Source organism: Sphingomonas phyllosphaerae, assembly GCA_036946405.1.
Taxonomy (GTDB): domain Bacteria; phylum Pseudomonadota; class Alphaproteobacteria; order Sphingomonadales; family Sphingomonadaceae; genus Sphingomonas; species Sphingomonas phyllosphaerae_D.
Genome location: JAQIJC010000001.1, coordinates 676,570 through 900,135, shown reverse-complemented (window position 1 = coordinate 900,135; position 223,566 = coordinate 676,570). Strand labels below are relative to the sequence as shown.

General features: G+C 68.0%; 232 protein-coding genes and 3 tRNA genes (2 of these 235 cut by a window edge). 115 read left to right on the top strand and 120 right to left on the bottom strand.

What is annotated here, in order from left to right:
* Positions 1-119, top strand: the 3' portion of a protein-coding gene (locus PGN12_04245; GenBank protein MEH3103097.1) for a hypothetical protein. Its footprint begins 112 nt before the window's first position; the window shows 119 of its 231 coding nt (coding positions 113-231); the start codon falls outside the window, past its left edge; its stop codon occupies positions 117-119.
* 102 nt (positions 120-221) lie between these two features.
* Here the strand turns inward: PGN12_04245 and ubiG are convergent, their stop codons facing one another.
* A complete protein-coding gene (gene ubiG, locus PGN12_04240; protein MEH3103096.1) occupies positions 222-986 on the bottom strand; it encodes a bifunctional 2-polyprenyl-6-hydroxyphenol methylase/3-demethylubiquinol 3-O-methyltransferase UbiG in 765 nt (254 codons plus the stop codon).
* A 52-nt stretch (positions 987-1,038) separates the two neighbouring features.
* Here ubiG and PGN12_04235 point away from each other — a divergent pair, with 52 nt between their 5' ends.
* Positions 1,039-2,325, top strand: coding sequence for an aspartate kinase (locus PGN12_04235; GenBank protein MEH3103095.1), 1,287 nt, complete (start codon positions 1,039-1,041; stop codon positions 2,323-2,325).
* 179 nt (positions 2,326-2,504) lie between these two features.
* Here PGN12_04235 and PGN12_04230 read toward each other — a convergent pair whose 3' ends face one another.
* Positions 2,505-3,527 (bottom strand): glycosyltransferase family 2 protein, encoded by a 1,023-nt coding sequence (locus PGN12_04230; protein MEH3103094.1) that lies wholly within the window; start codon positions 3,525-3,527, stop codon positions 2,505-2,507.
* A 22-nt stretch (positions 3,528-3,549) separates the two neighbouring features.
* The gene (locus PGN12_04225; protein ID MEH3103093.1) at positions 3,550-4,539 is read right to left on the bottom strand and encodes a M48 family metalloprotease; all 990 of its coding nucleotides are present in this window, start codon (positions 4,537-4,539) and stop codon (positions 3,550-3,552) included.
* 176 nt (positions 4,540-4,715) lie between these two features.
* Between PGN12_04225 and PGN12_04220 the strand changes: the two genes are divergently transcribed.
* Positions 4,716-5,069, top strand: a complete 354-nt coding sequence (locus PGN12_04220; protein MEH3103092.1) for a hypothetical protein — start codon at positions 4,716-4,718, stop codon at positions 5,067-5,069.
* 21 nt (positions 5,070-5,090) lie between these two features.
* Here the strand turns inward: PGN12_04220 and PGN12_04215 are convergent, their stop codons facing one another.
* The 8 genes from PGN12_04215 to rpmI all read right to left on the bottom strand — a co-directional run bounded on the left by PGN12_04215 (position 5,091) and on the right by rpmI (position 14,043).
* The gene (locus PGN12_04215) at positions 5,091-7,208 is read right to left on the bottom strand and encodes a bifunctional (p)ppGpp synthetase/guanosine-3',5'-bis(diphosphate) 3'-pyrophosphohydrolase (protein MEH3103091.1); all 2,118 of its coding nucleotides are present in this window, start codon (positions 7,206-7,208) and stop codon (positions 5,091-5,093) included.
* Positions 7,209-7,317: 109 nt separating this feature from the next.
* On the bottom strand, positions 7,318-8,112 hold the full coding sequence (locus tag PGN12_04210; GenBank protein MEH3103090.1) for a ThuA domain-containing protein: 795 nt from the start codon (positions 8,110-8,112) through the stop codon (positions 7,318-7,320).
* A 154-nt stretch (positions 8,113-8,266) separates the two neighbouring features.
* On the bottom strand, positions 8,267-9,145 hold the full coding sequence (locus PGN12_04205) for an aldose 1-epimerase family protein (protein ID MEH3103089.1): 879 nt from the start codon (positions 9,143-9,145) through the stop codon (positions 8,267-8,269).
* A complete protein-coding gene (pheT, locus tag PGN12_04200; protein ID MEH3103088.1) occupies positions 9,138-11,501 on the bottom strand; it encodes a phenylalanine--tRNA ligase subunit beta in 2,364 nt (787 codons plus the stop codon). Before pheT ends, PGN12_04205 begins: the two co-directional genes overlap by 8 nt.
* Before the next feature lie 103 nt (positions 11,502-11,604).
* On the bottom strand, positions 11,605-12,705 hold the full coding sequence (gene pheS / locus PGN12_04195; protein ID MEH3103087.1) for a phenylalanine--tRNA ligase subunit alpha: 1,101 nt from the start codon (positions 12,703-12,705) through the stop codon (positions 11,605-11,607).
* Between the two features lie 4 nt (positions 12,706-12,709).
* Positions 12,710-13,021, bottom strand: a complete 312-nt coding sequence (locus PGN12_04190) for a GIY-YIG nuclease family protein (protein ID MEH3103086.1) — start codon at positions 13,019-13,021, stop codon at positions 12,710-12,712.
* Between the two features lie 435 nt (positions 13,022-13,456).
* Complete coding sequence (gene rplT / locus PGN12_04185) at positions 13,457-13,822, bottom strand: 50S ribosomal protein L20 (protein MEH3103085.1); 366 nt, start codon at positions 13,820-13,822, stop codon at positions 13,457-13,459.
* A 17-nt stretch (positions 13,823-13,839) separates the two neighbouring features.
* Positions 13,840-14,043, bottom strand: coding sequence for a 50S ribosomal protein L35 (gene rpmI / locus PGN12_04180; protein ID MEH3103084.1), 204 nt, complete (start codon positions 14,041-14,043; stop codon positions 13,840-13,842).
* 163 nt (positions 14,044-14,206) lie between these two features.
* Here rpmI and PGN12_04175 point away from each other — a divergent pair, with 163 nt between their 5' ends.
* From PGN12_04175 to PGN12_04160, 4 genes are all read left to right on the top strand, one after another.
* Positions 14,207-16,270, top strand: coding sequence for an AsmA family protein (locus tag PGN12_04175; protein ID MEH3103083.1), 2,064 nt, complete (start codon positions 14,207-14,209; stop codon positions 16,268-16,270).
* A gap of 1 nt (position 16,271) precedes the next feature.
* Positions 16,272-17,861 carry a cisplatin damage response ATP-dependent DNA ligase gene (locus PGN12_04170; protein MEH3103082.1) on the top strand — a complete coding sequence of 530 codons (1,590 nt, stop codon included), beginning with the start codon at positions 16,272-16,274 and terminating at the stop codon, positions 17,859-17,861.
* A gap of 230 nt (positions 17,862-18,091) precedes the next feature.
* Positions 18,092-19,168 carry a chorismate synthase gene (aroC, locus tag PGN12_04165; GenBank protein ID MEH3103081.1) on the top strand — a complete coding sequence of 359 codons (1,077 nt, stop codon included), beginning with the start codon at positions 18,092-18,094 and terminating at the stop codon, positions 19,166-19,168.
* A 76-nt stretch (positions 19,169-19,244) separates the two neighbouring features.
* Positions 19,245-19,709: a hypothetical protein gene (locus PGN12_04160; GenBank protein ID MEH3103080.1), complete on the top strand. Its 465-nt coding sequence runs from the start codon at positions 19,245-19,247 to the stop codon at positions 19,707-19,709.
* A gap of 117 nt (positions 19,710-19,826) precedes the next feature.
* On the opposite strand, the gene PGN12_04155 is transcribed toward PGN12_04160, so the two are convergent.
* The 5 genes from PGN12_04155 to PGN12_04135 all read right to left on the bottom strand — a co-directional run bounded on the left by PGN12_04155 (position 19,827) and on the right by PGN12_04135 (position 25,831).
* Complete coding sequence (locus tag PGN12_04155) at positions 19,827-21,116, bottom strand: adenylosuccinate synthase (protein MEH3103079.1); 1,290 nt, start codon at positions 21,114-21,116, stop codon at positions 19,827-19,829.
* 199 nt (positions 21,117-21,315) lie between these two features.
* Positions 21,316-22,416: an ATP phosphoribosyltransferase regulatory subunit gene (locus PGN12_04150; protein ID MEH3103078.1), complete on the bottom strand. Its 1,101-nt coding sequence runs from the start codon at positions 22,414-22,416 to the stop codon at positions 21,316-21,318.
* Positions 22,416-22,796, bottom strand: a complete 381-nt coding sequence (locus PGN12_04145; protein MEH3103077.1) for a DUF559 domain-containing protein — start codon at positions 22,794-22,796, stop codon at positions 22,416-22,418. The genes PGN12_04150 and PGN12_04145 overlap by 1 nt, the downstream gene beginning before the upstream one ends.
* 157 nt (positions 22,797-22,953) lie before the next feature.
* On the bottom strand, positions 22,954-24,531 hold the full coding sequence (gene serA, locus PGN12_04140) for a phosphoglycerate dehydrogenase (GenBank protein ID MEH3103076.1): 1,578 nt from the start codon (positions 24,529-24,531) through the stop codon (positions 22,954-22,956).
* 148 nt (positions 24,532-24,679) lie between these two features.
* Positions 24,680-25,831: a phosphoserine transaminase gene (locus tag PGN12_04135; protein MEH3103075.1), complete on the bottom strand. Its 1,152-nt coding sequence runs from the start codon at positions 25,829-25,831 to the stop codon at positions 24,680-24,682.
* Positions 25,832-26,044: 213 nt separating this feature from the next.
* On the opposite strand from PGN12_04135, the gene PGN12_04130 reads away from it, so the two are divergent.
* Positions 26,045-26,677: an extensin family protein gene (locus PGN12_04130; protein MEH3103074.1), complete on the top strand. Its 633-nt coding sequence runs from the start codon at positions 26,045-26,047 to the stop codon at positions 26,675-26,677.
* 38 nt (positions 26,678-26,715) lie between these two features.
* Entirely contained in the window at positions 26,716-27,603 is an 888-nt protein-coding gene (locus PGN12_04125) for an LOG family protein (protein ID MEH3103073.1), read from the top strand.
* Between the two features lie 167 nt (positions 27,604-27,770).
* Here PGN12_04125 and PGN12_04120 read toward each other — a convergent pair whose 3' ends face one another.
* The 3 genes from PGN12_04120 to recQ are packed head-to-tail and all read right to left on the bottom strand — an operon-like array spanning position 27,771 to position 30,405.
* Positions 27,771-28,157, bottom strand: a complete 387-nt coding sequence (locus PGN12_04120; GenBank protein MEH3103072.1) for a hypothetical protein — start codon at positions 28,155-28,157, stop codon at positions 27,771-27,773.
* A 5-nt stretch (positions 28,158-28,162) separates the two neighbouring features.
* A complete protein-coding gene (locus PGN12_04115) occupies positions 28,163-28,591 on the bottom strand; it encodes a TIGR01244 family sulfur transferase (GenBank protein ID MEH3103071.1) in 429 nt (142 codons plus the stop codon).
* Positions 28,592-28,635: 44 nt separating this feature from the next.
* Complete coding sequence (recQ, locus tag PGN12_04110) at positions 28,636-30,405, bottom strand: DNA helicase RecQ (protein MEH3103070.1); 1,770 nt, start codon at positions 30,403-30,405, stop codon at positions 28,636-28,638.
* A 106-nt stretch (positions 30,406-30,511) separates the two neighbouring features.
* Between recQ and PGN12_04105 the strand changes: the two genes are divergently transcribed.
* A complete protein-coding gene (locus PGN12_04105) occupies positions 30,512-30,682 on the top strand; it encodes a hypothetical protein (protein ID MEH3103069.1) in 171 nt (56 codons plus the stop codon).
* Positions 30,679-30,957, top strand: coding sequence for a GNAT family N-acetyltransferase (locus tag PGN12_04100; GenBank protein ID MEH3103068.1), 279 nt, complete (start codon positions 30,679-30,681; stop codon positions 30,955-30,957). The genes PGN12_04105 and PGN12_04100 overlap by 4 nt, the downstream gene beginning before the upstream one ends.
* 123 nt (positions 30,958-31,080) lie before the next feature.
* On the opposite strand, the gene PGN12_04095 is transcribed toward PGN12_04100, so the two are convergent.
* From PGN12_04095 to PGN12_04080, 4 genes are all read right to left on the bottom strand, one after another.
* Complete coding sequence (locus PGN12_04095; protein ID MEH3103067.1) at positions 31,081-33,234, bottom strand: M3 family metallopeptidase; 2,154 nt, start codon at positions 33,232-33,234, stop codon at positions 31,081-31,083.
* Positions 33,235-33,319: 85 nt separating this feature from the next.
* A complete protein-coding gene (locus tag PGN12_04090; GenBank protein ID MEH3103066.1) occupies positions 33,320-33,502 on the bottom strand; it encodes a DUF1328 domain-containing protein in 183 nt (60 codons plus the stop codon).
* A gap of 31 nt (positions 33,503-33,533) precedes the next feature.
* Entirely contained in the window at positions 33,534-34,031 is a 498-nt protein-coding gene (locus PGN12_04085) for a DNA starvation/stationary phase protection protein (GenBank protein ID MEH3103065.1), read from the bottom strand.
* A 76-nt stretch (positions 34,032-34,107) separates the two neighbouring features.
* Complete coding sequence (locus PGN12_04080; protein MEH3103064.1) at positions 34,108-34,383, bottom strand: hypothetical protein; 276 nt, start codon at positions 34,381-34,383, stop codon at positions 34,108-34,110.
* A 162-nt stretch (positions 34,384-34,545) separates the two neighbouring features.
* On the opposite strand from PGN12_04080, the gene rpmG reads away from it, so the two are divergent.
* On the top strand, positions 34,546-34,713 hold the full coding sequence (rpmG, locus tag PGN12_04075; GenBank protein MEH3103063.1) for a 50S ribosomal protein L33: 168 nt from the start codon (positions 34,546-34,548) through the stop codon (positions 34,711-34,713).
* 134 nt (positions 34,714-34,847) lie between these two features.
* Here rpmG and PGN12_04070 read toward each other — a convergent pair whose 3' ends face one another.
* A complete protein-coding gene (locus PGN12_04070) occupies positions 34,848-35,210 on the bottom strand; it encodes a response regulator (GenBank protein MEH3103062.1) in 363 nt (120 codons plus the stop codon).
* 37 nt (positions 35,211-35,247) lie between these two features.
* Between PGN12_04070 and PGN12_04065 the strand changes: the two genes are divergently transcribed.
* From PGN12_04065 to PGN12_04050, 4 genes are read left to right on the top strand one after another with little or no spacing between them, the layout of a single operon-like run.
* On the top strand, positions 35,248-35,523 hold the full coding sequence (locus PGN12_04065) for a DUF3572 domain-containing protein (GenBank protein MEH3103061.1): 276 nt from the start codon (positions 35,248-35,250) through the stop codon (positions 35,521-35,523).
* Complete coding sequence (locus PGN12_04060) at positions 35,520-36,149, top strand: HAD family hydrolase (protein MEH3103060.1); 630 nt, start codon at positions 35,520-35,522, stop codon at positions 36,147-36,149. The genes PGN12_04065 and PGN12_04060 overlap by 4 nt, the downstream gene beginning before the upstream one ends.
* A gap of 33 nt (positions 36,150-36,182) precedes the next feature.
* Positions 36,183-36,653, top strand: coding sequence for a RidA family protein (locus PGN12_04055; protein ID MEH3103059.1), 471 nt, complete (start codon positions 36,183-36,185; stop codon positions 36,651-36,653).
* A gap of 31 nt (positions 36,654-36,684) precedes the next feature.
* Positions 36,685-37,815 (top strand): GNAT family N-acetyltransferase, encoded by a 1,131-nt coding sequence (locus PGN12_04050; protein ID MEH3103058.1) that lies wholly within the window; start codon positions 36,685-36,687, stop codon positions 37,813-37,815.
* Positions 37,816-37,929: 114 nt separating this feature from the next.
* On the opposite strand, the gene PGN12_04045 is transcribed toward PGN12_04050, so the two are convergent.
* From PGN12_04045 to PGN12_04035, 3 genes are read right to left on the bottom strand one after another with little or no spacing between them, the layout of a single operon-like run.
* Positions 37,930-39,633: a hypothetical protein gene (locus PGN12_04045; GenBank protein ID MEH3103057.1), complete on the bottom strand. Its 1,704-nt coding sequence runs from the start codon at positions 39,631-39,633 to the stop codon at positions 37,930-37,932.
* Between the two features lie 9 nt (positions 39,634-39,642).
* Positions 39,643-41,379, bottom strand: a complete 1,737-nt coding sequence (locus tag PGN12_04040) for a hypothetical protein (protein ID MEH3103056.1) — start codon at positions 41,377-41,379, stop codon at positions 39,643-39,645.
* A 31-nt stretch (positions 41,380-41,410) separates the two neighbouring features.
* Complete coding sequence (locus PGN12_04035; GenBank protein ID MEH3103055.1) at positions 41,411-42,925, bottom strand: NAD(P)/FAD-dependent oxidoreductase; 1,515 nt, start codon at positions 42,923-42,925, stop codon at positions 41,411-41,413.
* A 110-nt stretch (positions 42,926-43,035) separates the two neighbouring features.
* Between PGN12_04035 and PGN12_04030 the strand changes: the two genes are divergently transcribed.
* Positions 43,036-45,435 (top strand): hypothetical protein, encoded by a 2,400-nt coding sequence (locus PGN12_04030; protein MEH3103054.1) that lies wholly within the window; start codon positions 43,036-43,038, stop codon positions 45,433-45,435.
* Positions 45,436-45,674: 239 nt separating this feature from the next.
* On the opposite strand, the gene PGN12_04025 is transcribed toward PGN12_04030, so the two are convergent.
* The 3 genes from PGN12_04025 to PGN12_04015 all read right to left on the bottom strand — a co-directional run bounded on the left by PGN12_04025 (position 45,675) and on the right by PGN12_04015 (position 48,516).
* Positions 45,675-46,052: a hypothetical protein gene (locus tag PGN12_04025; protein MEH3103053.1), complete on the bottom strand. Its 378-nt coding sequence runs from the start codon at positions 46,050-46,052 to the stop codon at positions 45,675-45,677.
* Positions 46,049-47,167, bottom strand: coding sequence for a hypothetical protein (locus PGN12_04020; protein MEH3103052.1), 1,119 nt, complete (start codon positions 47,165-47,167; stop codon positions 46,049-46,051). The genes PGN12_04025 and PGN12_04020 overlap by 4 nt, the downstream gene beginning before the upstream one ends.
* 131 nt (positions 47,168-47,298) lie before the next feature.
* A complete protein-coding gene (locus PGN12_04015; protein MEH3103051.1) occupies positions 47,299-48,516 on the bottom strand; it encodes an argininosuccinate synthase in 1,218 nt (405 codons plus the stop codon).
* 118 nt (positions 48,517-48,634) lie between these two features.
* Between PGN12_04015 and PGN12_04010 the strand changes: the two genes are divergently transcribed.
* Positions 48,635-49,069, top strand: a complete 435-nt coding sequence (locus PGN12_04010) for an EF-hand domain-containing protein (GenBank protein MEH3103050.1) — start codon at positions 48,635-48,637, stop codon at positions 49,067-49,069.
* A gap of 198 nt (positions 49,070-49,267) precedes the next feature.
* Here the strand turns inward: PGN12_04010 and PGN12_04005 are convergent, their stop codons facing one another.
* Entirely contained in the window at positions 49,268-50,497 is a 1,230-nt protein-coding gene (locus PGN12_04005) for a cyclopropane-fatty-acyl-phospholipid synthase (GenBank protein MEH3103049.1), read from the bottom strand.
* An 84-nt stretch (positions 50,498-50,581) separates the two neighbouring features.
* Here PGN12_04005 and thrC point away from each other — a divergent pair, with 84 nt between their 5' ends.
* Both thrC and PGN12_03995 read left to right on the top strand, forming a co-directional pair.
* Complete coding sequence (gene thrC / locus PGN12_04000; GenBank protein MEH3103048.1) at positions 50,582-51,979, top strand: threonine synthase; 1,398 nt, start codon at positions 50,582-50,584, stop codon at positions 51,977-51,979.
* Positions 51,979-52,860, top strand: a complete 882-nt coding sequence (locus PGN12_03995; protein MEH3103047.1) for a class I SAM-dependent methyltransferase — start codon at positions 51,979-51,981, stop codon at positions 52,858-52,860. Before thrC ends, PGN12_03995 begins: the two co-directional genes overlap by 1 nt.
* A 174-nt stretch (positions 52,861-53,034) precedes the next feature.
* On the opposite strand, the gene PGN12_03990 is transcribed toward PGN12_03995, so the two are convergent.
* The 3 genes from PGN12_03990 to PGN12_03980 are packed head-to-tail and all read right to left on the bottom strand — an operon-like array spanning position 53,035 to position 54,631.
* Positions 53,035-53,670 (bottom strand): heme exporter protein CcmB, encoded by a 636-nt coding sequence (locus PGN12_03990; protein MEH3103046.1) that lies wholly within the window; start codon positions 53,668-53,670, stop codon positions 53,035-53,037.
* A complete protein-coding gene (gene ccmA / locus PGN12_03985; GenBank protein MEH3103045.1) occupies positions 53,667-54,242 on the bottom strand; it encodes a heme ABC exporter ATP-binding protein CcmA in 576 nt (191 codons plus the stop codon). The genes PGN12_03990 and ccmA overlap by 4 nt, the downstream gene beginning before the upstream one ends.
* The gene (locus tag PGN12_03980; protein ID MEH3103044.1) at positions 54,239-54,631 is read right to left on the bottom strand and encodes a metallopeptidase family protein; all 393 of its coding nucleotides are present in this window, start codon (positions 54,629-54,631) and stop codon (positions 54,239-54,241) included. The genes ccmA and PGN12_03980 overlap by 4 nt, the downstream gene beginning before the upstream one ends.
* A 66-nt stretch (positions 54,632-54,697) precedes the next feature.
* Here PGN12_03980 and PGN12_03975 point away from each other — a divergent pair, with 66 nt between their 5' ends.
* From PGN12_03975 to PGN12_03965, 3 genes are all read left to right on the top strand, one after another.
* Positions 54,698-55,000: a 4a-hydroxytetrahydrobiopterin dehydratase gene (locus tag PGN12_03975; GenBank protein MEH3103043.1), complete on the top strand. Its 303-nt coding sequence runs from the start codon at positions 54,698-54,700 to the stop codon at positions 54,998-55,000.
* Positions 55,001-55,096: 96 nt separating this feature from the next.
* Positions 55,097-55,786 carry a guanitoxin biosynthesis heme-dependent pre-guanitoxin N-hydroxylase GntA gene (gene gntA, locus PGN12_03970; protein MEH3103042.1) on the top strand — a complete coding sequence of 230 codons (690 nt, stop codon included), beginning with the start codon at positions 55,097-55,099 and terminating at the stop codon, positions 55,784-55,786.
* Positions 55,783-56,373, top strand: coding sequence for an urea carboxylase-associated family protein (locus PGN12_03965; protein MEH3103041.1), 591 nt, complete (start codon positions 55,783-55,785; stop codon positions 56,371-56,373). Before gntA ends, PGN12_03965 begins: the two co-directional genes overlap by 4 nt.
* Here the strand turns inward: PGN12_03965 and PGN12_03960 are convergent.
* Positions 56,358-56,531, bottom strand: a complete 174-nt coding sequence (locus PGN12_03960; protein ID MEH3103040.1) for a hypothetical protein — start codon at positions 56,529-56,531, stop codon at positions 56,358-56,360. The two genes, PGN12_03965 and PGN12_03960, sit on opposite strands and share 16 nt — an antisense overlap.
* Positions 56,532-56,664: 133 nt before the next feature.
* Between PGN12_03960 and fdhD the strand changes: the two genes are divergently transcribed.
* The 3 genes from fdhD to PGN12_03945 all read left to right on the top strand — a co-directional run bounded on the left by fdhD (position 56,665) and on the right by PGN12_03945 (position 62,678).
* On the top strand, positions 56,665-57,441 hold the full coding sequence (gene fdhD, locus PGN12_03955; GenBank protein MEH3103039.1) for a formate dehydrogenase accessory sulfurtransferase FdhD: 777 nt from the start codon (positions 56,665-56,667) through the stop codon (positions 57,439-57,441).
* Positions 57,442-57,448: 7 nt separating this feature from the next.
* A complete protein-coding gene (locus PGN12_03950; protein ID MEH3103038.1) occupies positions 57,449-59,710 on the top strand; it encodes an FdhF/YdeP family oxidoreductase in 2,262 nt (753 codons plus the stop codon).
* A gap of 205 nt (positions 59,711-59,915) precedes the next feature.
* Positions 59,916-62,678: a TonB-dependent receptor gene (locus tag PGN12_03945; protein ID MEH3103037.1), complete on the top strand. Its 2,763-nt coding sequence runs from the start codon at positions 59,916-59,918 to the stop codon at positions 62,676-62,678.
* 86 nt (positions 62,679-62,764) lie between these two features.
* Here the strand turns inward: PGN12_03945 and PGN12_03940 are convergent, their stop codons facing one another.
* Together PGN12_03940 and PGN12_03935 are read right to left on the bottom strand one after the other, a co-directional pair.
* A complete protein-coding gene (locus PGN12_03940) occupies positions 62,765-64,279 on the bottom strand; it encodes an ABC transporter permease/substrate-binding protein (GenBank protein MEH3103036.1) in 1,515 nt (504 codons plus the stop codon).
* Entirely contained in the window at positions 64,276-65,043 is a 768-nt protein-coding gene (locus PGN12_03935; GenBank protein MEH3103035.1) for an ATP-binding cassette domain-containing protein, read from the bottom strand. The genes PGN12_03940 and PGN12_03935 overlap by 4 nt, the downstream gene beginning before the upstream one ends.
* A 58-nt stretch (positions 65,044-65,101) precedes the next feature.
* Here PGN12_03935 and PGN12_03930 point away from each other — a divergent pair, with 58 nt between their 5' ends.
* Entirely contained in the window at positions 65,102-65,875 is a 774-nt protein-coding gene (locus PGN12_03930; GenBank protein MEH3103034.1) for an SDR family oxidoreductase, read from the top strand.
* A 132-nt stretch (positions 65,876-66,007) separates the two neighbouring features.
* Here the strand turns inward: PGN12_03930 and dnaN are convergent, their stop codons facing one another.
* The gene (gene dnaN / locus PGN12_03925; GenBank protein MEH3103033.1) at positions 66,008-67,111 is read right to left on the bottom strand and encodes a DNA polymerase III subunit beta; all 1,104 of its coding nucleotides are present in this window, start codon (positions 67,109-67,111) and stop codon (positions 66,008-66,010) included.
* 119 nt (positions 67,112-67,230) lie between these two features.
* The gene (locus PGN12_03920) at positions 67,231-67,857 is read right to left on the bottom strand and encodes an outer membrane beta-barrel protein (protein ID MEH3103032.1); all 627 of its coding nucleotides are present in this window, start codon (positions 67,855-67,857) and stop codon (positions 67,231-67,233) included.
* A 135-nt stretch (positions 67,858-67,992) separates the two neighbouring features.
* Between PGN12_03920 and PGN12_03915 the strand changes: the two genes are divergently transcribed.
* From PGN12_03915 to PGN12_03905, 3 genes are read left to right on the top strand one after another with little or no spacing between them, the layout of a single operon-like run.
* Entirely contained in the window at positions 67,993-68,463 is a 471-nt protein-coding gene (locus PGN12_03915) for a hypothetical protein (GenBank protein ID MEH3103031.1), read from the top strand.
* A gap of 38 nt (positions 68,464-68,501) precedes the next feature.
* Complete coding sequence (rlmN, locus tag PGN12_03910; GenBank protein MEH3103030.1) at positions 68,502-69,710, top strand: 23S rRNA (adenine(2503)-C(2))-methyltransferase RlmN; 1,209 nt, start codon at positions 68,502-68,504, stop codon at positions 69,708-69,710.
* A complete protein-coding gene (locus tag PGN12_03905; GenBank protein ID MEH3103029.1) occupies positions 69,703-70,461 on the top strand; it encodes a sulfite exporter TauE/SafE family protein in 759 nt (252 codons plus the stop codon). Before rlmN ends, PGN12_03905 begins: the two co-directional genes overlap by 8 nt.
* A gap of 136 nt (positions 70,462-70,597) precedes the next feature.
* Here the strand turns inward: PGN12_03905 and PGN12_03900 are convergent, their stop codons facing one another.
* Both PGN12_03900 and PGN12_03895 read right to left on the bottom strand, forming a co-directional pair.
* Positions 70,598-70,867: a hypothetical protein gene (locus tag PGN12_03900; GenBank protein ID MEH3103028.1), complete on the bottom strand. Its 270-nt coding sequence runs from the start codon at positions 70,865-70,867 to the stop codon at positions 70,598-70,600.
* 21 nt (positions 70,868-70,888) lie between these two features.
* On the bottom strand, positions 70,889-71,494 hold the full coding sequence (locus PGN12_03895) for a flavin reductase family protein (GenBank protein ID MEH3103027.1): 606 nt from the start codon (positions 71,492-71,494) through the stop codon (positions 70,889-70,891).
* A gap of 26 nt (positions 71,495-71,520) precedes the next feature.
* Here PGN12_03895 and PGN12_03890 point away from each other — a divergent pair, with 26 nt between their 5' ends.
* Entirely contained in the window at positions 71,521-72,213 is a 693-nt protein-coding gene (locus PGN12_03890) for a cytochrome b/b6 domain-containing protein (GenBank protein MEH3103026.1), read from the top strand.
* Positions 72,210-72,953 (top strand): molybdopterin-dependent oxidoreductase, encoded by a 744-nt coding sequence (locus PGN12_03885; GenBank protein ID MEH3103025.1) that lies wholly within the window; start codon positions 72,210-72,212, stop codon positions 72,951-72,953. The genes PGN12_03890 and PGN12_03885 overlap by 4 nt, the downstream gene beginning before the upstream one ends.
* Positions 72,954-72,959: 6 nt before the next feature.
* On the opposite strand, the gene PGN12_03880 is transcribed toward PGN12_03885, so the two are convergent.
* From PGN12_03880 to coxB, 9 genes are all read right to left on the bottom strand, one after another.
* A complete protein-coding gene (locus PGN12_03880; protein MEH3103024.1) occupies positions 72,960-73,577 on the bottom strand; it encodes an SURF1 family protein in 618 nt (205 codons plus the stop codon).
* Entirely contained in the window at positions 73,574-73,960 is a 387-nt protein-coding gene (locus PGN12_03875; GenBank protein MEH3103023.1) for a DUF983 domain-containing protein, read from the bottom strand. The genes PGN12_03880 and PGN12_03875 overlap by 4 nt, the downstream gene beginning before the upstream one ends.
* Positions 73,957-74,868 (bottom strand): cytochrome c oxidase subunit 3, encoded by a 912-nt coding sequence (locus PGN12_03870; protein ID MEH3103022.1) that lies wholly within the window; start codon positions 74,866-74,868, stop codon positions 73,957-73,959. Before PGN12_03870 ends, PGN12_03875 begins: the two co-directional genes overlap by 4 nt.
* 35 nt (positions 74,869-74,903) lie before the next feature.
* Positions 74,904-75,464 (bottom strand): cytochrome c oxidase assembly protein, encoded by a 561-nt coding sequence (locus PGN12_03865; GenBank protein ID MEH3103021.1) that lies wholly within the window; start codon positions 75,462-75,464, stop codon positions 74,904-74,906.
* Positions 75,461-75,598 carry a hypothetical protein gene (locus PGN12_03860; GenBank protein ID MEH3103020.1) on the bottom strand — a complete coding sequence of 46 codons (138 nt, stop codon included), beginning with the start codon at positions 75,596-75,598 and terminating at the stop codon, positions 75,461-75,463. The genes PGN12_03865 and PGN12_03860 overlap by 4 nt, the downstream gene beginning before the upstream one ends.
* The gene (locus PGN12_03855) at positions 75,595-76,494 is read right to left on the bottom strand and encodes a heme o synthase (protein ID MEH3103019.1); all 900 of its coding nucleotides are present in this window, start codon (positions 76,492-76,494) and stop codon (positions 75,595-75,597) included. Before PGN12_03855 ends, PGN12_03860 begins: the two co-directional genes overlap by 4 nt.
* A complete protein-coding gene (locus PGN12_03850; protein MEH3103018.1) occupies positions 76,491-77,267 on the bottom strand; it encodes a GNAT family N-acetyltransferase in 777 nt (258 codons plus the stop codon). The genes PGN12_03855 and PGN12_03850 overlap by 4 nt, the downstream gene beginning before the upstream one ends.
* A 75-nt stretch (positions 77,268-77,342) precedes the next feature.
* The gene (gene ctaD, locus PGN12_03845) at positions 77,343-79,010 is read right to left on the bottom strand and encodes a cytochrome c oxidase subunit I (GenBank protein ID MEH3103017.1); all 1,668 of its coding nucleotides are present in this window, start codon (positions 79,008-79,010) and stop codon (positions 77,343-77,345) included.
* A gap of 4 nt (positions 79,011-79,014) precedes the next feature.
* Complete coding sequence (gene coxB / locus PGN12_03840; GenBank protein MEH3103016.1) at positions 79,015-80,220, bottom strand: cytochrome c oxidase subunit II; 1,206 nt, start codon at positions 80,218-80,220, stop codon at positions 79,015-79,017.
* Positions 80,221-80,421: 201 nt separating this feature from the next.
* Between coxB and pyrE the strand changes: the two genes are divergently transcribed.
* From pyrE to PGN12_03800, 8 genes are all read left to right on the top strand, one after another.
* Entirely contained in the window at positions 80,422-81,006 is a 585-nt protein-coding gene (pyrE, locus tag PGN12_03835) for an orotate phosphoribosyltransferase (GenBank protein MEH3103015.1), read from the top strand.
* Positions 81,007-81,008: 2 nt separating this feature from the next.
* Positions 81,009-81,737 carry a pyridoxine 5'-phosphate synthase gene (locus tag PGN12_03830; GenBank protein ID MEH3103014.1) on the top strand — a complete coding sequence of 243 codons (729 nt, stop codon included), beginning with the start codon at positions 81,009-81,011 and terminating at the stop codon, positions 81,735-81,737.
* Positions 81,738-81,747: 10 nt separating this feature from the next.
* Positions 81,748-82,167 carry a holo-ACP synthase gene (acpS, locus tag PGN12_03825; protein ID MEH3103013.1) on the top strand — a complete coding sequence of 140 codons (420 nt, stop codon included), beginning with the start codon at positions 81,748-81,750 and terminating at the stop codon, positions 82,165-82,167.
* Between the two features lie 55 nt (positions 82,168-82,222).
* Positions 82,223-83,119, top strand: a complete 897-nt coding sequence (lepB, locus tag PGN12_03820) for a signal peptidase I (protein ID MEH3103012.1) — start codon at positions 82,223-82,225, stop codon at positions 83,117-83,119.
* Complete coding sequence (locus tag PGN12_03815) at positions 83,116-84,210, top strand: AI-2E family transporter (protein ID MEH3103011.1); 1,095 nt, start codon at positions 83,116-83,118, stop codon at positions 84,208-84,210. The genes lepB and PGN12_03815 overlap by 4 nt, the downstream gene beginning before the upstream one ends.
* 119 nt (positions 84,211-84,329) lie before the next feature.
* On the top strand, positions 84,330-85,250 hold the full coding sequence (locus PGN12_03810; protein MEH3103010.1) for a hypothetical protein: 921 nt from the start codon (positions 84,330-84,332) through the stop codon (positions 85,248-85,250).
* Positions 85,232-85,756, top strand: coding sequence for a DUF2141 domain-containing protein (locus PGN12_03805; GenBank protein ID MEH3103009.1), 525 nt, complete (start codon positions 85,232-85,234; stop codon positions 85,754-85,756). Before PGN12_03810 ends, PGN12_03805 begins: the two co-directional genes overlap by 19 nt.
* Positions 85,757-85,771: 15 nt before the next feature.
* On the top strand, positions 85,772-86,956 hold the full coding sequence (locus PGN12_03800; protein ID MEH3103008.1) for a glycosyltransferase: 1,185 nt from the start codon (positions 85,772-85,774) through the stop codon (positions 86,954-86,956).
* Positions 86,957-86,989: 33 nt separating this feature from the next.
* On the opposite strand, the gene PGN12_03795 is transcribed toward PGN12_03800, so the two are convergent.
* From PGN12_03795 to PGN12_03770, 6 genes are all read right to left on the bottom strand, one after another.
* Positions 86,990-87,328 (bottom strand): MerR family transcriptional regulator, encoded by a 339-nt coding sequence (locus tag PGN12_03795; GenBank protein ID MEH3103007.1) that lies wholly within the window; start codon positions 87,326-87,328, stop codon positions 86,990-86,992.
* 4 nt (positions 87,329-87,332) lie between these two features.
* Positions 87,333-87,629 carry an integration host factor subunit alpha gene (locus PGN12_03790; GenBank protein MEH3103006.1) on the bottom strand — a complete coding sequence of 99 codons (297 nt, stop codon included), beginning with the start codon at positions 87,627-87,629 and terminating at the stop codon, positions 87,333-87,335.
* Between the two features lie 91 nt (positions 87,630-87,720).
* A complete protein-coding gene (locus PGN12_03785) occupies positions 87,721-88,701 on the bottom strand; it encodes a ketoacyl-ACP synthase III (GenBank protein MEH3103005.1) in 981 nt (326 codons plus the stop codon).
* Positions 88,698-89,732 carry a phosphate acyltransferase PlsX gene (plsX, locus tag PGN12_03780; protein MEH3103004.1) on the bottom strand — a complete coding sequence of 345 codons (1,035 nt, stop codon included), beginning with the start codon at positions 89,730-89,732 and terminating at the stop codon, positions 88,698-88,700. Before plsX ends, PGN12_03785 begins: the two co-directional genes overlap by 4 nt.
* A gap of 43 nt (positions 89,733-89,775) precedes the next feature.
* Positions 89,776-89,955, bottom strand: coding sequence for a 50S ribosomal protein L32 (rpmF, locus tag PGN12_03775; protein ID MEH3103003.1), 180 nt, complete (start codon positions 89,953-89,955; stop codon positions 89,776-89,778).
* Between the two features lie 212 nt (positions 89,956-90,167).
* Positions 90,168-90,827: an MBL fold metallo-hydrolase gene (locus PGN12_03770; protein MEH3103002.1), complete on the bottom strand. Its 660-nt coding sequence runs from the start codon at positions 90,825-90,827 to the stop codon at positions 90,168-90,170.
* A gap of 104 nt (positions 90,828-90,931) precedes the next feature.
* Between PGN12_03770 and pabB the strand changes: the two genes are divergently transcribed.
* The 4 genes from pabB to msrA all read left to right on the top strand — a co-directional run bounded on the left by pabB (position 90,932) and on the right by msrA (position 94,981).
* Positions 90,932-92,686 (top strand): aminodeoxychorismate synthase component I, encoded by a 1,755-nt coding sequence (gene pabB, locus PGN12_03765; protein ID MEH3103001.1) that lies wholly within the window; start codon positions 90,932-90,934, stop codon positions 92,684-92,686.
* A gap of 48 nt (positions 92,687-92,734) precedes the next feature.
* Positions 92,735-93,934 carry a pyridoxal phosphate-dependent aminotransferase gene (locus PGN12_03760; protein MEH3103000.1) on the top strand — a complete coding sequence of 400 codons (1,200 nt, stop codon included), beginning with the start codon at positions 92,735-92,737 and terminating at the stop codon, positions 93,932-93,934.
* A gap of 200 nt (positions 93,935-94,134) precedes the next feature.
* On the top strand, positions 94,135-94,275 hold the full coding sequence (locus PGN12_03755; protein MEH3102999.1) for a hypothetical protein: 141 nt from the start codon (positions 94,135-94,137) through the stop codon (positions 94,273-94,275).
* 52 nt (positions 94,276-94,327) lie between these two features.
* On the top strand, positions 94,328-94,981 hold the full coding sequence (gene msrA / locus PGN12_03750) for a peptide-methionine (S)-S-oxide reductase MsrA (GenBank protein ID MEH3102998.1): 654 nt from the start codon (positions 94,328-94,330) through the stop codon (positions 94,979-94,981).
* A 69-nt stretch (positions 94,982-95,050) separates the two neighbouring features.
* On the opposite strand, the gene PGN12_03745 is transcribed toward msrA, so the two are convergent.
* The 7 genes from PGN12_03745 to PGN12_03715 all read right to left on the bottom strand — a co-directional run bounded on the left by PGN12_03745 (position 95,051) and on the right by PGN12_03715 (position 101,723).
* Positions 95,051-95,239, bottom strand: coding sequence for a Trm112 family protein (locus tag PGN12_03745; protein ID MEH3102997.1), 189 nt, complete (start codon positions 95,237-95,239; stop codon positions 95,051-95,053).
* Entirely contained in the window at positions 95,236-95,859 is a 624-nt protein-coding gene (locus tag PGN12_03740; GenBank protein MEH3102996.1) for an LON peptidase substrate-binding domain-containing protein, read from the bottom strand. Before PGN12_03740 ends, PGN12_03745 begins: the two co-directional genes overlap by 4 nt.
* Positions 95,856-96,752 (bottom strand): tetratricopeptide repeat protein, encoded by an 897-nt coding sequence (locus PGN12_03735; GenBank protein MEH3102995.1) that lies wholly within the window; start codon positions 96,750-96,752, stop codon positions 95,856-95,858. The genes PGN12_03740 and PGN12_03735 overlap by 4 nt, the downstream gene beginning before the upstream one ends.
* Before the next feature lie 229 nt (positions 96,753-96,981).
* On the bottom strand, positions 96,982-97,833 hold the full coding sequence (locus PGN12_03730) for a TorF family putative porin (GenBank protein ID MEH3102994.1): 852 nt from the start codon (positions 97,831-97,833) through the stop codon (positions 96,982-96,984).
* Positions 97,834-97,994: 161 nt separating this feature from the next.
* Positions 97,995-99,521, bottom strand: a complete 1,527-nt coding sequence (locus tag PGN12_03725) for a SulP family inorganic anion transporter (GenBank protein ID MEH3102993.1) — start codon at positions 99,519-99,521, stop codon at positions 97,995-97,997.
* 164 nt (positions 99,522-99,685) lie between these two features.
* Entirely contained in the window at positions 99,686-101,008 is a 1,323-nt protein-coding gene (locus PGN12_03720) for an ATP-binding protein (GenBank protein ID MEH3102992.1), read from the bottom strand.
* A 4-nt stretch (positions 101,009-101,012) separates the two neighbouring features.
* On the bottom strand, positions 101,013-101,723 hold the full coding sequence (locus tag PGN12_03715) for a response regulator transcription factor (GenBank protein ID MEH3102991.1): 711 nt from the start codon (positions 101,721-101,723) through the stop codon (positions 101,013-101,015).
* 157 nt (positions 101,724-101,880) lie between these two features.
* On the opposite strand from PGN12_03715, the gene PGN12_03710 reads away from it, so the two are divergent.
* From PGN12_03710 to PGN12_03700, 3 genes are all read left to right on the top strand, one after another.
* Positions 101,881-101,955, top strand: a tRNA-Gly gene (locus PGN12_03710).
* A gap of 114 nt (positions 101,956-102,069) precedes the next feature.
* Positions 102,070-102,771 (top strand): HPP family protein, encoded by a 702-nt coding sequence (locus PGN12_03705; protein MEH3102990.1) that lies wholly within the window; start codon positions 102,070-102,072, stop codon positions 102,769-102,771.
* Complete coding sequence (locus PGN12_03700) at positions 102,768-103,562, top strand: DUF72 domain-containing protein (protein ID MEH3102989.1); 795 nt, start codon at positions 102,768-102,770, stop codon at positions 103,560-103,562. The genes PGN12_03705 and PGN12_03700 overlap by 4 nt, the downstream gene beginning before the upstream one ends.
* A 105-nt stretch (positions 103,563-103,667) precedes the next feature.
* On the opposite strand, the gene PGN12_03695 is transcribed toward PGN12_03700, so the two are convergent.
* Positions 103,668-104,039 carry a hypothetical protein gene (locus tag PGN12_03695; GenBank protein MEH3102988.1) on the bottom strand — a complete coding sequence of 124 codons (372 nt, stop codon included), beginning with the start codon at positions 104,037-104,039 and terminating at the stop codon, positions 103,668-103,670.
* Between the two features lie 100 nt (positions 104,040-104,139).
* Here PGN12_03695 and PGN12_03690 point away from each other — a divergent pair, with 100 nt between their 5' ends.
* Positions 104,140-104,562 (top strand): putative quinol monooxygenase, encoded by a 423-nt coding sequence (locus PGN12_03690; protein MEH3102987.1) that lies wholly within the window; start codon positions 104,140-104,142, stop codon positions 104,560-104,562.
* Between the two features lie 96 nt (positions 104,563-104,658).
* The gene (locus tag PGN12_03685; protein MEH3102986.1) at positions 104,659-105,441 is read left to right on the top strand and encodes a class I SAM-dependent methyltransferase; all 783 of its coding nucleotides are present in this window, start codon (positions 104,659-104,661) and stop codon (positions 105,439-105,441) included.
* Positions 105,442-105,465: 24 nt separating this feature from the next.
* Here PGN12_03685 and ribH read toward each other — a convergent pair whose 3' ends face one another.
* The 6 genes from ribH to PGN12_03655 are packed head-to-tail and all read right to left on the bottom strand — an operon-like array spanning position 105,466 to position 110,365.
* Positions 105,466-105,885 carry a 6,7-dimethyl-8-ribityllumazine synthase gene (ribH, locus tag PGN12_03680; GenBank protein MEH3102985.1) on the bottom strand — a complete coding sequence of 140 codons (420 nt, stop codon included), beginning with the start codon at positions 105,883-105,885 and terminating at the stop codon, positions 105,466-105,468.
* Positions 105,885-107,018, bottom strand: coding sequence for a 3,4-dihydroxy-2-butanone-4-phosphate synthase (gene ribB / locus PGN12_03675; GenBank protein MEH3102984.1), 1,134 nt, complete (start codon positions 107,016-107,018; stop codon positions 105,885-105,887). Before ribB ends, ribH begins: the two co-directional genes overlap by 1 nt.
* Positions 107,008-107,613, bottom strand: a complete 606-nt coding sequence (locus PGN12_03670) for a riboflavin synthase (protein ID MEH3102983.1) — start codon at positions 107,611-107,613, stop codon at positions 107,008-107,010. Before PGN12_03670 ends, ribB begins: the two co-directional genes overlap by 11 nt.
* Positions 107,614-107,625: 12 nt before the next feature.
* Complete coding sequence (gene ribD / locus PGN12_03665) at positions 107,626-108,654, bottom strand: bifunctional diaminohydroxyphosphoribosylaminopyrimidine deaminase/5-amino-6-(5-phosphoribosylamino)uracil reductase RibD (protein MEH3102982.1); 1,029 nt, start codon at positions 108,652-108,654, stop codon at positions 107,626-107,628.
* 4 nt (positions 108,655-108,658) lie between these two features.
* Entirely contained in the window at positions 108,659-109,009 is a 351-nt protein-coding gene (locus PGN12_03660) for a hypothetical protein (GenBank protein MEH3102981.1), read from the bottom strand.
* Between the two features lie 18 nt (positions 109,010-109,027).
* Positions 109,028-110,365, bottom strand: a complete 1,338-nt coding sequence (locus PGN12_03655) for a glutamate--tRNA ligase (protein ID MEH3102980.1) — start codon at positions 110,363-110,365, stop codon at positions 109,028-109,030.
* A gap of 78 nt (positions 110,366-110,443) precedes the next feature.
* On the opposite strand from PGN12_03655, the gene PGN12_03650 reads away from it, so the two are divergent.
* Entirely contained in the window at positions 110,444-111,379 is a 936-nt protein-coding gene (locus PGN12_03650; protein ID MEH3102979.1) for a ribose-phosphate pyrophosphokinase, read from the top strand.
* Between the two features lie 124 nt (positions 111,380-111,503).
* Here the strand turns inward: PGN12_03650 and PGN12_03645 are convergent, their stop codons facing one another.
* Both PGN12_03645 and tsaD read right to left on the bottom strand, forming a co-directional pair.
* Entirely contained in the window at positions 111,504-112,484 is a 981-nt protein-coding gene (locus tag PGN12_03645) for an NAD(P)-dependent glycerol-3-phosphate dehydrogenase (GenBank protein ID MEH3102978.1), read from the bottom strand.
* Entirely contained in the window at positions 112,481-113,506 is a 1,026-nt protein-coding gene (gene tsaD / locus PGN12_03640; protein MEH3102977.1) for a tRNA (adenosine(37)-N6)-threonylcarbamoyltransferase complex transferase subunit TsaD, read from the bottom strand. The genes PGN12_03645 and tsaD overlap by 4 nt, the downstream gene beginning before the upstream one ends.
* A 242-nt stretch (positions 113,507-113,748) precedes the next feature.
* On the opposite strand from tsaD, the gene hemC reads away from it, so the two are divergent.
* From hemC to PGN12_03625, 3 genes are read left to right on the top strand one after another with little or no spacing between them, the layout of a single operon-like run.
* Positions 113,749-114,642: a hydroxymethylbilane synthase gene (hemC, locus tag PGN12_03635; GenBank protein MEH3102976.1), complete on the top strand. Its 894-nt coding sequence runs from the start codon at positions 113,749-113,751 to the stop codon at positions 114,640-114,642.
* Positions 114,639-115,286, top strand: coding sequence for a uroporphyrinogen-III synthase (locus PGN12_03630; protein MEH3102975.1), 648 nt, complete (start codon positions 114,639-114,641; stop codon positions 115,284-115,286). Before hemC ends, PGN12_03630 begins: the two co-directional genes overlap by 4 nt.
* A gap of 31 nt (positions 115,287-115,317) precedes the next feature.
* Complete coding sequence (locus PGN12_03625; GenBank protein MEH3102974.1) at positions 115,318-116,187, top strand: hypothetical protein; 870 nt, start codon at positions 115,318-115,320, stop codon at positions 116,185-116,187.
* Positions 116,188-116,311: 124 nt separating this feature from the next.
* Here the strand turns inward: PGN12_03625 and PGN12_03620 are convergent, their stop codons facing one another.
* On the bottom strand, positions 116,312-117,886 hold the full coding sequence (locus PGN12_03620) for a lysine--tRNA ligase (protein ID MEH3102973.1): 1,575 nt from the start codon (positions 117,884-117,886) through the stop codon (positions 116,312-116,314).
* Positions 117,887-117,937: 51 nt separating this feature from the next.
* On the opposite strand from PGN12_03620, the gene PGN12_03615 reads away from it, so the two are divergent.
* Entirely contained in the window at positions 117,938-118,474 is a 537-nt protein-coding gene (locus PGN12_03615) for a sterol desaturase family protein (GenBank protein ID MEH3102972.1), read from the top strand.
* Between the two features lie 170 nt (positions 118,475-118,644).
* On the opposite strand, the gene PGN12_03610 is transcribed toward PGN12_03615, so the two are convergent.
* Positions 118,645-118,806 (bottom strand): DUF1674 domain-containing protein, encoded by a 162-nt coding sequence (locus PGN12_03610; GenBank protein ID MEH3102971.1) that lies wholly within the window; start codon positions 118,804-118,806, stop codon positions 118,645-118,647.
* Positions 118,807-118,899: 93 nt separating this feature from the next.
* Here PGN12_03610 and PGN12_03605 point away from each other — a divergent pair, with 93 nt between their 5' ends.
* The 4 genes from PGN12_03605 (at position 118,900) to purH (ending at position 124,396) form a co-directional block, all read left to right on the top strand.
* Entirely contained in the window at positions 118,900-120,207 is a 1,308-nt protein-coding gene (locus tag PGN12_03605) for an RsmB/NOP family class I SAM-dependent RNA methyltransferase (protein ID MEH3102970.1), read from the top strand.
* A 29-nt stretch (positions 120,208-120,236) separates the two neighbouring features.
* On the top strand, positions 120,237-120,899 hold the full coding sequence (gene rpe / locus PGN12_03600; protein MEH3102969.1) for a ribulose-phosphate 3-epimerase: 663 nt from the start codon (positions 120,237-120,239) through the stop codon (positions 120,897-120,899).
* Positions 120,896-122,617, top strand: a complete 1,722-nt coding sequence (locus PGN12_03595; protein ID MEH3102968.1) for a heparinase II/III family protein — start codon at positions 120,896-120,898, stop codon at positions 122,615-122,617. Before rpe ends, PGN12_03595 begins: the two co-directional genes overlap by 4 nt.
* 204 nt (positions 122,618-122,821) lie before the next feature.
* Positions 122,822-124,396 (top strand): bifunctional phosphoribosylaminoimidazolecarboxamide formyltransferase/IMP cyclohydrolase, encoded by a 1,575-nt coding sequence (gene purH, locus PGN12_03590; protein ID MEH3102967.1) that lies wholly within the window; start codon positions 122,822-122,824, stop codon positions 124,394-124,396.
* Between the two features lie 166 nt (positions 124,397-124,562).
* Here purH and PGN12_03585 read toward each other — a convergent pair whose 3' ends face one another.
* The 6 genes from PGN12_03585 to PGN12_03560 form a co-directional block, all read right to left on the bottom strand.
* The gene (locus tag PGN12_03585) at positions 124,563-126,086 is read right to left on the bottom strand and encodes a lipopolysaccharide biosynthesis protein (protein ID MEH3102966.1); all 1,524 of its coding nucleotides are present in this window, start codon (positions 126,084-126,086) and stop codon (positions 124,563-124,565) included.
* A 244-nt stretch (positions 126,087-126,330) separates the two neighbouring features.
* The gene (polA, locus tag PGN12_03580) at positions 126,331-129,099 is read right to left on the bottom strand and encodes a DNA polymerase I (GenBank protein ID MEH3102965.1); all 2,769 of its coding nucleotides are present in this window, start codon (positions 129,097-129,099) and stop codon (positions 126,331-126,333) included.
* A 176-nt stretch (positions 129,100-129,275) separates the two neighbouring features.
* Positions 129,276-130,511: a serine hydrolase gene (locus PGN12_03575; protein MEH3102964.1), complete on the bottom strand. Its 1,236-nt coding sequence runs from the start codon at positions 130,509-130,511 to the stop codon at positions 129,276-129,278.
* Positions 130,512-130,677: 166 nt separating this feature from the next.
* Positions 130,678-132,258 (bottom strand): L-aspartate oxidase, encoded by a 1,581-nt coding sequence (gene nadB / locus PGN12_03570; GenBank protein MEH3102963.1) that lies wholly within the window; start codon positions 132,256-132,258, stop codon positions 130,678-130,680.
* Between the two features lie 241 nt (positions 132,259-132,499).
* The gene (locus PGN12_03565) at positions 132,500-133,429 is read right to left on the bottom strand and encodes a DUF1080 domain-containing protein (GenBank protein MEH3102962.1); all 930 of its coding nucleotides are present in this window, start codon (positions 133,427-133,429) and stop codon (positions 132,500-132,502) included.
* A gap of 196 nt (positions 133,430-133,625) precedes the next feature.
* Entirely contained in the window at positions 133,626-134,567 is a 942-nt protein-coding gene (locus PGN12_03560) for an ABC transporter ATP-binding protein (protein MEH3102961.1), read from the bottom strand.
* Positions 134,568-134,649: 82 nt separating this feature from the next.
* Between PGN12_03560 and PGN12_03555 the strand changes: the two genes are divergently transcribed.
* Both PGN12_03555 and tldD read left to right on the top strand, forming a co-directional pair.
* Positions 134,650-134,886, top strand: a complete 237-nt coding sequence (locus PGN12_03555; protein ID MEH3102960.1) for a zinc-finger domain-containing protein — start codon at positions 134,650-134,652, stop codon at positions 134,884-134,886.
* 35 nt (positions 134,887-134,921) lie between these two features.
* On the top strand, positions 134,922-136,337 hold the full coding sequence (gene tldD, locus PGN12_03550) for a metalloprotease TldD (protein MEH3102959.1): 1,416 nt from the start codon (positions 134,922-134,924) through the stop codon (positions 136,335-136,337).
* Here the strand turns inward: tldD and PGN12_03545 are convergent.
* Both PGN12_03545 and PGN12_03540 read right to left on the bottom strand, forming a co-directional pair.
* Entirely contained in the window at positions 136,334-136,633 is a 300-nt protein-coding gene (locus PGN12_03545; GenBank protein ID MEH3102958.1) for a CcdB family protein, read from the bottom strand. The two genes, tldD and PGN12_03545, sit on opposite strands and share 4 nt — an antisense overlap.
* Positions 136,634-136,879 carry a type II toxin-antitoxin system CcdA family antitoxin gene (locus PGN12_03540; GenBank protein MEH3102957.1) on the bottom strand — a complete coding sequence of 82 codons (246 nt, stop codon included), beginning with the start codon at positions 136,877-136,879 and terminating at the stop codon, positions 136,634-136,636.
* Between the two features lie 49 nt (positions 136,880-136,928).
* On the opposite strand from PGN12_03540, the gene PGN12_03535 reads away from it, so the two are divergent.
* The 5 genes from PGN12_03535 to PGN12_03515 all read left to right on the top strand — a co-directional run bounded on the left by PGN12_03535 (position 136,929) and on the right by PGN12_03515 (position 139,932).
* A complete protein-coding gene (locus tag PGN12_03535; protein MEH3102956.1) occupies positions 136,929-137,480 on the top strand; it encodes a pyridoxamine 5'-phosphate oxidase family protein in 552 nt (183 codons plus the stop codon).
* Positions 137,480-137,680: a DUF2007 domain-containing protein gene (locus PGN12_03530; GenBank protein ID MEH3102955.1), complete on the top strand. Its 201-nt coding sequence runs from the start codon at positions 137,480-137,482 to the stop codon at positions 137,678-137,680. Before PGN12_03535 ends, PGN12_03530 begins: the two co-directional genes overlap by 1 nt.
* A gap of 132 nt (positions 137,681-137,812) precedes the next feature.
* A complete protein-coding gene (locus tag PGN12_03525) occupies positions 137,813-138,151 on the top strand; it encodes a P-II family nitrogen regulator (protein ID MEH3102954.1) in 339 nt (112 codons plus the stop codon).
* Between the two features lie 11 nt (positions 138,152-138,162).
* Positions 138,163-139,587, top strand: a complete 1,425-nt coding sequence (locus PGN12_03520) for an ammonium transporter (protein MEH3102953.1) — start codon at positions 138,163-138,165, stop codon at positions 139,585-139,587.
* A gap of 210 nt (positions 139,588-139,797) precedes the next feature.
* A complete protein-coding gene (locus tag PGN12_03515) occupies positions 139,798-139,932 on the top strand; it encodes a hypothetical protein (GenBank protein MEH3102952.1) in 135 nt (44 codons plus the stop codon).
* Between the two features lie 152 nt (positions 139,933-140,084).
* On the opposite strand, the gene PGN12_03510 is transcribed toward PGN12_03515, so the two are convergent.
* Entirely contained in the window at positions 140,085-140,789 is a 705-nt protein-coding gene (locus PGN12_03510; protein ID MEH3102951.1) for a glutaminyl-peptide cyclotransferase, read from the bottom strand.
* A gap of 137 nt (positions 140,790-140,926) precedes the next feature.
* Positions 140,927-141,277, bottom strand: coding sequence for a hypothetical protein (locus tag PGN12_03505; protein ID MEH3102950.1), 351 nt, complete (start codon positions 141,275-141,277; stop codon positions 140,927-140,929).
* Positions 141,278-141,387: 110 nt separating this feature from the next.
* Here PGN12_03505 and PGN12_03500 point away from each other — a divergent pair, with 110 nt between their 5' ends.
* Complete coding sequence (locus PGN12_03500; GenBank protein MEH3102949.1) at positions 141,388-142,836, top strand: S41 family peptidase; 1,449 nt, start codon at positions 141,388-141,390, stop codon at positions 142,834-142,836.
* A 51-nt stretch (positions 142,837-142,887) separates the two neighbouring features.
* Here the strand turns inward: PGN12_03500 and PGN12_03495 are convergent, their stop codons facing one another.
* Positions 142,888-143,502, bottom strand: a complete 615-nt coding sequence (locus tag PGN12_03495) for a methyltransferase domain-containing protein (GenBank protein MEH3102948.1) — start codon at positions 143,500-143,502, stop codon at positions 142,888-142,890.
* Between the two features lie 162 nt (positions 143,503-143,664).
* Here PGN12_03495 and PGN12_03490 point away from each other — a divergent pair, with 162 nt between their 5' ends.
* Positions 143,665-144,948: an MFS transporter gene (locus tag PGN12_03490; GenBank protein ID MEH3102947.1), complete on the top strand. Its 1,284-nt coding sequence runs from the start codon at positions 143,665-143,667 to the stop codon at positions 144,946-144,948.
* 117 nt (positions 144,949-145,065) lie between these two features.
* Here PGN12_03490 and PGN12_03485 read toward each other — a convergent pair whose 3' ends face one another.
* Positions 145,066-147,360 (bottom strand): CDC48 family AAA ATPase, encoded by a 2,295-nt coding sequence (locus tag PGN12_03485; protein MEH3102946.1) that lies wholly within the window; start codon positions 147,358-147,360, stop codon positions 145,066-145,068.
* 309 nt (positions 147,361-147,669) lie between these two features.
* Here PGN12_03485 and PGN12_03480 point away from each other — a divergent pair, with 309 nt between their 5' ends.
* Positions 147,670-148,554 (top strand): LysR substrate-binding domain-containing protein, encoded by an 885-nt coding sequence (locus PGN12_03480; GenBank protein MEH3102945.1) that lies wholly within the window; start codon positions 147,670-147,672, stop codon positions 148,552-148,554.
* A 313-nt stretch (positions 148,555-148,867) separates the two neighbouring features.
* Here the strand turns inward: PGN12_03480 and PGN12_03475 are convergent, their stop codons facing one another.
* On the bottom strand, positions 148,868-149,326 hold the full coding sequence (locus tag PGN12_03475; GenBank protein MEH3102944.1) for a peptidylprolyl isomerase: 459 nt from the start codon (positions 149,324-149,326) through the stop codon (positions 148,868-148,870).
* 116 nt (positions 149,327-149,442) lie between these two features.
* Between PGN12_03475 and mgtE the strand changes: the two genes are divergently transcribed.
* Positions 149,443-150,855 (top strand): magnesium transporter, encoded by a 1,413-nt coding sequence (gene mgtE, locus PGN12_03470; GenBank protein MEH3102943.1) that lies wholly within the window; start codon positions 149,443-149,445, stop codon positions 150,853-150,855.
* Positions 150,856-150,972: 117 nt separating this feature from the next.
* Here mgtE and PGN12_03465 read toward each other — a convergent pair whose 3' ends face one another.
* The gene (locus tag PGN12_03465) at positions 150,973-152,499 is read right to left on the bottom strand and encodes a peptide chain release factor 3 (GenBank protein ID MEH3102942.1); all 1,527 of its coding nucleotides are present in this window, start codon (positions 152,497-152,499) and stop codon (positions 150,973-150,975) included.
* Positions 152,500-152,782: 283 nt separating this feature from the next.
* Positions 152,783-153,607, bottom strand: a complete 825-nt coding sequence (locus PGN12_03460; protein MEH3102941.1) for a cold-shock protein — start codon at positions 153,605-153,607, stop codon at positions 152,783-152,785.
* A gap of 270 nt (positions 153,608-153,877) precedes the next feature.
* Here PGN12_03460 and PGN12_03455 point away from each other — a divergent pair, with 270 nt between their 5' ends.
* The 5 genes from PGN12_03455 (at position 153,878) to rpoN (ending at position 158,223) form a co-directional block, all read left to right on the top strand.
* Positions 153,878-154,498: a ribonuclease D gene (locus PGN12_03455; protein ID MEH3102940.1), complete on the top strand. Its 621-nt coding sequence runs from the start codon at positions 153,878-153,880 to the stop codon at positions 154,496-154,498.
* Positions 154,491-155,123, top strand: coding sequence for an LPS export ABC transporter periplasmic protein LptC (gene lptC / locus PGN12_03450; GenBank protein MEH3102939.1), 633 nt, complete (start codon positions 154,491-154,493; stop codon positions 155,121-155,123). Before PGN12_03455 ends, lptC begins: the two co-directional genes overlap by 8 nt.
* 12 nt (positions 155,124-155,135) lie before the next feature.
* Positions 155,136-155,672, top strand: coding sequence for an LptA/OstA family protein (locus tag PGN12_03445; protein MEH3102938.1), 537 nt, complete (start codon positions 155,136-155,138; stop codon positions 155,670-155,672).
* A 108-nt stretch (positions 155,673-155,780) separates the two neighbouring features.
* Positions 155,781-156,575, top strand: coding sequence for an LPS export ABC transporter ATP-binding protein (gene lptB / locus PGN12_03440; protein ID MEH3102937.1), 795 nt, complete (start codon positions 155,781-155,783; stop codon positions 156,573-156,575).
* Between the two features lie 178 nt (positions 156,576-156,753).
* The gene (gene rpoN, locus PGN12_03435) at positions 156,754-158,223 is read left to right on the top strand and encodes an RNA polymerase factor sigma-54 (protein MEH3102936.1); all 1,470 of its coding nucleotides are present in this window, start codon (positions 156,754-156,756) and stop codon (positions 158,221-158,223) included.
* Positions 158,224-158,248: 25 nt separating this feature from the next.
* Here rpoN and PGN12_03430 read toward each other — a convergent pair whose 3' ends face one another.
* The 6 genes from PGN12_03430 to PGN12_03405 all read right to left on the bottom strand — a co-directional run bounded on the left by PGN12_03430 (position 158,249) and on the right by PGN12_03405 (position 163,756).
* Entirely contained in the window at positions 158,249-159,688 is a 1,440-nt protein-coding gene (locus tag PGN12_03430) for an MATE family efflux transporter (protein MEH3102935.1), read from the bottom strand.
* A gap of 58 nt (positions 159,689-159,746) precedes the next feature.
* Entirely contained in the window at positions 159,747-160,112 is a 366-nt protein-coding gene (locus PGN12_03425) for a hypothetical protein (protein MEH3102934.1), read from the bottom strand.
* Positions 160,113-160,166: 54 nt separating this feature from the next.
* Positions 160,167-160,907 (bottom strand): gamma-glutamyl-gamma-aminobutyrate hydrolase family protein, encoded by a 741-nt coding sequence (locus PGN12_03420; GenBank protein ID MEH3102933.1) that lies wholly within the window; start codon positions 160,905-160,907, stop codon positions 160,167-160,169.
* Positions 160,900-161,832, bottom strand: coding sequence for a serine acetyltransferase (locus tag PGN12_03415; protein MEH3102932.1), 933 nt, complete (start codon positions 161,830-161,832; stop codon positions 160,900-160,902). The genes PGN12_03420 and PGN12_03415 overlap by 8 nt, the downstream gene beginning before the upstream one ends.
* Positions 161,833-161,918: 86 nt before the next feature.
* The gene (locus PGN12_03410; protein ID MEH3102931.1) at positions 161,919-163,628 is read right to left on the bottom strand and encodes a glycoside hydrolase family 43 protein; all 1,710 of its coding nucleotides are present in this window, start codon (positions 163,626-163,628) and stop codon (positions 161,919-161,921) included.
* A 54-nt stretch (positions 163,629-163,682) separates the two neighbouring features.
* A tRNA-Gln gene (locus tag PGN12_03405) sits at positions 163,683-163,756 on the bottom strand.
* Between the two features lie 144 nt (positions 163,757-163,900).
* On the opposite strand from PGN12_03405, the gene PGN12_03400 reads away from it, so the two are divergent.
* Both PGN12_03400 and PGN12_03395 read left to right on the top strand, forming a co-directional pair.
* On the top strand, positions 163,901-164,938 hold the full coding sequence (locus PGN12_03400; GenBank protein ID MEH3102930.1) for a Ppx/GppA phosphatase family protein: 1,038 nt from the start codon (positions 163,901-163,903) through the stop codon (positions 164,936-164,938).
* Positions 164,935-165,612, top strand: a complete 678-nt coding sequence (locus tag PGN12_03395; protein ID MEH3102929.1) for an RlmE family RNA methyltransferase — start codon at positions 164,935-164,937, stop codon at positions 165,610-165,612. The genes PGN12_03400 and PGN12_03395 overlap by 4 nt, the downstream gene beginning before the upstream one ends.
* A gap of 230 nt (positions 165,613-165,842) precedes the next feature.
* On the opposite strand, the gene PGN12_03390 is transcribed toward PGN12_03395, so the two are convergent.
* The 3 genes from PGN12_03390 to PGN12_03380 all read right to left on the bottom strand — a co-directional run bounded on the left by PGN12_03390 (position 165,843) and on the right by PGN12_03380 (position 170,435).
* The gene (locus PGN12_03390) at positions 165,843-167,636 is read right to left on the bottom strand and encodes a DUF885 domain-containing protein (protein ID MEH3102928.1); all 1,794 of its coding nucleotides are present in this window, start codon (positions 167,634-167,636) and stop codon (positions 165,843-165,845) included.
* Positions 167,636-169,255, bottom strand: a complete 1,620-nt coding sequence (locus PGN12_03385; GenBank protein ID MEH3102927.1) for a peptidase S10 — start codon at positions 169,253-169,255, stop codon at positions 167,636-167,638. The genes PGN12_03390 and PGN12_03385 overlap by 1 nt, the downstream gene beginning before the upstream one ends.
* 181 nt (positions 169,256-169,436) lie before the next feature.
* Entirely contained in the window at positions 169,437-170,435 is a 999-nt protein-coding gene (locus PGN12_03380; GenBank protein MEH3102926.1) for a ligase-associated DNA damage response exonuclease, read from the bottom strand.
* A gap of 73 nt (positions 170,436-170,508) precedes the next feature.
* Here PGN12_03380 and PGN12_03375 point away from each other — a divergent pair, with 73 nt between their 5' ends.
* From PGN12_03375 to pdeM, 5 genes are all read left to right on the top strand, one after another.
* A complete protein-coding gene (locus PGN12_03375) occupies positions 170,509-170,688 on the top strand; it encodes a hypothetical protein (GenBank protein ID MEH3102925.1) in 180 nt (59 codons plus the stop codon).
* 193 nt (positions 170,689-170,881) lie between these two features.
* Positions 170,882-173,290: a ligase-associated DNA damage response DEXH box helicase gene (locus tag PGN12_03370; protein MEH3102924.1), complete on the top strand. Its 2,409-nt coding sequence runs from the start codon at positions 170,882-170,884 to the stop codon at positions 173,288-173,290.
* A gap of 32 nt (positions 173,291-173,322) precedes the next feature.
* On the top strand, positions 173,323-174,255 hold the full coding sequence (locus PGN12_03365; protein MEH3102923.1) for an aspartyl protease family protein: 933 nt from the start codon (positions 173,323-173,325) through the stop codon (positions 174,253-174,255).
* Between the two features lie 59 nt (positions 174,256-174,314).
* Positions 174,315-175,709 (top strand): M20/M25/M40 family metallo-hydrolase, encoded by a 1,395-nt coding sequence (locus PGN12_03360; GenBank protein MEH3102922.1) that lies wholly within the window; start codon positions 174,315-174,317, stop codon positions 175,707-175,709.
* Between the two features lie 40 nt (positions 175,710-175,749).
* Positions 175,750-176,427, top strand: a complete 678-nt coding sequence (gene pdeM / locus PGN12_03355; GenBank protein ID MEH3102921.1) for a ligase-associated DNA damage response endonuclease PdeM — start codon at positions 175,750-175,752, stop codon at positions 176,425-176,427.
* Positions 176,428-176,430: 3 nt separating this feature from the next.
* Here pdeM and PGN12_03350 read toward each other — a convergent pair whose 3' ends face one another.
* Positions 176,431-177,660 (bottom strand): UbiH/UbiF/VisC/COQ6 family ubiquinone biosynthesis hydroxylase, encoded by a 1,230-nt coding sequence (locus PGN12_03350; protein ID MEH3102920.1) that lies wholly within the window; start codon positions 177,658-177,660, stop codon positions 176,431-176,433.
* 113 nt (positions 177,661-177,773) lie between these two features.
* Between PGN12_03350 and PGN12_03345 the strand changes: the two genes are divergently transcribed.
* Complete coding sequence (locus PGN12_03345) at positions 177,774-180,092, top strand: DNA translocase FtsK 4TM domain-containing protein (GenBank protein ID MEH3102919.1); 2,319 nt, start codon at positions 177,774-177,776, stop codon at positions 180,090-180,092.
* Positions 180,093-180,154: 62 nt separating this feature from the next.
* Here the strand turns inward: PGN12_03345 and PGN12_03340 are convergent, their stop codons facing one another.
* Entirely contained in the window at positions 180,155-180,847 is a 693-nt protein-coding gene (locus tag PGN12_03340) for a dienelactone hydrolase family protein (protein ID MEH3102918.1), read from the bottom strand.
* 143 nt (positions 180,848-180,990) lie between these two features.
* Between PGN12_03340 and PGN12_03335 the strand changes: the two genes are divergently transcribed.
* Genes PGN12_03335 through PGN12_03310 form a run of 6 tightly spaced genes read left to right on the top strand, consistent with a single transcriptional unit; the run spans position 180,991 to position 186,524 of the window.
* Positions 180,991-181,227 (top strand): DUF6489 family protein, encoded by a 237-nt coding sequence (locus tag PGN12_03335; protein ID MEH3102917.1) that lies wholly within the window; start codon positions 180,991-180,993, stop codon positions 181,225-181,227.
* Positions 181,224-182,495, top strand: a complete 1,272-nt coding sequence (mnmE, locus tag PGN12_03330; protein ID MEH3102916.1) for a tRNA uridine-5-carboxymethylaminomethyl(34) synthesis GTPase MnmE — start codon at positions 181,224-181,226, stop codon at positions 182,493-182,495. Before PGN12_03335 ends, mnmE begins: the two co-directional genes overlap by 4 nt.
* A gap of 9 nt (positions 182,496-182,504) precedes the next feature.
* Complete coding sequence (gene mnmG / locus PGN12_03325; GenBank protein ID MEH3102915.1) at positions 182,505-184,220, top strand: tRNA uridine-5-carboxymethylaminomethyl(34) synthesis enzyme MnmG; 1,716 nt, start codon at positions 182,505-182,507, stop codon at positions 184,218-184,220.
* Positions 184,217-184,825 carry a 16S rRNA (guanine(527)-N(7))-methyltransferase RsmG gene (rsmG, locus tag PGN12_03320; GenBank protein MEH3102914.1) on the top strand — a complete coding sequence of 203 codons (609 nt, stop codon included), beginning with the start codon at positions 184,217-184,219 and terminating at the stop codon, positions 184,823-184,825. The genes mnmG and rsmG overlap by 4 nt, the downstream gene beginning before the upstream one ends.
* Complete coding sequence (locus tag PGN12_03315) at positions 184,825-185,607, top strand: ParA family protein (GenBank protein MEH3102913.1); 783 nt, start codon at positions 184,825-184,827, stop codon at positions 185,605-185,607. Before rsmG ends, PGN12_03315 begins: the two co-directional genes overlap by 1 nt.
* Positions 185,604-186,524 (top strand): ParB/RepB/Spo0J family partition protein, encoded by a 921-nt coding sequence (locus tag PGN12_03310; protein ID MEH3102912.1) that lies wholly within the window; start codon positions 185,604-185,606, stop codon positions 186,522-186,524. Before PGN12_03315 ends, PGN12_03310 begins: the two co-directional genes overlap by 4 nt.
* 137 nt (positions 186,525-186,661) lie before the next feature.
* On the opposite strand, the gene PGN12_03305 is transcribed toward PGN12_03310, so the two are convergent.
* The 4 genes from PGN12_03305 to PGN12_03290 are packed head-to-tail and all read right to left on the bottom strand — an operon-like array spanning position 186,662 to position 191,181.
* Positions 186,662-187,672, bottom strand: coding sequence for a DNA polymerase III subunit delta (locus PGN12_03305; GenBank protein MEH3102911.1), 1,011 nt, complete (start codon positions 187,670-187,672; stop codon positions 186,662-186,664).
* A complete protein-coding gene (gene lptE / locus PGN12_03300; protein MEH3102910.1) occupies positions 187,669-188,181 on the bottom strand; it encodes an LPS assembly lipoprotein LptE in 513 nt (170 codons plus the stop codon). Before lptE ends, PGN12_03305 begins: the two co-directional genes overlap by 4 nt.
* A complete protein-coding gene (leuS, locus tag PGN12_03295; GenBank protein MEH3102909.1) occupies positions 188,178-190,718 on the bottom strand; it encodes a leucine--tRNA ligase in 2,541 nt (846 codons plus the stop codon). Before leuS ends, lptE begins: the two co-directional genes overlap by 4 nt.
* Positions 190,719-190,734: 16 nt before the next feature.
* Positions 190,735-191,181: a DUF3576 domain-containing protein gene (locus PGN12_03290; GenBank protein MEH3102908.1), complete on the bottom strand. Its 447-nt coding sequence runs from the start codon at positions 191,179-191,181 to the stop codon at positions 190,735-190,737.
* Positions 191,182-191,428: 247 nt separating this feature from the next.
* Between PGN12_03290 and PGN12_03285 the strand changes: the two genes are divergently transcribed.
* Positions 191,429-192,103, top strand: a complete 675-nt coding sequence (locus PGN12_03285; GenBank protein ID MEH3102907.1) for a hypothetical protein — start codon at positions 191,429-191,431, stop codon at positions 192,101-192,103.
* 108 nt (positions 192,104-192,211) lie between these two features.
* On the opposite strand, the gene PGN12_03280 is transcribed toward PGN12_03285, so the two are convergent.
* Positions 192,212-192,748 carry a thiamine phosphate synthase gene (locus PGN12_03280; protein MEH3102906.1) on the bottom strand — a complete coding sequence of 179 codons (537 nt, stop codon included), beginning with the start codon at positions 192,746-192,748 and terminating at the stop codon, positions 192,212-192,214.
* Positions 192,749-192,770: 22 nt separating this feature from the next.
* Between PGN12_03280 and PGN12_03275 the strand changes: the two genes are divergently transcribed.
* Both PGN12_03275 and PGN12_03270 read left to right on the top strand, forming a co-directional pair.
* Positions 192,771-193,430 carry a YggS family pyridoxal phosphate-dependent enzyme gene (locus tag PGN12_03275; protein ID MEH3102905.1) on the top strand — a complete coding sequence of 220 codons (660 nt, stop codon included), beginning with the start codon at positions 192,771-192,773 and terminating at the stop codon, positions 193,428-193,430.
* The gene (locus PGN12_03270) at positions 193,427-194,095 is read left to right on the top strand and encodes an HAD family phosphatase (GenBank protein ID MEH3102904.1); all 669 of its coding nucleotides are present in this window, start codon (positions 193,427-193,429) and stop codon (positions 194,093-194,095) included. Before PGN12_03275 ends, PGN12_03270 begins: the two co-directional genes overlap by 4 nt.
* 150 nt (positions 194,096-194,245) lie before the next feature.
* Here the strand turns inward: PGN12_03270 and ribA are convergent, their stop codons facing one another.
* From ribA to hemE, 7 genes are all read right to left on the bottom strand, one after another.
* The gene (gene ribA, locus PGN12_03265; GenBank protein ID MEH3102903.1) at positions 194,246-195,268 is read right to left on the bottom strand and encodes a GTP cyclohydrolase II; all 1,023 of its coding nucleotides are present in this window, start codon (positions 195,266-195,268) and stop codon (positions 194,246-194,248) included.
* A gap of 35 nt (positions 195,269-195,303) precedes the next feature.
* Positions 195,304-196,086, bottom strand: coding sequence for an exodeoxyribonuclease III (locus PGN12_03260; GenBank protein ID MEH3102902.1), 783 nt, complete (start codon positions 196,084-196,086; stop codon positions 195,304-195,306).
* Positions 196,087-196,326: 240 nt separating this feature from the next.
* The gene (locus tag PGN12_03255) at positions 196,327-196,938 is read right to left on the bottom strand and encodes an outer membrane lipoprotein carrier protein LolA (protein ID MEH3102901.1); all 612 of its coding nucleotides are present in this window, start codon (positions 196,936-196,938) and stop codon (positions 196,327-196,329) included.
* A 63-nt stretch (positions 196,939-197,001) separates the two neighbouring features.
* Complete coding sequence (locus PGN12_03250; GenBank protein ID MEH3102900.1) at positions 197,002-197,736, bottom strand: TerC family protein; 735 nt, start codon at positions 197,734-197,736, stop codon at positions 197,002-197,004.
* A 273-nt stretch (positions 197,737-198,009) separates the two neighbouring features.
* Complete coding sequence (gene rho, locus PGN12_03245; GenBank protein ID MEH3102899.1) at positions 198,010-199,266, bottom strand: transcription termination factor Rho; 1,257 nt, start codon at positions 199,264-199,266, stop codon at positions 198,010-198,012.
* A gap of 271 nt (positions 199,267-199,537) precedes the next feature.
* On the bottom strand, positions 199,538-199,993 hold the full coding sequence (locus tag PGN12_03240; protein MEH3102898.1) for a CopD family protein: 456 nt from the start codon (positions 199,991-199,993) through the stop codon (positions 199,538-199,540).
* A gap of 2 nt (positions 199,994-199,995) precedes the next feature.
* A complete protein-coding gene (gene hemE, locus PGN12_03235; protein MEH3102897.1) occupies positions 199,996-201,015 on the bottom strand; it encodes a uroporphyrinogen decarboxylase in 1,020 nt (339 codons plus the stop codon).
* A 325-nt stretch (positions 201,016-201,340) separates the two neighbouring features.
* On the opposite strand from hemE, the gene PGN12_03230 reads away from it, so the two are divergent.
* The 11 genes from PGN12_03230 (at position 201,341) to PGN12_03180 (ending at position 208,297) form a co-directional block, all read left to right on the top strand.
* Positions 201,341-202,171, top strand: coding sequence for a kinase/pyrophosphorylase (locus PGN12_03230; protein ID MEH3102896.1), 831 nt, complete (start codon positions 201,341-201,343; stop codon positions 202,169-202,171).
* Between the two features lie 10 nt (positions 202,172-202,181).
* Complete coding sequence (locus PGN12_03225) at positions 202,182-202,769, top strand: Maf family protein (GenBank protein ID MEH3102895.1); 588 nt, start codon at positions 202,182-202,184, stop codon at positions 202,767-202,769.
* Positions 202,770-202,933: 164 nt separating this feature from the next.
* A complete protein-coding gene (locus PGN12_03220) occupies positions 202,934-203,749 on the top strand; it encodes a shikimate dehydrogenase (GenBank protein MEH3102894.1) in 816 nt (271 codons plus the stop codon).
* Positions 203,746-204,339 carry a dephospho-CoA kinase gene (gene coaE / locus PGN12_03215; GenBank protein ID MEH3102893.1) on the top strand — a complete coding sequence of 198 codons (594 nt, stop codon included), beginning with the start codon at positions 203,746-203,748 and terminating at the stop codon, positions 204,337-204,339. Before PGN12_03220 ends, coaE begins: the two co-directional genes overlap by 4 nt.
* 10 nt (positions 204,340-204,349) lie before the next feature.
* Positions 204,350-205,039 carry a DNA polymerase III subunit epsilon gene (dnaQ, locus tag PGN12_03210; protein MEH3102892.1) on the top strand — a complete coding sequence of 230 codons (690 nt, stop codon included), beginning with the start codon at positions 204,350-204,352 and terminating at the stop codon, positions 205,037-205,039.
* 55 nt (positions 205,040-205,094) lie between these two features.
* On the top strand, positions 205,095-205,685 hold the full coding sequence (gene raiA, locus PGN12_03205; protein ID MEH3102891.1) for a ribosome-associated translation inhibitor RaiA: 591 nt from the start codon (positions 205,095-205,097) through the stop codon (positions 205,683-205,685).
* Between the two features lie 9 nt (positions 205,686-205,694).
* Positions 205,695-206,165 (top strand): PTS sugar transporter subunit IIA, encoded by a 471-nt coding sequence (locus PGN12_03200; protein ID MEH3102890.1) that lies wholly within the window; start codon positions 205,695-205,697, stop codon positions 206,163-206,165.
* Positions 206,155-206,607 (top strand): PaaI family thioesterase, encoded by a 453-nt coding sequence (locus PGN12_03195; GenBank protein MEH3102889.1) that lies wholly within the window; start codon positions 206,155-206,157, stop codon positions 206,605-206,607. The genes PGN12_03200 and PGN12_03195 overlap by 11 nt, the downstream gene beginning before the upstream one ends.
* On the top strand, positions 206,604-206,933 hold the full coding sequence (locus PGN12_03190) for a DUF1491 family protein (GenBank protein MEH3102888.1): 330 nt from the start codon (positions 206,604-206,606) through the stop codon (positions 206,931-206,933). Before PGN12_03195 ends, PGN12_03190 begins: the two co-directional genes overlap by 4 nt.
* 174 nt (positions 206,934-207,107) lie before the next feature.
* Positions 207,108-207,740, top strand: a complete 633-nt coding sequence (locus PGN12_03185) for a cell wall hydrolase (GenBank protein MEH3102887.1) — start codon at positions 207,108-207,110, stop codon at positions 207,738-207,740.
* A 65-nt stretch (positions 207,741-207,805) separates the two neighbouring features.
* Positions 207,806-208,297 (top strand): MmcB family DNA repair protein, encoded by a 492-nt coding sequence (locus PGN12_03180; GenBank protein ID MEH3102886.1) that lies wholly within the window; start codon positions 207,806-207,808, stop codon positions 208,295-208,297.
* 10 nt (positions 208,298-208,307) lie between these two features.
* Here PGN12_03180 and PGN12_03175 read toward each other — a convergent pair whose 3' ends face one another.
* Entirely contained in the window at positions 208,308-208,916 is a 609-nt protein-coding gene (locus PGN12_03175; protein ID MEH3102885.1) for an ankyrin repeat domain-containing protein, read from the bottom strand.
* 65 nt (positions 208,917-208,981) lie between these two features.
* On the opposite strand from PGN12_03175, the gene PGN12_03170 reads away from it, so the two are divergent.
* Genes PGN12_03170 through PGN12_03160 form a run of 3 tightly spaced genes read left to right on the top strand, consistent with a single transcriptional unit; the run spans position 208,982 to position 210,677 of the window.
* Complete coding sequence (locus tag PGN12_03170; protein ID MEH3102884.1) at positions 208,982-209,569, top strand: SCO family protein; 588 nt, start codon at positions 208,982-208,984, stop codon at positions 209,567-209,569.
* A complete protein-coding gene (locus PGN12_03165) occupies positions 209,557-210,000 on the top strand; it encodes a YcgN family cysteine cluster protein (GenBank protein ID MEH3102883.1) in 444 nt (147 codons plus the stop codon). The genes PGN12_03170 and PGN12_03165 overlap by 13 nt, the downstream gene beginning before the upstream one ends.
* Positions 209,997-210,677 (top strand): SprT family zinc-dependent metalloprotease, encoded by a 681-nt coding sequence (locus PGN12_03160; GenBank protein ID MEH3102882.1) that lies wholly within the window; start codon positions 209,997-209,999, stop codon positions 210,675-210,677. Before PGN12_03165 ends, PGN12_03160 begins: the two co-directional genes overlap by 4 nt.
* Here PGN12_03160 and PGN12_03155 read toward each other — a convergent pair.
* The 5 genes from PGN12_03155 to PGN12_03135 all read right to left on the bottom strand — a co-directional run bounded on the left by PGN12_03155 (position 210,647) and on the right by PGN12_03135 (position 214,783).
* Entirely contained in the window at positions 210,647-212,803 is a 2,157-nt protein-coding gene (locus PGN12_03155) for a PBP1A family penicillin-binding protein (GenBank protein ID MEH3102881.1), read from the bottom strand. The genes PGN12_03160 and PGN12_03155 overlap by 31 nt on opposite strands.
* 123 nt (positions 212,804-212,926) lie before the next feature.
* Positions 212,927-213,259, bottom strand: coding sequence for a hypothetical protein (locus PGN12_03150; protein MEH3102880.1), 333 nt, complete (start codon positions 213,257-213,259; stop codon positions 212,927-212,929).
* On the bottom strand, positions 213,256-213,579 hold the full coding sequence (locus PGN12_03145) for a hypothetical protein (GenBank protein ID MEH3102879.1): 324 nt from the start codon (positions 213,577-213,579) through the stop codon (positions 213,256-213,258). The genes PGN12_03150 and PGN12_03145 overlap by 4 nt, the downstream gene beginning before the upstream one ends.
* 251 nt (positions 213,580-213,830) lie before the next feature.
* Positions 213,831-213,917: transfer RNA gene (locus PGN12_03140), tRNA-Leu, on the bottom strand.
* 92 nt (positions 213,918-214,009) lie between these two features.
* Entirely contained in the window at positions 214,010-214,783 is a 774-nt protein-coding gene (locus PGN12_03135) for a zinc-ribbon domain-containing protein (protein MEH3102878.1), read from the bottom strand.
* A gap of 115 nt (positions 214,784-214,898) precedes the next feature.
* Between PGN12_03135 and ftsE the strand changes: the two genes are divergently transcribed.
* Genes ftsE through PGN12_03115 form a run of 4 tightly spaced genes read left to right on the top strand, consistent with a single transcriptional unit; the run spans position 214,899 to position 217,676 of the window.
* Positions 214,899-215,594: a cell division ATP-binding protein FtsE gene (gene ftsE / locus PGN12_03130; GenBank protein ID MEH3102877.1), complete on the top strand. Its 696-nt coding sequence runs from the start codon at positions 214,899-214,901 to the stop codon at positions 215,592-215,594.
* Positions 215,591-216,463 (top strand): permease, encoded by an 873-nt coding sequence (locus tag PGN12_03125; GenBank protein ID MEH3102876.1) that lies wholly within the window; start codon positions 215,591-215,593, stop codon positions 216,461-216,463. Before ftsE ends, PGN12_03125 begins: the two co-directional genes overlap by 4 nt.
* The gene (locus tag PGN12_03120; GenBank protein MEH3102875.1) at positions 216,460-216,996 is read left to right on the top strand and encodes a YdcF family protein; all 537 of its coding nucleotides are present in this window, start codon (positions 216,460-216,462) and stop codon (positions 216,994-216,996) included. The genes PGN12_03125 and PGN12_03120 overlap by 4 nt, the downstream gene beginning before the upstream one ends.
* Entirely contained in the window at positions 216,993-217,676 is a 684-nt protein-coding gene (locus tag PGN12_03115) for a lysophospholipid acyltransferase family protein (protein MEH3102874.1), read from the top strand. Before PGN12_03120 ends, PGN12_03115 begins: the two co-directional genes overlap by 4 nt.
* A 6-nt stretch (positions 217,677-217,682) precedes the next feature.
* Here PGN12_03115 and PGN12_03110 read toward each other — a convergent pair whose 3' ends face one another.
* Both PGN12_03110 and PGN12_03105 read right to left on the bottom strand, forming a co-directional pair.
* The gene (locus tag PGN12_03110; protein ID MEH3102873.1) at positions 217,683-218,213 is read right to left on the bottom strand and encodes a DUF177 domain-containing protein; all 531 of its coding nucleotides are present in this window, start codon (positions 218,211-218,213) and stop codon (positions 217,683-217,685) included.
* Entirely contained in the window at positions 218,210-218,671 is a 462-nt protein-coding gene (locus PGN12_03105) for a ubiquinol-cytochrome C chaperone (protein ID MEH3102872.1), read from the bottom strand. The genes PGN12_03110 and PGN12_03105 overlap by 4 nt, the downstream gene beginning before the upstream one ends.
* Before the next feature lie 167 nt (positions 218,672-218,838).
* On the opposite strand from PGN12_03105, the gene bamE reads away from it, so the two are divergent.
* The 6 genes from bamE to PGN12_03075 form a co-directional block, all read left to right on the top strand.
* A complete protein-coding gene (bamE, locus tag PGN12_03100) occupies positions 218,839-219,306 on the top strand; it encodes an outer membrane protein assembly factor BamE (GenBank protein ID MEH3102871.1) in 468 nt (155 codons plus the stop codon).
* A gap of 115 nt (positions 219,307-219,421) precedes the next feature.
* Positions 219,422-219,967 carry an RcnB family protein gene (locus PGN12_03095; GenBank protein ID MEH3102870.1) on the top strand — a complete coding sequence of 182 codons (546 nt, stop codon included), beginning with the start codon at positions 219,422-219,424 and terminating at the stop codon, positions 219,965-219,967.
* A 222-nt stretch (positions 219,968-220,189) separates the two neighbouring features.
* Positions 220,190-221,551, top strand: coding sequence for a glycosyl transferase family protein (locus PGN12_03090; protein MEH3102869.1), 1,362 nt, complete (start codon positions 220,190-220,192; stop codon positions 221,549-221,551).
* Positions 221,552-221,886: 335 nt separating this feature from the next.
* Positions 221,887-222,555, top strand: coding sequence for a hypothetical protein (locus PGN12_03085; GenBank protein MEH3102868.1), 669 nt, complete (start codon positions 221,887-221,889; stop codon positions 222,553-222,555).
* A gap of 40 nt (positions 222,556-222,595) precedes the next feature.
* Positions 222,596-223,510: a sulfite exporter TauE/SafE family protein gene (locus tag PGN12_03080; protein MEH3102867.1), complete on the top strand. Its 915-nt coding sequence runs from the start codon at positions 222,596-222,598 to the stop codon at positions 223,508-223,510.
* A 35-nt stretch (positions 223,511-223,545) separates the two neighbouring features.
* Positions 223,546-223,566 carry the 5' end (the start) of a TIGR02186 family protein gene (locus tag PGN12_03075; protein ID MEH3102866.1) on the top strand. Its footprint extends 696 nt past the window's final position, so 21 of the gene's 717 nt are visible here — the first part of the coding sequence; it begins with the start codon at positions 223,546-223,548; its stop codon lies off the right edge, out of view.

Below are 223,566 nucleotides of genomic sequence, written 5' to 3'. Positions count from 1 at the left end.
CCGCGATGCCCGACGTGCTCGCGAGGAATAACGACCTCGATTTTCCGGTCGTCAGCGCGGCGTGCCAGCGGAACGGCACGCAGATGGTCGAGCGGGGTTCAGCGAAGGCGAACGGGTAACAGCGGTCGTCATCCCCGCGCCAGCGGGGATCCAGAACCTCTGACGTTTCGGCTGTCGCGAAGACCTGCGCGTCTGGGTATCCGCCTTCGCGGGAATGACGGTCAGGGTCGGGCTCGCACCGCGGTCACGAAATAATCCAGTGCCGTCGAGCCGCCCAGCGTGAATCCGTTCGTTCCGACCGACAGTCCGGTAACATCGATAACCTCGAAATCGGCGTCGGCGATCATCGCCGAGAGTTCGTCCGGGGTCAGGAACCTGTCCCAGTCGTGCGTCCCGCGTGGAATCTGGCCGAGCCGCTCGGCAGCCTCGACCAGCGCGAGGCGCGACCACCAGGTGCGGTTGGGCGTGCTCATCACCAGCAGCCCGCCCGGCGCGACCGCCGCCGCCAGTCCGGCGACGAAGGCGCGCGGGTCGGCGACATGCTCGACGACCTCGAGCGAGCAGACCAGATCGAACGTGTCGCCCGCCACCGCCTCGACCCCGCCCGCGCGATAGTCGATCGTCAGGCCCCGCCGCACCGCGTGTTCGCGCGCGACGGCGATGCTCTCCGCCGCCGCATCGACCGCGGTCACCGTGCCGCCCATCCGCGCCAGCGGCTCGGCGAGCAGCCCCGCCCCGCACCCCATGTCGAGCGCGGTCTTGCCCGCGAGCGGCGCGAAGGTGCGGTCGTCGAGATCCCAGTGCCGGTCGATCGCGCCGCGCAGATAGCGCAGCCGCACCGGGTTCAATCGGTGCAGCATCGCCGACGAACCCTTCGGGTCCCACCATTCGGCGGCCAGCTTGCCGAAATGCGCCGCCTCGCGATCCACCACCGAGGCGTGCGGAGCGGCGGGGATGGTTGCGGTTGTTACGCTTGCGTCGGTCATGCCCGCTTCCTATCAGGACGCCCCTCTCATCCCAAGGCGTTTGGATACGGCAGTGGCGCGCATCGTCATGAAATTCGGCGGCACCTCGATGGCGGGGATCGAGCGCATCCGCTCGGTCGCCGCGCGGGTGAAACGCGAGGCGGCCGCCGGGAACCAGGTGGCGGTCGTCGTATCGGCGATGGCGGGCGAAACCGACCGGCTGGTCGGGTTCTGCCGCGAAGCCTCGCCGCTCTACGACCCGCGCGAATATGACGTCGTGGTCGCCGCGGGCGAGCAGATCACCAGCGGGCTGCTCGCGATCGCCTTGCAGGCGATCGGCGTGCCGGCGCGCTCGTGGCTGGGGTGGCAATTGCCGATCAGCACCGACGACGCCTTCGCCAAGGCGCGGATCGGGACGATCGATACCGTCGCGCTCGACGCCAGCCTTGCGGCGGGCGAAGTGGCGGTGATCCCCGGTTTTCAGGGCGTGTCGGCCGAGGGACGAATCACGACGCTGGGCCGCGGCGGCTCGGACACGTCGGCGGTGGCGATGGCGGCGGCGATGAAGGCGGATCGCTGCGACATCTACACCGACGTCGACGGCGTCTATACCACCGATCCGCGGATCGTGCCGCGCGCGCGCAAGCTCGCCAAGGTGACCTATGAGGAGATGCTGGAACTCGCCAGCGTCGGCGCCAAGGTACTCCAGACCCGCTCGGTCGGGCTGGCGATGAAGGAGAAGGTCCGCGTTCAGGTGCTGTCGTCGTTCACCGGCGAGGACGCTCCGATGGCGGATACATTGCCCGGTACGATGATCGTGGGCGAAGAGGAGGCAGCCTCCCAGGAGAATGGCGACGTGGAACGACAACTCATCACCGGCATCGCTCACGACAAGAACGAGGCGAAGATCACGCTGACCAGCGTGCCCGACAAGCCCGGCTCGGTCGCGAGCATCTTCGAGCCGCTGGCGGCGGCGAACATCAACGTCGACATGATCATCCAGAACATCGCGCACCGTAGCAGCGGGAGCAGCAGCGCGACCGACGTGACCTTCACCGTGCCATCCGCCGACCTGCCGCGCTCGATCGAGGCGCTCAATCAGGCGCGCGAGACGATCGGCTTCGGCGAGCTGATCCACGACGTGCGCGTCGCGAAGATCAGCGTCGTCGGCGTCGGGATGCGCAGCCATGCCGGCGTGGCGAGCACGATGTTCACGACGCTGGGCGCGCGCGGGATCAACATCCAGGCGATCTCCACCAGCGAGATCAAGGTTTCGGTGCTGATCCACGAGGATGAGACCGAACTGGCGGTGCGCGTGCTGCATACGGCGTACGGGCTGGACGCCGACGAAGCGGCGTGAGCGGCGATCCCGCGGATTAGAGCGGGATCGCCTTACTTGTCGTCGCCGCTCTCGTCATCCCCGCGGAGGCGGGGATCCAGAACCTCTGACGTCTCGCCTCTATCGACGGACCTGCGCGTCTGGATTCCCGCGTGCGCGGGAATGACGGGAATGGGACGGGCAGCCGCCCTCACGTCCGTTCAATCCTGCCCGAGGACCTCGCCCGCGACCTGCGCGTTGGGGATGCGGGTGCGCTCCGCCTGGAAGCCCAGCGTCGCACGCCCGCGCGCCGTGCCGGCGACATCGGCGATCAGGTACAGCGGGCGGCGCTTCGCCTCGATATACAGCCGGCCGAGATACTCGCCGATCATGCCCAGCACGAACATCTGGATCGACGACAGCACGACGACGACCAGCATCGTCGAGGTCCAGCCCTGCACATGGTCGCCGACGAAATAGCCCCAGCCGATATAGACCAGCAGCAGCATCGAGCACGCCGCCAGCACCACCGACAGATGGCTCGCCCAACGCAGCGGCGCGGTCGAGAAGCCAGTCACCGCGTCGAGCGCCAACCGCACCATCTTGCCGAGCGGATAGTTCGTCTCCCCCGCATGGCGCTCGGCACGGTCGTAGGGGAACGGCACCTGCCGGAACCCGACCCACGCCACCATCCCGCGGATGAAGCGCGCCTGTTCGGGGAGCGCGAGGAAGGCGTCGAGCGCGCGGCGCGTCATCAGCCGGAAGTCGCCGGTGTCGAGCGGGATCGCGGTGTCGGTGACGCGGTCGAGCACGCGATAGAAGGCGGCCGCCGTGGCCTTCTTGAACAGCGTCTCGCCCTCGCGCTTGCGGCGCACCGCATAGACGACATCGGCCTGCTCACGCGCCATCATCAGCCGCATGTCGGACAACAGCTCGGGCGGATCCTGCAGATCGGCGTCGATGATGAGGATCTGCTCGCCCGCGCACAGGTCGAGCCCGGCGGTCAGCGCGAGTTGGTGACCGTGGTTGCGCGACAGGTTGATCGCCACGACACGCGGGTCCTCCGTCGACAGCCGCTGCATCGCCGCCCAGCTGTTGTCCCGCGAGCCGTCGTTGACCAGCACGATCTCGTGATCGTCACCCACCGCCGCACGCGCCGCCGCCGAGACACGCGCGTGAAGCAGCGGCAGCGTAGCCTCTTCGTTATAGCAGGGAATGACGACCGAAAGCGCGGGACGATGCATGGGCCCCGCATCTAACCGAAGCTTATCCGCGCGTCACGATCTTTACCAAACGCCCCGGCGTCAATTGTGCGTCATCTTCGATCGCGTTGAGCGTCATAAAGCGGTCGCGCTGGAGATTGTCATAGGCCATCTGCCGCGCGAGCGAGTCGATCGTGTCGCCGCGCTTGACGGTGACGATGCGGATCCGCTTGCCCGAGCCCTTCTCGTCATAGGCCAGCCCGTCGAGCTGGCGCAGGAAGGTGACGTCCTGCGGCGGTTCGGTGAGCGGACGACCGGTCGCCTTGGCAAGCGCCGCGGCGCGGCGCACGCGGTCGGCGCTATTGGGGTGGGTCGAGGCCCAGCTTGGCACCTGTTGCCCACCCTTGCCGCCGACCTCCGCCTGCAACTGGCTCTGCGCGTCGAGCTGCGCGAGCATGTCGGCGGCGGCATAGGGATCATAGCCGGCGGCGGTGATGTACTTCACGCCCAGACCATCGGCGGCATATTCCTGATCGCGGCCGTATTTCAGCACATAGAGCTGCGCGCCGCTTCGCGCGGCGGTGCCGACCAGCTGCCCGGCCGCGCTGTTGCCTGCCGCCGCGCCGACCACGGCGGCCAGCACACCGCCGATCGTCGCGCGCTGGTTGCGCGACGCCGAGTGACGCGCGGCGACATGACCGACCTCGTGCCCCATCACCGACGCCAGTTCCGCCTCGCTGTTCATCAGCGCCAGCAATTGCCGTGTGACGTAGATATAGCCGCCAGGGATCGCGAAGGCGTTCTCGACCGGCGAGTCGAGCAAGGTGACGATGAAGTCCCCCTGTGCGTTCGACAGTCCGGATTGCACCGCCACGCGCTTGCCGACCCGCTCGACATAGGCAGCTTGCGGACCGGAATATTTGCCGCCGAATTGCGTCAGCAGCTCCGGATTTGCGCGCGCGCCGAGCGCCTTGTCGTTTGCCGAGATCGACTGTGCCGCCACCGGTATCGCGGTGGTCGCCAGCGCCGCGGCGAGCAGCATGGATCGTAACATCGATGAATCCTCCCGTCCGTCCAGAATGCGGGAAGGCGCAGCCGGTTTCCACCGGTGCCAGGCGTTCTGGCCACCACGCCGGCCAACAGCGCGAAAAGACAGCGCAAATTATTATCTTGCATCAGGATCCGTGGCGATTGCCGCTGGTTCGATCTTCCAACCATGGGAGACGAATGATGGGCAGGGTATGGGCGATGGTCGGCGCGGGCGCCGGGTTGTTGACGCTGGCGCAATCTGGCTGTGTCGACCCGTCCGCGCGGATCGCGTCGTCGCTGGAAGGCTATGGATTCGCTCCGGATCAGTCGCAATGCGTCGGCGTCCGACTGGAGAAGAATCTCTCGATTGGCCAGCTTCAGCAGCTGGGGCGCGCAGCGCGTGCGACCCGCGAGGGCGATACGACGCCGGGGCGATTGACGGTCGGCGACTTCATCCGCGTCGCCGGTCAGGTGAAGGACCCTAAGGTGCCGCTCGAGGTGACCAAGGCCGCGGCCGGCTGCGGGATCGTCGCCAGCGCGCCGGCCGTCCTATAGGTCGTCCGCCGCCTTCGTGGATCAAACTCGCTCCGCCGCGTTGACCGCGTCGGCGGCGCGGAGTGCGGAGAGCAGCCGCATCAACTGATGCGCGTCATGCACCTCGACGTCGATGACGTTGGTGTGGAATTGCGTGTCGCGATTGTCGAGACGCAGGTTGATGATGTTGGCCTTGTGCTGCCCGATGATCGTCGCGAGCATCCCGAGCGCGCCGGGCTGGTTCCGCACCTCGACGGAAATGCGCGCGGTCGCGCCCTCGGTGGCGTGGCCCCATTGCACGTCGATCCAGTCGGTCTCGTCCTCGCTACGCTCGGCGAGATCGGCGAGCACGCGGCAGTCGATCGCATGAACCTCGATCGAGGCATCGGGGCGGCGCAGGCCGACGATCCGGTCGCCGGGCACCGGGTGGCAGCAATCGGCGAGTTCATAGGCGACGCCGGGCGCCAGCCCCTCGATCGAGATCGCGCTCGATTGCGGCGGCGCGTGCGCGACATCGGCCCCCGCCGAACCCGGCATCAGCGCCTCCATCACTTCGCCGTCGGTCAGCGTGCGACGCGCGATCGCCTGCATCAACGCCGCCTCGTCGGCGAGCTTCAGCCGCTTGAGCGCTTCGTCGATCGCATGGTCGGCAAGCGTCGCGGGCAGCCGCTGGACGATGTCGTCGTACAGCTTGCGCCCCAGCGTGATCGTCTGTTCGCGTTCCTCGTTGCGCAAATGGCGGCGGATCGCGGCGAGCGCCTTGGCGGTGATCGCGACCTTCAGCCACGCCGGCTGCGGCACCTGCGCCTTGGAGCGCAGCACCTGCACCTGATCGCCATTCTCCAGCACCGTCGACAGCGGCACGACGCGCCCGTTGACCTTCGCGCCGACCGCCTGATCGCCGAGGTCGGTATGCACCGCATAAGCGAAGTCGATCGGCGTCGCGCCCTTGGGCAGCTGGATCAGCTCGCCCTTCGGCGTGAAGGCGAAGATGCGATCCTGGTACATCGCGATCCGGGTATGTTCGAGCAGCTCCTCCGGCGTGGCGGCGGTGTCGAGGATCTCGACCAGATCCTTGATCCAGTCCTGCTGCTGATCGGGGCGAACCGGATGCGCGCCGACCGATTGCTTGTACGCCCAATGCGCCGCGAGCCCGAACTCGGCCTCGGCATGCATGTCGGGGGTGCGGATCTGGATTTCGATCCGGCGGTTCTCGGCATGGATCACGCTGGTGTGGAGCGAGCGATAGCCGTTGCGCTTCGGTGTCGAGATATAATCCTTGAACCGCCCCGGCACCGCCGGCCAGCGACGGTGGATCAGCCCTAAAGCGCGGTAGCAATCCTCGATCGTCGGCACGATCGCGCGGAACGCCATGATGTCCGACAGCTGCTCGAAGCTGATGTGGCGCTCCTGCATCTTGCGCCAGATCGAATAGGGGTGCTTCTCGCGCCCCGACACCTGCGCCTCGACCCCGCCGCGGCCGAGCAGCAGCTTGAGCCCCGAACCGATCTTGGCGATCCGGTCGCCGCCCGACCCTTCCTTGAGCTGCTCCAGCCGCTTGGTGATCGATTCATACGCCTCGGGCTCGAGCTGCGCGAAGGCGAGCGTCTGCATCTCCTTCATGAACTCGTACATGCCGATCCGCTCGGCGAGCGGGGCGTAGATGTCCATCGTCTCCTTGGCGATGCGGCGGCGCTTCTCCGGCTTGGGGATGAAGTGCAGCGTGCGCATGTTGTGGAGCCGGTCGGCCAGCTTCACCAGCAGCACGCGAATGTCGCCCGACATCGCCATCAGGAACTTGCGCAAGTTCTCCGCCGCGCGCTCGTTCTCGGTCTGCGCCTCGATCTTGCTGAGCTTGGTCACGCCGTCGACCAGCCGGGCGATGTTCGCGCCGAAGATCCGCTCGATCTCCTCGGGCGTGGCGACCGTATCCTCGACGGTGTCGTGGAGGATCGCGGTGGCGATCGTCTCGTCGTCGAGATGCAGCTCGGTCAGGATGCCCGCCACCTCGATCGGATGGCTGAAATAGGGGTCGCCATTGGCGCGCTTCTGCGTCCCGTGCGCGTTGACCGAAAAGACATAGGCGCGGTTGAGCATCGCCTCATTGGCGTCGGGGTCGTAATCGAGGACCCGGTCGATCAGTTCATATTGTCTCAACACGGGATGAGGATGGGGCCGGGCACGGCCGCATTGCAACATTCCCGTGCAGAAAAATGCCACCATGCCGGGCGGCGTGGCGTTTCGGCATCGCTTTTGCCGTCTCGATGGCTCAGCGCGCTGCCCAGCGGACCGCGTTGGTCAGCATCCGGCGCACGTTGACGTCATCATAGACCGCCGGCTCGTGTCCCAGCGCCGAATAGAAGACCCGGCCCTTGGCGCGCGGATTGACCCATGCGACCGGGTGCGTCGCGCCCATCGCCAGTTTGCCGCCGACGCGGTAGCTCTTCTCGTCGACGCGTGCGAGCACGGTCATGCCGCGCGTCGCCGGATCGTTCGAGAACGAATACCATTCGTCGGCAAGCGGAAAGGTCCGCGCCACGCCCGCCATCACCGGATGCTGCGGCTGGTCGACGATCACCTGCGCGGTCTGGATATGATCGTCGCCATTGGGGTGGCCGATGAAGGTCGTGCCGATGATCGTGCGGTCGTACCACGGCTCCTTGTGGCTGTCATCGCCCGCCGCGTGGAGCGCGACGACCCCGCCGCCGCGCGCCACGAAGCGCTCGAACGCCGCCAGCTGGTCGGGACTCATGAAATTGCCGCTCGCGCTGTTGAGCACGACGACCGAAAAGTGGCCGAGATCGCGATCGTTGAAGACCGCGGCATTCTCCGTCGCGAAGCTCTTGCGGCCGAGTTGTTTGGCGATGTCGCCCAGCACCTCGTTGGAATGCGGGATATGCTCGAAATGGCGCCAGCCGTTGGTCTTGGAGACGATCAGCACCGCGCCCTTCAGCCCCGCGGGCAAGGTCGGCGCGACGGTGTCGACGACCGGTGCGGGCAGATGCGGGTTGTCGGGCGCCTGCGCCGCGGCCAGCATCGCGATCATCATCAAAGATTTCAGCATCATCCGTCTCCTGCGCCTAGCGTAGCCGGGGACGTGGCGGAGGTGAAGCGGACTTTGGTCGCGGGTTTGCCGCCCAGGGTGATCCCGCGGTGGTCATTGCGAGCGTAGCTAAGGCCCTGGATTGCTTCGCTACGCTCGCAATGACGATGCGATGTCAGTCGGTTAGCGTGATGCTCATCGTGATGCGCTGCTCGCCGTGCGCGGGCACCTCGAACACGCCGGGCTTGTCGCGATATTCGCCGTCGAAGCCCTCCGGATCGGCGATGCCGTGCCATGGCTCGACGCAGACATAGGCCGCGCCGGGCTTGGTCCAGATGCCGAGCCTGGGCGTGTCGGGGAACCCGATACGGAGCTGCGGTGCGCCGTCGACGCCGTAAATAACCGACTGCGACGCGACCGGGTCCCACACCAACGCGTCGTCGGTGAACAGATCGTCGGCGAGGTGCAGCACGGGACCATCGAGCGGCGAGGGACGCTCGGTCGCGGCGATCGTGCCGTCGGCGGCGATCACCTTGAGCGCGCCGGGCTCGTCCTTCTCGAACGCGATGCGATGTGCGGCGCGGTCCTGTCCGTAAGGCAGCGGCCAGGCGAAGGCGGGGTGGAAGCCGAAGCTGGCGGGCAGCGGCTCGTCCGCCGGGTTGCAGACCGTCGCCTCGATCGCCAGCGTCGCGTCGCGCAGCTCGAACGCCACCTCCAGCCGAAACGCAAACGGATAGGCGGCGCGGGTCGCCTGGTCGTCGGCGAGCGCGAACACCGCCCGCGTCGCGCTCGTCTCGATAACCGAGAAGACGCTGCGCCGCGCGAAGCCGTGCTTGCCGATCGGATAGGACACGCCGTCGACCTTGATCGCGCCGTTGGCGGTCATCCCGACCACCGGGAACAAGAGCGGCGCGCGCCCGGTCCAGAAGCGCGGGTCGGCGTCGGTCATCAACTCGCGCCCATCGGCATCGGTCAGCGACGACAGCTCCGCGCCGAGCGGGTTGATCGCGGCGGTCAGCGTGCCGTTCGCAATACGGATCCAGTCGTCAGCCACGTAATTGCGCTCCCTGCTTGGCGGCGGCGGCGACCACCTTGTCGGCGATCGCCTTCAGATCGGCGTCGGTGAAGCTCTTCTCGGCGGGTTGCAGCACCACCTCGACCGCGACCGACTTGTGTCCCTCCGCGACGCCGGTGCCGGTGAAGACGTCGAAGACGCGCGCGCGGGTGATGGTCGCCTTGTCCGCGCCCTTGACCGCGCGGACCAGCGCCTCGGCCGAGACGTCGGCGGGCACGAGGAACGCGAAGTCGCGGCGCACCGGCTGGAGCGCGGGCGGCGCATAGGCCGGACGCATGAACCCCGATCCGCGCCTGGCGGGGATCGCGTCGAGGTACAGCTCGACCGCGGCGACCTGCCCCGAAAGGTCGAACGCCTTCATCACCGCCGGATGCACCGCGCCGAACGCCGCCAGCACCGTCTTCGGCCCGAGCCGCAGCGTGCCCGAGCGACCGGGGTGGAAGGCCGCGCCCGCCTCGCCCATCACCTGAAGGTTGTCGACCGGCGCGCCCGCCGCCGCGAGCAGCGCGAGCGCCTCGGCCTTGGCGTCATAAGCGTCGAACCCGGCGGCCTTGCCCTCGCGCCAGCCACGCACGCGGCGGTCGCCCGCCAGCACCACGCCCAAGGTCGCGCGCTCGCCCTCGGGCAGATAGCGCCGGCCGATCTCGAACAGCCGCACCGTCTCGACGCCCTGCCGCAGGTTGCGCTCGGCCGCCGAGAGCAGACCGGGCAGCAGCGACGGGCGCATCACCTTCAGTTCCTCGCTGATCGGATTCGCCAGCCGCCACGCCGCTTCGCCGAACGGCGCGACCTGTTTTTCGCTGAGGAAGCTCCACGTCACCGCCTCGTCGAGCCCGCGCGCCGCGGCGGCGCGGCGCGTGCGGCGCTCGATGCGCTGTTCGGGGGTCGCGGTCGGGCGCGCGACACCCGCGACGCGCGGGAGCGGCACCGGAGCGACCTTGTCGATCCCCTCGATGCGGATCACTTCCTCGACCAGATCAGCGGTGCCGTCCACATCGCGCCGCCAGGTCGGCGGGGTGACGTTCCACGCGTCGTCGACGATGAAGCCGAGCGATTCGAGAATCGCGCGTTGCCGCTCGGGCCCGACCGCGAGCCCGCCGAGCGTCTCGGCGCGCGCCGGGTCATAGGCGTAGGAGCGCGTCCCGAGCGGCGGCTCGCCCGCGCGGGTCACACCGCTGGCGGCGCCGCCGCAATATTCGAGCACGAGGAAGGTCGCGATCGCGAGCCCATCGTCGAGGAACGCCGGGTCGACGCCGCGCTCGAACCGCTGCCGCGCGTCGCTGGTCAGCGCCAGCTTCTGTCCGGTACGCGCGATCGCCTCCGGGGTGAAATAGGCGCACTCGATCACGACATCGGTGGTCGTCTCCGACACGCCCGAATGCGCACCGCCCATGATCCCGCCGATGTCGTGCACCGCGACATCGTCGGCGATGACGGTCATCCCGGCCGACAGCGTATAGGTCTTGCCGTTGAGCGCTTCGACGGTTTCGCCGTCGCGTGCCTGACGTGCGACCAGCCCGCCCGACAGCTTCGCCTTGTCATAGACGTGCAGCGGGCGGCCGAGATCGACCGTCAGATAATTGGTGATATCGACCAATGCCGAGATCGGCTTCTGCCCGATCGCGCGCAGCCGCTTCGTCATCCACTCGGGCGCGGCACCGTTGGTGAGGCCACGCACACCTTGCGCGAAGAACGCCGGGCAGCCTGCCGCATCCTCGATCCGCACGTCGGGGCCTGCGCCCTCGCCCGCGACCTCGGGCACCGTCGGCGGCACCAACGTACCGAGCCCCGCCGCCGCCAGATCGCGCGCGATGCCGTGGACGCCCATGCAATCCTGCTTGTTCGGCGTCACCGACACTTCGATCACCGGATCGCCGAGCCCGGCATAATCGGCGAAGGCGGTGCCGACCGGCGCGTCGGCGGGCAGCTCGATGATCCCGTCGTGATCCTCGCCCAGCTCCAGCTCGCGCGTCGAGCACATCATGCCGTTCGATTCGACGCCGCGGATCGCGGCGACCTTGAGCACCATGCCGTTGGCGGGCACTGCCGCGCCCGGCTTGCCGAACACGCCGACAAGGCCAGCGCGCGCGTTGGGCGCACCGCACACCACCTGCAACGGACCGCCGCCGGCATCGACCGAGAGCACCTGCAACTTGTCGGCCTGCGGGTGGCGCTCGGCGCTGAGGACGCGCGCGACGGTGAAGCCGTCCAGCCTGGCGGCGGGATCGGTGACGGCCTCCACCTCCAGCCCGATATTGGTGAGCGCGACCACGATCTCGTCGAGCGAAGCGGTCGTGTCCAGATGGTCCTTGAGCCAGGAGAGCGTGAATTTCATCTTTTATCCCGTCGCTCCTGCGCAGGCAGGAGCCTATGTCTCTACGTGGTGGCACACTCACCAGCCATGGGTTCCTGCCTTCGCAGGAACGACGACGTCATTGTCAGGCCGGCGTCCCGACGCCGCCCGACAGGGTCGGCACGTCGAGCGCGCTGAACCCGTAATGTTTCAGCCAGCGGATATCGCCGTCAAAGAACGGGCGCAGATCGTCCATCCCGTATTTCAGCATCGCCAGCCGGTCGATCCCGCAGCCGAACGCGAAACCCTGCCATTTCTCGGGATCGAGCCCGCACGCTTCGATCACCTTAGGGTGGACCATGCCGCTGCCCAGCACTTCCATCCAGCCTTCCGACCCGCCGATCACGCGCTTGCCCTTCACCACCGAATAGCCGACGTCGACCTCCGCCGACGGCTCGGTGAACGGGAAATAGCTCGGGCGCAGGCGGAGCACGATATCGTCGCGCTCGAAGAATGCCTTGAGGAACGTCTCCAGCGTCCATTTGAGGTGGCCGAGCGTAATGCCCTTGTCGATCACCAGCCCCTCGACCTGGTGGAACATCGGCGTGTGCGTCGCATCGCTATCGGAACGATAGGTGCGGCCCGGTGCGATGATGCGGATCGGCGGCTTGTTGGCCAGCATCGTGCGGATCTGCACCGGCGAGGTGTGCGTGCGCAGGACGCGGGGTGTCTCGCGATCGTTCGGATCGCTGTTCTCGCGCCCGGCGAGGTAGAAGGTGTCGTGCATCGCGCGCGCCGGATGGGTTTCGGGTATGTTGAGCGCACCGAAATTGTGCCAGTCGGTTTCCATCTCCGGCCCGCTCGCCACCGCGAAGCCGAGGTCGGCGAAGATCTCCGCCAGTTCGTCCATCACCTGACTGACCGGGTGCACCGTGCCGGCGAGCGGCGCGTCGGCGGGCAGCGTCATGTCGAGCGCCTCGCTGGCGAGCTGCGCGTCGAGCGCGACTTGCTCCAGATGGCTTTTGCGGACCGCGATCGCGCTGGTCACCGCCTCGCGCAGCCCGTGGATCGCGGGGCCGCGCGTCTGGCGCTCCTCGGGGGAGAGCGCGCCCATCGTCTTGAGCAGCTGCGTGACGCGGCCCTGCTTGCCGAGCGCATCGACCCGCACCGCCTCCAGCGCATCGAGCGAGGCCGAGGCGTCGATCGCGACGAGCAGATGGGTCTTGAGATCGTCGGTGTCAGTCATCGTGTTATCCGTCATGCGTGCCGTCCAAGCCGAAGCTTGCGCCCAAGTCCAGCCATTGCGGGTTGGTTTCCTCGATCAGCCGCAGCTTCCAGTCGCAATTCCACTTCTTCAGTTGCTTCTCGCGCTGGATCGCGGCCTCCATCGTGTCGGCGGTTTCGTACCAGACGAGCCGGGTGACGTGATAGCGTGCGGTGAAGCCCTCGAAGGTGCCGTTGCGATGCTGGATCAGCCGGCCGAGCAGGTTCGAGGTGACACCGATGTAGAGCGTGCCGTGCGGTCGGCTGGCGAGGATGTAGACGCATGGTTGCCGCTCCATTCCCCGCTCCCTTTTCGTCGTTCCCGCGCAGGCGGGAATCCAGAACCTCTGACGTTCGTGCTTCTATCGACAGGCCTGCGCGTCTGGATCCCCGCCTGCGCGGGGATGACGTTAGCGGCGGGGCGAGGGGGGTAGAAGACGCTGCCTCGTTGTTGGCGTGGGACGCCTACTTAATTCCGTCGTTCCCGCGCAGGCGGGAATCCAGAACCTCTGACGTTTGCGCTCCTATCGAAGAACCTGCGCGTCTGGATCCCCGCCTGCGCGGGGATGACGAGAGTGGGTCACTGACACATCGAACAGAAAAGGGCGCCGGTGTTATCACCGACGCCCTTTTCGCATCTATTGCGTCACGCCGTCAGACGGATCGGCGTTGCCGACCCGCTGCCCGTCGTGACGAGTCCCGCGCCTGCTGTCGCAGGCGCGGGCCGTCCGCACTCAGGCGGCCTGCGGGAGAGCCGCCTTCGCCTGCGCGATGATGGCGGCAAAAGCCTCACCCTCGTGCATCGCGATGTCGGCCAGGACCTTCCGGTCGAGTTCGACGCCCGCCAGCTTCAGGCCGTGCATGAACTGCGAATAGGTCAGACCCTCGGCGCGGACGCCGGCGTTGATGCGCTGGATCCACAGACCACGGAACGTACGCTTCTTAACCTTGCGGTCGCGATAGGCGTACTGGCCGGCCTTTTCGACCGCCTGACGGGCGACGCGGATCGTGTTCTTGCGACGACCGCGATAGCCCTTGGCCTGTTCCAGGATGTTCTTGTGCTTGGCGCGAGTGGTTACGCCCCGCTTGACGCGTGCCATATTCTATTCCTTCTCGCTCAGCTGAGACCGTAGGGCGCCCAGGCCTTCACCGCGGCGGTGTCGGCCTTCGACAGCACCTTGGTGCGGCGGTTCTGGCGGATGTACTTGGCGTTGTGGCTCATCAGGCGGTGGCGCTTGCCAGCGACGCCGTGCTTCAGAAGGCCGGTGGCCGTCAGCTTGAAGCGCTTCTTCACGCCACTCTTGGTCTTGAGCTTGGGCATTTTCATCCTTTCTGCTGCGCGAATCGACTGAGACGGCCGCGGCAGCCCTCGTTGGCCGGGCCGTCCGTATCCGCCGATCGCTCGGGAAGCGGGCCGCATAGCGACACGTCGCCCGAAAAGCAACCACAGGGAACCCGCGCCGCAATCTTGCGATTGTACCGCGATGGCAACGACCGCTCCCGCGCCGCAGACCAAACCGCGCTGGCGGCGCATCGCGCGCAACGTCGCGGTGGTGCTGGTCGCGACGCTCGCCGCAATCTGGCTGGTGCTGTTCGTCACCAAGGGCCGGTTCCTGAAAGGCACGTTCGAGCGCGTCGTCGGCCGGCTGACCAACCGGCAGGTGACGGTCGGCGGCGACTTCCAGCTCTATTTCGCGCCGCTGAAGATCAAATTCTATGCCGAGAAGATCGCGATCGCCAATCCGGCGTGGGCGACGCGGCCGTATCTGTTCAGCGCCGACCGAATCGACACGCGCATCGCACCGTTGTCGCTGCTGTTCGGCAAGCGCCGGCTCTACTGGCTGGACCTGACCAACGGCGCGGTCGATCTCGAATGGACGAAGGCGCACGACCACAATAGCTGGACGTTCAGCGAGAAGAAGGGCGGCAAGCCGCTCGACCTGCCGCGCATCGACCGCGCGACCGTTACCGGCACGCAGGTCCGCTATCTCGATCCGCGGATGCAGTTGCTTGCCGACGTCAAACTCGACACGATCCGCTCCACCGAGGCGCGGATCGGCGAAGCGGTCGGTCTCGACGGCGGCGGACGGCTGCGCGGGACGCCGTTCACGGTCGTGGCGCGGCTGCTGTCGCCGGACGCCACGGTCGCGCGCGGCAGGAACGAGCTGGTAATGCGGGCGCGGGCGGCGGGGAACGTCATCGATGTCGCGGGGACGCTGCCGAGCATCGCCGCGTTCGAGGACTTGCCGCTGGCGGTGCAGGCGCGCGGGCGCAACCTCGCGACCCTGCTCGACATCATCGGCGTCGCGATCCCGAACACGCGCACCTATCGGCTGCGCGCGCAGCTGGTGCAGAGCGGGCCCGAGTATCGCTTCACGCACCTGCGCGGGACGTTCGGTGACAGCGACGTGCGCGGGCGGCTGACGATCGCCAACCGCGCGCGGCTCCACCTCGATTCGCAACTGACCACGCGCCAGCTCGACATCATCGATGCCGCGCCGTTCATCGGCTTCAACCCCGATATCGTCGCGACCAAAGGCGCGATCGCCGCCGCCGCGGCGACCGGTGCGGCGCCTGCGCGCATCCTGCCCGACGCCGCGCTGCCGATCGCGACGATGCAGCGCTTCGACGCCGATCTGACATGGCATATCGACCGCGTCCGCTCGAAGCGGCTGCCGATCGCTGACATCGACCTGAAGCTCGATCTCGAGCGCGGGCGGCTGGCGCTGTCGCCGCTGACCATGACGATGGCGCGCGGCAAGTTGGCGACCGACACCGTGTTCGACACGCGCCAGCGGCCGAGTGCGGTCAGCTACGACGTGCGGCTCGCGCCCACCCCGCTCGGGCAATTGCTCGCCGGCTATGGCGTCGCCGAGTCGGGGACCAGCGGCACGATCCGCGGACGGATCCAGCTGAAGGGACGCGGCGACACGATTCACGATTCGCTCTCGACCGCCGATGGCCGGATCGCCTTCGTGATCCCGAGCGGCAGCCTGTGGACGCGCAACGTCCAGCTCGCCGAAATCGATCTGGGCGTGTTCATCCAGAAGATGTTCGAGCAGGAGCTGAAGGAGCCGGTGCAGATCAATTGCGGGTTGGTCGCGTTCACCGTGCGCAACGGCGTCGCCGCGACCGACCCGATCCTGATCGACACCAAGAAGAACGTCATCCTCGGCAAGGGCGGCTTCAGCTTCAGGAGCGAGGCGCTCGATCTCGCCTTCCGTGCCGATGCCAAGAAGTTCAGCCTGTTCTCGGGCCAGTCGCCGGTCGGGGTCAGCGGCTATTTCGCATCGCCGTCGCTCAACGTGATCTCGCCGCAGCTGGTGGCGCGCGCCGGTGCCGGGCTGGGGCTGGCGATCGTCGGCACGCCGGTCGCGGCGTTGCTGGCGTTCGTCGATCCGGGTGACGCCAAGGCGGCGCAATGCGGCCCGGTGCTCGCCGCCAAGCCGGCCGCCGCCCAGCGCGACAAGGACGGCAAGCCGCGCAAGGATGTCGGCAACGGCAAGGTCGAGGGGCAGAAGCGCAAGAAATTCCTGGGCATCTTCTGACGTGCACGCGTTTGCCGCCCTGCTCGACGCGCTGATCTACACCCGGTCGCGCAACGCCAAGCTGAAGCTGATCGGCGATTATTTGCGCGCGACGCCCGACCCCGATCGCGGCTGGGCGATGGCGGCGCTGACCGGCGAGCTCGACCTGCCGGGTGTGAAGCCGGCGGTGATCCGCGCATTGGTCGAGTCGCGGGTCGATCCGGTGCTGTTCCGGATGAGCCGCGACTATGTCGGTGACACCGCCGAAACGGTCGCGCTGCTGTGGCCGGAACCCGATCACCCGCCGGAAACCGCCGAGCCGCTGACGGTGGCGAACGTCGTCGACCGGCTGGCGCATCTGTCGCGTTCCGACGCGCCGGCCGCACTGGCGACGATGCTCGACCGGCTCGATGCCGAGGAGCGGTTCGCGCTGCTCAAGATGGCGACCGGCGGCCTGCGCATCGGCGTATCGTCGCGGCTCGCCAAACAGGCGCTGGCGGATGCGTTCGGGCTCGACGTCGAGGCGGTCGAGGAGGTGTGGCACGGGCTGGAGCCACCCTACCCGACGCTGTTCGCCTGGGCGGAGGGCACCGGCGTGCAGCCGACCGCCGCCGACGTGCCGGTGTTCCGCCCGTTCATGCTCGCGCATCCGCTCGACGATCTGCGTGTCGATCTCGCCGATTATGCGGCGGAGTGGAAGTGGGACGGCATCCGCGTCCAGCTCGTCCATGTCGCGGGGGAGACGCGGCTCTACAGCCGCACCGGCGACGATGTGACGCGCGCCTTCCCTGATGTCGCCGCCGCCTTCGCGACGCACGGCGTCGTCGACGGCGAGCTGATGGTGCGGGGCGACTTCCAGGGTGGAGAGGCGGGCAGTTTCAACGCGCTGCAACAACGGCTCGGGCGCAAGGTGGTGTCGGCGAAGATGCTCGCCGAGGCGCCCGCGTTCGTGCGGCTCTATGATATCCTGTTCGACGGCACCGAGGACCTGCGCGCGCTGCCATGGAGCGAGCGGCGCGTGCGGCTGGAGACGTTCGCCGCGCGGCTCGATCCCGCGCGCTTCGATCTCAGCCGCGTGATCGAGGCCGAGGACTTCACCGCGCTGGAAGGCATCCGCGCCGGCGCGCGCGACGCGGCGATCGAGGGCATGATGCTCAAGCGCCGCGATTCGCCGTATGTCGCGGGGCGGCGCACCGGGCTGTGGTACAAATGGAAGCGTGACCCGCTGACCGCCGATTGCGTGATGATGTACGCACAGCGCGGCAATGGCCGGCGATCGAGCTGGTACAGCGATTACACCTTCGGCTGCTGGAGCGGTGAGAAGGCGGGGGACGGCGAGTTGCTGCCGGTCGGCAAGGCCTATCAGGGGATCACCGATCAGGAGATCGCGCAGCTCGACCGCTTCGTGCGCCAGCATACGCTCAACCGCTTCGGCCCGGTGCGCGAGGTCGAGAAGACGCTGGTGCTGGAGATCGCGTTCGATTCGATCCACGAATCGAAGCGGCACAAGTCCGGGCTGGCGATGCGCTTCCCGCGGATCGCGCGGATCAGGACCGACAAGCCGGCGGCGGAGGCGGATACGCTGGCGGGGTTGAAGAAGTTGGTGACCTGACCCGCCGCTCCGTGCCTCCCGTCCGTCATTCCCGCGCAGGCGGGAATCCAGAACCTCTGACGTCGCGGCTCTTCCAAGAACCTGCGCGTCTGGATTCCCGCCTTCGCGGGAATGACGAAGAAGGGGGCGGCGGACGCGGGACGCGGGACGCGGTAATGACGGGAGGGTGTGCGGGAATGACGGGAGAGGGGTCTGTCCCCCGCCCTGCGCTTCTGGCAAAGCGCGCCTCCATGAGCTTCAACACCTTCGGCCGCGTCTTCCGTTTCACCACCTGGGGCGAGAGCCACGGCCCGGCATTGGGCGCGGTGATCGACGGGTGCCCGCCGGGGATCGCGCTGACCGAGGCGGATATCCAGCCGTGGCTCGACCGCCGCCGCCCCGGCCAGTCGCGCTTCACGACGCAGCGGCAGGAGCCGGATCAGGTCCGCATCCTTTCGGGCGTGTTCGAGGGGCGCACCACCGGCACGCCGATCAGCCTGATGATCGAGAATGTCGACCAGCGCTCCAAGGATTATTCGGCGATCGCGCAGGCGTACCGCCCCGGCCATGCCGATTACGCCTATGACGCCAAATACGGCTTCCGCGACTATCGCGGCGGCGGGCGCTCATCGGCGCGCGAGACCGCGGCGCGGGTCGCGGCCGGCGCGGTGGCGCGCGCGGTGGTGCCGCAGGTCCGCATCCGCGCCTGGGTGGAGGCGATCGGTGGCGACGCGATCGATGATGCCGCGTTCGACGATGCGCAGATCGACGCCAATCCGTTCTTCTGCCCCGATGCCGGTGCCGCCGCGCGCTGGGAGGCGAAGATGGACGCGGCGCGCAAGGCCGGCTCGTCGCTGGGCGCGGTGATCGCGTGCGAGGCGACCGGGGTGCCCGCGGGCTGGGGTGCGCCGCTCTATGCGAAGCTCGATAGCGAACTCGCCGCGGCGTGCATGTCGATCAACGCGGTCAAGGGCGTGGAGATCGGCGACGGCTTCGCGGCCGCGGCGCTGTCGGGCGAGCAGAACGCCGATCCGATGCGCCCCGGCGCCGACGGCACGCCCGACTTCCTCGCCAATCATGCCGGCGGGATCGCGGGCGGAATCGCGACCGGGCAACCGGTGCGGGTGCGCGTCGCGTTCAAGCCGACCAGCTCGATCCTGACACCGGTCCCCAGCATCACCCGCGACGGCACCGCGACCGAGGTGATGACCAAGGGCCGCCACGACCCGTGCGTCGGGATCCGCGGCGTGCCGGTGGTGGAGGCGATGGTCGCGCTGGTGCTTGCCGATCAGGCATTGCTGCACCGCGCGCAATGCGGCATAAGTTAGGCAAAGCGCGCCGATTGTCAGGAACGTTCGGCGTTCGCGCATCGTTGACGAGCCATTCCATATAAGGAGAGGTTCGATGCGTACCTATATCGCGATGACCGCCGCTGTCCTTTTGCTTCCCGCCGCCGCCGTGGCGCAGACGACCGGCGGCACCGCCGGTGGTACGATGGGCCAGACCGGCGGTTCGATGGGCGGCACGATGCAGCCCGGGGGGACGATCGGCGGTACGCCGGGGCAGCCCGGCGGTACGATGGGGGGCTCGACGATGGGCGGCTCCACGATGGACCCGATGACCAGCTCGCCGCAGACCACGACCCCCAGCACGTCGACGGACAGCACCACGACCACCACGCGCTCGACGCGGCGCGCGCGTGGCCGCAACTCGACGACGACGACCGGACCGGACGCGGTGACCAATTCGCGCACCACGATGGGCCAGCCGCAGCAGGGGCAGCCGACCGAGGCGACGAACACGCCGTCGGATCAGCTGCCGCAGGGTGGCGCGGCCGGCACCGCGACCCAGCCGGGGCCGCGTAGCTAAGGGTTGCTATATCGACCTTGAACCGTCGCCCCGGGCTCGACCCGGGGCACCGCTTCTTCTCGACGGTGAGATAAAGCGGGGCTCCGGATCAAGTCCGGGACGACGCGTTCAGGCAACTCAATCCGCAAACGGATCGCGAACGAGGATCGTGTCCGCCCGCTCCGGGCTGGTCGACACCAGCGCCACCGGGCAGCGGATCAGTTCCTCGACGCGGCGGATGTACTTGATCGCCTGCGCCGGCAGATCGGCCCAGCTCCGCGCCCCCGCAGTCGATTCCTGCCAGCCCGGCATCGTCTCATAGACCGGCTCGACCAGCACCTGATCGGCGGCATGCGTCGGGTAATAATCGATCACCTCGCCGCGCAGGCGATAGCCGGTGCAGATCTTCACGTCCTCGAACCCGTCGAGCACGTCGATCTTGGTGAGCGCGATTCCGGTGATCCCGCCGACCGCCGCCGATTGCCGTACCAGCACTGCGTCGAACCAGCCGCAACGGCGCTTGCGCCCGGTGACGGTGCCGAACTCATGCCCGCGCGTCCCCAGCCGCTCGCCGGTGGCGTCGTCCAGCTCGGTCGGGAACGGCCCGGAGCCGACGCGCGTGGTGTAGGCCTTGGCGATCCCCAGCACGAAGCCGACCGCCGCCGGGCCGAGCCCCGAGCCGCCCGCCGCGCTGCCCGCGATCGTGTTCGACGAGGTGACGAACGGATAGGTGCCGTGATCGATGTCGAGCAGCACGCCCTGCGCCCCCTCGAACAGGATGCGCTTGCCGGCTTCCTTGGCGGCGTTGAGATCGCGCCACACCGGCCGCGCGAACGGCAGCACGAAGCCGGCGATGTCGCGCAGTTCGGCGACCAGCGCGTCGCGGTCGATCGGCGTCTCGCCGAAGCCGGCGCGCAGCGCGTCGTGGTGCGCGGTCAGCCGGTCGAGCTGAGGCCCGAGATCGTCGAGGTGCGCCAGGTCGCAGACGCGGATCGCGCGGCGGCCGACCTTGTCCTCATAGGCCGGGCCGATCCCGCGCCGCGTCGTGCCGATCTTGCCCGCGCCGCTCGCATCCTCGCGCAGCCCGTCGAGGTCGCGGTGGAACGGCAGGATCAGCGCGCAATTGTCGGCGATGCGCAGCGTCTCGGGCGTGGCGGTGACGCCCTGCGCGCCGAGCCGCTCGATCTCGGCCTTGAGCGCCCACGGATCGAGCACCACGCCATTGCCGATCACCGACGGTGTGCCGCGCACGATCCCCGACGGCAGCAGCGAGAGCTTGTAGACGTTCTCGCCGACCACCAGCGTGTGCCCGGCATTGTGCCCGCCCTGAAAGCGGACGACCATATCGGCGCGCTCCGCCAGCCAGTCGACGATCTTGCCCTTGCCCTCGTCGCCCCATTGCGCGCCGATGACTGCCACATTTGCCATGGATGCGATTCCTCGCCTGCCGCTGCGAACCCGCGCGCCCTTCGACAGGACTCGGCACGCGGGCGGTTCAGGAATGTCGGGGGCGCGGGTAGCGGGCGGGCGGGAGCGGGTCAACCGCCGTCGCGTTCGCGGCAATGGAGCGGCGTCCCGCTACCTTCGTCGTCCCGGATCAAGTCCGGGATGACGGATTTGGTTCCGCCTACAAGACGCGGGCCTCACCGTCGGCGAAGAAATGCGTGCAGACCTGGGCCTCGGGCGTGTCGCCGGCCGCCAGCGCCGCGACCGTGACCCAGCCTGCCGCGCGCAGCCGCGCTGCTTCGGCGGGCGACGTGCCGAGCGGGAGGAACAGGCGGCGGCGGTCGTGCACCGGCGGATCGCCGAGCAAGCGGTCGGCATAGAGCGAGAAGCCGGTCGCCGCTTCCTCGGCGCCGCCCTCGTGGACGACCGCATAAGTGCCGCCGCGCCCGATCTCGCTCCCCGCTCCGCCACCGAACAGCGAGAAGCCAAGCCACGTCTGATATTCGAAGCCGTGGCGCTCGGTCGGGTCGAGTGTCATCGCCACGCGATCGCCGACCGCCGCCGCGATCGCCGCGAGCCCGTCGAGCCGCGTCGCCAGCACGCCGGTGCGATCGAACGCGCGGAGCCGCGCCAATGCCTTCTCAAAGGGGCCCGCCGCTTCGATCAACGGCAGGTAATCGGGCGCAACCGCCGCAACCCCGCCGGCATCCTTGGCGTCGAGCCGCTGGCGCAGCGTGTCGAGCGCTTCGGGCGCGACCGGCAGCGGCCCGGCGGCGAGCGTGTCGACGAGGTCGGGAAGCGTGAAATCGATCGAGGCACCTGTGACGCCCGCCGCCTCCAGCGCGTCGATCGCGACGGTGACGACCTCCTGCGCGGCGGCGAGCGAATCGAGCCCGAACAGTTCCGCGCCGATCTGTCGCGTCTCGCGCGCGGGCGACAATTGGCTGGCGCGCAGCTTGAGCACCGCGCCGGCATAGCTGAGCCGCACCGGGCGCGGGTGGTGCCCCATCCGCGTCGCCGCGATCCGCGCGACCTGCGCGGTCAGGTCGGGGCGGATCGCCAGCGTGCGCTGCGACACCGGATCGACGAAGCGCACCGCATCGTGGAGCGCCCCCGCCTTCAGCCGCGTGCCGAGCCCGTCGGCGAATTCGGCGAGCGGCGGATCGACACGCTCATAGCCATGCGCGCCGATCGCGGCGAGCACCCGCGCCTCGATCGCGGCAGCGGCATCGGCGAAGGGCGGCAGGCGGTCGCGAAGACCTTCGGGCAGAAGCGCGGTCATTATAGCCCTCCCCCCCCTGGGGAGAGGGTCGGGTGAAGGGCGGTCATCACCGCGACGGCAATCATCTGAAGCACCCCATCCAAATTCATCGTCACGTCCGCGTTGCTGAAGCGAAGAACCCGATAGCCGTGCGCTTCGAGCCATTCGGTTCGCCGGTCATCGCGGGCTTGGTCGGTGTGGGTGTCGCCGTCAACCTCTACGGCGAGCTTGTGCAGCCGTGCGCAGAAATCGAGAATGTACGGGCCAGCTACCACCTGCCGGCTGAACTTGACGGCGTTCAGGCGCTTGCCGCGGACGGCGAGCCACAGGCGAGTTTCTGGCTCGGTCATCTGACGGCGCATCTTGCGGGCGCGGTCGAGGAGGAGTGGGTCGATTTGCATCGGCGCGTACCATCTGTGGCGGTAGCGTGCGCGGCAACCCCTCACCCAACCCTCTCCCCACAGGGGAGAGGGCTTTTGGGTCACTTTAGCCCTCTCCCCTCCGGGGAGAGGGTTGGGTGAGGGGCCGGTGTCTCACCGAGACTAGCCCCCCAAAAAATCAGAACGACAGCCCCATCGCGGTCTTCACGCCCGGCAGCGCCTTGACCTGCGCGAGCAGGTCGGCATCGACCGGCTGGTCGACCGACAGCAGCAGCACCGCCTCGCCGCCCGCCTCGCGACGGCCGAGGTGGAAGGTGCCGATGTTGACCCCCGCCTCACCGAGTAGCGTCCCGATGCGACCGATGAAGCCCGGCGCGTCCTCGTTGACCACATACAGCATCGCGCCGGTCAGATCGGCCTCGACCTTGATCCCGAACAGCTCGACCAGCCGCTGCGCGCTGTCGCCGAACAGCGTCCCCGCGACCGAGCGCTCGCCGTCGGCGGTGCGGACCGCGACGCGCAACAGCGTGTGGTAATCGCCCTCACGCTCGGTGCGGATCTCGCGCACTTCCATGCCGCGGTCGCGCGCCAGCACCGGCGCGTTGACCATGTTCACCGTGTCGGTCTGCTGGCGCAGGAAGCCGGTCAGCACCGCGCTGGTCAGCGGCTTGGGGTTGAGGTCCGCCGCTGCGCCCTCGCGGTGGATCGAGACGCGGTCGATCGCGCCGGTCGCGAGCTGCCCGACCAGCGAGCCGAGCTTCTCGGCCAGCCCCATATACGGGCGCAGCTTCGGCGCTTCCTCGGCCGACAGGCTGGGGACGTTGAGCGCGTTGGTGACGCCGCCCGAGACCAGATAGTCGGCCATCTGTTCGGCGACCTGGATCGCGACATTGACCTGCGCCTCGGTGGTCGACGCGCCGAGATGCGGGGTCGAGACGAAGTTCGGGGTGCCGAACAGTGGGCTCTCCTTGGCCGGCTCGGTCACGAACACGTCGAGCGCCGCGCCCGCGATATGCCCCGAGTCGAGCCCTTCCTTGAGCGCGGCCTCGTCGATCAGCCCGCCGCGCGCGCAATTGACGATCCGCACGCCCTTCTTGGTCTTGGCGAGATTTTCCGCCGAAAGGATGTTGCGGGTCTGGTCGGTCAGCGGCGTGTGCAGCGTGATGAAGTCGGCGCGCGCCAGCAGCTCGTCGAGCGTTACCTTGGTCACGCCCAATTCCACCGCCCGCTCCTCGGTAAGGAACGGGTCGAAGGCCACGACCTTCATCTTCAGCCCCAAAGCGCGGTCGGCGACGATCGAGCCGATGTTGCCCGCGCCGATCAGACCGAGCGTCTTGCCGGTGACCTCGACGCCCATGAAGCGGTTCTTCTCCCACTTGCCCGCCTGCGTCGAGGCGTCGGCCTCGGGCAGCTGGCGCGCGAGCGCGAACATCAGCGCGATCGCGTGTTCGGCGGTGGTGATCGAATTGCCGAACGGCGTGTTCATCACCACCACGCCCTTTGCCGAGGCGGCAGGGATGTCGACGTTATCGACCCCGATCCCGGCGCGGCCGACGACCTTCAGGTTGGTGGCGTGTTCGAGGATGTCCTTGGTGACCTTGGTCGAGCTGCGGATCGCGAGCCCGTCATAGTTGCCGATGATCGCCTTCAGCTCGTCGGGGGTCTTGCCGGTGATCACGTCGACCTCGACCCCGCGCTCGCGGAAGATCTCGGCAGCGCGCGGGTCCATTTTGTCGGAAATCAGTACCTTGGGCATGTTGGTGCCTTTCGTGGAATGTGCTGGCTCCCTCTCCCCTGTGGGGAGAGGGCTGGGGTGAGGGGTCGGAGCCTCGCAGAGAGGTTCGTCTCGGTGAGACCTCGGCCCCTCACCCAACCCTCTCCCCGCAGGGGAGAGGGCTAGATTGTCATGCCTTCGCGGTGGCGTAGGCCCAGTCGAGCCACGGGCCGAGCGCCTCGATATCGGCAGTATCCACCGTCGCGCCGCACCAGATGCGCAGCCCGGCCGGCGCGTCGCGATAGCCCGCGACGTCATAGGCGGCGTCTTCCTTTTCGAGCAGCGCGGCGAACTTCTTGATGAAGTCGGCGTCGGCGCCCTCGACGGTCAGGCACACGCTGGTCTTCGACCGCGACGCCTCGTCCTCGGCGAGATGCCCCAGCCAGTCGCGCTCGGCGACGATCCGGTCGAGCGCGGCGGCATTGGCGTCGGAGCGCGCGATCAGTCCGCCCTTCCCCAGCGACTTGGCCCATTCGAGCGCCCAGATCGCATCCTCGACCGCCAGCATCGACGGAGTGTTAATCGTCTCGCCCTTGAACACGCCCTCGGCGAGCTTGTCCTTGGAAACGAGGCGGAACACCTTGGGCAGCGGCCATGCCGGGGTGTACGTCTCCAGCCGCTCGACCGCGCGCGGCCCGAGGATCAGCACGCCATGCGCGCCCTCACCGCCCAGCACCTTCTGCCAGCTGAACGTCGCGACGTCGATCTTGTCCCACGGCAGGTCGTAGGCGAACACACCGCTGGTCGCGTCGGCGAAGCTCAGCCCGGCGCGATCGTCGGGAATCCAGTCGCCGTTCGGCACGCGCACGCCGCTGGTGGTGCCGTTCCAGGTGAACAGCACGTCGTTCGACCAGTCGATCTGCTGCAAATCGGGGAGCTGCCCGTAATCGGCGCGGATCACGGTCGGGTCGATCTTCAGCTGCTTGACCGCATCGGTCACCCAGCCCTCGCCGAAGCTTTCCCACGCGAGCGCGGTGACCGGACGCGCGCCGAGCATCGTCCACATCGCCATCTCATACGCGCCAGTGTCGGAACCGGGGACGATGCCGATGCGGTGCGTGTCGGGCAGGTTCAGAAGCTCGCGCATCAGATCGATGCAATATTGCAGCCGCTGCTTGCCGAGCTTCGAGCGGTGCGAACGTCCGAGGACGTCGGTCGCGAGCTTGGCGGGATCATAGCCGGGCGGCTTGGCACACGGGCCGGACGAGAAATGCGGACGCGCCGGCCTGGTGGCGGGCTTCGTCGGCGCAAGAATGGCGTCGGCGGCAGTCGAATCAGTCATGTCTGTCTCTCCTTACAGAGAGCGCGCGCGGCGTTGGGACCGCGTGGCCCGTCGACGGCCCTAGCGGCGGTCGGGCGCATTGGCAACATGGATCGCTCGGGTCGTCGCGCCGCCGACTCCCTTCGTCACCCCGGACTTGTTCCGGGGTTCACCGTGCCGCAAGCCAGCGTGATGCGGGGCGAGCGGATGGGTGGATGCCGGATCAGGTCCGGCATGACGATCGCGGTGGCGCTGGCGCTCGCCGGCTGCGGAAGCACCGAGCGCCCGGTCGCGCCGACGCAGCGCGCGCGGGTCGAGTTGCCCTCCGCGCGCGAGACCCGGCAATGCTTCGCCGACCTGCGCGCGCTCGGGGTCGATTTCCAGCCGCTGCCCGACAAGGATTTCGGTGGCGGGTGCGGGCTGACCGGGACGGTCAAATTGCTCGACATTGGCGTGCCGACCGCCAATCTCGGCGCGGTGCGCTGCGGCGCGGCGCGCGCTTATGCCGGCTGGGCGCGCAACGGCGTCGCGCCCGCCGCCTATCAGATTCTCGGGTCGGAACTGTCGCGCGTCGTCAGCATGGGCAGCTATGCCTGCCGCAACACCGTCGGCACCAGCGGGCCGGCGCGGCGTTCCGGTCATGCGATCGCCAATGCGATCGATATCGGCGCGTTCGAGCTGAAGGACGGCCGGCGCATCTCGATCCTGCGCGACTGGAACTCCCCCGACCCGGCGGTGCGCGAGTTCCTGAAAGTCGTCCACACCTCGGCGTGCCGACGGTTCGGGACGGTGCTGTCGCCCGATTACAATGCCGTGCACCGCGATCACCTGCATCTGGAAGACGACGGCGCGCGCTTCTGCAGGTGAGCTTGCAGGCGTAACATTGCCGTCCTATCCCACGGTAAATGAGTGATACCCGAGTACCGAGCCGCGTCTTCCCGCGTGCCAAGCAGGATGCCGAGGTCGCCAAGACCAACGTCTCCACCCCGCAGACCGAGAGCCCGGCCTATCGCCTCGCCTTTCAGGACATGGACTTCCTGCTCCGCGAGGACCTCCGTCCCGTCCGCTTCCAGCTCGAGCTGCTCAAGACGCAGCTGATCCTCGAGGAAGCGCATATCGGCTCGACGTTCGTCTTCTACGGCTCGGCGCGCATCCCCGAGCCGGCCAAGGCACAGGCGCTGCTCGACCTCGCCACCGACGAGAAGAGCCGGAAGATCGCGCAACGGCTGGTCGACAAGAGCAAATATTACGACATGGCGCGCGAGCTGGCGCAGCTGTGCTCGAACTTCCCGCGCGACGAGGCGGGCAAGCGGCACTTCGTGGTCTGTTCGGGCGGTGGTCCGTCGATCATGGAGGCGGCCAATCGCGGCGCGGCGGACGTTCACGCCGAATCGATCGGGCTCAACATCGTCCTGCCGCACGAACAGGCGCCCAATCCGTACGTCACCCCGGCGCTGTCGACGCAGTTCCACTATTTCGCGCTGCGCAAGATGCACTTCCTGCTCCACGCGCGCGCGCTGGCGGCGTTCCCGGGCGGGTTCGGGACGTTCGACGAGTTGTTCGAGCTGCTGACGCTGATCCAGACCGGCAAGGTCGAGCCGATTCCGGTGCTGCTGTTCGGGCGCGAATTCTGGCAGCGCGTCATCAACTTCGACGCGCTGGTCGAGGAAGGGGTGGTGTCGGAGCGTGACCTCGGCATCTTCCGCTATGTCGAGAGCGCCGCGGAAGGCTGGGCGGTGGTCCAGCAATTCTATCGCGACCGACAGGCCGCGCGCGAGGCGGCGGGGAAGTAGGGCTTCCCGTCACCCCGGACTTGATCCGGGACGATGCTTTCACCCGGCCGTCATCCCCGCGGAGGCGGGGATCCAGAATCTCTGACGCCTGCGCCTCAATCGACAAACCTGCGCGTCTGGATCCCCGCCTGCGCGGGGATGACGGTGACGCGCACGCAACCGCCCTCCTACGCCGCCGCCGGCTCGTGCACGATCTCGGCGGCTTCGCGCTGGGGCAATGGCGGCATCCCGAGCCGACGGATGTCGATCGCGGTCAGGCGGTTGAGCACCACCGTGCCTAGGCGACGGTCGCGGGTTTCGATCAGCACGCCGCCGTCGATCAGCCGCAGCATCGGCCAGTCCACCACACGCGCCCGCGCCCGCGCGCCCCGGACGACCACCAGCGCGAGGCGACCGGTGCCGTCGATCGCCAGCGCGGCGCGGCCATCGTCCCCGACGACGGCATCATAGGCCGCGAAGGCGGGCAACGCCTCCGCCACCGCGGCGAGCGCATCCTCGACCGTGTGCATCGATCGCGCCACACGCCCGAAGCCGAACAGCCCCCCCAGCCGCATCTGTGTCAGCCTGCGTGCGCCACCGCGTCGAGCGCCGGGCGCAGTCCGCGCAGATCGTAGCCGGCCTGCGCCGCCTTGGCGGTCACCGCATCGGCATCGTCGCCCTGCGCGGCGCGTGCCAGCGCCCACAGATTGCACGAGCGCGTGCCCGAGCGGCAATAGGCGAGCACCGGGCCGTTCGCCGCCGCCAGCGCGTCGCGCATCGCATCGACCTGCGGGCGCGAGAAGCCGGCGTGGGTGATCGGGATCGCGGTATAAGCGAGCCCCGCCGCCTCGGCCGCGACGCGGATCGCATTGCCGTCGGGCTGGCCGGGCTCCTCGCCGTCGGGGCGGTTGTTGACGATCGCGACATAGCCGGCGGCGGCGATCGCGGGGACATCGTCGGGGGTGATCTGCGGGGCGACCGCGATCGTCGGATCGAGAGGACGAAGCATCACGCTTCCGTAGCGAAACGCGCGGCGGGCGTCAGCCGGAAACGTCAGCCGTGCGCGCGGACCGTATCGAGAAACGCCTGCCCATAAGCGTCGAGCTTGCGCTGTCCGACGCCGGCGATCCGGCCGAGCGCGGCAAGCGAGGCCGGGCGCAACGCCGCCATCTCGCGCAACGCCGAATCGTGGAAGATCACGTACGGCGGCACCCCCGCCTCCTTCGCCAGTTCACGGCGCGTAACCCGCAATGCCTCGAACAGCGGATCGTCGACCGGATTGTCCGCCGCCCCTGCCCCGCGCCGCCGCCGCTCGCGTTTGGGCGGCTCGACCAGCGCCAGCGTCGCCTCGCCCTTCAGCAGCGCACGCGCCGCGGGCCCGAACTCGAGCCCGCCGTGCGCATTGGTGCGCAGCGCGTCCTTGAGCAGCAAGGCTCGCCCGACCGGCTTGAGCATCGCCGTCTCGGTGCCATCGACGATGTTCCACACCGACAGCGCCTCATGCCCGTTCATCAGGCTGCGTTCGCTCGACTTCCCGGTCAGCACTTCCTCGATATAGGTCGCGCCGAACATCTGCCCGGTGCGGAACACCGCCGACAGATATTTGCGCGCCGTCTCGGTCGCGTCGATCGCAGCGGGGGGCGACAGGCAATTGTCGCAATTGCCGCACGTCTCGGGCGGGTGCTCGCCGAAATGGCGCAGCAGGATCGCGCGGCGACAGCCGGCGGTTTCGACCAACGCGCCGAGCGCCGCGAGCCGCTGCCGCTCGCCGGGCTGACGCTGCGGCTCGACCTCGCCGATCCGCTGCCGCGCGCGCGCGAAATCCTCGGCGCCCCAGAACAGATGCGCGACCGCCGGATCGCCGTCGCGCCCGGCGCGGCCGGTTTCCTGATAATAGGCCTCGATCGACTTCGGCAGCCCGGCGTGCGCGACGAAGCGGACGTCGGGCTTGTCGATCCCCATCCCGAACGCGACCGTCGCGCACATCACCATGTCCTCGGAGGCGACGAAATCGGCCTGGTTGCGCGCGCGCACCGCCGGATCGAGCCCGGCATGATAGGCGCGCACCGGGCGGCCGGTGATCTGCGCCAATTGCGCCGCCATCTTCTCGGTCGCGGCGCGAGTCTGGACATAGACGATCCCAGGGCCGGGCGTGTCGCGCACCACGTCGGCGATCTGGCGCGTGCTGTTGTCCTTCGGGCGGATCGCATAGCGGATGTTCGGCCGGTCGAACCCGGCGACGATCATCCCCTCGTGCGGGATGCCGAGCTGTTCGAGGATGTCGGCACGGGTATGCGCGTCGGCGGTGGCGGTCAGCGCGAGCCGCGGCACGTCCGCGAAGGTATCGAGCAACGGGCGCAGCAGCCGGTAATCGGGGCGGAAGTCATGCCCCCATTCGCTGACGCAATGCGCCTCGTCGATCGCGAACAGCGCCGGGCGGCCACGCGTCAGCAGGTCGCGGAAGTCGGCAGTCGAGGCGCGCTCGGGCGCGACGTACAGCAGGTCCAGCTCGCCATCGAGATAGCGCCCGCGCGTCTCGGCCTTGTTCTCGTCGACACTGGTCAGCGTCGCGGCGCGCAGGCCCACCGCGGTCGCCGCGCGCAACTGGTCGTGCATCAGCGCGATCAGCGGGCTGACGACCACGCACGTCCCCTCCAGCATCGCCGAGGGCAGTTGGTAGCAGAGCGACTTGCCCGCGCCGGTCGGCATCACCGCCAATGTCCGCTCGCCCGCGAGCACGCGCGTCACCACCTGCTCCTGCACGCCGCGGAACGCAGGGAAGCCGAAGATGCGGTGAAGGTCGGGAAGCGGATCGCGCGCCATGTGCACCGGCGCACTAGGCGCGCGGGGCCGCTTCCGCAACTGCGCCGGGAACGGCCGGCGGCGCTGACGCGTAATGCGCGGGTCACCGACCTGCCGAAAGACCGCGATGCGCGTACGCCCCAATCTTGCCCTGTTCACCTTTGCGGCGGCCACCGCGCTGTCGGCGTGCGAGCGGCGGACGCCGGAAACGGAGAATCAGGCCGACAAGCCGCGCCCGATCGCGCCCGCCGCCAAGGGCATCGACGCCCCGCCCGAATTGCCGGCGGCAGCGCGATGAGCGTCGAGCGGGTCACGGACCAGCGCTCCGAACAGGAGTTCGCGCTGGAGGTGGACGGCCATCGCGCGGTCGCCGCCTATCAGCTGGAAGGCGCGACGATCGTGTTCACGCACACCGTCGTCCCGCCCGAGATCGAGGGGCGCGGGGTCGGCACCAAGCTGATCCGCGGCGCGCTCGACATCGTCCGCGACCGCGGGCTGAAGGTGGTGCCGCAATGCCCGTTCGTGCGGGCGTATATCGAGAAACATCCCGAGACGCGGGACTTGTTGGCTTAAGCTTCCGTTCCCCGGCGGAGGCCGGGGCCCAGTTGGGAAAGCCGAGGTAACGGAGCACGCCGCGCCGTTACGATCGTTCCGTCACTGGGCCCCGGCCTTCGCCGGGGAACAGAAGATTGAAGGTTACTCCGCGACGCGGCTCCCGTCGGCGTTCAGCCCGAGGTCGTGGAGCAGCGGCCCCACCTCGGGATCCTTGCCGTTGAAGGCGCGGAACATCGGCGCGTAATCCTCGGTATGGCCCTTCGACAGGATCATGTCGCGGAAGCGCTGGCCGTTGGCGCGCGTCAGCCCGCCGTGATTCTCGAACCATGCATAGGCATTGGCGTCGAGCATCTTGGTCCATTGATAGGCATAATAGCCCGCCGAATAGCCGTTCCCCCAGATGTGAAGGAAATAGCTCGACCGGTAACGCGGCGGCACGTCGTCGGTGTCGAGCCCGGTCGCGGCGAGCGCCTTCGGCTCGAACACATTGACGTCCTGCCGTCCGGCGCTGGCGGGCAGCGAATGCCAGCTCATGTCGAGCTCCGCCGCCGCCAGCGCCTGGCCGAAGCTGTTGCCGGTGTTGAAGGTCGCGGCGCGCTTGATCTTGGCGACCAGCGCGGGCGGGATCACCTGCCCCTGACGATTGACCGCGTAATGCGGCAGCACCTTGGGATCGAGCGCCCAATGCTCGTTGAACTGCGACGGGAATTCGACGAAGTCGCGCGCGGTGTTGGTGCCCGACACCGACGGATAGGTCTGGTTCGCGAACAGGCCGTGCAGCGCATGGCCGAACTCGTGGAACATCGTCGTCACGTCGTCAAAGGTGATGAGCGCGGGCTGTCCCGCCGCCGGCTTGGTGAAATTGCCGACGTTGTAGATCACCGGCTTGGTGCCGAGCAGCTTCGACTGGTTGACGAAGTTCGACATCCACGCGCCACCGTTCTTGTTGTCGCGCTTCCAGTAATCGAAATACATCAGCCCGATCGGCGTGCCATTCTCCTCCGACACCTCATAGACCATCACGTCGGGCTGGTAGACGGGCAGGTCGGTGCGACGCTTGAAGGTGATGCCGTACAGCTGATTGGCGGCGTAGAAGACGCCGTCGGTCAGCACCTTGTTGATCTCGAAATAGGGCTTCAGCTCGTCCTGGTTCAGGTCGTACTTGGCCTTGCGCAGCTTCTCCGAATAGAGATCCCAGTCCCATGGCTTGAGCGGGAAAGTGCCGCCCTCGGCCTTGATCTGCTGCTGCAGCTCCGCGGCCTCGCGGCGCTGTTCGGCGGCGACCGGCTTGCCGAGCTGTTGCATGAAGCCGAGCGCGGTGGTCGGGTTCTTCGCCATCTGATCCGACAGCACGTAATCGGCCCAGGTTGCGAAGCCGAGCAGCTTCGCCTTCTGCGCGCGCAATTCGGCGAGCTGGCTGATCGTCGCGCGGGTATCGTTGGCGTCGCCCTTCTCAGCGCGGGTCCAGCTGGCATTGAACAGCGCCTCGCGCGTCGACCGATCGGTCAGCGCGGCGAGCGCGGGCTGTTGCGTCGTGTTCTGAAGCGTCAGGACGTACTTGCCGGTCAGCCCGCGCTCCTTGGCGGCATCGGCGGCCGCGGCGATCTCCGCCTCCGACAGCCCGGCCAGCTTGGCGCGGTCGTCGACGACTAGTGCGCCGGCCTTGGCAGCGGCGAGCAGCTTCTGCTGGAACGCGGTCTCCAATGTCGACAGCTGCGCATTGAGCGCGCTCAGCTTCGTCTTGTCGGCGAGCGAGAGCTTCGCACCGGCGCGGACCATATTCTCATAGGTCAGCGTCAGCACCTGCAATTGCTCGGGCGTCAGCTTCAGCGTCTGGCGGGCGTCGTACAGCGTGCGGACGCGCGCGAAAAGCTGCGGATTGAGCTGGATCGCGTCCTGATGCGCCGCGAACTTCGGCGCGAGCACTTCCTGCGTCTTCTGGAGCACGTCGTTGGTGTTCGCGCCGTTGACGCCGTAGAAGGCGAGCGCCGCACGCTCCAGCAGCCGGCCCGAGCGCTCCAGCGCCGCGATCGTGTTGTCGAAGGTCGGCGCGGAGCGGACGCGGACGATGTTGTTCACCTCGGCGAGCTGCTCGGCCATGCCGGCCTCGAGCGCCGGCTGATAGTCGGCGTCCTTGATGCGGTCGAACGGCGGCGCCTCGAACGGCAGCGTGCTCGGCTGGGCGAAGGGGTTGCTGGCCGGCAACGGCGCGGCGGCTTGCGCAGCGGCGGCGAACGGCATGGCGGCAGCGGTCGTCATCGCCGTCAACAGGACGGCAGCGAAAGGCAGACGCATCGGGACTCCTCGGGAACATGACCTGCGCGCGGTGATGCACCCGCGCGCAGGTTGGGGCAAGATGGCTGCCCCGTATCCCGCGATATCAGACCGCGTCCTTCACCTTCTTGCCCGCCACAACGCCCAGCACGAGGAAGATCAGGAACAAGGCGAGCGCGATGAAGAACAGGATCTTGGCGATGCCGACGAACGCGCCGCCGATCCCGCCGAAGCCGAGGGCACCGAGCACCAGTCCGGCGATGAGGAAGATGACAGCGAGTTTCAGCATGACGAGTCTCCGTGTCGATCGTGGACGGCCATCAGCCCTTGCGGCTGGCCTCGAACAGGAACCAGGCGCGCTCCTCGGCCTGATCGGTCCATTCGTCGACGATCCCGCTGGTGGCATTGTCGCCGGCATCCTCGGACGCCTGCTTCACGTCGCGGAAGCGCTCCACCAGCGTCAGATTGTCGTCGCGCAGCTCGGCGAGCATCTCGTCGGCGGGAACGAAGTCGCGGTCGTTGTCCTTGATCGACTGGCGGCGCGAGATATCGCCGATCGAGCGCAGGGTGGTGCCGCCGGTCTTGCGGACGCGCTCGGCGATCGCGTCGGTGACGCCGAGGATCTGCGCGGCCTGATCGTCGAGCAGCAGGTGATAGTCGCGGAAATGCGGCCCGCTGACGTGCCAGTGAAAGTTCTTGGTCTTCAGATACAGCGCATAGCTGTCCGCCAGCGCGGCGTTCAGCGCGTCGGCGACGGTGCGCGTGTCGTTGCGCGCCAGATCGGTCGGCGTTTCGAGGGCAGGATTGGTGTCGGTCACGATTCGCTCCGTACGGATCAGGTGTCGGAGGCGAAACGACCGGCGGTGGGTTTGGCTCCCACCCGCGCGACCGCGCTCAGGCGGCGCGGCGCGGCGCCTCCCCGCGATCGGTGACGACCGCTTGCCCCAGCAATTGCAGCAGGCGATGCACCGGAACGCCGCGCTCCCCACGCGCCAGCGCCAGCCGAAGCTGATTCGCGGCATCCACCGCGGCAGGCAGATGATGGTGGCGTGCCAGTTCGTGGATGCGCTCGATATCGGGGGTGAGTTGCGTCGGCCCGGCGCGCCATTCGATCGCGGCGATTCGGCGGGTCAGTTCGGCCCGGGCGGTGATGACATCGTCGTTGCTCATGACGGCTATCTCCTCTGGCCCTTCTCATAACGGCCAGCGCGTTACCGAGGCGTTAACCGCACCGATGCTTGACTCCGCGCGCCACATGGGCCAAGCGCCCCAGCCTGACGCGGCGGAGGAGCCTTCGCCGCATTTTTCGTTTTCATTCGCTAGGAACTGGTCATGGCAAAGCCGACCACCGTCAAGATCAAGCTCGTCAGCTCGGCCGACACCGGCTTCTTCTACGTCACCAAGAAGAACCCGCGCACGAAGACCGAGAAGCTGAGCTTCAACAAGTACGATCCCGTCGTGCGCAAGCACGTCGAGTTCAAGGAAGCCAAGATCAAGTGATCGACCGAATCGCGTAGCGATCGTTCGATCATTCCGGCGCAGGCCGGGATCCAGAACCGCACGCGACTCGTCTTTTGCTTGCTTCCCGAAAGCCGCCTGCGCTTGACGCCGGCGGCTTTTCTGCGTGGCGCCGGTCAGGTAAGCTCGGTGACAGCGGCCATGAACCGCGCCAGCGTAATCGGCTTCGACACATAGGCGTCCGCCCCGGCGGCGCGCAGGCGTTCCTCGTCCTCGCGCCCGGCATAGGCGGTGACCGCCATCACCGGGATGTGACGCAGCGCCGCATCGGCCTTCAGCTGCAGGATCAGCTCATACCCCGTGACGTGCGGCATCTGGATGTCCATGACGACCAGATCGGGCGCGAAGGCGCGCGCGCGCTCCACCGCCTCGCGCCCGTCGCGCACCGGCTCAACGACGAAGCCGTGCGCCCGCAGCAGGTCGCTGAACAGCTTCAGATTGAGTTCGTTGTCCTCGACAACGAGCACCCTTTTTGCCACGCGACGACCACTCCCAACAGGGCGACGACAGATAGTGATGCGCAATGACACGAAACCGGACGATGCCGTGGCACGCGCGCTCGATGCCTTGACCTTTGTCCTTAACGATCCGTTACGCGCCGAGCGATTTCTCGGCACGACGGGCCTTACGCCAGACAACTTGCGGGAATACCTTACAGATCCATCGACGCTCGCCGCAACGATCACTTTCCTCGAGGCGCATGAACCCGATCTGATCGCCTGTGCCGAATCGACCGGGCACAGCCCTGAATCGCTCGTCGCGGCGCGGCATCTGCTGGAGCGGCGCGTATGACCCGGCCGCTGCTGATCTCCGATTGCGACGAGGTGCTGTTGCACATGGTCCGCCACTTCGCCGACTGGCTGGGCACCGTGCACGAAGTCGATTTCACGATCGGCACCCGGGAACTGGCGAAGAGCATGAAGCGACGCGGCAGCGAAGTGCCGATGACCCGCGAAGAGATGTTCGGCTATCTCGGCGGCTTCTTTCCCGACGAGATGCACCGCCAGACGCTGGTGCCCGGCGCCGGCGAAGCGCTGGCGATGCTGGCGGAGCGCGCCGATATCGTGATCCTCACCAATCTCGAGGATCATTGCCGCACGCATCGCATCGACCAGCTCGCCGGGCACGGGATCGCGCATCGCGTCGAGTGCAACCAGGGCGGCAAGGGGGCGCCGGTCGCGCGGCTGGTCGCGGAATATGGCCACCCGGTCACGGTGTTCGTCGACGATTTGCCGCACCATCACGAATCGGTCGCGACGCATGCGCCGGGCGTGTGGCGGCTGCACATGGTGTCGGAGCCGCAGCTCGCCCCCGGCGTCCCGCCCTCCCCGCACGCCCATGCGCGGATCGACGACTGGTCGACCGCGCAGGACTGGATCGCGGCGCGCTTCGACGAAGGCAGGCCGGCGGAGGCTTGACCGCGGCGGGGCGCAGGCGGCAAGCAACGCGGCATGACCGACCGCATCGATCGCGCTCTCGAAGAGCTTGGCCTCACGCTGCCGCAGGCGGCCGCCCCCGTCGCCGCTTACGTTCCCGTCGTCGAGGCGGGCGGGCTGCTCCACATTTCGGGCCAGTTGCCGTTCAAGGACGGCGCGGTGGTGACCGGGCGGCTCGGCGACGACGTCTCGCTGGAGGACGGGCAGGACGCGGCGCAGCGCTGCGCGCTGATGCTCGTCGCACAGATCAAGGCGCATTGCGGCAACCTTCAGCGCGTGACGCGGATCGTGAAGCTGGGCGTGTTCGTCAATTCGACCGCCGACTTCACCGACCAGCCAAAGGTCGCGAACGGCGCGTCGGAACTGATGGTCAAGCTGTTCGGCGATGCCGGCAAGCATGCCCGCTCGGCAGTCGGGGTCGCGGTCCTGCCGCTCGGCGCGGCGGTCGAGATCGACGCGATCGTGGAAGTCGCCTCCGCCCTTTGATCGCGACACCTGCGATCCTATCTCGCGCGCGATGACCTCGCTTACCGCGCGCCTGGTGCCCGGCGTCTCCGCCATCCCCGCCGAACAATGGGATGCGTGCGCCGGCACCGCCAACCCGTTCGTCGGCCATGCATTTCTCAAGGCACTGGAAGAATCGGGCAGCGTCGGCGGGCGCAGCGGCTGGCAACCGGTGCCGATCGTCGTCGACGGCGCGGACGGCGCGCCGATCGCGATCGCGCCCGCTTATGCCAAGGGGCACAGCCAGGGCGAATATGTCTTCGATCACGGCTGGGCCGACGCGTGGGAGCGCGCCGGCGGCCGCTATTACCCCAAGCTGCAGGTCGCCGCGCCCTTCACCCCCGTGCCCGGCCCGCGCCTGCTGCTGCGCGATCCGGACGCCGCCGCCGCGCTGATCGGCGCGATCGAGGCGGTAGTGGCGCAGCACGAGCTGTCCTCGGCACACGCGACCTTCGTCACCGCCGAGCAGCTTCCGCTGTTCGCCGCGGCAGGCTGGCTGGTGCGCGAGGGGACGCAATTCCATTGGCAGAATGACGGCTATGCGACCTTCGACGACTTCCTCGCCGCGCTCGCCAGCCGCAAGCGCAAAGCAATCCGCAAGGAGCGCGCGGCCGCGATCGACGGGCTGACGATCCGGCACCTGACCGGCGCGGCGATCGGCGAACGCGAATGGAACGCCTTCTGGCGATTCTATCAGGACACCGGCAGCCGCAAATGGGGGCGGCCGTACCTGACGCGCACCTTCTTCCCGCTGCTGGGCGAAGCGCTCGGCGAGCGCGTGCTGCTGATCCTCGCCGAGCGCGACGGGGTGCCGATCGCGGGCGCGCTCAACCTGATCGGCGACGATGCGCTCTACGGCCGCTATTGGGGCGCGACCGAAGAGGTGCCGTTCCTCCACTTCGAGCTATGCTATTACCAGGCGATCGACGCCGCGATCGAACGCGGGCTGGCGCGGGTCGAGGCCGGCGCGCAGGGCGAGCACAAGCTGGCGCGCGGCTATGCGCCGGTATCGACGTGGTCGGCGCATTACATCCCCGACCCAAACTTCCGCCGCGCGGTCGCCGACTTTCTCGAACAGGAACGCGTCGCGGTCGAGGGCGAGCAGGCATTTCTGGGTGAGCTGACGCCGTTCAAGCGGGGGTAGCGCGTAACCGCCACAATCCTGCCATTCGTGCTGAGCTTGTCGAAGCACGTGCCCGTAACACGCCCTTCGACAAGCTCAGGGCGAACGGCGGGTAAATACGACCCAACCCACGTACTACCGCGCCTGCTCCGCCCGCAACCGCTCCAACCGCTCTTCCTCGCGCTCACGGCGCTCGCGTAGCGCCTCCAGCCGCTCGCGCCGCCGCTTGATCCGCTCGATCAGCCAGCGCGGCACGCCCAGTTCCTCGTCGCTCGCCTCGGGCACGATCGCGTCATGATCGATGCGGAACAGCACCGAGTTGCTGGTCGGCGAACGCCAGATCGGTACCAGCCCGACCGTGAACCGCGGATTATAGGCTGGCGGGCGGATCAGCCACACGTAATCGAAGGCCTCGCGCGGGAATCGAGCCAGCGCGTAATTGGCGGGCCGCCACCATTCCGCTGGGCATTTGACCGAGGTCACGATCTGCGTCGGATCATGCGCGTACGGACCGGCGGCGGTATAGCGCGACGTCAGCAGCTGCGCGCCGGCCATCGACCATTGATCGTCGGTATAGGCCAGCCGCCGCACCAGCGCGATCGCGGGCAGATGCTCCAGCCGCGACATCCGCCATGCATTGTGACAATTGTGCCCGACGAAGCTGATCAGCCGCGCACCGACCGGCACATGCGGCAGCGCCGCCAGCTCCTCGTCATAATCGCGGTCGAATTCCCAATAGCTGATCGTCGTCCCCGCCAGCCGCACGACGAAGAACGCGAGCCCCAGCGCCGCGAGCACCGCGGCATGGCGGAAGGTCGTGCCGGGCTTCGGCCGGATCGCGATCACCGCCACCGCGATCATGTACGGGGCCATCCGCATGTCGGCATAGGCCGAGCCGAACACGATCCGCGGCAGCACGATATAGACCGCCAGCATGAACAGCGCCGAAAGCCCGAGGTGCCGCGAATAGCCGATCCGCGGGTCGCGCAACGCCTTGAACAGCACGAGGTAGATCACCGCCATGCTGCCGATGTCGAACCACAGCCAGCGGTCGCGCAGCGCCATCACGATCCACGCGATCTTGGTGCGCCAGTAGAAGAAGTCGGCGGTCTGACCGGTGACGTCCGCGCCCGATCGCCACGCGATCATCAGCAGCATCGGCAGCGCGAGCGGCGCACAGCCGAGCCCGGCACGGATCAGACTTTCGAGCCAATGTCCGCTACCCGCGTCCTTACGCCGGTCATGCTGGCGGATCAGCTCGCTGGAAAAGGCCAGCACGCCCAGCACGCCCCAGCCGAAGGTATGCACCACCCACAGGATGCACGACAGCGGCACGAACAACGCGACGCGCAGCCAGATCCGCCCGCGCCGCGCCAGCCGCAGCCACAGCGCGAACAGGCACAGCGCCAGCCCCATCGACAGCGCGAAGTTCACGAACCCGAACTGCACCGGATAGCCATAAGCGAGCGGCAGCGCGAACAATGCGGTCGCGGGGATGCGCCCATGCACCTCGCGCGCGATCCACAACAGCCCGGCGACCGTCAGCACCGGGATCGCGATCACGATCAGCTTGACCGCGGCCTCCAGCCCGACCAGCGGCGCGAGCGGTTCGATCAGCAGGTCGACGCCGAGATTGCCGATCAGCGCCCATTTGAACGAATACCAATCGGCCAGCCACGGATGCGCGCCGCGGTCGAGCTGGACGCGGTAGCGCCCCATATGGCCCGGCAGATCGACGATCGGCGGGATGTCGGGCCACAATAACGGAATCGCCGCCGCCAGCACCGCCGCGATCACGAACCATCGCGTCTGCCACCAGTGAAGCCGGTCTTGCTGCATCGCCGCGCCTTACGGGGCCGACCCGCCTTCCCGCAAGGGGTGGATGATCCGCCAGACCAACGCAGGGCCGCGTACGCGCACCGGACGCAGCCATGCGAACCGCTCGCCGCGTTCGAGCCGCGCCCACATGCCCTCGGGCGCACGGTCGCGATAGGCGATCATTTCCTGCATCCCCGGACAGACCGCGAGATAATCGGCGTGGGTGGCGAGGATCGCCGCCCGTGCCCGTTCGGGCGGCGCGACGAAGCCGGTGATGACGCGCGCCATCGCCGCTGCGCCGCGATGATAGCCGCCCGCGACCGCGCGGTCCGGGGTGTCGAGCAACAGCGCCGGGGTCAGGTCGATCGGCGCGAACACGATCCCGGGCGGCAGCGTGCCGAGCACGCGCATGTCGCGGGTGCTGGCGCACGACGGTCGATGCGCGATCTGGGTCTTCGGCACCGTGCCGCGCGGCGCGGCATGGAGCGCGATGGCGATCAGCGTGCCGGGCGCAGCGAGCGCCAGCACCGCAACCGTCGCCGCGACGCGCGGCACCGGCCTTGTCAGTCCCCGCGCCCGCTCCAGCAACCGCGCCAGCCACACCGCCGCGGCGGGGGCGGCAAGCGCATTGGCGGTCGCCCCGGCGCGACTCACCGCTATCGCGATCAGCGTCGCCGCGACGAGCAACAGCGCGAGGATCGCCCAGCGCTCGCGTCGCTCCCCCGCGGCGTTTCGCCCCCCGAGGTACGCACCGACCAGCCCGGCAAGCGGCAGCGCCAGCGTCGCCGCCGCCCATACCGGCTCTTGCTCCCATGCCGGACGCCCCTCGAGCACCGACAGATACCAGACCTGATAGACGAGCGGCGGCAGCGTCGCGAACGGCCCGGCGAGGCAGACCGGCGCGAGCGTCAGCAACGTGGCGCCCGCCCCCGCCGCCGCGACGCCGAGCGCCATCAGCCGCGCGATCATGCCGAACCGTCCGACCGCCACCGCGGTCGTGATGCCGACCGCCGCGACACACAGCACCGCGAGCCATGCGGGCGCGAGCGCGTCACAGGCCGGCTGCCAGACCCCCGGCCCACGGGTCACCACCTGAAGAAGTATCGCCCCACCGGCCAGCGTCAGCATCAGCGTGCGCAGCATGACGCCGCGCTGCGGCTGGACGACCCAGGCCAGCGCGGCCACCCCGCAGATCGCGGCGGCAATCGGCAAACCCTCCAGCGAGATCGTCAGCAAGATCGCCAGCGCGGCGCCGGCCAGCAGCCCGCTCCGCGCATCCGGCCGTGCGATCAATGCGCGCACCGCGACGAGCGCACACACGATCTGCCAGCCATGATGATCGATGCGCAGCGGTGATAGCTGGAAGGTGAGCGGGATCGTGAGCGCCGCCATCAGCATCGCCGGGATCACCAGCGCGTCACCGCCCATCCGCCGCGCGATCGACGCGACCAGCGCCAGCACCGCGAGCAACGTCAGCAGCGGCACTGCGACGACCGCGACCTGCTCGGCCAGCGCCGCTCCCAGCACCGGGCGCAGCAGCACGATCACCGCGGCGAGCGGCAGGTCGACGAGCCGCGACCAGTGCATCGGGAAATCGCCGCCGTTCAGGCGATGCTGCGCGACATCGAACCAGCCTTGCCCCGCCAGCCAGTCGCGCACTTCGAGCAAGCGCATCGAATCGTCGGCATCGGGCAGCGCGCGCGCCATGATCGCGCTCCACCCGGCGATCAGCAGCACCAGCGATGCCAGCGCCCAGCCGCCGAGCACGACGGCGGCATGGCGGCGATCGGGGGACAGCTTACGCCGCCTTCAGCGCGGTCGGCACCTGCCGCAGGCTGGCGAGCGCCGCGGCTTCGCCCTCGTTGCCGCGCTCGTGATATTCGGCATCCTCGTTGACCGCCCACACGTCATACACGCGTGCGCCGGCCTGGATGTTGCGGACCGTCAGCATCGCGGTCATCATCGCATGATCCTGATTGTTGTAGCGATGCATCCCGTTGCGCCCGACGCAGTGCAGCGTCGCATAGCGACCCTCGATCTCGCGGCGGAGCATGTCGACGTTCTGCGCATAATCCTCGTCATAGACAGGATAGGCTTTCTCCTGCCGCACCACGACGCCGCCGGTGACCTGCGCGGGGTCGCACAGCCCCAGCGTCGCCATTTCGGCGGTCGCCAGCGCGATCAGCTGCTGGTCGCTCGACGTCCACAGCCCGTCGCCCTCGAAGCAGAAATATTCGAGCCCGACGCACGCGATCGCGGGATCGGGCACCATCTCGGGCGACCACGACCGGAAATTCTGGATGCGGCCGACCTTCACCTTGGGATCGTGGATGTAGATCCAATTGTCCGGGAACAGCTCGGGCGAACGGATCATCAGCGCGACCGTCAGGAAGTCGCGATATTTCAGGTTCGACGCCTCGGGCAGCGACGCGGGCAGCGGGTGGATGCGGCTCGCCAACTCGCGCATCGGCGCCGAGGAGATGACATGCGCGGCGTTCAGCGCGACCAGACCGTCGGCACCGTTGGCGGTAACGGTCCAGCGCCCGGTCGCCTCGCTCAGCCGCAACTGGTGGAGCGAGTGCCCCATCAGCACCTGCCCGCCGCGCTCGACGATCCGGTCGCGCGCCGCATCCCACATCATCCCCGGGCCGAGCCGCGGATAGCGGAAATTCTCCAGCAGCGTCTTGGCCTGCCCGACCCCGTCGTTCGGCCGGCGGTTGAGCCCCAGCGAGCGCTTGACCCCGTCGACCACCGCGCCCCACAGCGACAGACCCTTGATCCGCTGCGCCGCCCAGTCCGCGCTCATCCGGTCGCACGGCATCCCCCACACCTTCTCGGTATAGGTCTTGAAGAAGATCGAATAGAGTTTCCGCCCGAAGGCATTGACGGTCCAGTCCTCGAAGCTCTTCACCTCGCGCTTCGGGAACAGTTTCGCCTTGGCGAAGCTCGCCATGCACAAGGCCGAGCGCACCACGCCGAGGTTGCCGAGCGCCTCGAACGCCCGCAGCGGGTAGCTGTAGAATTTGCCCTCGTAATAGATGCGGCTCATCCGCGGGCGTTCGATGAAATCGTCGGGCAGCAGCTCGTTCCAGAGGTCGACGACCTCCTTCGAGCGCGAGAAGAAGCGATGCCCGCCGATGTCGAAGCGGAATCCCTCATGCTCGACGGTGCGGCTGATCCCGCCGACGTACACGGCGTCCTTCTCGAGGATCGCGACCGAATAGCCGGCCTTGGTGAGCAGATAGCCGGCGGTCAGCCCCGCCGGGCCCGCGCCGATGATCGCTACGTCGACCGTAGTGCCTGACTTCGCCATCACGCCCGTTCCGCTTGCAGTGGATGAGGACGCAATGAAGGAAAGTGGTTGAGGCGGAGTTAACGCCGGATGGTGGCACAGCCCGGCGCTCCTGTTCTATAGCCCGCCGGATGCGCGCTTTTCTTCCCCCCGTGCTGGCCCTGGCGGCCGCGGTCTCGCTGACGCTCCCCGATGCCGCGGCGGCGCAGAGCACCACCTTCGATCTGGCCGGTCCGACGCTGACGATGCGCGTGACGCGCGGCGGCGTGACGCTGCCCGCCGGACAGGTGCCGGGCATCCGCGCCGGCGACAGGCTGGAGGTGCGTGCCGACCTGCCCGAGGATCAGTCGGCGCATTACGTGCTGGTGGTCGCCTTCCTGCGCGGCGCGACCAATCCGCCACCCAAGGACTGGTTCTTCAAGGCCGAGACGTGGGACAAGAACCCGAAGAAGTCCGGCCTGTCGATCACCGTACCCGAGGGTGCCGGGCAGGCGATCGCGTTCATGGCGCCGGAAACCGGCGGCGGCTACAATGCGCTGGTCAAGGCGGTGCGCGGGCGTCCGGGCGTGTTCGTCCGCGCCGCGCAGGATCTGTTCCAGGCGTCGCTCGATCGCGCGCGGCTGGAGACGTTCGTCAACGGCGTCGCGCGCGTCGAGGAAACCGCCCCCGAACGGCTGGTGCCGGTGTCGACCGCGCTCGCCGGCACGCTGGCGATCAAGCTCAACGCCGATTGCCTGACCCGCGCGCGTTCGTTGCAGGCGTCGTGCCTGACGCAGAATCGCGACGGCATGGTGCTCCAGACCGGCGGCGGGACGACGCTCGCCGAGGTATTGGGCGGGACGACCACGCAATTCGCTTACAGCCTCGCCGCCACCAAGGAAGGCGGCGCGGGGATCTACAGCCCGTATATCTCGCTGGCGCGCGATTTCGCTCGGCTGTTCGGCGTCTTCCGCAGCGCCAGTTACCAATATGCGCCAGCGCTGGCGGTCGGATCGGGCGAGCGGCTGCGGTTGCAGCTCAACAATCCGCCGTCGTTCCAGAACCCGCAGACCGTGCTGGTCGCGCCGCTGCCGCCGATCGGCAACGCCGCACCGCCGCCGTTGCGCGCCGCCGCCAAGGACGCGGTCTGCCTCGCGCAACCGGGGCTGGTGCTGCGGCTCGACGATGCGCCGCTGCTGTTCGCGACTGACTTCGCGCGCGACCTGCGGCTGAAGCTCGGGTTGCAGGACGGGCGCAGCGTCGAATTGCCGGTGACCGCCGATGCCGAGCGCGGCGGGCTGGTCGTCGCCGATGCGCAGAAGCTGGGCCAGACCGGGATCAGCGACGCGGCGCTGGTCGGACGATGGGGCTTCGACACCTTCACCGGCCCGCGCTTCCCGGTGCAGAACGGCGCACCGACCGCTTGGCAGCCGAAGCCCGACGACGCGGTGGTGATCGGCCGCGATGCCCCGCTGACGCTACAGGGCGGCGCGTCCTCGTGCGTCGAGCAGGTCGCGTTGCGCGATCGCGGCGGCGCGACGCGTCCGGTCGAGTGGAAGGCGAGCGCGGGCGACGAGATCACCGCGACGCTCCCGCTCGCGCGGACCCGGCCGGGTGAGTTGACCTTGCTGGTCGCGCAATATGGCGCGGCGCAGCCCGCACAACTGACGCTCAAGGGACAGACCGAAGCGAGCCGGCTGGAGGGCTTCACGCTCTACACCGGCGACAGGGAAGGCCGGCTGGTCGGCGCGCGGCTCGATCAGGTCGCGAAGCTGGAGGTCGCCGGCGTGACCTTCGTCGCCGGCGCGCTGACCCGCGACCCCGGCGGCGGCGACCGGCTGGCGCTGACCACCGACGCGAATACCGAAACGCTGGCGCAGGGCGCGAGCGACGCGAAGGTGACGCTGAAGGACGGGCGTACCACGACGGTGCGCGCGACGATCACCCCGCCGCGCCCGCGGCTGGAGCTGGTCGGTGCGCATGTCGATGCCCCCGCCGCCGCGACGAAGGTGCCGCTGACGCTTCCCGCTGGGCTGCTCGCGCCCGATGCGACGCTGACCTTCTCGGTGCGCGCGGTCGGCACGCGGCTCACCAACGACGATGCGATCGAGGTCGCGACCACCGACGACGCGGCGACCACCAGGCTGACCGTCGCCTCGGGCAAGCTGCAATCCTTGGGTGGCGACGTCGCGGTCGGCACGTTCGCGCCGCGACAGGCGCTGGGCGCAGCGGCGGTCGGCGCGCTCAGGATGCGGCTGGTGCAGGGCGAGACGCTCGGCGAGTGGCAGCCGCTGGCGCGCGTCGTCCGCCTGCCGGTGCTGACGAAGGTGACGTGCGGCGACAAGGAGTGCGCGATCGAGGGCGACGACCTGTTCGTGATCGCGGCGGTGGCGGGCAACGACGAGGGCGCGGGTGCGGTAGCGGTGCCGGTCGGGTTCGTCGGCACATCGGTGTCGGCACCTCGACCCGCTGGCGATGCCTTGTACCTCAAGCTCCACGATGCGCCGGATGATTGGGTGAAGGTCATCGTCGCATCGGGGCGGAAGGAGTAACGCCAGTCACGCCGCGACGCGGCAGGGCAGGTTTCGCAGGCGGCCATGCCTCGTGCCGCGCGACGCACGTTCCGACTTGCCGGTACGTCCGATCGACCGGCGACAGATGAGCCTGCATGTGCGTCGGTATTGACCGGAGCGAACGGGGAGCCTTCATCAGCCATGAGCGATGCGGTGCGCGCCTCGCCCTTCCGTGCTGGCAGAAGAGTCTCTGCCAATCGCCACGGAGGGGGGCGAGATCAGTCCCCCGTCACGCGCCCCTCGTCATCCTTGAGCTTTGCCGCCACACGCTGCGCCCGCACCTCATCAATGAGGTCCATGAGCTCGTGAATAAGATAGATGCCTTGCATCGTCTTGGGGTCATTCTCGTCCTCGGCTTCGAGAAAAATCGCCTTCATGCGAGCCGCAATATCGATTGCCTTGGTGTACCGATCTTCCCCGATCTTATCGCGAACCATGCCGAAGCCCTCGACAAGCGCATAAAATTCAGAATCAATACTTTTCCTGGGGAAATACCCAGTGTCATCCTTGAACTTGGGCGCATCCCCCATCATGGGCATGACCTGATCCATCAGTTCACTTAGTGTTTCGGGGATGTACGGCTTGTACCGATTCATTTTCCCACCTCCGGCCTATTGATGATATAACTGCTTCCTCGCCCCAACTGACGAGGCCTAATGATGACAACAAGCTGCGGACGGAAATCAGCATTGAAGAATCCGCGTATTTGTGAACTTCTTGACGTTTTAGGTGAAAGGGTAACATCGTATGCGACGTCCCCAACTCTAGCATCAGGTATCCTGTATGAGGATTCTGGCTGTGAAGAGTCGTACTCTCGGCGGTTTACCCGCACCTTATTACTTACCTCTTTAATCTGATAATCCTTACATATAGACCTCAAACCCCTTCTAACATCATTATCAACAAATCTACCGAGAGCCTGCTCCTTTGACAGTTTTCCTCTAAGCGCCCCTGCGTTGTAGAGCCGAAGCGCCTTGCTGTAGGATTGGTCCGCCAAGTCTTGCATCGCGCGCATTGTCTCAACCTGCATCGGTCGCAAGTCACCCTTAACCTTTACAAAGGCCGCAGCGCGCTGCATACGCAGCTCGTTCAGTTGATTTCTCTGCCCTTCCCATGTCGTTGGAAAACCAAGCGATTGGAACGTCCAATGCGGATCGAGCGCCTTGATCTGCGAAATAATATACGCGCTTCGCTCCTGGGTCGTCTTAGCCACTTCCTCGTTCGCGGGCGCCGTAAAACCAAACGCATTATCCAGTAGCGAGAGGACGGCGCCGCCGGGTGCATCACGCAGACCAGGAAAGGTCTGCTCGAGCGTCATCGGATCTTCAAACGCGCGGCTATTGCTACGAAGGGGTTCTCGCGAGGTTTCGAATTGAGCATTCTGAAAAGCTCCGGCGTCGCGATCTGGACGATAGACCGCATTGACGATCGTTCCCTGATCCTTGGCACCAGCCGATTGCTCGGCCGATGCGTTCCGCCATTCGCCTCTTGAGAGCTGCCGTGACGCCGACGCCGCACGGCGACGCGATGAAGCGCTCCGTTCCGGTAGCGTGGTCCCGCCCGGCCCGAAAGTGAACTGGCCGTTTCGCGGATCGTGACATGGGTTGAACTTCAGTTCGATACCGTCAGCGGTTCGCGTCGGGCGTCGCCCCGTTCGGAGCCACACTGAGAAATTGCGTCGTTGATCGATGCTAGCGACGAGATTGTTCATACTTCGCACCCACGTTTCCGCAAGAACATATGTAGAACATTACGCCAAAAGTCAATAAAATGGCCGGCTATCCGCTTCGGAGAGCCGGCCTCATCAATAAAGAAACAGTATTGTCGCGAAATTCGAGCGCCTTACCGATCGCGACGCCCAAGCAACCGCAGCCGAAGCGCGTTGAGCTTGATGAAGCCCGCCGCGTCGCGCTGGTCGTACGCGCCCTGATCGTCCTCGAAGGTCACGACCTTTTCCGAATACAGCGAGTTCGGCGACTTGCGCCCGGTCACGTGGCACGCCCCCTTGTAGAGCTTGAGCCGGACGGTGCCCGCGACCTTCTCCTGCGAGTGATCGACCGCCGCCTGCAGCATCTCGCGCTCGGGCGAGAACCAGAAGCCGTTATAGACCAGCTCGGCATAACGCGGCGCGAGTTCGTCCTTGAGGTGCGCGGCGCCGCGGTCGAGCGTCAGCTGCTCGATCGCGCGGTGTGCCAGCGCGTAGATCGTCCCGCCCGGCGTCTCGTACATGCCGCGGCTCTTCATGCCGACGAAGCGGTTCTCGACCAGATCGAGCCGGCCGATGCCGTGCTCGCGTCCCAGTTCGTTGAGCTTGGCGAGCAGCGCGGCGGGGCTCAGCGCCTCGCCATTGACCGCAACCCCATCGCCACGCTCGAAATCGATCGTGATCGTCTCGGCCTGATCGGGGGCATCCTCCGGGCTGACGGTGCGCGAGAAGACATATTCGGGCACCTCGTCCCACGGATCCTCGAGCACCTTGCCCTCCGAGGAGGTGTGCAGCAGGTTCGCGTCGGTCGAGAACGGCGCCTCGCCGCGCTTGTCCTTGCTGACCGGGATCTGGTGCGATTCGGCGAACTCGATCAGCCGGGTACGGCTGGTCAGGTCCCACTCACGCCACGGCGCGATCACCTTGATGTCCGGGTTGAGCGCATAATAGCCCAGTTCGAAGCGGACCTGATCGTTGCCCTTGCCGGTCGCGCCATGGCTGACCGCATCGGCGTTGACCAGTTTGGCGATCTCGATCTGGCGCTTGGCGATCAGCGGGCGCGCGATCGAGGTGCCGAGCAGATACAGCCCCTCGTAGAGCGCATTGGCGCGCATCATCGGGAAGACGTAATCCTTGACGAACTCCTCGCGCAGGTCGTCGATGAAGATGTGCTCGGGCTTGATCCCCATCAGCTCGGCCTTGGCGCGCGCCGGCTCCAGCTCCTCACCCTGCCCGAGATCGGCGGTGAAGGTAACGACCTCGCAGCCATATTCGGTCTGGAGCCATTTCAGGATGACGCTGGTGTCCAGCCCCCCGGAATAGGCAAGTACGACGCGCTTGATCTGATCGGTCATGGGCAAGGCTCCTTCTTGCGCGCGCCGCTACGCGCTCGCGCGGGCGAGGGCAACCGTCTTGCCGACACGCAGCGACCCGTTCAGCGCGGGTAAAAGCGGCGTACCACACGGGGGCGGAATGAAGCATCATGTCACCCTCGCCGCCGCGCTCGTCGCTTTGCTGTCGCTGCCCGCCTCGACCGTCACCGCGCTGGGGCAGGAGACGCGCGCCTCCGCCACCGCCAAGCTCGACCAGGAATTCGCCGCGTCGGACGCGAACAGGGACGGCTTCCTCTCGCCCGCCGAGATCGAGGCGCGGATGGGCAGGATGAAGGTCGGTCCGGGCAAGACGCTCGACCCGACCCATGCCAGGCGCGTCGCGGCGCTGTTCCTCGCGCGCGCCGACACCAACAAGGACGGCAAGGTCAGCAAGGCCGAATCCGCGGCGCTGATGGGCGCGGTGTTCAACGCCTATGATACCAACCGCGACGGCAAGGTCGACGGCCCCGAAGCCGCCCGCGCGCGTGCGGCGGCGAAAGGCGCAGCGCAGGGCAACGCCGGGCCGAAGCGGTAAGCCTCCTCGTCATTCCCGCGCAGGCGACACCTTTGCGAACGTCATCCGTCATGCCGGACTTGTTCCGGCATCCACCCGTCCGCAAGCGCGAGCTGTAGTTTTCGCGGAACGGTGGACCCCCGGAACAAGTCCGGGGTGACGAACCGGTCGGTGCGATCGTGGGACCTCCACAGAGCGGCGCCTTCGCGGGTATGACGGTTACCCGTCCCGCAACCGCCGTTCTTCCTCAAACATGTAATCGCGCGTCAGCGGCAGCGCGAGCCGGTCGCGGCTGAACTGGATCTGGTAGTTGACCAGCGGCCCGTTGGTGAACGACACGATCGCGCCGGCCAGATAATAGGTCCACATCCGGAAGAACCGCTCGTCATACAGCGCGACGATCTGGTCGCGCGCCGCCACCGTCCGCTGATACCAGTCGCGCAGCGTCATCGCATAATGCATCCGCAGCACCTCGATGTCGGTGACGAACCAGCGGATATATTCGTTCGCCTTGAGCACTTCCGACAGCGCCGGGATATAGCCGCCGGGGAAGATGTACTTGTCGGTGAACTTGTCGGTGAAGTTCGGCCCGTCGCCGCGCCCGATCGTGTGGAGCAGCATCACGCCGTCGGGCGTCAGCAGGTCGCGGCACTTGTTGAGATAGGTACGGAAGTTGCGCACCCCGACATGCTCGAACATGCCGACCGAGACGATCCGGTCGAACGGCCCCTCCAGCGCGCGATAGTCGATCAGCTCGAACCGCACCTTGTCGGCGACACCGGCCTCCTCGGCTCGGCGCTTCGCGACCTTGAGCTGTTCCTCCGACAGCGTGATCCCCAGCACCTCGGCACCGGTCTTGGCGTGGATATACAGCGCCATCCCGCCCCAGCCGCAGCCGATGTCGAGCACGCGCATCCCCGGCTGGATCGCCAGCTTGGCGACGATATGCGCCTTCTTGTCGGCCTGCGCCTGCTCCAGCGGGTTGGCCGGATCGGTATAATAGGCGCAGCTGTACTGTTTGTCGGCGTCAAGGAAGAGGTCGTAGAGCCGGTCCGACAGGTCGTAATGGTGCGCGACGTTGCGCTTCGATTGCAGCGCCTTGTTCGCGGTCAGGAAGCGGTGACGGATCTGCCCGCCGAGTCGCCGCAGCGGGCTGGCCGCCAGCTTGTTGCTGCCATTCTCCCAGCGGCTATTGCTGGTGGCGAGCATCAGCAGGTCGAGGATATCGCCGTCCTCGACGATCAGCCGCCCGTCCATGAACGCCTCGGCGACGCCCAGCGCGGGATCCGCGGCGATCTCGCGATAGACCTTGGTGTCGGTGATGCGGAACGACACCGGCTTCAGTGCGGGATCGTCCTGCCCGAAGGTGGATACCGATCCATCGGGCTTGGTGAGGGTGAGGCGGCCGCGCTGGATCGCGCGGCGGAGGAAAACGTCGATCAATGCCATGACCGCCTGCTAAACCTGTCGTTGGGCGCTGTGCAACCGGCGAGGCATTGCGCGCGGGTAGCGCGGCATCTAGGCAGCACGCCCATGCGCTATGTCAGCACCCGCGGGAACGCGCCCGCGCTCGACTTCGCGGGCGTCACGCTCGCCGGCCTCGCCTCCGATGGCGGGCTGTACGTGCCCGAAAGCTGGCCGACCCTGTCGCCCGACGAAATCGGCGCGCTCAAGGGCCTGTCCTATGTCGACACCGCCGTGGCGGTGATGGCGCCGTTCGTCGCGGGCACGCTGACCCGCGCGGAACTGCATGGGCTGTGCGAAGCGGCGTATGGCGCGTTCAGCCATGACGCGGTGACCCCGCTGGTGCAGCTCGACCACGACCAATGGCTGCTCGAGCTGTTCCACGGCCCGACGCTGGCGTTCAAGGATGTCGCGCTGCAATTGCTCGGGCATCTGTTCGAGCGATTTCTGCAGGGCACCGACCAGCATCTGACGATCGTCGGCGCGACCAGCGGCGACACCGGCTCGGCCGCGATCGACGCGGTGGCGGGACGCAGCGGCGTCGACATCTTCATGCTCCACCCCGAAGGCCGGGTAAGCGAGGTGCAGCGGCGCCAGATGACCACCGTCGGCGCGCCCAATGTCCACAACATCGCGATCCGCGGCGATTTCGACACCGCGCAGGCGCTGGTGAAGGCGATGTTCAACGACTCGTCCTTCTCGACGCGCTTCCGGCTGTCGGCGGTCAATTCGATCAACTGGGCGCGGTTGATGGCGCAGGTGGTCTATTATTTCTACGCCGCGGTCCGGCTCGGCGCTCCGGCCAAGCCGGTGGCGTTCAGCGTCCCGACCGGCAATTTCGGCGACGTCTTCGCCGGCTATGTCGCGGCGAAGATGGGGCTGCCGGTCGCGAAGCTGGTGGTGGCGACCAACGTCAACGACATCCTCGCCCGCGCGCTGGCCAACGGCGACTATTCCAGCCGGACGGTCGTCCCGACCCCGACGCCGTCGATGGACATCCAGGTGTCGAGCAATTTCGAGCGGCTGCTGTTCGATCTCGGCGGCCGTGACGGCGCGGCGCTGGCCGAGCAGATGCGCAGTTTCGAGGATGCGCGCAGCATCCGCCTGACCAATGCGCAGACGCAGGGCGCCGCGCCGCTGTTCGTCGGCGAGCGCGTCGACACCGACGAGATGGCGCTGGCGATGCGCCACGCGCACGAACGCAGCGGGCAGATCGTCGACCCGCATACCGCGATCGCGCTCGCCGCGGCGCATCGCCACGCCAGCGAAGGCGTCCCGATGGTGACCCTGGCGACCGCGCATCCCGCCAAGTTCGGCGACGCGGTGGAGCGCGCCACCGGCGTCCGTCCGCCACTGCCGCCGCGGGTCGGCGACCTGTTCGAGCGCGAGGAGCGGTTCGTGACGCTCGACGCCACCTATGAAGCGGTGAGCGGCTATGTCGCCGAGCACGCGGTGCCGCGCGGCTGATGGACCTGTCGACTCTCATCGGCGAGCCGTGGGCCGACTACGGGCTGGTCGATTCGGGCCACGGCCGCAAGCTCGAACGCTACGGCCGCTTCCGCTTCATCCGCCCCGAGCCGCAGGCCTTGTGGGCACCCGCCAGCGCCGACTGGCGCGCGCAGGGCGAGTTCGTGCCCGGCAGCGACGAGGACGGTGGCGGGCAATGGCATTTCGCCGAGCCAGTGCCGCGCGACGGCTGGCCGCTCGCGTGGAGTGAGGGTGACGCGCGAGTGAAGTTCACCGCGCAGACAACGCCGTTCCGCCACCTCGGCTTCTTCCCGGATATGGCGCCGGTCTGGTCGTGGATGCGCGGGCGGATCGCCGGCATGGCGGAGCCCGAGTGCCTGAACCTGTTCGGCTATACCGGCGTCGGCACGTTGGCGCTGTCGGCGGTCGGCGCGAAGATGGTGCATGTCGATGCGTCGAAAAAGTCGGTCGAGGCGGCGCGCGGCAATGCGGCGCTCTCCGGGCTCGCCGATGCGCCGGTGCGCTGGATCATCGACGACGCCGCCAAGTTCGTCGCGCGCGAGGTGCGGCGCGGTCGGCGCTATGACGGCATCCTGCTCGATCCGCCCAAATACGGGCGCGGCCCGGACGGCGAGGTGTGGCGACTGGAAGAGCATCTGCCGGCGCTGATCGCGGATTGCCGCCGGCTGCTCGATGCCGAGTCACGCTATCTGTTCCTGACCGTCTATGCCGTGCGGATGTCGGCGCTGGCGATCGGCGAGATGCTGCGACAGGCGTTCGCGGACCTGCCCGGCACGGTCGAGGCCGGCGAACTGGCGGTGCGCGAGGAAGCGCGCGGGCTGGCGCTGCCGACCGCGATCTGGGCGCGCTGGTCGCGGTGACGAAAACTTACTAAACCCCCGCCCGCTCCCGGTGTCGCCAGCCCCCTTCCTCTCCGTTCGTGCTGAGCCTGTCAAAGCACGTGCCCCGAACACGCCCCCCTCCCGACTGCCCGGAACAGGCTTCGAGAAGCACAGGGCGAATGGCGGAGGGGGAAAGCACGGCCCGCCGCTCGTTTACTCCACCCCCGCCCGCATCGCCGCGCCCGCCACCACCGGCGCGCCGGCCACCAGCACGAGACTGACCGCCGCCAGCAGCTTCAGCCCGCTCGTTCCGCCCTCGATCGCGCCCGCACCGAAGATCAGCAGCGGCACCGCCAGCGGCAGCATCACCAGCCCCGCGACCGCCCCCGCCCCGCGCAACCCCGCGACCAGCGCTCCGGTCGCCACCGCCAGCGCGGCGAGTCCCGGCGTGCCCAGCAGCAGCCCCGCCTCGACCAGCAGCAATCGCTCCGCCGACAGGTCGAGCAACCCCGCCGCGATCACCGCCGCCAGCATCAATGGCGGCGCGAACGCGCACCAATGCGCCGCGATCTTCACCGCCGCAACCATCGCCGTTGAGATACCGCGCACCGCCAACTGGTCGAGCACCCCCGCCGCCAGATCGGGCTGCACCAGCCGCTCGACCGGCAACAGCGCGGCGAGCAGCGCCGCCGCCCAGATCACCCCGCCGCCGACCTGCGCCAGCAACGCCGCATCCGGCCCGATCGCGAACGGGAACAGCACCGCGACCAGCAGGAAGAACGCGATCACCACGGTCGCGCCGCCTTCGGCATAGCCGCGCCGCACGTCGCGCCAGAACAGCGCGATCACAACGTCACCGTCACGGCATCGGGCAGCGCGAGCGGCTGATGCGTGGTCACGACCACCGCCCCGCCGCCACCGCGATGCCCGTCGATCAATCCTTCAAGCCGCATCACGGCCGCCACATCGAGTCCGCTGGCAGGTTCGTCGAGCAACCACAGGTCCGCGCCGCTCGCCACCACCCGTGCCAGCGCGGCGCGACGGCGCTGTCCCGTCGACAGCATCCGCACCGGCACCTCGGCGATCTCGCTCAACTCGACCGCCGCCAGCGCCGCGGCGACGCGCACCTCGGCCGAACCGCGACCGTCGAGCGCCGCCCAAAAGCCGAGCGCATCGACCAGCCGCCGCTCGGGATCGAGCGCCGCCGGCTCCCCCATCCACGCGACCCTGCCATCGCGCGTCACCACACCCGCGCCCGGCGGCAGCAGCCCCGCCAGCACGCGCAACAGGCTCGACTTGCCCGCACCGTTTGCGCCGCGCACCAGCACCGCGCCGCCGCGCGGCACGTCGATGTCGAGATTCTCGACCAGCACGCGTCCGCCGCGCGCGACGGTCAGCGCCCGCGCGACCAGCAGGCTCAATCCGCCACCGCCTCTTCCAGCGCGTGCATGTCGTCGTCGGACAGGCCGAAATGGTGCCCGATCTCGTGGATGGTGACATGCGCGACCAGATCGTCGAGCCGCACCCCGGTTTCGCACCATTCGGCGAGGATCGCCTGTCGATACAGATGGATGCGATCGGGCAGCGCCCCGCTATCGAACGCGCTCTTCGTGCCGACCGGTTGCCCGTGATACAGGCCGGTCAGTTCCAGCGGATGCTCCAGCTCCAGCGCGGCGAGCGTCTCCGCGTCGGCCTCTTCCTCGACCAGCAGCACCACGTCCCCGAGATGCGCCCGGAATTCGGCAGGCAATCGCGCGATCACACTGCGTGCATGCGTTTCGATCGCGTCTGCGGTGGGCGCAATGCCCATTCCCTCTTGCCCGTCCATCCCGCCGGCCATACCGCCCGGGGCGAAGTAGCGGAAGGGAGCGGATGCATGGCCAAGGCGATCGAACCGTTGAGCGAGGCCGAGCGGGTCGACGCGCTCGATGCGCTGCCCGACTGGGATTATGACGAAGGCCGCGATGCGATCACGCGCTCGATCGTGTTCACCGACTTTGCCGAAGCATTCGGGTTCATGACGCAAGTCGCGCTGCTCGCCGAGCGCGCCGATCATCATCCCGAATGGAGCAATGTCTGGAATCGCGTCGAAATCCTGCTGACGACGCATGATGCCGGCGGCCTTTCCGGGCGCGATATCGAACTGGCGACCGCGATCGACGCGATCCTCGGCGGATGACACCGATCGGGCATTGATCGCCGTCAATATGATTCATCGGAACGTTCGTCGGCACTTGTCCGTCTAACCTGCCCTATGCCGGCACCCGACACACCGATGTTCCGTTGGACGCATCATGCGCAGGCGGAGCTGGAATCGCTTCTTCACGATCACATCGCCGATCGCGCCTTCCCGTGCGTCGGCGCCAAGGCCGCCATGGCGCGCGGCACGCTCAGCGTGCTCGCCTGCACGAGCATCGACAGCGCGTGGGACGACTTGCGCATCCACGACGGACTGGTCGAGTTCGCCGCCGCCTATCGCGAGAACCCGGCGCTGTTCCGCAGTTTCGCGGTCGTGTTCGATGGACCCGATGGCTTGGACGAGCCGGCGTTCGAACGGGCGCTGTGGCAACGTATCCAGTCGCTCTCCGACAAGGACGTCTGGCGCGGCCAGCCTTACGACACGCGCGTCAGCCATGATCCGACCGACTCGCATTTCTCGCTCAGCTTCGGCGGCGAGGCGTTCTTCGTCGTCGGGCTGCACCCGCAGGCGTCGCGCCCGGCGCGGCGCTTCGCGCGCCCGACCTTGGTCTTCAACCTCCACGACCAATTCGAGACGTTACGTGCCGACGGTCGCTACGAGACGATGCGCGAGGCGATCATGGTCCGCGACGAGGCGATCGCCGGCTCGCGCAACCCGATGCTCGCGCGCCACGGCGAAACCAGCGAGGCGCGGCAATATAGCGGCCGTGTCGTCGACGAGGCGTGGCGCTGCCCATTCCATTATGCGGGCGAGAAGCACGCATGACCGGTGCCGTGCACGAGATCGCGCCGCGCAGCGGCGCGGGCTTCACGATGTCGGCCGGCCAGACGCTGACCGTCATCGACCCGCGCGGCGTGCAGGTCGCCGATCTGCTCGCCTACAACGCCGCCGACGTGCGCGAAGTGCTGTCGTCGGGGCGGACGCTCGATTATGCCGAGACGATCCGGCTGACAACCGGACACAAACTCTATTCCAACCGCTCGAACGTGATGCTGGAGATCGTCGAGGACACGGTCGGGCGGCACGACTTCCTGCTGACGCCCTGCTCCTACGCGACCTTCGACCATTTCTACCCGGACCTGCCCCGGCATCGCGGCTGCTTCGGCAATCTCGCGGAGGCGCTGGCACCGTGGGGCGTCACCGAGGACATGATCCCGGTCGCGTTCAATTGCTTCATGAACGTGCCCGTCGACGGGCCGACCGGACGGCTGGAGGTGTTGCCGCCGGTCAGCAAGGCCGGCGACCGGATCGTGCTACGCGCCGCAATGGATCTGGTGATCGGGCTGACCGCCTGCTCCGCCCCCGCGTCGAACGGCGGCAGCTTCAAGCCGATCCATTATTGCGTCGAATAGAGCAGCGCGCGTCGTTCGGCCTCTTCCGCACGCTCGGCATAGCGCTCGGCGAGATCGAGATGGAGGCGGCGAATCGCCCCCTCGCACGTGGCACGCGCGCGTCGCTTCTCTTCGAGGACGCGCTGACGGAAATAGGCGATATCGCCGGTGGCCGACATGACCGATGCTCCCGACTCGAGGATTGACGGTACGCGTTCAACTGACGCGAATGTGCGCCCATCCCGGCGTTCGGGCCTTCATCTCGATCAACTCGCCGCTGGCCGAATCATCGAAAGCCGATGATGTGGGTGAATGACGATCATGCATTCCTTTGACCGCGTCACCCCCGACTCGCCACCTGCGCCGCACGACCGCGCGGTGATCGACGAATCGCCGGTCGCGATCGAGGTCAACGGCATCGGCTATGCGGTGATGATGGCGACGCCGCAGGACATCGCCGACTTCGCGACCGGCTTCGCGCTCGCCGAGCGGATCGTCGCGACGTTCGACGAGATCGAGTCGCTCGACGTCCACGACACCCCGCGCGGCACGATCGTCCGCCTCACGGTCCCGCCCGCCCGCGCCGCCGTTATGCTCGACCGGGTACGGCGACGGACCAGCGACAGTTCGTGCGGGCTGTGCGGGATGGACAATCTCGACGCGGTCCACCGCGACCTGCCGCGCGTCCCCGCCGCGACCGCCGCGCCGGCGGCGATCTTCGCCGCGCTGTCGGCGATGCGCGCGTACCAGCCGCTCAACCGCGCCACCGGCGCCGCCCATGCCGCGATGCTCTGCGCAAACGACGGTACGATCCGCGTCGCGCGCGAAGATGTCGGGCGGCACAATGCCTTCGACAAACTGATCGGCGCGATGGCGCGGCAGGCGCTCGGGTGGGACGGCGGCTTCGCCTTGCTGTCGTCGCGCTGTTCCTACGAGCTGGTCGAGAAGGCCGCGCTGGCAGCGTGCCCGATGCTGGTGACGGTGTCGGCGGCGACCAGCCTCGCGCTGGAGCGGGCCGCCGCCGCCGGGCTGACGCTCGTGTCGCTGGCGCGCGACGACGCGGTGCTTTTCTCGCGCCCCGTGCGTTAGCGCGGTCATGACCGAGCAGCACGACGATCGCCCCGATTTCACTCCTTATAATGGTCCCTCGGGCGGCTGGGGGTCGGTCCGCTCCCTTGCCGACATCATCCCGCGCGAGAAGAACGTCGCGCAGACCACCGCCGAGCTGCTCCGCCAGAACAAGCACGACGGCTTCGCCTGCGTCAGCTGCGCCTGGTCGAAACCCTATCCCCCGCATCCCGCCGAATTCTGCGAGAACGGTGCCAAGGCCACCGCATGGGAGATCACCAGCCAGCGCGTCACCCCCGACTTCTTCCGCCAGCACACGCTGACCGAGCTGCGCGGCTGGAGCGACTATCGACTCGAGGAAGCCGGGCGGCTGACGCATCCGATGAAATATGACGCGGCGACCGACAAATATGTCGTCGCGCCGTGGGAGGAGGCGTTCAGGGCCATCGGCGCGCGGCTCAAGGCGCTGCCGCCCAAATCGGTGGTGTTCTACGCCTCGGGCCGCGCCAGCCTCGAGACCTCGTTCATGTGGCAATTGATGGCGCGGCTCTACGGCAACCAGAACCTGCCCGACAGTTCGAACATGTGCCACGAATCGACCTCGGTCGGGCTCAAGACCTCGATCGGCGTCCCCGTCGGCACGACCAGGCTCGAGGATTTCGATACCACCGACTGCATCTTGCACTTCGGCCAGAACGTCGCGACCAACAGCCCGCGGATGCTCCACCAGCTGCGCGACGTCCACAAGCGCGGTGCGGACATCATCGTCTTCAACCCGCTCAAGGAACGCGGGCTGGAGCGCTTCACCGATCCGCAGAACCCGATCGAGATGGCTACGGCCAAGGAGACGCCGATCGCCACCCAATATCATCAGGTGAAGGCCGGCGGCGACATCGCGGTGATGATGGGCATCGCCAAATGGCTGCTCGCCCACGACGCGATCGACCATGACTTCATCGCCGAACACACCCACGATTTCGCACCCTTCGCCGCCAAGGTGCAGGCGACCGGCTGGGACGAGATCGAGCGCGAATCGGGCCTGCCCCGCGCCGCGATAGAGCGCGCCGCCGCCGCTTATGGCCGCGCGAAGACCGCGATGGCGATCTACGGCATGGGGCTGACCCAGCATGTGAAGGGCGTCGACAACGTTCGGATGCTCGTCAACCTGATGCTGATGCGCGGCAATATCGGCAAGCCGGGCGCGGGTCTGTGCCCGGTACGCGGCCACAGCAACGTTCAGGGGCAACGCACCGTCGGGATCACCGAGAAGACCGAACTCGCGCCGGTCGAGAAGTTGAAGGAGCGCTACGGCTTCTCGCCCCCGACCGAAAAGGGGCTGGACACGGTCGAGGCGTGCCGCGGGATCATCGATGGCACGGTCAAGGCGTTCCTGTCGCTCGGCGGCAATTTCGCGCGTGCGGTCCCCGAAACCGAGCTGGTCGAGGACGGCTGGGCGCGGATGGACCTGTCGGTGCAGATCGCAACCAAGCTCAACCGCAGCCATCTGATCCCTGCCGCCGGCGACACCTGGCTGCTGCCGTGCCTTGGCCGGATCGAGCGCGACTTGCAGGCGACCGGTCCGCAGCGCGTGACCGTCGAGGATTCGACCAGCGTCATCCATCCCTCGCTCGGCAAGGTCGAGCCGGCCAGCCCGCATCTGCTCTCCGAGCCCGCGATCGTCGCCGGGATCGCGCAATCGTTCCTGCCCCCCAATCCCGCGATCGACTGGGACCAGTGGGTCGGCGATTACAGCCTGATCCGCGACGAGATCGCCGCGGTCTTCCCCAACTTCTTTGCGCGCTTCAACGAGCGGTTGCAGGAGAAGGGCGGCTTCTGGAAGGGCAACAAGGCGTCCGGGCGCGAATGGGACACCGAGAGCGGCAAGGCCGAGTTCCTCGTGCCCGACGTGCTCAACGCCACCGGCTTCAGCGAGGCGGACGGGCGCTTCCGCTTGCTGACGCTGCGCTCGAACGACCAATTCAACACCACGATCTACGGCTATTCGGACCGCTTTCGCGGGATCAACGGCACGCGCCAGGTGGTGCTGATGAACCGCGCCGACATCGCGCGCGCCGGGCTCACCGCCGGGCAGAAAGTGACGCTCGTCACCGATGCGGAGGACAATCACGACCGCCGCGTCGGTGACCTGATCGTCGTCGAATATGACGTCCCCGACGGTTGCATCGCGGCTTACTACCCGGAGTGCAACCCGCTGATCCCGCTGTCGCACCATGCGGAAGAAAGCCATGTGCCGGCGGCGAAGTCGGTGCCGGTGCGGATTGTAGGATAGCCCTCTCCCCTCGGGGAGAGGGGTGGGTGAGGGGCCGGTGCCTCGCAGAGAGGTACGGCTCGGTGAGACCCCGGCCCCTCACCCCGGCCCCTCACCCCAGCCCTCTCCCCGGCGGGGAGAGGGAGTATCTTCCGGCATAATTATGCGACAAATCACCGCTAGCGCCACGACTGCCGCCGAACGTCACAAGCGGCTGGGGTAACACATGCGTCTCTCGTTCCTTCTGCTGGCCTCCACCGCTTCGCTGCCCGCCTATGCCCAGCAGCCCGCCACGCCGCCCGCCCCTGCACCGGCCGGCGCACAGACGCCCGCTCCGGAACCCGAGAACGAGGAAGAAAGCAGCGAGGACATCGTCGTCACCGGCTCCCGCGCGCAACGCGGCGCGGTGATCGGCGACGTCACGCCCGAGGAGCAATTGTCCCCCGCCGACATCCGCAGCTACGGCGTCAGCTCGGTCACCGAATTGCTCAACGAACTGTCGCCGCAGACCCGCTCCGGGCGCGGCGCGGGCGGCGCGCCGGTGGTACTGCTCAACGGGCGGCGCATCTCCGGCTTCCAGGAAATACGCGACCTCCCGACCGAGGCGATCCAGCGCGTCGACATCCTGCCCGAAGAAATCGCGCTCAAATACGGCTATCGCGCCGACCAGCGCGTCGTGAACTTCGTGCTGCGCCGCCGCTTCAAGGCGGTGACCGCCGAGGTCGAGGACCGGGTCGCGACCGAGGGCGGGCGCAACACACCGGGTGCCGAACTCGACCTGCTCCGCATCCGCAGCGACAAGCGCGTCAACCTGCACCTCGAATACAGCCGTCCCGGCGCGCTGACCGAGTCCGAACGCGACATCATCCAGGCCCCCAACGCCGCGGCGGTCGGCGGCAACGTCTCGTCGCTCAACCGCGGCGCGATCGATCCGCTGTTCGGCAACGCCACCACGCTCGGCATCCCCGCGCTCGCCGCGACGCAGGCGCCGTTGCTCGGCGACTTCACCACCACCCGCAACGTCACCGATCAGGGCGCGTATCGCACGCTCCTGCCGCAGCAGCGTACGGTCAGCGCCAACGGCACCTATGCGACGACGATCTTCGGCAACGTCTCGGCGTCGCTGAACGCGACCGTCGACCACAATGTCACGCGCGCGCTGCGCGGACTGGCCGAGGTCGATCTCGATTTGCCGGTCGGCAGCCCCTTCTCGCCGTTCGCGGTGCCGGTGCGCGTGACGCGCGCGTTCGACGACGTGCCAGCGCTGACGCAGCGCGCCGAAACCACCAACCTTCATCTCGGCGGCACGCTCAACGGCGATCGCGGGCAATGGCGCTGGTCGCTGACCGGTAACGTCGATCGCGACGAAAGCAACACGGTCACCACCACCGGACTCGACGCCAGCGCGTTGCAGGCGAGCATCGATGCCTTCGATCCGCTCGCCAATCCCTATGGACCACTGTCGCTCGGCGCGTCGCCTGCGGATCGCGGCCGCTCGGTCGCGTCCAGCGCCGGGCTCGACGCGCTGATCGCCGGCCCGTTGTTCCTGCTCCCCGCCGGCTATGCCAACACCAGCATCCGCGTCGGTGCCTCGACCAGCGACTTCAGCAGCGATTCCTTCCGCCGCGGCGTGGCGAGCGCCGCCGACATCGGGCGCGACGTCGCCAATGCGCAGATCAACCTCGATTTGCCGATCGCCAACAAGGCGCAGGGCGTGCTCGGCACGCTCGGCCGGCTGTCGATCAACGGCAATCTCGCGGTCGATCAGGTATCGGATTTCGGGACGCTGTGGACGATCGGCTATGGCGCGAACTGGACGCCGATCGAGGGCGTGAGGCTGCTCGCGTCGGTCACCGATCAGGACGAAGCGCCCTCGGCGCAGCAGCTCGGCAATCCGTCGGTCACCACCCCCGGCGTGCGCGTGTTCGATTACGTGCGCGGGACCACCGCCACCGTCACCACGATCACCGGCGGCAACCCGAACCTGATCGCCGACAACCGCCACGCTCTGAAGGTCGGGCTCGACATCAAGCCGTGGAGCGCCCAGCAAATCAACTTCCGCGCCGATTACACCCGACAGAGCACCGACGATCCGATCGCCGCCTTCCCCAGCGCGACCGCCGCGATCGAGGCCGCCTTCCCCGATCGCTTCACGCGCGATGCGGGCGGCAATCTGCTTCAGATCGACTCGCGCCCGATCAACTTCGCGCGCAGCGAGACGTCGCAGATCCGCTACGGCGTCAACCTGTCGTTCCGCATCAAGTCCGAACTCCAGAAGAAGATCGAGGCGTTCCGCGCCGGCACCGGCCCGAATCCGTTCGAAGGGTTGCGCCCGCCGGGCGGTGAACGCCGCCCCGATCGCCCGCCACAGGACCGCGCCCGGCCGGACGGCAGCGCGATGAACGGCGGACGCCCCGACGCGGGCGGCGGTGCACCCGGTGGCCCGCCCGGCGGCGGCGGCGGCTTCCGCGGGCGTGGCGGCGGCGGGGGCGGTCAGGCCGGCGGGCGCGTCCAGTTCGCGCTCTATCACACCTGGCACCTCACCGAGCGCGTGACGATCGCCGACGGCGGGCGCGTCCTCGACTTGCTCAACGGCGACGCGATCGGCGCGGCCGGCGGGCAGGCCCGGCACGAGCTGGAGGGACAGGCCGGCTATACCAACAACGGGCTCGGCGCACGGTTGTCGGTCAATTACCAGAGCGGCACGCGCGTCAACGGTGGCACCGCCGGCGCGCCGGAGACGCTCGAATTCGGCGGGCTCGCCACCGCCAACCTGCGGCTGTTCGCGGACCTCGGCGGCAACATCGACTGGGTGCGCGCGCACCCATGGATGCGCGGCGCGCGGGTCAGCATCCAATTCGACAATCTCTTCAACACCCGTCGTGACGTCCGCGACCAGAATGGCGAAGTGCCGATCGGCTTCCAGCCCGACTATCTCGACCCGGTCGGCCGCACGATCCGCGTCTCGTTCCGCAAACTGTTCTTCTGACGCCCCGTCGCCCCTGCGGAGGCAGGGGCCCATGTCTGTAGAGTGTCACGGTCGGCCGCCCCGAAAACCGTCGCCAACCGTGTCCCTCACAATCCGATCCGTCCCGCCAGCCACCGCGCGGCCGCTTCCGGGCTCTGCTTGTCGCGATCCCGGTCGACCCGGTAATTCGCCTCGCGCATCGCCGCGACCGGGATTCGCCCGATCAGCGGCCGCAACGCGTCGAGGAATCGCGCGTCCTTGCGATGCTCCGGTGCGACCAGCACGATCGCGTCATAGCCGGGGATCGCCCGGCGCGGATCGGCAAGCACCGTCAGCCGGTCGGCGGCGATCCGCCCGTCCGACGAGAAGGCGCTGATGACATCGGCGCGCCCGCTCTCCAGCGCCCGGTACATGAAGGTCGGGCTGTACGGCGTCGCGCTGGCGAAGCGCAGCGGATAGGCGCGCCGGATCGCCGCCCATTCGGGCCGGTCGAGAAATTCGAGGTCGGCCCCGAAGCGCAATTGCGGTGCGACGCGCACCAGATCGTCGAGCGTCGCCACGCCCCGCCGCGCCGCATCGTCGCCGCGCATCGCGAAGGCATAGGCATTCTCGAAACCCAATGTGCCCAGCAACGTCACCCCGCGCGACTGTTGCGTCCAATCGGCGATCGCGCGCAGTTGTTCGGTGCGCGACGGCGTGTCGGTGCGGCGCATTTCCGCGGTCCAGAGCGTCCCCGCATAGTCGACATAGACGTCGATCTCGCCCCCCGCGACTGCCCCGATTGCCACCGCCGAGCCCAATCCGTCACGATAACTGACCCGATAGCCGGCTTTCGTGAGCCGATCGCCGATCAATCGCGCCAGAATATATTGTTCCGAAAAATTTTTTGCGCCCACGACGACATGCCGCTCGCCTCCACCGCGCCACATCGGGCTCGCAGCGGCAACCGTGGCCACCAGAAGCAGCACCAAAGCCACACCGGCACGCCGCCACCGCCGCGCGCCGGCTGCCCGCTCCGCGACCGCGAGCAGAAAGTCGACCCCCAAAGCGAGCCCCGCCGCACCGACGCACCCCGCGATCACCAGCGTCCACGCCTGCGTCTGGAGCCCCGCAAAGATCAGATCGCCCAGGCTCGGCTGCCCCACGGTGGTCGATAACGTCGCCGCGCCGATCGTCCACACCGCCGCCGTGCGCACCCCCGCCATCGCAATCGGCAGCACCAGCGGCAGCTCGACCAGCCGCAGCTTCTGCCCCCGCGTCATCCCGATCCCGTCCGCCGCCTCCAGCACCGCCGGGTCGAGCCCGCGCAATCCCGTGACGATGTTCCGCGCGATCGGCAGCAGCGCATAGAGCGTCAGCGCCAGCAGCGCGGGCAGAAACCCGAGCGCCGGCACGCCATGTCCGATCCACAGCAACACCGGATAGAAGAGCGCGAGCAGCGCAAGGCTCGGGATCGTCTGAACGAGGCTCGCGAAACCCAGCACCACACCCGCCAGCCGCGACGCCCGCGCGGCGCGGATCGCGATCGGCACGCCGATCACCAGCGCCAGCGCCAGCGCCGCCATCGCAAGCAACAGATGCTGCGCGGCAAGCGCCGGCACGCGGGCCAGGGCATCGTTCATGTCGACAGCGCCGCCAGCCGCGTCGCCTGCGCACGCGGCACCGCCACCAGCGCCTGCGCCGCCGCACCGCCCGCGCCGCGCAGCAAAGCGGCGGGCACCTCGTCGGCGACCACATGCCCCGCCGCCATCACGATGACGCGGTCGGCGAGCAGCAGCGCCTCGGCCATGTCGTGCGTCACCATGATCGTCGTCAGCGCCAGCTCATCATGCAGGCGCCGCACTGCCGACGCCAGCGACTCGCGCGTCACGGGATCGAGCGCGCCGAACGGCTCGTCCATCAGCAGCAGCCCCGGCCGCGCCACCAGCGCGCGTGCAACGCCGACACGCTGGCGCTGCCCGCCCGACAGCTCGGCCGGCATCCTTGTCGCGAAGGTCCGCGGCAGTTCCACCAGGTCGAGCATCGCCCCGGCGCGCGCTGGGTCCGGCGTGCCCGCCAGCCGCAGCGGCAGCGCGATATTCTCCGCGACGCTCAGGTGCGGGAACAAGCCGATGTCCTGAAACACATAACCGATCCGCCGCCGCAGCGCCGGCGCGGGCTCATCGGCGACATCGCGCCCGTCGAGCAGCACGCGGCCATGATCGGGCGTCACCAGCCGGTTGATTGTCTTCAGCAAGGTCGACTTGCCCGAGCCGGACGCCCCGACCAGCGCGACGAAGGACCCGGCCGCGATCGTCAGCGAGACGCCGTCGATCGCGGCGGCGTCGTCATAGTGTTTGCCGACCTGCTCGAAGGCGACCGCCGGTCCGGACGAAAGTGCTGGCATCGCCGCCGGTGATGCGGGAAGCGTGCAGGAGTAACAAGCATTAACGCGGGAGAGCGGGATGAAGGCGATGCTGGTCACGGGCGGCGGCTCGGGCATCGGGCGCGCGGTGGCGCAATTGTTCAGCGCGCGCGGCTGGCGGATCGGGCTGGCCGATATCGACGCGCAGGGCCTGCGCGACACCGCCGCGCTGCTGCCCGCGGAGCGCACCAGCACACACGTCATGGACGTGCGCGACCCGTCGGAATGGGAAGAGGTGCTCGCCGATTTCGCACGCGTCAGCGACGGGCGGCTCGACGTGCTGTTCAACAATGCCGGGATCGCGGCGGGCGGGCCGTTCGGGGAGATCGGCCTCGACGCGATCGACCGTGTAATTGACGTCAACTTCCGCGGGCTGACCTATGGCGCGCGCATGGCCTATCCGTATCTCAAGGCGACCCCCGGCGCGTGCCTGCTCAACACCGCCTCGGCCTCTGCGATCTACGGTTCGGCGGGGCTGGCGATCTATTCGGCGACCAAGTTCGCGGTGCGTGGACTGACCGAAGCGCTCGACGGCGAATGGGCCCCGGAGGGTATCCGCGTCCGCTCGCTGATGCCGAGCTTCATCGACACCAACCTGCTGTCGGCGCCGATCCCTGGTACGAAATATACCGCGCGCGATCTGGTCGTCCGCCGCAAGATGGAATTCACGCCGGTCGAGACGGTCGCCGAAAAGGCATGGGCCGCGGTGCATGGCGACCGCGTGCATACGGTGGTCGGCAAGACCGCCGAACGAATGACGTTCGCGGCACGCTGGATGCCCGGCCGGCTGCGCGCGATGATGCGGGGGCGGTAAGCCGATTTGTCATTCCCGCGCAGGCGGGAATCCAGAATCTCTGGCACCGGTGGCTCCCGCGAGAACCTGCGCGTCTGGGTTCCCGCTTGCGCGGGAATGACGGAGGAGTTTCTATGCTCCCCCGTCGACTGATCAAACCCGCATCGGCATCAGCACGTACAGCGCCGGGCTCTTGTCGTTTTCGCGGATCAGCGTCGGTGCGGCGGCATCGGCGAGGTGGACCTCGACCTGGTCCGTCCCGATCTGGCCGAGGATGTCCATAAGATAGCGGCTGTTGAAGCCGATCTCGAACGGCGTCGCGGCATATTCGCCCGGCACTTCCTCGGCGGCGGTGCCATTCTCGGGACTGGTGACCGACAGCGTGATCTTGTCGCGATCAAGCGCCATCTTCACCGCGCGGGTCTTCTCGGTGGCGATCGTCGAGACGCGGTCGACGCCCTGCATGAAGCTCTTCGGATCGAGCTTGAGGATCTTGTCGTTCCCGGTCGGAATGACGCGGCTGTAATCGGGGAAGGTGCCATCGATCAGCTTCGAGGTCAGGATCGCCTGCCCCAGGTCGAAGCGGATCTTGGTTCCCGACAGCGACACCCCGACCGAGCCATCGACCTCGTCGAGCAGCTTGCGCAGCTCGGCGATGCACTTGCGCGGTACGATCACGTCCGGCATCCCCGCCGCGCCCTCGGGCTGGTCGACCGTCACGCGCGCGAGGCGATGGCCATCGGTCGCAGCGGCCTTCAGCACACCCTCGGCGACATGCAGGAAGATGCCGTTGAGATAATAACGCGTTTCCTCGGTCGAGATCGCAAAACGCGTCTTGTCGATGATCTGCTTGAGCGTCTCGGCGGGCAGCTCGAACTGCGTCGGCAGCTCACCCTCGGCGATCACCGGGAAATCGTCGCGCGGCAACGTCCCGAGCGAAAAGCGCGCGCGCCCGGCGACGATCGTCATCCGCCCCTCAGCGGCGGTCAGCGAGACCTGCGCGCCCTCGGGCAGCTTGCGCGCGATATCGAACAGGGTGTGCGCGGATACGGTGGTTGCACCCGGCTGGTCGACCGCGGCGGCGACGCTCTCGTTGATCTGCAGATCGAGGTCGGTCGCCATCAGCCGCAGCTGCCCCTCGCCGGTCGCCTCCAGCAGCACATTCGACAGGATCGGGATGGTGTTGCGCCGCTCCACCACCGACTGGACGTGGCTCAGCCCCTTCAGCAGCGTCGCGCGTTCGATCGTCGCCTTCATCGTCACTTCCCCCGGCCCGCAGGTCACTCACCAGGGGCAATTGGCCGATTCTCCCTAGCCAAAAAGAAAGGGCCGGAGCAAGCGCCCCAGCCCTTTCCTGTTCCACGATGGTGGAGAAATCAGAAGCGGATACCCAGACCCGCCATCAACTGGTGGCGATCGAGGTCGATGTCATAGCCATCGATGTCGCCGTAATGCGAATAGCGGTATTCGGCAGTGACGAACGAGGTCGGCGTCAGCTTGTACTCAAGCCCGGCGCCGAGACGGAAGCCGCCCAGATTGGTCTTGTCGATCAGCTCGTTCTCCGAGGTGGTGGTCGCCTGATAGCGGTTCTCGACACGCGCGTTGGTATAGCCGCCCTTGCCGTAGATCATCGCCTGCGGCGAGATCACATAGCCGAGCCGCCCGCCGACATAGAGATCGCGCCCCGCCTCGACCGAGAAGCGATCGCCCGCGGTCAACGCATTGTAGCTGCGCGTCTTCGTGGTCGCGTCGGTATATTCGCCGTCAATGCCGTAGACGATGTTGCCGCGCTGGAAGTCGTAGCCGATCCGGCCGCCATAGCCGAAGCCCTGCTGCCCTTCCGAATCGCCATCGCCGCCGTCCTGCACGTTGTCGTAGCCGGCCAGCACCTCGACGCGGCCACCCGCGAACGGACCGTCCTGCGCGCCCCCTTGCGCCGTCGCCGGGGTCGCCACCGCGATCGCCATCACCGTCGCCGGGATCGCCATTGCAAGCTTACGCATGTCTCACTCCATTTCACTCGCCTCGAAACGCAAGGCGTGGAGGGACAAATACGCGGCTGCACCATCGTTGCATGAACCTGACATAAACAGCATTTCGCGTTGCCTTTCGGCCACAGTGACGCGACAGGCAAAGCGGTGTCGGTCCTGTTCGCCCTGCTCTCCGCCGCCGTCCTGCGCGAGCCGCTCGGCGTGTGGCAACGCTGGGCAGCATTGCGCGAGACGCCGGGGCCGCATTGTTTCGCGGTCGCGCAACCGTTGCGGCGCGACGGCACTACCGATCGCCGCGGCGGCTTCGCGCTGGTCGCGACGCGTCAGGGCGCCACTCGCGCGCCCTCGGTACGTTTCCGCCTGACCCGGTCGCGCGGGGAGGGCGCGCCGCTGACGCTGGCGATCGGCGAGCGGCGATTCGCGCTGGTCGGCGACCGCACGTTCGCCCGCGCCGCCGATGCCGACACCGACCGCGCGATCGTCGGCGCGATGCGTGGCGCGACGGCGATGACGCTCACCACGCTCGACGCGGGCGGGCGGGGGCTAAGCGACACCTACCCGCTGGCAGGAGCGGCGACCGCGATCGACGCCGCGCAACTGGGATGCGCCGCCCGGTAACGCTGGAAAAATGCGCGCGCTTCGCCTATGTGCGCGCGATGCTCACAGCCTCGGCCGCCCCCATGCCCATCCCCGGGCACATCGACCCCGTGACCGTGCCGCGCGCCAGCGCGCCGCGCACCGACGGTCGCATCGACCTGATCGGGCTGCCGCGCGACGAACTGCGCCGCGTGCTGGAGGAGGCCGGGCTGGAGCCGCGCCAGGCCAAGCTGCGCGCCAAGCAGATCTGGCACTGGATCTACAATCGCGGCGCGACCGATTTCGCGGTCATGACCGACATCGCCAAGGCGCAGCATCCGTGGCTGGCCGAGCGATTCGTGATCGGGCGTCCGCAGGTGGTCGAGGCGCAGGTGTCGACTGACGGCACGCGCAAATGGCTGCTCCGCTCCGAGGACGGGCAGGATTACGAGGCGGTGTTCATCCCCGACGCCGATCGTGGAACCTTGTGCGTGTCGAGTCAGGTCGGCTGCACGCTCAACTGCCGCTTCTGCCACACGGGCACGATGCGGCTGGTCCGCAACCTGACCGCGGGCGAGATCGTCGGGCAGGTGATGCTGGCGCGTGACGCGCTCGGCGAATGGCCGAGCCAGCCCGAGGGGCGGATGCTCACCAACATCGTGATGATGGGCATGGGCGAGCCGCTCTACAATTTCGACGCGGTGCGCGACGCGCTCAAGCTGGTCATGGACGGCGACGGGCTTGCGCTCAGCAAGCGTCGCATCACGCTGTCGACCAGCGGCGTCGTGCCGATGATGGCGCGCGCCGGCGAGGAGATCGGCGTCAATCTCGCGGTATCGCTCCACGCGGTGACCAAGGACGTCCGCGACGAGATCGTCCCGCTCAACCGAAAATACGGCATTGAGGAATTGCTGCAGGCGTGCGCCGATTATCCCGGCGCCAATAACGCCCGCCGCATCACGTTCGAATATGTGATGCTCAAGGACAAGAATGACTCGGATGCCGAAGCGCACGAGCTGGTCCGGCTGCTCAAACACTACAAGCTGCCCGCCAAGGTCAATCTGATCCCGTTCAACCCGTGGCCAGGCGCACCCTATGAAACCTCGACGCCCGAACGCGTGCGCCGCTTCAGCGAGATCGTGTTCGGGGGCGGTATCTCCGCCCCGGTGCGCACCCCGCGCGGGCGCGACATCGACGCGGCGTGCGGGCAGTTGAAGACCGCGGCGGAGAAGAAGAGCCGCGCCGATCTCGACCGGCTGGCGGCGGAGAAGCAGGCCGCGCTTGGTTGATGCCGCCGGGCTGGCGCTCGCCGGCGGGGCAGGCGTCGTCGGTGGGATGATGAACGCGCTGGCGGGCGGTGGCACCTTCGCGACGATGCCGGCACTGCTCGGGCTCGGCACGCCGGCCAATATCGCCAATGCCACCTCGAACCTCGGGCTGATGCCGGGCGGCGCGACCAGCGCGTGGAGCTTCCGCCACGAATTGCAGCCGGTCGGCGGCGTTTCGGTGCGCGTGCTGGCAGCGATCACCTTCGTCGGCGGGCTGCTCGGCAGCGTCCTGCTGGTGGTGACGCCGGGTGCGGCATTCGACCTGATCGTGCCGTGGCTGCTGCTCGTCGCCTTCGTCGCGATCGTGTTCGGCGCGCGGGCGGCGGACTGGCTGGCGGCACGCGTGACGATCAAGCCGCGTACGCTGATGGCGGTGCAGGCGGTGCTCGGCACCTATGGCGGCTATTTCGGCGGCGGGGTCGGGATCATGACCACCGCAACCTATGGCCTGCTCGCGGGCACCACGCCGCGCGCGATGTTCGCGCCGCGCACGCTGATGCTGACGGTTGCCAATTTCGCCGCCGCGCTCGTGTTCGTCGCGTGCGGGATGATCCGCTGGGACGCGTGCCTGCCGATGCTGGTGGGCGGCGTGCTCGGCGGCTGGCTGGGCGCGATCGTCGGCAAGCGACTGCCCGCGCTCGTGGTCCGCTGGTGGACGATCCTCGTCACCGGCGCGACCACGGCGGTGTTCTTCGCGCACGCCTATGGCTGACCAACCGAAGTTGCAGGAATGAGGCACGCGAGGAAAAGACAAGCATCTTCAGCTTCATAGCCGTGCCATCAGCACAACGATCGCGCCGTTTCGGTGGCGATGGCGTCACCACCGACCCGCCCGCCATGCAATCGTCTCACGCGTCGGCCTTCCGGCCGGTCGAACGGGGGGCTGCAACATGATCGACTTCACGCAGGAAGAACGGCTTCGGATCACACAGGCGCTCGCCGATGGCATCAACGATCAGGCGATCGCATAAGCCTCCCCGCTGACCGGCGATGCCCGCCGGATCTTCTGCCAGAACTGGATCGTCGTGAAGCAGGTGCTCGGCTTGCTGAAACCCTATCTGCCAGCGCCGATCGGCTGGGTCATCGCCGGCCTGATCGCCGCCGGCGACATCCTGCATGGCAAGACCTGCTGACCGGAATCACGTCGGCCGACGCATCTCGAACAATGCGCCGACCTCGAAATAATCGGCCGGTCCGCCGCCGCGCAGGATCGGCCGCGCGCGATCGGTGCGGTACACGCCGCCGTCCAGCATCGCGCGATCGATATGGATTGCCACCGCCTCGCCAAGCACCAGCCAGCCGGGCAGTGCAGTGCCGTGACGATCCTGCAACTGCACGATCTGCGTCACCTGGCATTCGAACTGCACCGGACTCAGCGCCACGCGCGGCGCGGCGACCCGCGCGGCGGGCAGCGTCTCCAGTCCGGCGCGCACGAACTCGTCCTCGTCGGTCGCTGCCGACGTCTCGTTCATCGCCTCGGCGAGATCGCGCGTCGCCAGATTCCATACGAACTCGCCGCGCGCCCGCACGTTTGCCAGCGAGTCCTTCTCGCCCAGCGAGCAAAAGCCGATGATCGGCGGACGGTACGAAAACAGATTGAAGAAGCTGTACGGCGCAAGGTTGCGTCGCCCGTCACCCGAGACGGTCGAGATCCAGCCGATCGGGCGCGGCGCGACGATCGCGTTGAGCGGATCGTGCGCAAGGCCATGGCCTTGCTCGGGTTCGTAGAAATGCCATTCGGTCATGCCGCGGCTTCTGCTAGGAAGTGCGAATGGCTGCAACCGTGATCCATCGCCACCGGCTCGCCACGCGTATCTGGCATTGGATCAATGCAGTTGCGATCTTCATCCTCATCGGGTCGGGGCTCGGCATCTCGAATGCACACCCACATCTGTATTGGGGACGGTTCGGCGCGAACTTCGACCACGCCTGGGCGCATCTGCCACGCTTCCCCGCATGGCTGACGATCCCCGCCAGCTACAATCTCGCGATCTCGCGCCGCTGGCATCTGTTCTTCGCGCTGGTGCTCGCCTTCTCGTTGCTCGCCTATATGATGGTCAGCCTGCTCAACCGTCACTTCCAGCGCGACCTGCGGGTGCGGCGACGCGACGTCGGTGCGGCCCATCTGGTCGCCGACCTTCGCGCGCATCTCGCGCTGCGCTTCCACGATCCGGAGGCGCCGGGCGAGTATAATGCGCTGCAAAAGCTCAGCTATGTCGCGGTGATCTTCCTCGCGTTGCCGTTGGTGATCCTCACGGGTCTGGCATTGTCCCCCGGCATGAACGCGGCATGGCCGTGGCTGCTCGACCTGTTCGGCGGGCGGCAATCGGCGCGCTCGCTCCACTTCATCGCCATGGCGGTGATCGCGGCCTTCACGATCGTCCACCTCGCGCTGGTGCTCCTCGCGGGGTGGCGCAACGAGCTGCGCTCGATGCTGACTGGTCGCTGGCGGGTGCCCGAATGATCCGGCGGCGGACCCTTCTGAGCGGCGGGGCGGGGCTGATGCTTGCCGGCTGCGACCGCGTCATCCAGCAGCCGACGGTGCGCGCGATCATCTTCAAGGGCGAGGACATGCACCGCGGCTTGCAGCGCGCGCTGTCGAACCGCGACGCGCTCGCACCCGAGTTCACGCCGGCGCAGATGTCGCCGCGCTTCCGCACCAACGGCACACGCGATCCCGGCACCCCCGCCTATGCCGCCCTCCGCGCCGGCCGCTTCGCCGATTGGCGACTGACCGTCGACGGGCTGGTCGCACGGCCCTTGTCGCTGTCGCTCGCCGACCTCGGCCGTTTCCCGCAGCGCGCGCAGATCACCCGTCACGATTGCGTCGAGGGCTGGAGCGCGATTGGCAAATGGCAGGGACCGCAGCTCGGGGAGGTGCTGAAGGCGGCGGGGTTGCGGGATGCGGCGCGCTACATCGTCTTCCGCTGCGCCGATCTCTACGGCGGCGCGCCCTACTACGAATCGATCGACCTGATCGACGCTTTCCACCCACAGACGATCCTCGCCTGGGCGATGAACGACCGCTTCCTCGACGTCGGCCACGGCGCCCCGCTGCGACTGCGGGTCGAGCGCCAGCTCGGCTACAAGCACGCCAAATATCTGATGCAGGTCACCGCGGTCGCCAGCCTTGCCGGGATCGGGAAGGGGCGCGGCGGCTATTGGGAGGACAATGTCGACTACGATTGGTGGGCGGGGATCTGACGCCCGCTACGCCACGTCGTTTCTGCGCCAACGCCGCCGCAGCGCGACGACGTAGATGATCGCCGCCACCGCCGCGAACAGAAACCATTGCACCGCATAGGCGAGATGGTTGTTCGGGATCGACTCGATCGACGGTGGAGTGTTCGGCGACAGCCCCGCAGCCGGCGTGGCGGTGACCAGCATCAGTTCGCGCGGCGCGTGCGGTTGCGTCACGTCGGCGATCAGCGGCCGCGCATCGGGCGCATGGGCGATCCACCCGCTGACCTTGCCGCCGCCCCACGCCACCTTGCCGACCGGATCGCGTGTCGTGCCGATCTGCACCCGCAGCCCCGGTCCTTCCGCCCCCGTGCGGCACAAGGCGATGACGCGGTAGCCGGCCGCCCCCGCCCCGGCGCGGGCGATCGATACCGGCTCCAGGCAGAAGGCGCTGCTGCGGCGGAACAGCAGCGTCTCGTCGGCGACGCGCGGGAAGGCGACCGCCGGTCGCGTCGGATTGGCGGCAAGCTGCGCGAGGAACGCCTCCTTCTGCGGCCGGCGGTCGAGCAGCTGCCACAGTCCCAGCGCGATCATCGCGGCGATCGCAACGCCGACGACGATCGTGGGGACCAGCGGAACGCGCTTCATGGTGCCAGCCGCCCCTCACCGGCGGCATGGCGATATTCTGCGGCGAGCAGCCAGCCCTTGGCGGCGCGCAGCGACCAGACGATCGCAGCGGTGCTCAGCGGCACCCACAACAGGACGTGCAGCCACCACGGCGGCCCGAACGACAGTTCGACGACGATCGCCAGCGCGACGATGATCGCGCCCCACGCCAGCACCAGCAGCGCCGCCGGACCGTCACCAACGTTGAACCCCGCAATCGACAGCCCGCACGCCGGGCAGCGCTCGGCAAAACGAAGGACGCCCGCAAACAAGCTGCGGGCGCCACATTGGGGGCATAACCCCTTGAGACCACAATCGATCGGTCGAGGCGGCGCCCCGACCGTCGACCGACCGGCGTCGCTCATCCGCCGTGAACCGGCGCGCCCCAGCCGCCCCAGACATAGACGGTGACGAACAGGAACAGCCACACCACGTCGACGAAATGCCAGTACCACGCCGCCGCCTCGAAGCCGAAATGCTGCTTGGGGGTGAAGTCGCCCTTATAGGCGCGAATCAGGCACACGATCAGGAAGACCGTGCCGATGATGACGTGGAAACCGTGGAAGCCGGTCGCCATGAAGAACGCCGCACCATAGTTGATCCCCTTGAACGGGAACGGCGCGTGGATGTACTCATAAGCCTGGATGCTGCTGAACAGCAGGCCCAGCACGACGGTGATCCACAGTCCTTTGAGCACGCCGTCGCGGTCACCGACGCCCAGCGCACCCCAGAAGCCGCGCTTCTCGCCGCCACGCTGGTTGTGGATCAACGCATGGTGCGCCCACGTCACCGTGGTGCCCGAGCACAGCAGGATCAGCGTGTTGAGCAGCGGCAATTCGAACGCGTTGATGACCTCCAGCCCCTTGGGCGGCCACTGCGCGGCGATCGCGGCAGCGCCCTCGGCGGCGCGCTCGACCTGCCCGTCGACGACCTGCATCGCGGTCGGGAACAGCGAAAAGTCGAAGAACGCCCAGAACCAGCCGACGAAGAACATCACTTCGGAGGCGATGAACAGGATCATGCCGTAACGGAAATGGAGCTGCACCACGGGCGTGTGATCGCCGGCATGCGCCTCACGGATCACCTGATGCCACCAGCCGTACATGCAGAACAGCACCGAGGCGAAACCGATCAGGAACACCCAACCGCCGCCCGTGCCCTGATGCATGTACATGATGCCGCCCGCCGCCATGATGAGCGCGGCGAAGCTGCTGAGCAACGGCCAGGGACTGGGTGGCAGAATGTGGTAATCGTGGTTCTTGGCACCCGCCATGCGCGGCTCTCCCCAATTCGCTTATCGCGGTGGTCTTACCCGTTCGTTTTCGCGGAATCCACCGGGTAAAAGGTGTAGCTGAGCGTGATCGTCTGCACGTCGCGCGTGTCCGGATCGCTCAGGATTTTCGGATCGACGTAGAAGATCACCGGCATCCGCTGCGTCTCGCCGGGTTTCAGCGTCTGCTGCGTGAAGCAGAAGCACTGGATCTTCGTGAAATATTTGCCGGCGATCGCGGGGGTGACGTTATAGGTCGCGGTGCCCGTCACCGCCTGCGCGCCGCGATTGGTGGCGGTGAAGAACGCCATGTCGCGCGCCCCGATCTCGACGGTCTCCTGCTCCTGCTCGGGGACGAACCGCCACGGCAGCTTGGGGCTGGCATTGGCGTCGAACGCGATCTCGATCTGGCGATGCACCCCGCCCGGAGCCGCGACGCCGCGGCCGGTGGTGCCGTTCAGCCCGGTCGCCTGGCAGAACATCCGGTAGAGCGGCACGCTGGCGAAGGCGAGCCCGGTCATGAAACAGATCCCCGCCACCGCGAGCAACGCGGTACGAAACGTCCGCGGACGCGCGCGCTTCGGAACGGGCGCGCTCAATGCGCCATCCCCTGCTTGATGCGCGCGATGGTGATGAAGAACACCAGCACCACGAAAGCGCCGAGCAGCAGCGCGACGACGATCGCGCGCGCCTTCTGCCGGCGCCGGATCAGATCTTGCTCGTCTTCGGTCATGCCACCCACCGGTCGACGACCAGCGCGCCGAACATCACGAAAAGATACAGGATCGAGAAAGCGAACAGGCGCTTCTCGAAAAACATCGGCGTCGCGGCGCGCTTCGCACCGACCGTGACCAGCGCCGCGAGCACCGCGAACGCCGCCGTCATCGCCACCGCGACCACGCCATAGAGGCTGCCGGTCAGCCCGAGCGGCCACGGCGCGATCGCCACCGCCGCCATCGGGATCGTGTACAGCCCGATTCGCCGCCGCGTCGCCGCCTCGCCCGCCACCACGGGCAGCATCGGCACGCCGGCATTGGCGTAATCGGTCTTCACGAACAGTGCCAGCGCCCAGAAATGCGGCGGCGTCCACAGGAAGACGAGCGCGAACAGCAGGAACGGCAGCAGCGCGATCTGCCCGGTCGCCGCCGCCCAGCCGATCAGCGGCGGGAACGCCCCCGCCGCGCCACCGATGACGATATTCTGCGGCGTCCGCCGCTTCAGCCAGACGGTGTAGATCAGCACATAGAAAAGGATCGAGACCGCGAGAATCGCGGCGGCGGCGAGGTTCACCGCAAGCCCCATCAGGATCACCGAAAAGGCGCCGAGCCCGACGCCGAAATGCAACGCCGACTGCCGTTCCATGCGCCCCGCCGGTAACGGACGCTGCGCAGTGCGCTTCATCGCCGCGTCGAGATCGGCCTCATACCATTGGTTCAGCGCCCCCGCAGCGCCCGCTCCGAGCGCGATGCACAGGATCGCCGTGAAGCCGAGCACCGGATCGATGCCGACCGGCGCCGCCAGCATCCCGCACAGCCCGGTGAAGACGACCAGCGTCATGACACGCGGCTTGGTCAGCGCAAGGAAGTCGCGCCAGTCGGCGGGGGGAAGAAGGGGCGTGGCGGGGGTCATGAGCGCGTCGACCCTAGCCGCGGAGCGCGAGTGAGGGAAGCCGCGCGTCGCCGGTAATGGTAGCCGTACAGGTCGTTAGTGAAGCCAAGGCCCGCGTACAACGCGCACGCCGCGACGTTGCCCGCCTCGACCTGCAAGGCGGCGTGGCGTGCACCGCGCCCGGCCGCCCAGGCCAGCAAGGCGCCGACGACCTTCTGCGCATGTCCCTGCCTGCGCACTGCGGGATCGGTCGCGACGGCTTCGAGAACGGCAATGTCGTCGTGAATCGCGATGTAACCGATCGCCTCGACCGCCGCATCGGACCCAAGCTGCGCATAGCCGACCGGGCCGACGATGCGCCCGGCGACCGCCGCCGGGTCTTCGATCGCCGCGGCGAGACGACGGCGCGCACCCAGCCACGACCGATCGGGCGCGTTCGCCACGATCACGTCGCCTTTCGGGGCGCTGTCGCTATCAATCGCACGCAACAGCGTACGCGTTCGCCCCTCGGGCTCATCGAACCCCGCCGCGTCGAGCATCGCCGTCGCACCGGGCGCGAAACCCGTGACGCGGACGATCGTCGGCAGACCGGCCGCTTCGTAGCAATCGTCGATCGCTGCGAGCGTTCCAGCGTCGAGCGAGGCCTCGGGGCACACCGCGCTCGCCGAATTGCTGCGACGGCTACCGCCCCCCGACTGCGCGACCAGCCATCCGCCGACCCGCAGCGAGTCGCGCGGCGGGTAGGCTGCGGCGCAGGCGCGTTCGACGCGCCACGCCATCGCTTCGCTGTCCATCGCGTGCCTCCCACCGAAAACGACGACGGCGGAGAAGCGCTCGCTTCCCCGCCGCTGATGTCGGTGACGCCCTGCTCAGTCGATCTTGGGCAGCGTCTCGAACTGGTGGAACGGCGGCGGGCTGGACAGCGTCCACTCCAGCGTCGTCGCGCCTTCGCCCCAGGGATTGTCGGGGGCCTTCTTGCCCGCGACCAGCGACCAGATCAGGTTGACGAAGAAGATCGCCATCCCCGCCGCCATGATCATGTAACCGATCGTCGCGACGTTGTTCCAGTGTGCGAAGCCGTCCGGATAATCCGGGTAACGACGCGGCATGCCCTGCAGGCCGAGGAAGTGCATCGGGAAGAACAGCAGGTTCACGCCGACGAAGAACACCCAGAAGTGCAGCTGGCCCAGCAGCTCCGAATACATCCGCCCCGACATCTTCGGGAACCAGTAATAGAAGCCGGCGAACAGCGAGAACACCGCGCCGAGCGACAGCACATAGTGGAAGTGCGCAACGACGTAATAGGTGTCCTGCATGTAGTCGTCGACGCCGCCGTTGGCGAGCACGACGCCGGTCACGCCGCCGACCGTGAACATGAAGATGAAGCCGATCGCCCAGACCATCGGGGTCGGGAAGCGCAGCGAGCCGCCCCACATCGTCGCGATCCACGAGAAGATCTTGATGCCGGTCGGCACCGCGATCACCATCGTCGCGGCGGTGAAGTACATCTTCACGTTCACGCTCATGCCGGTCGTGAACATGTGGTGCGCCCACACGACGAACCCAACCACGCCGATCGCGACCATGGCATAGGCCATGCCGAGATAGCCGAACACCGGCTTGCGGCTGAACGTCGCGACGATGTGGCTGATGATGCCGAAGCCCGGCAGGATCATGATGTACACTTCGGGGTGACCGAAGAACCAGAACAGATGCTGGTACAGCACCGGATCGCCGCCGCCGGCGGGATCGTAGAAGGTGGTGCCGAAGTTGCGATCGGTCAGCAGCATCGTGATCGCCGCCGCCAGCACCGGCAGCGCGAGCAGCAGCAGGAAGGCGGTGACCAGCACCGACCAGGCGAACAGCGGCATCTTGTGCAGCGTCATGCCCGGCGCGCGCATGTTGAAGATCGTGGTGATGAAGTTGATCGCGCCCAGGATCGAGCTGGCGCCCGCGAGGTGGAGCGACAGGATCGCCATGTCGACCGACGGCCCGGGCTCGCCATAGGTGGAAAGCGGCGCATAGACCGTCCAGCCGGTGCCCGCGCCGCCGAAGAACGGCGAGGCGAGCAACAGCAGGAACGCCGGCACCAGCAGCCAGAAGCTGATGTTGTTCATGCGCGGGAACGCCATGTCCGGCGCACCGATCATCAGCGGCACGAACCAGTTGCCGAACCCGCCGACCATCGCCGGCATCACCATGAAGAACACCATGATCAGGCCGTGCGCGGTGACGAGCACGTTCCACAGGTGCAGCGCCTGATCGAAGGACTGCTCTTCTCCGCCGTGCAGCATCGACGCCCAGTGCGGCAGATACTGGATGCCCGGATGCATCAGCTCGGCGCGCATCAGCCCCGAAATCGCGCCGCCGATGATCCCCGCAACGATCGCGAAGATCAGGTAGAGCGTGCCGATGTCCTTGTGGTTGGTCGACATGAACCAGCGGGCGAAGAACGCCGGTTTGTGGTCGGCGTCCGCGTGATGGTGGTGATCGTCGTGCGAGACGAACGCGGACGGGTGGAGCGCGGTGTCGGTCATGATCTTAGCGTCCGGCTTCGCCGACGCCGCCCGGATTGCCGGTGGCGCCTTGCGGGGAAGTGGGGGGAGTGTCGGTCCCGTTCTCGAGCGGGCCGGTCATCGCATTGGCGACCGCCGCCTCGTCCATCACGGCGGCGGAATTGTCCGCCCCCGGCTGCGGGATCACCGCGTCCGACGCCTTGCCCGGCGCCGGCATCGAGCCGCCCTTGGCGCGCACCCAGGCCGCGAACTGCGCCGGCGTGACCGCCTCAACCGCGATCGGCATGAACGCGTGGCGCGCGCCGCACAATTCGCTGCACTGACCGAAATACAGGCCAGGCTTGTCGATCGTGAAGCTGGTCTCGTTCAGCCGGCCCGGGATCGCGTCGAGCTTGATCCAGAACGCCGGCACCGCCCAGCTGTGGATAACGTCGTTGGCGGTGGTGATCAGGCGGATCGGCACGCCGACCGGCAACACGACGCGATTGTCGGTCGCCAGCAGCCGCGGGCCATCGGCGGCGGTGCGCGCGCGCTCGCCGGGGGCGACCTGATTGCCTTCCTTGAGCATGTTGGCGGTGATCTCGATCCCGCCGTGATCCGGATATTGGTAGCTCCAGAACCATTGGTTGCCGATCGCCTTCAGCGTCACCGCGCCGGCCGGCGCGGGCTTGAACTGCGCCTGCAGCAGCCCGATCGACGGCACCGCGATCGCGACGAGGATCAGCACTGGGACCAGCGTCCACACCACCTCGATGAAGGTGTTGTGGCTGGTCCGAGACGGCACCGGGTTGGCGCTGGCGCGGAACTTCACGACCACGACGACCAGCAGCACCAGCACCAGGATCGAGATGATCGTGATCAGCGGGAAGAGGATGCGATCGTGGAACCAGTGCGCGCGCAGGCCATTCTTGGTGACTTGCGGCTGGATGTGGATCACGCCGTCGAGCGGCTGGCCGACGCCGGGCGCCGAGCTGGTGGCGTTGAAGGCCGGGGCACCGTCCATCGCCAGCGCGGGCGATTGCGGCGCGGCGTCGGCCTTCTGCACCGACCCGCCGGCCTGCCCCTGATTCGAATCGGCGGGTCGCAGCCCGCTGGGCGCGGCGGTTGCCGCGGTGGCGGGCGAGGTCGCGGCCGGTGCCGGCACCTGCGCGCCTGCGCTACCCGCGCCCGTCAGGGCGGTCAGCGCGAAGCCCGCTGCCAGTACCCAACCCTTGATCCCGGTGTTCAGCATCTTGTTATCGTCACCCCTGTCGTGGTGCGCGCATCGGCGTCCCGGGCGTATCGAAGCGCCCCTCCTGCATCTGCCTATAGCATGGCATCCTCCCGCCTCAAGGGGGGCGTGCGACAGTGCTTTTCTGCGCGGATCTGCGCGGAGGCGCGTTGCGCCCGCGCGGGCGGGCTTCTATGGCGCGCGCAGGAGACACAGCACACGATGACCGACGACGACGTGCTCGCCGAATTCCGCGCCGCCGATGCGCTGCTGGAAGGGCATTTCATCCTTTCGTCCGGGTTGCGCAGCCCGCGCTACCTGCAATGCGCGCGCGTGCTGATGAACCCGCGCCGCGCCGCGCGGCTGGCCGAGGCGCTGGCGACGCGGATTCCCGCCGAACTGCGCACCCGGATCACTGCGGTCGTCGCCCCGGCAATGGGTGGGGTGATCGCCGGGCAGGAAATGGCGCGCGCGCTCGACGTCGACGCGATGTTCGTCGAACGCCCGACCGGCACCTTCGAGCTGCGCCGTGGCTTCCGGCTGGAGCCGGGGCAGGAAGTGCTGATGATGGAGGACGTCGTCACCACCGGCTTGTCGAGCCGCGAAGCGATCAAGGCGATCGAGGCTGCCGGCGGGCGCGTGATCGCGGGCGCGGCGCTGGTCGATCGCTCGAACGGCACCGCCGACATCGGCGTGCCGTTCTTCCCGCTGATCCGGCTCGAGGTGCCGACCTACCAGCCCGACGACCTGCCCCCCGAACTACAGGCGATCCCGGCGATCAAGCCGGGCAGCCGGGCAGCGGCGTGACGATGGCCGGCCCCTTACGCCTCGGGGTCAATATCGACCATGTCGCGACGGTGCGGAACGCACGCGGCGGTGGTTTGCCCGATCCGGTCCGCGCCGCGCTGCTCGCGGCGCAGGCCGGTGCCGATGGCATCACCGCGCATCTGCGCGAGGATCGCCGCCACATCACCGACGCGGACATCGCGCGGCTCTCGGCCGAATTGTCGATCCCGCTCAATCTGGAAATGGCGGCGACCGACGAGATGCTCGCGATCGCGCTGCGCCATCGCCCGCACGCCGCCTGCATCGTTCCCGAAAAGCGCGAGGAGCGCACCACCGAGGGCGGGATCGACGCCGCCGGGCAGCACGACCGCCTCGCCCCGATGGTCCGCGAGCTGGGCGCCGCGCAGATCCGCGTCTCGCTGTTCATCGAGCCCGACCCACGCCAGATCGCGGCGGCGGTCGCGCTCGGCGCGCCGGTCGTCGAACTGCACACCGGCCGGTATGCCGAGCTGGACGGCGAGGCGCGCACCGCCGAGCTGCGCCGGCTCGCCGACGCCGCGGCGCTGGCGGCGAAGAACGGGATCGAGGTTCACGCCGGGCACGGCCTCACCTTCGACAACGTCACCCCCGTGGCGGCGATCCCGCAGGTCCGCGAGCTGAACATCGGCCATTTCCTGATCGGCGAGGCGATCTTCACCGGGCTGGAGGACAGCGTGCGGAGGATGAAGGCGTTGATGGACGAAGCCCGATGAGACCAGTAGCGTGATCGTCGGGCTCGGCTCCGACCTGTGCAATATCGAGCGGATCGCGCATTCGCTCGAGCGCTTCGGCGAGCGCTTCGAGGCGCGCGTCTTCACCGATGTCGAGCGCGCCAAGGCCGAGCGCCGCCCGTTCACCAAGGCCGGGACGCTCGCCAAGCGCTTCGCCGCGAAGGAGGCGTTCTCCAAGGCGGTCGGCACCGGGTTCAGGGCCGGGGTGTTCATGAAGGACATCGGCGTCGTCAACGCCCCCTCCGGCGCACCGACGCTGGCGCTGACCGGCGGCGCGAGGGCGCGGCTCGACGCGATGATCCCCGCCGGGCACAAGGCGCACATTCATCTGACATTGACCGACGACCACCCCTGGGCGCAGGCATTCGTCATCATCGAGGCTATCGCCGACCGACATGCAGGAGCCGAGTGACCGCGTGGCAGAGGATATCGCATTGACCGGCGACCGCACGCCCCCGCCCGCCACGGTGGAGCCGTCCGAGACGCGCGCGGGTTTCGACTGGTGGGGCGAGATCAAGGGGCTGTTCTGGCTGTTGCTGGCGGTGCTCGGCTTCCACAGCTTCATCGCCAAGCCGTTTTACATCCCGAGCGAATCGATGCTCCCCGGGCTGCTGGTCGGCGATCGGCTGGTGGTGTCGAAATTCGCCTACGGCTGGTCGTTCGTCTCGCCGACGATCCCCGATCCCGTCGCGATCGTCCGCGGCACGTTGCTCCACCAGCCGGTCGACAGCTGGTCGGTGCAAGTGCCGTTCATCCACGGCCGCGTCTGGGGCAGCCTGCCGGAGCGCGGCGATGTGGTGATCGTCACCCCGCCGGGCCAGTCGAGCGACTATATCAAGCGCGTAATCGGTCTGCCGGGCGATACGCTGGCGGTGCGCGGCGGCGTCGTGATCCTCAACGGCGTCCCCGTGCCGCGCGGCCCGCTCCACTATCGCGACCTGCCCGTCGACGCCAACGCGACCTGCGATCCCGCGCAATATCCGGGCGCCCGACAGGAGCGGGCCGACGGCACCCCGATCTGCCATCTGCCGATCGTCACGGAGACACTGCCCAACGGTCGCCGCTATGACACGGTCGATCTGGAACCCGACAGCGTCGGCGACAATTATGGCCCGGTGACGATCCCCGCCGACCACGTCTTCCTGATGGGCGACAACCGTGATCGCTCGGCCGACAGCCGTTTCGCGCTGGGCGGGTTCGAGCGCGGGCTCGGTGGGCCGGTCCCGTATGAGAATATCGGCGGTCGCGCCGAGTTCATCACCTTCTCGGTCGACGGCAGCGCCGGCTGGAACCCGCTGACGTGGCCGCGCGCGCTGCGCGGCGGACGCGCCGGAACCTCGCTCCACCCGACGCTCGTCCCATGAGCGACGCGCACGAGGTGCGGATCGATGCCGGTGGCGAGCGCGTCCGCGTCCGCGCCGGCGCCAGCCCCACCGAAGTGCGCGACGAAGCGACACGGTACGAAATCCGCCGGGCCGCGATCTGGCTGGGGATGGCCGGTGCGATTGCGCTGGTCGTCCTGCTCGTCCAGCCGCTGCTCATCATCTTCGCCGCGCTCGTCTTCGCCGCGCTGCTCGACGGCGGGGTACGGCTGCTCGGGCGCGTGCTGCCGATCGGCAGAAGCTGGCGGCTGCTGATCGTCTGCCTGCTGACGATCGCCTTCCTGCTCGGCACCTTCTACCTCGCCGGCGTGCAGATCGCCGCGCAGGCGCAGCAGCTCCGCTCGACCGTCGAGGTGCAAGCTGTACGCCTCAACGGCTGGTTGAGCGCGCAGGGGCTGATGCCCGGTGTCGGCGACCTGAGCGGGGTCGCGAAACAGGCGATGTCCTCGCTGGGTCGCGTCACGAGCTGGCTCGGCACCGCCGCCGGGGCGCTGACCAGCGGCTTCATGATCGTCGTGCTCGGGCTGTTCGTCGCGATCGACCCGCACGGCTATGAGCGCGGGCTGCAATGGATGGTGCCCGAGCGCAACCGCGTAGAATTCGCGGTGACGCTCAAGCGGATGGCGCAGACGCTCCGCCGGCTGCTCGCCGGACGCCTGCTCGGCATGGCGTTCGAGGGCGTGCTGACCGCGATCGCCCTGTGGCTCGCCGGGGTGCCGATGGCGATGATCCTCGGCATCCTCACCGGTCTGCTGGCGTTCATCCCCAATATCGGGGCCTTCATCTCCGGCGCGCTGATGGTCGCGGTGGGCTTTTCGGCCGGCATCCATACCGGGGTGCTGGCGATCGTCGTCTATGTCGTCGTGCAGACCTTCGATGGCTATGTCGTGATCCCGATGGTCGCGCGGCGCACCGTCGACCTGCCGCCGGCGCTGACGCTGGGCGCGCAGATCCTGGCCAGCGCGCTGTTCGGGATCATGGGGCTGGCGCTGGCCGATCCGATGACCGCGATCCTCAAGACCGCGCTGGAGCGGCGCTCCGAGAACGTCGAGCACGGCGAGACGCGAGGCTGACGGCGGCGCGGCACGGCTGGCGCGCCCCGCCGGACGCTGCTAAAGCGCGCCACCCGTGTAGGAACGGGCGCAGGATGAACCGATTGCGCGTCGACGAGCCAGCATCAACTCCCTCGATCATGTCCACGACCGACGTTGCGCCGCTGGTCGCGCTGAAGCCGGTCCAGACGCTTCGGCGGCGTTGGCCGGTCCTGCTGGCGACGATCCTTACGTTCGCGATGCTGATCGGGGTCGGATACGAGCTGTTCGACGACGGGCTGGCCGGCCTACGGCGGATCGTGCCCGAGTCATGGGGCTTCTACCTGTTCTTCGTCGCCTCGTATTTCACCTTGCCGGTCTGCGACTTCATCATCTTCCGACGGCTGTGGAACGTCCCGCCGACCGCCTTTCCCGCGCTCAACCGAAAGCGGATCGCGAACGACATCCTGATCGGCTATTCGGGAGACGCCTATTTCTACGCTTGGGCGCGTGCGCGGCTCGCGATGGTCGCGGCACCGTTCGGGGCGGTGAAGGACGTCAGCATCGTCTCGGGCATCACCGGCAACGTCACCGCGCTGTTGCTCGGGCTGGTGGCATTGCCGCTCGGCTACCAGTTGATCTCGCCCGACGTGGTGGAGGCCATGATCTGGTCGCTGGTCTTCGCCACCGCGCTCTCGCTAGGGCTGATCCTGTTTTCGAAGCGTGTCTTCTCGCTGCCGCGCCGCGACCTGTGGTTCATCTTCTGGATCGACCTTCTACGCATCGGCGGCACCTGCGTGACGATCGCGCTTGCCTGGGCATGGGCGATCCCCAGCGTCTCGCTGGGCATGTGGCTGTTCCTGATCGCCGGTCGGCAATTGGTGTCGCGGTTGCCGTTCCTGCCCAACAAAGACCTGCTTTTCGCCAACTTCGCGATCCTGGTGATCGGGCATGACCGTACGTTGTCGGATTTGATGGCGTTCACCGCAGCGTCGACCGTGGCGATGCACGGGCTGCTGCTGCTGCTGTTCGGCGCGGTATATGTGACGGAAAGGATGCGCGCATGGCGCCAGGAACGCTGAAGATCGCGCTGACGGCGCTGCTCGGGCTCGCCACGCCCGCTGCGCGCGCGCAGGTGCTGGGCAGCGATGCCGCGGCGTGCAGCGGCGCGCAGCAAGGCCCCGCGATCCTCGCGACCGTCACCGGATTGAAGGATCGTACCGGCACGCTGAAGCTGGAGCTGTATCCGCCGAACGAAAAGGATTTCCTTGCCGGCGACGGCGATCTGGCGCGCGAGGGCAAGTTCTTCCGCCGCGTGTCGGTGGCGCCGCCCGCATCCGGCGATGCATCGATCTGCATCCGCGTACCGCAACCCGGCCGCTACGCGCTGTTCCTCGGGCACGACCGCGACGGAAAGCGCAAGTTCAACTTCTGGAGCGATGGCGCCGGTTTTCCCAGCAACCACAAGATCGGCCGCGCGCGTCCCAAGCTGGTCGACGCGCTGATCGACGTCGGCCCCGGCGTCACCCGCACCACGATCCGCGCGCAATATCTGCGCGGGCTGGGCGGCTTCGGCTTCATGCGCTGATCGGGAGGCGGGACCATGCGGATCGTCGACGTCAACGAATTCTACTCGCCGACCGGCGGCGGGGTACGCTCGTACCTCGATCGCAAGATGGCGCTGATGTCCGAAATGGGGCACCAGCAGATCGTGATCGCGCCGGGTCGCGAGGATCGCGTCGAGGAGCGCCCCGGCGGCGCGCGCATCCATTACGTCAGGTCGCCGGGCATTCCGTTCGATTCCAATTACGGGCTGTTCTGGGACGCGGCGCCGATCCACGAACTACTCGATCATTACCGCCCCGACGTCGTTGAGAATTGCGCGCCGTGGCGCTCGGCGGCGATCGTTGCCGACTGGCGGGGCGACGCGGTGCGCGCGTGGTTCATGCACAACGACAATGTCGAGAGCTATCCCAAGCGCTGGTTCTCGCGCGTGGCGTCGGAGGCGACGATCGAGCGCGCATTCGGCTGGTACGATCGCTACATGAACCGCTGGCTCGATCGCTTCGACACCGTCGTCACCAACGGGCCGGTCTTGACCGAGCGGTTGCGCTCGCGCGGGGTGCGCATCGACGCCACGATGACGCTCGGGATCGAGCGCGAGCATTTCTCGCCCGCGCTGCGCAGCGCGACGCTCCGCAAGGCGATGCTCGAACAATGCGGGCTGCCCGACGACGCCTTCCTGCTGATCGGGGTCGGGCGGCATCACCCGGAAAAGCGCTGGCCGATGGTGATCGACGCGGTGCGCCGCGCCGGGGCCAGGCTCCCCGTCGGCTTGCTGTTGCTGGGGCTGGGGCCGGACACGCGGACGCTCGAGCGGCATATCGCCGAAAGTCCGCACGTACGCATGTTCCACCCGGTCTATCACCGCGGGCAGCTCGCCTCGATCATGGCCAGCGCCGACGCCTTCATCCACGGTTGCGACACCGAGCCGTTCGGGCTGGTCGCGTCCGAGGCACTCGCCTCGGGCTTGCCGTTGATCGTCCCCGATCGCGGCGGCGCCTCGGCGGTCGCGCAGCCGGCGTTCGGCGAATGGTATCGCGGTGGGGACGCCTATGAATGCGCGCGCGCGATCGTCGCGATGGCGTCACGCGATCAGCCGCTGCTCCGCCGCGCGGCCGCGGTTGCGGCGACGAAGGTCTGGAGCGACCGCGAACATGCGCAGGCGCTGATCGCGCATTATCAGGCGCTGATCGACGCGCGCGGTGCGGTGAGCAGGTCGGCGTAGCCGCGGGAACGCACGCGCGCCCGTGGGCACGGCTCAATCGTCGTCGATCGCTTTGGCGAGCAGGTTGCGGATCGCGATCAGCGTCGGTGTCGCCGCGACCGGGGCGGGTGGCGGCGCTGCGGCCGGCTCGCGTGCCAGCAATTGCTGCACGCCCTTGATCGTATAGCCTTCGCGGTTGAGCAGCCGGTCGATCCGCTCGACCAGCGCGACATCCTCGGGCCGGTAATACCGGCGGTTGCCCGCGCGTGTTACCGGCCGGAGTTGCGGGAAGCGCCCTTCCCAATACCGCAGGATATGCGGGGCGAGGCCGGTTGCCTGAGCGACCTCGCCGATAGTGCGAAACGCGGCGGCGGATTTGGCGTCCGACGCCAAACGCTCAGCCCCCGACGATGCGGTCGCGCATCATCTGGCTGGCGCGGAAGGTCAGCACGCGGCGGGGTGCGATCGGCACCTCGACGCCCGTCTTGGGATTGCGGCCGATCCGCTCGCCCTTGTCGCGCAACACGAACGTGCCGAAACCCGAGATCTTGACGTTCTCGCCCTTCGACAGCGCGCCGCACATGTGGTCGAGGATCTGCTCGACCAGCCGCGATGAATCCGCGCGGGACAGGCCCACATGCTTGTGAAGCGACTCCGCCAGATCGGCGCGCGTCAACGTACCTGCTTCAGTCATCGACTTCCCTCTACCCCCCGGAAAGGTTGCACAATTCAGCTCCCGCTTAGAACGAATGGCGTGAATTGTCGATGCAGCGGCCCGTCGCGGCCTACATGCGGATGACCGCAGCACCCCAGGTGAATCCGCCACCCATCGCCTCCAGCACGACCAGGTGCCCGGGCTTGATCCGGCCATCGCGCACCGCCACGTCCAACGCGAGCGGCACCGATGCGGCGGAGGTGTTCGCGTGCTGGTCGACGGTGACCACAACCTTTTCAGACGGCAGGGAAAGTTTGCGTGCGGTGGCGTCCAGGATGCGCGCGTTGGCCTGATGCGGCACCACCCAATCGACCGTGCCGGAAGGCAGTCCGGCGGCCCGCAACGCCTCCTCCATCACTGCCGCCAGATTGACGACGGCATGGCGGAATACCTCCCGACCCTTCATCCGAAGCTTGCCGACCGTGCCCGTCGTGGAGGGTCCGCCGTCGACGAAAAGCAACTCATTATGGCGACCATCGGCATGGAGCCGCGTCGCGAGCACGCCGCGCGCGGCCGGGTCGCGCGCATCCCCGGCGGAGTCGCGTGCTTCCAGCACGATGGCGCCCGCCCCATCACCGAACAGCACGCAGGTGGTGCGGTCCTCCCAGTCGAGGATGCGGCTGAACGTCTCGGCACCGATCACCAGCGCACGGCGGTGCGCGCCGGCGCGGATCATGCTGTCGGCGACCTGCACCGCATAGAGGAAGCCCGAGCAGACCGCCGCAACGTCGAACGCGACGCAATCATCGATCCCCAGCATCGCCTGCACCTTGGTGGCGGTGGCAGGGAAGGTGTTGTCGGGCGTAGCGGTGGCGAGCACGATCAGGTCGATATCGCCCGCGACCAGCCCCGCCGCCGCGATCGCGGCGATCGCGGCATCGCGCGCCAAGGTCGCGGTCGTCTCGCCTTCCCCCGCGATGTGGCGGAAGCGGATTCCGGTACGCTCGACGATCCATTCGTCGGAGGTGTCGACGCGCTCGGCCAGCTCGGCATTGGAAACACGACGGGCGGGGAGCGCAGATCCCGTCCCCGTCAGCACCGCACGGATCATGCCGCGGCCTTCGCTTCGAAATGGCGCAAATCTTCGACGATCCGCCGGGTCAGGTCGGCACGCACCATCTTGGCGGCATTGCCGATCGCGGTCGCCACCCCGCGCTCGTTCGCGCTGCCATGGCTTTTGACCACCAGCCCGTTGAGCCCGAGGAAGACCGCGCCATTGTGGTTGTTGGGATCGAGGTGATCGCGCAGCAGCTCGGTCGCCGGGCGCGAGATCAGGAAGCCGACCTTCGAGCGCACCGAGCTGCGGAATGCGCGCTTGAGCAGGTCGGCGACGAACCGCGCGGTGCCCTCGGCGGTCTTGAGCGCGATATTGCCCGAGAAGCCATCGCAGACGATCACGTCATGCTCGCCGCGCGACAGCCGGTCGCCCTCGACGAACCCGGTGAACTTCATCGGCAGGTGCGGCGCGGCGCGCAGCATCTGCGCGGCGTCGCGAATCTCGCCGGTGCCCTTCTGGTCCTCGCTGCCGATGTTGAGCAGCGCGACGCGCGGCGCATCCAGCTCCAGCGTGGTACGCGCATAGGCCGCGCCCATCACCGCGAACTGCACGAGATTGCGCGCATCGCATTCGGTATTCGCGCCGAGGTCGAGCATCACACAGTCGTTGTCGCCCAGCGTCGGGAGCAGCGCAGCGAGCGCCGGCCGGTCGATGCCGCGCATCGTCCGCAGCGACAGCTTGGCCATCGCCATCAACGCGCCGGTGTTGCCCGCCGACACCGCCGCGGCGGCACGCCCCTGCTTCACGCAGTCGATCGCGATCCCCATCGAGGTCGTCTTGGCACGACGAATCGCCTGACTGGGCTTCTCGTCGCCCGCGATCACATCGGGAGCGTGGACGATTTCGGAATGCTGCGCGAGATTGGGATGCTGGGACAGCCCGTCGCGAATCGCCGCCTCGTCGCCGACCAACAGATAGTTGACGTCGTCGTAGCGACGGCACGCGCGTGCCACCCCGGCCAGCATCACCGCCAGCCCCTCGTCACCGCCCATCGCATCGACGGCGATCCGGGACCTGTCGGAAATCACTGAACCTCGCTCCCGAAGCTGTGCCTGTACCCGGTCAGGCTCAGGCGTCGACCGCGATGACCTCGCGACCGTTGTAGTGACCGCACGCGGTGCACAGGTTGTGCGGGCGCTTCAGCTCGCCGCAGTTCGGGCATTCCTGGAAGGCCTCGACCGACAAGGCGTCGTGCGCGCGGCGCATACCACGGCGGGAGGGAGAAGTCTTTCGCTTGGGGACGGCCATCGTGGCACCTTGATTTGACTAGTATTTCATAAGAGCGACGAGCCGGTGCACGGTGCCGCGCGGACGATGCGAGCACCGGCCGCGGCAGACAGCCGGGCATCGGCTCGCATCGCGAAGCCCCGCGCCTATAGCGAATTCCCCGGCGGTTGCAAGCAAAGCCCGTCACATGACCTCCGTGCCGTCAACGCCCGGAGCGCACCGTCGTGTCCGTCTCAGGCCGAGAGCGCGCGGTCGCTGACGAACATATTGTGCGCGCGCTCGTGCGCGAAGGTGCTGGGCTTGCCATGGCCAGGGATGAACGCCGTCTCATCGCCCAGCGGCCACAGCTTGGTCACGATCGATTCGATCAGCTGCTTGTGATCGCCCTGCGGCAGGTCGGTCCGCCCGACCGAGCCCTGGAACAGGACGTCGCCAACCTGCGCGAATCGCGACGGCGCGTGATGGAAGATCACGTGCCCCGCGGTGTGCCCCGGCGTATGGTAGACGTCGAGCGTCAGGTTGCCGATCGTCACCGTGTCGCCGTCCGACAGCCAGCGGTCGGGCTCGAACACCACGCCGCGGATCCCCCAGTTGCGGCCGTCCTCGTCGAGCCGCGCCAGCCAGAAACGATCCGCCTCGTGCGGCCCTTCGATCGGCACGCCCAGCTGCCCGGCAAGCGGCTTCGCCTCACCGGCATGATCGATATGACCATGCGTCAGCAGGATCTTCTCCACCGCCACCCCGGCCTGCCCGATCGCGGCGAGGATGCGCGGCAGATCCCCGCCGGGATCGACCACCGCCGCCTTCATCGTGGCGGTGCACCAGATCAGCGTACAATTCTGCTCGATCGCGGTGACGGGGACGATCGCGGCACGTAAGGGGGTGTCGGTCATGGGGAAAACTCCTGCCGGGATGCCGGATCGCCGGTCCCGGCCGATTAACTTCGACCTTTGTCGGACGCAACGCGGCTTGCGGGCGTAACGACCTGCGGGCATCAATGGCGGCGATGCGTCCCGCCGCTCCTTTCGTGCTGCTCCACGATGCCCGTTCCGGGCTCGATCGCGCGAGGCTGTACCACGCGCCGCGGCGGGTGCTCGCCGCACAGACGCCGGCCGAGGTGCACGACGTGCTGGCGGCGATCCGCTCGTGGCCCGGCGCAGCGGCGGGCTTCCTCTCCTATGGCGCGGGCGCGGCGTTCGAGCCGGCGGCCGGGCGCGAGCCCGACTGCGCCACGCCACTGGCATGGTTTGGCTTGTTCGACAGGCATGAGGAGATCGCCGACGTCGCCGCGTGGCTCCCCGACGCGGCCGGCGCGTGGACCGGCGCGCCCGAGCCCGAACCGTCGCGATCGGATTATCGCGCGATGTTCGAGGCCGCACAGGCGCTGATCCGCGCGGGCGACCTGTACCAGCTCAACCTCACCTTTCGCGCGCGCGTCCCGTTCATCGGCGATCCGCTCGCGCTCTATGCCGGCTTGCGGCAGGCGGCGGGTGCGGGGTGGAGTGCGCTGGTCGCCACGGGTGCGCAGACGATCCTGTCGCTGTCGCCCGAATTGTTCTTCACGCGCGATGGCGATGCGCTTGTCAGCCGCCCGATCAAGGGGACCGCGCGCCGCAACGCCGATCCCGCGATCGATCTCGCGGTCGCGCACGCGCTGGCCGCCGATGCCAAACAGCGTGCCGAGAACCTGATGATCGTCGACCTGATGCGCAACGACCTGTCGCGCGTCGCGGTTGCGGGCAGCGTCGCCGTGCCCGAATTGTTCGCGGTCGAGCGCTATCCCACCGTGCACCAGCTCACCTCGAAGGTCACGGCGACGCTCGCGCCCGAACGCCATGCGGTCGACGTGCTGTCCGCGCTTTTTCCATGCGGCTCGATCACCGGCGCGCCGAAGGTCCGCGCGATGCAGGCGATCGCCACGGTCGAGCGCGGCACGCCGCGCGGGACCTATACCGGCGCGATTGGGCGGATCGATGCCGATGGCAGCGCGGCGTTCAACGTCGCGATCCGCACGCTGACGATCGACGAGGGCGCGGACCATGCCGTGATCGGGATCGGCGGCGGGATCGTCGCCGATTCCCGCGTCGAGGACGAATGGGATGAAGCGATGGCCAAGGCGGCGTTCCTTGCCGGCGCGCGCCGGCGCGTCGATCTGCTCGAAACCATGGCGTTCGACCCGGACGAAGGCGTGCTGCGGATCGAGCGGCACCTCGAACGACTGCGCACCAGCGCCGCGGCGCTCGGCTTCGTTTTCGATCGCCATGCCGCGCGCAACGAACTGCAGGCCGCGACCTTCCGGCTGCGCGCCGCCGCCCGCGTCCGGTTGATGGTGTCGCAAAGCGGCGTGGTCGCGATCGAGGTCGCCGCCGCGCCGCCCGCGCCCGACCGGCCGCTGCGTGTCGCGCTCGCCCCGCTGCCGGTCGGCGAGCGGGACTGGCGATTGCGCCACAAGACCAGCGATCGCCGCTTCTACGACGCCGCCCGCGCCGCGAGCGGAGCCGACGAGGTGCTGTTCTTCACCCCCGATGGACGCCTGACCGAAGGCAGCTACACCAACCTGTTCGTGCCGCGGGGCGACACGTTGCGCACACCACGCGCCGGTCCGTTGCTGCCGGGCGTGCTGCGCGGCGAGCTGCTCGATTCGGGCAAGGCGGTGGAAGACGATCTGACGGTGGCCGATCTGCGCGACGGGCTGTTCGTCGGGAATGCGTTGCGCGGACTAATGCGAGCGACGCTCGCGGTTGCACAATGAGGCCGACCGTCGCATAGGCGCAGCGCTTCCTAGTCAAAGGCGCCCATCATGCACACCTCCGCCGCGCTCGACCGCATCAATCCCTCCCCGACGCTGGCGATCACCAGCCGCGTGCTGGAGCTGAAGCGGGCCGGCGTCGACGTGATCGGGCTGGGCGCGGGCGAGCCCGATTTCGACACGCCGGACTTCGTGAAGGAGGCGGCGATCGCGGCGATCCGCGCCGGCAAGACGAAGTACACGAACGTCGACGGCACCGCCGAGCTGAAGGACGCGATTGTCGCCAAGTTCAAGCGCGACAACGGGCTGGACTACACCCCGGCGCAGATCAGCGTGAACGTCGGCGGCAAGCATACGCTCTTCAACGCATTGGTCGCGACGCTGGACGCGGGCGACGAGGTGATCGTGCCGGCGCCCTATTGGGTCAGCTATCCCGACGTCGTGCAGTTCGCGGGCGCGATCCCGGTGATCGTCGCGGCGGGCGCGGACGTCGGCTATAAGCTGACCCCGGCGATGCTCGAGGCGGCGATCACGCCGAAGACCAAGTGGCTGATCCTCAACTCGCCGTCGAACCCGACCGGCGCGGCCTATACCGTCGACGAGCTGAAGGCGCTGGGCGCGGTGCTGGAGCGGCATCCGCACGTCTGGATCTTCGCCGACGATATGTACGAGCATATCGTCTATGACGATTTCCGCTTCGCCACGATCGCCGAGGTCTGCCCATCGCTCTACGAGCGGACGTTGACCGTCAACGGCTGTTCCAAGGCGTATGCGATGACCGGCTGGCGGATCGGCTTCGCGGCCGGCGCGACCTGGCTCATCAAGGCGATGGCCAAGCTCCAGTCGCAATCGACCAGCAATCCGTGCTCGATCGCGCAGGCCGCGGCGACCGCGGCGCTGACCGGCGATCAGTCGTTCCTCAAGGAGCGGGCACAGGCGTTCCAGGTCCGCCGCGATCTGGTGGTCGACATGCTCAACGCGGCCGAGGGCATCACCTGCCCGAAGCCCGAAGGCGCCTTCTACGTCTATCCCAGCGTCGCAGGCGTGATCGGCAAGTCGACCCCGACGGGCAAGCGGATCGAAACCGATAGCGATTTCGTCGGCTACCTGCTCGACGATGCCAAGGTCGCGGCGGTGCAGGGCGTGGCGTTCGGCGTCTCACCGGCGATGCGGATCAGCTACGCCACCTCGGAGGCGCTGCTGACCGAGGCGTGCCAGCGCATCCAGGCGGCGTGTGCCGCGCTGAAATAGGCGCTTTCGCGAAACGATCGCTTTCGCACTCTGCGATGGAGCGGCAGCGTCGCTGTCCGTATATCGACGCCAGATGAACGAGCGGCCAAGCCGGCGTTCAGGCGTCGAGGCTAATGTTGCGTTCGTCGTCACTTGCTTTTGCGACTTGATGACGAATGAGCGACATGCCGCACACGCGGCCAAGGAAAAGAGAGCAGCTGATGATCCGCTTCATCAAGTCCAGCTTCGCATGGCAGTTCGCGGGTGGTTTCCTGATCGGTGCCGCCGGGATGCTGGCGATCCACGCCGCGCAGCCTGAGCTGCCGACCAACGCCTATGCGGCGACGCACGCCACGCGCTGATCCGCTGTCGGTCGCTCTGGCGGAGCGACGCTTGCCAACCCATATCAGGCGCATGACGCGCTTTCTCGCCCTCATCGCGGCGCTGCCGCTCCTGCTCGCCGGCTGCGGCACCGCCCAGGCCGAGCGCGCCGTCTCGATCCCCGCCGCGGCGCGCGACGTGCCCGCGACCGCGGGAATGCAGATTGCCGTGCTGGCCGGCGGCTGCTTCTGGGGCATGGAGGCGGTGTTCCAGCAGGTGAAGGGCGTCCGCGATGTCGTGGCGGGCTATGCCGGCGGCACCGCGCAGAGCGCCAATTATCAGGCGGTCAGCAGCGAGACGACGCGCCACGCCGAGGCGATCCGCATCACCTACGACCCGCGCGTGGTCAGCTATGCCACCTTGCTGCGCGTCTATTTTTCGATCGCGCACGATCCGACGCAGCTGAACCGTCAGGGTCCCGACAGCGGCACCAGCTATCGCTCGGCGATCTTCCCGCAGACGCCGGAGCAGCGCGCGGTCGCCGCCGCCTATATCGCGCAACTGAGACAGGCCCACGCCTTCTCGCAGCCGATCGTGACGCGGCTGGAGGCGGGCCGCTTCTATCCGGCCGAATCCTATCATCAGGATTTCTTCCGTCGGAACCCGACGCATCCCTATATCGTGCGCTGGGACAAGCCAAAGGTGGCAGGGTTCCGCGCCGCCTTCCCGCAACTGGCGATGCGGTAGGTGCCGTCGCCCCAGACCCGATCCGGGGCTCCGCCCTTTACTTCGGTGGAAAAGAAGCGGGATCCCGGATCAAGTCCGGAATGACGAGGAGTCCAGCCGCCGTCCCGCCTCGACCAGCAGCACCGGCACCCCGTCGCGCACCGGATAGGCGATGCCCGCCGCCTCCGACACCAGCTCCTGCCGATCGGCATCGTAGCGCAACGGCGTCCGAGTCGCCGGGCACACCAGTCGTTCGAGCAGCCACGCGTCGATCGTCATTGCAATGTCACCCGATCCTCGCCGTCGTGCCGACCGAAGAATTGCATCAACTGCACCAGCATCTCGGCCCGCGTCGCCAGGTCGGGCGCCTCCAGCAGCGCCTGCTTCGCCGCCACATCGAACGGCGCGATCTGCGCGACGCCGTTGACGAGGCTGACGTCATCCAGCCGCCCGACCGCCTTCCAGTCGACGCTATAGCCATGCGCCTCCGCGAATCGGCGCGACTCCATCTCCAGCGAGGCGCGACCGCCCAGCGACAGCGTCTCGTCTTCCGTCACCGGCAACAGCTCGGCCTCGACCTGCCGGAACGGCGTCGTCACCACCAGCTCGCGCCGCACGCGGAACAGCGACAGTCCTTGCAGGATCAGATTGTAGCGCCCGTCGTCGAGCGCCTCGACCTCGGCGATCCGACCGACACAGCCGATGTCGAACAGGTCGGGGGCATCGGCATCCTCGCTGTCGGGGCGCGGCTGGATCATCGCGATCCGCCGGTCGCGCGCCATCGCGTCGGACACCATCGCGCGATAGCGCGGTTCGAAGATATGCAGCGGCAGGTGCAGCTGCGGGAACAGCAACGCCCCCGGCAGCGGGAAGATCGAGAGCCGCGTCGTCTCGGTCATCCGAACAGGATCGCCGACAACTTGCGGCGCTGCGCGGACACCCATGGGTCTTCCAGCCCGACGACCTCGAACAGCTTGAGCAGCTGTTGGCGCGCCGCATCGTCGTTCCACGCACGGTCGGCCGCGACGATCGACAGGAATCCGCTTGCCGCCGCATCGCGATCGCCCGCCGCCATCCGCGCATTGGCGAGATCGAAACGCGCCTGCAGATCGTCGGGGTTCGCCGCCACCGCCGCCTCCAGCGGCGCGAGATCGTCGACGGCCGGCGCCGATTTGGCGAGCGCCAGCGCCGCCACCGCGCGCTGCACGTCGGGCAGTTTCGCGACATCCTCGGGCAACGCCGCGATCGCCGCATCGGCGTCGTCGACCTGCCCCGCCGCGACCAGCGCACGGATACGCCCCGACAGCACCGCATGATGCTCGGGCGCCATCTCGGCCAGTTGATCGAAGATCGACAACGCACGCTCTGCGTCACCTTCGGCCAGCACCTGTTCGCCCATCGCGATCAGCGGCTCCAGCTCGGCCTCCTGAGACTGTGCCTCGCCGCTGATCGGCAGCTGGCGCAGCAATTGGTCCAGCATCGCCTTCAGCTGCGATTCGGTGCGCGCGCTGGTCAGGTCGGCGACCAACTGCCCCTGGAACATCGCGTAGACGGTCGGGATCGAGCGGATCTGGAACTGCGCCGCGATGAACTGGTCCTTGTCGGTATCGACCTTGGCCAGCACCACGCCCTTATCGGCATAGTCGGCCGCGACCTTCTCCAGCACCGGCGTCAGCGCCTTGCACGGCCCGCACCATTCGGCCCAGAAGTCGACGATCACGAGCTGCGTCATCGACGGTTCGACGACGTCGGCGCGGAACCGCTGGACCGCTTCCTTCTCGGCGGGTGACATGCCTAACGTGGCCAAGGGGCACTCCTGAAATTGCTTGCCCCCTTATGTGGGATGGCGGCGGGGGATACAAACCCCCCGCCCCATCACCGATACGTCTTCTGCCCTCTCCCCTCGCAGAGGGGAGAGGGTTGCGCAGACTTAGGCTTTGCGCAGCAAAGTCTTAGTCGCAGTTGGGTGAGGGGTCGGCGCTCGCGACGCGAGCGCGCGAGCCAAAGGCTCGCTTACCCCCTCAGAACGCCGCGGTCAGCGCGAAGACCACCTTGGCCCCGGCGATCGAGCCGACCCCATCCTGCCCGCGGCTGAAGCTCGGCTGGAGATACGCGGCTTCGCGATCCGAGATGTTGGTGTCGACATAGGCGACGCCAACCGTCAGCGGCGTGCTCGGGATCGTATAGTCGACGCCCAGCAGCCAGTCGGCATAGGCACCGGTCGGCGCGACGCTGGTCGCGAACGGCCCGAGCCCCTTGTTGCCGCTCGACGCGCCGACGTGCGCCTTGGCGGTCAGCCCGGTGCCGGGGATGCCCGCGGCGGCATCGCCCCAGACGTAAAGATTGTCGCCCTTCGCGCCGGGCCGGTCGTAGACGCCGTTCGCCGCCGATGTGCCGTTGGCATACCACGCACCGAGCGCTTCCTGCTTGGGCGCATAAGCGACGCCCGCGGTCAGGCTGACCGGCCCCGCGGTGCCCGACAGCTTGGCGTACGGCTCGATGAAGTCGGTGTTATCGAAGCCACCCGGATACATGTACCAGGTCGCGCCGATGTCGAGCGTACCGCCGTCGCCGATCGGAGTTTTGAAGCCGGCGATCAGGTCCAGCTCCATATTGGCGCCGCCGAACGTGCCCCAGCCGGCGAGGTTCGATCCCCAGGTGCCGATATACACGCCGCTCTCATGCGCGATCGTGAAACCGCCCTGCACTGCCAGGTTCTCATCGGACTGCGACACGCCACGGAAACGGTAATCGCTGACCAGCCCGACCGAGCCCGAGACGGTGACCGGCTTGGGCGGTGCTTCTTCCTGCGCGGCGGCGGGAACGGCGATCAACGCCAGCATGGCGGCGGGGACGAGGAATGCGTACTTCATGGAACCTCCTGATGGTAAGAGGCTCCTCCTGCTTGCGGTCCGCTTCGCTCTCCCCCGCTATGACGAGCGGCAGGGCGATGGCTGGCTCACGCGTTAAACCTATTTACGCCGCGTTGCAGCAATGTTTCGGAATGGTATCAAAACATTGCCAGCCGGTAACGTCAGTGCTGATCGTCGTTCAGTGTGGCGATCCGGCCACGCGCACCAGTGACCTTGACCGACTGACCCGAGGCGCGACGCCGCTGGAACCAGTCGCGCAGCATCTCCGCACTGGTATGATCGACCGCGTTGAGCCGCGTCGCGTCGATCCGCACCGGCGTGCCGGTCGGCACCCGGTCGAGCGTCTCCGACAGCTTCGGCAACGTCACGAACGTCGCCGTGCCGTCCAGCGTGATCGCATGGGTGTCGGCCTCCTGTCCCTCATAGACACGCAGCCGCAGCCGGTGGAGGTTGGGGATCAATTCGAGCATCGTCAGCCCGATCCCGACCAGCACCCCGGTCAGCAGGTCGGTCGACACGACCGTCACCAGCGTCGCCGCCCAGATCAGCACCGGCAACACGCCATAGTCGCGGAACAGGTGCGTCGCGTGCTTGACGCTGACCAGCCGGAAGCCGGTGACGACGAGGATCGCACCCAGTGCTGCCATCGGGATCAGCTTGAGCACGAACGGCAGCGCCGCGACGAAGGCGAGGATCCAGACGCCATGCAGCATCGCCGACAATCGCGTCGCCGCGCCCGCCTGCACGTTCGCGGAACTGCGCACGATCACCCCGGTCATCGGCAGTGCACCCGCGAACCCGCACAGCAGATTGCCGACGCCCTGCGCACGCAGCTCCTTATTGTAGTCGGTGCGCACGCCATTGTGCATCTTGTCGACCGCCGCCGCCGACAGCAACGTCTCGGCCGAGGCGATGAACGCGATCGCGACCGCGGCGGCGATCACTGCGGGGTCGAGCAACCGCGCGAAGCCCGCGCCGTTCGGCGGGGTGATCGCGGCGACGATCGAATCGGGCACCTGCACCCGCGCGACGTCCAGCGCGAACAGCAGCGAGACGATGGTGCCGACCAGCACCCCGACCAGCGCACCCGGCAACAGCCGCAGCGCGGCGGGGCGGAACTTCTCCCAGCCGATCATCGCGGCGATCGTCACCAGGCCGATCGCGAAGGCGAACTCGGTCGCCTGCAGATTGCTCGGCGACAATCCGAACAGCCGCCCCGGCATCGCCGCGAGATTCTGGAGCCCGCTCGGCAACGGTCGATGGTCGAACAGGACGTGGAACTGCCCGACGACGATCAGCACGCCGATGCCCGCGAGCATCCCGTGCACGACCGCCGGCGAGATCGCCTTGAACCAGCCGCCGAGCCGGAACACGCCGGCCGCGACCTGCACCGCGCCCGCCACCACCAGGATCGGGCCGAGCGCGGCCAGCCCCTGATCGCGCACCAGCTCATAGACGATCACCGCCAGACCGGCCGCCGGACCGCTCACCTGCAAGGGAGAGCCGGCGAGCGCGCCGACGATGATCCCGCCGATGATCCCGGTGATGAGGCCCTTCTCGGCGGGCGCGCCCGAGGCGATCGCGATCCCCATGCACAACGGCATCGCGACGAGGAAGACGACGATCGACGCGGTCAGATCGCGCCCGAGCAGCGAGATCGAGGGCACCGAGATGCCCGGGCGGGTCATCGCGGGATCAACGGGAGGAACCGTGCTGGCCATCATGCGTCCAGCCGGAACGATCGCGCGGCGATCACATGGGGGCGTTCGCCTGCGATGGCCACGTCGACTCTCCTGATGCTAACCGATCAGGTCTTACGGCCGGCTCCTTGCTGCCGTGCGGCGCGTCCGTGTCATTTCGTTTCCTGCGGCGGCAGCCCGATCTCGGCACACAGCCCGCCGCCATCGCGGTTGGCGAGCGTCAACCGACCGCCTTCCTCCGCCACCGCCAGCTGGACGATCGACAGCCCCAATCCGAACCCCACCGTATCGCGCGATCGCGCGGGGTCGAGCCGCACGAACGGTTCGAGCACATGCTCGAGTTCCTCGTCGGGAATTCCCGGTCCGTCATCTTCGATGCGAATCACCGCACCGGGGCGGTCGGTCATGAGCCTGATTGCAACCGAGTCGCCATAATGCAGGGCATTTTCGACCAGATTGACCAACGCCCGCTTGAATCCGACGCGCCGCAGCCGCCACTCGCAATGATCGGGGCCGTCATAAGTCGCCACCCGCCCGCGATCCTCGGCATCGTCGGCCAGCGTCGCGCACAGCACCGCCAGATCGACGACGCTGGTCGGCTCCGGCTCCGCCGACCCGCCGAGAAAGGCGAGCAGCGAGGTGATCATCGCCTCCATCTCACTGACATCGCGGACGATTGCGTCGCGCGTCTCGATGTTCGGCAATGCCTCGGTCCGCAAGTGCAGCCGCGCGAGCGGGGTCCGCAGATCGTGACCGACCGCGGCCAAGGCCTGCGTCCGTCCCGCGATCAGCGCCTGGATCCGGTCCTGCATCCGGTTGAACGCGGTGATGACCCGCCGCACCTCGCCCGGCCCATCCTCTTCGACATGCTCGACAATTCCGTGCCCGACCCGGTCCGCCGCGGTCGCCAGCCGCCGCAACGGCAGCAGCACGCGCCGCAGCAGCAGCGCGCCCAGCAGCATCAACGCGATCGCCGGCACCATCGCCAGCGCGATCCGCTCGAACGACAAATTGAGGTTGGCGATCGGCTGCCGCGTGCGAAAAAAGAGCCAACTTCCGTCGTCTAGCTGCAACCCGCCGGTCACGACCGATCGCCGCCCCGGCGATTGCAGCCGCAGCCATAGATCACCCGTCGCCAGCGAAGGCTCCCATTCGAGGACTTGCCGATGCATCTCGTCGAGCGCCGGCGCGATCGCCGGCACCGCCGGCAAGGTGGCGCTCCATTGCAGCGCATATCGATCGGTCGTCAGCTCGGCGGCCATCGCCGGTCGCTCGAGCTGTGGGCGCTCGGCGATCAGACGGCGGCTGATGACCAGATGCTCGGCGAGCCGGTTCGCCTCATCGTCGCGCACCGCGAACCCGCTGGCGCGCTCGTAAAGCAAGGTGCTGGCGCCGAATTCGATCACCAGCGTCAGCAACAGGATGCCCAGCACCTGCCCCAGCAGGCCGACTGCCGGGCGGCGCAGGAAGGTCATGCGCTCAGCTGCGCTCGACGGGAGCGTTGAGCATATAGCCGACCCCGCGCACCGTCACGATCGGCGCCGGCGCGCCCGCGCTGCCCAGCTTCCGGCGCAAGCGGCTGACCAGCACGTCGATCGAGCGGTCCGAACTGTCGCCCAGCCGCGTGCGGCTTAGCTCGATCAGCCGCTCGCGCGCGATCACGCGCTGCGCGTGATCGGCGAGCACCACCAACAGATCGAATTCCGCGCCGGTCAGGTCGACGATCGCACCGCTCGGCGAAGCGAGTTCGCGGCGCGGCAGGTTCACCGTCCAGCCGTCGAAGGTCAGCATCCCCTGATCGCCTGCCCCCGCGCGCCGGTCGAGCGCCGGCCGCCGCAGCACCGCACGCACCCGGGCGACCAGTTCGCGCGTCCCGAACGGCTTGGCGATGTAATCGTCCGCACCCAGTTCCAGCCCGACCACCCGGTCGGTTTCGCTGGCGCGCGCCGACATGAAGATGATCGGCACGTCGCTCTTCTGGCGCAGCGAGCGGCACAGATCGATCCCGCTCGTCCCCGGCAACATGATGTCGAGCAGCACGAGATCGACCGGCCCAGAATCGAGCGCCAGCCACATTTCCGGCGCAGCAGAGGCAGGACGGACGGCGAAGCCATTCTCCTGAAGCGCGCGGGCGGTGAGCATTCGGAGCGACGGATCGTCCTCGACAAGCAGGATCGTAGGGGCGGTCATGCCCGCAGGACGTAGGGGCCGCGCCGGACCCGGTCAATTCGCGGCACGGAAAAACGCATCCGCTTGTCAAAAAGCTGTTGCGGGGTCCGGACACCGCTGCTAGTGGCGCCACCTCACCCGGCGGGAGCAGCCAAATGCTTCCGGTCACGGCGCCAGAGCGGGCGTAGCTCAGGGGTAGAGCACAACCTTGCCAAGGTTGGGGTCGAGGGTTCGAATCCCTTCGCCCGCTCCAGTTTTTCGACAGACAAGCGCGTTTTCCCTTCGGGGACCTTGCACGTTTCTGCGCGCGCTCTTTACGCCATCGACCGTGACGACGCGGCGGCGCTGCGCTACGGGCGCGCGGATGATGCCGTTCCTCTCGCTGCTGCTCGCCGGTGCGCATTGGCCGGCGCGGTTGCTCGCCTGCCTCGGTGCGGCGCTGTGCCTTGCGCTCACCTTCCTCGTCTGTGCGCGGCTGCCGCTGAGCCACGCCGATCTGCCGATCATCGTCGCGCCGCTCGGTGCCTCGGCGGTGCTGGTCTTCGCGGTGCCCGCCAGCCCGCTCGCGCAGCCATGGTCGGTGATCGGCGGCAACGTCGTCTCGGCGCTGGTCGGAGTGGCCGCCTATCACCTGATCCCGCAGACCGCGCTGGCGGCGGGCGTGGCGGTCGGCGGCGCGATCCTCGCCATGTCGCTGCTGCGCTGCCTCCACCCGCCCGGCGGCGCGGCGGCGCTGACCGCGGTGATCGGCAGCCCCGGCATCCATGCCGCGGGCTGGACCTTCGCGTTCGCGCCGGTCGGGATCAACTCGGTCGCGCTGGTCGCGCTCGGCATCCTCTATCATCGCATGACCCGCCACAGCTATCCGCACCGTGCCGCCGCGGCGGTCACGGCCCCCGCCGTCGGCCTGCACGCCGCCGATATCGACGCGGCGCTCGCCGACCTGCACGAGACGTTCGACATCGCCCCCGAGGATCTCGACGCGCTGTTGACCCGCGCCGAGGCGCATGCCGCCGAACGCCGCGCCGGGTCGACAAAAACGCGGCAACCCGGCACGCCAGTGCGATGACGGCTTCTTCGATTCGCGTGGGCATCGGCGGCTGGACCTATGAGCCGTGGCGTGGGACCTTCTATCCCGACAAATGGCCGCAGAAGCGCGAGCTGGAATACGCGAGCCGCCATGTCACCGCGATCGAGGTCAACGGCACCTTCTATTCCTCGTTCAAGCCCGCGACCTTTGCCGGCTGGCGCGAGACCGCGCCGGAGGGGTTCGTCTTCGCGCTCAAGGCGTCGCGCTATTGCGTGACGCGCAAGGTGCTGGCCGAGGCCGGCGAGTCGATCGCGCGCTTCGTCGGACAGGGGATCGTCGAGCTGGGCGACATGCTCGGCCCTATCCTGTGGCAGCTGCCCGCGACGCGGAAGTTCGATGCCGACGACATCGCCGCGTTCCTGAAGCTGCTCCCCGCCAGCAAGGCCGGTTTGCCGCTGCGCCATGCGATCCAGGTGCGGCACGAGAGCTTTGCGACCCCGGCGTTCGTCACCCTGTGCCGCGCCGCCGGCGTGGCGATCGTTCATGGCGATTCGGCCGATTACCCGGCGCTGGCGGATGTGTCGGGCGACTTCGTCTATGCGCGGCTGGAGGATGCGCGCAAGGCGGAACCGACCGGCTATGCCCCGGCGGCGCTCGACCGCTGGCGCGACATCGCGCGGGATTGGGCCGCTGGCAGAAGCCCAGACGGGCTGCCCTATGTCGCCGAACCTGCGCCAAAGCAGCCGCGCGACACGTTCATCTTCATGATAAACGGCGCGAAAGTTCGTGCGCCGCACGCTGCGATGGCGTTGATCGAGCGGCTCGGCTGACCCCGCGGATGTTGCGAATGTTGAGACGCTGGCGGCGTTTCTCAACATTGGTGCAGGAGCGATCATGGGTCTTCCATGCCGCGCGTTGGCGGATGTAGGACAGCGTCAATCGGCCTGGTCGAGCGCCGCCACGATCGCGGCGATCGCCGGATCGGTGTAGGTCGCGACCGGATCGTCGGAGCCATCGGCGCGCGCGTGATAGGCGCCGGCTTCGAACGCGTCATGAACCTGCTGGAACAGCGCGGGCCAGCGATGCGCGACACCGTCGAGCCACAGGCCCTGCAAGAGCCCCCACAGTTCGCCCGCGATGCTGTCGCACACCGCATAGGACAGCTCGCCGTGGTGATAGGCGCGCGCCAGCCGGGCCGCGGACCGGTCGAGGAAGGCGGCGATGTCCTCGCCCTCGCCCACCATCCCGTCGCGGAAGAGCCGCTCTGCCGTGGCCAGCGCGGTCGTGGCCGGCGGCGCTTCATCCATTGGCGCATCCTTGCGACAGCCTGCCTCCGAAGCGGGGCAGACGCGTCAGGTGGTTGGTTCTAGGCTGTTTCCGGCGGCAAGGCGACCGCAGGAGGGCGAGATGAGAGACGTGATCCGCAAGGGCAGCGCCGCGGCGCTGGCGCTGGCCGGTGCCGGCATGGCGCAGGCCGGACCGGGCGACCCCGGCATGATGGTGCGGATCGCCGAGGTGTCGGTCGATCCGGTGCAGCTCGAAGCGTACAAGGCGATCCTCGCCACCGAGCAGGAAGCGTCGGTGCGCAAGGAGCCGGGCGTCCTGATGCTCCATTCGGTGCAGATCGCGGACGATCCGACCCAGATCCGGCTGCTCGAGGTCTATGCCAGCCGCGCCGCCTATGAAGCGCATATCCATGCGCCGCATTTCCTGACCTACAAGACCGCGACCGAGAAGATGGTCCGCGCCCTGCGGCTGGTCGACACGCACCCGATCCTGCTGTGCGCCAAGTCGAGGGGAACGAAGGGTGGGCCGGTGACGTGTCTGTAAGGCTGTCCGCGTCGCCATTGTCGGTCGGCGAAACTCTGCCGCGCCGATTGTCGAGGTCTTAAGGATAAGCGACGTCATGCCATGGTCGGAGCGACGATGACCGACGACGAAGCACGCTATCTGCGCGAGGTGCAGTATCGCTTTCCCGATCGGCTGGAGGCGCGCGCGGTGCTCCACCAGCGGTACGGCCGGGGTGACTGGTTCGCGTGGCTGGCCGAAGAGATCGCGTTCGCGCCGGGCAGCGTGGTGGCGGATGTCGGTTGTGGCGCCGGCGCGCTGTGGCGGAATGCACCACGCAATGTTCCCGACGACCTCGTGCTGCGGCTGGTCGACAATTCGCCGGGGATGGTCGCCGCCGCAGATGCGACGGTGCGCGCCGACGGACGGTGGAGCGACGTGACGGCGATCGTCGGCGATGCGGCGGCGTTGCCGTTCGCGGATGGTAGCATCGACACGGCGCTGGCGATCCACATGCTCTATCATCTTGCTGACCCCGCCGGGGGCTTGGCCGAGCTGGCGCGCGTGACCCGGCCGGGCGGCAAGGTGGCGGTGGTGCTCAACCGCGCCGGGACGATGGCGGCGTTGAGCGGGCTCGTTGAGCAGGCGCTCGGCCGTACGTCGACACGTCCGGCGCCTTTGTCCTCGGAGGATGGTCTGGCGCTGATGCAGACGCAATTCGGCGCGGTCGAGGTGCGACGCTACGATGACACGCTGCGGGTCACCGATCCGGTCGATCTGCTCGGCTACCTGACCAGCCTTCCCGAAGCGGACGCGCCCGGTGCCACGACGAAGCTTGCCGAAGCGGTCGAGGCAGCGTTCCGGCGGTCAGAGGTCTTTACGATTGCCAAGACCACGGAATTGCTGATCGCACGACGCTGAAGCGACGCCCAGGATGACGGTGTGTCAGCCGAGCCGCTCCTTGAGGTCGAGCATCGCCAGTGCCGCCTTGGCTGCCGCGCCGCCCTTGTCGAGCTGCGCGGGGTCGGCGCGGACAATCGCTTGCGCCTCGTTCTCGGTGGTGAGGATGCCGTTGCCGATCGGCACACCGTCCATGGTCAACGCCATGATCCCGCGCGCGCTTTCGTTGGCGACGATCTCGAAATGATAAGTCTCGCCGCGGATCACGACGCCGAGCGCGACGAACGCGTCATAGCGTCCGCTCTCCGCCGCCAGCGCGATCGCGCCGGGTACTTCGAGCGCGCCGGGGACGGTCAGCACCTCGGCGCGATGACCCGCCGCCTCGACCGCCGCGGTCGCGCCGGCGACCAGCATGTCGTTGAGATGATCGTAGAAGCGCGCTTCGACGATGAGGACGTTGGCCATCAATCCACCTTCCGTTCGCCGACGATCGACAGCCCATAGCCGTCGAGCCCGACCAATGTGTGATGCGTGTTGGTGAGCAGCACCATGTCGTGCACGCCCAGCTCGGCGAGGATCATCGCGCCGACACCGTAATCGCGCAGTTCCTCCATATCGACCGTTGCCTGCTCGCCGGCCTTCAGCCGCACCGCGGTGGTGAAGGAATCGGCGCGCTGGCGGTTGATGACGACGATCACGCCCGCGCCTTCCGCGGCGATCAGCTCCATCGAGCGCGAGAGCATCCGGCTGCGCTCGCCTTCCTCGCCGAACAGATCGGCGAAGGGCGAAAGCGCGTGCATCCGCACCAGCGTGGGGCGGGTCGGGTCGACGCGCCCCTTCACCAGCGCGATCTGTTCGGTGCCGGTCGCCTTGTTGCGGTAGGCGCGCACCGTCCAGTCGCCGCCCCAGCGGCTGGTGAACGGCGCCTCGCTGACCAGCTCGACCAGATGGTCGTGGCGGCGGCGATAGGCGATCAGGTCGCGGATCGTGCCGATCTTGAGATTGTGGAGCTGCGCGAACGACACGAGATCGTCGAGCCGCGCCATCGTGCCGTCCTCGTTCATGATCTCGCAGATCACGCCCGAGGGATTGAGCCCGGCGAGCCGCGACACGTCGACCGCCGCCTCGGTATGGCCGGCGCGCACCAGCACGCCGCCGTCGCGCGCGACCAGCGGGAAGACGTGCCCCGGCGTGACGATGTCGGTGCGGTCCTTGGTCGAATCGATTGCCACCGCGATCGTGCAGGCGCGGTCGGCGGCGGAGATACCGGTCGTCACGCCCTCGCGCGCCTCGATCGAGACCGTGAAGGCGGTTTCGTGGCGCGTGCCGTTGTTGCGGCTCATCAGGTCGAGCCCGAGGTCCTCGACGCGCGTCTTGGTCATCGCCAGACAGATCAGCCCGCGACCGTGGCGGGCCATGAAGTTGATCTTCTCGGGCGTCGCCATCTGCGCGGGGATGACCAGATCGCCCTCGTTCTCGCGATCCTCGTCGTCGACCAGGATGAACATCCGGCCGTTGCGCGCCTCGTCGATGATCTCTTCGGGGGTCGACAGATAGCCGTGGCGCAGGCGCGCGAGTTCGGCGGACTTAGCGGCCACGATAATGCTCCATGCGTTGCAGATAGCGGGCGAGGACGTCGATCTCGACGTTGACGGCGTGCCCCGCCGCCAGCGCGCCGAGCGTCGTCACCGCCTGCGTATGCGGGATCAGGTTGATCGCGAAATGCGTGCCGTCGCTCTCGTCGCGTACTTCGTTGACGGTCAGCGATACGCCGTCGATCGTCACCGAGCCCTTGGGGGCGAGAAACGGCGCGAGCGCGGCGTCGACGCGGAAGCCGATGCGTTTCGAATCGCCGTCGGCGCACACGCCGATCACCTCGGCGACGCCATCGACATGGCCCGTGACGATGTGCCCGCCGAGTTCATCGCCGAGCTTCATCGCGCGTTCGAGGTTGAGGCGGCGTCCGGGTTGCCATTGGTCGTGGGCGGTGCGCGCGACCGTCTCACCCGACACGTCGACGACGAACTGGCCCGGGCGGATGTCGACCACCGTCAGGCATACGCCCGAACAGCTGATCGATGCGCCAAGGTCGATCGCGGCGGTGTCGTAGGCGGTGGCGATCGTGACGCGCCGGTCACCGCGTTCCTCCACGCTGTCGATGGTGCCGATGTCGGTGACGATGCCGGTGAACATGGGATAGGCCTTTCAGGCGCGCTCGTAGACTTCGAGCCGGTCGCTGCCAAGCTGGCGCTGATCGGCGAGCGTCCAGCGGCCGTGCGCGTCGGCGAGATCGGTCAGCCCGAAGTCGGGAAGCGTCCGCCCGCCGCCGATCAGGAGCGGGGCGCGATAGAGGAGCAGGCGGTCGACGCGGTCGGCGCGGAGGAACGCGGCGGCGGTCTGCGCGCCGCCTTCGACGAAGAGGTGGTCGGCGGGGAGAGTGGAGATCGCTTCGGGCGCGTTAATCCAGATCGGTGCCGTCATCGCGAGCGAAGCAACGCGATCCAGAGCGTCCGGGGTGGGGCCCTGGATTGCTTCGCTACGCTCGCAATGACGTCCCTTCGCGGAAAGCACCACGCGTAGCGGCGAACGACCCTCCAGCCCCGGCAACCGCACATCGAGGCGGGGACGATCCGCCTCCCACGTCCCGCGGCCGACGAGGATCGCGTCGTGGCGGCTGCGTTCGAGATGCGTGTGGGCGCGCGCTTCCGGGCCGGTGATCCACCGGCTGCGTCCGTCCGCCAGCGCCGCCGCGCCGTCGAGCGACAGCGCGAGCTTGAGCGTGACGTGCGGGCGGCCCAGCGCGCGACGGGTGAGGAAGCCCGCCATCAACCGCTGCGCCGCCTCCGCCAGCACGCCAATCTCCACCGCGATACCCGCAGCCTGCAACCGGGCGAAGCCGCCGCCATCGGTGCGCGGATCGGGGTCGCCGACCGCCGCGACGACGCGCCCGACCCCGGCAGTGACGAGCAGATCGGCGCAGGCGGGGCCGCGGGTGCTGCGATGCGCGCAGGGTTCGAGCGTGACATAGGCGGTCGCGCCCCGCGCCGCGTCACGGGCTTCACCAAGCGCCATCGCCTCGGCATGCGGCCGTCCACCGGCTTGCGTCCAGCCCCGCCCGACGACGCGGCCGTCGCGCACGATCACACACCCGACATTGGGGTTGGGCGTCGTCCGCCCGCGCGTCCGCCCCGCCAGCGCGAGCGCGGCGGCCATCCAGCGCGCATCGTCGTTCAACGGATCAGATGCCCATGTCGTTGAGCTTGTCGTCGAGCCGCTTGAACCCCGCGCGCAGCTTTTCCTCGCGCGCCTTCTGCGCGGCGATCTCGGCATCGCGGATCGGCTTGTCGATCTTCTGCTGCGCGACGATCTCGGCATCGGTGCGGTCGAGCTTCCACTGCTGGAAGTAGACAATGTTGGGGCGATATTCCTTCTCGGCGTAGGAATCGTAGAAGAACGCCCAAATCACCACCGCCGTCACCGCGACCGACAGCGCGAAGAAGCTCCACTCGTAGCGCTCGCGCGTCTGGAGGAAGTAGCGCAGGTCGCGCGTGGCGCGCACCGGCGAAATACGGGCGAGGAACTGTCGCATGCGCGAGGATATAGGACGTCAGCCGCGGCTGTTCGAGTCCAGTCGTGCGATCGCGCGGTCGCGCCCGATCAGCGGGAGCAGCGCCGCCATGTCCGGCCCGTGATCGCGTCCGGTGAGCGCGCGGCGCAGCGGCAGGAACAGCGGCTTGCCCTTGCGCCCGGTCGCGTCCTTCAGCGCCGCGGTCAGCGCGTGCCACGGGTCGCCGGCCCAGTCGATCGTGCGCGCGACCTCTGCCGCCTGCGCGAGATAGCCGGCGTCTTCCCCGGCCGCGGGCGCTTCGATCGGCCCCTCGATCACCTGCCACCAGTCGGCGGCACCCGCGACCGTCTCGAGATTGGGGCGGATCGCTTCCCACACCGCCGCGTCGATCCCGGCGGAGAGGCGGTCGGCGACCGCGTCGAACGGCAATTGGTGGACGATCCGCGCATTGACCTGCGCCAGCTCACGCTCGTCGAACTTTGCCGGCGCACGCCCGAAATGCGCGAAGTCGAAGGCGTCGAGCAGCGGCGCAGGGTCGAGATGCGGCTCGACCGGCTGGCTGGTGCCGAGCCGTGCCAGCAGCGCGACGATCGCGGCGGGCTCGATCCCCGCGTCACGCAGCGCATCGACCCCGAGGCTGCCGAGCCGCTTCGACAATTTGCCTTCCGCTCCAGTGAGCAACGCCTCGTGCGCGAAGGCGGGCGGGGTCGCGCCCATCGCGGCGAACATCTGCAGTTGCAGCGCGGTATTGGTGACGTGATCCTCGCCGCGCACGACATGCGTCACACCCATGTCGCGGTCGTCGATCGCCGAGGGCAGCATGTAAAGCCACGAACCATCCGCGCGGCGGATCACCGGGTCGCTCATCGTCGCCGCATCGAACGCTTGAGGCCCGCGGATCAGGTCGGTCCATGCGATCGGCGTCGCGTGATCAAGGCGGAAACGCCAGTGCGGGCGCACGCCCTCCGCCTCCATCGTCGCGCGCTCGGCCTCGGTCAGCGCCAGCGCCGCGCGATCATAGACCGGCGGCAGCCCGCGCCCGCGCAGGATCTTGCGCTTGAGGTCCAGTTCCTGCGCGGTTTCATAGGCCGGGTAGATGTGCCCGGCGGCGCGCAATTCCTCGAACACTTCCTCGTAGCGGGCAGTGCGCGCCGACTGGCGCTCCTCGGCATCGGGATGGAGCCCCAGCCAGGCGAGATCAGCGCGGATCGCGTCGACGAACCGTTCCTCGCTGCGCTCCGCATCGGTATCGTCGATGCGCAGCAGGAATCGGCCGCCCTGCGCACGCGCCCACATCCAGTTGTGCAGCGCGGTGCGAATGTTGCCGACGTGCAGTGTGCCGGTCGGCGAGGGAGCGAAGCGGGTGATGACGGTCATGGGTCAGCGCTTACGCGCCCCCCCTTCCCCTCGCCAGCCCCCGCGCCTACACGAGCCCGCACGAAAGGGTGTTCGTCCATGAAATTGATGACCGGCAATTCCAACCTGCCGCTGGCGCGTGCGATCTCCGACTATCTGGAGGTGCCGTTGACCGAGGCGCTGGTGCGCCGTTTCGCCGATGAGGAAATCTTCGTCGAAATCATGGAGAACGTTCGCGGGGAGGACGTGTTCGTCGTCCAGTCGACCAGCTATCCGGTCAACGACAATTTGATGGAATTGCTGATCATGATCGACGCGCTGAAGCGCGCGTCGGCCAAGCGGATCACCGCCGTCCTTCCCTATTTCGGCTATGCGCGTCAGGATCGGAAGCCGGGGCCGCGCACGCCGATCTCGGCCAAGCTGGTCGCCAATCTGGTCACGACCGCGGGTGCCGACCGCGTGCTGTCGGTCGACCTGCACGCCGGGCAGATTCAGGGTTTCTTCGACATCCCGACCGACAATCTCTTCGCCGCGCCGGTGATGTCGCAGGACATCCGCGCGCGCTTCGGCGAGAAGAATTTGATGGTCGTTTCGCCTGACGTCGGCGGCGTGGTGCGCGCCCGCGCGCTGTCGAAGCGGCTCGACAACGCCCCGCTGGCGATCGTCGACAAGCGCCGCGAGCGCGCGGGCGAGTCGGAGGTGATGAACATCATCGGCGACGTCGAGGGGCGGTTCTGCATCCTGATCGACGATATCGTCGATTCGGCAGGGACGCTGTGCAACGCCGCCGCCGCGCTGAAGGAAGCGGGGGCGGAGGACGTGGTCGCCTATGTCTCGCACGGCGTGCTGTCGGGCGGTGCGGTGGCGCGGGTCGAAGGCTCGGCGCTGCACGAACTGGTCATCACCGATTCGATCGGCAATCACGATACGATCAAGGACGCGGGCAAGATCCGCCACCTGACGATCGCGCCGCTGCTCGCCGAGGCGATGCGGCGGATTTCGGACGAGGCGAGCGTCAGCAGCCTATTCGATTGAGGCGGGGCGCACGGCCTTCAACACCGTTCGTGCTGAGCCTGTCGAAGCACCGGCCTGGGCACACGCCCTTCGACAAGCTCAGGACGAACGGTGTGGGTGCGAGGCGCTACCCGCCCGAATTGCCCTACACCTCTTCCTTCAACGGTCGTGCCAGTAAGTCGTCGATCACGCCTCGCACCGCCTCGCCAGCGAGCAGGCGGCACACCGCCGCGGTAATCGGCATCTCCACCCTCGCCGCTTGCGCCGCCTCCAGCAGCACCGGCGCGGTATAGGCGCCCTCCGCGACGGTGCGGCGATTGGTGAGCAGGTGCACCGCCGCCTCGCCGCGCCCGATCCCCACGCCGAGCGAAAAGTTGCGCGACGCGGTCGACGAGCAGGTCAGCACCAGATCGCCAAGCCCCGACAGTCCCGCGAGCGTCTCGGCGCGCGCGCCCTTCGCAGCACCGAAACGCGTCATCTCGGCGAAACCGCGCGCGATCAGCGCCGCGCGCGCATTCTGCCCGAGGCCGGCGCCGTCCACCACGCCGCACGCGATCGCCAGCACGTTCTTGACGGCGCCACCGATCTCCGCCCCGATCACGTCGCTCGACGCATAGGGACGGAAATGCGGCGCGGCGATCGCGGTGGCGAGCAAGGCGCGCGTCGCCGGGTCGTGCCCGGCCAGCGTCACCGCGGTCGGCAGCCCGCGCGCCACCTCATGCGCGAAGGTCGGCCCCGACAGCACCAGCACCGGCGAGGCGGGATGCTGTTCCTGCGCCACCTCGCTCATCAGCAGATGCGTGCCGGCCTCAATCCCCTTCGAGCAGACCACCAGCGCCTGCGCATTGGCGGGCAGCTGCGCCAGCACCGTGCGCATCGCCTGCGCGGGCGTGACGATCAGATTGGCCGCCGCCTCCGCCACCCACGCCAGATCGCCGGTGGCGCGGATCAGCGGCGAGAGCGGAATGCCGGGCAAATAGGCGGCGTTCTCGTGATCCGCGTTGATCGCATCGACCAGCGCCAAGTCGCGCGCCCATAGCCGCACCTCATGACCGTTGCTGGCGGCGACCTGCGCGAGCGCGGTGCCCCATGCGCCCGCCCCGATGACGCCGATCGGGCCGCTCATGCCTTCACCCCTGCGCCGCGCACCTTCTCCGCATCCGGATCGAGTGGCCAGCGCGCGCGCGCGGCGGTGTCGAGCGGGTCGGTCAGCCCGGCGGCGAAGCGCTCCACACCCGCCCACGCGATCATCGCGGCATTGTCGGTGCACAGCCAGCCCGGTGGCGCGACGAAGCGCAGCCCGTGCTCGGCGGCGAGCGCCTGCAACGCCGCGCGCACCGCGCCGTTCGCCGCGACGCCGCCGGCAACGACCAAAGCGGTCGCGCCGTCCGCCCTGCTCAGCGCGCGGCGGGTACGGTCGATCAGGCAATCGACCACCGCCTGCTGGAAGCTTGCCGCGACATCAACGGCGGCGTGATCGGGCGCCATCCGCGCCACCGCCGCCTTGAGCCCGGCGAAGGAGAAATGCGGCTCTGGCGAGCCTTTCAGCGGGCGCGGCAGCGGCACCGCGCGCGCATCGCCCTCCGCGGCGGCGCACTCGACCGCCGGGCCGCCGGGAAAGCCGAGCCCGAGGATCTTGGCGGTCTTGTCGAACGCCTCGCCCGCGGCATCGTCGATCGTCGTCGCGAGCCGGCGATAGCGCGCGACGCCTTCGACCAGCAGCAACTGGCAATGCCCGCCCGAGACGAGCAGCAGCAGATAGGGGAAGCCGAGGTCGGGATCGGCGAGCCGCGGGCTGAGCGCATGCCCCTCGAGATGATTGACCGCGATCAGCGGCTTGCCTGCGGCATGCGCCAGCGCCTTGCCGGTCACCAGCCCGACCAGGACGCCGCCGATCAGCCCCGGCCCGGCGGTCGCTGCGATCGCGTCGACATCGGCGAGCGTCTTTCCCGCATCGGCCAGCGCCGCTTCGACCAGCGGCTGCAATACCTCGACATGCGCGCGCGCCGCGATCTCCGGCACGACGCCGCCATAAGGACGGTGCGCGGCCTCCTGCCCGGCGAGCCGGTGCGCGAGCACCTGCCGGTCGCCGGTGACGAGAGCGGCGGCGGTTTCGTCGCAGGAGGATTCGAGCCCGAGGATCAGCATCGCGGCTATCTAGGGGATGGAGCGCCGGTTATCGAGCCTCGGCGTTCGCACCGTCGCCCCTGCGCAGGCAGGGGCCCATGTCTGACTCGTTCTGCCTTATCGTCTGACACAAATACAGGCGGGCATGTGTCAGGCCGATCGCATCACGCCACAGACATAGGCCCCTGCCTGCGCAGGGGCGACGGCGTCTGGGGCGCCGCAACGCTTGCCCACGCGCGCCGAAGTCGCCAAGACCCGCGGCCATGTTCCGGCTCGGTACCCGTGGTTCGCCGCTCGCGCTCACCCAGGCAGGCATGGTGCGCGACGCGCTGATGGCCGCGCACGGCTGGGACGACGTCGAGATCGTCACGATCCGCACCACCGGCGACCGCGTGCAGGACCGTGCGCTCGCCGAGATCGGCGGCAAGGCGCTGTGGACCAAGGAGCTTGACCGCGCGCTGCTGGCGGGTGAGGTCGACGCCTGTGTCCATTCGATGAAGGACGTCGAGACGCTGCGCCCCGATGCGATCGCGATCGCCGCGACGTTGCCGCGCGCCGATGTGCGTGACCGGCTGATCGGTGCGGCGTCGATCGCGACGCTGCCTGACAAAGCGGTGATCGGCACCAGCAGCCCGCGCCGCGCCGCGCAGCTGCGCCGGCTGCGCCCCGACGTCTCGGCGGTGCTGTTCCGCGGCAATGTCGACACGCGGCTCGGCAAGCTGGCGGCCGGCGAGGTCGATGCGACCTTGCTCGCCGCCGCCGGGCTGGAGCGGCTCGGGCGGCACGACACCGGGGTGGCGATCCCGCTGGACGTGATGCTCCCGGCCCCCGCGCAGGGCGCGGTCGGAGTCGAGACGCTGGCCGAGGGGCCGGCGCGCGCGCGGGTCGCGGCGATCGACGATGCCGCAACGCACCGGGCGGTCGCGGCGGAGCGCGCCTTGCTCGCGGGGCTTCGCGCCGACTGCCATTCGCCGGTCGCGGCGCTGGCGGTGGTCGAGGGGGGGACGCTGGTGCTGCGCGCGCAATTGCTGACCCCCGACGGCGCCGAGTCGGTCGAGGGGATCGCCGAGGGCGCCGACCCGGTGTTGCTGGGCGCACGGCTTGCCGAAGACCTGCTCGAGCGTGCGCCCGCCGCGATCCGCGTGCTGTTCGGATGACGCGTGCGCTGGTGCTGCGGCCCGAACCGGGCAACGCACGCACCTGCGCGGCGCTTCAGGCGGTGGGGATCGAACCGGTGGCGCTGCCGCTGTTTGCTGCCGTCCCGCTATCGTGGTCGCCCCCGGATCCGGCAGATTACGATGCATTGCTGCTCACCAGTGCGCAGGCGGCGCGACTGGCGGGCGACGGGCTCGCGCGGCTGGCGAGGTTGCCGGTGGTCGCGGTCGGCACGGCGACCGCCGCAGCGGCGCGTGCGGCCGGGCTCAACGTGGCGATCGTCGGAGATGGCGACGCGGCGGCGGCGGTGGCGCGTGCCAGCGTCTTCCCGCGCTTGCTCCATCTCGCCGGACGCGAGCATGTCGCGCAGCCGGGCGTCGCGACGCTGATCGTCTATGCCAGCGAGGCTTTGTCGGTCGCACCGGAGGCGCTGGCATCGGCGGTCGACACGCTGGTGATGCTGCACTCCGTTCGCGCCGCGCAGCGTTTCGCGCTGCTGGCCGCCGACCTTCCACGCTGGCGGATCAGCCTTGCGGCGCTCAGCCCGACGATCGGCGCGGCGGCGGGACCGGGCTGGGCACGCATCAGGGTGGCGGACCGCCCCGACGATCACGCCCTGATACAGGCGGTTGTCGCAGCTGATTGACCGGCGCGCCGGGCGCGAGGATAAGTGGCGGATGAGCGATCCCCCTGGCACGACGCGAACCCCCACGCGATCGCGGATCGGCCCGGCGCTGGCGATCGCGATCCTCGCCTTTCTGATCGGGCTGGGGCTGATGGCCTATGCGGTGCGCAACACGCCCGGCTTCTTCGCGCGCGGTGGATCGAATGCGCCCGTCGCCAAGCCGACCGTCGCACCGGTCGCGCCGCCCGAAGCCACCGCCGATGCGGCGACCCTGGCGCTGCGCGAGGCGACGCTGGCGGCGCAGCTCGCCAATCTTGAGGCGCGCGCGGCGCGCACCGACGCCGACACCGCAGAGGCGGCGGTCAATGCCGGCAAGGCGGAGGCGATTTTCGTAACCTTCGCGGCACGACGCGCGCTCGATCGTGGCGCGGGGCTCGGGTATCTGGAGAACGAATTGCGCCGCCGGTTCGGCGCGACGCTGCCGGCACAGGTCGGGACGGTGATCCGCGCCGCGCGCCAGCCGGTGACGCTTGAGGATCTGCGCGAGAGTCTCAACGTCGCCACGCCGATGCTGCTTGCACGGCCAAGCGATTGGTGGAGCGGGATCGGCAGCGAGTTGCGCAATCTGGTCGTCATTCACCGCGCCGACACGCCATCGCCGCTGCCGTCGGACCGGCTGGCGCGCGCGCGGCGGCAGCTCGACAACGGCAATGTCGAAACCGCGTTGGCGGAGGTCGAGCGGCTGCCCGGCGCGGCGGATGCGGCGAACTGGACTGCGGCGGCGCGGCGCTGGATCGACGCACGCGCGGCGCTCGATACGTTGGAGACCGCGGCGATCACCGGCGCCTTTGCCCCGCCTCCGGCGCGCCCGGCCGAGCCGCAGCCGGCACCGTCCCCATCGGCGGATGGGAGTTTGTTCTAGGGCGGGCTTGATCCGGGAGCGCTACGCCCCTCTTTCGTCATCGCGAGCGTAGCGAAGCGATCCAGACCGTCCTGGTCCGGCACTGGATTGCTTCGCTGCGCTCGCAACCACGGAATGAGCGGCGTTACTGCTTCCCCAGCGCCTCGGCGATCAGCTTTCGCGTGTTCGCGATGCCGTAGAGGCGGATGAAGCTCCCCATCCGTGGCCCCTGGCTCGACCCCAGCAGCGTCTCGTAAAGTGCCTTGAACCAATCGCGCAGCTCGGCGAACCCGCCGGTCTTGCCGATCTCGTAGACGATGTTTTGCACATCCTCGGCGCTCGCCTCTTCCGGCAACGCCGCCAGTTCGGCGTCGAGCCTTTCGAGCGCCGCAACCTCGACGCCCTCGGGCGCGCGGCGCTTCAGCGTCGGGGCAACATGGTCGCGATGGTACGCCAGCGCATGGCCGATCAGCCGGTCCAGTTCGGGGTAAGCGGCGGGCGTCGCATCGGCGACGTAATTGGCGAGGTACGCCCACACCTGCTCGCGCGTCGCGCCCTCGCCCATCACCCCGACGAGGTTGAGCAACAGCCCGAATGTCACCGGCAACTTGCCGTCGGGTAGCTTGCCGTCATGGACATGGTGGACGGGGTTGCCGAGCCGCTCCTTGATCGCCTGACCCGCATAATTGCCGCGGAACTGCCAGTAGTCGTCCACCGCGCGCGGAATCACGCCCATGTGGAGCTGCTTGGCCTTCTTGGGCTCGCGATAGATATAGAAAGCGAGGCTTTCCTCAGGGCCGTAGGTCAGCCATTGCTCGATCGAAAGTCCGTTGCCCTTCGACTTGGAGATCTTCTCACCCTTGTCATCAAGGAACATCTCGTAGTTGAAGCCTTCGGGCGGGCGACCACCGAGCACGCGCGCGATCTTCGAAGATTGCACGACCGAGTCGATCAGGTCCTTGCCTGCCATCTCGTAATCGACGCCGAGCGCGACCCAGCGCATTGCCCAGTCGACCTTCCATTGCAGCTTCGACAATCCGTCGAGCGCCGACTGCTCGATGCGTTCGCCCTCGTCCTCAAAGGAGATCAGCCCCGTTTCGGCGTCGATCACTTCGACCGGCACCTGCAGCACGATGCCGCTCTTGGGGCTGACCGGCAGCACCGGCGAATAGGTCGCGCGCCGCTCGGCGCGCAGCGTCGGCAGCATCACATCCATCACGCCCTGCCAGTGGCGCAGCACGCCCCTGATCGCGTCGTCGAAGCGGCCCGAGGTATAATATTCGGTCGAGGAGGCGAATTCATAGTCGAAGCCGTAGCGATCGAGGAAGTCGCGCAGCATCGCATTGTTGTGCGCGGCGAAGCTGTCGAACTTGCCGAACGGATCGGGAATCCGCGTCAACGGCTTGCCGAGATGCTCCCTCAGCATGTCACCGTTGGGGACGTTGTCGGGCACCTTGCGCAGCCCGTCCATGTCGTCGCTGAACGCGATCAGCCGCGTGGGTGCGTCGCTGAGCGCGTGGAAGGCGTTGCGGACCATCGTGGTGCGCAGCACCTCGTTGAAGGTGCCGATGTGCGGCAGCCCCGACGGACCGTAGCCGGTCTCGAACAGCACCGGTTGACCGTCCGGTTTCCCGTCCGGGTAGCGCTTGAGGAGCTTGCGCGCCTCCTCATACGGCCAGGCCTTGGAGTCGAGTGCGGCGGTTCGGAGATCGTCGGTCATGATGCGCGCCGACGTAGCGAGACGCGCGCGCGATGGCTATATGCACGCGCGATGTCGTTCTGGCCCGCCCTGCTGCTGTTCCTCGCCACCGTCGCGCTGATGGAGGGGTTCGCCTATGTGATGCACCGCTGGGTGATGCACGGACCGGGCTGGTTCCTCCACGAGAGCCACCATCGTGCCCGGCAGGGCAATTGGGAGCTGAACGATCTGTACGCCGCGATCTTCGCGGTGCCGTCGTTCGTGATGATCCTCGGCGGGGTGCAGCTCGGCTGGTGGCCGGGGTTCACGTGGATCGGCGCGGGGATCGCCGCCTATGGCGCGATCTATTTCGGGTTCCACGACGTGATCGTCCACAAGCGGCTGCCGACGCGCTATCTGCCGAAGTCGGCCTATATGAAGCGGATCATCCAGGCGCACCGGCTCCACCATGTCGTCGAGACGAAGGACGGCAACGTCAGCTTCGGTTTTCTGATTGCGCCTAAACCCGAAGAGCTGAAGGCGGAGCTGAAGCGCCGCGGGCGCGCCGGGGTACGGGCGGCTGCGGGCGTGGAACGCGATAGGGTTCAAGGTTCGTCATCCCGGACTTGATCCGGGATCCCGCTTTTTCTTGTATCGTCAGTAGGAAGCGAGTCCCCGGATCAAGTCCGGGGCGACGAGGGATACGGGTTCCCAACCGTTCGCCCTGAGCTTGTCGAAGGGCGTGTTCCGGGGCACGTGCTTCGACAGGCTCAGCACGAACGGAAGGTTGGCTAATCCGTTCAAAAATCGACCGCGATGCCCTTCAATTCCCAATCACCGAACCTCACCGGATCACGGCCCAGCGGGTCTTCGGCGGGGCGTTCAAGCGGACCCGGCGCGGGCACCGGTGTATTGGGGCTGAGATAGGCGGGGGGCTTCACATGATCGGGGCGCTTGCCCATCGCTTCGGTCCTTCCGATTGATCCCGCGTGCACACCGGCACATATGCAGCGCCATGATCGCCTTCAAGCCGAGCCCTTTGCAGCAGACCGTGCGTGGCTGACGCCCGCCCCCCGCGCCGCCCCGCCCGACCACGCCCTGCCCCGGGCGGACCCGAGCCGCTCGGCACCGCGCCGCGGCGTGCGGCACTGCGGCTGCTCGACGCGGTGCTGCGACGGGGCGAGCCGCTGGAGTCGGCGCTCGCCCATGCGACGCGCGCGCTGGTCGGCGGCCCCGATCGCGGGTTGGCGCACGCCATCGCCGCCGAAACGCTGCGTCGGCTCCCCGATCTCGATGCGCTGATCGACTCGGCGACTCGCCAGCGCTTGGCCGACGACGCCAAGGCGCGCAGCGCGCTGCGGATCGCGCTCGCGCAGGCGCTGGGGCTCGGCACCCCGCCGCACGCCGCGATCGCCACCGTGCTGCCGCTGGTCGACGGCGGCCCGCGCAAGCTGGTCCACGGCGTGTTCGGCACGCTGATGCGCGGCGAGGCAAAGCTGCCCGAGGTGCCGACACTGCCCGCGGCGGTCGCCGAGCGCTGGCGCACCAATTGGGGTGACGCGGTCGCTGCCGCCGCCGCGCGCGCGATCGCCGCGCCCCCACCGATCGACCTCAGCTATGCCGATGCCGCAAGGGTGCTGTCCGACGCGACTTCGCTCGCCCCGGCACACGCACGCGTGCCGGCAGGCAGCGACGTCACGGCACTTCCCGGCTATGACGCGGGGGAATGGTGGGTACAGGACCTCGCCGCCTCGATCCCCGCCCGCCTGATCGGGCGCGGCACCGGTGCGGCGCTCGACCTATGCGCCGCGCCGGGCGGCAAGACGCTCCAGCTCGCCGCCGCAGGCTGGCAGGTGACGGCGGTGGAAATGTCCGAAAGTCGCGCCGCGCGACTTCGCGAGAATCGCGAACGCACCGGGCTTGGCTTCGCGATCGCGATCGCCGACGTGCTCAAATGGTCGCCGGACGCGACCGCGCAGGCAGTATTGGTCGATGCGCCGTGCAGCGCGACCGGTATCTTCCGCCGCCACCCCGACGTGCTCCACCGCGCGCATGGCGGGATCGTCGCGGAGATGGCCGAGCTGCAGGCGCGTATCCTCAAGCGCGCCGCCACCTGGGTCGCTCCCGGTGGGACGCTCGTCTACGCTACCTGCTCGCTCGAGCCCGAGGAGGGCGAGGCACAGATCGAGCATTTTCTGCGCGACCACCCCGACTTTTCGATCCGCGCGCCCGCCGATGGCGAGCTGCCCGCCGGGATCGCCGCTGAGCCCGAGGGCTGGGTTCGCACGCTGCCTGGAATGCTCGAAGCGGTCGGTGGATGCGACGGGTTCTTCGTTGCGCGGGTCGAGCGCGCTTCCGCCTGACGCCCGCGTCCGCTAACGGGGGCGGCATCATGACCAAGCCCGTTCGCATCGCGCCTTCGATCCTGTCCGCCGATTTCGCCAGACTGGGGGAGGAGGTGCGCGCGATTGATGCCGCCGGCGCCGACTGGATCCATATCGACGTGATGGACGGGCATTTCGTCCCAAATATCACGATTGGACCGGCGGTGGTGAAGGCACTGCGCCCGCATACGACCAAGCCGTTCGACGTCCATCTGATGATCTCGCCGGTCGACCTCTATCTCGACGCCTTCGCCGAGGCGGGCGCGGACACGATCACCGTCCATCCCGAGGCCGGGCCGCACATCCACCGCACGATCCAGCACATCAAGGGGCTGGGCAAGCGTGCCGGCGTGGTGCTCAACCCCGGCACCCCGGCCAAGATGCTCGATTACCTGATCGATATGGTCGACCTCGTGCTGGTGATGAGCGTCAATCCCGGCTTCGGCGGACAGCATTTCATCGACAGTCAGCTCAAGAAGATCAGCGCGATCCGCAGGATGATCGAGCAATCGGGCCGCGACATCGATCTGGAGGTCGACGGCGGGATCGACGCCGAAACCGCCCGGCGTGCGATCGAGGCCGGTGCCGACGCGCTGGTCGCCGGCACCGCCACCTTCCGTGGCGGACCCGAGCGTTATGCGGAGAACATCATTGGTCTGCGCGGCGGATGACCGACGACCGCACCGGCATCGATTCCGAAAAGCACGTCATTTCCGCGGGCACCGGCGAGTCGCTCGGTGACCGCATGGCGGCGTGGGTCGAGCGGCTGACCTGGCGCACTCCGCTCCACGACCGCCGGCTCGATGGCCAGCACCCGGCCAGGCTGGTCGCGGTGCCGGTCGACCCGATCCCCGGCGAAACCGACCTCGGCGAGGCGCTGCTCGAAGGCTGGATGTTCGCGGGGGGCGAGCATCATGCGATCGAGACGATCGACGTCGCCGCGCCGGCCGCGGGGCCGGCGTTTGTGGAGTATCTCCATTCCTTCGCATGGCTGCGCGACGTCGCCGCGCTGGGAGATCGCGCGCGCGCGGTGCCGCTGGCCGAGGCGCTGGCGGGCGGATGGCTGGCGGTTCACGGCGACCGCGTCTCCGATCCGGCGTGGCGCCCGGCGACCACCGCACGGCGGCTGGCGATGTGGGCGTTCCATGCGCCGCTGCTGCTCGCTTCGTCCGACCTCGTCTTCCGCTCGCGCGTGCTCAACGGGATCGCGCGCGCGGCGCGACATCTGGATCGTACCGCCGACAAGGCACCGCCGGGCGCGGAACGCATCGCCGCCTGGACGGGGGTGGTGATCGCCGGACTGCTGCTGCCCGCGGGCGAGACGCGGCTGGCGATCGGCGAGGCCGGGCTGGCGCGCGCGCTCGGCAACGGCTTGAGCGCGGATGGCGGCGTGGTCAGCCGCTCGCCCGCCGCGTTGCTCGACGTGCTCGCGACGATCGGGCTGCTGCGCGCCGCTTATGAAGCGCGCGGGCTGCCGCTGCCGGAACCCGTCGAACAAGCGCTGGCGCTCGCCACCCCCGCGCTGCTGGGGACGACGATGGGTGATGGCGGGTTGTCGAGCTGGCAGGGCGGGCTGCCGGTCGACGCCGAGGCCGTCAACGACGTGCTGATCGCCAGCGGTGCGCACGGTCGCCCGCTGCGCCAGTCGCGCGACTGGGGCTATCAGCGGCTCGCCAATGGCGCGGCGGTGCTGATCGTCGACGCCGCCCCGCCGCCGATGGCGCGCGTCGCGGAGGGCGGCTGCGCCTCGACGCTCGCCTTCGAGTTCAGCGACGGCGCCGAACGGCTGATCGTCAATTGCGGCGGCGCAGGCGTCACCGGCGCGCGGATGTCCCCCGCGATGATGACCGGGCTGCGCAGCACCGCGGCACACTCGACGCTGACGATCGGCGACACCAATTCGACCGCGATCCTGCCCGACGGCACGCTCGGCAAGGGCGTGCGCCAGGTCGAGCTGACGCGGCAGGAATCGGAATTGGGTAGCCGGATCGAGGCGCGTCACGACGGCTATGTCCGCCGCCACGGCTTCCACCACCAGCGCACCCTGCTGCTGCTCAGCGACGGGCGCGAGCTGCGCGGCGAGGATGCCTTGCTCGCCGCGCCGGGCGCGCGCCCGCGCCGGGCGGACGCGATGACGCCGTTCCTGCTGCGCTTCCATCTCGCCGCCGGGGTCGAGGCGGTCGCGACCGCCGACAATCAGGCAGCGATGCTGCGCACGTCTGTTGGCAATTTCTGGCACTTTCGCAGCCGCGGCGAACGGCTGACGATCGAGGACAGCGTGTGGGTCGACGGCTGGGGCCGGCTGTTCACGACGCAGCAGATCGTCATTCACGGGCTTGCGCCGCCCACCGGGGTGAACGTCAATTGGGTGTTGAAGCGGGCGCGGTAAGGACCTTCTCGTTTGGCTCAGATCATCTGAACCGTTCGTACTGAGCTTGTCGAAGCACGTGCCGCTCGGGACACGCCCTTCGACAAGCTCAGGCCGAACGACTGTCTGCCGGAACGCCTGTCTGCCCGACGGTGGCGGTCAACAGGACATCATGCCGCCGCTTCGCCCTTGAGCCCCGCCCTTCCCCCGCGTAAGCGCGCGCGCATGACCAGCATCCCGATCCGCCGCGCGCTCCTTTCCGTCTCCGACAAGACCGGGATCGTCGATCTCGCCACCGCGCTCGCGGGCAAAGGCGTCGAACTCGTCTCGACGGGCGGCACCGCCAAGGCATTGCGCGACGCCGGGCTGACCGTGCGCGACATCAGCGAGCTGACCGGCTTTCCGGAAATGATGGACGGCCGCGTCAAGACGCTCCACCCCAAGGTGCACGGCGGGCTGCTCGCGGTGCGCGACGACGCCGCGCACGCCGCGTCGATGGAAGAGCATCAGATCGGCGCGATCGACCTCGTCGTCGTCAATCTCTATCCCTTCGAGGCGACCGTCGCCAAGGGTGCCGACCGCGACGAGGTAGTCGAGAATATCGACATCGGCGGGCCGTCGATGGTCCGCTCGGCCGCCAAGAACCACGCCTATGTCGCGATCGTCACCGATCCCGCCGATTACGCGCTGGTCGCCGAAGGCTCGACCACGCTGGGGGATCGCAAGCGGCTCGCCGCCAAGGCGTTCGCCACCACCGCCGCCTATGACGGCGCGATCGCGCGCTGGTTCGGCAATGTCGACCAGGGCGAGCGCTTCCCGGCGGTCCTGCCGCTGACTCTACGTCGCGCGGGCGAGGACCTGCGCTACGGCGAGAACCCGCACCAGCACGCCGCTTTCTATGCTGCGACCGGCGACGCGACACCCGGCATCGGGCAGGCGCGGCAGGTGCAGGGCAAGGCGCTGAGCTACAACAATTACAACGACGCTGATGCCGCGCTGGAGCTGATCGCCGAGTTCCGCGACGCGGAGCCGACCTGCGTGATCGTCAAGCACGCCAATCCGTGCGGGGTGGCGACCGCGGCGACACTGGCCGAGGCGTATGAGTCCGCGTTCGCCTGCGACACGGTCAGCGCGTTCGGCGGGATCATCGCGGTCAACCGCCCGCTCGACGGCGTTACCGCCAAGGCGATCACTGGCATCTTCACCGAAGTCGTCGTCGCTCCCGACGCCGACGAGGAGGCGCTGGCGCTGTTCGCGGCGAAGAAGAACCTCCGCCTGCTGCTGACCGGCACGCTCCCCGATCCGGCGCGCGACGGGCTGTTCGCCAAGTCGATCGCGGGCGGCTGGCTGGTCCAGTCGCGCGACGCCGGGCGCGTGCTCCCCGCCGACCTCAAGGTCGTGACCAAGCGCCAGCCGAGCGAGCAGGAACTCGCCGACTGCCTGTTCGCGTGGACGGTCGCCAAACACGTCAAGTCGAACGCGATCGTCTATGCCAAGGGCGGCAGCACCGCCGGCGTCGGCGCGGGGCAGATGAACCGGCTGGAATCGGCGCGGATCGCGGCGTGGAAGGCCAAGGACGCCGCTGACAAGGCCGGCTGGGGCGCAACGCGCACGATCGGCTCGGCGGTGGCGTCGGACGCGTTCTTCCCGTTCGCCGATGGCCTGTTGGCGGCGGTCGAGGCGGGCGCGACCGCGGTGATCCAGCCGGGCGGCTCGATCCGCGACGACGAGGTGATCGCCGCCGCCGACGCCGCCGGGCTGGCGATGGTGTTCACGGGGATGCGCCACTTCCGGCATTGATCGGCGCGGTTGATTGAACTCCGTCGCCCCTGCGAAGGCAGGGGCCTATGTCTGTGGCGTGTGTCGGTCGGCTGACACATGAGCCGACGTGGCCGAGGAAGCACCGGCCCCAAACTCGACAGCCATGGGCCCCTGCCTACGCAGGGGCGACGGTCTTATCGGCGGTCTACCGGATGAACCCGCCCTCGTTGGGCAACGTCGCCTCTTCCGCGCTCGGCATCTTGCTGAACAGCGCGCGATCCTCGGGGCCGAAGGCGTAGCGCCAGATCACGAACAGATATGCCGCCAGCGTCGCGGCGACCCCGATCGACACCTGCGCCCAGCGCCACCCCGGCGGCAGCAGCGCGAACGCCCCGCCGACCGCCGCCCCCGCGCACGCCGCCCAGACGAGCGGCCAGCGCATCGGCGAGACGCTCGCGCCCAACAGCCGCCCCAGCACCCCGGCCTTGATGAACGAGGTGAGCAGCACCACCAGCATCAACGCGACCGGCGCGCCAGCCGCCTGTGTCGTCACCCCGTATCCCGCCGCGCGCAACGCGAGGATCAACGCGAACGACAGCGCGATCTGCAACGCGATCATCGTCATCGAGATCAACAGGTTGCGATGCCGCGCCATATAGACGAGCGCCGATTCGGACACCGCGCCGGTCGAGGCGAACACCTCGGCGAACAACAGGAACACCATCGGCGCCGCACCGCCGACGAACTGCGGGCCGATCGTCGCCATCACCCCCTCGCGCGGGATCGAGGCGGTGATCGCGAGCGCGAGCTGCGCGGCGATGATCCAGAACGCCACCTGCCGCACCTGCCGTGCGATCGCCGCCAGATCGCCGCGCGCGAGGCTCTGCGTCACCACCGGCCCCAGGATCGGGTCGAAGCTGGTCTTGAGCTTCTGCGGCAGGCTCGCGACCTGTTGCGCCATATAATAGATGCCGACCACGCTCGGCGCGAACAGCGTGCCGAGGATCAGCCGGTCGACGTTGCGGCTGCCCCATTCGAGCGCATCCGCGCCGGCCAGCGGCGTGTTGGCGCGCGTCATCTGCCACAATTGCCCGACGTGCGGCGACCAGCCGTGCGGCACGCCATAGCTGCGGATCAGCGGCACGATGCTCGCGGTCAGCGCCGCGACCATGCTCGCGACATAGGCGAGCACCAGCCCGTCCTTGTGGGTGAAGAACGAGAACAGGAACGCGAAGATCGACAGCGTCCACGGCTCGATCACGGCGCGCGCGGTTACGCTCGCCTTCACGTTGTGGCGGTAAGCGAGCGCGGCGAGGCTGACGTCGGACAGCGCCGGTGCGAGGATGATGAGCGGGAACAGCCGGTCGAGCCCGCCGATCGCTGAATTGGGGTACATCGCCTGCGGGAAGGCGAACAGCATTACGCTGGCGATCAGGCTGGCGATCAGCGCGAGCGCCAGCGCGTCGAAGACGACGTGATTGTGCGGGCGCTCGGTTGAGGACAAGGCTTGGGCGAGGCCACGCTTGAGCCCGAGGGTTGCGATCAGCGCGGCGAACTCGACCACCACCACCGCGATCGCGAAGCGACCGACGAGCGCCGCGCCGTACATATGGCCGGCGATGAACAGGAACGGGATGCGCGCGCCGAGCCGCAGGACGAACCCCGCGACGTTGGTGCGACCGCCCTTGGCGAGCGCTGCGATGTCTTCGGGTTGGTCGGTGGCGGTCATGCGGGGGCGCGTCCCCTCACCGTTCGCTTCGAGCAGGGTTCGAGCGCAGCCGAGAACCCGTCCGTCGAGAAGGCACGACCGGTGGCGACCTCTCGACACGCCGTCTCGACTTCGCTCGACGGCTGCTCGAGGCGAACGGGGGAGTGAGACCGCGACATGGCAAAGCCATGTCGTCGGACGGGCGCTGCCCGCCGGCCGCGCTTGCTTGAGTCAGCCGGGCGTGGCCGGCTGCCAAGCGGCGCGGTCAATGTGCCTCCCCCCAGCTATGCCCCACACCGATCTCCACCCCCAGCGGCACGTCGAGCACCACCGACGGTTCCGCCGCCCCCGCCATCACCCGCTCGATCACCGGGCGCGCACGCTCGACGTCGCCCTCGGGCAGCTCGAACACCAGTTCGTCGTGGACCTGCAACAGCATCCGCACGTCGGGCAGCCCCGCCTCGAGCAACGCCGGCTCCATCCGCGCCATGGCGCGCTTGATGATGTCGGCGCTCGTCCCCTGGATCGGCGCGTTGATCGCGGCGCGCTCCGCCCCCTGCCGCTCGTGCTGCACCTTGCTGCGGATGCGCGGGAAGTGCGTCTTGCGCCCGAACAACGTCTCGGTGAAGCCGTGCTCGCGCACCTGCGTCAGCGTCTCGGCGATATAGCGGTTGATGCCGGGGAAGCGTTCGAAATAGCGGTCGATCATCGCCTGCGCCTCGTCGGCGGAGATATCCAGCCGCCCCGCAAGACCCCAGCGCGAGATGCCGTAGAGGATCGCGAAGTTGATCGTCTTGGCGCTCGCGCGCGTGTCGCGCGTCACATCGCCGAACAGTTCCTGCGCGGTCAGGCTGTGGATGTCGTCGCCGCGCGCAAACGCCTCCTTGAGCTGCGGCACGTCCGCCATATGCGCCGCCAGCCGCAATTCGATCTGCGAGTAATCGGCGGCGAGGATCACGTTGCCCGGCTCCGCGACGAACGCGTCGCGGATCTGCCGCCCGGTTTCGGTGCGGATCGGAATGTTCTGCAGGTTGGGATCGGTCGACGACAGCCGCCCGGTCTGCGCGCCGGTCAGCGAGTAACTGGTATGGACGCGACCCGTTTCGGGGTGGATCTGCTCCTGCAACGTATCGGTGTAGGTGTTCTTCAGCTTGGTGAGCTGACGCCATTCCAGCACCTTGGTCGCGATCTCCGCGCCCGCAGAATCCTTGTCCGCGGCGAGCCGCTCCAGCTCGGTGACGTCGGTCGAATAGACGCCGCTCTTGCCCTTGCGCCCGCCCTTGAGCCCTAGCCGCTCGAACAGAACGTCGCCGAGCTGCTTGGGGCTGCCGATCGTGAACGGCCCGCCGGCCAGTTCGTGGACGACGCCCTCCAGTTGCGCGATCTGCGTCGAGAATTCGCCCGACAGCTGCGCCAGCTTCTCGCGATCGACCTTGATCCCGCGCCGCTCCATCCGCGCGATCACCGCCACGAGCGGGCGATCGACCATCTGATAGACGCGCGTTCCGCCCTCGCGCGGCAGCCGCGCGGTGAAGCGCCGCCACAGCCGCAGCGTCACGTCGGCGTCCTCGGCGGCGTAGCGGGTCGCCGCCTTCAGATCGACCTCGTGGAAGCCGAGCGCCTTCTTGCCGGTCCCGACCACATCCTTGTAGGCGATGCAGGTGTGCGAGAGATGCGTCGCGGCCAGCTCGTCCATGCCATGCCCGTGCAGACCGGCGTCGAGCGCGAAGCTCATCACGATCGTATCGTCATAGGGCGCGACGTCGATTCCGAGCCGCGACAGCACGATCAGATCGTATTTGAGATTGTGCCCGATCTTGAGGACGCCGGGATCTTCCAGCAGCGGCTTGAGCTTGGCCAGCGCCGCGTCACGGTCGAGCTGCGGCGGGCGTTCGGCGAACATGTCGCTCCCGCCATGCGCGAGCGGCACGTAGCAGGCGAGGTTCGGGTGCAGCGCCATCGAGACGCCGACCAGCTCGGCGAGCATCGGATCCTTGGCGGTCGTCTCGGTGTCGATCGCCACCCAGCCCTGATGCCGCGCGACCGTGATCCAGCGGTCGAGCGCAGCGTCGTCGATCACCGTCTCATAGCCGTCGTGGTTGCACGCCTCTTCTTCGTCCGCGTCGAAGGCGGCGTCGGTTGAGGCCTCGGCGACCGGCGCATCGGCGACCTCGCCGAGCCGCGTCAGCAGCGAGCGGAAGCCGTGATGGTCGAGGAACGCACGCAATGGCGCGTCGGGGATGCCGTCGGCCAGCGATAATTCCTCGAGCGGTTGCGGCAGCGGCACGTCGCACGCCAGCTCGACCAGCTTGCGGCTCATCCGCGCCGCCCCGGCATGTTCGATCAGATTGTCGCGCAGCTTGCCCTTCTTCATCGCGTCGGCGGCAGCCAGCACACCCTCGACATCGCCATGTTCGAGGATCAGTTTCGCGGCGGTCTTCGGCCCGACGCCCGGGACGCCGGGGACGTTGTCGACGCTGTCGCCCATCAGCGCCAGCACCTCGCCGAGCTTGTCAGGTCCGACCCCGAACTTCGCCTCGACATCGGCGGGGCCGAGCGTGCGGTTGTTCATCGTATCGAGCATGTCGACCGATGGGTCGGTCATCAGCTGCATCAGGTCCTTGTCGGAACTGACGATCGTCACCTGCCACCCTTGCGCCAGCGCCGCCTTGGTATAGCTGGCGATCAGGTCATCCGCCTCCCAGCCCTGTTCCTCGATACACGGCAGCGAGAAGGCGCGCGTCGCGTCGCGGATCATCGGGAATTGCGGGACGAGGTCCTCGGGCGGCGGCGGGCGGTGCGCCTTATACTGGTCGTACAGTTCGTTGCGGAACGTGCTGCTCGATTTGTCGAGGATCACCGCCATATGCGTCGGCCCGTCGGCCTTGTGGAGCGCGTCAGCGAGCTTCCACAACATCGTCGTATAGCCATAGACCGCGCCGACCGGCTCGCCATGCTTGTTGGTGAGCGGCGGGAGACGGTGATAGGCCCGGAAAATATAGCCCGATCCGTCGACGAGATAGAGGTGCGGCATGCCGGCTGCCCTATAACGGATTGGTGATGGGGGGAACCGGGGTTTCTCCGTTCGTCATTCCCGCGCCACCATCGTCATCCCCGCGCAGGCGGGGATCCAGACGCGCAGGGCCGTCGAAAGAGCCGCACCGTTGGAGGTTCTGGATTCCCGCCTTAGCGGGAATGACGAAGAGGCACCTACTCCGACTCGTCTACTCCCGCGGCGCGCGGCTGCGCGCCGGTCAGTGCGGCGGCGACCTGCTGGATCAGCACCTGCCGCACGCGCATCGGCGCGGTGGTGTCGCCGATCTGCACCGCGATCGCATAGCGCCGCCCGTCGGGGGCGGTCAGGATGCCGATGTCGTTGAACCCGGCATTGCGGCTGCCCAGTTCCTGTCCGGTCCCCGTCTTGTGCGCGAGCGTCCAGCCCGCCGGGGTCGCCGCCTTCAGCCGCGCGCGCCCGGTGCGCGACGCCGCCATCGTCTCGAGCAGCACGCGCGTCGAGGTCTCGCTGAGCAACTCGCCCCGCGCCAGCCGCGCCAGCGCCTCGACGATCGCCGCCGGCTGCGCGCCATCGGGCGGATTGTCGATATAGCGTTGCAGCGCCGCCCGGCGCAGTTCGGGATCGAGCTTCGCGCGCGCTGCCTCGAACCCGCGCCCCAGCGCCATCGATTGGTTCCACGTCAGCCCGGCGGTGCCGCTCTGGAGCAGCCGCTCGCCGGGGCCGAAGCGGATGCCGGGCAGCCGCTTCTCGGTGAGAAACCGCCGTACCGCCGCCGGGCCGCCGACATAGGTCAGCAGCCGGTCGTTGGCGGTATTGTCGCTCTGCGTCAGCGCGCGCGTCAGCAACCCGCCGACCGTAGTGCGATAGCCCTCGCCCGTCACCAGCGACGCGACCGGCTGGTGGAACAGCGTCAGGTCGTCGCGCGTCACCAGCAGCGGATCGTCGAGCTTGAGCCGACCGGCGTCGCGCTGCGCCAGCACGGTCATCGCGACCCACAATTTGCTAACGCTCTGTTGCGGCAGATAGAGCGCGCCGCCCTCCTGGACGATCCAGTCCTCGTCGACCGCCTGAATCGCGGCGCCGGCCTTGCCGGGGAAGCTGCGGATCAGCTGCGTCACGCGCTGCTGCAACGCGCGCGGTGCCGACTTCGGGCGCGGCGGCGCGGGTGGCGGGACCGCGACCGACACGATCGGCGGCGGCGGGGCAGCCGGGATCAGCGTCGAGCCCGCGCCTGCCCCGCAACCGGCGATCAGCAGCGACCAGCCGATCACCGTCGCCCGGTGCGCGAATGTCGTCTTTCCCATGTCCGCCGCCGTCACCCCTGCCTGATCCGCGGGTGTGCCGGTCGAACCGGCGGGCGCATACCCCCGCGACTCGTGCTTGCGACGACCGCCCGCCAGCGCACGACGAGTCGAGTCGCGGTCGATCAAACGGCGAAATCCCTAAGCCCAATCGACATTCGCCGATAACGCTTTTCTTCCGTCATCCCGGACTTGATCCGGGATCCCGCTTTTTGCCGCCGTTGCTGAAAGCGGGACGCCGGATCAAGTCCGGGGCGACGTGCAGAAGGGTGTTCGGGTTGATCGGACCTGCGGCTCACGGCACCAGCACCGTGTCGACCGGCGGATCGCTCAGCTCGGGAAAATCGAGCGTGTAGTGCAGCCCGCGGCTCTCGTGCCGGTGCAGCGCCGAGCGGACGATCAGGTCGGCGGTCTGGAGCAGGTTGCGCAGCTCGATCAGGTCGGGCGTGACCCGGAAATGCCCGTAATAATCCTCGATCTCGCTGCGGAGCAGGTCGATGCGGTGGCGGGCGCGCTCCAGCCGCTTGGTGGTGCGGACGATCCCGACGTAATTCCACATGAAGCGGCGGATCTCGGTCCAGTTCTGCTTGATGACCACTTCCTCGTCGGAATCGGTCACGCGGCTCTCGTCCCACGCCCGGATCGCGGGCACCGCCGGCAAGGTGTCCCAGCGCTCGGCGATGTCGCGCGCCGCCGCCTCGCCGAACACGAAACATTCGAGCAGCGAGTTCGACGCCAACCGGTTCGCGCCGTGCAGCCCCGATTGCGTGCACTCCCCCGCCGCATAAAGGCCGGGCAGATCGGTGCGCCCGTCGCGGTCGACCACGATCCCGCCGCAGGTATAATGCTGCGCCGGCACCACCGGGATCGGCGCGACGGTCATGTCGATCCCCAGCCCCTTCAGCTTCTCGTAGATGTTCGGAAAATGCCCGCGCACGAAATCGGCGGGCATGTGGCTGATGTCGAGATGCACGAAATCGAGCCCGTAGCGCTTGATCTCGGCGTCGATGGCGCGCGCCACGACGTCGCGTGGTGCCAGCTCCAGCCGCTCGGCATCGTAATAGGGCATGAAGCGCTTGCCGGTGGTGGGGTTGATGAGCCGCCCACCCTCGCCGCGCACCGCCTCGGTGATGAGGAAGTTCTTGACCTCCAGATGATAGAGGCAGGTCGGGTGAAATTGCATGAATTCCATGTTGGCCACTCGCGCTCCCGCCCTCCAGGCCATCGCGATGCCGTCGCCGGTCGCGCCGCGCGGCGCGGTCGAGAACAGATAGGTGCGCCCCGCCCCGCCGGTGGCGAGGATCGTCGCGCGCGCGGTGTGCAGCGCGACCGCGCCGCTGCGCCGGTCGATCGCATAGACGCCCCAGACGTTGCCCGCCCCCGAATAGCGCTCCTCGTGCCGGCTGGTGGCGAGGTCGATCGCGACCTGGTCGGGGACGAGCGTGATGTTGGGGTGCGCCTCGGCGGCACGTTGCAAGGCTTCCTGCACCGCCCAGCCGGTCGCGTCGGCGACATGGACGATGCGGCGGTGCGAATGGCCGCCCTCGCGCGTCAGGTGCAGCGCACCCTTTTCCTCCGCGAACGGCACGCCCAGCGCGCGCAGCCGCGCGATCGCGGCGGGGGCGCGCTCGACGACGAACTCGACGATCGCGCGGTCGTTGAGCCCGGCGCCGGCGACCATCGTGTCCTCGACATGATGTTCGAACGTGTCGCCGGGTTCGAGCACGGCGGCAATTCCGCCCTGCGCCCAGGCGGTCGAGCCTTCGTTGAGCGCGCCCTTGGCGAGCACCGTCACCTTGAAACGATCGGCGAGGTTGAGCGCGGCGGTGAGCCCGGCCGCGCCCGAACCGACGATCAGCACGTCGCCGTTCGTCATGCCGCGCGCCCGCGAATGTTGCGAATGTTGAGACGCTGGCGGGTTGTTGCGGCGGTCACGGGGTACATGACGATCATGTGGCATAGATCGGGGCGTGAGGGACAGCCCATGTTGTGGACGCATTTGCTTCGTCATTCCCGCGCAGGCGGGAATCCAGACGCGCAGGTCTTCGAGTGAACCGCGACGTCGGCGGTTCTGGATCCCCGCCTGCGCGGGGATGACGGTTGGTGGCGGGGTGGGGTCAGCGCGCCACCACCGTCGGCAGCCGGTCGATCGGCTCGACGGTGACGCTGCGGAACCACGTCTCCGCGCCCTCCGACTGCAATTGGACGTGCCCATGCGTCAGCGGGGTGCGCACGCCGCCGGCGCCGACCGTCGCCAGCCCTTCGACGAGCATCACCGGCACGCCGTTGACGACATGCACCGCGCGATCCCCGAGCACGTAGAGGTCGAGCACGTTCCACTGCCATTCCGGCCGTTCGGCATCGCGGGCGTTCTCGACGTTCCAGATCAGTGAGCCGTTGACGATCTCGACCGGCTTGCCGCCCATGCGATAGCGGACCGGCGGCGAGATCAGTGACGGGTCGAGCGCGGCGGTGGTACGGATGCGCACGTCGCGGCCGACCGCGACCGCCATGCCGGTCGAGCCGGTCATGATCTCGAACTCGACGGAGGGTTGCCACGTCCCGAACACCGTGCCGGGTTCGCCATGCGTGTGATAGAGCAGGCCGTTATTGGGCGGCTGGTCCGCACGCGGTGCCCAGCGCCTGTCGCCCCAGCGATATTCGAGCCGCAGGTGATAGTCGCGCAGGTCGGCGTCATGGACCAGCGCGCCCCATGTCTCGCCCTTGACCCATATGGCCGGCTTGCCGTCGATCGGTCTGACCGCGAAGTCGCCGCCCGTCGAGCGCGAACGGCCGATCGGGGTCGCGGCGGGCTTGTCGCGGTAGGTGACCGATGGATCGGGATAGCCGAGCCATGGCTGCCAGCCGGACAGGTCGCGGCCGTTGAACAAGGCGCGTGCGGGGCCGGTCGGTTTGGGGGCATCGGTAAGGACCAGCGTCTGCGGTGTGGCGGGCGCGTCGCCGACGATCGCACGCGCCTGCTCGACCGGAGAGGGCGCGGGCGCCGCGACCTGCGCGATCGCTGCCGCCAACAGGATGATGTTCACCGGTGCCCTCCACTGCGTTCGCGAAGGGATATCGCAGGATAGCGGAGCCGCAACAACGGCTTACGACCAAGGTCGAACACCCTCCTACGTCACCCCGGACTTGATCCGGGGTCCCGCTCTTGCCCTCGATCGAAGAAGAAGCGGGGCCCCGGATCAAGTCCGGGGTGACGACCGATATTCGAGACCCGCGTGGCGCTTACCGCGCGTTGGCCGCCCGCGTCAGGTTGAGGAACACGTCCTCCAGATCGGCTTCCTTGGTGCTGACGTCGACGATTCCATAGCCATCGCGCTGGATCGCCCCCAGCACCTCGCCTGCATTGACGCGGTCTTTGGCATAGGTGATCTCGAGCGTCCGCGTGCCCTTCAGCGCGACCTTCCCGAAACAGTCGTTATCGGGCAGCGCCGCGACGTCGCGGTCGACGGTCACCGCGACGATCTTCTCCTGCGCCTTGCCGAGCAGTTCGGCGGTCGGCGAGTTGGCGATGACCCGGCCGTGGTTGATGATCGCGATCCGGTCGCACAATTCCTCGGCCTCCTCGAGGTAATGCGTGGTCAGCACCACCGTCACCCCGGCATCGTTGAGGCTGCGGACATAAGTCCAGAGTTGCTGGCGCAGCTCGATGTCGACCCCGGCGGTCGGCTCGTCGAGCACCAGCACCGGCGGCGAATGGACCATCGCCTTGGCAACCATCAGCCGCCGCTTCATGCCGCCCGACAGCGTGCGCGCGTAAGCGTTGGCCTTGTCCTCCAGATGCACCGCGCGGAGCAGCTCCATGCTGCGGCGCTCCTTCTTGGGCACGCCGTACAGCCCGGCCTGAATCTCCAGCGTCTCAACGGGCGTGAAGAACGGATCGAACAGGATCTCCTGATTGACGATCCCGATCGACGCCTTGGCGTTGCGCGGGTGCTCGTCGATGTCGAAGCCCCAGATCGACGCCGCGCCGCTGGTCTTGTTGACCAGGCCGGCGAGGATGTTGATGAGCGTCGACTTGCCCGCGCCGTTCGGGCCGAGCAGCCCGAAGATGCTGCCGCGCGGCACGTCGAAGGTCACGCCGTCCAGCGCGCGCTTGGGCGCGCCGCCCTTCACCCCGGCGTAGGTCTTGCACAGGTCGCGGATCGAGATCGCTGCTTCGGTCATGGCGCGGCGATAGGCGCACGGGGCGCGGAAGCCAATAACGTGAGGATTGTTTCGCCGCCCCCGCCTTGCTAATCGCCTGCCCATGCGCCCGCCGTCCGAACTCGTCCGCACCTCTTCCGCCCGCGTCGCCTGCGACGGCGCGACCGATATTCCCGGCGGCGCGGCGCTCGGCCATCCGCGCGTGTGGTTGCAGATCGACGAGCATGGCTATGTCGACTGCGGCTATTGCGACCGCCGCTTCGTGCTGATCGGCGGGCCGGCGGACGGCGTCGATCACAGCAAGCTGCCCGACATTTCCGAGGGCGCCAGCCCGCAATAGTGGCGTTGGGGGCTAGCTGCGCCTATCTTGGCGCGATGACCGATCCCCGCTCCTTCCTGTACCGCGACACGCTCGATCCCGCGACCGCACAGCGCGTTACCTCCGATGTGCTGGCACGCGCCGATGACGGCGAGCTGTTCCTGCAATATCGCAAGGCGGAGGCGTTCGGGTTCGACGACGGGCGGCTGAAGACCGCCAGCTACGACACCACTGCCGGCTTCGGCCTGCGCGCGGTGTCGGGCGAGATGACCGCCTTCGCGCACGCCAATGAGCTGAGCGAGGCCGCGATCCGTCGCGCGGGCGAGACGATGGCGCTGATCGACCCCTCCACCGCCGCGAAGGCGGCCGCGCCGGCGCGCACCAACCACCGCCTTTATACGGATGCCGATCCGCTCGATTTGGTGCCGTTCGCGGACAAGGTGAACCTGTGCCAGACGATCGACGCCGCCGCCCGCGCGCGCGATCCGCGTGTGGCACAGGTATCGGTCGGGCTGTCGGGGACCTGGAGCGTGGTCGAGATCGTCCGCGCCGACGGCTTCGTCGCCACCGACGTCCGCCCGCTGGTGCGGCTCAACGTCTCGATCGTCGCCGAGGCGAACGGGCGGCGCGAGACCGGGTCGTTCGGGGTCGGCGGACGTTACCTCTACGACCGCGTCATGGCGCCCGACATGTGGAACCGCGCGATCGACGAGGCGCTGGCGCAGGCGCTGGTCAACCTCGAGGCGGTCGATGCGCCGGCCGGCGAGATGACGGTGCTGCTGGGAAATGGTTGGCCCGGCGTGCTGCTCCACGAGGCAATCGGCCACGGGCTGGAAGGCGATTTCAACCGCAAGGGGACGTCGGCCTTCTCCGGGCGGATCGGCGAGCGCGTCGCGGCACCCGGCGTGACGATCGTCGATGACGGCAGCATCGCCGACCGGCGCGGCTCGCTGACGATCGACGACGAGGGCACGCCGACCTCCGAGACGATCCTGATCGAGGACGGCATCCTCAAGGGCTATATGCAGGACCGGCTAAACGCGCGGCTGATGGGGGTCGCGCCGACGGGCAACGGGCGGCGCGAGAGTTTCGCGCACGCGCCGATGCCGCGGATGACCAACACGTTCATGAAGGCCGGCCGCGACGATCCCGCCGAGCTGCTGAGCCGCGTGAAGAAGGGCATCTTCGCCAAGTCGTTCGGTGGCGGTCAGGTCGATATCGTCTCGGGCAAGTTCACCTTCTCGTGCACCGAGGCGTACCGGATCGAGGACGGCAGGCTCGGTGCGCCGATCAAGGGCGCGACGCTGATCGGCGACGGGCCGAGCGTGCTGACCAAGGTGCTGGGCGTCGGCCACGACTTCGCGCTCGACCAGGGGATCGGCGTGTGCGGCAAGGGCGGGCAGAGCGTGCCCGCGGGGGTCGGGCAGCCGTCGCTGCTGATCGACGGGCTGACGGTGGGCGGGACGGCCTAGAATCCCGAGATCAACATATCGAGCGCGATGCCGACCGCATATTCCTGGTCGATCAGCGAGGCGATCGGTGATCGCAGCAGGCTTGCCGGTATCGCTGCCGCAAAATGAGTCAGCATGACCACTTTCTCCCCGGCAATCTCGAACTCGGGGTTCAGCCGACGGTCGGCGAACGCAAGATCATGCTCCCGATCCGCCAGCGGCACCACGAAGCGGCTGTTGAGCATCGAGAGCGTATCGGATTGACAGTCGAGCCAATAGCCGCCCTCGGGTGACGGGTAGACATCGAACTTGGCCATTCAAAACAGCCGGTATTTTTCGAGCGGTAGGCCGTTTTCCTCCACCCATTTGTTGTTCGCTTCGATCCAGTCGCGGTTTTCTTCCGCCCAGCGTCGGTTTCGCTCGGCACTTGCTGCACTCTTCAACGCTGCCTCGCTGATCTGCGACAGGTTCAAGCCGTGCGCGCGCGCGAACGCCACCACGCCGGTGTCGAGCGACAGATTGACGGACTTCCGCTTGCCGGACGCGATCGGATCGTGTTTCATGCTCACAAGCTATGCGCACCATCCATGCGCGTCAACGCGGAGCCGTCCGATGGCCAAGTTCTTCCCCGCCCTCACCGCCGAGCATCGCGCGTTCGTCGCGAAGCAGCCGGTGTTCTTCGTCGCCACCGCTGCGGCAGACGCACGCGTCAATCTCAGCCCCAAGGGGATGGACAGCTTTCGCATCCTCGACGACACGACCGTCGCCTATCTGGATGTCGCGGGTTCGGGTAACGAAACCAACGCGCATCTGCTCGCCGACGGGCGGATCACGATCATGTTCTGCGCCTTCGACAATCCCGCGCTGATCTTCCGCATTTACGGTCATGGCCGCCCGGTGCTGCCGCAGGATGACGAATGGTCGACGCTGGCAGCGCATTTCACGCTGCTGCCCGGCACGCGACAGATCTTCGTCATCGCGGTCGACGAGGTGCAGACGTCATGCGGCTGGGGCGTCCCGCACATGGCGTTCGAGCGCGAGCGTGACACGCTCAACAAATATCACTCGAGCACCGACGATGCGACGCGCTTCGGCAAATATGCCGTCCGTACGCACAGCATCGACGGCCTGCCGGTCCGCAGCCCCACCCGCGTGCCCGCCTGATGGCGCTCGTCGAACTCGGTCGCTACGACGGCAACCTCGCCAACATCCTCGTGGCGCGGCTCGAGTCCGAAGGCATCACCGCGCTCGCCTTCGATAGCGGGGCGAGCATCGCCGACGGAAGCTGGCTGCTGATCCCGGTGCGCGTCATGGTCGACGAGGATGACTTGGCGGCTGCACAAGCGATCGCCGGATCTGCCTGAAAATCAGGCAGCGGTGACGCGCTGCACAATTATTAACACAGCTTAACGCCTCCTCCCCAGCCGCCTCCCTGTGCGTGCATTTGGCACGCTGCTTGCGAAGCTTCCGCACGGGACAAACGCAAAGGGGGCGTGATGAAGCTGGTCATAGCCATCATCAAACCGTTCAAGCTCGACGAGGTGCGCGAAGCGCTCACCACCGTCGGCGTGGCCGGGATGACGGTGTCGGAGGTGAAGGGGTTCGGTCGCCAGAAGGGCCAGACCGAAATCTACCGCGGCGCCGAATACAGCACCAACATGGTGCCCAAGATCAAGATCGAGGTCGTATGCGCCAGCGACATCGCCGACCGCGTGGTCGAGGCGATCCAGGCCGCCGCCAACACCGGCGCGATCGGTGACGGCAAGATCTTCGTGCTCGATGTCGGACAGGCGGTGCGGATCCGCACCGGCGAAACCGACGACACGGCATTGTGATGGGGGGACCGATGACGCTTTCCAGAAAGATTGCGGGCGGCGCGGGGGCACTGGCCGCCACGTTGCTCACCACGGCGCCGGCGTGGGCGCAGGGCGCTGCCGGCCCGGTCCGCGCGCCCGGTGCCGAAGCCGCCGTCGCGATGATCAACAAGGGTGACACCTCGTGGCTGCTGATCTCGGCGGCGCTGGTGCTGATGATGTCGATCCCCGGCCTTGCGCTGTTCTACGGCGGGCTGGTGCGCACCAAGAACATGCTCAGCGTGCTGATGCAGGTGTTCATGATCGTTTCGGTCGCCAGCCTCGTGTGGGTGTGCTGGGGATACAGCCTCGCCTTCACCGGCGGTAACGCGTTCGTCGGCGGGCTGTCGAAGGCGTTCCTCGCCGGCGTCGGGCCGACCTCGGTCGCGGCGACCTTCTCGAACAACGTCTACGTGCCCGAATATGCGTTCATCGCCTTCCAGATGACCTTCGCGTGCATCACGCCCGCGCTGATCGTCGGCGCGTTCGCCGAGCGGGTGAAGTTCACCCCGCTGCTGGTGTTCGTCGTCCTGTGGCTGACGATCGTCTATTTCCCGATGGCGCACATGGTCTGGTACTGGGCGGGTCCGGACTTCCTCGCCGACGCGCCGACCGACGCCGGGCTGCTGTACGGCTGGGGCGCGCTTGACTTCGCGGGCGGCACGGTGGTGCACATCAACGCCGGCATCGCAGGGCTGGTCGGCTGCCTCATCATCGGCAAGCGTCATGGCTACAAGTCGGAGCCGATGCCGCCGCACTCGCTGACCATGACGATGATCGGCGCCTCGCTGCTGTGGGTCGGCTGGTTCGGGTTCAACGCCGGCTCCAACCTCGAAGCCAATGGCGGCGCGGCGCTGGCGTTCGTCAACACCTTCGTCGCCACCGCCGCCGCGGCGGTCGCCTGGGCGGTGATCGAGCAAATCGTCCACAAGAAGCCGTCGCTGCTGGGCGGCGTGTCGGGGGCGGTCGCCGGCCTCGTCGCGATCACTCCGGCCGCGGGCTTCGCCGCACCGATGACCTCGATCATCCTCGGCTTCGTCGCCAGCGCGGTGTGCTTCTTCTTCGTCACCACGGTGAAGAACAAGCTCGGCTATGACGATACGCTCGACGTGTTCGGCGTGCACTGCGTCGGCGGGATCATCGGCGCGATCGCGACCGGGATCGTCGCCGACCCGTCGCTCGGCGGTCAGGGCTTCATCGACTACACCAGCTTCCCGTCGGTCGCCGGCAAGTATGACATGGCCGCGCAGGTCATCACGCAGATCAAGGCAGTCGTGCTGACGCTGGTGCTGTCGGGCGGCGTCTCGGCGGTGCTGTTCTACGGCATCAAGGCGACGATGGGGCTGCGTCCCTCGCTCGAGGTCGAGGTCGAGGGTCTCGACATCAACGAGCATGGCGAACGCGCCTACAATTACTGACGAGTTCGCGGGGCGGCGACGGTCGCCGCCCCGCCACCGATGTTCCTCCTGCGGACGACACCTGAAGGCCCGGCGCGGTAACGCGACCGGGCCCTTTTTTGCGTGCTGCGCTGCAAGATGACGTACGGCGACGGACGCGCTATATAAGTATCCGGCGTCGGGCGATCCCGTACCAACGAGACCCCGGCTCCGAGAAGGAGAGGATGGGTCATGTTGAGGATCAGGAACGCCGGCCATCACGGCATGGTCGCCGCCGGGCTGGCGGCGATGTTCACCGCCGCGGTACTTGGCGCACAGCTTGCCGCGGATGCGGTGGTCTATGTCGGGGAATTGCTGATACGGTGATCGACCCGGCGCGATCCGGAAAGACCCCTTGTGTCTCCCACGCGTCGTCCCGGACGTGATCCGGGACCCCGCTTCCAATTCGATCGCTCGCAAAGAGAGCGGTGCCCCGATCAAGTCCGGGGCGACGATCGAATTGGGTTTCGGCGGAACCGTTATTTCGGCAACCGGATCTCGAACATCGTCGGCCAGCGCTTGCCGGTAACGAACAGGCGCCGCGCCTTCGCGTCCCAGGCGATACCGTTCGCGACGGCTTCGGGATCGCGCGCCCCCACCTCGGCGACGATCGCGCGCAGGTCGATCACCCGCGTCACCACGCCGCTGCGCGGGTCGATCGCGACGATGAAGGGCTGGTGCCAGACGTTGGCGAGGATCTGCCCGTCGACCACCTCCAGCTCGTTGATCTGGTCGAGCGCGCGTCCCGCGAAGGTGACCGTGACGGTGCGCCGCACCTTCATCGTCGCCGGATCGTGGAAGGTCAGCGTCGCGCTGCCGTCCGAGCGGATCAGCGAGGTCGCGTCGGCGGTCAGTCCCCAGCCCTCGCCGCTATAACGCATCGTCCCCAGCGGCTTGAGCGTCGCGGCGCTCCAGCGATGCGCGATGCCGTCATGCCACGTCAGGCTGATCGCCTCGCCCTTCCACAGCGTCAGCCCCTCACCGAATTGCGCCGCCGGGATCGTGCGCCGCAACGTCACCTTGCCGGTCGCCGGATCGACGCGCCGCACGTCGGAGCGTCCCTCCAGCCCGACACTCTCGATCAGCGCGCCGCCGTGCCATACCAGACCCTCCGTGAAGGCGGCGCGGTCGTGCGGCAGGCGACGAACGACGACAGGCGCGACCAGCACCGGCTGGCGCGCCATGACCGCCGACGCGGCCTGAGGCGGAGCCGCTCCCGCCGGACCGGCAAGAGCGATGAGCGGGAGGAGCAGCCAGCGTGACATGCGCCAGCGGTACGATGCCGCGCGACGCGGAGCAATCGCGTTGCGCGGCACGTGCGTCAGCCAGCCTTGGGCGTGCTCGCCGCCACCGCGCTCACGGTCGCGACGCCCTTGTCGTTGATCGACACCACCCATGGCGTCCCGTCGTCGCAGGTAGCGATCCAGCTCGGGTTGCCCTGCATCGCCGGTCCGGCCACCGAGCGCGTCACGCCCTGACAGCCACGGCCCGCGTCGCTGATCGCGCGAAAGAGGACGCCATTGCGCTCCTTCTCGTTCAACTGGCCGATCTTCGCGAGATAATCGCTGCTGTCGTTCGTCGTGGCGGCCACGCTGTTACCCGCGTCGGGCGCCGATCCGCACGCGGCGAGCGATAGGGCAAGGGCGGCGGGGATCAGAACACGACGAATCACGGGGCAGCTCCTCCAGACGGACAACGTCCCGGCTTAACATTTTTCACAGCCTGCGGCTGCATCATCGTCGCTATGCTAGCGCTGGCAGGCGAGTCGTGAGGACATGGGTGATGCGTAAGCGGCGGTCGATCGGGCTGGTGGCGGGGCTGGCGTTGCTGGCGTCGTGCGGTGATGGCGGCGGCGGCACGAGCGTCGGCAGCAGCGCAGGTGGCGGCGGCGGCGGCAGCGTCGCGGGCACCACCACCGCGACCGGCTGCGCGTTGCGCGCACGGCAGAACTGGGTGCTGGCGGCGATGAACGAATGGTATCTGTTCCCCGATACCTTGCCGACGAACATCGATCCGGCTCGCTATTCGGATGTCGACAGCTTTCTCGACGCGCTGACCGCGACCGCGCGCGCGCAGCGCAAGGATCGCTATTTTACCTATCTGACCTCGCTCAAGGCCGAAAACGCCTATTACAGCTCGGGCGGGACCGCCGGGATCGGGGTCCGGCTGGCGCGGGATTCGAACAACCGGCTGTTCGTAACCGAAGCCTATGAGGGCGCACCCGCGCTGACCGCCGGGATCGACCGTGGCGCGCAAATCGTCGGCATCGGGCCGACCGCGGCGACGGTCCGACTGATCAGCGACATTCTGGCGAGCGGTGGTGAAACCGCGCTCGACGCCGCCTTCGATACGTCGACGCCGGGCACCGTCCGCGTGCTGCGGATCACCGATGCGAGCGGGACCCGCGACGTCCCGGTCACCAGCGCCGATTATACCCTGACCCCGGTGTCGTCGCGGTACGGCAGCAAGGTGCTCGACGATAACGGACGCAAGGTGGGCTACATCAACCTGCGCACCTTCATCTCGACCGCGGACGATCAGTTGCGCAGCGCCTTCGGCGCGTTCCGCGCGCAGGGGGTGACGCAGGTGATCGTCGACCTGCGCTACAATGGCGGCGGATTGCTCGATACTGCGGAGACGTTCACCGACCTGCTCGGCGCCAACCGTTCGACCAGCGACGTGCAGGCTTATACCACCTTCCGCACCTCCAAATCGACACAGAACCAGGTTCGCCGCTTCGCACGCGAGATGAACGCGATCGCGCCGACCCGGGTGGCGTTCATCGGTACGGGGCAGACCGCCTCGGCGAGCGAATATGTCATCAACGCGCTGATCCCCTACCTTCACGGAGACCTCGCGCTGGTCGGCAGCAACACCTATGGCAAACCGGTCGGGCAGATCCCGCTCGACAATCCGTCGTGCAGCGACGACCGGTTGCGCGTGATCGCGTTCGCGCTCCAGAACGCAGCGCGGCAGGGGGATTATTACGACGGACTGGCAACCAAGGTCGAGGCGAGCTGCCAGGCGACCGACGATTACAACCATCAACTGGGCGATGCGAGCGAGACGTCGGTGCGGACCGCGCTCGACTGGCTGGCGGGACGCGGCTGCACGGCGATCGGTGCCAGTGCCTCGGCCGCGCGCATCACCGGACTGTTCGCGCCATCCCAGCGCCCGTTGGTGGCGGTATCCCCGACCATCGCGCAGCGCGAAACGCCGGGGCTGTATTGAGCGGTTGGTTCATCCATAATCGGGGGACGAACCCGCGCCGCGCCGCCGTCGCTAGTCCTTCCAGCCCCAATAGAGCTGCGCCGGGGGCACGTTCCACCATTCCATGTCGTGATCGATGCGCTGGAAGTGTGGCGCGATGAAGTCGCGGACCTTGGGGCTGAACTGATAGACGAGGAACGCGCCGCCGGTGCGCAGCACGCGCTGCGTCGCGGCGGCGATCGCCGGGCCGACGCCATCGGGAAGCGTCGAAAACGGCAGCCCCGACAGCACGTAATCGGCCGCCTCATGCCCGTGTTCCGCGACGATCCGCTCCACATCCGCCGCCGAACCGTGCACCGCGACGAACCGCGAATCGGTAATCGTGTGGTCGAGATAGCGGATGAAGTCTGCGTTGGTGTCGATCGCGATCAGCATCGCATCGGGTGCCATCCGTTCGAGGATCGGGCGACAGAAGGTGCCGACGCCCGGACCATATTCGACGAACAGCTTGCAATTGGCCCAGTCGACCGGGCCGAGCATCTTGGCGATCAGCCGGTCCGACGACGGAATGATCGACCCGACCATCACCGGATGCTTGAGGAAGCCGGTGAAAAACATCTGCCATGGTCCGGGCACGCCGGCGGCTTTGCTGCGATCGCGCCGCACGGCGTCGGTGGAACTGGTCATGTGGAAAAAACGGCTCCCGAACCTGGTGTGATGACGTTTACGCGTCATCGGCATGACGAACGCCTTGCAGGCGAAGCGGTTGCCATAGCCCGGTTGCGCGCGGCCCCCAAGCGCCTAATCGACATTGGTATAGGACGGGAGCACGGAACGGGTCGGGAGCGGATGGCGGTGAAGCAGGCGCGGGACACGACATTCGCCTTGATGTTCATGGTGATGCTGACGATCGCCGCGGGCAACACCGCGCTACAATCGGTGCTCCCGGCGCTCGGCCGCTCGCTTGGCGTGCGCGATGCCGAGGTGGCGCTCGCCTTTTCGATCTCGGCCTTGTTCTGGGTGCTCGCCGCGCCGTTCTGGGCGCATCGCTCGCACCGGCACGGGCGGCGCGCGATGATCCTGCTCGGGCTGGGCGGCTATGCGACCAGCCTCGTGCTGTGCGGCGCGTTCCTGCTCGCCGGGATCAACGGCTGGATCGGCGGCACCGCGGCGTTCGTGCTCTTCATCCTCGGGCGGGTGATCTACGGCGCGACCGGCGCGGCGGCACCGCCCGCGGTGCAGGCGCTGGTCGCGGGCAGCACGACGCGCGAGGAGCGCACGCGCGCGCTGACCCTGCTCGCCTCGGCCTTCGGGCTGGGGACGATCCTCGGGCCCGCGCTTGCGCCCTATCTCATCCTCGACCATGTCGGATCGGTCGCGATCGGGCTGGCCGCACCGGCATTCGTCTTCGCGCTATTCGGCGTGGCGATGCTGGTCGCGGTGTGGCGACGGCTGCCCGACGACCGATTGGACGGCTCGAGCCATGGCGCGGCAAACGCCTATCCCTCGATCGGCGGGCAATCCTCCGGCGCGAGCGTCACCGCGGCGGTCGCGCCCGGGGGCGGGGGCCGGATCGGCGCGCTGGACCCGCGCATCCGCTGGTGGCTGTTCGTCGGACTGATGATGGGCCATGCGCAGGCGATGACCGGGCAGGTAATCGGCTTCCTCGTCATCGACCGGCTCGGCGTGTCGCCGGTCGACGCGCTCGGCGCGACCGGGCTGGTGTTGATGACCGGCGCGGGCGCATCGTTGCTCGCGCAATGGGGCATGATTCCGCTGCTCGACCTGCGCCCGCGCGCGTTGATGCTGGTCGGGCTCGTGCTGGCCGTGGCCGGCTGCTGGGCAACGGGCCATGCCACCACCCTGCCCGCGATCGCGAGCGGCTATGCGCTCGCCAGCCTCGGCTTCGGCTTCGTGCGGCCGGGCTTCACCGCCGGGTCGAGCCTCGCGGTCGGAGCATCGTTGCAGGCGTCGGTAGCGGGCAAGGTGACGAGCATCAGCGGCGCGAGCTTCGTGCTGGGGCCATCGATCGGCGTCGCGTTGTACGGCATCGGGCACGCGCTGCCGTACGATGCCGCGGCGATCGCGTGCGCGGCCATGTTGCCGCTCGGGTGGCGCATGTTGCGGCAGTGACGTCGAATGCCTCACCGCCCCCAACGTCATCCCGGACTTGATCCGGGATCCCGCTTCTTACTTCTGCTGAGAAGAAGCGGGGCCCCGGATCAGGTCCGGGGCGACGAGGTGAAAAGCCTAAATCTCCTTCCCCCCCGGCCGCGCGGTCAGCTGCCCCGGTGAGATGAAGCCGATCGGCTGGATCGCGTTCGCCTCCTGCTTCAGCCGCGCCGCCATCTGCTCGTACTCGCGCTCCACCTCGGGCGTGACGCTCGCGCGGCTCTCCTCCAGCGCGCGCTCGAAATGCGCGCGGCGCACCTCGCGCGTGTCGAGCGATTCGCGCAGCGCGATCAGCCCCGCGCGGCGCACGACATCCTCCAGATCGGCGCCGGTAAAGCGCTCCGTCCGCGCCGCCACTGCGTCGAGATCGACATCGGGCGCGAGCGGCATCTTCTGCGTCTGAATGTCGAGGATCCGCCGCCGCCCGGCGGCATTGGGCACACCGACATAGACCAGTTCATCGAACCGGCCCGGCCGCAACAATGCCGGGTCGACCAGGTTCGGCCGGTTGGTCGCGCCGATCACCACCACCGACTGGAGTTCCTCCAGCCCGTCCATCTCGGCGAGGATCGTGTTGACCACGCGTTCGGTCACCTGCGGCTCGCCCAGCCCGCCGCCGCGCGCCGGCACCAGTGAGTCGAGCTCATCGATGAAGATCACCGTTGGCGCGACCTGCCGCGCGCGCTGAAACAGCCGCGCGATCTGCTGCTCGCTCTCGCCATACCATTTGCTGAGCAGGTCGCTCGACTTGGTGGCGATGAAGTTGGCCTGCGCCTCGCGCGCCACCGCCTTGGCGAGCAGCGTCTTGCCGGTCCCCGGCGGCCCGTAGAGCAGGAAGCCCTTCGCCGGGCGGATCCCCAGCCGCCGGAATGCATCCGGATCCTTCAGCGGCAGCTCGACGCCTTCCTTGAGCCGCATCTGCGCGTCATCAAGGCCACCGACGTCCGACCATTTGACGGTCGGCGCCTGCACCATCACCTCGCGCATCGCGCTCGGCTGGACACGCTTGAGCGCTTCGGTGAAGTCCTCGCGCGTCACCGCCAGCGTATCCAGCACCTCGGCGGGGATCGTGCGATCCTCGAGGTTGAGCCGCGGCATGATCCGCCGCACCGCCTCGATCGCCGCCTCGCGGGTCAGCGCGGCAACATCGGCGCCGACGAAGCCGAAGGTCTGGCGCGCGAGCTGATCGAGGTCGACGCCCTCGCCCAGCGGCATCCCGCGGGTGTGGATGCCGAGGATCTCGCGTCGCCCGCGCTCGTCGGGGACGCCGACGATGATCTCGCGGTCGAAACGGCCCGGCCGTCGCAGCGCCTCGTCGATCGCCTCGGGACGATTAGTGGCCGCAATAACCACCAGATTGGCGCGCGCCTCCAGCCCGTCCATCAGCGTCAGCAGCTGCGCGACAAGGCGCTTCTCCGCCTCGCCCGACACCTGCCCGCGCTTCGGCGCGATCGAGTCGATTTCGTCGATGAACACGATCGACGGCGCCGACTTGCTGGCTTCCTCGAACACCTGCCGCAGCCGCTGCTCGGATTCGCCATAGGCCGAGCCCATGATCTCGGGGCCGTTGATGAGGAAGAATTGTGCGTCCGACTCGTTGGCCACCGCGCGCGCCAGCCGCGTCTTGCCGGTGCCGGGCGGCCCGTGGAGCAGCACGCCCTTGGGCGGATCGACGCCGAGCCGCTGGAAGAGTTCGGGATAGCGCAGCGGAAGCTCGACCATCTCACGCAGCTGGTCGATCGTCTGCCCCATGCCGCCGATATCGTCATAGGTGACGTCGGCGCGACGCGCGGCTTGCGGCTCCTCATATTCCGGACGCAACTCGATCTCGGTGCTCTCGTCGATATGGACGACGCCCTTCGGGCTCGCCGAGACGACGAGCAGCCGGATCTCCTGCAAGGCGTAAGCGGGCGCGTTGACATAGCGCTCCATTCCCGGCGGCATGTTCTGGACGCGCTGGTGCCCGGCGGTCGCGACGATGTCGCCCGCGCACAGCGGCCGGCCAAAGAAGGTGCGCTTCAACGCGTTGGTCGAGCCCTGCAACCGCAGGTTCTGTTGAGCAGGGGCGAAGACGACGCGTGTCGCGGCCTTCGATTCGGCGCGCCGCACCTCGACGAAATCGCCCGAGCCGACCCCGGCATTGGCGCGCTGGAGCCCGTCGATGCGGACCAGCTCCAGCCCCTCGTCCTCGGCATAGGGGCCGATCGCGCGTGCCGGGGTGGTCTTCTTGCCGACGATCTCGACGACGTCGCCGTCGGTGATCCCCAGCGCCGCGAACACCGCGCGCGGCAGATGCGCGACTCCGCGCCCGCTGTCTTCCGGCCGCGCGTTCGCGACCTGCAACTTCACCACTGTCTCGTCGGCATCCGCCATGTCGTTCCTTTCGCGCGGCTTGCAGCCGAGCGCAGAAGATAGGGCGCCGGTTCCGTATTGCGAACCGACCCGGCGCAGCAAGCGGACGAAAAAAAGGCCAGCCCCGAGGGGCCGGCCGTTTGAAGTTTTTAGGAGAGGATGCCTGAAAGGCACGCCCTATGTGCGCCGCCGCATGGTTGTTCGCAAGTGCGAAATGGTAGCGGTATGCTTGCAAGTAATGCAATCGCGGCGGCGATTGTGGTTGCGCGGCAGGCTGGATGTTGCATGATGCGCCGCAACAGCCAATCTGGACCATTCGCCGATCCTGCCATGCGCCGGCTCCCGCCCCTTACTGCGATCGAAGCCTTCGTGGCCGTCGCGCGACTCGGCTCGATCAAGGCCGCGGCGCAGGAGCTTGCGCTATCGCCGCCCGCGCTCAGCCGTCGCATCCAGACGCTGGAACGGTTCATCTCGCGGCCGCTGTTCGATCGCCGCCACCAGGCCATGGTCCCCAATGCCGATGGCGAGCGGCTGCTGGCGGCGATCGCGCCGGCGCTCGACGGCATGTCTGACGCGATCGAGGGAATGACCAGCGGCAATGACGTATTGCGGCTGCGGCTCGGCGTGCTGCCGCTCTATGCGTCGCAGCGGCTGTTTCCGCGATTGGGCGAGTTGCGCGCGGCGCATCCCGAACTGCACCTCGATATCGACACCGGCGGCAATGCGCTTGCGCGCCTCGGCGAGGGACTGGATGCGGTGATCGTCGTCGCGCGCGACATCGATCCGATGCTCTATTCGGAGCGGCTCGACCGCAACATGGTCTATCCGATCGGCGCGCGCGGGTTGCTCGACGGTCCGAAGCCGCTGCGCGACCCCGAGCAGATGCGCGAACATAGCGTATTGCTCCACCGCGACATGCCCGACACCTTCGCGGCGTGGAGCCAAGCGGCAGGCTATCCGGGCATGGAGCCGGTCGCGATCGACTATTTCGACACCGGCGTGCTGATTCTCGAAGCGGCAGCGCAAGGGCTCGGCGTCGCCTTCATGCACGAGAACCACTTCCAGGACGCCAACGACCCGCGACTAGTGCGGTTGTTCGATATCGATGTGACCAGCCCGTACAGCTACTGGTTCGCGTGCCGCCCGCGCGCGCTGCAGACCAAGCCGGTCAAGATCTTCCGCGACTGGCTGATCCGGACGCTGCGCGAGAACTGATCCGGATCGTCATTCCCGCGCAGGCGGGAATCCAGACGCGCAGGTTTCGCGAGAGGCGCTTACGTCAGAGGTTCTGGATTCCCGCCTTCGCGAGACCTCTGCGAAAGTCCCTTTCCTGTACCCCGGCGAAGGCCGGGGCCCAGTCGGGGGAGGTTCGTAATAAACTGAAAAACCTTCCCAACTGAGCCCCGGCCTCCGCCGGGGCACGGCCTGGCGAGGGTTTGGTTCCGCGCTTTCGCAGAGGTCTCGCCTGCGCGGGAATGACGGCTGGTGATCGCGACCCGCCCGCCACGCAGGGCGAGTCGCGACCGGATCAGGCGGCTTTGGCCGACACGATCTTGCCCGGGTTCGCCGGCGGCTCGCCCTTGGGCAGCGCGTCGATCAGCTCCATGCCCTCGGTCACCTGACCCCAGACGGTGTACTGACCGTCGAGGAAGCGTGCATCGTCGAAGCAGATAAAAAACTGCGAGTTCGCCGAGTTCGGATCCATCGTCCGCGCCATCGAACAGGTGCCGCGCACGTGCGGCTCCTTGTTGAACTCCTGCTTCAGATTCGGCTTCGACGAGCCACCGGTGCCGTTGTGATTCCCGCCGTCGCCACCCTGCGCCATGAAGCCCGGGATCACGCGATGGAACGGCACGCCGTCGTAAAAGCCCTCGTTCGCCAGCTCGGCGATACGCGCGACATGCTCGGGCGCGAGGTCGGGGCGCAGCTGGATCGTCACGTCGCCGCCGTCCAGCGTCAGGGTCAGCGTGGAATAGGTATCGGTCACAGGCAGTTCCTTTCTTGCCGTATGCGCGCGCCCCTATCGGTCCCGCGCCCGGCTGGCAAATGCGCGACACCCGCGCTAGGTGCCGGGGCGTCGACGCGCAATCAGGGAGCCGGCAGATGAGCGAGACCGAGCTGCGCGACGCTTATGAGGAGCAGGACGACCGCGAGGAGCGTCTCGACGAGGACGACCGGCTGAAGCCCGATTTCGTCCGCGCGGTGCTCGATGCGGTCGAGGCCGGCGACGTCGCCGAGGCGCATGCGCTGGTCGAACCGCTCCACCCCGCCGATATCGCCGACCTGTTCGAGCTGACCCCCGAGGATTGTCGCCGCGATCTCGCCGCCGCGGTCAGCGACCTGCTCGACGCCGACGTGTTCGCGGAAATGAACGATTACGTCCGCGAAGTGCTGATCGACGCGCTCGACGCGCGGCAAGTCGCGGACATCGCGAGCGAACTCGACACCGACGACGCGGTCGCGATCATCGAGGACCTGGAGCCGGAGGACCAGCGCGAGGTTCTGCGCGCGATGGAGCCCGACGACCGTGCCGCGATCGAGGAGGCTTTGTCCTACCCCGAGGAGTCCGCCGGTCGTCTCATGCAGCGCGATCTGGTCGCGGTGCCCGAGCATTGGACGGTCGGCGACGTGCTCGATTATCTGCGCGCCGATGAGACGCTGACCACGGATTTCTGGGAAATCTTCGTCGTCGATCCCACGCACGAACCGGTCGGGACCTGTTCGCTGAGCTGGATCCTGCGCACCCCGCGCAGCATCGCGATCGCCGACGTCATGCAACGCGAGCAGACGCTGATCCCGGTCGACATGGACCAGGAAGAGGTCGCGCTGCGCTTCCAGAAATATGCGCTGATCTCCGCCGCGGTCGTCGACGGCTCCGGGCGGCTGGTCGGGATGATCACGGTCGACGACGTCGTCCATATCATCCAGCAGGAAGCCGGCGAGGACGCGCTGCGGCTGTCGGGTGCGGGCGAAGGCGACATCAACGAGCCGATCCGCCTGACGGTGCGGACGCGGCTGACGTGGCTGCTCATCAACCTGCCGACCGCGATGATCGCCGCGACGGTGGTCGGGCTGTTCGACGAGCGGATCGCGCGTTTCGCGGTGCTCGCGCAATTGATGGGGATCGTCAGCGGGATGGGCGGCAATGCGGGGACGCAGACGCTCGCCGTTGTCGTCCGCGCGCTGGCGACGAATCAGCTGACCGGATCGAATACCATGCGGATGATCGTCCGCGAGCTGCGGATCGCGGGAAGCAACGGCCTCGGGCTCGGGCTGCTGGTCGGCGCGGGCTCCTATCTGTGGTTCGGCAATCCGGCGCTGTCGATCGTGTTCGGGCTGGCGTTGTTCCTCAACAACATCGTCGCCGGGCTGGCGGGGGTGCTGGTGCCGGTGACGCTCGACCGGTTCGACGTCGATCCGGCGGTCGCCTCGTCGGTGTTCGTGACGACCTGCACCGATTCGCTGGGGTTCTTCACCTTCCTCGGGCTGGCGGCGCTGTGGGGACTGGGGGGGTAAGCCTCAAGCCGTCATTCCCGCGGCGGCGGGAATCCAGAACCTCTGACGTATCGCCTCTGTCGACAAACCTGCGCATCTGGATCCCCGCCTACGCGGGGATGACGGTCGTGGGCTGTTCTACCGCTCGCGCGTCGCGGCGAACTTCACCTTCGGGTAGCGGTCCTGCACATAGCCGACCTCCCACGCGCTCTTGGCGAGGAACACGGGGTTGCCGTCGCGATCCTTGGCCATCGCCGCGCGGTTGAGATCGGTGAAGTTCTTCAATTCGGCGGGATCGTCCGCCGAAATCCAGCGCGCGGTGTCGAACGGTGCCGGCTCCAGCCCGGCGGCGACCTTATATTCCGCATCGAGCCGGCTGAGCAGCACGTCGAGCTGCAGCTGCCCGACGACGCCGATGATCCAGTTGCTGCCGATCTCGGGATAGAAGACCTGCGTCACTCCCTCCTCGGCCATGTCGTCGAGCGCCTTGCGCAACTGCTTGGTCTTGGTCGGGTCCTTCAGCGCGACGCGGCGCAGGATCTCGGGCGCAAAATTGGGCAGCCCGGTGAACCGCACGTCGGCCTTCTCGCTCAGCGTGTCGCCGACGCGCAGCGTGCCGTGGTTGGGGATGCCGATGATGTCGCCCGGATAGGCCTCGTCCGCCACCTCGCGGTTCTGTGCGAAGAACAGGATCGGCGAATGGACCGCGATCGGCTTGCCGTGCCCGGTCGGAGTCAGCTTCATGCCCCGCTTGAACGTGCCCGAGCACAGCCGCATGAACGCGATCCGGTCGCGATGCTGCGGGTCCATGTTGGCCTGCACCTTGAAGACGAAGCCGGTCACTTCCTTCTCTTCCGGCGCGACCGGCGCCGGCTCGGCGGGCTGCGGACGCGGCGGCGGGGCATAGTCGCTGAGCGCCGCGATCAGGTCGGCGGGGCCGAAATCCTTGAGCGCGGAACCGAAATAGACCGGCGTGAGGTCGCCGTTGCGATACGCCTCGGCATCGAAGGCGGCGTAACCGGCTTGCGCCAGCTCGATCTCTTCCGCGACCTCATCGGGAAGCGACGGCGCATCGTCGGTCTTGCCCTGGAACGTACGGCTGTCACCCTCCGGACGCGCGATCCGGTTGGTCGACAGGTTGAGGATACCCTCGAAGGTGCCGCCCATCCCGACCGGCCACGTCATCGGGCAGACGTCGAGCGCCAGCATGTCGGCGATCTCGTCGAGCAGTTCGAAGGTCGGCCGCCCCTCGCGGTCTACCTTGTTGACGAAGGTGATGATCGGCACCGAGCGCAGCCGGCAGACCTCGAACAACTTGCGCGTCTGCGCCTCGATGCCGCGCGCCGCGTCGATGACCATGATCGCCGAATCGACCGCGGTCAGCGTGCGATAGGTGTCCTCGCTGAAATCCTCGTGCCCCGGCGTGTCGAGCAGGTTGAAGGTGACGCCGCCGCTCTCGAAGGTCATTACGCTGGAGGTGACCGAGATGCCGCGCTGCTGCTCGATCTTCATCCAGTCCGACCGTGCGCGCCGGTTCTGCCCCCGCGCCTTGACCTCGCCCGCGAGGTGGATCGCGCCGCCGAAATACAGCAACTTCTCGGTCAGGGTCGTCTTGCCCGCGTCGGGGTGAGAGATGATCGCGAAGGTGCGGCGGGGAGACGTCATGCGGGTTCCAGCGGTTCGGGCAAGCGCCGCGGTCGCGCGGCGATGTGGAGCGCGCGAATAGCAGGATGGTGGGCGAAGGGACAGAGGCGGGGATGACCGCGTGCCGCCTCCCTTCCCACGTCATCCCGGGCTTAACCCAGAATCCCGCTTCTTCTCGCGGCGCGATGGGAAGCTGCGCCCCGGATCAAGTCCGGGGCGACGAAGAAGGGACCGCTCCAAACGACAACGGCCCGCCCGACAGATGTCGGACGGGCCGCCGTTCGTTCACGACGAACCGGTTTGCTTAGCTGCCCGACTCGAGGTTCACGGCCGCATACTTGCCGCGGCGATCGACCTCGATCTCGAAGCTCAGGCGGTCGCCCTCGTTCAGCGTCGGCATGCCGGCGCGCTCGACGGCCGAGATGTGCACGAACGCATCCGGCTGGCCGTCATCGCGCTGAATGAAGCCGAAGCCCTTCATCGCGTTGAAGAACTTGACGGTGCCCGTCGCCTTCTCACCGGTCAGCTGACGCTGCGGCCCACCGGCGCCGCCGGCGCGCGGACCACGATCGCCACGGTCGCCGAAGCCACCCTCGCGCGGGGGCGCACGATCGGTGACCGGCATCGGCTCGCCGTCGATCTTCAGATCGGTCGCCGAGACGCGGCCACCGCGATCGACGAGCGTGAAGCCGAGCGGCTGGCCTTCGGCCAGGCCCGACAGGCCCGCCTGCTCGACCGCCGAGATGTGCACGAACACGTCCTCGCCACCGTCATCACGGACGATGAAGCCGAAGCCCTTCTGGCCGTTGAAGAACTTGACCACGCCGGTGCCTTCGCCGACGACCTGCGGGGGCATGCCGCCACCGCCGCCGAAGCCGCGACCACCGCCGCCGCCACCGAAACCGCCGCCACCGCCGCCGCGGAAGCCACCACCGCCGCCGCCGCCGAAGCCGCCGCCACCACCGAAGCCGCGACCGCCGCCAAAGCCGCCGCCACGATCTTCAAAGCCGCCGCCGAAGCCACCGCCACCGAAACCGCCGCCGCCGAAATCGTCACCGCCGCCGAAGCCGTCGCGCTTGTCGCGCCCACGCCCGCCGCGCTGCCCGCGGCCGCCCTTGTCGTAACCCATAACCCTGTTCGTCTTCCCGGTCCGCCCGATAACTCTCATCAGGGCCACGCGCAGGACGGCGAACGCGGCTCCCCTGGGCACAGGACCTACTGCGCCTCAGGACCCCCTGTAGACCATCTTGCGCCAAGCTGCGAATCGTTTTGCGCATCTTTTCAAGCAATGTCCGTGTCACGCCCCGAATCTGTCGCATTGCTGCCACGTTCCGTCGTAGCGAGTCGTGCCGCACACGAAGCGATTGAGCCCGGCGGGCCGTCTCGTTACAGGCTGGTTATGGCTGTATATCTGCATGAAGAAGACTTGCCCGGCGACGTGTTCGCCCCCGGCGCCGCGATCGCGGTGGATACCGAGACGATGGGGCTCATCACGCCGCGCGATCGTCTGTGTCTGGTGCAATTGTCCGATGGCGGCGGCGACGAGCACCTCGTCCGCTTCTCGCCGGGCAGCGACTATGCCGCGCCGGTGCTGCGGCAGGTGCTCGCCGATCCCGCCCGGCTGAAGCTGTATCATTTCGGGCGCTTCGACATCGCGGCGATCCGCCACTATCTCGGCGTCGTGGCCGCACCGGTCTATTGCACCAAGACCGCGTCGCGGCTGGTGCGGACCTACACCGACCGGCACGGATTGAAGGAGCTGGTGCGCGAATTGCTGGGACAGGACATCTCGAAGCAGCAGCAATCGTCGGACTGGGGCGGCCCGGTGCTGAGCGAGGCACAGCGCGATTATGCCGCATCGGACGTGCGCTACCTGCACCGGCTGAAGGAAGAGCTCGACCGCCGGCTGGCGCGCGAGGGGCGCACCGAGCTGGCGCAGGCGTGCTTCGACTTCTTGCCGGCGCGGGCCGAGCTGGATCTGGCGGGTTGGCCGGAGGTGGACATCTTCGCGCATGTCTGACGTCGCGCTTCGCGTCCGGTCGGAACGGCAACGCTGGGCGCAACCCGGCGGACGGCATGATCGCGTCATCGCGATCGCCAACCGCGCGCTGCCGGTGTCGATCGGCGTGTTGTTCGCGTTTCTCGTGATGGCGCCGCTGACGATGGGCGGCGACGCGTCGTTCGTGCTCGACAAGAACCGCGTCGACGTCGCCAAGGAACGCATGAAGCTGCGCGAGGCGCGCTATCGCGGCACCGATACCAAGGGGCAGCCGTTCGAACTCGACGCCGCCTCCGCGGTGCAGAAAAGCTCCGCCGAACCGATCGTGCGCATCGCGGGAATGGCGGCGGCGATCCGGCTGTCGGACGGTCCTGCGACGCTCACCGCGCCGACCGGTCGCTATGACATGGACAGCGAGCAGGTGAACGTCGACGGCCCGATCAAGGTGCGCGGCCCCAACAACTACACGCTCGACACCGACAATGCGGTCGTCGACCTCAAGTCGCGGCGCCTGCGCTCCACCGGCGCGGCCACCGGCACCGTGCGCCAGGGCACGTTCCGCGGCGATACGATGCGCGCCGATCTGGAGGCGCGCACCGTCACGCTCGACGGCAATGCCCGCTTGCGGTTTGTCCCGAGAAAATAGAGAAGCCTTCGCATGTTGCGCCTTGCCGCCGCCCCCGCCCTGCTGACGATGCTCGCCGTGCCCGCGGCGGCGCAGACGCGGCACGACACCGCCGCCCCGATCGACTTCGGCGCGGACCATATCGAGTTGCAGGATCGCGCCAACCGCGCGGTGCTGTCGGGCAACGTCAAGGTGCGGCAATCCGAGATGACGCTCTCGGCGCAGCGGATGACCGTCGCCTACACCGGTCAGGTGATCGACGGCAGCCCGCAAGTTTCGCGGCTCGACGCCAGCGGCGGGGTGACGGTGGTTCGTCCGGACCAGACCGCGCGCAGCCAGTTCGGTGTCTACGACCTCAACCGCCGCGTCATCACGATGCTGGGCGGGGTGAAGCTGACGCAGGGCGGCAACACCGTCAACGGCGGGCGGTTGACGATCAACCTCGACACCGGTCGCGCGGTGATCGACGGCTCGTCGGTCGCCGGTGGGGCGGCGGCGGGCACGGGTGCCGTCACGCAGTCGCCGGGCGGCCGCGTCACCGGCACCTTCTCGGTCCCCAAGCGCAACTGAGCGCAGCGCGGCACGTCGGGGGTTTCGGTTCGCGCCGGCTTCCTGCATGAATCCTGCCAGTCGCGGCGTTGACGAAGCGGTAACCCTGTTCTGAGAGAGCGACAGACGATGGACGGCACCACGACGACGCTGAACCGCGAAGGGCTCGACCGGGTGGAGCCGATCCACGAGGCCGAGCTCGGCCGCGGGCTGCAGGTCGTTTCGATCGCGAAGAGCTATGACAAGCGCGTCGTGCTGACCGACGTATCGGTGACGGTCGGACGCGGCGAGGTGATCGGGCTGCTGGGGCCGAACGGCGCGGGCAAGACGACCTGTTTCTATTCGGTGATGGGGCTGGTGAAGCCCGATTCGGGCCGCATCATGCTCGATGGCGACGATATCACCGGCCTGCCCATGTACCGCCGCGCGATCCTCGGGCTCGGCTATCTGCCGCAGGAAACGTCGATCTTCCGTGGGCTGACGATCGAGAAGAATATTTCGACCGTCCTCGAACTCTCGGAGCCGGATGCCGCGGCGCGCGCCGACAAGCTGGAACAACTGCTCGGCGAGTTCGGGCTGACCCGGCTGCGCGACGCACCGGCGATGGCCCTGTCGGGCGGGGAGCGGCGGCGTGCCGAGATCGCGCGTGCACTGGCGGCCGATCCGTCGATCATGCTGCTCGATGAGCCGTTCGCGGGCATCGACCCGATCTCGATCGCCGACATCCGCAATCTGGTCTGCCAGTTGAAGGATCGCGGCATCGGGGTGCTGATCACCGACCATAATGTGCGCGAGACGCTCGACATCGTCGATCGCGCCTACATCATCTACGACGGCAAGGTGCTGTTCACCGGCAGCCCGGAGGAACTGGTGCGCGACGAGAATGTCCGCCGGCTCTATCTGGGCGAGGATTTCGCGCTGTAGGCATGGTGTTGGGCGCCTTCGCCTTTCCTTGCCCGTCACCCCTGCGCAGGCAGGGGTCCATGTCTGCCGATTGCTGTTGGGCGGACTGACACATGCGCCGTCCGCCCTGTGTCGATCTTGTTCGTGAATTCGACAGTCATAGGCCCCTGCCTTCGCAGGGGCGACGGGTCGTAGGCACATGAGCCTCGCTCCGCGCCTCGACCTTCGTCAGTCGCAGTCTCTGGTGATGACGCCGCAGCTCCAGCAGGCGATCAAGCTGCTGGCGTTGAGCAATCTCGAGATCGAGGGCGTGATCGCCGAGGAACTCGAACGCAACCCGTTGCTGGAGGCGACGCCGGGCGGCGACGATGCGCCCGAAGCGGTGCCGGTGGACGCCCCGACGCGCGACGAGCCGGCGGGCGCCGACGAACTCGTCGTTTCGGGCGAGGCGGCCGGCGAGACGCTCGACGTCGACATCGCCGCCGAACGCTTTGATGACTCACCGTCCGACCATGCCGGATTGTCGTCGAGCGCGGCGCCGGCGAGCGGCTCGGGCGAGGCACCCGACCTCGATACCTTCGCCGACACCAGTGAGAGTCTCGCCGACATTTTGCTCGCGCAGGCCGGGGCGGCGTTCGACGAGGCGGAGCTGTTCATCGCGCGCGCGCTGATCGACCAGATCGACGAGGCGGGATACCTGCGTGTCGATATTGCCGAGCTCGCGCAACGGCTGGGCGTGTCGGTTGCGCGGGTCGAACGCGTCCTGACCGTCATCCAGCGCTTCGAGCCCACGGGGGTCGGCGCGCGCGACCTTGCCGAATGTCTCGCGATCCAGGCGCGCGAGGTCGACCGCTACGATCCGTGCATGGCGCGGCTGCTCGATCATCTCGACCTGCTCGCACGCGGCGATCTGACGCGACTCAAGCGACTGTGTCAGGTCGACGATGAGGATATGGCGGACATGATCCGCGAGCTGCGCGGCTACGATCCCAAGCCGGGCTGCCGCTATGGCGGCGAACCGCCCGCGCCGGTCATTCCCGATCTGTCGGTGACGCGCACCAAGGCCGGCTGGGCGATCGAGCTGAACGCCGCGACGCTGCCGCGCGTGCTGGTCAACAAGGGCTATTACAGCGAGCTGGCGAGCGGCAGGCAGGACAAGGCCGGCAAGGCGTGGCTCGCCGACAAGCTGGCCAGCGCCAATTGGCTGGTCAAGGCGCTCGACCAGCGGCAGCGCACGATCGTGCGCGTCGCGACCGAAATCGTGAAGCAGCAGGAGGCGTTCTTCCTGCGCGGCGTCGCGCATCTGCGCCCGCTGACGCTGCGCCAGATCGCCGAGGCGATCGACCTGCATGAATCGACCGTCAGCCGCGTCACCAGCAACAAATATCTGAGCTGCGCGCGCGGCGTGTTCGAGCTGAAATATTTCTTCACCTCGGCGATCGCCGCCGCCGATGGCGGCGATGCGGTGTCGGCGGAGGCGGTGAAGAGCGCGATCCGCGCACTGATCGCGGGCGAAGGCGACACGATCCTGTCCGACGACACATTGGTCGAGCAGCTCAACGCCAAGGGCTTCGACATCGCGCGCCGCACCGTCGCCAAATATCGCGAGGCGATGGGGATCGGCAGTTCGGTGCAGCGCCGCCGCGCGCGCGCGCTGCAACGCGCCTGAGGGTCAGCCGACCGGCCGCCGTACGTCAGCCGACCGGCATCGTCTTCGCGACCGGCTCGCACTCGGCCATCGCCTGTTCCTCGCCTTCGTGCGGCGCGGCGGGCAGCTTGCCACGCCGCCAGCCGCCGTGGCGGTAGAAAGCGATCATCATCAGCATCGAGCCGATCGACCCGGCCGGGAAGCTCCACCAGATCGCATCCGCGCCCCATGACGGCTCCAGCCCGGCGGCCATGCCGAGCCGCAGCGGGAACATCGCCAGCGCCAAAATCACCAGCGGCCCGACCACCGCACCGTTCGCGCGCACCGTCGCCGACAGCACCATCGACACGCCGAACAGCACGAAGCTCCACGCCGCGATCAGGTTGATCCGCACCGCGATGTCGACCGCACCGCTGTCCTGCCCGAGGAACAGCCACAACACATGCCGGTCGAGCAGCGTCAGCACCACGACCAACCCGCCGGTCAGCGCCAGGTTGGTGACGATCCCGACGCGCGTGATCCGATCGACGCGCGACCATGCCCCCGCGCCGATATTCTGCGCCGCCATCGCGCTGACCGCCGCGCCGACCGCCATCGCGGGCATCTGGATATAGGTCCACAGCTGGTTGGCCGCGCCGTACGCCGCGGTGGTCGCGGTGCCGTGGCGGTTGACCAGCCCGATCATCGCCAGCGCCGAGGTGGAGACGACCAGCATCTGCAACCCCATCGGCACGCCCTTGGCGACGATCGTCCGCAGCAGCGCCGCGTCGGGCACGACGTAGCGCCACTCCGCGCCGCGCATCCGGATCGGCAGGTCGCGGCGGTAGATGTAGACGAGCAGCGCAATCAGCGAGACGGTGTTGGCGATCAGCGTCGCCATCGCTGATCCCTCGATCCCCAGCGCGGGGATCGGTCCTAGCCCACGGATCAGCAACGGATTGAGCGCGACGTCGATCGCCGATCCCAGCGCCATGAACTTTAGCGGCGTGATCGAATCACCGGTGCCGCGCAGCGCCATCGTCAGCAGCACGGCGACGAAGCCCGGCACCATCGCGACGAAGATCACGCGCAGATAGGCGAGCGCGAGCGGATAGACCTCGGCCGGCGTCGCCAGCACGCGCAGGATCGCGGGCGCGGCAAGCAACCCGACGACGACGGTGACGATCGACAACAAGGTAAACAGCCCGACCGACGTGCCGAGCACGCGCCGCACCGCGTCGAGGTCGCGGCGGCCCATGTTCTGGCCGATCATGATCGTCGCGGCCATGCCGAAGCCGAACACCGCCGCGATCAGCAGGAACATGATGATATTGGCGTTGGTGGTGGCCGCCAGCGCGCGCTCGCCCAGGAATTGTCCGATCCAGATCGCGTTGATCGAGCCGTTGAGCGATTGCAGGATGCTGGAGCCGAGCGTCGGCAGCGCGAACACCAGCAACGTCCGCCCGATCGGACCGGTCGTCAAATCCTGTTGCGGTCCGCGCGCCATCTTCTGTCCCCTCGGGTGCCGCCTTAGCGTGCGGGCCGCGCTGACGACAGGGGCAGGATCAGCGTCGCTCGCGATCGGCGTCGCGATCGCGCAAGTCGGCACCGGCGTTTTCGAGCGCCGCGCCCGCGCGATCGCGCGTCTGATCGCCGTGGCGACGGACTTCGTCCTCCAACCGGTCGGACGCTTCGGAGATGCGATCCGCCGCACGGTCGATCTGGTCGGCGGCAAGGCCGTCGACGCGGTTAGTGACGTGGTCGGCCAGACGATCGGTCAGCGAATCGACGCTCTGCACGACATTGTCGGAGGCGCGTTCGATATCGGAGGCGATCGCATTGCCGGTGCGCTCGGCATGGTCCTCGGCGCGCTCCGAGCAGGCGGCAAGCGCCAGCGCGGCGAGCGGAACGAGCAGGGCGAGCGGCTTCATCGTCTTTCTCCGTAGCTTGGCGGGTTCAATCGCCGAAGCCGCGGCTTTGTTGCGTCACGCCCCGCGCAGCGCGCGGCCGATCTGTGCGAAGAAGGCGTGGCTGCTCGCGCTGCGCTCGACATCCCATTCCGGATGCCATTGCACCGCCAGCACGTCGGCGCCGTTGGGGCGCGCGGCGATCGCCTCGATCACGCCGTCGTCGCTCGACCATGCCTCGACCGTCAGCCCGTCGCCGAGCCGCTCGATCGCCTGTTCGTGGACCGAATGGACCGACAGCCGCTGCTCGCCGGTCAGCGCGGCCAGCGCGCCGTCGGCGGCGAGGTCCACCTCGTGACGGTGATCGAAAAGCGTCGCGTAATCCGCGTGATCCCAGCCGCCACGCAAATGCCGCCCGCAACAGCGCTCGGTCGAGAGCGTGCCGCCGAACAGCACATTGATTTCCTGCATGCCCCGGCAGATGCCGAACACCGGCTTGCCCGCCGAGATCATCGCATCGGCCATCGTCAACGCCACGTCGTCGCGCTCGCGGTCGAGCACGCCGCCCTCCGCGTCGCTGGCCGCGCCATAGCGCGTCGGCGCGACGTTCGAGCGCGATCCCGTCAGCAGGATGCCGTCGAGATAGTCGGTCAGCGACGCGACATCGCACAGGTCGGCGATCGCCGGGACCAGCACGACGCACGCCTCCGATACGCGCGCGAGCGGCGCGACGAAGCGGCTCGCCACCACCTGCACCGGGCGCTGCACCGTCTCGTTGCAGCACAGCACCCCGATCACCGGCTTGCGCGGCTCAGCCATCGTGCGCGCGCCAGTCGTTCGCATCGTCATGCGCCTGCGCTTCTGGCTGCACCACCACCCGACCGGCGGGCACGTCTTCCAGCAACCAGACGTTGCCGCCGATCATCGCGCCCGCTCCGATCGTCACACGCCCCAGGATCGTCGTTCCGGCGTAGATCACCACATCGTCCTCCACGATCGGATGCCGTGCATAGCGCGTGCGCGGCCGATCGGGATCATCGCCGCGCGGGGTTCGTGCGCCCAGCGTGACGTGCTGGTACAGCCGGACGCGCGCGCCGATGATCGCGGTTTCGCCGATGACGACGCCGGTGCCGTGATCGATGAAGAACGATGGCCCGATCGTCGCGCCGGGGTGGATGTCGATCCCGGTTCGCTCGTTGGCGAGTTCGGAGATCAGCCGCGCGACGATCGGCGCCCCGAGTTCGTAGAGCAGGTGCGCCAGCCGGTGATGCAGGCTGGCGATCGCGCCGGGATAGCAGACGAGGATCTCGTCGGCGCTGCGCGCGGCGGGATCGCCGAGGAAGGCCGCCTCGACGTCGCTGTCGATCAGTCGGCGGATCTCGCCCAGCCCTGCCAGGAAAAGCCGCACGATCGTCGCCGGCTGGTCGCGATCGAAGGTGCCGCTGCTCGCCTCCGCCTGCCAGTAACCCAGCTCCGCGGCGACCTCGCGCTCCAGCTCGGTCGCGGCGGCGAGCAGCTTGGCGGCGACGAACCCGTCTTCCTCGGCGGGCGCACCGCGGAACTGGCCGAGCCGGCGCGGATAGAGCGCGGCGGACAGCAACTCGATCACCCGTTCCAGCGCGCCGCGCGACGGGAAGCTGGTGGTGTCGCGCCCGTCGTCATGCCGCGTGCGCCACGCCCCGCGTGCATCGCGCAACTCGGCCACCGCCTCCGCCACCGGGACTGAACTGCGTTGATCGGTCATGCGCGCTCCTTATCGAGCGTGCATCATATCCGATCATTTTTCTGGGTGTTGAAAGAAGCAGCGCGGGTGACCCCAAGCTGGACTGCTCAGGGTTCGTCGAAGGGGCCGATCACCGTGCCGACGAACCCGCCCGCGCGTGCGGTGCTGAGGAAGCGCACGTCGACGCCGTCGCGCAACGTTCGGCGCTGTCCGCCAACCGCATAGTCGAACCCCATCGTCCCGCCATCGGCGCGCAGCGTCAGCGTCACGGGTTTCGCGGCGTCGATCGGGGCGCTGGCGACCAGCGTGTCGGTGTCCGCGTCGGCGCGAGTCCAGATCGCGACCATCGGTTTGCCCTGCATGCGCGTCACACCGAACAACAGCAGCGAGCGGTCGTTCTGCACCGCCGCCAGCCCGGCGCGCGCACCGTCCGTGCCCGGGCGATAGCGCATCGTCACCGCGACGGTCGCGACATGATGCTGCTGCCGCCGCCCGACGAACGACGGCACGCCGTTCAGGTCGCCGAAGCGTGCGCCGGGTTGTAGCTCCAGCGCGCCGCCAGCGACGCGATGGAAGGGCTGCCGCGGCGTACGGATGCCGATCCACTGCATCGCCAGACGGGTGCCGGGGAAATCGTCGGTATAGCCGAAGTCGCCACTGGTCGGCAGCGCCGGTTTCAACTCGGCAGCCAGCTTCGGGCGCGGCGCGATAAAGGGGATCGGCACGCCGCGGTCGAGAATGTGCGGCCAGCCGTCCTTCCATGTCACGGGCAGCAGGAACGTCTCGCGCCCGATATTGTAGAGCCCGTCCTCATAGGGACGCGTGGCGAGGAAGGTCGCCCACCAGTCGCCGGTCTGGGTCTGGACGAACTTCGCATGGCCCGCCGAGGTGACCGGGTGCGCGCGGCCGGGCGGCAGATCGCGCTGCGTCAGGATCGGGTTGCCGGCGTAAGGCACGAACGGTCCGCGCAGGCTGCGCGACCGCAGCACGACCTGCGAATGGTTGTCGCTCGTGCCGCCCTCGGCGGCGCTGAGATAATACCAGCCTTGCTTACGGAGCAGATGCGGCCCCTCGATCCACACCGGCTTCTTCGACAGATCGACCCCGCCGTTGACGAGCATCGTGCTCTCGCCGACCATCTTGCCGGCACGCCAGTCATATTCCTGCACCCAGATCGCACGGTGCCCGTCGTAGCGCGGCGGTTCGGCGGGGGCGCGATTGTTGACGATGTAAGCGCGGTCGCCCTCCCAATAGATTGACGGATCGATCCCCTCGAACGGCAGCCAGATCGGCTGCGACCACGGTCCCGCCGGGTTCTTCGCGGTGATGACGAAATTGCCGCCGCATTCGACGCAGGTGTTGGCGATGTAGAACGTGCCGTCGTGAAAGGAGATGTCGGGCGCGAACACCGCCTGCGACACGCGCCGCCCGGTAAAATCGAGCTGTTCCGGCCGGTCGATCGCATTGCCGATCTGCGTCCAGTTCACCAGATCCTTCGACCGGAACACCGGCAGTCCGGGGAAGTGCGCGAACGACGAATTGACGAGGTAATAATCGTCACCGACTCGCGTCACCGACGGATCGGGATAATAGCCGGCGAGAATCGGGTTCCGGTACGCGCCCGGCGGGGCGGTCACGCGCTCCTGCGCCTTGCCGTCGTAGCGGAAGCGCTCGAAGCGGGCGACCTGCGCGGTCGCCGCAGCGCCCCATGCCGCAAGGCCGATCGCGACGCCGCCAGGCAGCGCGCCATTTCGAAGCCTGAGTTTCACGATCCTCTCCCGAATTATTCGGGGCAGCGTAGCCGGTAGCGCTATCATCGCAAGCGCGATCAGCAGCTTGAGCGATCAGGATCAACGCTTTGAGGGAAAAGCTGGATGCCCGACAAGGACTCGAACCTTGATTGACGGAGTCAGAGTCCGCTCTCTTACCATTAGAGGATCGGGCACCAGCGGGGGGGCATCTAAGAGCGCCGACGCGTCGTGTCAACGCCTGCCTTGCCCGACGTGGCGCGACTGTGTAGCCTTGAGATCAAGCACCGGGGGATCGCAGGGGCGGTCCCGGTCCGGAAGATATAAGAAAGTTGACGGCAATGGTGGATTTCCCCGCCCAATTGCCGCGCCGGCAGGCGCCAGCTCCTGCCCGTTCGGCACGACCCCAGCCGCGCCACGCGCGCGGCGCGCCGCGGCATTATGCCGCGCTCGACCTTGGCACCAACAATTGCCGCCTGCTGATCGCGCGGCCGCAGGGTGACGGCTTTGCGGTGGTCGACGCCTTTTCGCGGATCGTCCGGCTCGGCGAGGGACTCGCGCACAGCGGCGCGCTGTCCGATGCCGCGATCGAGCGGACGATCGCCGCGTTGCGCGTCTGCGCCGACAAATTGAAGCGGCGAAACGTCACGCTGGCGCGCTCGGTCGCGACCGAGGCGTGCCGCCGCGCAAGCAACGGCGCATCGTTCATCGCGCGCGTGCTGGAAGAAACCGGCATCCACCTCGACATCATCTCCGCCGAGGAAGAGGCGCGGCTGGCGGTGCTCGGCTGCCACGCCTTGCTCGAACCGGGCAGCGGGCCGGCGCTGGTCTTCGACATCGGCGGCGGCTCGACCGAGTTGGTGCTGGTCGATGCCGACACCACCGTGCCGCGCGTGCGCGACTGGCATAGCGCGCCCTGGGGCGTCGTCTCGCTGACCGAAAGCGCAGGCGGCGGCAACACCGCCGAGGAGCGCGCGCGCGCCTATAAAAGGATGCGCACGCTCGTCGCCGAAAGTTTCGCGCCCTTCGCGGCGCGGCTGCCGCGACCGACAGGCGTGCCGCGGCTGCTCGGCACGTCGGGAACGGTCACCACGCTCGCCAGCGTCCACCTCGGGCTCGAACGCTACGATCGCTCGCAGGTCGACGGGCTGATCGCGCCCGCCGCGGCGATGCGCACGATCAGTCAGGAACTGGCGGGCATGTCGCTCGCCGAACGCGCCAAATTGCCGTGCATCGGGCGCGAGCGCGCCGATCTGGTCGTTGCGGGCTGCGCGATCCTCGAGGGCATTTTGGACCTGTGGCCCGCCGAACGGCTGGGGGTCGCCGACCGCGGGATTCGCGAGGGCATCCTGCGCCGGCTGATGGAGACGGGGGCATGAGGGGGGCAGGAGTCGGGCGGCAGCGGGTCAAGACCGCGAAGCGCCGCACCGCGCAATCGACGCGCTGGCTGGAGCGACAGCTCAACGATCCCTACGTGCGCCGCGCGAAGGCGGAGGGCTATCGCAGCCGTGCGGCGTACAAGCTGATCGAACTCGACGAGCGGTTCGGGTTGCTCAAGGGCGTGAAGCGCGTCGTCGATCTCGGGATCGCGCCGGGCGGCTGGAGCCAGGTGGTGCGGCGCGTCGCGCCGGGCGCGGCGATCGTCGGGATCGACCTGCTGCCGGTCGATCCGATCGACGGCGTGACGATCTTCGAGATGGACTTCATGGACGATGAAGCGCCGGGCAAGCTGATGGAAGCGCTGGGCGGCGCGCCCGATCTGGTGATGTCGGACATGGCGGCGAACACCGTCGGCCATCCGCAGACCGATGCGCTGCGGACGATGGCGCTGGTCGAGACCGCGCTGGCGTTCGCGGTCGACGTGCTGCGGCCGGGCGGCACGTTCGTGTCGAAGGTGTTCGCGGGCGGGGCGGATTCGACGCTGGTCGCGGAGATGAAGCGCAACTTCACGACCGTGAAGCACGCCAAGCCACCGTCGAGCCGCAAGGGCTCGGTCGAGTGGTTCGTGGTGGCGCAGGGGTTCAAGGGTCGGGCTGCGGCGAGCGATCAGTAGGTCAGCCCGCCTTTTATCCGCCCCCCCGGCGGAGGCCGGGGTCCAGTGCCGGGCGCTGCGTGACAATGCGGCCACGTTTCCCAGCTGGGCCCCGGCCTCCGCCGGCGTGACGGGTTATGTGATGGGGTGAACTTGCCCCCTATCGTCATTGCGAGCGTAGCGAAGCAATCCAGGGCCCAGCGCGTGACGCCGTGGATTGCTTCGCTTCGCTCGCAATGACGGGGGCGAGGTTACGCCTTACGCCCCGCGATATACGCGTCTACCTGCTCCTCGAGCACGTCGAGCGGCAGCGCCCCCTGCCCCAGCACCGCTTCGTGGAAGCTGCGAATGTCGAATTTCGCGCCCAGTTCCCGCTCGGCTTTCGCGCGCAGCTCGGCGATCTTCAGCTGGCCGACCATGTAGCTGGTCGCCTGCCCCGGCCAGTTGAAGTAGCGATCGACCTCGCGCGCAATATCGGTGTCGCTGACCGAGCTGTTGGCGCGGAAGTACGCCACCGCCTGCTCGCGCGTCCAGCGCTTGGAATGGACACCGGTGTCGACCACCAGCCGGATCGCGCGCCACACCTGGTTCGAGAGCATCCCGAACTCGGCATAGGGGTCCTTGTACGCCCCCATCTCCTTGGCGAGCCGCTCGCTGTAGAGCCCCCAGCCCTCGACATAGGCGCCATAGCCGCCGAACGCGCGGAACTTCGGCAGCCCCTCCAGCTCCATCGCGCGTGCGATCTGGAAATGGTGCCCCGGCGCGGCCTCGTGCGCGGCGATCGCGTCGAGCTGGATCTTCTGCGTCTGGTTCATGTCGACGAGGTTGACGTAGAAGATGCCCGGTCGCGATCCGTCCGGCGCGGGGCGGTTGTAGAAGGCGGTCGAGGCGGTGCCCTCGCGCCACTTCTCGACCGCGCGCACCTCCAGCTTTGCCTTGGGCAGTCGCTCGAACCATTGCGGCGCGGCCGCCATCATCTGCGCGACGAAGCTGCGCGCGTCTCCTAGATACGCCTCGCGCCCCGCCTCGGTGTTGGGATATTTGAAGCGCGGGTCGGTGCGCACCACTTCGAAGAATTGCTCCAACGTGCCGTTGAACCCGACGCGCGTCTTCACCGCCTCCATCTCCTTGCGGATCGCGGCGACCTGCCGCAGCCCGAGGTCGTGGATCTGGTCGGCAGTCAGGTTGGTGGTCGTCGAGTCGCGCAGCCGGACCGCATAATAGGCCGCGCCCTGCGGCAGCTTCCACGCGCCCCAATTGCCGGTTGACTGCGGCTCGAGCGCGTCGAGCGTCGTGAACATCAGATCGTAGCCGCGCTTCATCGGCCCGGTCATCGCCGCCGCCGCCGCCGTTAGCAGCCGCTGCTTCTCCGTGTCGGACGCCTTGAGCGCGGTCACCTTCTTGCGGAAGTCGGCCATCAACGCCGAGTCGGCACCGGCGGTGAACGGCGCACCGGTCAGCACCTTGCGCGCGTCCGCCCGCACCGGGGCGTAGGTCATCTTCAGCGGCACGATCCCCATCCTGGCCTGCTCGCGCATCAGCGCGGCGGTTTCGCGCATCACCCGCTCCGAATCGCGGATCCGCGCGACATAGGCGTCGGCATCGGCGACGGTATCGACGCGATGGTTGTTGATGAGGAACGCCGGCACCTCGCCCATCGGGCTGCCGTTGGTCGACACAGGGTAGCGCCACTTGCGGAAGCGGAAGCTGTCGCGCGCGCGCTCGACCTGGTCCTCGAACAGCCGGTAGCTGAGCTTGCCGCTCGGTCCGAGCTTCGCAGGCGAGAAGCTGGCGCGCATTTCGCGCAGCTGGCGTTCGGCGAGGTCGCGCTCGCGGATCGCGGCGGCGTCGGTATTGTCGTCGAGCTTGTCGTAATTGGTCTTGAGCCCGAGGCTGGTCTGCGCCTCCGGGCTGAGCGCGACCCGCGCGTCGAAGGCACGGTCGAGGAAGGCGGTGAGCCGTGCATCCTCCGCCGCGGTCGAGGCGGCAGGCGCTTGCGCGGCGATCGCGGCGGGGGCGGCAAGCGCGAGGAATAGCGCGCGCATCAGTTCGGCCCCTGCCCGGTCGCGACGGCGGTCGTCGGCGGGACCGGTGGCGCATCGGAACGCGCCACTGCCAGCGCCCGGTCGTACCACGCCGACAGGTCGCGCTTCATCGCCACCAGCGCGTCGGGATTGAGATAGGTCATGTGCCCTGCCGGATAGTAAGTGAAGGAGAGGTTCCGCTGCTGCGCGGGCTCGAGCATCATGTGCCCGAGGTCGTTCTCGGTGCCGAAGAATGGCGTCGCCATGTCGTACCAGCCGTTCATCGACAGCACCTGCAGATACGGATTGCCGCGCATCGCCGCCGCCAGATCGACCGCGGTATTGGGATTGTTCTGCTGCCCGCCCCCGCGCAGCGGCGAATCGTGCTTCCAGTTCCACGTCCAGCCCTTGGCGTCGCGCGCCGACAGCCGGTACGGCATGTCGGTCTGGTAGCCGAGCGTGTGCGTCGCATAATCGTTGAACGTTGCGATGAACGCGCCCGAGATCGCGTCCGAGGACACGTCGCTTTCCGGGCGCTCGCCCGCCGCGTCGCTGTCGACCCCGACGTAGCGCGAGTCGAAACGGCCGACCGTCTGGCGGGTGCCGCGCAGCAGCTCCTTCTGGAAGCGCGGCAGGTCGACGCGCAAATTGCTGCGGATCAGGAAGTCCGGCGACAGGCCGGTCAGCTCGCTCATCCGCCGCGCGACGCTGTCGCGTTCCTCGGCGCTGATGTTCTGCCCCTTGGCGAGCGCCGACATATACGGACCGACCGCGAAGTCGCGCGCCTGCTGCACCACCGTCGCGACGTCGGCGGGACGGTTGGCGAGCCGGTTGTGATACCAGGCGGTCGCGGCATAGCTGGGCAGATAGTTGAGATAGACCTGATCGAGCCCGGGCTGGCGATAGCCGTAGTTCATGATCGAGCTGAGCAACACCACGCCGTTGAGCGCCATGCCACGATCCTGCAACTGGTAGGCGAGTGCGCCCGAGCGCAGCGTGCCGTAGCTTTCGCCGAAGATGAACTTGGGCGAGTTCCAGCGGCCGAACTTGGTGGAATAGCGCAGGATCGCCTTGGCGAAGGCGTCTGCATCCTCGTCGGTGCCGTAGAAATCGGACGGCTTGGCGTCGCCGAGCGGGCGCGAATAGCCCGCGCCGATCGCATCGAGGAACACCATGTCGGTCTTGTCGAGCAAGGTGTAGGGGTTCGGGCCGAAGTCATAGGGCGCGGGGCGGATGAACTCGGGGCTGCCGGTCTGGAGCCGCACCGGCGCGAACGAGCCCATGTGCAGCCAGAAGGTCGGGCTGCCCGGCCCGCCGTTGTAGAAATAGGTGATCGGGCGCTTCGTGCCCGGTTTGGTGCCGTCGAGCGTATAGGCGGTGTAGAACATCGATGCGGTCGGCTTGCCCTCGATGTCGCGGATCGTCAGCGTGCCGGCGGTGGCGGTATAGCCGAGCCGCTTGCCCGCGACCGTCACCGCGCCCTTCGATCGTTCCTCGCGCTCCGCGACCGGCGCGTTGGCGGTGGCGGCCTCGGCCTCCTCCTTCTGCACCTCGGCATTGCTTTTCGCCGGCCGCTTGTCCTGCGCCAGCGCCGGCATCGTCGCGGCAGCGAGCAGGAGGGCGGCGTATCCGAAGCGCATCAGGTGATCCCCTTATAGGTCAGGGATGCTGGTGTAATCGTCGCACAGGAAACGATGCAAGCCGTTGTGGCTACCACGATCCGTCAATCCCGCGCAGGCGGGAATCCAGACGCGCAGGTCTTCGCAAGGGTCGCAACGTCAGAGGTTCTGGATTCCCGCCTGCGCGGGAATGACGTGAGCCTCAATCGTCCTCATCCTCGAACCCGACCAGCGCCAGCGCGCGCGCCTTGATCTGGCGGGTCATGCACCAGTGCACCAGCGCCTCCTCGCGCCCGTGCGTCACCCACACCTCGCGCGGCGAAATCTCGCTCAGCGTCTCGGTGAGTTCGTCCCAATCGGCATGGTCGGACAGGATCAACGGCAGCTCGACGTTCTTCTGCCGCGCGCGCTGCCGCACGCGCATCCAGCCGCTCGCCATCGCCGTGATCGGATCGGGGAGCCGGCGCGACCAGCGGTCGTTGAGCGCCGACGGCGGGCACATCACGATATGCCCCGCCATTTCCGCCTTCGCGACCCCGGTCGCCGGACGCAGCTCCCCGAGCGGGACGCCATGCGCCGCATACAGATCGCACAGCCGCTGGAGCGCGCCATGGATGTAGATCGGGGCGGTGTGCCCGCGGACGCGCAGCTCCGCGATCACGCGCTGCGCCTTGCCGAGCGCATAGGCGCCGACCACGATGCAACGCTCCGGATTGGCGTGGAGCCGCGCGATCAGTTTGTCGATCTCGTCGCCGGTGTCGGGGTGCCGGAACACCGGCAGCCCGAAGGTCGCCTCGGTGATGAAGACGTCGCATTTGACCGGCTCGAACGGCGTGCAGGTCGGGTCGGCGCGGCGCTTGTAATCGCCCGATGCGACCACGCGCTCGCCGCGGTGATCGAGCACGATCTGCGCCGAACCGAGCACATGCCCGGCGGGCACGAACCCGATCTCGACCGCGCCGAGCCGGATGCTCTCACCATAGGCGACCGGGTGGCCGACCTGCTCGCCATAGCGCGCGTCCATGATCGCGAGCGTCTCGGGCGTCGCCCATACCTCGCCGTGCCCGCCGCGTGCGTGGTCGGCATGGCCGTGCGTGACCAGCGCGCGCGCAACCGGGATCGATGGGTCGACCCACGCATCGGCGGGACGCACGTACAGCCCGTGCGGATGCGGTTCGAGCCAGTCGCCGAGCGTTACCATGCCGCACCAACCGCGCGCGCGGATCGAAGTTCATCGGCGCGTCGTTGACCACCCGAGATACAGGAGAGAGCCGATGGCAGGCGACGGTTTGTGGAGCTTCGTGGTGATCGCCGGGCCGATCATCCTGGTGGCGGCATTGTTGTTCGCGATGCTGCGCAACCGCCGCAAGCCACATGAGGAAGCGCGAACCGAACAGGCGACGCGCGAGCTGTACAAGCAGCAGTCGGCGGAGGATCGCACGCGCACGCCGTGACCTCCCGTCATTGCCGCGTCTCCTCCGTCATTCCCGCGCAGGCGGGAATCCAGAACCTCTGACGCTTGTGGCTGCTACGACGACCTGCGCGTCTGGATTCCCGCCTACGCGGGAATGACGGAGGTGGTGGAACACGCAGTTGCCACGCCGGTCGTACCACCTACATCATTGCCATGCCCGCCCGGACGCCCGATTGACCGCCCTCCCCGCCGTCCTCACCGACTGGTTCGCGCGGCGTGGCTGGCGGCCGCGCCGGCATCAGCTCGCGATGCTGGACGAGGCGCGCGCCGGGCATCACGCGCTGCTGATCGCCGCCACCGGCGCGGGCAAGACGCTCGCCGGTTTCCTCCCGACGCTGGCCGAACTGATCGACGCGCCGCTCGACGGGCTGCACACGCTCTACGTCTCGCCGCTCAAGGCGCTGGCGGTCGATATCCAGCGCAACCTGCTCGCGCCGATCGAGGAGATGGGGCTCGACCTGCGCGTCGAGACGCGCACCGGCGACACACCGTCCGATCGCAAGGCGCGGCAGCGGGTCAAGCCGCCGCAGATCCTGCTCACCACCCCCGAATCGCTGTCGCTGTTGCTCAGCTATCCTGACAGTTTCACGATGTTCGCCGGGCTGCGGACGATCGTCGTCGACGAAGTCCATGCCTTCGCCACTGGCAAGCGCGGCGACCTGCTCAACCTGTGCATGGCGCGGTTGCAGACGATCGCGCCCGCTCTGCGCCGCGTCGCGCTGTCCGCGACGGTCGCCGACCCGGACGGCTATCGCGCGTGGCTCGCGCCCGATGGTGATATTGACCGCGTCGCGCTGGTGCATGGCGATACCGGGGTCGATCCCGACATCGCGATCCTGCTGCCCGAAGGCCGCGTACCATGGGCGGGCCATTCCGGACGCTATGCCGCCGAACAGGTGATGGCCGAGATCGAAACCCACAAGACCGCGATCGTCTTCTGCAACACCCGCAGCCTCGCCGAGCTGATCTTCCAGGATCTGTGGAAGGCCAATGCGATGCAACTGCCGATCGGCATCCATCACGGCAGTCTCGAAAAGGAAGCGCGCCGTAAGGTGGAAAGCGCGATGGCGGACGGCCGGCTCCGCGCGCTGGTGGCGACCGCCAGCCTCGACCTCGGCGTCGACTGGGGCGACGTTGACTGCGTGATCCAGATGGGCGCGCCCAAGGGCTCGTCGCGGCTGCTCCAGCGGATCGGGCGCTCGAACCACCGGCTCGACCAGGCGAGCGAGGCGATCCTCGTCCCCGGCAACCGCTTCGAATATCTGGAGGCGCGCGCCGCGCTCGACGCGGTCGAGGCGGGCGAGCTGGACGCCGACGTTTTCCGGATGGGCGCGCTCGACGTGCTCGCGCAGCATGTCATGGCGTGCGCCTGCGCCGCGCCGTTCGATCAGGCCGCCATGCTGGCCGAGGTACGCTCCGCCCTGCCCTATTCCGCGCTGACTGACGAGCTATTCGACCGCGTGCTCGGCTTCATCCGCGACGGCGGCTACAGCTTGCGCGCCTACGACCGCTTCAAGCGGCTGACGCAGGATGCCGACGGCCGCTGGCGGGTCAGCCATCCGAAGTTCGTCGCGCAGCACCGCCTCAACGCTGGGATCATCGTCGAGGCGACGATGCTCAAGGTACGGTTCCGCAACGGCCGTGCGCTCGGCAAGGTCGAGGAAGGCTTCGCCGCGACATTGAGCCACGGCGACACCTTCTTCTTTGCCGGGCTGAGCCTCGAGGTCGAGAAGATCGACACCGAGGATCTGATCGTCCGCGCCACCAGCCGCCCGGCGCGCATCCCGACCTATGGTGGCAGCCGGATGCCGCTGTCGACCAACCTCGCCAACCGCGTCCGGCGCTTCCTCGACACGCCCGGCGAATGGCATCGCTTCCCCGACGACGTGCGCGAATGGCTGGAGATCCAGCAACGCCGCTCGACGCTGCCGCACCCCGAGCAATTGTTGGTCGAGACCTTCCCGCGCGAGGGGCGGCATTACATGGTCGCCTACAGCTTCGAGGGCTGGAACGCGCACCAATCGCTGGGGATGCTGGTGACGAAGCGGATGGAAACGCTCGGGCTCAAGCCGCTCGGTTTCGTCGCCAACGACTATGCGATTGCCTGTTACGGGCTGGAGAAGGTCACCGATCCCGCCGCGCTGTTCAGCGCCGACATCCTCGAACATGAGTTCGTCGAATGGGTCGAGCGCTCGCACCTGCTCAAGCGCGCCTTCCGCGAGGTAGCGGTGATCGGCGGGCTGGTGGAGCGCCAGCATCCCGGCAAGCGCAAGACCGGGCGGCAGGTGACCTTCTCGACCGACCTGATCTACGACGTGCTGCGCCAATACGAGCCCGGCCATGTGCTGCTTCAGGCGGCGTGGGCGGACGCGCGCGCGCGGATGACCGATGTCGGGCGGCTCGCCGACCTGCTCGACCGCGCCGCGGACACGATGGTGCATGTCGATTTGCCGCGCGTCACCCCGCTGGCAGTGCCGGTGCTGACGTTGATCGGGCGCGAGAAGGTCGCGACCGGCAGCGCCGACGACGCGCTGCTGATCGAGGCCGAAGCGCTGGCCGCCGAGGCGATGCGCGTGGATTGATCGCCCGCGTGGGCAGGCGTAGGTTGTCCGGGATGGAGAGGATGCTCGCGCTGTTGCTCGCCTGCGCCGCCGTGCCGGCGAACGCCCAGCAGGCTCCGGCGCCCGAGCCTCCGGTGCCGCCGACCGCGCCGATCGGCGATGACCTTGCGTTTCTTAGTCAGGAAGACCGGATGACCGTGCCGGTGCGGATCGACGCCGCCGGCCCGTTTCCCTTCATCGTCGATTCGGGCGCGCAGCGCAGCGTCATCTCGCGTCAGCTCGCCTCCCGGCTCGGACTACCGCCCGGCCCGACGGTGCGGATGACGACGATCACCGGCACCAGCACCGTCGATACCGTTGTGATCCCGTCGCTGTCGGTCAGCACGCTCGGCGCACGGCGGGTCGAGGCGCCGGCGCTCGATGCCAAGGACATGGGATCGCTTGGTATCCTTGGCATCGACGCGATGCAGGATCATGCGCTGACGATCGATTTTGACCAGCAACGGATGACGGTGACGCCCGCTGTGGGGGTGAAGCCGCCGCGCCCCGAGCCCGGTGAGATCGTGGTGCGCGCGAAGAGCCTGTTCGGGCAGTTGGTCGTCACCAACGCCACGGTTGCCGGGCGGCGCGTGCGCGTGGTGCTGGATACCGGGACCAGCGTCAGCATCGGCAATCTGGCGCTGCGCCGCCTGCTGACGCGTCGCGGTGGCGGGATCCCGATCGTCTTCACCAGCGTCACCGGCGACAGCATTACCACCGATTACGCCTCGGTGCCGATGCTGACTTTAGGCAGCGCCACGATCCGCGCGCTGCCGGTCGGCTTCGCCGATGCGCGGCCGTTCGCGGCGTTCGGGCTGGAGGGGAAGCCTGCATTGCTGCTGGGCATGGACGTGCTGCGGCTGTTCCGGCGCGTGCACATCGATTTCGCGCGGCGCGAGCTGCGCTTGCTGCTGCCACGCGACGCCGGGCGTGCGCGCGTGTTGTAAGATGTTGCACCCCTGCCGCTTCGCTGCGACGATCGTCGCAACGACGAAGGGGAGTGTGAATGCGCAAGATGGCGATCGCGGCCGGCGTGGTGACGATGCTGGCGACGGGCGCCACGGCGCAGACGCGCCCCGACCAGAAGGCGTTCTTCAATCTCTACAAGGAGATGGTCGAAACCAACACCGTCGTGAACGTCGGCAGCTGCACGCAAGCGGCGGAACAGGTCGGCGCGCGGCTGAAAGCGGCCGGCTTTGCCGATGCCGACCTTACGATGTTTGCCGTACCCGAACATCCCAATGACGGCGGGATCGTCGCCGTCCTCAACGGCAGCGACGCCCTCGCCAAACCGATCCTGTTGCTCGGCCACCTCGACGTCGTCGCCGCCAAGCGCGACGATTGGCAGCGCGACCCGTTCAAGCTGGTCGAGGAAGGCGGCTATTATTACGCGCGCGGCGCGGTCGATGACAAGGCAATGGCGGCGATCTGGGCTGATGCGATGATCCGCTTCCGCCAGCAGAAGTATCGCCCGAAGCGGACGATCAAGCTGGCGCTGACCTGCGGCGAGGAAACCACCTTCGCCTTCAACGGCGCGCAATGGCTGGCGCAGAACCACCCGGAGCTGATCGCCGCCGAATTCGCGCTCAACGAGGGCGGGGGCGGACGGCTCGATGCGGCGGGCAAGCGCCAGTTGCTGGCGGTGCAGGTCGGCGAGAAGGCCGCGCAGAACTACACGTTCGTCACCACCAACCCGGGCGGGCATAGCTCCGCCCCAACGCCCGACAATGCGATCTACGAGCTGGCCGACGCGATCAAGGCGGTGCAGGGCCATGAATTCCCGGTCCGTTTCACCGACACCACCCGCGCCTATTTCACCGCGACTGCGGAACGCGCTGACAGCGAACAGGCCGCAGCGATCCGCCGGTTGCTCGCCGATCCCACCGACAAGGCCGCCGACGCGATCGTCAGCCGCGACAAGGTACTGCATTCGACGCTGCGCACGACCTGCGTCGCGACCTTGCTCAACGCCGGTCATGCCGAGAACGCGCTGCCGCAGCGCGCCACTGCCAACGTCAATTGCCGAATCTTCCCGGGGGAGACGGTCGACGGCACGCTCGCGACGTTGAAGCACCTCGCCGGCGACAAGGTGACCGTCACCATCAATCAGCCGATCCGCCCGACCGCCGTCCCGCCGACGCTCGATCCGAAGGTAATCGAGCCGATGAAGCGGGTCGCGGCAAAGCATTTCCCGAAACTGCCGCTGCTGCCGATGATGTCGACCGGCGCGACCGATGGCGTGTTCCTCGAAGCGATCGGCATTCCGGTGTATGGCGTGCCCGGCACGTTCGTCGACCCGCAGACCAGCGGCGTGCATGGCCTCAACGAGCGGATCCGCGTCGATGCCCTGTACGACGCGCGCGACTATATGTTCGATCTCGTGAAAGCCTATGCCGGCTAAGCTGTTGATCCGCGTTGCCGGCTGAGGCATGGCGCTCGGCATGGTTCCCGTTCCGTTCGCCGAGCTCCGCTTCGCTGGGCACGTCTGGCAGGCGTTGCCCGAGGGCGCGCTGTTCTGGCCGGCGCGGCGGGCGTTGTTGGTGGCCGATCTGCATCTCGAAAAGGCGAGCTGGTTCGCGCGCGGTGGGCAGATGTTGCCGCCCTATGATTCGATCGCGACCCTGACTGCGCTCTCCGCGACGGTCGCGGCGACGGGTGCGGAGGAAGTCTGGTGCCTGGGCGACAGCTTCCACGATATCGCCGGTTGTGACCGCCTTCCCGATGCCGCGCGCGAGCGACTGTCGGCCTTGACCGCCCTGACGCGCTGGACCTGGATCACCGGCAACCACGATCGCACCTACGTCGATCGCTGCGGCGGCGCAGTACGGGACGAGGCGATCGTCGATGGGGTGGTGCTGCGTCACGAGGCCGATCCACGTGAAACACGTCCCGAGCTATCGGGTCATTATCATCCGAAGCTGCGGGTGAAGGTGCGCGGCAAGCTGGTCGCGCGGCGCTGCTTCGTGGCGACCGCGACCAAGCTGATCTTCCCGGCCTTCGGCGCGCTGACCGGCGGGCTCGACGTCACACACCCCGAGATCGCCCGCGCGACCGGCGGCGGGGCGGAGGCGCTGGTCGCCCTGCCCGACCGGCTGTTGCGTTTCCCGGTTGCGGCCTGACCGTCAGACCATCGTACCCATCAACAATCTGGGCAGGTCACCGCTTTCGCCACGCGCCTCCGCCATGAAGCGCTCCTTGAGCGGCGGGAGGCGATCGACCGCCGAGATGCCGAACCGCCGCACCGCGCTCGCCGCCTTGCCCGGCACGCCGAACAGCCGCGTCAGCGTGTCGGTGGCGGCGGCGACCATGAATGTGTCGAGGCTCCGCCACCGTTCGTAGCGCTTGAGCAGTTGCGCATCGCCCGCTTCCAGCCCGAGCCGCCGGCCCTCGACCAGCACCTCGACCAGCGCGGCGACGTCGCGGTAGCCGAGGTTCACGCCCTGCCCCGCGATCGGATGGATGCCGTGCGCCGCATCGCCGACCAGCACCAGCCGCGTGTCGGTCAGCCGCGCCGCATGGTGGAAGCCGAGCGGATAGCTGGCGCGCGGCGAGGCATGCGACAGCGCGCCGAGGAACCCGCCCATGCGCTTCTCCGCTTCGGCCAGGAAACCCCGATCGCCGAGCTTTAGCATCCCCGCGGCATGGTCCCCCGCCACCGTCCAGACGATCGCCGAACGGTGCCCGATCTCGTCATCGGGCAACGGAAGCAGCGCGAACGGCCCGGCGGAATAGAAGATCTCATAAGCCACATTCTCGTGGCTGCGCTCATGATGAAAGGCGCCGATGATCGCGGCATGGTCGTAGTGCCAGCGCGCGACGTTGATCCCGGCCGCCTCACGCGTCGGCGATTGCCGTCCCTCGGCGGCGACGAGCAGGTCGGCAGTGACGGTCGCCCCCGACGACAGCGTCGCCCGCACCCCATCGGCATCGCGCACGATCGTCGTCGCGCGCGTCTGCATCCGCAGATCGACCCGCTCCGCCGCGACCGCCGCATCATAGAGCGAGCGGCGCAGCAGCCGGTTCTCGTACATCGTGCCGAGCGCGGCATCGTCGGGTGCGGGGATGAAATCGAGCTTGCCCGGCGCCAGACCGTCGCTGACGCGGATCTGCCGGATCTCGCAGCCCTTGCCACGCAAGGCATCGCCGACCCCGATCGCATCGAGCATCTTGTGGCTCGCGCTCGCCACTGCGGACGCGCGACCGTCGAACCCCGCGGTCAGTGTCACCGCCGGATCGGCAGGATCGACGACGATCGAGGAGAGGCCGTGCCGATCGAGCGCGACCGCAAGCGCGCTGCCGACCAGCCCGCCGCCGAGGATGAGCACGTCTGCCCGGGCATCTGCTTTGTCCATGATCCTGCCCTATCGTCACGCGCGCGCGATGCCAACGTCCACCGCCATCTTGACGTACAACGCGCGGCGGCGGAGAATATGGCGGTATTTTCTGACATCGTTGGGGGTTCGGGATGGCAAGCCGTGTCGACGCGCCATTGTGGCGTGAGACGGTCAAGGCCGGGGCGTTGCGCAGCGGGGCGCTGATCGTCGCCACCGCCTTGTTCGCGTTGACGGTGGCGATGGCGGTGGCGCTCGTCACCTACCAGCCGGGCGACGCCTCGCTCAACACCGCCGCCGCGGGCGTGACGGGCAATCTGCTCGGCAGCCCCGGTGCGTGGTTCGCCGATCTCGCGCTGACCGTGTTCGGCCCGGCGGTGGCGTTGTTGCTGCCGGTCGCGCCGATCGTGGCGCTGCGCCTGTGGCGCGCGCAGCCGGCGGGAGACGGCTGGCGGATGCTCCGCAACGCCGCGATCGGCGTCGCGTTGATGGCGGTGACATTGACCTGCGTCGCGCCCGGCGCGGTGCCGGCGCTGCCGTTCGGCTGGGGCGGTGCGGTCGGCTCCGGCGTGGTCGGTGCGATCCGCTCCGGCATCGCGCTGATCGGTAACCCGCAGGTGACATGGTGGAGCGTGCTCGCGCTGGGGCTCGTCACCGGGATCGCTGGCGCGATCCTGTGGGGACGCAGCCTCGAGATCGATCTGGCGCGCTTCGCCCCCTCCCCGCGCCTGCTCCGCCGGCGGGCGCGCGACGACGAGGCCGGCGGTGACGATGCGGCATTCGACGAGGTGCAGGACGATGAGGACGCGCCGTTCGCGCTCTCGCGCAGTCCCGCACCGCGCGCGGTGGCACAGCCCGACAACCGCCCCGCCCCGGTCATCAGCGATCGCACCACCGCCCCGTCGCTCGCGCCGCCGAAGCCGCAACAGCGGCTCGACCTGCGCGACACGTTCGTGCTGCCGTCGCTCGACCTGCTCACCCCCGCACCCGCGAACCAGAGCAGTCCGGTCGACAAGGCCGGGCTGGAGCGGAACGCGCGGCTGCTCGAAACCGTGCTCGACGACTTCAAGGTGCAGGGCGCGATCACCGAGGTCCGCCCCGGCCCGGTCGTGACGATGTACGAGCTGGAGCCCGCCCCCGGCACCAAGGCGAACCGCGTCATCGCGCTGGCCGACGATATCGCGCGCAACATGTCGGCGATCTCGGCGCGCGTCGCGACGATCCCCGGCCGTTCGGTGATCGGCATCGAGCTGCCCAATACCAAGCGCGAGATGGTGTCGCTCCACGAACTCGTCGCCAGCCAAGCGTTCGAGGACCAGACGGCGCAGCTGCCCGTCATCCTCGGCAAGAACATCGCCGGCGACCCCGTCATCGCCGATCTCGCGCCGATGCCGCACTTGCTTGTCGCCGGCACCACCGGCTCGGGCAAGTCGGTCGGGCTCAACGGCATGATCCTGTCGCTGCTCTACCGGCTGACCCCGGATCAATGCCGGATGATCATGATCGACCCGAAGATGCTCGAACTGAGCATGTACGACGATATCCCGCACCTGCTCTCGCCGGTCGTCACCGATCCCGCCAAGGCGGTGCGCGCGCTGAAATGGGCGGTCGAGACGATGGAGGATCGCTATCGCCAGATGTCGTCGGTCGGCGTCCGCAGCCTAGCCAGCTTCAACGACAAGGTTCGCGCGGCGCGCGCGAAGGGCACCCCGCTCGGCCGTCGCGTCCAGACCGGCTATGGCGAGAACGGCCAGCCGATCTACGAGGAAGAGCAGCTCGATTACGACGTGCTGCCGCAGATCGTCGTCATCGTCGATGAGCTGGCCGACCTGATGATGACCGCCGGCAAGGAGGTCGAATTCCTGATCCAGCGCCTCGCGCAAAAGGCGCGCGCGGCGGGCATCCACCTCATCATGGCCACGCAGCGTCCGTCGGTCGACGTCATCACCGGCGTCATCAAGGCCAACCTGCCGACCCGAATCAGCTTTCACGTCACCAGCAAGATCGATTCGCGGACGATCCTCGGCGAACAGGGCGCCGAGCAGCTGCTGGGGCGCGGCGACATGCTCTACATGCCCGGCGGCAAGGGCATCGTCCGCGTCCACGGCCCGTTCGTCAGCGACGACGAGGTGCGTGCGGTCACCGATCACTGGCGCGCGCAGGGCCAGCCCGATTACATCGAATCGGTCACCGAAGAGCCGGCGGAAAGCTTCGCGCTGGAGGGCGCGCCGACTGGCGAAGACTCGCCGGAGGATCAGCAATATCGCGCCGCGGTGTCGATCGTCTGCGGCAGCCAGAAGGCGTCGACCTCCTGGCTCCAGCGGCAGTTGCGGATCGGCTATAATTCCGCGGCGCGCTTGATTGAGCGGATGGAGAAGGAAGGCGTGGTGAGCCGCCCTGACCATGTCGGCCGTCGCGAAGTGCTGCGCGATACCGACGGCAATCCGGCGTGAACTGACCGGCCGCCATCGTCATCTGGTGGCGGCCGGTTCGAGATGACGAGGCGTCCTCGGTCTCAGCCGAGGTGCTCTGCGAAGAACGCGGCGGTGCGTTGATCGGCCAGTGTCGCCGCGGCGTCCGAGCGCCGCTTGCCGAACTCCGTCGCGAAACCGTGATCCTCGCCCGGATAGTCGTGGAGCGTAACCTTCGGATGATCGTCGAGGCCGGCATGCATCGCGGCTTGCGTCGCCTTGTCGACGAAGCCGTCGTCCCCCGCAATGTGGAGTAGCAACGGCTTCGCGATCGCGTGCTTCTCGCCGAGCAGTCCATCGATGCCGACCGCATAATAGCCGACGCTCGCATCGACGTCCGTGCGGGCCGCGGTCATATAGGCGAGCCGTCCGCCAAGACAGTAACCGACCGCACCGACGCTCGCGACACCTTCGCCACGGGCGAAGCGGATCGCGGCCTCGATATCGCGGATACCCTGATCCTGATCGAACTGCCCCATCAGCGCCAAGGCGCGCTCCATCTCCGGTGCGATATCGGGGTCGAGCGAAATGCCCGGTTCGATCCGCCAGAACAGGTCAGGCGCGATCGCCAGATAGCCCGCCTCCGCCAGCGTATCGCACTTGCGGCGGATGCCGGCGTTGATGCCGAAAATCTCCTGAATGACGATGATCGCCGCCTTCGGCTTCCCCTCCGGAGACGCGCGATAGGCCGGGAGCGTCGCACCATCCAGGGTCGGGATCGAAATCATATCGGTCATTCGCTGCATCTCCATTCGACGTCGCCTCCATAAACCACCGCTGCCGACAAAGTGCCACGGCTCTGCCGTTGCGACGCGACGTGGTTCGCGCGCATAGATCGTCGGTCGCTGGACGGTCGGCGGCGGATGCGGGGAATGCGGCGATGAAGGTCACGATCGAAGTTGATTGTACGCCGGAAGAGGCACGGCGGATGATGGGATTGCCCGATCTCACCCCGCTCCACGATCATTACCTCACGCGAATGCGCGAGATGATGGATGGGCAAGGTCTGTCGCCGGAGTTGATCAACGCGATGTTTCGCAGCTGGGCACCGGTCGGCGATACGGGAATGGACTTCTGGCGTCAGTTGTTCACGAACGGCCCGAAGACCGGCGGATGACCGACACGATTTTCGCGCTGTCGAGTGGCCGGCCGCCGGCGGCGATCGCAGTTATTCGGATCAGCGGGCCGAAGGCACGATCGGCGGGCGGGGCGCTGGCCGGCAGTCTGCCACCACCGCGAACCGCTGGCCTGCGCCGCCTCCGCGATCGACACGATGCTACCCTCGATCAGGCGCTGACATTGTTCTTCCCCGGCCCCGCAACCGCTACGGGTGAAGATCTGGTCGAATTGCACCTGCACGGCGGTCGGGCGGTCGTCGCCGCAATCGAGGCCGAGCTGGCGCTCCTGCCCGGCGTGCGCCTTGCCGAGCCCGGCGAATTCACGCGCCGTGCGTTGTCGAACGGCCGACTGGATCTGGCGCAGGCGGAAGGTCTCGCCGATCTGCTCGAGGCCGAAACCGAGATGCAACGTCGCGCCGCGCTTGCGATGGCCGAAGGCGGGTTGAGCAGGACGGTCACAGAATGGCTCGACGCATTGAGCATGGCGTCGGCACGGATCGAGGCCGAGCTCGACTTCGGCGATGAGGACGATGTGGCGCAGGCTTCGGCCTTCGATCCGGCGTCGCTGACCCCGGTCATCGAAGCGATGGTCGCGATGCTGGACCGTCCGCCGGTCGAGCGCTTGCGCGACGGCGTGGTGGTCGTGCTCGCCGGGCCGCGTAACGCCGGCAAGTCATCGCTCTTCAACGCGCTGCTAGGAAGACCCGCAGCGATTGTCACCGATATCGCGGGAACGACCCGCGACGTTCTAGAAGCCTCCGTGGTCCGCGACGGCATCCCATTCCGGCTGGTCGATACCGCGGGTCTGGCAGAAGAAACCGCCGATCCGATTGAGGCGATTGGCATCGAGCGCGCGCGCGCGCTGCTCGATGCCGCCGACATCATCCTCTGGCTCGGCGACCTAGAAGACGCCCCCCCTCAGGCCGTTACGATCGGTGCCCGTGCCGACGAGCGCAGCTATCGCGCCGACTGCTATGATCATGTCGTCTCGATCCACACGCCGGCGACGATCGACGCCTTGTGGTCCGGTATTGCGAGCCGTGCGGCACGATCGCTTGGCGACCTGTCGGGCATCGTCCCCCATCGTCGCCATCGTGAGTTGATCGGTCGGGCACTCGTCGAACTCCGGCACATCGGCGGGGGTGACCTCCTTCTGGACGCCGAGCACCTTCGGATTGCCAACTTAGCTCTTGGCACGATATTGGGCCGCGACGCGACCGAAGCGATGCTTGACGCGCTGTTCGGCCGCTTCTGTTTGGGAAAATGAGTGTTCCACGTGAAACAGTTCGACGTCGTGGTGGTCGGCGGTGGCCACGCCGGCACTGAAGCAGCTGCCGCGGCGGCGAGACGTGGTGCGAGAGTCGCGCTGATATCGCAGGCTCTCGCGCAGGTCGGTACGATGTCATGCAACCCGTCGATTGGCGGCTTAGGCAAAGGACATCTCGTCCGCGAGGTTGATGCGCTCGACGGTTTGATGGCCCGCGCGGCCGATGACGCTGGCATCCACTATCGGATGCTCAACCGATCGAAGGGCTTGGCGGTACAGGGACCTCGGCTACAAGCCGATCGCCGCCGATACCGCGCGTCGATTCATCGCCAATTGGCCGATTACCCGAATGTCACGCTGATCGAGGGAGAGGCAACGGCTCTCGAAACGCAAGGCGCAGTCACGACCGGCGCGATTCTGGCAGACGGAACCCGCCTCGAAACACGAGCGATCGTTCTGGCAACCGGCACCTTCCTCGGTGGCAAGATCTTCCGCGGCCTCGATCGCGCGGCAGGGGGGCGGATCGACGAGCGGCCAGCCAACCTCTTAGGTGAGCAACTCCGGGCGTTGAGCCTTCCGATGGGACGGCTGAAAACCGGCACCCCTCCCCGGCTCGATGGTCGAACGATTGACTGGGCACGACTGGAGCCTCAGCCCTCCGACGTGGACCCGTGGCGCATGTCACCGATGACGAATACGCCGCGCTTGCCACAACTCGCGTGCGCCATCACGCGAACGTCCGAAAGGACGCATGACGTCATTCGGCGCGGACTGGCCACCTCCCCATTATTCAGCGGGGATATCGAGGGCGGCGGACCGCGGTACTGCCCGTCGATCGAGGACAAGGTCCATCGCTTCGGCGATCGCGACGGTCACCAGATTTTTCTCGAACCCGAAGGGCTCGATGATGCCTGGATCTACCCGAACGGTATCTCCACCTCGCTGGATGTCGAAACGCAGACTGCGATGGTTCGGACGATCTCCGGTCTCGAACGAGCGCAGATCGTCCAACATGGCTATGCCGTCGAATATGACTACATCGATCCACGATCACTCGACCATCGCCTCGCGCTCGGCGCGATCCCTGGCGTCTTCTGTGCTGGTCAATTGAACGGCACCACGGGCTATGAAGAGGCGGCGGCGCAGGGCGTGGTCGCGGGATTGAACGCCGCCGCCTATGCCTGTGATCTGGAGCCGATGATCGTCGACCGGGCGCGCGGATATATCGGGGTGATGATCGACGATCTCGTCTTGCAAGGCGTCAGCGAGCCATACCGGATGCTGACCGCGCGCGCCGAATACCGCCTCGCGCTGCGCGCCGACAATGCCGAGACACGGCTGTCCGAGTGGGCAGGTTCGCTCGGCGCCCTCACCGCCCGCCGCCAGGAACATGTGCGACGCCGATCACGGATGCGCGAAGCGGCCCGCGCGGGAGATGATCGCACCGCGAGTGCCGACATCGTGCGCGAAGTTGCCGAGGATCGCCGCTACGCGCCCTATCTCGAGCGCCAGAGCGAGGAGGTCGAACGGATGCGCCGCGACGGCAACATCGCGATCTTCACTGATGGCGCAGCACTAAGGACAATACCCGGGTTGTCGACTGAAATGATCGAACGTCTCGAGCTTGCGTCGCCACGGACGCTTGATGAAGCATCGCGTGTTCGAGGTGTCACGCCGGCCGCGATCGCCGCTCTTTGGCTTCATGCAAGGAAGCGATCGGCATGACCGAGGACGAAGCGATTGCCTGGTGTCGCGAGCGGTTCGGTCAGGACGCCACCGCGCGACTGGATCGGTTTCGCGCCATGGTGCTTTCCGAAAACGAGCGCCAGAACCTCATCTCTCCTGCCTCCTGCGACTTCATCTGGAATCGACACATCGTCGATTCTGCGCAGCTGGTGACCCACATGCCTGCCGCCACCCGGACGTGGTTCGACATCGGCTCCGGTCCCGGCTTCCCCGGTCTAGTCGTGGCGATCGTCACCGATGCGCATGTTTCGCTGGTCGAACCGCGAGCGAGAAGGGTGGAATTCCTTCACACCGTCGTTGCCGACCTCGCGCTCTCCAACGTTACTGTTGAGAAGAGCAAGGCTGAGACGACCAGCGGCAGAGCCGACGTCATCAGCGCACGCGCCGTCGCGAGCATCCCGGACCTTGTCGCCATCACGAGCCATCTTCGGCACAGCCGCACGCGAATGATCCTTCCCCGTGGCCGTAATGGTGCTAGTGAGGTGGCTCTGCTGCCCGCTAAATGGCGGTCGATGTTTCACGTGGAACATAGCGTCACCGATCCCGCCTCGATGATCGTGATCGCAGATGGAGTGAAAGACTGATGTTCTGCATCGCGGTCGCCAATCAGAAAGGTGGCGTTGGCAAGACGACCAGCGCCATCAACCTCGCCACCGCCCTCGCCGCATCCGGTCATCGCGTGTTGCTGGTCGATCTCGATCCGCAGGGTAATGCCTCCACCGGCCTGGGGATTACCCAGGCGCAGCGGCAGCGATCGAGCTACGATGTCCTGATCGACAGCGATGGCGTCGCAGAGGCCGTCGTAGCAACCAACATTCCACTCCTCGACGTCATGCCGGCCACGGTCGATCTCTCCGGCGCGGAGATCGAACTGGTCGAATTCGAGCAACGAACGCACCGGCTGCGGCGCGCCTTCGAATTGACCACCCGATCGTGGGACATCGTGCTGATCGATTGCCCGCCCTCTTTGGGTTTGCTGACGATCAACGCGATGGTGGCGGCGGACGCATTGTTCGTACCGCTGCAGTGCGAGTTCTTCGCGCTCGAAGGACTTAGTCAGTTGCTCAACACCGTCGAGCGGATCCGCTCGCGGTTCAATCCGTCGCTGTCGATCCTAGGCGTGGCGCTGACGATGTTCGATCGCCGCAACCGGCTCAGCGATCAGGTATCCACCGACGTCCGCGCCGTCCTCGGCAACGTCGTCTTCGATACCGTGATCCCCCGCAACGTGCGGCTCTCCGAAGCCCCCAGCCATGGATTGCCGGCACTGATCTATGACCATAAGTGCAGCGGCTCCGAAGCGTATATCGCGCTTGCCCGCGAATTGATCCGGCGTCTGCCGCAGATGGAGAATGAAGCAGCGTGAGTGATTTCGCTTCCCGCCGCGCCAAGAATGGTCTCGGGCGTGGCCTGAATGCGCTGCTCGGCGATGTCGCGCAGGATGAGCGCGACAGCGGAGAAAAGGGCGCGGCCCGCGGCGCCGTGCGGATGATCCCCGTCTCCGCGATCGCGCCGCATCCCGATCAGCCACGTCGGCATTTCGACGAGGCCGCGCTCGACGAACTCGCCGCCTCGATCGCGCAGCGTGGCGTGATCCAGCCGATCATCGTCCGCCCGCACGGCCACGATTTTCAGATCGTCGCGGGAGAGCGGCGCTGGCGTGCCGCGCAACGCGCGCGCCTCCACGAAGTCCCGGTCGTGGTTCGCGACTATTCGGACAGCGAGACGCTGCAAATTGCCCTGCTGGAGAACATTCAGCGGCAGGACCTCAACGCGATCGAGGAGGCGCGCGCCTATCAGCGCCTGCTCGACGAATTCGGACATACGCAGGAAGAGCTGGCGCGCGCGGTGCACAAGTCCCGCAGCCACGTCGCCAACCTGCTGCGGTTGCTCGATCTCCCGCCCGAGGTCCAGGCGCAGGTCGTCGAGGGCAAGCTGGCGATGGGCCATGCGCGGGCTCTGGTCGGCGCCGCCGATCCCATCGCCCTCGCCGAGCAGGTACTGACGCAGGGGCTCTCGGTGCGACAGACCGAGAAGCTCGCCAGTCAGGACAAACATGGCGCACCCACGTCACGCGGCGGTGTGGCACGGCCGGGGCATGTCGCATCGGCGGGCGGCGGCAGCGCGGATATTGAGGCGCTCGAGCGTCAGCTCGCCGACCTGCTGGGTCTGCGCGTCACGATCGCGTTCAACGATGACGGTCGCGGATCGATCACGCTCGACTATAGCTCGCTGGAACAGCTCGACATGGTGTGCCAGCGACTGAGCGGCGAGCGTATTTAGATCATGATGGCGTAAGGTCGAGTGCACCGATCGTCATTGCGAGCGTAGCGACGCAAACCAGCGCGTCCTGACCCGGCCCTGGACGACTTCGCTACGCTCGCCATGACGGATCAAAGTCGACGGCGTCATGCGCTCGTCTAGCGAACCGACCGTGCCAATCGTAGCAGGAACGTGTCGGCGACGACTCGCCCGGCAGGTCCGGCGGCGATGATCTCGCGCTCGGTGCGCCGCGCGGCGCGTTGCGCGGCGATCAGCGCCGGCAGCGTCCAGCGTCGCAACGCCGCAGCGGTGGCCGCCTCTTCCCGCCAAAAGACACGGTGACGCTTCATCACCTGCTCGACCCCCTCGCCGCCGTCCACTGCGGTGCGCATCTCGGCGAGCATCACCAGCCGGCGTCCCAACGCCCGGAACACCGGGATCGGCGATGCGTCAGGCCCGTTCATGCGGCGCAACCCGTCGATAAGCACGTCGACCTTCCCCGCCGTGACCGCGAGCACGACCTCGCCGATTTCGCCCTCGGCGATCTCTGCGCCGATCGCCTCCAGCGCGTCCTCATCGGCGTCGGCCGGCCGCTCGGGTGCGGCATCCAGATACAGCGCGAGCTTCTCGACCTCGCGCATCATCACCGATCGGTCGCCATCGCTCGCGCGGATGATGCGTTGCACCGCCGCAGGCGACATTCGCAGTCCGGCCCCCCGCGCCAGCTCCGCAACGATCGCTGCCGCGTCACGCGCGCCCGGCGGATAGCAGGCGAACGCCAGCGCGCGATCCGAATCGATCGCCGCCTTCACGAGCTTGCCGGTCGCCTTCACCGTCGGTGCGAGAACGATCGCCGGATTGCCCGCGCGCTCTGCCACCAGAAGCGCGGTCACCGCCTCCAGCGATTCCTCACCTGCCCCGGTGACCCGCACGAACCGCGCATCACCGAACAGCGACAGCGCTGCCGCTTCGTCGGCAAGCCGCGCCGGATCGCTGCGCAACGTCGGCGCGTCGATATCGACGCGCTCGGCCCCCTCGCCCATCGCCTTGGCGAGCCGCGCAACGAACGCCTGTGCCACCGCTTCGTCAGGACCGTGAAGCAGATAGAGGCGAATGTCGGACGGCGGCCGATCGAGCGCCGCAATCAGCCGCGCCTCGGTTGCCTTCATGATTTGGGCGGCTGGGCCCGCCGCGCATAGAGCGCCAGTCGCGCGACGATCTGGTCGGCGATCGTCTCCGACAGGCGTTCGAGCGCGGTACTCTCCGCCGCGATCGTCGCATATTCGGAGCCGACGACGTCGATGCCGGCATCCGACCCCGCCGTCGCGTCGAGCACCACCGATCCGCTCGCGGCGTCTACCAGCTGATAACGCGCGCGCAGCGTCCGCCGCTCACGGGCGACCGAATCGTCGCTGCGGGCACCCAGCCCGACGATCTTGTCGTCGAGACGCACGTTGAGGCGATAGCGAGCCGCACCGCCGCCGATCGCCTTGAGCCGCTCGTTGAGCGCGCCGCCGACCAGCCACCCGGCCTTGCCGTCGATCGGGGCGACCTCGACCTCGCCGAGCGTCGCGGCGATCGGGCCGGCGCCGCCGCCGGTGTAGAGCGGGGTGAGCCCACAGCCACCAAGGGGTACCGCCGCCAGCGCCGCCACAATCAGGATCGCATGCGACCTCACGCGACGATGTTCACAAGCCGGTCGGGGACCACGATCACCTTGCGCGGCGTCTTGCCCTCCAGCGCCCGCAGCACCTTCTCCGACGCCAGCGCAGCCGCCTCGGCATCTTCCTTGGCCAATCCCTTGGCGAGCGTCAGCGTATCGCGCAGCTTGCCGTTGATCTGCACCGCGATCGTCACTTCGTCCTCGACGAGCAGCGCGGGATCGACGCTCGGCCAGGCGGCGTCGGCGATCAACCCGCCGTCGCCATGCGCCGCCCAGGCCTCTTCGGCGATATGCGGCGCCATCGGCGCGACCAGCCGCATCAGCGTCGCGATCGCGGCATCACGCGATGCGGAGGGCGCGGCCTTTTCGATCGCCGCGACCAATTCGTAGAGCTTGGCGACGGCCTTGTTGAACGACAGCGCCTCGATCGCGGCGGCGACATCGGCGATCGTGCGGTGCAGCTTGCGATCGAGCGCGACATCGCTGCCCGTACCGGCCGTCTCGCTCCCGAACAGCCGCCACAGCCGCTGGACGAAGCGCCACGCGCCTTCGATGCCGTTCTCGCTCCACTCCAGATCGCGCTCCGGCGGGGAGTCGGAGAGCATGAACCACCGCACCGCGTCCGCGCCATATTGATCGACGATCGGTTCGGGATCGATCGTGTTCTTCTTGGACTTTGACATCTTCTCGACGCGCCCGCGGATGATCGGGATCGCCCCGCCCTCCTCGGTCTGGACGAACAATGCCCCGCCCTCGCCGACGCTGAGGTCGGCGGGCGACACCCACAACGCGCCCGGTGGCCCGTCGTGATCGGGGATGTCGAGCTTGTACGTCTCGTGGGTCACCATGCCCTGCGTGAACAGCCCGGTGAACGGTTCAGCCAGATCGATCAGCCCGACATGCCGCAGCGCGCGCGTCCAGAAGCGTGCGTAGAGCAGGTGGAGGATCGCATGTTCGACCCCGCCGATATATTGCCCGACCGGCAGCCAGCCTTCGGCCACCGCGCGATCGAAGGGCTTGTCGTCCGGCTGGCTGGCAAAGCGGATGAAATACCACGACGAATCCGCAAACGTGTCGAGCGTGTCGGTATCGCGCAGCGCATCTGCCCCGCAGGTCGGACACGCGACATGCTTCCACGTCGGATGGCGATCGAGCGGGTTGCCGGGAACGTCGAAACTGACGTCCTCGGGCAGCTTGACCGGCAATTGCTCCCGAGGAACCGGCACTTCGCCGCAGGTCGCGCAATGGATCACCGGGATCGGCGTCCCCCAGTAGCGCTGACGGCTCACGCCCCAGTCGCGCAGGCGATAGACCGTCGAGCCCTGCCCCCAGCCACCCGCCTCCGCGCGCGCGATCACCTCGCGCTTGGCAGCGTCGATATCGAGCCCATCGAGGAACTGCGAATTCACCAGCCGGCCGGGACCGCTATACGCCGCATCCTCGTCGAACACCGGGTCGGTCTTCTCGCCATCGGCGACGACGCGGCGGATCGGCAGCTTGTACTTGGAGGCGAAGTCGAAGTCGCGCTGGTCATGCGCCGGCACGCCGAACACCGCGCCGGTGCCATAGTCCATCAGCACGAAATTGGCGATGTAGACCGGCAGCTCGCCCGCGCCGAACGGATGCGTCGCGGTCAGCCCGGTGTCGTAGCCGAGCTTCTCCTGCGTCTCCAGTTCGGCGGCGGTGGTCCCGCCCTGCTTGCACCGCTCGATGAACGCGGCGGCGTCCGCATCACGCGCGGCGAGCGCCTGCGCGATCGGATGATCGGCCGCAACCGCGACGAAGCTGGCGCCGAACATCGTGTCGGGCCGCGTCGTGAACACCTCGACCGCGCCGCCATCCGAGAGCGCGAAGCGGAACGTCAGCCCCTGGCTCTTGCCGATCCAGTTCTCCTGCATCAGCCGGACCTTGTCGGGCCATTGGTCGAGCGACCCCAGCCCCTCGATCAGCTCGTCGGCGAATTGCGTGATCTTGAGGAACCACTGGCTCAGCTTGCGCTTCTCGACCAGCGCGCCCGAGCGCCAGCCGCGCCCGTCGATCACCTGCTCGTTGGCGAGCACGGTCATGTCGACCGGGTCCCAATTGACCGCCGATTCCTTGCGATAGACCAGCCCGGCCTTGTAAAAATCGAGGAACAGCGCCTGTTCGTGGCCGTAATATTCCGGCTCGCAGGTCGCGATTTCGCGCGTCCAGTCGAGCGCGAAGCCCAGCCGCTTCAGCTGCGCCTTCATCGCGGCGATATTGGCGCGCGTCCAGTTGCCCGGGTGCACGCCCTTTTCCATCGCAGCGTTCTCGGCCGGCATCCCGAACGCATCCCACCCCATCGGGTGGAGCACCTCATGCCCGGTCATCCGCCGATAGCGCGCGAGCACGTCGCCCATCGTGTAGTTGCGGACGTGCCCCATGTGGATCTTCCCCGATGGATAGGGGAACATCTCCAGCACATAGCTCTTCGGCCTGGGGCTGTCGTCGCGCGCGGCGAAGGTGGTGCGTTCGTCCCAGACGCGCTGCCAGTGCGCGTCGGCCTTCAGGGCATTGAAGCGGGTGGTCATTTCGGTCGTCGTCGCCTCAACCGGTCACCGCGCCGCGGCGCAGGTCGCGGGCGCGCGTCAGGATGATGTCTTCCAGCTTCTGCGTCGTCGCCGCCTCGACCGGCGAGCCGACCCATTGCCCGCCGCGATTCACCTCGCGCAGCGCGGCGACGCGCACCGCATCGGCGCGCAGATCCTGGTCGAGGATCGAAACGGTCACCTTCATCCGCTCGGTCGGCGTCTGCGGATTGACGTACCAGTCGGTGACGATCACCCCGCCGTTGGAATCGGTCTGGAGCAGCGGCATGAAGCTGAGCGTGTCGAGCGTCGCGCGCCACAGATAGCTGTTGACGCCGATCGTCGTCACCTTCGACGCGGCGAGGTCGCCGGCCGGCTTGCCGCCGCGTCCGCCGCACGCCGACAGGCTCAACGACAAGGCAACAGCGGCCGACAGGCCAGCCGCAAGGCGCAAGGGGCGGAACATCGGCATCGTCCTTACAGGGAATTCGGTAATCCTGCCCGCTCTACCCGCACCCTCTGCCCCCGGCAAGCGCGCCACCATGTGGACATGATGCAACAGGTGGCAGAGAAAGCGCAGCGTTGGTCATGGACTCGGAACGGATTCCTGTTAGGCCCGCTCCATTGGTCGGACAGATTCGTCCGGCACAAAGGGGATGGATCAGATCGTGGCCGCATCGCGCCGCATCGCTGCATTGATCGGGGGGGGCCTGTTGGCCGTCGCCGTCGCAGCCGTGCCTGCGCTCGGTGCCGCGGATTCGGCGCCTCGTTCGGCCCGCAAGCTGGTCGCCGCGCCGCGGGTCAGCGGTTCGTTCACCCCCTCCGCTGCCGATCCCAAGCTCGCGGCGCTGTTCGCGCGCGGCGGGCTCGACGCCAGCGGCTTCCGCTTCACGCCCTCCGAATCGCGGATCGGCAACCGCGCGGTCACCGTCGCGGTGCGCGCCCGGTCGAGCCTCGCGGCACGTGACAACGCCCGTTATGCCGCGGCAGCAACGACGCCGACCACGGTCGGCCTTGCGCCGATCGCGTACAATCTCGGCGTGTCGGTGGGCTGGAAGCGGTTCGCGATCTCGGGCGACGTCGCCAAGGTCGATCTCGCCGGCATCCCGGGCAGCCGCGAAGCCGCCGACGTCGCGCTCAGCTATTCGGGCGCGAAGTGGAGCGGCCGGGTCGGCGCGAGCGCGGATCGTCCGCTCCCCGGCGCGACACGCGCGCTCACCGAGGCGAACAGCTATTCGATCGACGTGGGCGGCAGCTATTCGCTCACCCGCAACCTCGATCTCACCGCCGGAATGCGGCTGAAGACCGATCGCGAGCGCCTGACCCGCGCCGACGACGATCGCCGCGACAGCCAGGCGATCTACGTGGGCACCGCGTTCCGCTTCTAGGATCGCCGGCTGCTCGTGGTCTTTCCCGACCAGCCGCCTTCGTCGTCCCGGACTTGATCCGGGACCCCGCTCCTTCTTCCCGCCATCTACGGGACGCGCACCGCCCGATCAGGTCCGTCGTGACGACCGGGAAGATGTCGCCCACGCATCGATCGCGGCAAACCCGTCGAAGCCCAGCGCCGCCACCCGCCGAAAGCGGCGCTCGTCCATCCCGCCCAGCGCGATCACCGTCACCGGCAGCCCCCGCGCGACCGCCGCGGCGCGCCATAAGCCTAGCGCGGCACCTCCCGGGTGCGACCGCGTCACGAACACCGGCGACACCAGCACCACATGCGCGCCCGCCCGCACCCCCGCCAGCGCCTCACGCCGGTCATGCGCCGGCCATGTCACCACGCCGCGCCCGCGCCGCGCGTGACGCCCCGCTGCGCCCGGCAACGACGCCTCACCCGCCAGCACCAGCACCAGCCGACGCCGCCGCGCCACCCGCCGCACCCGTTCGAACAGCGCCCGCCGGTCTGCGGAGGGCGTATGATAATGCCGAAAGATCACCCCCGCGCCACGCGGCAGCCGATCGAGCGCCAACCACAGCCGCTCGCCCTGACGCTCGTCGGTCATCAACCAGCGGACGGGGTGGCGGGCAGGCATGGCGGGTCCTATAGCGCGGCCAATGACCCCCGACGACCGTCTCGCCGCCCTTCACGCGCGCATCGCCGCCGCCGCCCGCCCCGCACAGCGCGATCCTTCCGACATCACGTTGGTGGCGGTGTCGAAGACCCATCCGGCCGAAGCGATCCGCCCGCTGCTCGCCGCCGGACAGCGCGACTTCGGCGAGAATCGCGTTCAGGAGGCCGCCGCCAAATGGCCGGCGCTGCGCGAAGAATTTGCCGACGCGCGGCTGCATCTGGTCGGACAATTGCAATCGAACAAGGCGACCGAGGCGGTGGCGCTCGCCGATGCGATTCACAGCATCGATCGCCCGTCGCTGGTCGCGGCGGTGGCGCGCGCGATCGACGCGACCGGTCGCCGGCCGCAATGTTTCGTGCAGGTCAACATCGGCGACGAACCGCAGAAGGGCGGCTGCGCGGTCGCCGAGCTGCCCGCGCTGCTCGCCGAGGCGCACGGCGCGAACCTGCCCGTCGCCGGGCTGATGTGCGTCCCCCCCGCCGCGGTCGAACCCGCCCCTTATTTCGCCCTCCTCGCCAAAATCGCGCGCGACCACGGCCTTGCCGGGCTCAGCATGGGCATGTCCGACGATGTCGAGCAGGCGGTATCGCTCGGCGCCACCCACGTCCGGGTCGGCTCGGCCTTGTTCGGCACCCGCGCATGACCCGCTTCGACGCCTTGCTCTTCGACTTCGACGGGGTGCTGATCGAAAGCGAGGCGAGCGGCAACCGCCACCTCGCCGACTATCTGACCGGCATCGGCCATCCGACCACGCCCGAGCAGTCGATGGCGCAGTTCATGGGACTGGCCGGCAAGGACTTTCTCGCCGCGGTCGAGGCGCATATCGGCGCGCCGATCCCTCCCGACTTCCAGAGCGCTCGTCGCGCCGAGGACGAACGCTGCCTGCTGGAAGGGATCGAAGAGGTCGCCGGTGCGACCGCCTTCGTCCGCTCGCTGCCCGACAGCCTGCCGCGCGCGGTGGTGTCGTCGAGCCGTGTACGCTGGATCGCGACCCACCTCGACCATCTCGGGCTCCGCCCCGCGTTCGGCGCGCATCTCTATTCGGGTGCCGAACACGTCACCAACGGCAAGCCCGCCCCCGATCTCTATCTTTACGCCGCCGACAAGCTCGGCGTTGCGATCGAACGCTGTGCGATCATCGAGGATTCGCCGGTCGGTGCGACCGGCGCGGTGGCGAGCGGCGCGTTCGTGATCGGGCTGGTGGCCGGCGGCCATTGCGCGCCCGACCACGGCGACCGCCTGCGCACGATCGGCGTCGATGCGATCGCGCGGGACTTCGCGGAAGTCGCGGCGCTCCTCGGCCTGTAGCGCCCACTGCCCTCGCACCGATTCCAATAAGCCCTTCCCCTTCAGGGGAGGGGTTGGGGTGGGGTAGTCACATGCGTTCTTCTCGGTGAGACACGGCCCCACCCCCAACCCCTCCCCTGACGGGGAAGGGGAGAGGTTAGTAACCGCGCGTCACAATTGATGCCCGGTCCGATCCCGCTTGGTCGCCAGATACCGCTCATTGTGCGGATTGGCCGGCAGCGCATGCGCAACGCGCTCGATCACCGCGACTCCCGCCGCCTCCAGCCCCGCCACCTTCGCCGGATTGTTGGTCAGCAATCGCACCCGATCCTGCCCCAGTAACCGCAACATCCGCGCCGCCACCCCGAAGTCGCGCGCGTCGATCGCGAAGCCCAGCCGGACGTTCGCGTCGACGGTGTCGAAGCCCTGATCCTGCAACGCATAGGCGCGCAGCTTGTTGACCAATCCGATCCCGCGCCCTTCCTGCCGCAGGTACAGCAACACGCCCCACCCCGCCGTGGCGATCGCGTGAATCGCGGCGTGGAGCTGCGGCCCGCAATCGCACTTCAGGCTGCCGAGCACGTCACCGGTCAGGCATTCGCTATGCAGCCGCACCAGCGGCGGCTCGCCGGTCGGGGTGCCGATCACCAACGCGATATGCTCGTCGGCGCTTTCCGGCGAACGAAAGGCGACGATCTCCGCCTGTTCGGCCCCGGCCACCGGCAGCCGCGCCCGCACCGCGATCTGCAACGCCCGCGCGTCCTCATGCGCCGCGATCGCGCGCGCATCGACGGTCTGCATGGGTTCGCCACTGCCGACGACGAAGGCCGGCAGCAACCCCGCGATCCGCGCAAGTTGCAACGCTGCGCCGGCGGCAACCGGTGCCGCCACCGGGACCGTCCGGAAAGGTCCTTTGAGCGGAGTCGCCAGATCGAGCTGTGGATCGGCCAGTGCGGTCGCCAGCGCCATGTCGAACCACGGCGCATGTTCGACCATCACCGGTCGATCGGGCACCGCCGCATCGAGTTGATTCGCCAGCTTGAGCGTCGCGGCACGGCCATTCGACAGCAGGATGTCGAAACGATCGTCCACGACGAACCGGGCGAGCCGTTCGGCATCGGCGGTTTCGATCGCCAGCACCGTCAGCGGCGGCTCGCCATCCGCTGTCACCATGATCGGCCACCCACGCCGCATCGCGTCGATCGCGCGCGCCGCGTCGTGCGCCGCCGTCACCACGCGAACTCGGTCATGATCGGCACATGGTCGGATGGCTTCAGCCAGCTGCGGCACGGCTCGAACACGGTGTGCGCGGTCGCGGTCTTCGCGATATCACCGGTCGCCCACATATGGTCGAGCCGCCGCCCGCGATCGTTCTTGGTCCAGTCGGGCGAGCGATAGCTCCACCAGGTGTGCAGCCGCGCCGGCGCCGGGTGAAAATGCCGCCCCAGATCGACCCAGTCGTTCGACGCCTTGAGCCGGTCGAGCGCCTCGACCTCGACGGGCGTGTGGCTGACGACCTTGAGCAGCGCCTTGTGGCTCCACACGTCGCTGGGCAGCGGGGCGATGTTGAAGTCGCCGGTCAGGATCGTCGGCGCGGTCAGCCCCTCGGACCAGCGCGTCATCCGCTCGACGAAATCCAGCTTTTGCCCGAACTTGGCGTTAACCTCGCGATCGGGGACGTCACCGCCCGCCGGGACATAGACATTCTCCAGTCGCACGCCGTTGGGCAGCCGAACCCCCAGGTGCCGCGCCTCGCGGTTCGCCTGCCAGTCGAGCCGGTCATCGGCGGTGACGGGCACGCGCGCGACGATCGCCACGCCGTGATGCATCCGCTGCCCGTGCAACAGGATGTGATCGTAGCCGAGCGCGCGAAAGGCGTCGGCGGGAAAGTCGGTGTCGACCACCTTGGTTTCCTGCAGGCACAGCACGTCGGGCTGCGCCTCGCGCAGGAATTGCTCGACGATCTCGATGCGGAACCGGACCGAGTTGATGTTCCAGGAGACGATTTTCACGATCGGCTAGGTAGCTTCGCGCCGGTGGGTCGACAAGGCACGCCGATACGACACATCCGAACGAGAAAGGCCCCCGCTCCGGGGGCATGGAGCGAGGGCCGACTCAGCGTTCGTCACGCAAGCGGTAGGCAGGAGACCGGGCAACAGGGGGAAAATCCCGGCGGCCCGCCGACCGTGCTCACCGCTCTAACGGCGTCAGCCTTTCACCAACATGAACGAATTGGAAGAAAAGGCCGAAATTTAGCTCGATCGCCCCTGCCGGCGTGGATCGGTCCAGCGGAAGGTGGAGTCGGCGACGGTCACGTTGAACTTCTGGTCGGTCAGCCGGATCGTGGTGCGGTTCCCCTGGCTGTCGAGCGCCGCCCAGCCCTGCAGCATCAACCCGCCGGGCGCTGCGGCGCTGCGCGCGAACACCAATGTGATCCGGCCATATTCGGGATGCTTGGGGTCATAGGCCTCGACCGACAAGACGCCCGGGTTGGTCGACGGCACGACCTTCGCGAACTTCGATATGTCGCGCGTCGGATCGAGCAACACGCCCAGCGGCGAGTTGCCGATCGGCCAGCGCTGCACCTGCTTCACCGAATAATCGATGAAAGTCAGCGCCTTGCCGTCGCCGACGATCAGCAGCGGCACGCCCTTCTGATATTGGAAGCGGATCTTCCCGGGGCGCTTGAGCGTCAGCGTGCCGGTCAGCACCTGCCCGTTGCGGTCGGTCTGGCTGAACGCCGCGGTCATCGAGTCGAGTCCGGCGATCGCGCGCTGCACCGCCGTCAGGTCCGGGCTGGTCTGCGCCGCCACCGGACTGGCCGCGACGACCAGCGCGGCGAGCGGCAGAAGATACTTCGACATGACGTCTCCACACAGCGATACGGCGGCGGGATCTGCCCGCCGGCCATTGAACCCGCGCTGAACTCAGGCGAACAGCGTCGCCAGCCCCGGCGTCGTCTCGCTGCCGATCCAGCCTTCGTAGATCATCCGCACCGCGACGAACAGGATCACCGCCAGCCCGACATAGGCGATCCAGCGATAGCGATCGATGATCCGCGCGATGAAGTTGGCGGCCAGCCCCATCAGCGCCACCGACAACAGCAGCCCGATGACGAGGATGCCGGGATGCTCGCGCGCCGCCCCGGCGACCGCCAGCACGTTGTCGAGGCTCATCGACACGTCGGCGACCGCGACCGCCCAGGCCGCCGCGGCGAAGCTCTTGACCGGCTTGACGGCGGCCGCCTCATCGGCGGCGTCGATCTCCGAATGCCCGCCGCTGCGGATCTCGCGCCAGAACTTCCAGCTCACCCACAGCAGCAGCAGCCCGCCCGCGAAGATCAGCCCGACGATCCCCATCAGCCAGGTGACGATCAGCGCGAAGAAGATTCGCAGCACCAGCGCGGCGCCGATCCCGATCAGGATCACCTTCTTGCGCTGTTCCGATGGCAGCCCGGCGGCGAGCGCACCGACCACGATCGCATTGTCGCCCGCCAGCACGAGATCGATCATCAGCACCGACCCGAACGCCGCCAGCGCGGCGGGATCGGACAGGTTCGAGAAATCGGCGACGATGTGCTGCCAGATGTCTCCCAGCGATCCAGGTCCCTGGATCGCCGCGCCGGCGGAGGCCGCGGCGGCAAGCGTGGCGATAAGGCTCAAATTAGGTCACTCCCCGTCTGACCGCATCAATGATGCTGCCGGGCATAACGTTCCGGGCTGGGAATGCCATGGGGTCCGTCGTCCCGGACTTGATCCGGGACCCCGCTGCTTCTCGCTTTTGGAGAAGGAGGGGCAAGCGCCGCGGGCAAAGCATGTCCTGAGCGCCTGCCTTGCAGGCAGTCGAAGGGCCCGCGTCGTCGGTCGGGTGCGCTGGCGCACCCGCCGGCCGAACCGGCGTGAGTCCTGCCGCGACACGCGGCAGGCCACGCTCGGTCACTGATTCATCGAGTCGAAGAAATCGTCGTTGGTCTTCGAATCCTTCATCTTGCCGAGCAGGAACTCCATCGCATCGACGGTGCCCATCTGCATCAGGATCCGGCGCAGCACCCACATCTTCGACAGCTGGCCCTTCTCGACCAGCAGCTCTTCCTTGCGCGTGCCGCTCTTGCCGACGTCGATCGCCGGGAAGATGCGCTTGTCGGCCACCTTGCGGTCGAGCACGATCTCGGCGTTGCCGGTGCCCTTGAACTCTTCGAAGATCACTTCGTCCATGCGGCTGCCGGTGTCGATCAGCGAGGTCGAGATGATCGTCAGCGACCCGCCTTCCTCGATGTTGCGCGCCGCGCCGAAGAAGCGCTTCGGCCGCTGGAGCGCATTGGCGTCGACACCGCCGGTCAGCACCTTGCCCGACGACGGCACGACGGTGTTGTAGGCACGCCCCAGACGCGTGATGTTGTCGAGCAGGATCACCACGTCCTTCTTGTGCTCGACGAGCCGCTTGGCTTTCTCGATCACCATCTCGGCGACCTGCACGTGCCGCGTCGCGGGTTCGTCGAACGTGGAGCTGACCACCTCGCCGTTCACCGTGCGCTGCATGTCGGTGACTTCCTCGGGCCGCTCGTCGATCAGCAGCACCAGCAGGAACACCTCCGGATGGTTGTGGCTGATCGCGCGCGCGATGTTCTGCATCATGATCGTCTTGCCGACGCGCGGCGGCGCGACGATCAGGCAGCGCTGGCCCTTGCCAATCGGCGCGACGACATCGAGCACGCGGCCCGACTTGTCCTTGATCGTCGGATCCTCGATTTCCATCTTCAGCCGCTCGTCCGGGTAGAGCGGCGTGAGGTTATCGAAGTTGACGCGCTGGCGGACGCGCTCGGGCTCCTCGAAATTGACCTGCGTGATCTTGACCAGCGCGAAATAGCGTTCGCCGTCCTTCGGCCCGCGGATCTCGCCCTCGACCGTGTCACCGGTGCGCAGCCCGTGCTTGCGGACCTGATTCGGGCTGACATAAATGTCGTCCGGGCCGGCGAGATAATTGGCCTGTGCCGAGCGCAGGAAGCCGAACCCGTCGGGCAGCACCTCGATCGTGCCCTCGCCCATGATCTGCTCGCCGTTTTCGGCCTGCACCTTCAGGATCGCGAACATCAGGTCCTGCTTGCGCAGCGTCGAGGCGCCCTCGACGCCCAGCTCCTCGGCAAGCTGCACCAGCTCGGCGGGGGCCTTCTTCTTCAAATCCTTGAGATGCATGTATCTGTCCGATGTGATCGGGGGTCGGGGAAAGCTCGGCCGGCGATGGAGAACGCTCGAGAAACGAAGCTGTAGAGGATGCGGCGCGCACCGAGGACCGGCGACGTCACGAGCGCGAGGTATGATTCATGTTCGGGATAGTCAAGCGCCGAGCGCAATCCACCCCACCGTCATTCCCGCGCAGGCGGGAATCCAGACGCGCAGGTCTTCGCAAGGGCCGACACGCCAGAGGTTCTGGATCCCCGCCTTCGCGGGGATGACGACGGCGCCGTCAGAACGGCTTCACGATCACCAGAATGACGATCAGAGCGGTCGCGAGTGCCGGAATTTCGTTCATCATCCGCAGCGCCTTGTTCGACACGCCGACCTGCCCGCGCGCCAGCTTCCTGGCATAGCCGACCGCCCAGCCATGATAGCCCGACAGCAGGAACACGATCGCCAGCTTGGCGTGCAACCACCCCAAGCCCGGCACGCCGTCCGCGATCCCGGCATTCAGCGCGAGCGCAAGCCCCAGCACCCACACCACGATCATCGCCGGCGTCAGAATGATCGCGCGCAGCTTGGTCTCGCGCTCCACCCAGCGCGCCGCGTCGGCGGCGTCGGACAGCCCCTCCTGATGATAGACCAGATAGCGCGGCAGCATGAACAGCCCCGCCATCCAGAAGATCACGAAAATGACGTGCGCGGCCTTCACCCAATCATAGGTCGCGCCAAGAAACCCGACCATGTTCAGCCCCTTACCCGTTGCAGCAGATGTTCGACATGCGCGATCGGCGTGTGTTGCCCGATCCCGTGGCCGAGGTTGAAGACATGCGGCCGCTCCGGGAACGCCGCCAGCACACGGTCGATCCCCGCCTCCAGCGCTGCCCCGCCGGTCAGCAAGGCGAGCGGATCGAGATTGCCCTGCACCGGCAGCCCGGCCGGCAGCACCGCATCCGCCCAACGCGGATCGACCGTCTCGTCCAGCCCGATCGCATCCACCGCAGTGCCCGCGGCATAAGCGGCCAGCTTGCCGCCCGCGCCCTTCGGAAAGCCGATGATCGGCACGCCCGGACACCGCGCACGGACGCCATCGACGATCGCACGATTGGGCGCGATCACCCAGCGCTCGAACTGCGCGGGCGACAGGCTCCCGGCCCAGCTGTCGAAGATCTGCACCGCCTCGACGCCATTCTCGATCTGCGTCGCGAGATAGTCGATCGTCATCGCCACGATCGCATCGACGATCGCGCCGAACGCCGCCGGATCGGCGTAGGCATAGCGGCGCGTCACCTCCTGATCGCGGCTGCCCTGCCCCGCCACCATATAGGTCGCGACCGTCCACGGCGACCCGGCGAACCCAAGGAAGGTCGTCTCCGCAGGCAACGACCCGGCGACCCGTCGCACCGTCGCATAGACCGGATCGAGCCGCGCCGGCTCGCGAGTCAGCGCCGCCAATGCCGCATCAACCAGCGCCGGTGCCAGCCGCGGCCCCTCGCCCGCCCCGAAGGTCAGCGCCTGCCCCAGCGCCCAGGGCACCATCAGGATGTCGGAAAACAGGATCGCGCCGTCGAATCCGAAGCGGCGGATCGGTTGCAGCGTCACCTCGGCGGCCGCGACCGGATCGGTGGCGAGCGCGAGGAACCCACCCTTCTCGGCGCGCAACGCCCGATATTCAGGGAGATAGCGCCCGGCCTGCCGCATCAGCCACGTCGGGGGGCGGTCGGCGCGCTCGCCGTTCAGGACTCGCAACAGGGGTTTGCTCACCATCGGGTGCGATCCTTCTACCCTTCTAGGAAGATTCAGAGAGTCTGGTTGTTGCTGTTGTAGGCGCGTGGATCGCGGGGGCTTATGCGCCACCACCGGAATTGCCAACAGCTTGACTCGAACGACTCTCCCGCACGCCGCCGGATTCGCGTCGCGTTATCCCCGGTTTTCACAGCCTGTGGATAAAATCACGGGCTGGGGACGGCGCTGTGGACAGAATCCCGATTATCCACCGATCGGGGTCGCGCTTGGCGGGTCGATGAAGTTACGCTAGCGCCGGTCAACGACTTATCCACAGATCGGTCCACCCTCCGATGTCCGGCTCCTGATGCTCCGCCTCCACCTTCACCTGCTGTCGGACTCGACGGGCGAGACGCTGGAGAACATCGCCAAGGCGGCGCTGGCGCAATATGACGATGTCGAGACGGTGCGGCATTTCTGGCCGATGGTGCGCACCGAAACGCATCTCGACCGCATCCTTCAGGAAATCGCCCAGAATCCCGGGCTCGTCATCTTCACGCTCGTCAATCCGGTGACGCGCACCGCGCTGGAGGCGCGCTGCAAGGCGCTCGGGCTGCCCACGGTCGCCCCGCTCGATCCCGTCAACGATGCGCTGTCGATGCTGCTCGGTCAGCAGGCGAAGGCGCGCCCCGGACGCCAGCACGTGCTCGACGCCGCCTATTTCGCGCGCGTCGATGCGATCCAGTTCACGATCGCGCATGATGACGGGATCGCGCACGAGGAATGGGAAGAGGCCGATATCCTGCTCGCCGGGGTCAGCCGCTCGTCGAAGACCCCGACCTCGATCTATCTCGCCAACCGCGGCTATAAGACCGCCAATATCCCGATCGTCGTCGAAAGCCCGCCGCCGCGCGCGCTGTTCTCGCTGAAGAACCCGCTGGTCGTCGGACTGACCACCAGCACCGACCGGCTGATCCAGATCCGCCGCAATCGCCTGCTGTCGCTCAACCAGGCGACCGAAACCAACTATGTCGACCAGGATGCGGTGGCGCGCGAGATCGCCTATGCGCGGCGGATGTTCGCCGATAACGGCTGGCCGGTGATCGACGTCACGCGCCGCTCGATCGAGGAAACCGCCGCCGCGATCATTGCTCTGGTCAACGAACGCCGCGGGCTGGCGGCACGGAACACCGATTGATGCTGATCCCATGCTGATTCTCGCCTCGCAAAGCGCCTCGCGCACCACGATGCTCGCTGCCGCCGGCGTGCCGTTCACCGCCGAGCCGGCCTATGCCGACGAGGCGGCGTTGAAGGCGGCGATGGCCGGGCGACATCCGCGCGACATCGCCGACGCGCTCGCCGAGCTGAAGGCGCTCAAGGTCAGCGCGCGCCACCCCGGGCATCTGGTGCTCGGGTCGGATAGCCTCGCTGTGCTCGACGACGGCACGATCCTCGACAAGCCGACCAGCCGCGAGGAGGCGCGCGATCACCTGACGCGCATGGCGGGCAAGCGCCACGATCTGGTCAGCGCGGCGGTGATCGCCGAGAACGGTCAGCCGGTGTGGCGGATCGTCGACAAGGCGAAGATGTTCGTCCGCCCGCTCTCGCCCGCGTTCATCGAGACCTATCTCGATGCCGAATGGCCGGCGATTTCGGGCTGCGTCGGCTGCTACCGGATCGAAGGGCCGGGCGCGCAATTGTTTTCCCGGATCGACGGCAGCCAGTTCACCGTCCTTGGAATGCCGCTGCTCCCGGTGCTCGATTATCTCCGCGTCCGCCAGGTGCTGCCGGCGTGAGCGTCATATTCTCCGTCACCCCGGACTTGTTCCGGGGTCCACGGCACCGCAAGCTCGACGAGTCAAAGGTGTGCGGAACGGTGGATGCCGGGACGAGCCCGGCATGACGGAAGGTGCTTTCACAATGGTCCCGACCACCTCTTCGGCCCGGCCAAGGTAACATCATGACCAACACCCCTTATGCCGAGGTGATCGGCGACCCGATCGCACACTCCAAGTCGCCGCTGATCCACGGCTTCTGGCTCGAAAAGCTCGGGCTGGCGGGCGACTATCGCGCAACGCACGTCGCGGCCGACGACCTTGCCGATTATTTCGCGCGCCGCGCCGACGACGGCGACTGGCGCGGGTGCAACATCACCGTCCCGCACAAGGTCGCTGCGCTCGATCACGTCCCCGATCCCGGCGACGTGCGTGCGATGATCGGCGCGGCCAACACCGTGTTCCGCGGCGAGGACGGCGCGCTGATTGCGACCAACACCGATGCCGCGGGCTTCCTGTCCCCGATCGCCGATCTCGATCTCGGCGGGCAGCCGGTGGTGGTGGTCGGCGCGGGCGGCGCGGCGCGGGCGGTGCTGTTTGCGCTCGCGCGCAGCAAGGTCGGCCGCGTGACCCTGCTCAACCGCACCCCCCTGAAGGGCGCGGCGCTGCTGGCGCAATTCGGGCTCAAGGGCGATGCGCTCCCGCTGAGCGCGCGGCTCCCGGCGGCGGCGCTGCTCGTCAACACCAGCGTGCTCGGCATGACCGGGCACGACCCGCTCGATCTCGACCTGACGCCGCTCCCCGATAACGCAATTGTCTACGACATCGTCTACGCCCCGCTCGAAACCCCGCTGCTCAAGGCGGCGCGCGCGCGCGATCTGGAGACGGTCGACGGGCTGGAGATGCTGGTCGGGCAGGCGGCGGTCGCGTTCGAATTGTTCTTCGGCGCCGCCCCGCCGCGCGAGCATGATGAGGAATTGCGCGCGCGCCTGCTCGCATGATCGTCATCGGCCTCACCGGCTCGATCGGCATGGGCAAGTCGACGGTCGCGGCGATGTTCGCCGACGTCGGTGTGCCGGTGTTCGACGCCGACGCAACGGTGCATCGCCTGCAGGGTCCGGGCGGCGCACTGGTCGCGGCGATCGAGGCGCGCTTCCCCGGCACCACCGGCCCGGCTGGCGTCGATCGCGCCGCGCTCGGGCAAGCGGTGCTCGGCGACGATGCGGCGCTGCGCGCGCTGGAGGCGATCGTCCATCCGGCGGTCCGCGCCGAGCGCGAGTCCTTTCTCGCCCGGCATGGCGACGCGCCGCTGGTCGTGTTCGACATTCCGCTGTTGTTCGAGACCGGCGGCGACCGCGACATGGATTTTGTCGTGGTGGTGTCCGCATCCGCCCCGGTGCAGCGCGAACGCGTGCTGGCGCGCGCCGGCATGACCCCGAAGCGGTTCGACGCCATCTATTTTCGGCAGCTTCCTGACACCGAGAAGCGCGCCCGCGCCGATTTCGTGATCCCGACCGACGTCTCGCTCGACGAAACCCGCGCCGCGGTGCTGCGCGTCATCGCTTGCGTGCAACGCGGACAGGGCCGATAACGACGCGATCATGCGCGAGATCGTCTTCGACACCGAAACTACCGGCCTCAGCTTTGTCGGCGGCGATCGCATGGTGGAGATCGGCTGCGTCGAACTGGTCAACCGCGTTGAAACCGGCCGAACTTTTCACGCCTATTTTCACCCGGAGCGCGACATGCCTGCCGAGGCGGAGCGCGTGCACGGCCTGTCCGCGGCGTTCCTTGCCAAGCATCCGGTGTTCTCGGCCGGGGTGCGGGAATTGCTCGATTTTCTCGGCGACGCGCCGCTGGTCGCGCACAACGCCGGCTTCGATTTTTCGTTTCTGAACGGGGAGTTGGAACGCTGCGGCAGTGTCGCGGTGTGCGGTTCGCGGATGGTCGACACGCTCGCGATCGCGCGCACCCGCCACCCCGGCGCCAAGCACACGCTCGACGCGCTCTGCAGCCGCTACGGAATCGACCGTTCGCACCGTGTCTTACACGGCGCGCTGCTCGACGCGCAGCTGCTGGCGCAGGTCTATGTCGAGCTGATGGGCGGGCGCCAGATCGGGCTCGGGCTGGTCAGCGAAGCCGCGCCGATCGTGGTCGAGCAGGTGCAGATCGCGCCGCCCCGCGCCCGCCCGCTGCGCGTCTTTTCGCCCAGCGATGCGGAACTGGCCGCGCATGCTGCGTTTCTAAAGAAGGTCAAAGAACCTTTGTGGGGGGTCGCCGCGTCCGAATGACGCGAACGTTGGGCCGGATCGCAGGGGGGCGGTACGGCATAAATGGAGGTAAAATATGGATATCCGGACTTCAGGTCACCAGGTGGCGATCGGCGACGCGCTGAAGGCCCATGTGCAGGACCGACTCCAGGGTATCGCCGACAAATATTTCGCCCGCGCCATCTCGGCGGAGGTCACCTTCGGCAAGGGGCCGCACGATAACGGCTTTACGTGCGACATCGTCGCGCACGTGACCCGCGGCCTGATCCTGAAGGGTCGCCATGACGCGCACGATGCGCACATCGTCTTCGACGGTGCCGCCGAGAAGATCGAGAAGCAGCTGCGTCGCTACGTGCGCCGGCTAAAGGATCGCCATGCCGCGCATGCCGCGACCGAGGAAGAGCAGGATCGCAACGGCTACGACAATGCCGGCTACACGCTGTTCGCCGAGCAGATCGGCGAGGACGATGCCGGCGATGCGCCGCTGGTGATCGCCGAGACGCGCGTCGACGTGCCCGATGCCAGCGTCTCCGACGCGGTGATGATGCTCGATTTGCGCAACACGCAGGCGCTGCTGTTCAAGAACGCGGGGACCGGATCGTACAACATGGTCTATCGTCGCGGGGACGGCACGATCGGCTGGGTGGAGCCGCAGCGTGGTGGTTGACCGGACCTGATGGCGAGCGATCTCAGCGACCTGCTCGTCCCCGAATTGATCGTCGTCGGACTGCCCGCCGCTTCCAAAAAGGCGTTGTTCACCCAGCTCGGGGCGCTTGTCGCTCCGACGCTGGGTATGGAGGCACGTGTGCTGGCCGACGGGCTCGCAGCGCGCGAGAAAGAAGGCTCGACTGGCTTTGGCGGCGGAGTCGCGATTCCGCACGCGCGCATCGCGGGGCTCCCGCGGATCGCCCTCGCGGTTGCGCGGCTTGCACAGCCGCTGGATTATGGTGCGATCGACGACACGGCGGTCGACGTGGTGGTGGCGATGTTGTCTCCGCCGAAGGTCGGGAGCGACCATCTGAAGGCGCTTGCGCGTGTGGCCCGCCGCTTGCGCGATCGTGCGCTGGTCGCCAAGCTGCGCGGGGCGGGATCGCCCGATGCGATCTATGCCTTGCTGTCCGATCACGGCGTGCGCGATGCCGCCTGAAGGCGCCGCCGCCCATTACCGGGCGCTCGAATCGCTCTACGCAGCGGCCCCGATCAATCGCTTTTTCGAATCACGTCTCGAGCTTGTCGCGCCGGGCGAGTCGCGTATCCATTTCGCCGTCGACGAACGCCACTTCCATGCCGCGGGCGCGGCGCACGGCACCAGCTACTTCAAGATGCTGGACGATGCGGCCTTTTATGCCTGCAACAGCCTGGTCACCGATCGCTTCCTTCTGACCACCCAGTTCAGCCTGCTGCTGACCCGCCCGCTGGGGGTTGGTCCCGTGGTAGCAGAAGGTCGCTGGATCAGTGGACAGCGGCGGGTGTTCGTCGCGGAGGCCCGGCTGATCACAGCGGAAGGCGAAGAGGTGGCGCGCGGCACCGGGACGTTCATGCGCTCCCGGATCGCGCTGGCGTCGCTGCCCGGATATGCCGGGCTGTGAGCGCGCGCCTGCCGACACATCTGGCGATCGGCGCATTATTGCGGCGAGTCAACGACGCGGGCGGCCTCGCTGTGGTGCGTGCGCGTGGTGAAGCTCAAGGCGGCGCCCTGCTGATCCTTATCGCCGAGGGCCGCGAGCTACGTGCGGTCGAGCGGATGCGCGGGCTCGATGACCGCGACGTGCTGATCCCCGCCGGGCCGGCGACGGACGCTCCGGGCGCGGTAGAGGAATATTGGCGAAACCGCCGCAGCCGCGATCCCGATCTTTGGGTGATCGAACTGGATATCCCGGACGCCGAACGGTTCGTCGCTGAAACGATCCTGTAGCATTGACCCTGTTAACCTCTTGCCCGTAGCCGGACCACATCGACAACGTGCGTTGTGCCGATGCGGGGTGCGATCCCGACGGTGACGCAGTCGGGGGGGGACCCGGAGCGATCGAACAGCTAACGCTGCTTCAGCGATCGTATCCGCGCACTCACCGCATAAAAATGATGTGGAATGCCGTTCAGTTCGCGCGTCGCAACTTTCGCGACGCTTACTTTCTCGGTCCTTGCTCTGGTTGCGCAGAGCGCTCCCGGACTGGCTGCTGACCTTCCGGCGGTTCCCGCCGCGTCTACCGCGATTCAACTCGCTCTCCCCGCCCAGGTTCCCACGATCGCCCCGGCCGAACCGGCTGCTCAGGAAGCGACGGTCACCGCGGCGCAGGTCGAAGAGCAGGTCGCCTATCCTACCCTCGCCGCGGCAGTCGCCGACCAGTCGATCCGTTCCGACGCCGACGAAGACCTGCGCTGCCTCGCCGGCGCCATCTATTTCGAGGCGCGTGGGGAGCCGCTCAGTGGCCAGCTCGCGGTCGCTGAAGTGATCCTCAACCGCACCCGCTCGCACCGTTTCGGCGGCAGCGCGTGCGATGTCGTGACGCAGAAGGGGCAATTCTCCTTCGTCCGCGGCGGTCGGATGCCGGCGGCGCCGAGCAACGACGACTGGCGCACCGCGATGGCCGTCGCCAAGGTCGCGCTTAAGGACGCGTGGGAGAGCGACGCCGCCAACGCATTGTATTTCAATCATCGTCGCGTCGGCCATGCGAATGGCGTCCGGGTCGCTTCGATCGGGAACCACATCTTCTATCGTTGATCGCAACGGATCTCTCGCGCACGTAGCCGTGGCTTTTGTTCGCATGATGTTCTAAACGGGCGGACATGTTGACGCCGCCCGACACCTGCCAGCAAGATGAAACCGCCGCTCTTTGCGCCCGCGATGTCGCCCGGGGCGTGACCCGCATGCTGTTGCGGCACGATCTGACCGCAATTGCCGAAGTACCGCTGGATGGCGGCCGACGCGCTGATCTGATGGCGGTCGATCCGCGTGGGCAGTTGGTGATCGTCGAGATCAAGGTGTCGCGCGCCGACCTGCTGGGCGATGGCAAGTGGCAGGATTATCTCGCCCACTGCGATCGCTTCTACTGGGCGGTGCCCGCTGGGTTCGACACTTCACCGATCGCCGGTGAAGCGTTCCTGCCGGAGCGTACCGGCTTGATCGTCGCCGATCGCTACGACGCTGCGATCGTTCGCGAGGCACGCACCGATCCGCTACCTGCCGCCACCCGCAAGCGCTGCACGCTCGCCTTCGCGCGCCGCGCTGCGCGTCGTCTCATCGCGGCGCACGATCCGGAAGCGGTTGCCGGCTTCTAGATCAGCGGGGTCAGAATTTCGGTCCGGCCACCGCGCGCTGTGGCTTGCTCGGCGTGTCGTCGAGGATCTTCACGATCACGGTGGAGCGGGCATCGCGCTTGGCGTAATCGCGCGCCGACATGCCCGCGACGTTGTCGGTCTGATCCGGGTTGCCGCCCGCCGCCAGCACCGCGCGCACGAGCGCAAGGTCACGACGCTGCACGGCTCGAATCAAGGGCGTCTCGCCACCATTGTTGCCGAGATTCGCGTTCGCCTTCGATGCGGCGAGAATTTGGATCAGCTCGGGCTGGTTTGCCTGTACCGCAAGGATCATCGCGGTATTGCCATCCCCATCGCGCAGGTTCGGATCGGCCCCCTTCGCGAGAAGGTAGCGAAGGTACGCAGCGTCGCCACGCTTCACGACGATATGGATCGCGCCCTCGCCGTTGGTGATGTCGCGCGCGTTGATGATCGTCTGTCCGGGCTGGTCGAGCATCCCGATCACGGCATTGCCGTCGCCCTTCCGCACCGCTTCGAGGAATTTGTAGCTTTGCGACTGCTGCTGCGCCGTCGCCGGCAGCGCGGTGACGGTCGACAGCGCGGCGAGCAGCGCGAAGTTCAGAAACGGACGGCGTTGCATCGGATGGTTCTCGCGAGGGCTCAGGGTTGCGTCAGGGCCTATAACGCATCACATCTGGCGTCGCCATGAACATGCGACGTTTCGCCGCCACGCTCGCGCTGCTACTCGCCGGGCCTCTTTCGGGTTGTGCACAGGAGCCTCCGACTACCCCGCCGCTGGCCGGGGCGCGGATCGGTGGGCCATTTTCGCTGACGAGTCAGGATGGGCGGACGGTCACCGATCGTGATTTCACCGGGCGCTATCGCATCGTCTATTTCGGCTACACCTTCTGCCCCGATGTCTGCCCGACCGACGTGCAGAACATCGTCGCTGCGCTCAAGGCGATCGAGCACGACGATCCGGATCTCGGCAAGAAGATCGTGCCGATCTTCATCACCGTCGATCCGGCGCGTGACACGCCCGCCGCGCTCAAGCGCTTCGTCACCGCCTTTCACCCGCGGCTTGTCGGACTGACCGGCACGCCCGGGCAGATCGCGAAGGTGGCAAAGGAATATGGCATCTATTTCGCGCGAGGTGCCGGGACCGAGGGCGGCTATCTGATGGATCACAGCCGTCAGATCTATCTCTTCGATCCCGATGGCAAACCGCTGGCGCTGCTTGCCGAAGGGCCGCCTGCCGCCATCGTTGCGGAGGTGAAGAAATGGGCGCGCTGACCGGTCGATTCTGGGAGACGATGTCGCTCGACAAGCTCGACCGCGCGCAATGGGAAGCATTGTGCGACGGCTGCGGCAAATGTTGCCTCCACAAGCTGGAGGATGAGGAAACCGGCGAGCTGGTGGCGACCAATGTCGCGTGCCGGTTGCTCGACCGCCGCAGTGGGCAATGCTCCAATTACCGGCATCGACGCGCCTATGTCAGCGAATGCGTTCGGCTGACGATGGGCAATGTCCATGCGATCGACTGGTTGCCGACGACCTGCGCCTATCGCCTTCGCGCGCTGGGCGAGCAATTGCCCGACTGGCATTATCTCGTTTCGGGCGACCGCGAGGCGGTGCACCGTGCCGGGCAGTCGGTGCGCGGCTGGACGATCAGCGAGGACGATGCCGGCGACCTCGAAATGCATATCGTCGACCGCGAGTTGTGACCGGCGACATCGCGGTCGTGCGCAACCCGCGGGCGCGGCGCACGCGGCTGTCGTTCGATCCGGTCAGCGGTCAGGCCAGGCTGACGCTGCCACCCCGGGCGTCGCTTGCCAAGGCGTTGGCATGGGCGCGCGCGCAGGACGCATGGATCGCGCATCAGCGCGAGCGCCTGCCCAGCGCACGTCCGTTCCTGTCGGGCGCAACGATCCCCGTCGACGGACAGATGCTGACGATCGACTGGCGTGCCGAAGCGCCGCGGACGCCGATCGTCGATGCTGGGCGGCTAGTCCTCGGCGGCGCGATCGAGAGCGTGCCGCGCCGCGTCGAGCTTTGGCTGCGTCGCCGTGCACTCGCATTGCTCGAGCAGGATACCGCCTTCTATGCTGCGCGGGCCGGCGTGTCGGTCAGCGCGGTCTCGATCGGCGATCCACGCGGGCGTTGGGGTAGTTGCGCGCATCACGGCGCGATCCGCTACAGCTGGCGGCTGGTGCTCGCCCCACCCGAGGTCCGCCGCGCCACCGTGGCGCACGAGGTCGCGCATCGCATCCACATGAATCATGCGCCCGCCTTCCACGCGCTTGTTGCCGAGCTGTTCGGCCGCGACCCCACGTCCGAGCGGCAGTGGCTACGCACCAATGGCGCTGCGCTTCACTGGTACGGACGCTCGCCTGCCGGCTGAGCCGCCACCTGCGGCCGGGTCGGGGGTGTGCCGCGGGGCGGGGGTGGGGTGCGAACCGCGTCGCGACGCGGCTGACCGGTGACGCGATCCAGCCACTCTTGGTCGAGCCGCTCGTCGGGACGCGGCTGCTGTGCTTCGTCGCCTTGCGGCGGCAGCGGCTGCACCACCGGCCGCTCGGGGCCGTAGACCGGACCCTGCTCGGGGGCGGCGGGCGGTTCGATGCCGTAGCCGTCCTCATCGACGAACGTCGAATTGTCGGGCGCGCCGTAATAACTCTCCGCATCCGGTTCCAGCTGCGCCTCCGGCAGGGTGACGGCGGTTTCGAACTGCTCGATCGGCCGCTTCGCGACGGCCTTGACCATAAACTCGCGGAAGGCGCGCGCGGGGGCGGTGCCGCCGTGCAGGCCGGCGATCGGACGCGCATCGTCGCGGCCCATCCATACGCCGGTGGTCAGCCCGGAAGAGAAGCCGAGGAACCAGCCGTCCTTGCTGCTGGTGGTCGTGCCGGTCTTGCCCGCGACCGGCCGCCCGATCTGCGCCGCGCGCCCGGTGCCGGTGTTGACCGCGGTCTGCAACAGGTCCGTCATCTCGGCGGCGACGTTAGGCGCGACCAGCACCTGGCTGCGGTCGACCTCGTGACGGTAGATTTCCTCGCCATCGGCGGTGACGCGCGTGATACCGAAGGGCGTGATCGCGACGCCCTTGTTGCCGACGCTCGCGAAGGCGCGCGTCATATCGATCAGCCGCACGTCGGACGTGCCGAGCACCATCGACGGATGAGTGTTGACCGGCGTGCTGATCCCGAAGCGGCGCGCCATATCGGCGACGGTCTGGAACCCGACCGCCTGCCCCAACTTGGCGGCGATCGTGTTGAGCGAATAGGCGAAGGCGGTGCGCAACGTGACGCTACCCGAGAAGCGCCGCGAGTCGTTGCGCGGGCTCCAGCCGTCGATCGTCACCGGCTCGTCGACCTCGCGATCCTCCGGCGTCTTGCCCGCCTCCAGCGCGGCGAGATAGACGAACAGCTTGAACGACGATCCCGGTTGGCGCTGTGCCTGCGTCGCGCGATTGTAGATCGAGCTGACATAGTCGGTTCCGCCGACCATCGCCCGCACCGAGCCATCGCGGTCGATCGACACCAATGCGCCCTGCGCACCCTTTGGCACGTTGGCGCGAACCGCCGCGTCTGCATCGCGCTGCATCGCCGGGTCGAGCGTCGTCCACACTTCCAGTGGCTTTTCGGTTTCGTCGATCAGCAGGTCGAGCTGCGGCAGCGCCCAGTCGGTGAAATAGCGGACGCTGTTCTGGCGCGGCGCGGGGGCGAGCTTCACCCCGACATCGTTCGCCTCGCGCGCCTGATCGACCGAGATGAAGCCGTTGCGCACCATCTGCTGGATGACCACCCCGGCGCGCCCGACTGCGGCCTGGGCATCGGCAGTCGGCGAGTAGTTCGATGGTGCCTTGACCAGCCCCGCGATCACCGCCGCCTCAGGCAGGCTCAGATGGTCCGCGCCATGGCCGAAGAATTTGCGGCTTGCCGCGTCGATGCCGTACGCGCCGCCACCATAATAGACCTTGTTGAGGTACAGCTCGAGGATCTGCTCCTTCGAGAATTTTCGCTCCAATGCGAGCGCGAGGATGCCCTCGCGGAACTTGCGTCCGAACTTCTTCTGATTGTTCAGGAAGATGTTGCGCGCCAGCTGCTGGGTGATCGTCGAGGCGCCCTGCACCCGCCGCCCGCGCTCGTAATTGACGTAGAGCGAGCGTGCGATCCCGACCGGATCGACGCCGACATGGCTGTCGAAGCGGCGGTCCTCGACCGCAATCGTGGCATCGCGCATCACTGCGGGAATGCGGTCATAGCCGAGCCACTCGCCATAGCTCGGCCCGAGCGACACCAGCACCGATCCGTCGGCGGCATGGACGCGGATCATCTGCCCGTTAGGCGACGATTTCAGCGATTCGAAGCTGGGGAGCTGCGACCGCGCGATATAGACCGCGGTCAGCAGCGCGGCGAACGCCAGCACGATCGCACCCAGCGCGAGTTTGACGGCAAGTCCGAACCGGCGCCGCCACGGCGAGCGGTTCTTGGACGGAGCGGAGCGGGAGGTGCGGGCGCGGGCCATGGTCAGCCCCGTGGCGGATAGCGGCTTGAGCGAGGGTGAACAAGATATTTGGCGGCGGGCGACCCGGGGGCACTTGCTCGCCGTGCTCGCCAGTTGGCAGCTGGCGCCATGCCGGATCAGAAATCAATCGGTCGTCGCGCGCACCGCGTTCAGTTCGGCGAGCCGCATCGGCTCGTCGTCGGCGAGCACCTCTTCGAGGTAGAAGCTGCGCGGAATAACGGCCACCACAGCGCCTGCTTCGTCACCATATTCGTCGGCGACAGCAGGAAATGCATTAATCAACTCGTGAAGAAACGGCTTGTCGAGCGCGGCCAGTTCCGGCCCTAACGCCTCCAGCATCTTGACCGCAACATCTGGATTAAGGCTCTCCTCGTCCGTCAACTCTAGAAAGACGACATATTGAGCGATGATCCTCGCAACCTGTTGCGCGATCGAGCCGTGCTCGCTGACGATCATGGCGCGACCATCCTGACCTTGATGTTGCGGACACCCAGCTTCTTGAGAAAATTGACCGCTCTTGTCTTCTGTTGCTGGCTCGGAACTTCCCATGTCGCAAACAATCGATGCTCTTCCAGAACGGCCGACTGCCTAAAAGCCTGTTGCCGTCCGCAAGCGCTGTCTACGATCGACCATTTTCGATCGACGACATAGTCTCCTTCAATGCCATCGAATCTTACCTCTTGCTGCGATCCGTCCGGCAGGGTGAGCATCAGGACCAGCGCGTAGCCTGGTTGCGCACCGGGTGCGGTGTCGTTGAATTGCTTCCAAGGTGGCATCTCTCACCTCTCGCCGCACGATGTCGTCGCTGCGACAATAACCCCAAGAGGTCAGAACCGGGCCAACTCAGTGACCCGCCTTGAGCGTCGCGATCGACGTCGACGTTCCCGTAAGGAAAAACGAAGAGGTTAGAGGCGGCGTCGAGGTGGGCAGCCTTGAGATCCGGGACATGGACAACGGGATTGTTTCGCCGCTCGACCATCGGCGGATGGACCGGCACCGCTGCACTTTCTGTTTTTTCAGGAGAAACTGGTGCGGTCGAGAAGACTCGAACTTCCACGTCCTTTCGGACACAACGACCTCAACGTTGCGCGTCTACCAATTCCGCCACGACCGCACGTGTTGTCCACCGGGCAGACCCGGCGTCTGGTAGGCGAGCGCCCCTAGCAAAGCCGATCGGGGCTGGCAACGCTCTTTATCGCTTTGATCTCAACTCGCCTCGCCGACGAAGCTGAGATCGAGCCGCTTCGAGCTGGCCGGAACGTCGACCTGCGCCGAATTGAAGTCGATCGCGCCCCCGGGCAGCAGCGTCCGCTGCTGCGGCGTGATCGTCCAGCTGAACACGATGCGATTTTGCGAATCGCGCAGGTCGGCGCGGATGTCGGGTACGCGTTGCCGCGTCGAGGACGGGTTGGTGATCCGGCCACTCACCGCGAACAGCTCCGATCCGTTCGCCATCTTGCGGCGCTGGATCGGATTGTCGGCGATGCGGAGCGGCAATTCTTCCGGCCCGATCGAAAGACCGATCTGCTGGGCGAGGCCAGGGGCGGTGGTCCAAAGGATCACCGCGACCGCAGCGAGCATCAGCAGGCCGGCGGCGATGCTGGCGATCGTTCGGATCCGCCCGCTGCCACGCGTCGTTGCGCGGAATGGTGGACGATGCGCGAAGGCATCGTAGCGTTCGGGCTCTGGATCGGGCTCGACGGCGGCCGGCGGGGGCGATTGCAGCGGGAGGCTGGGCGAGGGCAGCGGTGCCTCGTCAACGGCCGGGGCGAGCGGCGGCGGCGGTGGGGAGGGCGCGGGCTCCGCGATCGACGCGGGCGAGTCCTCTGCTTCGGGCTCTGGCTCGGGCTCATCGGCGTAGCTGACGTCATGATACCAGCTATGGCCGCAATTGGCGCAGCGCACTGTACGCCCAGGCGGCGCGATGGCGTCATCCGGCACCAGGTAGCGGGCGCGGCATTCGGGACAATCGAGGATCATAGGCGCGGCACCGGCAAGACGGACGAACCGAATCTAAGCACGCGTGCGCCCCGCAACGCAAGCGGGAGTCGCGATGCTTGAAGCACGCCGGTCCCGCGTGCAAAGGCTGCGTTCGATGGCGGCGATCGTGCAGTTCGAGAATGTGGGGCTTCGCTACGGCCATGGCGAAGAGGTGTTGCGCGATATCACTTGCTCGTTCGTCGCCGGCGCCTTCTATTTTCTGACCGGCGCCAGCGGGGCGGGCAAGACCTCGTTGTTGCGGTTGCTCCATCTGGCGCAACGCCCCAGTCGCGGGGTGATCCGGCTGTTCGGGGCCGACATCGCCGCCACGACGCGTGCGCGGCTGCCCTTGCTGCGACGGCGGATCGGCATGGTCTATCAGGACTTTCGATTGATCGCGCATTTGTCGGTCGCGGACAACATCGCGCTACCGCTGCGGATTGCTGACACGCCGGAGGATGAGATTAGCGAGGCCGTTGGCGAGATGCTGGCATGGGTCGGGCTCACGCACCGCGCCGCGGCGAAGCCCGAAACGCTGTCGGGCGGCGAGCAGCAACGCGTGGCCATTGCGCGCGCGGTGGTGGCGCGGCCCGACATCCTGCTCGCGGACGAGCCGACTGGAAATGTAGACGATGCGATGGCCGACCGGCTGATCCAGCTGTTCGCGTCGCTCAACCAGCTCGGCACGACGGTGGTGGTCGCGACGCACGACCTGCACCTGCTGCCGCGCGTGCCCGGCGCGCAGACGCTGCGGATCGCTGCCGGCCGCCTCACCGAGCCGACCATTGCGCCGAGGCGCGAGCGCGCATGAGCGCCGCGACCGCCCGGCTGCTCGACACCGCGCGTCATGGCTGGACGATGGCCGGTGTGTTGGCGGTGATGATCTTTCTGGCGGTGCTGGCGACTGCTGGTGGCATCGCGACGGCGAGCGCTAGCGCCGCGTTACGCAGCGCGCTGGCCGGGCAGGTGACCGTGCAGATCGTCACCGGCGATGCCGAGGCGCGTGCCCGCCGTGCTGCGCAGGTGGTTGCCGCGTTGCGCCGGGCGCCGTCGGTGGCGCATGTCGCTCAGGTGCCCCGCGCCGAACTGACGCGATTGCTCGGCCCGTGGCTGGGCGATGAGGCAAGCGAGGACGACCTGCCCGTCCCGGCGCTGATCGACGTGACCCTGACACAGGAGCGTGACGGTGCCGCTCAGGTCCACCGGATCGTGGCGCCGATCGACCCCGGGGCTCGGATCGATGCGCGGGGCGCAGCCGTAGTGGGCACCGGCACACTGCTTCAGGGGGTGACCCTGCTCGCCGGCGTGATCGTCGCGCTGATGATCGGGGCAGGGGTTGCGATGGTGTTGCTGTCGATTCGCGCCGGGCTGGCTACGCACGAGGCGACGATCGAGGTGTTGCACCGGCTCGGCGCGACCGACGCGCAGGTGGCGCGGCTGTTCTGCCGAAGAATGGCGCGCGATGCCGGCCTTGCCGCGCTGATCGGCGCCCCCCTGGCATGGGGGACGATCGCGCTGCTCGCGCAGGTGGGATCGGGCACCGGGGCCGAACTGCTCGGCGGGATGACATTGGGTCGTGTCGGCTGGGGAAGTGCGATCATCCTGCCGGTCGCGTTCGTCGCGCTGGCGGCGCTGGTCGCTTATGTCGCGGTCCGTCGCGCGTTAGGGCGGCTGGTATGATCCGGCGTGTGATCGCGCTCGCCCTGCTGCTGTGGACGCTCGGGTTCGCGGTGTTCATGCTGGCGCTGCCGCCGCCCGCTGACGCGACCCTGCGAACCGACGGGATCGTCGTGCCGACCGGGGCGGCAGGACGGACGGCGCGCGGGCTCGACCTGCTGGAACATGGTCGCGCCCGGCGGATGCTGGTGACCGGCACCGCGCCGGGGGTGACGCGCGCCGATCTGGCGCGGGTGGCGGGGCATGCCGCGACGATTGCCTGCTGCGTCGATCTCGGTGCGGAGGCGGTCGATACGCGCAGCAATGCCGAGGAGACCGCCGCCTGGGTGCGGGCGCATGGTTATCACTCGATTCGGCTGGTCACCTCGAACTGGCATGCACGCCGCGCGGCGCTGGAACTCGGCCCGGCACTAGGCGACGGCGTTACGGTGCTGGTCGACGGCGTCGATGCGCAGCCGACGCTGACGCAGGCCTTCAACGAATATAACAAGCTGCTGCTGCGCCGGCTGGTGCTGTGGGGGGAGCGACTGCGGTGAACTGGCTGCGCACGATCATCTTCCGTGTGATCTTCTACATCGCCTCGGTGCCGATCGTCGCGACGACGCCGATCGCAGCATTGTTCGGGCAACGCACGGTCATCGCGCACGCCGACCGCTGGTCGCGACTGCATCGGGTCTTGATGCGCTGGATCCTCGGCATTCGCCCACGGGTCGAGGGCGAGGTGCCGGTCGGGCAATTCCTGTACGTCGCCAAGCACGAGGCGATGTACGAGACGTTGGAGCTGCAGTTGATCCTCGGCTCGCCCGCGATGGTGCTGAAGCGCGAGCTGATGCGTATTCCGCTATGGGGATGGTCGGCGGTGAAATATGGCGCGATCGTCGTCGATCGCGAAGCATCGGCGAAGGCGCTGCGGGCGATGATGAAGGAGGGGGCAGCGGTGCGTGCGACCGGGCGATCGGTGGTCGTCTATGCCGAAGGAACGCGCGTGCCGCATGGCGAGTCGCCGCCGCTGCGCTCCGGTTTTGCAGGCTTGTATAAGGCCTTGGGGCTGCCGGTCGTGCCGATCGCGCTCGATAGCGGGCGATTGCTGCCCAAAAAGGGCGCCAAGCGCCCCGGCATCGTCACGATCCGGATCGGCGAGCCGATCCCGCCGGGGCTGCCGCGCGGCGAGGCCGAGGCGCGCGTCCACGCCGCCATCAACGCGCTCAATCATTAGGCGCGATCAGGCTTTTCCTTCGAGCTTGGCCTTCAGTCCGGCCAGCGCACCGAAGGCGCCGGCCTCTTCCTCGCTGATCACCCCGGCCTGTTTCAGCACGGCCTCCGCGTCCGGGCTGCGCGGGAACGGATCGAGCGAGAGGGCCATCGTCTCGGCCGCTGCCTCACCCAGATCGATACCGCCACCCTCGATTTCGATCGTGTCGAGCGCGTCGCCGGACAATTCGATCTCCTCGTCTCCGCCGATATCGTCGATCGGCTCGACGAAGCGCAGGGCGACATCTTCCTCGACGCTGGCCGGTAGCGAGGCGCCCGTGACGGTGCAGCTCTGCACCACCGCGGCGCTGACATGGCCGTGCGCCATGACGGCACTACCTTCCCGGCGGATCGCGAAGGTGGCGGTCAGCCGCTCGAGGGCGACGAGCCCGAAGCGGCGAGCGAGCGCGAGCCGCTCTGCGTCGTCGGCCGCGATCGTTACCTGACGATCCTCGCTGCCGATCGTGTCGAGCCGCTCGACCCGCGAGAATTCGGTCGTCATGCCATTCGTCCTTCCACCAATTGCGAGAGCGGCACGGCGGCGAGTGCCTCGTGCCAGGCGACAAGTTCCCCACGCACATGCGCCACTGCCGCCGCGTTCGGGGCAGCACCGCGATACAGGTTGCGCACCAACGCCTCGTCTATTCCGCCGTTCGCCAGCCCCTCTCGGTACGCTCCCAGCCTGCCGCCGAGCATTCCCATCATCTTGCCGACATGCTTCCCGACCACCATGTCGCCGAAGCCGATCTGGCGGACCTGCGCGTCCATGTCATCGACGAAGCGCTCGGTCAGCCGTGCGATCGGCTCCGCGCCGTCCGGATCGTTTTCCAGCCGCAGCAGCACCATCGACAGGACCGCGGCGACCATGTCGAAGCGCCCATCGAGTGTATCGGGAACCGCCCCGTCGATATACCAATGCGGTGCGCGGGCGCGGGCGACCACCGCATCGTACAGCGGCATCGCGGCATCCCTGTCGCGTCGTCTCAGCACCTTCGTCAACCAGCCCACGCACCATCCCCTTATCGCTCCGCGCGATCGCTTGCCGGCACGCGCTTGTTTCGCCGCGCCGGTGGGCATATTGAGGCGGACGGCCGCAAAGTCCACGCGCGCCTGTGACCGGAGTATCGATGCGCTCGCTGATCTTCCTCGCCCTGGCCGGCGTTCTTGCCGCGGGCTGTGCTCCGCTCCGCTCGCATCAGGGCTATATCGTCGACGCCGATCTGGTGAATGCGATCCAGCCGGGGGTCGACAATCGCCAGTCGGTGCTCGCCACGCTCGGCACGCCCAGCTTCGCTAGCCAGTTCAACCAGGGCGACTGGTATTATATCGCGCGCGACAGTCGCAATTACGCGTTCAACGCCCCGCGTGCGAAGGAGCAGTTGACGTTGCAGGTCAGCTTCGATCAGGCCGGGAACGTCACGGCGATCCGCAAGTCCGGGGTCGAGCAGGTCGTCAGCCTGAAACCTTATGGCAAGACGACCCCGACGCTTGGCCGCGAGCGCGGCTTCTTCCAGGATCTGTTTGGCAACATCGGCGCCGTCGGTGCGGCCGGCGGACCGGGCGGGGCGGGGCCGACCGGGCGTAACGGCCAGTAAAAACACGTTTCTGTCGGTTCGCTGACGATGGCGTTTTCAGATGGTTCAGCGCCGGCATGACACATCCTCCGGCAACGATGCGGCGCGGGTCGCATCGTCGCATGGAGGAAAAGTGATGCGTCATCTGGTCACCGCTGCGCTGCTCGCGGCCAGCGCATTGTCGGGCGTCGTTGCGTCGACGCCGGCGGCCGCGCAATCGCGGGAGGAGTTGCGGCGCGATCGTCAGGACATTCGCCAAGAACAGCGCCAGCTCGCTCGAGCCCGCGAGCGTGGCGACTGGCGCGACGTCCGCGCGCAACGTGGCGACCTGCGGGAAGCGCGGCAGGAGTATCGCGAGGATCGCCGTGATTATCGCCGGCAACGCCAGTGGCAGCGCGATCGGCGTGCGTGGCAGGCGGACATGCAGCAATGGCGCGCGGGGCATCGCGACCTGTATGCGCGCGGCGGCTGGCAGGCCCCGTTCCGCTATCAGACATTTCGGCCCGGCGGGCGGATCGCACCGTCCTATTATGGGACGCAATACGTGATCGCCGATCCGTGGCGTTATCGACTTCCGGCGGCGCCGCGCAGCGCACGATGGATTCGTCACTATGACGATGCTTTGCTGGTCGATCAGCGGCGTGGGATCGTGCTCGACGTAGTGCGAGGTTTTTACTTCTAGAATAAGGCAGGTTCGGCCGCGCCGCCTGTAACGCGACGGCGCGGCCGGTACCGGCTTGGGTCGGCACCGGTCCCGAAAGGGGGAAAGGGGACCGTGGCGGCAACGCTCGGTCAACCATTCGGTTCGTGGGTCCGCACGCTTCTTTCGCGTCGTTGCCATTCTGCCACACTATCGCCATCGATACGGCGGTACGGGGGCAGCAACGATGGATCTCGCGGGTCGATGAATGACGTGTTGAGCGTGTTCGATCGCGCCGTTGCCGAGCTGGCGCTATTCGCCGCCGTCGTCATCCTCGTCGGCGGCATCGACGATCTCGTCATGGATTTGTTTTGGTGGCGCGTTCGGCGTCCCGAGCCGGATCGGCTGGCGCTGGTGCCCGCACCGCCTCTGCCGCTGGCGGTCTTCGTGCCCGCGTGGGACGAAAGGAGGGTGATCGGCGCCATGCTGCGTGCGACCCTGAGGCGTTATGATCACCCCGATTACCGCCTTTATGTCGGCTGCTATCCCAACGATGCCGGCACGTTGCAGGAGGCGCGGGCGGTAGCGGCAGAGGACGAGCGCGTGCGCGTGGTTGTCGTGGCGCATGATGGGCCGACGACCAAAGCCGACTGCCTCAACCAATTGTGGCAGGCACTGCTCGCCGACGATCTCGCCGGCGCGCGGCGCACGGCGGCGATCGTGCTGCACGATGCGGAGGATGTCGTCGACCCGGCGGAGTTACGGGTCTTCGACGATCATCTGCGCGACGTTGCGCTGGTGCAATTGCCGGTCATGCCGCTGATCGACCGGCGGCGATGGTTGATTTCCGGCCATTATGCCGATGAGTTCGCTGAATCGCACCGGCGCGATCTGGTGGTCCGGTCCGCGCTGGAAGCGGCCGTGCCGCTGGCCGGCGTGGCGTGCGCGATCCGGCGCGATGCGCTCGACCGGCTCGATGACGGCAGCGGCACGCCGTTCGAGCCGCAAAGCCTTACGGAGGATTACGAACTTGGACTGCGGGTCGCGGCGCTGGGATTGCCGGCGCGGTTCGTGCGCTTGCGGGAGCGCATGAACGGCCGTCTGATCGCAACCCGCGCCTATTTTCCGGACACGATCGAGGCCGCGGTGCGACAAAAGGCGCGCTGGGTGAATGGGATCGCGCTTCTGGGATGGGATCGGACCGGCTGGGGCAGGCGACGCCACGCCGCAGAATATTGGATGCGGATGCGCGATCGCCGTGGGCTGTTGACGGTGTTGGCGCTGATCGCCGCCTATCTGGCGCTGATCGGCTGGGGAGTGTCGTCGCTGGCGCATCTCCTCACCGGTCGCCCGGCGGAGCCGGTCGGGATCGGCCTTCGCGTGTTGTTGACGCTGAACGGTGGATTGCTGTGCTGGCGGCTGATTGCGCGGGCGATGCATACGGCCGCCGAACACGGGTGGGCTGAGGGCGTACGGGCGCTGCCGCGTGCGATGGTGTCCAATGGCATTGCGATGCTGGCGGCGCGGCGCGCGCTGGTCCGCTATCTGGCATCGTTCCGTGGCTCCCCGCCGCGCTGGGAGAAGACGATCCACCGCTTTCCGGACGAGCTACCCGCAACGTCATGAAGGCGAGAGGGCGGCCGCTGCGCTTCCTGCTTCTGGTACTCGCGGGCTGGATCGGAATGCGGTTGTGGCAACTCTGGCCCGCGCCGCCGCTGCGACCCGCGGCACCGCTTGCCGCTGCTGAAGTCAAACGTCAGCGCGCGCGACCTGCAGCAAGTACAGCCTTCGCGCGGGCCCACGAGACGGCCGAGGCCCATGTCGTCCTGTACCGGCCCATCCCGCCCACAACGCGCATCGGGCCGACCAAAGCCCCTCTTCCCCTCATGATGTTGCCCAGATCGCCAGCCCCGGTGTTCACCGAAGCGACGACATCACAGTCGCACACGACGCTCGGTGTCATGGCTGATATGCTGTCCGCTCCGCCAGCGCCGGCGCGGCGTTGGTCGGCGAGCGGCTGGGCGATGGTTCGTGGGAACGGGGGCGGGAGCAGCGTGTCGACCCCGCAACTCGGCGGCTCGCAGGCGGGAGTGAGGATCGCGCGCACACTCGATGCACGGCGGCGCGTCGCGGTGGTCGCGCGGCTTGCGGCCGCGCTCGATGCTCCGCAGCAGGAAGCTGCGCTCGGACTCGAATGGCGGCCAGGCGCCTTGCCGCTCCGGCTTGTCGTGGAGCGACGCTTCGGCTTGTCCGATCAGCGCGGCGGCATGGGCGTGGGGCTGATCGGCGGGGCCAGCGACGTGGCCTTGCCTCTTGGCTTTCGATTGGATGGCTATGCACAGGCGGGGGCCGTGCTTCGCGGCGAGATCGATGGCTATGCCGATGGTGCCGCGCACATCGTGCGTCCGGTCTTCCGGCGCGCCGACAACGTACATGTCTCGCTGGGGCTGGGCGTGTGGGGTGGTGCGCAGCGCGAGGCGCAGCGGCTGGATGTCGGACCGTCTGCGATGATCGACGTGCCGGTCGGCCGCACGCAGACGTTGCGTCTCGCCCTCGAGTGGCGACAGCGGATCGTCGGAACCGCGCGACCGGCGTCGGGCCCGGCGCTGTCGATCGGCACCGACTATTGATGGCATCGCGGCGGCGAACCCGCTAGCGGTTCGACCGGTCATGGACATCTATCTGCCGATCGCGAACCTGTCGGTGAACGCGCTGGTGATGATCGCGCTGGGCGCGGGCGTCGGCCTGCTGTCCGGGATGTTCGGGGTCGGCGGCGGGTTCCTGACCACGCCGCTGCTGATCGTCTACGGCATCCCGCCGACCGTCGCAGCCGCCTCGGCCGCCAGCCAGGTGACCGGCGCCAGCGTGTCGGGGGTGTTCGCGCATTTTCGGCGTGGTGGCGTCGACACGCGAATGGGGACGGTGCTGGTGATCGGCGGCGTGCTCGGCTCGCTGTTCGGCGCGTGGCTGTTCCGGCTGCTCCAGCAATGGGGGCAGATCGATACGACGATCGCGATCACCTATGTGCTGCTGCTCGGGTCGATCGGACTGATGATGCTCAAGGAAGCGGTCGACGCGATCCTGGTCGCTAAGGGGCGGCGGAGTGCGCCGGCGCGGCGGCGACGGCACCATCCGCTGGTCGCCAGCCTGCCGTTTCGGACCCGTTTTTATGCCTCGGGGCTGTATATCTCGCCGCTCGCACCGCTGCTGCTCGGCTTCTTCACCGGCATCCTGACGATCCTGCTCGGAGTCGGCGGCGGGTTCGTGCTGGTGCCGGCGATGATCTACCTGCTCGGCATGTCGACGGCGGTCGTGGTGGGGACGAGCCTGTTCCAGATATTGTTCGTCACCGCTGCGGCGACCCTGGTGCACGCGACCACGACCAAGGCGGTCGACATCGTGCTGGCGGGATTGCTGCTGATCGGATCGGTGGTCGGCGCGCAGGTCGGCGCCCGCTTCGCGGCGAAGGCGCGGCCCGAATATCTGCGGCTCGCGCTGGCGCTGATGGTGCTGCTGGTCGCGGGCCGGATCGCGCTGGGGCTGGGATGGCGGCCCGACGAAATCTATACGGTCGAATTGTCGTGAGGACCGCGCTGCTGCTCGCCGCCGCGCCGCTCATCATGGCGCAGGCCAAGCCGCTG

Bases quoted from the DNA above. Each gene is read 5' to 3' on its own strand.
- PGN12_03490 (MEH3102947.1), top strand. From the start codon at position 143,665: ATGGCGGTGAAGCAGGCGCGGGACACGACATTCGCCTTGATGTTCATG.
- PGN12_03220 (MEH3102894.1), top strand. From the start codon at position 202,934: ATGACCAACACCCCTTATGCCGAGGTGATCGGCGACCCGATCGCACAC.
- PGN12_04050 (MEH3103058.1), top strand. From the start codon at position 36,685: ATGACCTCGCTTACCGCGCGCCTGGTGCCCGGCGTCTCCGCCATCCCC.
- PGN12_03515 (MEH3102952.1), top strand. From the start codon at position 139,798: ATGTTGAGGATCAGGAACGCCGGCCATCACGGCATGGTCGCCGCCGGG.
- PGN12_03960 (MEH3103040.1), bottom strand. From the start codon at position 56,531: ATGTCGGCCACCGGCGATATCGCCTATTTCCGTCAGCGCGTCCTCGAA.
- ubiG (MEH3103096.1), bottom strand. From the start codon at position 986: ATGACCGACGCAAGCGTAACAACCGCAACCATCCCCGCCGCTCCGCAC.
- PGN12_04220 (MEH3103092.1), top strand. From the start codon at position 4,716: ATGGGCAGGGTATGGGCGATGGTCGGCGCGGGCGCCGGGTTGTTGACG.
- PGN12_03860 (MEH3103020.1), bottom strand. From the start codon at position 75,598: ATGACCGAAGACGAGCAAGATCTGATCCGGCGCCGGCAGAAGGCGCGC.
- PGN12_03530 (MEH3102955.1), top strand. From the start codon at position 137,480: ATGGCGCTCGTCGAACTCGGTCGCTACGACGGCAACCTCGCCAACATC.
- PGN12_03595 (MEH3102968.1), top strand. From the start codon at position 120,896: ATGACCGACGACCGCACCGGCATCGATTCCGAAAAGCACGTCATTTCC.
- PGN12_04230 (MEH3103094.1), bottom strand. From the start codon at position 3,527: ATGCATCGTCCCGCGCTTTCGGTCGTCATTCCCTGCTATAACGAAGAG.
- PGN12_03940 (MEH3103036.1), bottom strand. From the start codon at position 64,279: ATGAACGATGCCCTGGCCCGCGTGCCGGCGCTTGCCGCGCAGCATCTG.
- PGN12_03090 (MEH3102869.1), top strand. From the start codon at position 220,190: ATGAATGACGTGTTGAGCGTGTTCGATCGCGCCGTTGCCGAGCTGGCG.
- ribA (MEH3102903.1), bottom strand. From the start codon at position 195,268: ATGCGGCGTGGGTGGCCGATCATGGTGACAGCGGATGGCGAGCCGCCG.
- PGN12_03620 (MEH3102973.1), bottom strand. From the start codon at position 117,886: ATGACCGACGATCTCCGAACCGCCGCACTCGACTCCAAGGCCTGGCCG.
- PGN12_03650 (MEH3102979.1), top strand. From the start codon at position 110,444: ATGAAATTGATGACCGGCAATTCCAACCTGCCGCTGGCGCGTGCGATC.
- rho (MEH3102899.1), bottom strand. From the start codon at position 199,266: ATGCATCTCAAGGATTTGAAGAAGAAGGCCCCCGCCGAGCTGGTGCAG.
- PGN12_04130 (MEH3103074.1), top strand. From the start codon at position 26,045: ATGACGATCGCGGTGGCGCTGGCGCTCGCCGGCTGCGGAAGCACCGAG.
- PGN12_03900 (MEH3103028.1), bottom strand. From the start codon at position 70,867: ATGCAGGATGTCGCCGGCGGCGATCAGGCCGGCGATGACCCAGCCGAT.
- PGN12_03980 (MEH3103044.1), bottom strand. From the start codon at position 54,631: ATGGGCATTGCGCCCACCGCAGACGCGATCGAAACGCATGCACGCAGT.
- PGN12_03400 (MEH3102930.1), top strand. From the start codon at position 163,901: ATGGTGGATTTCCCCGCCCAATTGCCGCGCCGGCAGGCGCCAGCTCCT.
- PGN12_03085 (MEH3102868.1), top strand. From the start codon at position 221,887: ATGGCTGATATGCTGTCCGCTCCGCCAGCGCCGGCGCGGCGTTGGTCG.
- PGN12_03645 (MEH3102978.1), bottom strand. From the start codon at position 112,484: ATGAGCGGCCCGATCGGCGTCATCGGGGCGGGCGCATGGGGCACCGCG.
- PGN12_04005 (MEH3103049.1), bottom strand. From the start codon at position 50,497: ATGGCATTGATCGACGTTTTCCTCCGCCGCGCGATCCAGCGCGGCCGC.
- PGN12_03785 (MEH3103005.1), bottom strand. From the start codon at position 88,701: ATGATCCGTGCGGTGCTGACGGGGACGGGATCTGCGCTCCCCGCCCGT.
- PGN12_03895 (MEH3103027.1), bottom strand. From the start codon at position 71,494: ATGACCGAATGGCATTTCTACGAACCCGAGCAAGGCCATGGCCTTGCG.
- PGN12_04035 (MEH3103055.1), bottom strand. From the start codon at position 42,925: ATGGCGAAGTCAGGCACTACGGTCGACGTAGCGATCATCGGCGCGGGC.
- PGN12_04145 (MEH3103077.1), bottom strand. From the start codon at position 22,796: ATGCAAATCGACCCACTCCTCCTCGACCGCGCCCGCAAGATGCGCCGT.
- PGN12_03555 (MEH3102960.1), top strand. From the start codon at position 134,650: ATGCGCCCGCCGTCCGAACTCGTCCGCACCTCTTCCGCCCGCGTCGCC.
- PGN12_03485 (MEH3102946.1), bottom strand. From the start codon at position 147,360: ATGGCGGATGCCGACGAGACAGTGGTGAAGTTGCAGGTCGCGAACGCG.
- PGN12_03755 (MEH3102999.1), top strand. From the start codon at position 94,135: ATGATCCGCTTCATCAAGTCCAGCTTCGCATGGCAGTTCGCGGGTGGT.
- PGN12_03885 (MEH3103025.1), top strand. From the start codon at position 72,210: ATGATCCGGCGGCGGACCCTTCTGAGCGGCGGGGCGGGGCTGATGCTT.
- PGN12_03500 (MEH3102949.1), top strand. From the start codon at position 141,388: ATGCGTAAGCGGCGGTCGATCGGGCTGGTGGCGGGGCTGGCGTTGCTG.
- PGN12_03255 (MEH3102901.1), bottom strand. From the start codon at position 196,938: ATGTCGAAGTATCTTCTGCCGCTCGCCGCGCTGGTCGTCGCGGCCAGT.
- PGN12_03730 (MEH3102994.1), bottom strand. From the start codon at position 97,833: ATGAAGTACGCATTCCTCGTCCCCGCCGCCATGCTGGCGTTGATCGCC.
- PGN12_03700 (MEH3102989.1), top strand. From the start codon at position 102,768: ATGACGGCTTCTTCGATTCGCGTGGGCATCGGCGGCTGGACCTATGAG.
- ftsE (MEH3102877.1), top strand. From the start codon at position 214,899: ATGGCGGCGATCGTGCAGTTCGAGAATGTGGGGCTTCGCTACGGCCAT.
- PGN12_03375 (MEH3102925.1), top strand. From the start codon at position 170,509: ATGGCAGGCGACGGTTTGTGGAGCTTCGTGGTGATCGCCGGGCCGATC.
- PGN12_03890 (MEH3103026.1), top strand. From the start codon at position 71,521: ATGGCTGCAACCGTGATCCATCGCCACCGGCTCGCCACGCGTATCTGG.
- PGN12_03080 (MEH3102867.1), top strand. From the start codon at position 222,596: ATGGACATCTATCTGCCGATCGCGAACCTGTCGGTGAACGCGCTGGTG.
- rpoN (MEH3102936.1), top strand. From the start codon at position 156,754: ATGAGCCTCGCTCCGCGCCTCGACCTTCGTCAGTCGCAGTCTCTGGTG.
- PGN12_03425 (MEH3102934.1), bottom strand. From the start codon at position 160,112: ATGAAGCCGCTCGCCCTGCTCGTTCCGCTCGCCGCGCTGGCGCTTGCC.
- PGN12_03110 (MEH3102873.1), bottom strand. From the start codon at position 218,213: ATGACGACCGAATTCTCGCGGGTCGAGCGGCTCGACACGATCGGCAGC.
- PGN12_03975 (MEH3103043.1), top strand. From the start codon at position 54,698: ATGGCCAAGGCGATCGAACCGTTGAGCGAGGCCGAGCGGGTCGACGCG.
- PGN12_03705 (MEH3102990.1), top strand. From the start codon at position 102,070: ATGCCGTTCCTCTCGCTGCTGCTCGCCGGTGCGCATTGGCCGGCGCGG.
- rpmG (MEH3103063.1), top strand. From the start codon at position 34,546: ATGGCAAAGCCGACCACCGTCAAGATCAAGCTCGTCAGCTCGGCCGAC.
- PGN12_04090 (MEH3103066.1), bottom strand. From the start codon at position 33,502: ATGCTGAAACTCGCTGTCATCTTCCTCATCGCCGGACTGGTGCTCGGT.
- PGN12_03950 (MEH3103038.1), top strand. From the start codon at position 57,449: ATGACCGAGCAGCACGACGATCGCCCCGATTTCACTCCTTATAATGGT.
- PGN12_03145 (MEH3102879.1), bottom strand. From the start codon at position 213,579: ATGCCACCTTGGAAGCAATTCAACGACACCGCACCCGGTGCGCAACCA.
- PGN12_03995 (MEH3103047.1), top strand. From the start codon at position 51,979: ATGGACCTGTCGACTCTCATCGGCGAGCCGTGGGCCGACTACGGGCTG.
- PGN12_03495 (MEH3102948.1), bottom strand. From the start codon at position 143,502: ATGACCAGTTCCACCGACGCCGTGCGGCGCGATCGCAGCAAAGCCGCC.
- PGN12_04020 (MEH3103052.1), bottom strand. From the start codon at position 47,167: ATGAACAATCTCGTCGCTAGCATCGATCAACGACGCAATTTCTCAGTG.
- PGN12_03540 (MEH3102957.1), bottom strand. From the start codon at position 136,879: ATGAAACACGATCCGATCGCGTCCGGCAAGCGGAAGTCCGTCAATCTG.
- PGN12_04030 (MEH3103054.1), top strand. From the start codon at position 43,036: ATGCGCGCTTTTCTTCCCCCCGTGCTGGCCCTGGCGGCCGCGGTCTCG.
- PGN12_03930 (MEH3103034.1), top strand. From the start codon at position 65,102: ATGAAGGCGATGCTGGTCACGGGCGGCGGCTCGGGCATCGGGCGCGCG.
- PGN12_03095 (MEH3102870.1), top strand. From the start codon at position 219,422: ATGCGTCATCTGGTCACCGCTGCGCTGCTCGCGGCCAGCGCATTGTCG.
- PGN12_03815 (MEH3103011.1), top strand. From the start codon at position 83,116: ATGAGCGACGCGCACGAGGTGCGGATCGATGCCGGTGGCGAGCGCGTC.
- PGN12_03830 (MEH3103014.1), top strand. From the start codon at position 81,009: ATGGCCGGCCCCTTACGCCTCGGGGTCAATATCGACCATGTCGCGACG.
- ctaD (MEH3103017.1), bottom strand. From the start codon at position 79,010: ATGACCGACACCGCGCTCCACCCGTCCGCGTTCGTCTCGCACGACGAT.
- PGN12_03270 (MEH3102904.1), top strand. From the start codon at position 193,427: ATGACCCGCTTCGACGCCTTGCTCTTCGACTTCGACGGGGTGCTGATC.
- coaE (MEH3102893.1), top strand. From the start codon at position 203,746: ATGATCGTCATCGGCCTCACCGGCTCGATCGGCATGGGCAAGTCGACG.
- PGN12_03200 (MEH3102890.1), top strand. From the start codon at position 205,695: ATGGCGAGCGATCTCAGCGACCTGCTCGTCCCCGAATTGATCGTCGTC.
- PGN12_03810 (MEH3103010.1), top strand. From the start codon at position 84,330: ATGTCCACGACCGACGTTGCGCCGCTGGTCGCGCTGAAGCCGGTCCAG.
- hemC (MEH3102976.1), top strand. From the start codon at position 113,749: ATGTTCCGGCTCGGTACCCGTGGTTCGCCGCTCGCGCTCACCCAGGCA.
- PGN12_03410 (MEH3102931.1), bottom strand. From the start codon at position 163,628: ATGATAGCGCTACCGGCTACGCTGCCCCGAATAATTCGGGAGAGGATC.
- ribH (MEH3102985.1), bottom strand. From the start codon at position 105,885: ATGGCCAACGTCCTCATCGTCGAAGCGCGCTTCTACGATCATCTCAAC.
- gntA (MEH3103042.1), top strand. From the start codon at position 55,097: ATGTTCCGTTGGACGCATCATGCGCAGGCGGAGCTGGAATCGCTTCTT.
- PGN12_03735 (MEH3102995.1), bottom strand. From the start codon at position 96,752: ATGTCACCCGCCGAGAAGGAAGCGGTCCAGCGGTTCCGCGCCGACGTC.
- PGN12_03390 (MEH3102928.1), bottom strand. From the start codon at position 167,636: ATGCGCGCGCTATTCCTCGCGCTTGCCGCCCCCGCCGCGATCGCCGCG.
- PGN12_03165 (MEH3102883.1), top strand. From the start codon at position 209,557: ATGGGCGCGCTGACCGGTCGATTCTGGGAGACGATGTCGCTCGACAAG.
- PGN12_03770 (MEH3103002.1), bottom strand. From the start codon at position 90,827: ATGACCGACACCCCCTTACGTGCCGCGATCGTCCCCGTCACCGCGATC.
- PGN12_03560 (MEH3102961.1), bottom strand. From the start codon at position 134,567: ATGACCGAAGCAGCGATCTCGATCCGCGACCTGTGCAAGACCTACGCC.
- PGN12_03335 (MEH3102917.1), top strand. From the start codon at position 180,991: ATGAAGGTCACGATCGAAGTTGATTGTACGCCGGAAGAGGCACGGCGG.
- mgtE (MEH3102943.1), top strand. From the start codon at position 149,443: ATGAGCGAGACCGAGCTGCGCGACGCTTATGAGGAGCAGGACGACCGC.
- PGN12_04015 (MEH3103051.1), bottom strand. From the start codon at position 48,516: ATGACCGATCAGATCAAGCGCGTCGTACTTGCCTATTCCGGGGGGCTG.
- PGN12_03690 (MEH3102987.1), top strand. From the start codon at position 104,140: ATGAGAGACGTGATCCGCAAGGGCAGCGCCGCGGCGCTGGCGCTGGCC.
- PGN12_03120 (MEH3102875.1), top strand. From the start codon at position 216,460: ATGATCCGGCGTGTGATCGCGCTCGCCCTGCTGCTGTGGACGCTCGGG.
- PGN12_03305 (MEH3102911.1), bottom strand. From the start codon at position 187,672: ATGAAGGCAACCGAGGCGCGGCTGATTGCGGCGCTCGATCGGCCGCCG.
- PGN12_03445 (MEH3102938.1), top strand. From the start codon at position 155,136: ATGTTGCGCCTTGCCGCCGCCCCCGCCCTGCTGACGATGCTCGCCGTG.
- PGN12_03510 (MEH3102951.1), bottom strand. From the start codon at position 140,789: ATGGCGCGCCAGCCGGTGCTGGTCGCGCCTGTCGTCGTTCGTCGCCTG.
- tldD (MEH3102959.1), top strand. From the start codon at position 134,922: ATGACCGATCCCCGCTCCTTCCTGTACCGCGACACGCTCGATCCCGCG.
- PGN12_03805 (MEH3103009.1), top strand. From the start codon at position 85,232: ATGGCGCCAGGAACGCTGAAGATCGCGCTGACGGCGCTGCTCGGGCTC.
- PGN12_03170 (MEH3102884.1), top strand. From the start codon at position 208,982: ATGAACATGCGACGTTTCGCCGCCACGCTCGCGCTGCTACTCGCCGGG.
- lptC (MEH3102939.1), top strand. From the start codon at position 154,491: ATGTCTGACGTCGCGCTTCGCGTCCGGTCGGAACGGCAACGCTGGGCG.
- PGN12_03670 (MEH3102983.1), bottom strand. From the start codon at position 107,613: ATGTTCACCGGCATCGTCACCGACATCGGCACCATCGACAGCGTGGAG.
- PGN12_03465 (MEH3102942.1), bottom strand. From the start codon at position 152,499: ATGACGTCTCCCCGCCGCACCTTCGCGATCATCTCTCACCCCGACGCG.
- PGN12_03535 (MEH3102956.1), top strand. From the start codon at position 136,929: ATGGCCAAGTTCTTCCCCGCCCTCACCGCCGAGCATCGCGCGTTCGTC.
- PGN12_03230 (MEH3102896.1), top strand. From the start codon at position 201,341: ATGCTCCGCCTCCACCTTCACCTGCTGTCGGACTCGACGGGCGAGACG.
- tsaD (MEH3102977.1), bottom strand. From the start codon at position 113,506: ATGCTGATCCTCGGGCTCGAATCCTCCTGCGACGAAACCGCCGCCGCT.
- pdeM (MEH3102921.1), top strand. From the start codon at position 175,750: ATGGTTCCCGTTCCGTTCGCCGAGCTCCGCTTCGCTGGGCACGTCTGG.
- serA (MEH3103076.1), bottom strand. From the start codon at position 24,531: ATGCCCAAGGTACTGATTTCCGACAAAATGGACCCGCGCGCTGCCGAG.
- PGN12_04100 (MEH3103068.1), top strand. From the start codon at position 30,679: ATGAGCGTCGAGCGGGTCACGGACCAGCGCTCCGAACAGGAGTTCGCG.
- PGN12_04025 (MEH3103053.1), bottom strand. From the start codon at position 46,052: ATGAATCGGTACAAGCCGTACATCCCCGAAACACTAAGTGAACTGATG.
- PGN12_04055 (MEH3103059.1), top strand. From the start codon at position 36,183: ATGACCGACCGCATCGATCGCGCTCTCGAAGAGCTTGGCCTCACGCTG.
- PGN12_04105 (MEH3103069.1), top strand. From the start codon at position 30,512: ATGCGCGTACGCCCCAATCTTGCCCTGTTCACCTTTGCGGCGGCCACC.
- PGN12_03125 (MEH3102876.1), top strand. From the start codon at position 215,591: ATGAGCGCCGCGACCGCCCGGCTGCTCGACACCGCGCGTCATGGCTGG.
- rsmG (MEH3102914.1), top strand. From the start codon at position 184,217: ATGACCGAGGACGAAGCGATTGCCTGGTGTCGCGAGCGGTTCGGTCAG.
- PGN12_03420 (MEH3102933.1), bottom strand. From the start codon at position 160,907: ATGGCTGAGCCGCGCAAGCCGGTGATCGGGGTGCTGTGCTGCAACGAG.
- PGN12_03315 (MEH3102913.1), top strand. From the start codon at position 184,825: ATGTTCTGCATCGCGGTCGCCAATCAGAAAGGTGGCGTTGGCAAGACG.
- PGN12_04060 (MEH3103060.1), top strand. From the start codon at position 35,520: ATGACCCGGCCGCTGCTGATCTCCGATTGCGACGAGGTGCTGTTGCAC.
- PGN12_03520 (MEH3102953.1), top strand. From the start codon at position 138,163: ATGACGCTTTCCAGAAAGATTGCGGGCGGCGCGGGGGCACTGGCCGCC.
- PGN12_03150 (MEH3102880.1), bottom strand. From the start codon at position 213,259: ATGATCGTCAGCGAGCACGGCTCGATCGCGCAACAGGTTGCGAGGATC.
- PGN12_04190 (MEH3103086.1), bottom strand. From the start codon at position 13,021: ATGGAGCGGCAACCATGCGTCTACATCCTCGCCAGCCGACCGCACGGC.
- rpmI (MEH3103084.1), bottom strand. From the start codon at position 14,043: ATGCCCAAGCTCAAGACCAAGAGTGGCGTGAAGAAGCGCTTCAAGCTG.
- PGN12_04120 (MEH3103072.1), bottom strand. From the start codon at position 28,157: ATGCGGCTGGGGGGGCTGTTCGGCTTCGGGCGTGTGGCGCGATCGATG.
- PGN12_04080 (MEH3103064.1), bottom strand. From the start codon at position 34,383: ATGAGCAACGACGATGTCATCACCGCCCGGGCCGAACTGACCCGCCGA.
- PGN12_03195 (MEH3102889.1), top strand. From the start codon at position 206,155: ATGCCGCCTGAAGGCGCCGCCGCCCATTACCGGGCGCTCGAATCGCTC.
- lptB (MEH3102937.1), top strand. From the start codon at position 155,781: ATGGACGGCACCACGACGACGCTGAACCGCGAAGGGCTCGACCGGGTG.
- PGN12_03240 (MEH3102898.1), bottom strand. From the start codon at position 199,993: ATGGTCGGGTTTCTTGGCGCGACCTATGATTGGGTGAAGGCCGCGCAC.
- PGN12_03185 (MEH3102887.1), top strand. From the start codon at position 207,108: ATGCCGTTCAGTTCGCGCGTCGCAACTTTCGCGACGCTTACTTTCTCG.
- PGN12_03545 (MEH3102958.1), bottom strand. From the start codon at position 136,633: ATGGCCAAGTTCGATGTCTACCCGTCACCCGAGGGCGGCTATTGGCTC.
- polA (MEH3102965.1), bottom strand. From the start codon at position 129,099: ATGCCGCACCTCTATCTCGTCGACGGATCGGGCTATATTTTCCGGGCC.
- rlmN (MEH3103030.1), top strand. From the start codon at position 68,502: ATGCTCACAGCCTCGGCCGCCCCCATGCCCATCCCCGGGCACATCGAC.
- PGN12_03525 (MEH3102954.1), top strand. From the start codon at position 137,813: ATGAAGCTGGTCATAGCCATCATCAAACCGTTCAAGCTCGACGAGGTG.
- PGN12_03685 (MEH3102986.1), top strand. From the start codon at position 104,659: ATGACCGACGACGAAGCACGCTATCTGCGCGAGGTGCAGTATCGCTTT.
- leuS (MEH3102909.1), bottom strand. From the start codon at position 190,718: ATGACCACCCGCTTCAATGCCCTGAAGGCCGACGCGCACTGGCAGCGC.
- PGN12_03920 (MEH3103032.1), bottom strand. From the start codon at position 67,857: ATGCGTAAGCTTGCAATGGCGATCCCGGCGACGGTGATGGCGATCGCG.
- PGN12_04045 (MEH3103057.1), bottom strand. From the start codon at position 39,633: ATGCAGCAAGACCGGCTTCACTGGTGGCAGACGCGATGGTTCGTGATC.
- PGN12_03455 (MEH3102940.1), top strand. From the start codon at position 153,878: ATGGCTGTATATCTGCATGAAGAAGACTTGCCCGGCGACGTGTTCGCC.
- PGN12_03280 (MEH3102906.1), bottom strand. From the start codon at position 192,748: ATGCCTGCCCGCCACCCCGTCCGCTGGTTGATGACCGACGAGCGTCAG.
- PGN12_03395 (MEH3102929.1), top strand. From the start codon at position 164,935: ATGAGGGGGGCAGGAGTCGGGCGGCAGCGGGTCAAGACCGCGAAGCGC.
- pheS (MEH3103087.1), bottom strand. From the start codon at position 12,705: ATGACTGACACCGACGATCTCAAGACCCATCTGCTCGTCGCGATCGAC.
- PGN12_03480 (MEH3102945.1), top strand. From the start codon at position 147,670: ATGCGCCGGCTCCCGCCCCTTACTGCGATCGAAGCCTTCGTGGCCGTC.
- PGN12_03180 (MEH3102886.1), top strand. From the start codon at position 207,806: ATGTTGACGCCGCCCGACACCTGCCAGCAAGATGAAACCGCCGCTCTT.
- PGN12_03745 (MEH3102997.1), bottom strand. From the start codon at position 95,239: ATGACGATCGACGCGTGGCTGCTCGAACGACTGGTGTGCCCGGCGACT.
- PGN12_03725 (MEH3102993.1), bottom strand. From the start codon at position 99,521: ATGACCCGCCCGGGCATCTCGGTGCCCTCGATCTCGCTGCTCGGGCGC.
- pyrE (MEH3103015.1), top strand. From the start codon at position 80,422: ATGACCGACGACGACGTGCTCGCCGAATTCCGCGCCGCCGATGCGCTG.
- PGN12_04125 (MEH3103073.1), top strand. From the start codon at position 26,716: ATGAGTGATACCCGAGTACCGAGCCGCGTCTTCCCGCGTGCCAAGCAG.
- PGN12_04210 (MEH3103090.1), bottom strand. From the start codon at position 8,112: ATGCTGAAATCTTTGATGATGATCGCGATGCTGGCCGCGGCGCAGGCG.
- bamE (MEH3102871.1), top strand. From the start codon at position 218,839: ATGCGCTCGCTGATCTTCCTCGCCCTGGCCGGCGTTCTTGCCGCGGGC.
- PGN12_03345 (MEH3102919.1), top strand. From the start codon at position 177,774: ATGGCAAGCCGTGTCGACGCGCCATTGTGGCGTGAGACGGTCAAGGCC.
- fdhD (MEH3103039.1), top strand. From the start codon at position 56,665: ATGACGATCATGCATTCCTTTGACCGCGTCACCCCCGACTCGCCACCT.
- PGN12_04225 (MEH3103093.1), bottom strand. From the start codon at position 4,539: ATGTTACGATCCATGCTGCTCGCCGCGGCGCTGGCGACCACCGCGATA.
- PGN12_03875 (MEH3103023.1), bottom strand. From the start codon at position 73,960: ATGAGCGACGCCGGTCGGTCGACGGTCGGGGCGCCGCCTCGACCGATC.
- PGN12_04095 (MEH3103067.1), bottom strand. From the start codon at position 33,234: ATGCGTCTGCCTTTCGCTGCCGTCCTGTTGACGGCGATGACGACCGCT.
- PGN12_03945 (MEH3103037.1), top strand. From the start codon at position 59,916: ATGCGTCTCTCGTTCCTTCTGCTGGCCTCCACCGCTTCGCTGCCCGCC.
- PGN12_03790 (MEH3103006.1), bottom strand. From the start codon at position 87,629: ATGACTGAAGCAGGTACGTTGACGCGCGCCGATCTGGCGGAGTCGCTT.
- mnmE (MEH3102916.1), top strand. From the start codon at position 181,224: ATGACCGACACGATTTTCGCGCTGTCGAGTGGCCGGCCGCCGGCGGCG.
- PGN12_04150 (MEH3103078.1), bottom strand. From the start codon at position 22,416: ATGACCGCGCTTCTGCCCGAAGGTCTTCGCGACCGCCTGCCGCCCTTC.
- PGN12_03855 (MEH3103019.1), bottom strand. From the start codon at position 76,494: ATGACCCCCGCCACGCCCCTTCTTCCCCCCGCCGACTGGCGCGACTTC.
- PGN12_03350 (MEH3102920.1), bottom strand. From the start codon at position 177,660: ATGGACAAAGCAGATGCCCGGGCAGACGTGCTCATCCTCGGCGGCGGG.
- PGN12_04135 (MEH3103075.1), bottom strand. From the start codon at position 25,831: ATGACTGATTCGACTGCCGCCGACGCCATTCTTGCGCCGACGAAGCCC.
- rpe (MEH3102969.1), top strand. From the start codon at position 120,237: ATGACCAAGCCCGTTCGCATCGCGCCTTCGATCCTGTCCGCCGATTTC.
- PGN12_03630 (MEH3102975.1), top strand. From the start codon at position 114,639: ATGACGCGTGCGCTGGTGCTGCGGCCCGAACCGGGCAACGCACGCACC.
- PGN12_03175 (MEH3102885.1), bottom strand. From the start codon at position 208,916: ATGCAACGCCGTCCGTTTCTGAACTTCGCGCTGCTCGCCGCGCTGTCG.
- rpmF (MEH3103003.1), bottom strand. From the start codon at position 89,955: ATGGCCGTCCCCAAGCGAAAGACTTCTCCCTCCCGCCGTGGTATGCGC.
- PGN12_03340 (MEH3102918.1), bottom strand. From the start codon at position 180,847: ATGACCGATATGATTTCGATCCCGACCCTGGATGGTGCGACGCTCCCG.
- recQ (MEH3103070.1), bottom strand. From the start codon at position 30,405: ATGGCGCGCGATCCGCTTCCCGACCTTCACCGCATCTTCGGCTTCCCT.
- PGN12_03135 (MEH3102878.1), bottom strand. From the start codon at position 214,783: ATGATCCTCGATTGTCCCGAATGCCGCGCCCGCTACCTGGTGCCGGAT.
- msrA (MEH3102998.1), top strand. From the start codon at position 94,328: ATGACGCGCTTTCTCGCCCTCATCGCGGCGCTGCCGCTCCTGCTCGCC.
- PGN12_04160 (MEH3103080.1), top strand. From the start codon at position 19,245: ATGCGTACCTATATCGCGATGACCGCCGCTGTCCTTTTGCTTCCCGCC.
- PGN12_03715 (MEH3102991.1), bottom strand. From the start codon at position 101,723: ATGACCGCCCCTACGATCCTGCTTGTCGAGGACGATCCGTCGCTCCGA.
- PGN12_03655 (MEH3102980.1), bottom strand. From the start codon at position 110,365: ATGACCGTCATCACCCGCTTCGCTCCCTCGCCGACCGGCACACTGCAC.
- raiA (MEH3102891.1), top strand. From the start codon at position 205,095: ATGGATATCCGGACTTCAGGTCACCAGGTGGCGATCGGCGACGCGCTG.
- PGN12_03870 (MEH3103022.1), bottom strand. From the start codon at position 74,868: ATGGCGGGTGCCAAGAACCACGATTACCACATTCTGCCACCCAGTCCC.
- PGN12_03760 (MEH3103000.1), top strand. From the start codon at position 92,735: ATGCACACCTCCGCCGCGCTCGACCGCATCAATCCCTCCCCGACGCTG.
- pheT (MEH3103088.1), bottom strand. From the start codon at position 11,501: ATGAAATTCACGCTCTCCTGGCTCAAGGACCATCTGGACACGACCGCT.
- PGN12_03585 (MEH3102966.1), bottom strand. From the start codon at position 126,086: ATGACCGCCACCGACCAACCCGAAGACATCGCAGCGCTCGCCAAGGGC.
- PGN12_03615 (MEH3102972.1), top strand. From the start codon at position 117,938: ATGTCGTTCTGGCCCGCCCTGCTGCTGTTCCTCGCCACCGTCGCGCTG.
- dnaQ (MEH3102892.1), top strand. From the start codon at position 204,350: ATGCGCGAGATCGTCTTCGACACCGAAACTACCGGCCTCAGCTTTGTC.
- PGN12_04065 (MEH3103061.1), top strand. From the start codon at position 35,248: ATGCGCAATGACACGAAACCGGACGATGCCGTGGCACGCGCGCTCGAT.
- PGN12_03430 (MEH3102935.1), bottom strand. From the start codon at position 159,688: ATGGCGCGCGGACCGCAACAGGATTTGACGACCGGTCCGATCGGGCGG.
- rplT (MEH3103085.1), bottom strand. From the start codon at position 13,822: ATGGCACGCGTCAAGCGGGGCGTAACCACTCGCGCCAAGCACAAGAAC.
- PGN12_03610 (MEH3102971.1), bottom strand. From the start codon at position 118,806: ATGGGCAAGCGCCCCGATCATGTGAAGCCCCCCGCCTATCTCAGCCCC.
- PGN12_03740 (MEH3102996.1), bottom strand. From the start codon at position 95,859: ATGACCGAGACGACGCGGCTCTCGATCTTCCCGCTGCCGGGGGCGTTG.
- PGN12_03695 (MEH3102988.1), bottom strand. From the start codon at position 104,039: ATGGATGAAGCGCCGCCGGCCACGACCGCGCTGGCCACGGCAGAGCGG.
- PGN12_03155 (MEH3102881.1), bottom strand. From the start codon at position 212,803: ATGGCCCGCGCCCGCACCTCCCGCTCCGCTCCGTCCAAGAACCGCTCG.
- PGN12_03720 (MEH3102992.1), bottom strand. From the start codon at position 101,008: ATGACCTTCCTGCGCCGCCCGGCAGTCGGCCTGCTGGGGCAGGTGCTG.
- PGN12_03360 (MEH3102922.1), top strand. From the start codon at position 174,315: ATGCGCAAGATGGCGATCGCGGCCGGCGTGGTGACGATGCTGGCGACG.
- PGN12_03225 (MEH3102895.1), top strand. From the start codon at position 202,182: ATGCTGATTCTCGCCTCGCAAAGCGCCTCGCGCACCACGATGCTCGCT.
- purH (MEH3102967.1), top strand. From the start codon at position 122,822: ATGACCAGCATCCCGATCCGCCGCGCGCTCCTTTCCGTCTCCGACAAG.
- PGN12_03105 (MEH3102872.1), bottom strand. From the start codon at position 218,671: ATGCCGCTGTACGATGCGGTGGTCGCCCGCGCCCGCGCACCGCATTGG.
- thrC (MEH3103048.1), top strand. From the start codon at position 50,582: ATGCGCTATGTCAGCACCCGCGGGAACGCGCCCGCGCTCGACTTCGCG.
- coxB (MEH3103016.1), bottom strand. From the start codon at position 80,220: ATGCTGAACACCGGGATCAAGGGTTGGGTACTGGCAGCGGGCTTCGCG.
- PGN12_03625 (MEH3102974.1), top strand. From the start codon at position 115,318: ATGAGCGATCCCCCTGGCACGACGCGAACCCCCACGCGATCGCGGATC.
- hemE (MEH3102897.1), bottom strand. From the start codon at position 201,015: ATGGTGAGCAAACCCCTGTTGCGAGTCCTGAACGGCGAGCGCGCCGAC.
- PGN12_04010 (MEH3103050.1), top strand. From the start codon at position 48,635: ATGAAGCATCATGTCACCCTCGCCGCCGCGCTCGTCGCTTTGCTGTCG.
- PGN12_03415 (MEH3102932.1), bottom strand. From the start codon at position 161,832: ATGACCGATCAACGCAGTTCAGTCCCGGTGGCGGAGGCGGTGGCCGAG.
- PGN12_03660 (MEH3102981.1), bottom strand. From the start codon at position 109,009: ATGCGACAGTTCCTCGCCCGTATTTCGCCGGTGCGCGCCACGCGCGAC.
- PGN12_03965 (MEH3103041.1), top strand. From the start codon at position 55,783: ATGACCGGTGCCGTGCACGAGATCGCGCCGCGCAGCGGCGCGGGCTTC.
- PGN12_04115 (MEH3103071.1), bottom strand. From the start codon at position 28,591: ATGCTTCGTCCTCTCGATCCGACGATCGCGGTCGCCCCGCAGATCACC.
- PGN12_03365 (MEH3102923.1), top strand. From the start codon at position 173,323: ATGGAGAGGATGCTCGCGCTGTTGCTCGCCTGCGCCGCCGTGCCGGCG.
- PGN12_04175 (MEH3103083.1), top strand. From the start codon at position 14,207: ATGGCAACGACCGCTCCCGCGCCGCAGACCAAACCGCGCTGGCGGCGC.
- PGN12_03460 (MEH3102941.1), bottom strand. From the start codon at position 153,607: ATGGGTTACGACAAGGGCGGCCGCGGGCAGCGCGGCGGGCGTGGGCGC.
- PGN12_03935 (MEH3103035.1), bottom strand. From the start codon at position 65,043: ATGCCAGCACTTTCGTCCGGACCGGCGGTCGCCTTCGAGCAGGTCGGC.
- PGN12_03275 (MEH3102905.1), top strand. From the start codon at position 192,771: ATGACCCCCGACGACCGTCTCGCCGCCCTTCACGCGCGCATCGCCGCC.
- PGN12_03290 (MEH3102908.1), bottom strand. From the start codon at position 191,181: ATGTTCCGCCCCTTGCGCCTTGCGGCTGGCCTGTCGGCCGCTGTTGCC.
- aroC (MEH3103081.1), top strand. From the start codon at position 18,092: ATGAGCTTCAACACCTTCGGCCGCGTCTTCCGTTTCACCACCTGGGGC.
- PGN12_03380 (MEH3102926.1), bottom strand. From the start codon at position 170,435: ATGGTAACGCTCGGCGACTGGCTCGAACCGCATCCGCACGGGCTGTAC.
- PGN12_03385 (MEH3102927.1), bottom strand. From the start codon at position 169,255: ATGCGCTTCGGATACGCCGCCCTCCTGCTCGCTGCCGCGACGATGCCG.
- PGN12_03800 (MEH3103008.1), top strand. From the start codon at position 85,772: ATGCGGATCGTCGACGTCAACGAATTCTACTCGCCGACCGGCGGCGGG.
- dnaN (MEH3103033.1), bottom strand. From the start codon at position 67,111: ATGAAGGCGACGATCGAACGCGCGACGCTGCTGAAGGGGCTGAGCCAC.
- PGN12_03850 (MEH3103018.1), bottom strand. From the start codon at position 77,267: ATGGACAGCGAAGCGATGGCGTGGCGCGTCGAACGCGCCTGCGCCGCA.
- pabB (MEH3103001.1), top strand. From the start codon at position 90,932: ATGGCGGCGATGCGTCCCGCCGCTCCTTTCGTGCTGCTCCACGATGCC.
- nadB (MEH3102963.1), bottom strand. From the start codon at position 132,258: ATGACGAACGGCGACGTGCTGATCGTCGGTTCGGGCGCGGCCGGGCTC.
- PGN12_03880 (MEH3103024.1), bottom strand. From the start codon at position 73,577: ATGAAGCGCGTTCCGCTGGTCCCCACGATCGTCGTCGGCGTTGCGATC.
- PGN12_04155 (MEH3103079.1), bottom strand. From the start codon at position 21,116: ATGGCAAATGTGGCAGTCATCGGCGCGCAATGGGGCGACGAGGGCAAG.